Annotated in this window: 197 protein-coding genes and 1 riboswitch (2 of these 198 running past the window's edge); of the genes, 108 read left to right on the forward strand and 89 right to left on the reverse strand. The window is 65.4% G+C overall.

What is annotated here, in order from left to right:
- The 6 genes from ABIC17_RS09545 to ABIC17_RS09570 all read left to right on the forward strand — a co-directional run.
- A protein-coding gene (locus ABIC17_RS09545; RefSeq protein ID WP_354281274.1) for a glycosyltransferase family 4 protein crosses the window boundary here: on the forward strand, positions 1-535 show its final stretch. 674 nt of this gene lie to the left of the window's left edge; only the last 535 of its 1,209 coding nucleotides appear in the window; the start codon falls outside the window, past its left edge; the stop codon is at positions 533-535.
- On the forward strand, positions 532-1,218 hold the full coding sequence (locus ABIC17_RS09550; RefSeq protein ID WP_354281276.1) for a PIG-L deacetylase family protein: 687 nt from the start codon (positions 532-534) through the stop codon (positions 1,216-1,218). Before ABIC17_RS09545 ends, ABIC17_RS09550 begins: the two co-directional genes overlap by 4 nt.
- Positions 1,219-1,318: 100 nt before the next feature.
- Positions 1,319-2,248 (forward strand): glycosyltransferase family 2 protein, encoded by a 930-nt coding sequence (locus ABIC17_RS09555; protein WP_354281278.1) that lies wholly within the window; start codon positions 1,319-1,321, stop codon positions 2,246-2,248.
- Positions 2,245-3,318 carry a glycosyltransferase gene (locus ABIC17_RS09560; RefSeq protein ID WP_354281280.1) on the forward strand — a complete coding sequence of 358 codons (1,074 nt, stop codon included), beginning with the start codon at positions 2,245-2,247 and terminating at the stop codon, positions 3,316-3,318. Before ABIC17_RS09555 ends, ABIC17_RS09560 begins: the two co-directional genes overlap by 4 nt.
- Complete coding sequence (locus ABIC17_RS09565; RefSeq protein WP_354281282.1) at positions 3,315-4,229, forward strand: polysaccharide pyruvyl transferase family protein; 915 nt, start codon at positions 3,315-3,317, stop codon at positions 4,227-4,229. The genes ABIC17_RS09560 and ABIC17_RS09565 overlap by 4 nt, the downstream gene beginning before the upstream one ends.
- Entirely contained in the window at positions 4,229-5,137 is a 909-nt protein-coding gene (locus ABIC17_RS09570) for a glycosyltransferase family 2 protein (RefSeq protein WP_354281284.1), read from the forward strand. Before ABIC17_RS09565 ends, ABIC17_RS09570 begins: the two co-directional genes overlap by 1 nt.
- Before the next feature lie 10 nt (positions 5,138-5,147).
- Here the strand turns inward: ABIC17_RS09570 and ABIC17_RS09575 are convergent, their stop codons facing one another.
- Together ABIC17_RS09575 and ABIC17_RS09580 are read right to left on the reverse strand one after the other, a co-directional pair.
- Positions 5,148-6,371, reverse strand: coding sequence for an alginate export family protein (locus ABIC17_RS09575; RefSeq protein WP_354281286.1), 1,224 nt, complete (start codon positions 6,369-6,371; stop codon positions 5,148-5,150).
- A gap of 4 nt (positions 6,372-6,375) precedes the next feature.
- The gene (locus tag ABIC17_RS09580) at positions 6,376-7,743 is read right to left on the reverse strand and encodes a cation:proton antiporter (RefSeq protein ID WP_354281288.1); all 1,368 of its coding nucleotides are present in this window, start codon (positions 7,741-7,743) and stop codon (positions 6,376-6,378) included.
- 221 nt (positions 7,744-7,964) lie between these two features.
- On the opposite strand from ABIC17_RS09580, the gene ABIC17_RS09585 reads away from it, so the two are divergent.
- Genes ABIC17_RS09585 through ABIC17_RS09595 form a run of 3 tightly spaced genes read left to right on the forward strand, consistent with a single transcriptional unit; the run spans position 7,965 to position 10,252 of the window.
- Positions 7,965-8,198, forward strand: coding sequence for a type II toxin-antitoxin system Phd/YefM family antitoxin (locus ABIC17_RS09585; RefSeq protein WP_502958436.1), 234 nt, complete (start codon positions 7,965-7,967; stop codon positions 8,196-8,198).
- Entirely contained in the window at positions 8,180-8,680 is a 501-nt protein-coding gene (locus ABIC17_RS09590) for a PIN domain-containing protein (protein WP_354281292.1), read from the forward strand. The genes ABIC17_RS09585 and ABIC17_RS09590 overlap by 19 nt, the downstream gene beginning before the upstream one ends.
- 18 nt (positions 8,681-8,698) lie before the next feature.
- Complete coding sequence (locus ABIC17_RS09595) at positions 8,699-10,252, forward strand: tryptophan halogenase family protein (RefSeq protein ID WP_354281293.1); 1,554 nt, start codon at positions 8,699-8,701, stop codon at positions 10,250-10,252.
- 22 nt (positions 10,253-10,274) lie between these two features.
- Here the strand turns inward: ABIC17_RS09595 and ABIC17_RS09600 are convergent, their stop codons facing one another.
- The 4 genes from ABIC17_RS09600 to ABIC17_RS09615 form a co-directional block, all read right to left on the reverse strand.
- On the reverse strand, positions 10,275-11,771 hold the full coding sequence (locus ABIC17_RS09600) for a glucuronyl esterase domain-containing protein (RefSeq protein WP_354281295.1): 1,497 nt from the start codon (positions 11,769-11,771) through the stop codon (positions 10,275-10,277).
- Positions 11,772-11,905: 134 nt separating this feature from the next.
- Positions 11,906-13,639, reverse strand: coding sequence for a malate dehydrogenase (quinone) (gene mqo / locus ABIC17_RS09605; protein WP_354281297.1), 1,734 nt, complete (start codon positions 13,637-13,639; stop codon positions 11,906-11,908).
- A gap of 325 nt (positions 13,640-13,964) precedes the next feature.
- The gene (locus ABIC17_RS09610) at positions 13,965-14,711 is read right to left on the reverse strand and encodes a dienelactone hydrolase family protein (RefSeq protein WP_354281299.1); all 747 of its coding nucleotides are present in this window, start codon (positions 14,709-14,711) and stop codon (positions 13,965-13,967) included.
- Between the two features lie 116 nt (positions 14,712-14,827).
- Positions 14,828-15,244 (reverse strand): DUF3597 family protein, encoded by a 417-nt coding sequence (locus ABIC17_RS09615; protein ID WP_354281300.1) that lies wholly within the window; start codon positions 15,242-15,244, stop codon positions 14,828-14,830.
- A 197-nt stretch (positions 15,245-15,441) separates the two neighbouring features.
- Between ABIC17_RS09615 and ABIC17_RS09620 the strand changes: the two genes are divergently transcribed.
- Complete coding sequence (locus ABIC17_RS09620) at positions 15,442-16,005, forward strand: DUF4142 domain-containing protein (RefSeq protein ID WP_354281302.1); 564 nt, start codon at positions 15,442-15,444, stop codon at positions 16,003-16,005.
- Positions 16,006-16,093: 88 nt separating this feature from the next.
- Here the strand turns inward: ABIC17_RS09620 and ABIC17_RS09625 are convergent, their stop codons facing one another.
- Positions 16,094-19,102 (reverse strand): TonB-dependent receptor domain-containing protein, encoded by a 3,009-nt coding sequence (locus ABIC17_RS09625; protein ID WP_502958444.1) that lies wholly within the window; start codon positions 19,100-19,102, stop codon positions 16,094-16,096.
- Between the two features lie 408 nt (positions 19,103-19,510).
- Here ABIC17_RS09625 and ABIC17_RS09630 point away from each other — a divergent pair, with 408 nt between their 5' ends.
- Together ABIC17_RS09630 and ABIC17_RS09635 are read left to right on the forward strand one after the other, a co-directional pair.
- A complete protein-coding gene (locus tag ABIC17_RS09630) occupies positions 19,511-20,755 on the forward strand; it encodes an MFS transporter (protein ID WP_354281306.1) in 1,245 nt (414 codons plus the stop codon).
- A complete protein-coding gene (locus ABIC17_RS09635; protein WP_354281308.1) occupies positions 20,752-22,386 on the forward strand; it encodes a glycoside hydrolase family 43 protein in 1,635 nt (544 codons plus the stop codon). The genes ABIC17_RS09630 and ABIC17_RS09635 overlap by 4 nt, the downstream gene beginning before the upstream one ends.
- Before the next feature lie 25 nt (positions 22,387-22,411).
- Here ABIC17_RS09635 and ABIC17_RS09640 read toward each other — a convergent pair whose 3' ends face one another.
- Entirely contained in the window at positions 22,412-23,446 is a 1,035-nt protein-coding gene (locus ABIC17_RS09640) for a LacI family DNA-binding transcriptional regulator (protein ID WP_354281310.1), read from the reverse strand.
- Positions 23,447-23,635: 189 nt separating this feature from the next.
- Between ABIC17_RS09640 and ABIC17_RS09645 the strand changes: the two genes are divergently transcribed.
- The 3 genes from ABIC17_RS09645 to ABIC17_RS09655 all read left to right on the forward strand — a co-directional run bounded on the left by ABIC17_RS09645 (position 23,636) and on the right by ABIC17_RS09655 (position 28,189).
- Entirely contained in the window at positions 23,636-24,751 is a 1,116-nt protein-coding gene (locus ABIC17_RS09645) for a Gfo/Idh/MocA family protein (RefSeq protein ID WP_354281312.1), read from the forward strand.
- Positions 24,752-24,889: 138 nt separating this feature from the next.
- Positions 24,890-27,283, forward strand: coding sequence for a DUF3772 domain-containing protein (locus ABIC17_RS09650; RefSeq protein ID WP_354281314.1), 2,394 nt, complete (start codon positions 24,890-24,892; stop codon positions 27,281-27,283).
- A gap of 102 nt (positions 27,284-27,385) precedes the next feature.
- The gene (locus tag ABIC17_RS09655; protein ID WP_354281316.1) at positions 27,386-28,189 is read left to right on the forward strand and encodes an FkbM family methyltransferase; all 804 of its coding nucleotides are present in this window, start codon (positions 27,386-27,388) and stop codon (positions 28,187-28,189) included.
- On the opposite strand, the gene ABIC17_RS09660 is transcribed toward ABIC17_RS09655, so the two are convergent.
- The 5 genes from ABIC17_RS09660 to ABIC17_RS09680 form a co-directional block, all read right to left on the reverse strand.
- Complete coding sequence (locus tag ABIC17_RS09660; protein ID WP_354281318.1) at positions 28,173-29,402, reverse strand: glycosyltransferase family 9 protein; 1,230 nt, start codon at positions 29,400-29,402, stop codon at positions 28,173-28,175. The two genes, ABIC17_RS09655 and ABIC17_RS09660, sit on opposite strands and share 17 nt — an antisense overlap.
- Positions 29,399-31,555, reverse strand: coding sequence for a sulfotransferase (locus tag ABIC17_RS09665; RefSeq protein ID WP_354281320.1), 2,157 nt, complete (start codon positions 31,553-31,555; stop codon positions 29,399-29,401). The genes ABIC17_RS09660 and ABIC17_RS09665 overlap by 4 nt, the downstream gene beginning before the upstream one ends.
- A gap of 43 nt (positions 31,556-31,598) precedes the next feature.
- Positions 31,599-44,681, reverse strand: coding sequence for a hypothetical protein (locus ABIC17_RS09670; RefSeq protein ID WP_354281322.1), 13,083 nt, complete (start codon positions 44,679-44,681; stop codon positions 31,599-31,601).
- 234 nt (positions 44,682-44,915) lie between these two features.
- Positions 44,916-46,055, reverse strand: a complete 1,140-nt coding sequence (locus ABIC17_RS09675) for an AGE family epimerase/isomerase (RefSeq protein WP_354281323.1) — start codon at positions 46,053-46,055, stop codon at positions 44,916-44,918.
- Positions 46,052-46,573: a D-glycero-alpha-D-manno-heptose-1,7-bisphosphate 7-phosphatase gene (locus ABIC17_RS09680; RefSeq protein WP_354281324.1), complete on the reverse strand. Its 522-nt coding sequence runs from the start codon at positions 46,571-46,573 to the stop codon at positions 46,052-46,054. Before ABIC17_RS09680 ends, ABIC17_RS09675 begins: the two co-directional genes overlap by 4 nt.
- Positions 46,574-46,695: 122 nt before the next feature.
- Between ABIC17_RS09680 and ABIC17_RS09685 the strand changes: the two genes are divergently transcribed.
- The 8 genes from ABIC17_RS09685 to cobJ all read left to right on the forward strand — a co-directional run bounded on the left by ABIC17_RS09685 (position 46,696) and on the right by cobJ (position 56,917).
- Positions 46,696-47,499 (forward strand): alpha/beta hydrolase, encoded by an 804-nt coding sequence (locus ABIC17_RS09685; RefSeq protein WP_354281326.1) that lies wholly within the window; start codon positions 46,696-46,698, stop codon positions 47,497-47,499.
- Positions 47,500-47,517: 18 nt separating this feature from the next.
- Complete coding sequence (gene rfaE2, locus ABIC17_RS09690) at positions 47,518-48,993, forward strand: D-glycero-beta-D-manno-heptose 1-phosphate adenylyltransferase (RefSeq protein WP_354281328.1); 1,476 nt, start codon at positions 47,518-47,520, stop codon at positions 48,991-48,993.
- Between the two features lie 3 nt (positions 48,994-48,996).
- Positions 48,997-49,233, forward strand: a riboswitch (cobalamin riboswitch).
- Positions 49,234-49,403: 170 nt separating this feature from the next.
- Positions 49,404-50,441: a cobalamin biosynthesis protein CobW gene (gene cobW / locus ABIC17_RS09695; protein WP_354281330.1), complete on the forward strand. Its 1,038-nt coding sequence runs from the start codon at positions 49,404-49,406 to the stop codon at positions 50,439-50,441.
- Between the two features lie 6 nt (positions 50,442-50,447).
- Entirely contained in the window at positions 50,448-53,708 is a 3,261-nt protein-coding gene (gene cobN, locus ABIC17_RS09700) for a cobaltochelatase subunit CobN (RefSeq protein WP_354281332.1), read from the forward strand.
- Between the two features lie 38 nt (positions 53,709-53,746).
- The gene (locus ABIC17_RS09705; protein WP_354281669.1) at positions 53,747-54,808 is read left to right on the forward strand and encodes a ferredoxin-like domain-containing protein; all 1,062 of its coding nucleotides are present in this window, start codon (positions 53,747-53,749) and stop codon (positions 54,806-54,808) included.
- The gene (locus ABIC17_RS09710) at positions 54,808-55,437 is read left to right on the forward strand and encodes a precorrin-8X methylmutase (protein ID WP_354281334.1); all 630 of its coding nucleotides are present in this window, start codon (positions 54,808-54,810) and stop codon (positions 55,435-55,437) included. The genes ABIC17_RS09705 and ABIC17_RS09710 overlap by 1 nt, the downstream gene beginning before the upstream one ends.
- Positions 55,434-56,171 carry a precorrin-2 C(20)-methyltransferase gene (gene cobI / locus ABIC17_RS09715; protein WP_354281336.1) on the forward strand — a complete coding sequence of 246 codons (738 nt, stop codon included), beginning with the start codon at positions 55,434-55,436 and terminating at the stop codon, positions 56,169-56,171. The genes ABIC17_RS09710 and cobI overlap by 4 nt, the downstream gene beginning before the upstream one ends.
- Positions 56,168-56,917 carry a precorrin-3B C(17)-methyltransferase gene (gene cobJ / locus ABIC17_RS09720; protein WP_354281338.1) on the forward strand — a complete coding sequence of 250 codons (750 nt, stop codon included), beginning with the start codon at positions 56,168-56,170 and terminating at the stop codon, positions 56,915-56,917. The genes cobI and cobJ overlap by 4 nt, the downstream gene beginning before the upstream one ends.
- On the opposite strand, the gene ABIC17_RS09725 is transcribed toward cobJ, so the two are convergent.
- On the reverse strand, positions 56,893-57,642 hold the full coding sequence (locus ABIC17_RS09725; RefSeq protein WP_354281340.1) for a cobalt-precorrin-6A reductase: 750 nt from the start codon (positions 57,640-57,642) through the stop codon (positions 56,893-56,895). The two genes, cobJ and ABIC17_RS09725, sit on opposite strands and share 25 nt — an antisense overlap.
- Between ABIC17_RS09725 and cbiE the strand changes: the two genes are divergently transcribed.
- Genes cbiE through ABIC17_RS09765 form a run of 8 tightly spaced genes read left to right on the forward strand, consistent with a single transcriptional unit; the run spans position 57,641 to position 64,233 of the window.
- Complete coding sequence (cbiE, locus tag ABIC17_RS09730) at positions 57,641-58,861, forward strand: precorrin-6y C5,15-methyltransferase (decarboxylating) subunit CbiE (RefSeq protein WP_354281341.1); 1,221 nt, start codon at positions 57,641-57,643, stop codon at positions 58,859-58,861. The two genes, ABIC17_RS09725 and cbiE, sit on opposite strands and share 2 nt — an antisense overlap.
- A complete protein-coding gene (locus ABIC17_RS09735; RefSeq protein WP_354281343.1) occupies positions 58,843-59,223 on the forward strand; it encodes a cobalamin biosynthesis protein in 381 nt (126 codons plus the stop codon). Before cbiE ends, ABIC17_RS09735 begins: the two co-directional genes overlap by 19 nt.
- On the forward strand, positions 59,220-60,005 hold the full coding sequence (cobM, locus tag ABIC17_RS09740) for a precorrin-4 C(11)-methyltransferase (RefSeq protein WP_354281345.1): 786 nt from the start codon (positions 59,220-59,222) through the stop codon (positions 60,003-60,005). Before ABIC17_RS09735 ends, cobM begins: the two co-directional genes overlap by 4 nt.
- A complete protein-coding gene (locus ABIC17_RS09745; protein WP_354281347.1) occupies positions 60,002-61,315 on the forward strand; it encodes a cobyrinic acid a,c-diamide synthase CobB in 1,314 nt (437 codons plus the stop codon). The genes cobM and ABIC17_RS09745 overlap by 4 nt, the downstream gene beginning before the upstream one ends.
- Complete coding sequence (cobF, locus tag ABIC17_RS09750; protein ID WP_354281349.1) at positions 61,308-62,081, forward strand: precorrin-6A synthase (deacetylating); 774 nt, start codon at positions 61,308-61,310, stop codon at positions 62,079-62,081. The genes ABIC17_RS09745 and cobF overlap by 8 nt, the downstream gene beginning before the upstream one ends.
- Complete coding sequence (gene bluB / locus ABIC17_RS09755) at positions 62,078-62,719, forward strand: 5,6-dimethylbenzimidazole synthase (RefSeq protein ID WP_354281351.1); 642 nt, start codon at positions 62,078-62,080, stop codon at positions 62,717-62,719. The genes cobF and bluB overlap by 4 nt, the downstream gene beginning before the upstream one ends.
- 34 nt (positions 62,720-62,753) lie before the next feature.
- Entirely contained in the window at positions 62,754-63,164 is a 411-nt protein-coding gene (locus tag ABIC17_RS09760; RefSeq protein ID WP_354281352.1) for a DUF1636 domain-containing protein, read from the forward strand.
- 28 nt (positions 63,165-63,192) lie between these two features.
- A complete protein-coding gene (locus ABIC17_RS09765; RefSeq protein ID WP_502958446.1) occupies positions 63,193-64,233 on the forward strand; it encodes a HoxN/HupN/NixA family nickel/cobalt transporter in 1,041 nt (346 codons plus the stop codon).
- Between the two features lie 219 nt (positions 64,234-64,452).
- Here the strand turns inward: ABIC17_RS09765 and mtnA are convergent, their stop codons facing one another.
- From mtnA to ABIC17_RS09795, 6 genes are all read right to left on the reverse strand, one after another.
- Positions 64,453-65,523: an S-methyl-5-thioribose-1-phosphate isomerase gene (gene mtnA / locus ABIC17_RS09770; protein WP_354281354.1), complete on the reverse strand. Its 1,071-nt coding sequence runs from the start codon at positions 65,521-65,523 to the stop codon at positions 64,453-64,455.
- Positions 65,520-66,206: an acireductone synthase gene (mtnC, locus tag ABIC17_RS09775; RefSeq protein WP_354281356.1), complete on the reverse strand. Its 687-nt coding sequence runs from the start codon at positions 66,204-66,206 to the stop codon at positions 65,520-65,522. Before mtnC ends, mtnA begins: the two co-directional genes overlap by 4 nt.
- Complete coding sequence (locus tag ABIC17_RS09780) at positions 66,203-66,754, reverse strand: 1,2-dihydroxy-3-keto-5-methylthiopentene dioxygenase (RefSeq protein WP_354281357.1); 552 nt, start codon at positions 66,752-66,754, stop codon at positions 66,203-66,205. Before ABIC17_RS09780 ends, mtnC begins: the two co-directional genes overlap by 4 nt.
- Positions 66,751-67,374, reverse strand: a complete 624-nt coding sequence (gene mtnB / locus ABIC17_RS09785) for a methylthioribulose 1-phosphate dehydratase (protein ID WP_354281359.1) — start codon at positions 67,372-67,374, stop codon at positions 66,751-66,753. Before mtnB ends, ABIC17_RS09780 begins: the two co-directional genes overlap by 4 nt.
- A complete protein-coding gene (locus ABIC17_RS09790; protein ID WP_354281361.1) occupies positions 67,371-68,522 on the reverse strand; it encodes an aminotransferase in 1,152 nt (383 codons plus the stop codon). The genes mtnB and ABIC17_RS09790 overlap by 4 nt, the downstream gene beginning before the upstream one ends.
- A gap of 133 nt (positions 68,523-68,655) precedes the next feature.
- A complete protein-coding gene (locus tag ABIC17_RS09795; protein WP_354281362.1) occupies positions 68,656-70,149 on the reverse strand; it encodes an MFS transporter in 1,494 nt (497 codons plus the stop codon).
- A gap of 171 nt (positions 70,150-70,320) precedes the next feature.
- On the opposite strand from ABIC17_RS09795, the gene ABIC17_RS09800 reads away from it, so the two are divergent.
- Positions 70,321-70,992, forward strand: coding sequence for a DUF6445 family protein (locus tag ABIC17_RS09800; RefSeq protein WP_354281364.1), 672 nt, complete (start codon positions 70,321-70,323; stop codon positions 70,990-70,992).
- Positions 70,993-71,411: 419 nt separating this feature from the next.
- Here the strand turns inward: ABIC17_RS09800 and ABIC17_RS09805 are convergent, their stop codons facing one another.
- Complete coding sequence (locus ABIC17_RS09805; protein ID WP_354281365.1) at positions 71,412-72,434, reverse strand: LacI family DNA-binding transcriptional regulator; 1,023 nt, start codon at positions 72,432-72,434, stop codon at positions 71,412-71,414.
- A 214-nt stretch (positions 72,435-72,648) separates the two neighbouring features.
- Here ABIC17_RS09805 and ABIC17_RS09810 point away from each other — a divergent pair, with 214 nt between their 5' ends.
- The 6 genes from ABIC17_RS09810 (at position 72,649) to ABIC17_RS09835 (ending at position 84,697) form a co-directional block, all read left to right on the forward strand.
- Positions 72,649-75,609, forward strand: coding sequence for a TonB-dependent receptor (locus ABIC17_RS09810; RefSeq protein WP_354281367.1), 2,961 nt, complete (start codon positions 72,649-72,651; stop codon positions 75,607-75,609).
- 81 nt (positions 75,610-75,690) lie between these two features.
- A complete protein-coding gene (locus ABIC17_RS09815) occupies positions 75,691-77,217 on the forward strand; it encodes a tryptophan halogenase family protein (protein WP_354281369.1) in 1,527 nt (508 codons plus the stop codon).
- Complete coding sequence (locus ABIC17_RS09820) at positions 77,214-79,049, forward strand: alpha-amylase family glycosyl hydrolase (protein ID WP_354281371.1); 1,836 nt, start codon at positions 77,214-77,216, stop codon at positions 79,047-79,049. Before ABIC17_RS09815 ends, ABIC17_RS09820 begins: the two co-directional genes overlap by 4 nt.
- A 5-nt stretch (positions 79,050-79,054) precedes the next feature.
- Positions 79,055-80,671: an alpha-glucosidase gene (locus ABIC17_RS09825; RefSeq protein ID WP_354281373.1), complete on the forward strand. Its 1,617-nt coding sequence runs from the start codon at positions 79,055-79,057 to the stop codon at positions 80,669-80,671.
- Positions 80,668-82,197, forward strand: a complete 1,530-nt coding sequence (locus tag ABIC17_RS09830) for a tryptophan halogenase family protein (RefSeq protein WP_354281375.1) — start codon at positions 80,668-80,670, stop codon at positions 82,195-82,197. Before ABIC17_RS09825 ends, ABIC17_RS09830 begins: the two co-directional genes overlap by 4 nt.
- A gap of 10 nt (positions 82,198-82,207) precedes the next feature.
- Positions 82,208-84,697, forward strand: a complete 2,490-nt coding sequence (locus ABIC17_RS09835) for a TIM-barrel domain-containing protein (RefSeq protein ID WP_354281377.1) — start codon at positions 82,208-82,210, stop codon at positions 84,695-84,697.
- Positions 84,698-85,019: 322 nt separating this feature from the next.
- Here the strand turns inward: ABIC17_RS09835 and ABIC17_RS09840 are convergent, their stop codons facing one another.
- The 4 genes from ABIC17_RS09840 to ABIC17_RS09855 all read right to left on the reverse strand — a co-directional run bounded on the left by ABIC17_RS09840 (position 85,020) and on the right by ABIC17_RS09855 (position 88,542).
- Positions 85,020-85,646, reverse strand: a complete 627-nt coding sequence (locus ABIC17_RS09840) for a response regulator transcription factor (protein WP_354281379.1) — start codon at positions 85,644-85,646, stop codon at positions 85,020-85,022.
- Positions 85,639-87,117, reverse strand: a complete 1,479-nt coding sequence (locus ABIC17_RS09845) for a PAS domain-containing sensor histidine kinase (protein ID WP_354281381.1) — start codon at positions 87,115-87,117, stop codon at positions 85,639-85,641. The genes ABIC17_RS09840 and ABIC17_RS09845 overlap by 8 nt, the downstream gene beginning before the upstream one ends.
- Before the next feature lie 189 nt (positions 87,118-87,306).
- Positions 87,307-87,747, reverse strand: coding sequence for a BLUF domain-containing protein (locus ABIC17_RS09850; protein WP_354281383.1), 441 nt, complete (start codon positions 87,745-87,747; stop codon positions 87,307-87,309).
- A gap of 81 nt (positions 87,748-87,828) precedes the next feature.
- Positions 87,829-88,542: a Crp/Fnr family transcriptional regulator gene (locus ABIC17_RS09855; RefSeq protein ID WP_354281385.1), complete on the reverse strand. Its 714-nt coding sequence runs from the start codon at positions 88,540-88,542 to the stop codon at positions 87,829-87,831.
- Positions 88,543-88,686: 144 nt separating this feature from the next.
- Between ABIC17_RS09855 and ABIC17_RS09860 the strand changes: the two genes are divergently transcribed.
- Positions 88,687-89,343, forward strand: coding sequence for an OmpW/AlkL family protein (locus ABIC17_RS09860; protein WP_354281386.1), 657 nt, complete (start codon positions 88,687-88,689; stop codon positions 89,341-89,343).
- Between the two features lie 128 nt (positions 89,344-89,471).
- A complete protein-coding gene (locus ABIC17_RS09865; protein WP_354281388.1) occupies positions 89,472-89,594 on the forward strand; it encodes a hypothetical protein in 123 nt (40 codons plus the stop codon).
- Positions 89,595-89,680: 86 nt separating this feature from the next.
- Here the strand turns inward: ABIC17_RS09865 and cydX are convergent, their stop codons facing one another.
- Genes cydX through ABIC17_RS09880 form a run of 3 tightly spaced genes read right to left on the reverse strand, consistent with a single transcriptional unit; the run spans position 89,681 to position 92,528 of the window.
- Positions 89,681-89,779 (reverse strand): cytochrome bd-I oxidase subunit CydX, encoded by a 99-nt coding sequence (gene cydX, locus ABIC17_RS09870; protein WP_242140137.1) that lies wholly within the window; start codon positions 89,777-89,779, stop codon positions 89,681-89,683.
- A 23-nt stretch (positions 89,780-89,802) separates the two neighbouring features.
- A complete protein-coding gene (gene cydB / locus ABIC17_RS09875) occupies positions 89,803-90,945 on the reverse strand; it encodes a cytochrome d ubiquinol oxidase subunit II (RefSeq protein WP_354281390.1) in 1,143 nt (380 codons plus the stop codon).
- Positions 90,946-90,959: 14 nt separating this feature from the next.
- Positions 90,960-92,528, reverse strand: a complete 1,569-nt coding sequence (locus ABIC17_RS09880; protein ID WP_354281391.1) for a cytochrome ubiquinol oxidase subunit I — start codon at positions 92,526-92,528, stop codon at positions 90,960-90,962.
- A 127-nt stretch (positions 92,529-92,655) separates the two neighbouring features.
- Here ABIC17_RS09880 and cydD point away from each other — a divergent pair, with 127 nt between their 5' ends.
- Both cydD and ABIC17_RS09890 read left to right on the forward strand, forming a co-directional pair.
- Entirely contained in the window at positions 92,656-94,305 is a 1,650-nt protein-coding gene (gene cydD, locus ABIC17_RS09885; protein ID WP_354281393.1) for a thiol reductant ABC exporter subunit CydD, read from the forward strand.
- Complete coding sequence (locus tag ABIC17_RS09890; RefSeq protein ID WP_354281395.1) at positions 94,302-95,939, forward strand: amino acid ABC transporter ATP-binding/permease protein; 1,638 nt, start codon at positions 94,302-94,304, stop codon at positions 95,937-95,939. Before cydD ends, ABIC17_RS09890 begins: the two co-directional genes overlap by 4 nt.
- 13 nt (positions 95,940-95,952) lie before the next feature.
- On the opposite strand, the gene ABIC17_RS09895 is transcribed toward ABIC17_RS09890, so the two are convergent.
- Together ABIC17_RS09895 and ABIC17_RS09900 are read right to left on the reverse strand one after the other, a co-directional pair.
- On the reverse strand, positions 95,953-97,875 hold the full coding sequence (locus ABIC17_RS09895) for an NPCBM/NEW2 domain-containing protein (RefSeq protein ID WP_354281397.1): 1,923 nt from the start codon (positions 97,873-97,875) through the stop codon (positions 95,953-95,955).
- Between the two features lie 37 nt (positions 97,876-97,912).
- Complete coding sequence (locus ABIC17_RS09900) at positions 97,913-99,481, reverse strand: alpha-N-arabinofuranosidase (RefSeq protein ID WP_354281399.1); 1,569 nt, start codon at positions 99,479-99,481, stop codon at positions 97,913-97,915.
- Positions 99,482-99,625: 144 nt separating this feature from the next.
- Between ABIC17_RS09900 and ABIC17_RS09905 the strand changes: the two genes are divergently transcribed.
- The gene (locus ABIC17_RS09905) at positions 99,626-100,765 is read left to right on the forward strand and encodes an aldose epimerase family protein (protein ID WP_354281401.1); all 1,140 of its coding nucleotides are present in this window, start codon (positions 99,626-99,628) and stop codon (positions 100,763-100,765) included.
- Positions 100,765-102,702, forward strand: coding sequence for a sialate O-acetylesterase (locus ABIC17_RS09910; RefSeq protein WP_354281402.1), 1,938 nt, complete (start codon positions 100,765-100,767; stop codon positions 102,700-102,702). Before ABIC17_RS09905 ends, ABIC17_RS09910 begins: the two co-directional genes overlap by 1 nt.
- Before the next feature lie 87 nt (positions 102,703-102,789).
- Here the strand turns inward: ABIC17_RS09910 and ABIC17_RS09915 are convergent, their stop codons facing one another.
- Entirely contained in the window at positions 102,790-104,316 is a 1,527-nt protein-coding gene (locus ABIC17_RS09915; protein WP_354281404.1) for a family 8 glycosyl hydrolase, read from the reverse strand.
- 185 nt (positions 104,317-104,501) lie between these two features.
- Between ABIC17_RS09915 and ABIC17_RS09920 the strand changes: the two genes are divergently transcribed.
- The gene (locus tag ABIC17_RS09920; protein WP_354281406.1) at positions 104,502-105,428 is read left to right on the forward strand and encodes an alpha/beta hydrolase; all 927 of its coding nucleotides are present in this window, start codon (positions 104,502-104,504) and stop codon (positions 105,426-105,428) included.
- Between the two features lie 15 nt (positions 105,429-105,443).
- Here ABIC17_RS09920 and ABIC17_RS09925 read toward each other — a convergent pair whose 3' ends face one another.
- The gene (locus tag ABIC17_RS09925) at positions 105,444-108,857 is read right to left on the reverse strand and encodes an amidohydrolase family protein (protein ID WP_354281408.1); all 3,414 of its coding nucleotides are present in this window, start codon (positions 108,855-108,857) and stop codon (positions 105,444-105,446) included.
- A gap of 172 nt (positions 108,858-109,029) precedes the next feature.
- On the opposite strand from ABIC17_RS09925, the gene ABIC17_RS09930 reads away from it, so the two are divergent.
- Entirely contained in the window at positions 109,030-110,055 is a 1,026-nt protein-coding gene (locus ABIC17_RS09930; protein WP_354281409.1) for an SDR family oxidoreductase, read from the forward strand.
- Between the two features lie 2 nt (positions 110,056-110,057).
- Complete coding sequence (locus ABIC17_RS09935) at positions 110,058-110,888, forward strand: type 1 glutamine amidotransferase (protein WP_354281411.1); 831 nt, start codon at positions 110,058-110,060, stop codon at positions 110,886-110,888.
- Positions 110,889-110,900: 12 nt separating this feature from the next.
- On the opposite strand, the gene ABIC17_RS09940 is transcribed toward ABIC17_RS09935, so the two are convergent.
- The 7 genes from ABIC17_RS09940 to ABIC17_RS09970 form a co-directional block, all read right to left on the reverse strand.
- Positions 110,901-111,488 carry a DUF4337 family protein gene (locus ABIC17_RS09940; RefSeq protein WP_354281413.1) on the reverse strand — a complete coding sequence of 196 codons (588 nt, stop codon included), beginning with the start codon at positions 111,486-111,488 and terminating at the stop codon, positions 110,901-110,903.
- An 86-nt stretch (positions 111,489-111,574) separates the two neighbouring features.
- Positions 111,575-112,069 carry a nucleoside deaminase gene (locus tag ABIC17_RS09945; RefSeq protein ID WP_354281415.1) on the reverse strand — a complete coding sequence of 165 codons (495 nt, stop codon included), beginning with the start codon at positions 112,067-112,069 and terminating at the stop codon, positions 111,575-111,577.
- A gap of 68 nt (positions 112,070-112,137) precedes the next feature.
- Positions 112,138-113,469 carry an ABC1 kinase family protein gene (locus ABIC17_RS09950; RefSeq protein WP_354281417.1) on the reverse strand — a complete coding sequence of 444 codons (1,332 nt, stop codon included), beginning with the start codon at positions 113,467-113,469 and terminating at the stop codon, positions 112,138-112,140.
- Positions 113,470-113,500: 31 nt separating this feature from the next.
- The gene (locus ABIC17_RS09955; RefSeq protein WP_354281419.1) at positions 113,501-113,869 is read right to left on the reverse strand and encodes a thiol-disulfide oxidoreductase DCC family protein; all 369 of its coding nucleotides are present in this window, start codon (positions 113,867-113,869) and stop codon (positions 113,501-113,503) included.
- Positions 113,870-114,362: 493 nt separating this feature from the next.
- Positions 114,363-115,922, reverse strand: a complete 1,560-nt coding sequence (locus ABIC17_RS09960) for an efflux transporter outer membrane subunit (RefSeq protein WP_354281421.1) — start codon at positions 115,920-115,922, stop codon at positions 114,363-114,365.
- A complete protein-coding gene (locus ABIC17_RS09965; RefSeq protein ID WP_354281423.1) occupies positions 115,919-119,125 on the reverse strand; it encodes an efflux RND transporter permease subunit in 3,207 nt (1,068 codons plus the stop codon). The genes ABIC17_RS09960 and ABIC17_RS09965 overlap by 4 nt, the downstream gene beginning before the upstream one ends.
- Before the next feature lie 5 nt (positions 119,126-119,130).
- On the reverse strand, positions 119,131-120,315 hold the full coding sequence (locus tag ABIC17_RS09970; RefSeq protein ID WP_354281425.1) for an efflux RND transporter periplasmic adaptor subunit: 1,185 nt from the start codon (positions 120,313-120,315) through the stop codon (positions 119,131-119,133).
- Between the two features lie 103 nt (positions 120,316-120,418).
- Here ABIC17_RS09970 and ABIC17_RS09975 point away from each other — a divergent pair, with 103 nt between their 5' ends.
- The 5 genes from ABIC17_RS09975 to ABIC17_RS09995 all read left to right on the forward strand — a co-directional run bounded on the left by ABIC17_RS09975 (position 120,419) and on the right by ABIC17_RS09995 (position 126,389).
- Positions 120,419-121,060 carry a TetR/AcrR family transcriptional regulator gene (locus ABIC17_RS09975; RefSeq protein WP_354281427.1) on the forward strand — a complete coding sequence of 214 codons (642 nt, stop codon included), beginning with the start codon at positions 120,419-120,421 and terminating at the stop codon, positions 121,058-121,060.
- A gap of 269 nt (positions 121,061-121,329) precedes the next feature.
- Complete coding sequence (gene paoA, locus ABIC17_RS09980; protein WP_354281429.1) at positions 121,330-121,968, forward strand: aldehyde dehydrogenase iron-sulfur subunit PaoA; 639 nt, start codon at positions 121,330-121,332, stop codon at positions 121,966-121,968.
- Positions 121,965-122,915 carry an FAD binding domain-containing protein gene (locus ABIC17_RS09985; protein WP_354281431.1) on the forward strand — a complete coding sequence of 317 codons (951 nt, stop codon included), beginning with the start codon at positions 121,965-121,967 and terminating at the stop codon, positions 122,913-122,915. Before paoA ends, ABIC17_RS09985 begins: the two co-directional genes overlap by 4 nt.
- Positions 122,912-125,131 carry an aldehyde oxidoreductase molybdenum-binding subunit PaoC gene (gene paoC / locus ABIC17_RS09990; protein ID WP_354281433.1) on the forward strand — a complete coding sequence of 740 codons (2,220 nt, stop codon included), beginning with the start codon at positions 122,912-122,914 and terminating at the stop codon, positions 125,129-125,131. The genes ABIC17_RS09985 and paoC overlap by 4 nt, the downstream gene beginning before the upstream one ends.
- Positions 125,132-125,147: 16 nt before the next feature.
- Positions 125,148-126,389 carry a flavin monoamine oxidase family protein gene (locus ABIC17_RS09995; protein ID WP_354281435.1) on the forward strand — a complete coding sequence of 414 codons (1,242 nt, stop codon included), beginning with the start codon at positions 125,148-125,150 and terminating at the stop codon, positions 126,387-126,389.
- 155 nt (positions 126,390-126,544) lie between these two features.
- On the opposite strand, the gene ABIC17_RS10000 is transcribed toward ABIC17_RS09995, so the two are convergent.
- The gene (locus ABIC17_RS10000; RefSeq protein ID WP_354281437.1) at positions 126,545-128,068 is read right to left on the reverse strand and encodes a DNA recombination protein RmuC; all 1,524 of its coding nucleotides are present in this window, start codon (positions 128,066-128,068) and stop codon (positions 126,545-126,547) included.
- A 261-nt stretch (positions 128,069-128,329) separates the two neighbouring features.
- Here ABIC17_RS10000 and ABIC17_RS10005 point away from each other — a divergent pair, with 261 nt between their 5' ends.
- Positions 128,330-129,994, forward strand: a complete 1,665-nt coding sequence (locus ABIC17_RS10005) for a formate--tetrahydrofolate ligase (RefSeq protein WP_354281439.1) — start codon at positions 128,330-128,332, stop codon at positions 129,992-129,994.
- Positions 129,995-130,116: 122 nt separating this feature from the next.
- Here ABIC17_RS10005 and def read toward each other — a convergent pair whose 3' ends face one another.
- The gene (gene def / locus ABIC17_RS10010) at positions 130,117-130,647 is read right to left on the reverse strand and encodes a peptide deformylase (protein ID WP_354281441.1); all 531 of its coding nucleotides are present in this window, start codon (positions 130,645-130,647) and stop codon (positions 130,117-130,119) included.
- 144 nt (positions 130,648-130,791) lie between these two features.
- Entirely contained in the window at positions 130,792-131,388 is a 597-nt protein-coding gene (recR, locus tag ABIC17_RS10015; RefSeq protein WP_354281443.1) for a recombination mediator RecR, read from the reverse strand.
- Positions 131,389-131,443: 55 nt separating this feature from the next.
- Here recR and fmt point away from each other — a divergent pair, with 55 nt between their 5' ends.
- Both fmt and truA read left to right on the forward strand, forming a co-directional pair.
- On the forward strand, positions 131,444-132,349 hold the full coding sequence (gene fmt / locus ABIC17_RS10020) for a methionyl-tRNA formyltransferase (RefSeq protein ID WP_354281444.1): 906 nt from the start codon (positions 131,444-131,446) through the stop codon (positions 132,347-132,349).
- A complete protein-coding gene (gene truA / locus ABIC17_RS10025; protein ID WP_354281446.1) occupies positions 132,346-133,086 on the forward strand; it encodes a tRNA pseudouridine(38-40) synthase TruA in 741 nt (246 codons plus the stop codon). The genes fmt and truA overlap by 4 nt, the downstream gene beginning before the upstream one ends.
- Before the next feature lie 199 nt (positions 133,087-133,285).
- Here the strand turns inward: truA and thiS are convergent, their stop codons facing one another.
- Entirely contained in the window at positions 133,286-134,290 is a 1,005-nt protein-coding gene (gene thiS / locus ABIC17_RS10030; protein ID WP_354281448.1) for a sulfur carrier protein ThiS, read from the reverse strand.
- Between the two features lie 142 nt (positions 134,291-134,432).
- On the opposite strand from thiS, the gene aroQ reads away from it, so the two are divergent.
- The 4 genes from aroQ (at position 134,433) to ABIC17_RS10050 (ending at position 138,089) form a co-directional block, all read left to right on the forward strand.
- Positions 134,433-134,867, forward strand: coding sequence for a type II 3-dehydroquinate dehydratase (gene aroQ, locus ABIC17_RS10035; protein WP_354281450.1), 435 nt, complete (start codon positions 134,433-134,435; stop codon positions 134,865-134,867).
- Positions 134,868-134,906: 39 nt separating this feature from the next.
- Complete coding sequence (accB, locus tag ABIC17_RS10040) at positions 134,907-135,389, forward strand: acetyl-CoA carboxylase biotin carboxyl carrier protein (RefSeq protein ID WP_354281452.1); 483 nt, start codon at positions 134,907-134,909, stop codon at positions 135,387-135,389.
- Between the two features lie 2 nt (positions 135,390-135,391).
- The gene (gene accC / locus ABIC17_RS10045) at positions 135,392-136,741 is read left to right on the forward strand and encodes an acetyl-CoA carboxylase biotin carboxylase subunit (RefSeq protein ID WP_354281453.1); all 1,350 of its coding nucleotides are present in this window, start codon (positions 135,392-135,394) and stop codon (positions 136,739-136,741) included.
- Positions 136,742-137,090: 349 nt separating this feature from the next.
- The gene (locus tag ABIC17_RS10050; protein WP_354281455.1) at positions 137,091-138,089 is read left to right on the forward strand and encodes an alpha/beta fold hydrolase; all 999 of its coding nucleotides are present in this window, start codon (positions 137,091-137,093) and stop codon (positions 138,087-138,089) included.
- Here ABIC17_RS10050 and ABIC17_RS10055 read toward each other — a convergent pair.
- Positions 138,040-138,306, reverse strand: a complete 267-nt coding sequence (locus ABIC17_RS10055; RefSeq protein ID WP_354281457.1) for a DUF1294 domain-containing protein — start codon at positions 138,304-138,306, stop codon at positions 138,040-138,042. The genes ABIC17_RS10050 and ABIC17_RS10055 overlap by 50 nt on opposite strands.
- Before the next feature lie 147 nt (positions 138,307-138,453).
- On the opposite strand from ABIC17_RS10055, the gene purL reads away from it, so the two are divergent.
- The 3 genes from purL (at position 138,454) to bfr (ending at position 141,464) form a co-directional block, all read left to right on the forward strand.
- Positions 138,454-140,694, forward strand: a complete 2,241-nt coding sequence (purL, locus tag ABIC17_RS10060) for a phosphoribosylformylglycinamidine synthase subunit PurL (RefSeq protein ID WP_354281459.1) — start codon at positions 138,454-138,456, stop codon at positions 140,692-140,694.
- Between the two features lie 79 nt (positions 140,695-140,773).
- Positions 140,774-140,944: a (2Fe-2S)-binding protein gene (locus ABIC17_RS10065; protein WP_354281461.1), complete on the forward strand. Its 171-nt coding sequence runs from the start codon at positions 140,774-140,776 to the stop codon at positions 140,942-140,944.
- 34 nt (positions 140,945-140,978) lie between these two features.
- Positions 140,979-141,464, forward strand: a complete 486-nt coding sequence (gene bfr, locus ABIC17_RS10070; protein WP_354281463.1) for a bacterioferritin — start codon at positions 140,979-140,981, stop codon at positions 141,462-141,464.
- A 190-nt stretch (positions 141,465-141,654) separates the two neighbouring features.
- On the opposite strand, the gene ABIC17_RS10075 is transcribed toward bfr, so the two are convergent.
- From ABIC17_RS10075 to ABIC17_RS10180, 22 genes are all read right to left on the reverse strand, one after another.
- A complete protein-coding gene (locus tag ABIC17_RS10075) occupies positions 141,655-141,933 on the reverse strand; it encodes a DUF1467 family protein (RefSeq protein ID WP_131528475.1) in 279 nt (92 codons plus the stop codon).
- A gap of 31 nt (positions 141,934-141,964) precedes the next feature.
- On the reverse strand, positions 141,965-143,542 hold the full coding sequence (locus tag ABIC17_RS10080) for a ribonuclease J (protein ID WP_354281673.1): 1,578 nt from the start codon (positions 143,540-143,542) through the stop codon (positions 141,965-141,967).
- 193 nt (positions 143,543-143,735) lie between these two features.
- Positions 143,736-144,518 (reverse strand): type III pantothenate kinase, encoded by a 783-nt coding sequence (locus tag ABIC17_RS10085; RefSeq protein WP_354281466.1) that lies wholly within the window; start codon positions 144,516-144,518, stop codon positions 143,736-143,738.
- A gap of 17 nt (positions 144,519-144,535) precedes the next feature.
- On the reverse strand, positions 144,536-145,330 hold the full coding sequence (locus ABIC17_RS10090) for a biotin--[acetyl-CoA-carboxylase] ligase (protein WP_354281468.1): 795 nt from the start codon (positions 145,328-145,330) through the stop codon (positions 144,536-144,538).
- A gap of 47 nt (positions 145,331-145,377) precedes the next feature.
- Positions 145,378-146,832 carry an NADH-quinone oxidoreductase subunit NuoN gene (gene nuoN, locus ABIC17_RS10095; RefSeq protein ID WP_354281470.1) on the reverse strand — a complete coding sequence of 485 codons (1,455 nt, stop codon included), beginning with the start codon at positions 146,830-146,832 and terminating at the stop codon, positions 145,378-145,380.
- Entirely contained in the window at positions 146,829-148,358 is a 1,530-nt protein-coding gene (locus ABIC17_RS10100) for an NADH-quinone oxidoreductase subunit M (protein ID WP_354281472.1), read from the reverse strand. Before ABIC17_RS10100 ends, nuoN begins: the two co-directional genes overlap by 4 nt.
- Complete coding sequence (gene nuoL, locus ABIC17_RS10105) at positions 148,355-150,541, reverse strand: NADH-quinone oxidoreductase subunit L (RefSeq protein WP_354281474.1); 2,187 nt, start codon at positions 150,539-150,541, stop codon at positions 148,355-148,357. The genes ABIC17_RS10100 and nuoL overlap by 4 nt, the downstream gene beginning before the upstream one ends.
- 5 nt (positions 150,542-150,546) lie before the next feature.
- Positions 150,547-150,852, reverse strand: a complete 306-nt coding sequence (gene nuoK, locus ABIC17_RS10110) for an NADH-quinone oxidoreductase subunit NuoK (protein ID WP_010187224.1) — start codon at positions 150,850-150,852, stop codon at positions 150,547-150,549.
- Positions 150,849-151,460, reverse strand: a complete 612-nt coding sequence (locus ABIC17_RS10115) for an NADH-quinone oxidoreductase subunit J (protein WP_354281476.1) — start codon at positions 151,458-151,460, stop codon at positions 150,849-150,851. Before ABIC17_RS10115 ends, nuoK begins: the two co-directional genes overlap by 4 nt.
- Before the next feature lie 34 nt (positions 151,461-151,494).
- Positions 151,495-151,980 carry an NADH-quinone oxidoreductase subunit NuoI gene (gene nuoI / locus ABIC17_RS10120; protein ID WP_354281478.1) on the reverse strand — a complete coding sequence of 162 codons (486 nt, stop codon included), beginning with the start codon at positions 151,978-151,980 and terminating at the stop codon, positions 151,495-151,497.
- Complete coding sequence (gene nuoH, locus ABIC17_RS10125; RefSeq protein ID WP_354281480.1) at positions 151,977-153,146, reverse strand: NADH-quinone oxidoreductase subunit NuoH; 1,170 nt, start codon at positions 153,144-153,146, stop codon at positions 151,977-151,979. The genes nuoI and nuoH overlap by 4 nt, the downstream gene beginning before the upstream one ends.
- Before the next feature lie 139 nt (positions 153,147-153,285).
- The gene (nuoG, locus tag ABIC17_RS10130; RefSeq protein WP_354281482.1) at positions 153,286-155,286 is read right to left on the reverse strand and encodes an NADH-quinone oxidoreductase subunit NuoG; all 2,001 of its coding nucleotides are present in this window, start codon (positions 155,284-155,286) and stop codon (positions 153,286-153,288) included.
- Entirely contained in the window at positions 155,286-156,590 is a 1,305-nt protein-coding gene (nuoF, locus tag ABIC17_RS10135; protein WP_010216648.1) for an NADH-quinone oxidoreductase subunit NuoF, read from the reverse strand. The genes nuoG and nuoF overlap by 1 nt, the downstream gene beginning before the upstream one ends.
- Positions 156,590-157,258, reverse strand: coding sequence for a complex I 24 kDa subunit family protein (locus ABIC17_RS10140; RefSeq protein ID WP_354281484.1), 669 nt, complete (start codon positions 157,256-157,258; stop codon positions 156,590-156,592). The genes nuoF and ABIC17_RS10140 overlap by 1 nt, the downstream gene beginning before the upstream one ends.
- The gene (locus tag ABIC17_RS10145) at positions 157,258-158,493 is read right to left on the reverse strand and encodes an NADH-quinone oxidoreductase subunit D (RefSeq protein ID WP_354281486.1); all 1,236 of its coding nucleotides are present in this window, start codon (positions 158,491-158,493) and stop codon (positions 157,258-157,260) included. Before ABIC17_RS10145 ends, ABIC17_RS10140 begins: the two co-directional genes overlap by 1 nt.
- A complete protein-coding gene (locus ABIC17_RS10150; protein WP_354281488.1) occupies positions 158,490-159,335 on the reverse strand; it encodes an NADH-quinone oxidoreductase subunit C in 846 nt (281 codons plus the stop codon). The genes ABIC17_RS10145 and ABIC17_RS10150 overlap by 4 nt, the downstream gene beginning before the upstream one ends.
- Complete coding sequence (locus ABIC17_RS10155) at positions 159,332-159,886, reverse strand: NuoB/complex I 20 kDa subunit family protein (protein ID WP_354281490.1); 555 nt, start codon at positions 159,884-159,886, stop codon at positions 159,332-159,334. Before ABIC17_RS10155 ends, ABIC17_RS10150 begins: the two co-directional genes overlap by 4 nt.
- A complete protein-coding gene (ndhC, locus tag ABIC17_RS10160) occupies positions 159,877-160,251 on the reverse strand; it encodes an NADH-quinone oxidoreductase subunit A (RefSeq protein ID WP_354281492.1) in 375 nt (124 codons plus the stop codon). Before ndhC ends, ABIC17_RS10155 begins: the two co-directional genes overlap by 10 nt.
- A gap of 268 nt (positions 160,252-160,519) precedes the next feature.
- Complete coding sequence (locus tag ABIC17_RS10165) at positions 160,520-161,332, reverse strand: inositol monophosphatase family protein (protein WP_354281493.1); 813 nt, start codon at positions 161,330-161,332, stop codon at positions 160,520-160,522.
- Positions 161,333-161,480: 148 nt separating this feature from the next.
- Positions 161,481-162,044: an elongation factor P gene (gene efp / locus ABIC17_RS10170; RefSeq protein ID WP_010216636.1), complete on the reverse strand. Its 564-nt coding sequence runs from the start codon at positions 162,042-162,044 to the stop codon at positions 161,481-161,483.
- A gap of 66 nt (positions 162,045-162,110) precedes the next feature.
- Positions 162,111-162,746 (reverse strand): M23 family metallopeptidase, encoded by a 636-nt coding sequence (locus ABIC17_RS10175; RefSeq protein WP_354281496.1) that lies wholly within the window; start codon positions 162,744-162,746, stop codon positions 162,111-162,113.
- 12 nt (positions 162,747-162,758) lie between these two features.
- Positions 162,759-163,733 (reverse strand): L,D-transpeptidase family protein, encoded by a 975-nt coding sequence (locus ABIC17_RS10180; RefSeq protein WP_354281498.1) that lies wholly within the window; start codon positions 163,731-163,733, stop codon positions 162,759-162,761.
- A 188-nt stretch (positions 163,734-163,921) separates the two neighbouring features.
- On the opposite strand from ABIC17_RS10180, the gene ABIC17_RS10185 reads away from it, so the two are divergent.
- Positions 163,922-164,413 carry a peptidoglycan L,D-endopeptidase MepK gene (locus ABIC17_RS10185; RefSeq protein WP_354281499.1) on the forward strand — a complete coding sequence of 164 codons (492 nt, stop codon included), beginning with the start codon at positions 163,922-163,924 and terminating at the stop codon, positions 164,411-164,413.
- Positions 164,414-164,503: 90 nt separating this feature from the next.
- On the opposite strand, the gene thiE is transcribed toward ABIC17_RS10185, so the two are convergent.
- Genes thiE through ABIC17_RS10200 form a run of 3 tightly spaced genes read right to left on the reverse strand, consistent with a single transcriptional unit; the run spans position 164,504 to position 166,574 of the window.
- Positions 164,504-165,187: a thiamine phosphate synthase gene (gene thiE, locus ABIC17_RS10190; protein WP_354281501.1), complete on the reverse strand. Its 684-nt coding sequence runs from the start codon at positions 165,185-165,187 to the stop codon at positions 164,504-164,506.
- Complete coding sequence (locus ABIC17_RS10195) at positions 165,177-165,626, reverse strand: hypothetical protein (protein WP_354281502.1); 450 nt, start codon at positions 165,624-165,626, stop codon at positions 165,177-165,179. The genes thiE and ABIC17_RS10195 overlap by 11 nt, the downstream gene beginning before the upstream one ends.
- 39 nt (positions 165,627-165,665) lie before the next feature.
- Positions 165,666-166,574 carry a class I fructose-bisphosphate aldolase gene (locus tag ABIC17_RS10200; RefSeq protein WP_354281504.1) on the reverse strand — a complete coding sequence of 303 codons (909 nt, stop codon included), beginning with the start codon at positions 166,572-166,574 and terminating at the stop codon, positions 165,666-165,668.
- A 138-nt stretch (positions 166,575-166,712) separates the two neighbouring features.
- Between ABIC17_RS10200 and ABIC17_RS10205 the strand changes: the two genes are divergently transcribed.
- From ABIC17_RS10205 to ABIC17_RS10235, 7 genes are all read left to right on the forward strand, one after another.
- Complete coding sequence (locus tag ABIC17_RS10205; protein WP_354281506.1) at positions 166,713-167,903, forward strand: MFS transporter; 1,191 nt, start codon at positions 166,713-166,715, stop codon at positions 167,901-167,903.
- A gap of 85 nt (positions 167,904-167,988) precedes the next feature.
- Positions 167,989-169,248 carry a tryptophan synthase subunit beta gene (gene trpB / locus ABIC17_RS10210; RefSeq protein ID WP_354281507.1) on the forward strand — a complete coding sequence of 420 codons (1,260 nt, stop codon included), beginning with the start codon at positions 167,989-167,991 and terminating at the stop codon, positions 169,246-169,248.
- Complete coding sequence (locus tag ABIC17_RS10215; protein WP_354281509.1) at positions 169,245-169,454, forward strand: hypothetical protein; 210 nt, start codon at positions 169,245-169,247, stop codon at positions 169,452-169,454. Before trpB ends, ABIC17_RS10215 begins: the two co-directional genes overlap by 4 nt.
- On the forward strand, positions 169,451-170,269 hold the full coding sequence (gene trpA / locus ABIC17_RS10220; RefSeq protein WP_354281511.1) for a tryptophan synthase subunit alpha: 819 nt from the start codon (positions 169,451-169,453) through the stop codon (positions 170,267-170,269). The genes ABIC17_RS10215 and trpA overlap by 4 nt, the downstream gene beginning before the upstream one ends.
- The gene (gene accD / locus ABIC17_RS10225) at positions 170,266-171,126 is read left to right on the forward strand and encodes an acetyl-CoA carboxylase, carboxyltransferase subunit beta (RefSeq protein WP_354281513.1); all 861 of its coding nucleotides are present in this window, start codon (positions 170,266-170,268) and stop codon (positions 171,124-171,126) included. The genes trpA and accD overlap by 4 nt, the downstream gene beginning before the upstream one ends.
- 139 nt (positions 171,127-171,265) lie before the next feature.
- Positions 171,266-172,600 (forward strand): bifunctional folylpolyglutamate synthase/dihydrofolate synthase, encoded by a 1,335-nt coding sequence (locus ABIC17_RS10230; RefSeq protein WP_354281515.1) that lies wholly within the window; start codon positions 171,266-171,268, stop codon positions 172,598-172,600.
- 71 nt (positions 172,601-172,671) lie between these two features.
- Positions 172,672-173,115, forward strand: a complete 444-nt coding sequence (locus ABIC17_RS10235; RefSeq protein WP_354281517.1) for a DUF6628 family protein — start codon at positions 172,672-172,674, stop codon at positions 173,113-173,115.
- Here the strand turns inward: ABIC17_RS10235 and ABIC17_RS10240 are convergent.
- Positions 173,102-174,421 carry an AmpG family muropeptide MFS transporter gene (locus ABIC17_RS10240; RefSeq protein ID WP_354281519.1) on the reverse strand — a complete coding sequence of 440 codons (1,320 nt, stop codon included), beginning with the start codon at positions 174,419-174,421 and terminating at the stop codon, positions 173,102-173,104. The genes ABIC17_RS10235 and ABIC17_RS10240 overlap by 14 nt on opposite strands.
- A gap of 104 nt (positions 174,422-174,525) precedes the next feature.
- A complete protein-coding gene (locus ABIC17_RS10245) occupies positions 174,526-174,957 on the reverse strand; it encodes a response regulator (protein ID WP_354281521.1) in 432 nt (143 codons plus the stop codon).
- Between the two features lie 147 nt (positions 174,958-175,104).
- On the opposite strand from ABIC17_RS10245, the gene ABIC17_RS10250 reads away from it, so the two are divergent.
- Both ABIC17_RS10250 and rsmD read left to right on the forward strand, forming a co-directional pair.
- Entirely contained in the window at positions 175,105-176,430 is a 1,326-nt protein-coding gene (locus ABIC17_RS10250; protein ID WP_354281522.1) for a pseudouridine synthase, read from the forward strand.
- Positions 176,430-176,966 (forward strand): 16S rRNA (guanine(966)-N(2))-methyltransferase RsmD, encoded by a 537-nt coding sequence (rsmD, locus tag ABIC17_RS10255; protein WP_354281524.1) that lies wholly within the window; start codon positions 176,430-176,432, stop codon positions 176,964-176,966. Before ABIC17_RS10250 ends, rsmD begins: the two co-directional genes overlap by 1 nt.
- Before the next feature lie 254 nt (positions 176,967-177,220).
- Here the strand turns inward: rsmD and ABIC17_RS10260 are convergent, their stop codons facing one another.
- Positions 177,221-178,858 carry an inorganic phosphate transporter gene (locus ABIC17_RS10260; protein ID WP_354281526.1) on the reverse strand — a complete coding sequence of 546 codons (1,638 nt, stop codon included), beginning with the start codon at positions 178,856-178,858 and terminating at the stop codon, positions 177,221-177,223.
- 368 nt (positions 178,859-179,226) lie between these two features.
- Between ABIC17_RS10260 and ABIC17_RS10265 the strand changes: the two genes are divergently transcribed.
- The 5 genes from ABIC17_RS10265 (at position 179,227) to ABIC17_RS10285 (ending at position 184,757) form a co-directional block, all read left to right on the forward strand.
- A complete protein-coding gene (locus ABIC17_RS10265) occupies positions 179,227-180,390 on the forward strand; it encodes a glycosyltransferase (protein ID WP_354281527.1) in 1,164 nt (387 codons plus the stop codon).
- A gap of 60 nt (positions 180,391-180,450) precedes the next feature.
- Positions 180,451-182,778: an ATP-dependent helicase gene (locus tag ABIC17_RS10270; protein WP_354281529.1), complete on the forward strand. Its 2,328-nt coding sequence runs from the start codon at positions 180,451-180,453 to the stop codon at positions 182,776-182,778.
- Positions 182,779-182,823: 45 nt separating this feature from the next.
- Positions 182,824-183,174, forward strand: coding sequence for a DUF3147 family protein (locus tag ABIC17_RS10275; RefSeq protein WP_354281531.1), 351 nt, complete (start codon positions 182,824-182,826; stop codon positions 183,172-183,174).
- 147 nt (positions 183,175-183,321) lie between these two features.
- Positions 183,322-183,603 (forward strand): hypothetical protein, encoded by a 282-nt coding sequence (locus tag ABIC17_RS10280; protein ID WP_354281533.1) that lies wholly within the window; start codon positions 183,322-183,324, stop codon positions 183,601-183,603.
- Between the two features lie 164 nt (positions 183,604-183,767).
- Positions 183,768-184,757: a phosphatase PAP2 family protein gene (locus ABIC17_RS10285; RefSeq protein WP_354281535.1), complete on the forward strand. Its 990-nt coding sequence runs from the start codon at positions 183,768-183,770 to the stop codon at positions 184,755-184,757.
- Here ABIC17_RS10285 and ABIC17_RS10290 read toward each other — a convergent pair.
- The gene (locus ABIC17_RS10290; protein ID WP_354281537.1) at positions 184,754-185,098 is read right to left on the reverse strand and encodes a hypothetical protein; all 345 of its coding nucleotides are present in this window, start codon (positions 185,096-185,098) and stop codon (positions 184,754-184,756) included. The two genes, ABIC17_RS10285 and ABIC17_RS10290, sit on opposite strands and share 4 nt — an antisense overlap.
- Positions 185,099-185,275: 177 nt before the next feature.
- On the opposite strand from ABIC17_RS10290, the gene ABIC17_RS10295 reads away from it, so the two are divergent.
- The 3 genes from ABIC17_RS10295 (at position 185,276) to ABIC17_RS10305 (ending at position 188,008) form a co-directional block, all read left to right on the forward strand.
- Positions 185,276-185,767: a pyridoxamine 5'-phosphate oxidase family protein gene (locus tag ABIC17_RS10295; protein ID WP_354281539.1), complete on the forward strand. Its 492-nt coding sequence runs from the start codon at positions 185,276-185,278 to the stop codon at positions 185,765-185,767.
- A 41-nt stretch (positions 185,768-185,808) separates the two neighbouring features.
- Complete coding sequence (locus ABIC17_RS10300) at positions 185,809-187,203, forward strand: MFS transporter (RefSeq protein WP_354281541.1); 1,395 nt, start codon at positions 185,809-185,811, stop codon at positions 187,201-187,203.
- A 178-nt stretch (positions 187,204-187,381) separates the two neighbouring features.
- Positions 187,382-188,008, forward strand: a complete 627-nt coding sequence (locus tag ABIC17_RS10305) for a PEPxxWA-CTERM sorting domain-containing protein (protein ID WP_354281543.1) — start codon at positions 187,382-187,384, stop codon at positions 188,006-188,008.
- 64 nt (positions 188,009-188,072) lie between these two features.
- On the opposite strand, the gene ABIC17_RS10310 is transcribed toward ABIC17_RS10305, so the two are convergent.
- Positions 188,073-189,809, reverse strand: coding sequence for a DUF885 domain-containing protein (locus tag ABIC17_RS10310; protein WP_354281545.1), 1,737 nt, complete (start codon positions 189,807-189,809; stop codon positions 188,073-188,075).
- 142 nt (positions 189,810-189,951) lie between these two features.
- Between ABIC17_RS10310 and ABIC17_RS10315 the strand changes: the two genes are divergently transcribed.
- Positions 189,952-190,773, forward strand: coding sequence for an alpha/beta fold hydrolase (locus ABIC17_RS10315; RefSeq protein WP_354281547.1), 822 nt, complete (start codon positions 189,952-189,954; stop codon positions 190,771-190,773).
- Positions 190,774-191,088: 315 nt separating this feature from the next.
- On the opposite strand, the gene ABIC17_RS10320 is transcribed toward ABIC17_RS10315, so the two are convergent.
- Both ABIC17_RS10320 and eno read right to left on the reverse strand, forming a co-directional pair.
- Positions 191,089-191,376 carry an FtsB family cell division protein gene (locus ABIC17_RS10320; protein WP_354281549.1) on the reverse strand — a complete coding sequence of 96 codons (288 nt, stop codon included), beginning with the start codon at positions 191,374-191,376 and terminating at the stop codon, positions 191,089-191,091.
- 81 nt (positions 191,377-191,457) lie between these two features.
- Positions 191,458-192,735 carry a phosphopyruvate hydratase gene (gene eno, locus ABIC17_RS10325; protein ID WP_354281551.1) on the reverse strand — a complete coding sequence of 426 codons (1,278 nt, stop codon included), beginning with the start codon at positions 192,733-192,735 and terminating at the stop codon, positions 191,458-191,460.
- 147 nt (positions 192,736-192,882) lie between these two features.
- Between eno and ABIC17_RS10330 the strand changes: the two genes are divergently transcribed.
- From ABIC17_RS10330 to ABIC17_RS10350, 5 genes are all read left to right on the forward strand, one after another.
- The gene (locus ABIC17_RS10330) at positions 192,883-193,392 is read left to right on the forward strand and encodes a hypothetical protein (protein ID WP_354281553.1); all 510 of its coding nucleotides are present in this window, start codon (positions 192,883-192,885) and stop codon (positions 193,390-193,392) included.
- Between the two features lie 22 nt (positions 193,393-193,414).
- Positions 193,415-193,783, forward strand: a complete 369-nt coding sequence (locus ABIC17_RS10335; RefSeq protein WP_354281555.1) for a phage holin family protein — start codon at positions 193,415-193,417, stop codon at positions 193,781-193,783.
- Positions 193,780-194,076 (forward strand): hypothetical protein, encoded by a 297-nt coding sequence (locus ABIC17_RS10340; RefSeq protein WP_354281557.1) that lies wholly within the window; start codon positions 193,780-193,782, stop codon positions 194,074-194,076. The genes ABIC17_RS10335 and ABIC17_RS10340 overlap by 4 nt, the downstream gene beginning before the upstream one ends.
- 21 nt (positions 194,077-194,097) lie before the next feature.
- Positions 194,098-194,766, forward strand: a complete 669-nt coding sequence (locus ABIC17_RS10345; RefSeq protein WP_354281559.1) for a hypothetical protein — start codon at positions 194,098-194,100, stop codon at positions 194,764-194,766.
- Positions 194,767-194,844: 78 nt separating this feature from the next.
- On the forward strand, positions 194,845-195,078 hold the full coding sequence (locus ABIC17_RS10350; RefSeq protein WP_010163956.1) for a DUF4170 domain-containing protein: 234 nt from the start codon (positions 194,845-194,847) through the stop codon (positions 195,076-195,078).
- Between the two features lie 43 nt (positions 195,079-195,121).
- Here the strand turns inward: ABIC17_RS10350 and greA are convergent, their stop codons facing one another.
- The 4 genes from greA to carA all read right to left on the reverse strand — a co-directional run bounded on the left by greA (position 195,122) and on the right by carA (position 200,694).
- Entirely contained in the window at positions 195,122-195,598 is a 477-nt protein-coding gene (greA, locus tag ABIC17_RS10355; protein WP_242186948.1) for a transcription elongation factor GreA, read from the reverse strand.
- 85 nt (positions 195,599-195,683) lie between these two features.
- The gene (gene carB / locus ABIC17_RS10360; protein WP_354281562.1) at positions 195,684-199,016 is read right to left on the reverse strand and encodes a carbamoyl-phosphate synthase large subunit; all 3,333 of its coding nucleotides are present in this window, start codon (positions 199,014-199,016) and stop codon (positions 195,684-195,686) included.
- Positions 199,016-199,411, reverse strand: a complete 396-nt coding sequence (locus ABIC17_RS10365; protein ID WP_354281675.1) for a ribonuclease E inhibitor RraB — start codon at positions 199,409-199,411, stop codon at positions 199,016-199,018. The genes carB and ABIC17_RS10365 overlap by 1 nt, the downstream gene beginning before the upstream one ends.
- A complete protein-coding gene (gene carA, locus ABIC17_RS10370; protein WP_354281564.1) occupies positions 199,411-200,694 on the reverse strand; it encodes a glutamine-hydrolyzing carbamoyl-phosphate synthase small subunit in 1,284 nt (427 codons plus the stop codon). The genes ABIC17_RS10365 and carA overlap by 1 nt, the downstream gene beginning before the upstream one ends.
- Positions 200,695-200,812: 118 nt before the next feature.
- Here carA and ABIC17_RS10375 point away from each other — a divergent pair, with 118 nt between their 5' ends.
- The 9 genes from ABIC17_RS10375 (at position 200,813) to ABIC17_RS10415 (ending at position 210,336) form a co-directional block, all read left to right on the forward strand.
- On the forward strand, positions 200,813-201,280 hold the full coding sequence (locus tag ABIC17_RS10375; RefSeq protein WP_354281566.1) for a GatB/YqeY domain-containing protein: 468 nt from the start codon (positions 200,813-200,815) through the stop codon (positions 201,278-201,280).
- Between the two features lie 70 nt (positions 201,281-201,350).
- Positions 201,351-201,794, forward strand: a complete 444-nt coding sequence (locus ABIC17_RS10380; RefSeq protein ID WP_354281568.1) for an endonuclease domain-containing protein — start codon at positions 201,351-201,353, stop codon at positions 201,792-201,794.
- The gene (gene dnaG, locus ABIC17_RS10385; RefSeq protein ID WP_354281570.1) at positions 201,791-203,674 is read left to right on the forward strand and encodes a DNA primase; all 1,884 of its coding nucleotides are present in this window, start codon (positions 201,791-201,793) and stop codon (positions 203,672-203,674) included. Before ABIC17_RS10380 ends, dnaG begins: the two co-directional genes overlap by 4 nt.
- Entirely contained in the window at positions 203,674-205,701 is a 2,028-nt protein-coding gene (rpoD, locus tag ABIC17_RS10390) for an RNA polymerase sigma factor RpoD (RefSeq protein ID WP_354281572.1), read from the forward strand. Before dnaG ends, rpoD begins: the two co-directional genes overlap by 1 nt.
- Before the next feature lie 343 nt (positions 205,702-206,044).
- Positions 206,045-206,371 carry a hypothetical protein gene (locus ABIC17_RS10395; protein WP_354281574.1) on the forward strand — a complete coding sequence of 109 codons (327 nt, stop codon included), beginning with the start codon at positions 206,045-206,047 and terminating at the stop codon, positions 206,369-206,371.
- Between the two features lie 415 nt (positions 206,372-206,786).
- A complete protein-coding gene (locus ABIC17_RS10400; RefSeq protein ID WP_354281576.1) occupies positions 206,787-207,458 on the forward strand; it encodes a DUF6975 family protein in 672 nt (223 codons plus the stop codon).
- 69 nt (positions 207,459-207,527) lie between these two features.
- Positions 207,528-208,382, forward strand: coding sequence for an AAA family ATPase (locus tag ABIC17_RS10405; protein ID WP_354281578.1), 855 nt, complete (start codon positions 207,528-207,530; stop codon positions 208,380-208,382).
- Positions 208,383-208,503: 121 nt separating this feature from the next.
- The gene (locus ABIC17_RS10410; RefSeq protein ID WP_354281580.1) at positions 208,504-209,064 is read left to right on the forward strand and encodes a CHAP domain-containing protein; all 561 of its coding nucleotides are present in this window, start codon (positions 208,504-208,506) and stop codon (positions 209,062-209,064) included.
- A gap of 93 nt (positions 209,065-209,157) precedes the next feature.
- Positions 209,158-210,336: a vWA domain-containing protein gene (locus tag ABIC17_RS10415; RefSeq protein ID WP_354281582.1), complete on the forward strand. Its 1,179-nt coding sequence runs from the start codon at positions 209,158-209,160 to the stop codon at positions 210,334-210,336.
- A 1-nt stretch (position 210,337) separates the two neighbouring features.
- On the opposite strand, the gene ABIC17_RS10420 is transcribed toward ABIC17_RS10415, so the two are convergent.
- The 4 genes from ABIC17_RS10420 to ABIC17_RS10435 all read right to left on the reverse strand — a co-directional run bounded on the left by ABIC17_RS10420 (position 210,338) and on the right by ABIC17_RS10435 (position 212,840).
- Positions 210,338-210,496: a hypothetical protein gene (locus ABIC17_RS10420; protein ID WP_354281584.1), complete on the reverse strand. Its 159-nt coding sequence runs from the start codon at positions 210,494-210,496 to the stop codon at positions 210,338-210,340.
- 169 nt (positions 210,497-210,665) lie between these two features.
- Entirely contained in the window at positions 210,666-211,862 is a 1,197-nt protein-coding gene (locus tag ABIC17_RS10425; protein ID WP_354281586.1) for an exo-beta-N-acetylmuramidase NamZ family protein, read from the reverse strand.
- A 145-nt stretch (positions 211,863-212,007) separates the two neighbouring features.
- Positions 212,008-212,574: a DOMON-like domain-containing protein gene (locus ABIC17_RS10430; RefSeq protein ID WP_354281588.1), complete on the reverse strand. Its 567-nt coding sequence runs from the start codon at positions 212,572-212,574 to the stop codon at positions 212,008-212,010.
- A complete protein-coding gene (locus ABIC17_RS10435) occupies positions 212,571-212,840 on the reverse strand; it encodes a GIY-YIG nuclease family protein (RefSeq protein WP_354281677.1) in 270 nt (89 codons plus the stop codon). Before ABIC17_RS10435 ends, ABIC17_RS10430 begins: the two co-directional genes overlap by 4 nt.
- A 146-nt stretch (positions 212,841-212,986) precedes the next feature.
- Between ABIC17_RS10435 and rimO the strand changes: the two genes are divergently transcribed.
- From rimO to ABIC17_RS10455, 4 genes are all read left to right on the forward strand, one after another.
- Positions 212,987-214,318: a 30S ribosomal protein S12 methylthiotransferase RimO gene (rimO, locus tag ABIC17_RS10440; protein ID WP_354281590.1), complete on the forward strand. Its 1,332-nt coding sequence runs from the start codon at positions 212,987-212,989 to the stop codon at positions 214,316-214,318.
- Between the two features lie 73 nt (positions 214,319-214,391).
- On the forward strand, positions 214,392-215,792 hold the full coding sequence (locus ABIC17_RS10445; protein WP_354281592.1) for a serine hydrolase domain-containing protein: 1,401 nt from the start codon (positions 214,392-214,394) through the stop codon (positions 215,790-215,792).
- Entirely contained in the window at positions 215,789-217,177 is a 1,389-nt protein-coding gene (locus tag ABIC17_RS10450) for a leucyl aminopeptidase family protein (RefSeq protein WP_354281594.1), read from the forward strand. Before ABIC17_RS10445 ends, ABIC17_RS10450 begins: the two co-directional genes overlap by 4 nt.
- The gene (locus ABIC17_RS10455; protein WP_354281596.1) at positions 217,144-217,566 is read left to right on the forward strand and encodes a hypothetical protein; all 423 of its coding nucleotides are present in this window, start codon (positions 217,144-217,146) and stop codon (positions 217,564-217,566) included. The genes ABIC17_RS10450 and ABIC17_RS10455 overlap by 34 nt, the downstream gene beginning before the upstream one ends.
- Here ABIC17_RS10455 and ABIC17_RS10460 read toward each other — a convergent pair.
- Both ABIC17_RS10460 and tpiA read right to left on the reverse strand, forming a co-directional pair.
- On the reverse strand, positions 217,563-218,198 hold the full coding sequence (locus tag ABIC17_RS10460; RefSeq protein WP_354281597.1) for a GNAT family N-acetyltransferase: 636 nt from the start codon (positions 218,196-218,198) through the stop codon (positions 217,563-217,565). The two genes, ABIC17_RS10455 and ABIC17_RS10460, sit on opposite strands and share 4 nt — an antisense overlap.
- 16 nt (positions 218,199-218,214) lie before the next feature.
- Entirely contained in the window at positions 218,215-218,952 is a 738-nt protein-coding gene (gene tpiA, locus ABIC17_RS10465) for a triose-phosphate isomerase (protein WP_354281599.1), read from the reverse strand.
- Between the two features lie 135 nt (positions 218,953-219,087).
- Between tpiA and ABIC17_RS10470 the strand changes: the two genes are divergently transcribed.
- Both ABIC17_RS10470 and trpE read left to right on the forward strand, forming a co-directional pair.
- A complete protein-coding gene (locus ABIC17_RS10470; protein WP_354281600.1) occupies positions 219,088-221,037 on the forward strand; it encodes a peptidylprolyl isomerase in 1,950 nt (649 codons plus the stop codon).
- On the forward strand, positions 221,021-222,544 hold the full coding sequence (trpE, locus tag ABIC17_RS10475; protein WP_354281602.1) for an anthranilate synthase component I: 1,524 nt from the start codon (positions 221,021-221,023) through the stop codon (positions 222,542-222,544). Before ABIC17_RS10470 ends, trpE begins: the two co-directional genes overlap by 17 nt.
- 49 nt (positions 222,545-222,593) lie before the next feature.
- Here the strand turns inward: trpE and ABIC17_RS10480 are convergent, their stop codons facing one another.
- Positions 222,594-223,037, reverse strand: a complete 444-nt coding sequence (locus tag ABIC17_RS10480) for a hypothetical protein (RefSeq protein WP_354281604.1) — start codon at positions 223,035-223,037, stop codon at positions 222,594-222,596.
- A 124-nt stretch (positions 223,038-223,161) separates the two neighbouring features.
- Here ABIC17_RS10480 and ABIC17_RS10485 point away from each other — a divergent pair, with 124 nt between their 5' ends.
- The 4 genes from ABIC17_RS10485 to moaC are packed head-to-tail and all read left to right on the forward strand — an operon-like array spanning position 223,162 to position 225,984.
- The gene (locus ABIC17_RS10485) at positions 223,162-223,746 is read left to right on the forward strand and encodes an anthranilate synthase component II (RefSeq protein WP_354281605.1); all 585 of its coding nucleotides are present in this window, start codon (positions 223,162-223,164) and stop codon (positions 223,744-223,746) included.
- Positions 223,743-224,738, forward strand: coding sequence for an anthranilate phosphoribosyltransferase (trpD, locus tag ABIC17_RS10490; protein WP_354281607.1), 996 nt, complete (start codon positions 223,743-223,745; stop codon positions 224,736-224,738). Before ABIC17_RS10485 ends, trpD begins: the two co-directional genes overlap by 4 nt.
- Positions 224,735-225,520 carry an indole-3-glycerol phosphate synthase TrpC gene (gene trpC, locus ABIC17_RS10495; RefSeq protein WP_354281609.1) on the forward strand — a complete coding sequence of 262 codons (786 nt, stop codon included), beginning with the start codon at positions 224,735-224,737 and terminating at the stop codon, positions 225,518-225,520. The genes trpD and trpC overlap by 4 nt, the downstream gene beginning before the upstream one ends.
- Positions 225,517-225,984, forward strand: coding sequence for a cyclic pyranopterin monophosphate synthase MoaC (gene moaC, locus ABIC17_RS10500; protein ID WP_354281611.1), 468 nt, complete (start codon positions 225,517-225,519; stop codon positions 225,982-225,984). The genes trpC and moaC overlap by 4 nt, the downstream gene beginning before the upstream one ends.
- Positions 225,985-226,191: 207 nt before the next feature.
- Here moaC and wrbA read toward each other — a convergent pair whose 3' ends face one another.
- Both wrbA and ABIC17_RS10510 read right to left on the reverse strand, forming a co-directional pair.
- Positions 226,192-226,794, reverse strand: a complete 603-nt coding sequence (wrbA, locus tag ABIC17_RS10505) for an NAD(P)H:quinone oxidoreductase (RefSeq protein WP_354281613.1) — start codon at positions 226,792-226,794, stop codon at positions 226,192-226,194.
- 40 nt (positions 226,795-226,834) lie between these two features.
- A complete protein-coding gene (locus ABIC17_RS10510; RefSeq protein ID WP_354281614.1) occupies positions 226,835-227,533 on the reverse strand; it encodes a pirin family protein in 699 nt (232 codons plus the stop codon).
- Between the two features lie 134 nt (positions 227,534-227,667).
- Here ABIC17_RS10510 and ABIC17_RS10515 point away from each other — a divergent pair, with 134 nt between their 5' ends.
- The 3 genes from ABIC17_RS10515 to ABIC17_RS10525 all read left to right on the forward strand — a co-directional run.
- Complete coding sequence (locus ABIC17_RS10515) at positions 227,668-228,570, forward strand: LysR family transcriptional regulator (protein WP_354281616.1); 903 nt, start codon at positions 227,668-227,670, stop codon at positions 228,568-228,570.
- Between the two features lie 146 nt (positions 228,571-228,716).
- Positions 228,717-229,421, forward strand: a complete 705-nt coding sequence (ctrA, locus tag ABIC17_RS10520) for a response regulator transcription factor CtrA (protein ID WP_354281618.1) — start codon at positions 228,717-228,719, stop codon at positions 229,419-229,421.
- 241 nt (positions 229,422-229,662) lie between these two features.
- Positions 229,663-230,686, forward strand: partial view of an alkaline phosphatase family protein gene (locus ABIC17_RS10525; protein ID WP_354281619.1) — the beginning only. Its footprint extends 1,148 nt past the window's final position; 1,024 of the gene's 2,172 nt are visible here — the first part of the coding sequence; its start codon is at positions 229,663-229,665; its stop codon lies off the right edge, out of view.

The following is a 230,686-nucleotide window of genomic DNA, read 5'->3' on the forward strand; positions in this document are numbered from 1 at the left end:
TGTCGCGGGTGACTGGCGCTGCACGGTGTCGGGGATCGGCCCGGATTACGAACCCGCGCGCGCGCTCTCCGCAGAGCTTGGGCTCGGCGACCGTGTGACCTTCACCGGCTATGCCGAATATGACGCCGTTCCCGCGCTGTACCGCGCGCATGACGTGTTCGTGTCGCCGACCTATGCCGAAGGGTTTTCGAACACGATCCTGGAGGCGATGGCATGTAGGCACGCGGTGCTGTCGTGCCGCTCGGTCGGGGTGGTGGATTGCATCCGCGATGGCGAGAACGGGCTGCTGGTCGAAGCAGGCGATATCCCCGCGCAGACCGCCGCGCTGTCGCGGCTCGTCACCGATGCCACGCTGCGCCAGCAACTGTCGTACGCAGCGCTGGAAGAATGTCGCCGGGTCTATAGCTGGGACGCGGTGGGCAAGCAGATCCGGCAGATCTACCAGGATCTGCGCGGCACCCGGCCGGCGCAGGGGATCGATCCGCACATCGCGATCGCCCCGTGCCGCTTCCGTGCCGAACCGCACCTGCTGTGAAGCATATCGTCGCGATCTCGCCGCATCTCGACGATGCCGCCTTTTCGGTCGGGGGTTTGCTCGCGTCCCGCGCGCGCGCGGGGGACCGGGTGACGATCGTCACCTGTTTTACCGGCAACGTCGCCGAGCCGACCGGCTTCGCGCGTGCCTGCCAGCTCGACAAGGGGCTCGGACCGGAGGTCGATTACATGGCGCTGCGCCGTGCCGAGGATCATGCCGCGTGCGCGGTGATCGGTGCAACCGCGGTCCATCTGCCACTGCTCGAGGCACCCCATCGCGGCTATGCGAGCGCACCAGAACTGTTCGCCGCGCGGCGGGACGATGACGCCATGCTCGCGCCGTTGAGCGCGGCGCTTGCCGAGCAGATCGCCCTGCTATCCCCCGACCTTCTGCTCGGGCCGCTCGCGATCGGCAATCATGTAGACCATTGGCTGGTCCGCGACGCACTCGAAACGTGCGGTGCGCCGATATTGTTGTGGGAGGATTGGCCGTACCTGACCCGTGCCGCGGATCGCAGGACCGACCGGCCAGCCCTCGTCCATCCGCTCGATGACGCCGACCGTGCCGCGCGGATCGCGATGTGCGCGGCCTACGCTTCGCAGCTCGGATTCCAGTTCGGCTCGCTCCAAGCGATGGAGACGGCGGTTCGTGCGGTGGAGGCCGAACGGCTTTTCGACGGCTGATTGTCGCCGGATACGGCATCGCGATTGACTCCGCCCCCCGGATGCCAAAATGCAGCGTCGGATCCTTGTCGTTCGATCCTCCTCCAACCGAGCTTTCTTCATGACCGAAGTTTCTGTCGTCACGCTGGGAAAAGGGCGCCCGGATCATCTCGTCAACGTCGTGCGCGGATTGATGCGCCAGACCCTGCCGCCCGCCGAGCTGATCGTCGCGGTGATGCAGGACGATCTGTACGACCTCCCCGACACCCCCTTCCCGATCCGGCAGATCAAGGTCGTCGCCGACGCGCTGCCGCTGGCCGAAGCGCGCAACGTCGCGGCGCAGGCGGCGACCGGCGACGTGCTCGTCTTCCTCGACATGGACTGTATCCCGACGCCGACGCTGCTCGCCGACTATGCCGGGTTCATGGCGGATCTCGACGGCCTGTTGATGGGCGAAGTGCTGTACCTGCCGGGCGGGGCGACCGACGGCGACTGGTCGTATGACGCCTTTGCCGAAGTCGCGGTCAAACATTCCGACCGGCGCGGTCCCCCGCACGAAGGGATCGAGATCTGCAACGATTATCGCTGCTTCTGGTCGCTCAACTTCGCGATGCGGCGCGCGACGTTCCTGTCGCTCGGCGGGTTCGACGAACGCTATTCGGGCTATGGCGGCGAGGATACCGATTTCGGCAAGGTGGTCGACACCGCAGGCATCCCGATCGCGTGGATCAAGGGCGGGCTTGCGTATCACCAATATCATCCGCACCACATGCCGCCGGTCCACCATCTCGACAGCGTCGTGCGCAATGCCGAAGTGTTCGAAGCCAAATGGGGCTATCGCACGATGGGCCACTGGCTGCAGGCGTTCCGGCTGATGGGTCTGGTCGATCTCGCGCCGGGGCAGCCGATTCGCATCCTGCGCCGCCCCGACGACGCCGATCGCGCGCTGACCGGGCAGCAGAGCCACCAGCCCTATGCCAATACCACCACCGTCATCCGTTTGCTGGAGGACCGCCTCGCGGCGTCCGAACAAGCGCGGTCGACCGGATGAGGATCGCGGTCCTCGGGCATGTCCGGCAACGCATCGGACAGCCCTTCGCGGGCGGAATGGAATCGCATTGCTGGCATCTCGCAACCGGGTTGCAGGCGCGCGGGCATGACGTCGTGCTGTTCGCCTCCGGCGACAGCGACCTCGGACTGACGCTCGATCCGGTCCTGCCGGTCCATTACGAAAAGGCGTTCCCGGGGGCCGAACATCGCGGCTACGCCCCGCTGATCGCGCATATCGACGCAGGCTATGAATCCGCCTGCGACCGGATCGCAGGCGGCGGGTTCGACGTGGTCCATAACAACAGCCTCCACCGCTTCCCGATCGAACCGGGTCGCACCGCCAGGGTGCCGACCGTCACGTCGCTCCACGTCCCGCCCTATGACGCGCTGCGCTGGTTCGTCCACGCAAGCGCGGTGCCGGGCCATCGCCTGACCGTCACGTCACAGCGCCAGCTCGACGCCTGGTGGCCGGAGGGTGCGCCGCCGCAAGCCTCGGTGCTGTACAACGGCATCGATCCCACGCTGTGGCCGTTCGTTCCGCAGGGTGACGGACAGGCGGTGTGGTGTGGGCGGATGACCCCCGACAAGGGCCCGCATCTCGCCGCGCAGGCCGCACGTCTGGCGAGGATCCCGCTGATGCTGTTCGGCGCAATCGAGGACCCCGGTTATTGGGCGTCGGAGGTCGTGCCGCTGCTGGACGACACGATCCGCTATGGCGGGCATATCGACGGCACGATGCTGCCGGCCGCAATCGGACGCGCGTCGGTGTTCGTCTTCACGCCGTGCTGGGACGAACCCTTCGGGCTGGTCGCGGTCGAGGCGATGGCGTGCGGGGTTCCGGTCGCGGCGTTCGACATGGGCGCGGCGCGCGAAGTGATTGGCGCGGGCGGATGCTTCGCGCCGATGGGCGATGTCGCTGCGCTCGCCGATGCGATCACTGCCGCCGCCATGCTTCCGCGCAAGGCGCAACGCGCGCGCGTAGAGGCATTGTTTACGCATGACGTCTGGCTCGACGGGTGCGAGGCGCTGTACCGCGACGCCATCGCCGACCGGGTGGATGCAGACACATGATCGTCGACCGCATCGCCGCGCAACAGGCGGCGCTCCGTGCCTTGTACCGTAGGCACGTAGCCCCCGGTGACGCCTATGCGCTGGTCGATTTCCCCGACCATGCCAATGTCGGCGATAGTGCGATCTGGCTCGGCGAAGTGACGCTGCTGCGCGCGCTGACCGGGCGCGACCCGGATTACGTCTCTACCTGGCATGATTTCGACGAGGCGGCGTTTCGACAGGCCTGCCCCGGTGGAACGCTGTTCCTCCACGGTGGCGGCAACCTTGGCGACATCTGGCCGCACCACCAGCGGTTCCGCGAAACCGTTCTGGCGACGATCGACGACCGGCCGGTGGTGCAGTTACCGCAGTCGATCCATTTCCGGTCCTCCGCCGAAGCTGACCGGTTTGCGATGCTGGCGAGCGCGCACCCGGATTTCACGCTCTACGTTCGGGACGCCCGCAGTCTCCAGTTCGCGCAACAGCGCTTTGCCTGCGAGACGCAGCTTGCGCCGGACTCCGCCTATGCGCTCGGGCCGCAACCTCGCGGTACCGCGGATTGCGAGGTGCTGATGCTGCTGCGCACGGACGATGAAAGCGTGGGCTATGCCCTGCCCGCCCCGGAACAGGCGACGATCGTCGACTGGCTGGATGACGGCCCCGACGTTCCATCCGGCAGCGATCCTGCGGCCCGCCATGCGCAAGCCGCCAATCGCGTCGCGCGCGGTTTGCGGCTGCTGTCGCGCGGGCGCGTGCTCGTGACCGATCGGCTGCACGGCCATATCCTGGCCGACCTGCTCGGGGTGCCGCACGTCGCGCTCGACAATGATTACGGCAAGCTGGCGGCGTATCTCGACGCCTGGCCGCCTGCTACCGTGATCGCACGCGCGACGACCCCAGCCGAGGCATTGCTGGTGGCCGAACGCCCGTAATGCGCAAGGTCGCCCTCACCCTCCTGATCTGCACGCGTAATCGCTGTGCTTCGCTTGCCGCGACGCTCGACTCGGTCACCCTCGCCGCCGCGGCAGCCCGCGAAACCGGCGTAAGGATCGAGGTCATTTTGGTCGACAATGGCTCGACCGACGGCACCCCGGACCTGATCGCGCAGTGGTCGCAAGACCAGCCGTTTCGCGTATCTTTGGTCGAGGAACCGCGTCCCGGGCTCGCGCGCGCGCGCAATAGCGGGCTGGCGCATTGCACCGGCCCGATCATTGCGATGACGGATGACGACTGCATCCTCCACGCCGATTATTTCGTCCGTCTGCTCGCCGCCTTCGCCAAGGCCAAGGGCCCCGCAATCATCGGAGGGCGGATCCTGCTCGGCAATCCCGCCGACTTGCCCGTGACCGTCAAGCTCGAGGATCACCCGATGGTCGCCCCGCCCGGCGGGTTCCCCGGTGGCTTCGTGATGGGCGCGAACCTTGCCTTCGGGGCGGACGTGCTCGCCGCGGTGGGGCCGTTCGACGAACGCTTCGGCGCGGGCGCGCCGTTCGTCGCGGCGGAGGACACCGACTTCCTCTTCCGCGCGAGCGGGCTGGGAATCCAGTTGCTGTACGATCCGTTGATCGTCGTCGATCATCACCACGGAAGACGCGACGTCGCCGACGAGACCCGCCTGCTCGCGGGCTACAGCTTCGGCGACGGGGCGTTATACGCCAAGCATTGGCGCACCGACCGGCGCGCGCGGCGGATGCTGCTCGCGGACGTCGGAGATGTGCGGCTCGACCTTCTCCGTCCGGTGACGACCCATGCGGGGGTACGCCGGTTCTATTGCTTCCGCCTGTTCCACAAGGCGCGGGGTTTCCTGTCCTATTCCCTGATGGGTCGCAGAACCGGGTGACGCCAAATCCTCAGTGAATTGCCCATTCGACCGCCACCCAGAGCTTCGACGTGTCGGTGAACAGGCGATCCGCCTGATAGTGCGCGTAACGCAGCGACACGCCCGTCGTATGAATCCTGGCGGTGGCTAGCAGGTCGATCTCGTCGCCATAATGCCGCACGAGCCGATCGCTCTCGAGGCGATGGTAGACGGCGGATAGTGCCACGTTCGCAAGCGGTCCCGCCTGTTTCCAGCCATAACCCAGCGAACCGTACAGGTCGCGGATACCGTCGGGCGGCGTGGTGGTGAACTTGTCGGCCCAGCCCTGGAACTTGAACAATGAAGAGAATGGCGTCTGGACGCTGGTCAACGCGGCGCCTTGGTCGGCCCCGAGGACTTCGTAGCCGACGGTCGCCAGCAACAGCTTGCGCGCAACCGTCACCTCGCCGAGGGCATAGCTTGCCGCATAGTCGTTCGGGTTGCGGTGATAGTCGCTCTGGCGCGCGTAGCTTGCGGTGTACCCGACCTTCCACAGGCCTTCGATCGGACGCGTGCCGAAGAAGCGCGCACCGTAGGTCTGGCTCGCAAGCCGGAAGCCCTGCACGGCGACGTCATCCTGATCGACCAGATAGGCGAAGGGCGCGATCGTGCCGACCGGCGTGGTGTAGGCGATCGTACCGAACCAGTTGCTGCCGCTGATCGCTTGAGGACGCGCGCCGAAACCGTCGATACCGTTGATGGTACGGTCGCTCCAGGCATAGGCGGCGTCGATCGCCAGCTTGGGCGTCGGGCTCCACGTCATGTGCACGGCGTCGTAAGTTTGCTGGTTCTGGCGGAATGAGGACGACCCGACGAACCGCTGATCCGCAAACTCGAGCACCTGGCGTCCGACGGTGATGCTCGCCGTCGGTACGGCATAGCGCAGTTGCGCGCGGTTGAGCTCGATGTTCTGCGGATCGGCGATGGTGGGATACCCCGCGCGGGCATTCAGCCCGTCGTTGTAATTCTGCACGATACCGACCGTTGCCTCGCTCTCGATCAGCCCCGACCAGGGGCCGACGCTTGCCTCGACACCGCTGCGCACGCGCAGCGTGACGGCATCTGCGGTCTTTGGCAGTCCGTCCTGATCGACGTCCTCCCAGCGCAGCCGTGCATCGATCAGCGGCTTGACCGTGACATCCTGTGCCTTTGCCCCCGACGCCGCGCACAGCGCCACCGTGGCGAGCCCTACAGCTCGCATTTGCTTGATAGTCATTGAATTATTCCGCTGCGACGCGCGCGTCGATCGCGCGCAATTCGCCGCTTTCGCGCGCTTTCCGGCCATACACCAGCTCAAACAGCGGCCCCGCCATCATCGTCGTGACAATCGCCATCAGCACCAACATCGAGAACAGCGTCGGCCCGATGATGCCCTTCTGCAACCCGATGTTGATGATGATCAACTCCATCAACCCGCGCGAGTTCATCAGCGCGCCGATGCCAAGCGCGGTACGATTGTCTTCCCCGGCCAGTCGTGCGGCGAGGTAGCAGGCGCCGCCCTTGGCGAGGATCGACGCGACCAGCACGCCCAGCGCGATCAGCAGCAGCGACGGCGAGTTGACCATGTCGAGCCGGGTATTGAGCCCCGAATAAGTGAAGAACATCGGCAGCAGCAGCACCACCGCGAGCGGCTCGATCTTGCGCTTGATCTCGTCGGAGAAGAGCCCGCGCGGCATCACCACACCGAGCAGGAAACCGCCGAAGATCGCATGGATCCCGACCATGTCCATCAGGAACGCAGAGGTGCAGAACGCAGCGAGCGTGAGGGCCAGGACCGTATAAGTCATCTCGCCCTCGCGCTCTACCCGGCGCGCGAGCGGCGCGAAGATGCGTGGTCCGAAGATCAGCACGATGACCGCCCACAACAGCCCGCCGCCGATCGCAAGGATCGCGACGCCCGCCCCGCCCCCGAACGCGGCAAGCACGATCGCCAGCACGCACCACGAACACACGTCGTCGAACGCGCCTGCGGTCAGCGACAGGGTGCCGAGCGAACTGTCGGCAAGCCCGCGCTCGTTGATGATCCGCGCCAGCATCGGGAATGCGGTCAGCGCGATGCACGCGCCCATGAACAAGGTCGCGTTGATCGTCGATATACCCGGCGCGAACAGCCCGGGAACGGTCAGCAGGAACGGCGTGATCAGGATTGCCACCGCGAATGGCGCAGCGATCCCGGCGAACGAGACGCCTGCGGCACTCCGCGCCTTGGCCTTGAAATGGTCGATCCGCAGGGTCGTGCCGACAAGGAACATGTACAGCCCGACGCCAAGCTGCGCGCCGGCATAGAGCACGTTGCGCGTCTCCTTGGCGAAGATCGCCCCCTGCAGATCAGGCCACAGCATTCCGAGCAACGATGGCCCGAGCACGACGCCCGCGATCATCTCGCCGACCACCTGTGGCTGGCCGAGGAACTTCTGGCCCAGCCACCCGACGACGCGACACGCGATCAGGATGATCGCAAGCTGGAGGAAGAAATGGATCGAGAAGTCGCCCGGCGCATAGCTTTTCGCCGCGGCGACCGCGGCTGGCCCGTGCGGTGACAGTACACCGCCAAGCGTAGACCAAAAGCTGTCCAATATTCCTGTCATACATCCCCCCGGATCGGCGCGGCCTTGGTTCGGCGGCACGCTCGAAGACGCTGACCAACGGCAAATCCGGTACCCCGCGCAATCGCAAATTACGGGTAGCCGGTCGATTTCGAGGGTCTTCACCCGATCTGTTGCAGCCGTGCCACGTTGTAGTAACATGCCTACAGTCGAGCCTGCGAAACGTAGGTTTGTAGAGCAGTGGGAACGCTACCGTGAAGGTCATGACCAGCCGGGAATTCAACCAGGATGTCAGTCTGGCGAAGCGCGCCGCGCGACTCGCGCCGGTGTGGATCACCGATCGCGGCACACCCACTCACGTGCTGCTGAGCATCGAGGCGTTCCAGCGCCTGTCGGGTGCGCGCGAGACGATCGTCGACCTGCTGGCGATGCGCGACGATGATACCGCGCCGCTAGACCTGTCGGCGGACAGAGCTGCATGGACTGGTCCGCGCTGATGTTCCTCCTTGATACCGATGTGGTGGCCGAACTCCGACGGGGGACACAGGCCGACGCGGCGGTGGCGGCATGGGCCGGCACGCTCGCGCCCGAGCAGCTTTTCCTTTCGGCCGTGTCGTTGATCGATCTCGAGAATGCCGCAATACGCCGGGCGCCGCGAGACAAGGGGCACACCGCACGGTTGCAACGCTGGATCGACGAACAGGTGCTGACCGCCTTTGCAGGGCGCATCGTCCCGCTCGACGCCGCGATCATCGCCCGCAGGCGTGCGGTGGCGGTGTCCGACCCGCGCGACGCGCTCGTCGCCGCCACCGCGCTCGACCGCGGCATGACGCTTGCCACGCGTCGTACTGCGGCGTTCAAATCCCCAAAGCTCAAGCTGCTCGACCCGTGGCAGTGGACCGCGGAGGACGACCTCGACTGGCGTCGCGCCAGCCGAACCGAGCCGCACTGGCTCAAGACGCTGTTCGTGCGCGCCTGACGTGGCTAGGATCGCATCATGACGGCCACGCGGAGGATCCTGATCGTTGGTGGCGGGACCGCCGGCTGGCTCGCGGCGGCCTACCTTGCCAAGGCGCTTGCCTGTTCTCCCGCGGGCGCGGCGCAGATCACCTTGCTCGAATCGCCTGAGGTCGGGATCGTCGGCGTCGGGGAAGGCACCTTCCCCACGATCCGCGCGACGCTCAAATTCCTTGGCATCGACGAGGGCGAATTTCTGCGCGAGACGTCGGCGACGTTCAAGCAGGGCATCCGGTTCGTCGACTGGCTGCACGCGCCCGACGGCGACACGCGGCACGAATATCTCCATCCGTTCGAGGCCCCCACCCATAGCGATCTTGGCAGCCTCGCGCCCTATTGGCTCGCACAGGATCCCCGCACGCGCGATACGTTCGCCGAAGCCGTCACGATCCAGAGCCGCGTCGGTGCCGCCGGGCGCGGTCCCAAGGCCTCGCGGGACGATCCGTTCGATGGACCGCTGGCCTATGCCTATCATTTCGATGCGGTAAAATTCGCGGCGTTGCTGGCGCGCCACGCGACCGCGGGGGGTGTGACGCACGTCAGTGATCTGGTCACGCGTGTCGATGTCGGCCCCGACGGGCGCATTGCAGGCGTGGCCACGCGCAACCACGGTGTGTTCGACGCCGATCTGTTTATCGATTGCAGCGGGTTTCGCGCCGAGCTGATCGGGGGAGCGCTGGGCGAGCCGGTCAAGTCGGTGCGCTCACACCTTTTCACCGACCGCGCGATCACCGCCAAGCTGCCCTATGACCGGGCACAGTCCCCGCTCCCCAGTTTCACCGGTGCTACGGCCCATGAGGCCGGGTGGTTCTGGGACATCGGGCTCGCTCACGCGCACGGCGTCGGCTGCGTCTATTCCAGTGCGCATATCGACGATGCACGTGCCGCAGAGATCCTCCACGCTTACCTCGGCATGGAGCCGGGAAGTGTGCCGACGCGGATGCTGGAGTTCGAGCCCGGCTATCGCGAACGACAGTGGATCGGCAATTGCGTTGCGGTGGGTCTGGCGGGCGGTTTCCTCGAACCGCTCGAAGCGACCGGGATCGTGATGATCGAGGCGGCGGTGGCGATGATCGCCGAGATGCTGCCGCACGGCGGGCCGATCGACGCCCCTGCTGCGCGCTTCAACGCATTGATGCGCGCGCGCTACGACAATGTCGTGACCTTCCTGAAGCTGCACTATTGTCTCAGCCGCCGCCGGGAACCGTTCTGGCGCGACAATGCCGATCGCGCGAGTTGGCCCGTCCGGCTGGGGGAGTTGATCGACCAGTGGCGCTATCGCGCGCCGGGACGGTTCGACCTTACGCTCGACACCGAGACCTTCGCCTATTTCAACTATCAATACGTCCTTTACGGCATGAACGAGGATGCCGCCTTGCCGTCCGGCCTCAACCGGCTGGCGAACGCGGAGGTGGCGGACCGACAGTTCGCGCGGATCCGGTCGCTCGGCGATCGGGCGAAACGCGAGCTGCTGCCCAACCGCGAATTGCTCGAAACGATCGGCGGCCAGGAAGCGCGAGCGCGACGGGGCTGAACGGGGTCGCCGATGACCCGGCTCATCGCGCCGGGGCGTAGCCGATCTTGGCGTTAGCCCATGTGATGAAATGGCGCATGTTGGGCGCATCGGTGTGCCCGCCCTCATGCTGGCGCCAGGCCAGTTCTCCATCGAGCAGGTCGGTGCCCTGTGGCGGCATCTGCGCCGCACGGTAATCGTCGCCCCGCCCCAGATCACGCTTTCCGAGCAGCGTCCACGCACGTCCAGCGGCGACGGTTGCCATGTAGCTGCCCTGCTGGTCGAGCCAATTGGCGTCGCCCTGTTCGGGTACGCCGTAGCTGACGAAGGCAAGCCGCGGTGCCACCAGCGCGAGCAGTTCGTGCGAATCCACCGGCAGATCCCCCGCCGTCCGGCGCCCGAGCCTACCGTTCTCGGTCCCGTATTTCAGGAAGTTGCCCGCCATCCAGTGATACTCCCCGGCGCTCGTGAGGTTTTCGACCTGTTCCCCGAAGTTGCGTCGGTGCGGCTTGACCCCGCCCTCCCCCGATGAACCGATCAGCACCATCGCGAACCGCTCGTCGAACGCCGCGGTGACCAACGCTGCCTTGCCCCAGCGCGATACGCCTTCGATGCCGACGTGCCGCGCGTCGACTTCGGGACGCTTGACGAGATAATCGAGCAACCGGCTTGCCCCCCAGCCCCATGCCCGCAACGCACCCCATTGTTCGGGCATGCGCGGCGCACCGTCGTTGACGAGACCGATGATCCCCTCGCGCAGCCCCGCGCCGGTATCGGCCTGAATGGTGGCGGTATCGAGCAAGGCGACGCCCCAGCCGGCGGCAATCAATTGGGTGATGCGGTCGTCGCTAGGGGGTGGCGCAAAGAAGCCGCCGGGTTTGACAAGTTCAAACCCGGGATGCTTCGCGAAGATCGTCGAAAATGACGGATCGCGTGCAATCAGCGTCGCCTTCATCGCGGCGTCGAGCCGGGCGGCTTCGGCGGCGTCGGGCTGGCTGGGCGATGGATAGCGCGCGGGCCCGAACATCACGAGCAGAGGAACTGCACCCTTGGCATTGGCCGGCAGCACCAGTGTGGCGCGGATGTCGACCGCGTGCCCCGGCGCTGCACGGTTATCGACATGGCCGACGAGCTGTTGCGCCAATACCGGCCGGCCACCGAAATACTCGCGATCGACCGTGTCTATCCGCCACGTCACGCCGGGCACGTTCGCGGGAATACGCCCGTAGACTTCGCGCTCGAACAGCGCGATCAGCTCCGGGCGGCGCGCCTCCCGCCACATTGCGGCGGTCTTGACCGGCCGACCGTCCGCCATCGTCAGCAGATCCGGCCAGACCGGGTAAGGGTTGGCCTTCGCCTGATCGTAATTGGCGGCATCCGCCGCAGCCGGATCGCCGTTCGCCCCGGGACGCAGCTTGGCGATGCCAAGCTGGCGCATCATGTCGGCATGGTCCTGTTCGGCCGTCCAGGGACCAGCCGCGGTCGACGCGGATACAAGCAACGCCGCAGCCAATATCCCCGCTATTCTCTTGCCCGACATCGTCCCCCCTCCGTGATCGCGCCGCCGCCCGCCCGTTGGCGATACGACGCGATCAGCATCGGGCAGTTGGACGCGAGCGGCAAGCCCCGCCGCCGTTTGCTCGCGTCAGAGGCCGAGACGCGACCGAACGGCGACTATAGCGCGAGGTCCGGGTGCCGATCGACCTTGACCCGCGTAGCCGCCGGCCGCGGAACGGTCGGGACGGTGACCGCGGGCGGGGCGATCGCGAGTTGCAGGGTGTTGGCGGTCGATTCCCATTGCTGCGCCAACCGGTCGGTCTGGTCGTTGAGCGCGATACCGTAGCTCGGCACGATGTCGCGGATCTTCGCCTGCCATTCCGGCGTGGCGAGCTTGGCCGGAAAAACCTTCTTGAGCAGATCGAGCATGATCGACGGCGCGGTCGATGCGCCCGGCGATGCGCCGAGCAATGCCGCGATCGAGCCGTCCTTCGAGGAAACGATTTCAGTCCCGAGCTTCAGCACGCCGCCCTTCTTGGGATCGCGCTTGATGATCTGGACGCGTTGCCCCGCTTGCCACAGACGCCAATCGCCGTTCTTTGCGGTGGGCAGATATTCGCGCAGCGCGTTCATCCGGTCTTCCTGCGACATGATCAGCTGGCCAGCGAGATATTCGACCAGGTCGAAATCATCCCACCCGACCGCGACCATCGGCCGGAAATTGTCGAGGGTCACCGACGCGGGCAGATCGAAATACGAGCCTTGCTTGAGGAACTTGGTTGAGAACGTCGCGAACGGGCCGAACAGCAGCGCCTGCTTGCCATCGAGATAGCGCGTATCGAGATGCGGGACCGACATCGGGGGCGATCCGACCGCCGCCTTGCCGTACACCTTGGCAAGGTGGCGGTGCGCAACTGCGGGGGTCTCGGTGACCAGGAACGATCCGCCCACCGGGAAACCGGCATAGTCGTCGCCCTCGGGAATGCCCGACTTCTGCAGGATCGGCAGCGCGCCCCCCCCGGCACCCGCGAAGACGAAGCGCGCGTTTATAATGCGCTTGTCATCAGTCTTCCGGTTGCGTGCGGTGACCCGCCAACTCTTGTCGGCATTGCGTTCGAGCGACCGGACTTCGTGCCCGGTGGTCAGCGTAACCCCCGGCTGCTTGCGCAACGTGGCGATGTACTGCCGCGTCACTTCGCCCCAGTCACAATCCGTCCCCAGCGGCGAGCGCGTGGCGGCAAGCTTCATCGCCGGGCGCCCCTGCATCATCAGCGGCACCCATTTCGTGATCTGCGCGGAATCGGTGGAAAATTCCATGCCGGAGAACAGCGGGCTCGCCTGCAGTGCGGCGTGACGCTTGCGCAGGAAAGCGACGTTTGCGTCGCCCCACACCAGGTTCATATGCGGGGTCGAGTTAATGAATGACCGCGGGTTCTTGAGAACACCGGCCTCGACCTGATGGCTGAGGAACTGACGGGTGACCTGGAACTGCTCGTTGATCTCGATCGCCTTTGCGATCTCTACCCGGCCATCGGCGGCGTTCACCGGGGTATAATTGAGTTCGCACAGTGCGGAATGCCCCGTGCCGGCGTTGTTCCAGCCGTTCGAGCTCTCATCCGCGACCTGATCCAGCCGCTCGACGATCTCGATCGTCCAGCTCGGCTCCAACTGGCGCAGCAATACCCCGAGCGTCGCGCTCATGATCCCGCCGCCGATCAGCAGCACGTCGACGGTGCGTTCGGCGGGGGCACCAGCCACATCGACCGGGAGCATCGCCGCGCTGCCCGCAACCAGCGCCGAGCCGATCACGCCGCGCCGGGTGACGCCGGATCGCGCCTCGGCAGCAATCGGTGCCGTAGTTAAGGCTGCGTCGTGAGGAGTATCGTTGGTGGGGCCGTTCCGGAGCGCCATGCTGTCGCCATCCTTCAAATCTTTGCATGCCGCATCGATAAAAAGCGATGGGCGCGCGGTTACACGCCGGTTTCAGAGGACGGCGCCACACTGACGCGCTCGACGGTCCGGAACCGTCGACGGCCACCGGGCCACGCACGAACGCGTGTCGAAAGACCTCTCCCAAAGCTATGGTTTTTCGACCAACTTCATTCGTAACGCGTGGCCGGTTTCAGCCCTTAAATGGGGCGTTTGGACGTTCGGCGCAAGCAAACCCTGCCCGATGACCCGAAAAGGTCGGTCCGAATTGGCAATTTCGCGCCGCGTTCGGCGCGCTTCGCAAACGCTATCCCCGCAAGGTGCGACGGTAGAAGTCCAGCGTCAGTGCTATCCATTGCAGGAACAACGCGGGATCGTAGCGCGGCCCCTCGTCCCGCAGGAACGCGTGTTGCGCATTCAACTCATGCCATTCGTACGGCACGGCGACGGCTTCGAGACCCGCCCTGATTGTTTCCCGCCCCGCGAACGGCACATGCGGGTCCTGCCGTCCCCACACGAACATCATTTCGGCTTTGAGGTCGCCGACGCGTGCCAGACTGTCGTCCGACTTGCCCTCGCCGAGCGAGCCGGAATGAATGTCGGTCGGATAGAAGCAGGCGGCAGCCGAGACGCGCGGGTCGAATGCCGCCCGATAGGCCAGATGGCCACCAAGGCAAACGCCGAACGTCGCGAGCTTGCCGTCACAGGCCGGGTGCGCGACGAGTGCGGTCAGCGCTGCTTCGGCGTCCGCATCGAACGCCGACACGGGCTTGGTGATCTTGAGCGCATTACCGCGATCGGTGCCGACCGGATCATACGCCAGCACGGTGCCGGCCGGTTCGTACTCATGATACACGTCGGGAACCGCGACCACATAGCCATTGCCCGCGATCATCGTCGCCAGCCTGCGGATCGGCGCGGTAACCTGATAAATCTCTGAAAACAGCAGCACGCCCGGGAACCGACCCTCGACCGCGGGACGAAAGACATGGGCCCGCATGGCGCCCGATCCGGGCACGTCGACAGTCAGCGTTTCGTCCGTGTGCACGATCATCGGCGACCCTTTCGTGGGGCAAGTGATGCCGCCGCCCGGTCCGGGCGATGGCATCACCGCCAATGCAGCAAACGCTGCGATGGTGCGAGCCCGGATCGGGCTCGCACCAGTCCGTATCAGTTGCGCAGCGAGTCGGGGACGACGCCACCGTTTTCGGCCAGCTTCGCCATCACGGCCTTATGCAGCGCAATATTCTGTTCCGGGGTGCCATCGGCACCGGCATGGACGCCGAGCTCGCTACCCAGTTCCTTGCGGGCAGTGAGGCTGGGATCGAGGTCGAGCAGCTTGAGCAGGTCGACGATCGACGACTGATAGTTGCCGCCGCCATCCTTCATCGATGCCATCTCGGACAGAACCGCGCCGACATCGACCGCCTGTGCCGGCTCAGGCGTCGCGGGGGTCGGTGCGGCAGCGGGTGCCGGGGCTGCGGCCGGGGTCGGTGCGGCCTGCGCGGGCGCTGCGGCGGCGGGCGCTGCTGCCTTTGCCGAACCGTGGTGGAAGATCTTGCTCATGATATTGCCGAAAATGCTCATTCGGATCACTCCTCGAAATAGCCTGCGAAACGGCGATTGCCGTGCCCGGCGTTAACGGCGCAACGGGTGCAAAGGTCCAGACGACTGCATCTCCGATCGATCAAAACGTCGCGTCGGTTGATGCATCCGCGGGAACGTCCCTTGCCAGCGGTGGTTGAGGACGCGTGCCGATTAGGTTCGCGACAGGAGGAACGTCCATGAAGACGCCATATATTGCTTTGTTATCCGCCGGAACGCTCGCGTTGGCGGCGTGCGGACAGAAGACGACCACCACCGAAAACACGACCGCAACGACGACCAACACCGAAATGACGACCGCAACGACGGTCGCGCCGAGCGCAGGCCAGACCTTCGCGAACACGGCAGCGGCAAGCGATGCGTTCGAGATCGCGACGTCGCAGATGGCGCTCACCAAGTCGTCGTCGGCTTCGGTCAAGAAGTATGCGCAGAAGATGATCGACGCACACACGCAGTCGACCGCCAAGCTGACCACCGCCGTCAGCGGCCTGACGCCGCCGATCGCGCCGGATGGGACGTTGAGCGCCACGCAGCAGCAGACGGTAGACTCGCTCAAGAGCAAGTCGGGTGCCGATTTCGACACGGCGTATATCGCGGCGCAGACGGCAGGACATCAGCAGACGCTCGACGCGCTCAAGTCCTATGCGGCGACCGGCGATGTTCCGGCCCTGAAGACGTTCGCGTCGACCCTGGTGCCGACCGTGACCGCGCATCTGAACATGGCGAAGGGCCTGAAGGCCTGACGCAAAGACGACGCGGGGCCGCGGTCCCGCGTCGCTCCGCCTCGTGCTCTACCGATGCCGACGTAGGCACTGGTAGAGCCAGGTTGACCTAGAAGTTGAAGCGCACACCGACGCGATAGGTGCGACCGATGATGTCGTACAGCGCGGGATTGGCATTGAACGGCGAGCGGGCCGGATCCTTGTCGAACAGATTGTCGACCTTGAAGTAACCGCTGACCTTCTTGGTGAAATTATAGGTTCCCCCGATATCGATGTAGAACGACCCGGGCATGAAGCGCGTGTCGACGGTCGGCGCGTTGGGGGTCGAGAGCGGGCAACTGCCGGGCGCACATTCGACATATTGATCGCCAATCGTGCCGTCGCTGAACCAGCGTTCCTGCACCAGCAGGCTGAACTGGTCGTTCTCGTAGGTTTGCACCGCCAGCCATTTCCAGTCCGGCGTCGAGCCAAGGTTCACGCCTGCACCGTCGGTCGGGATCGTGCCCGGCAAGCCGGTGTCGGTGATGAATTCCCGGATATGCGTGGCAAGACCGCGCACCGTGAAATTGCCCGGCAAGCCAAGCGGGCGCTGCCAACGATAGCTCGCCTCGATGTCGAACCCGCTCGTCTTGATCGACGCGAGGTTGAACGACTGGACGTTGACGAAGTTGGGGCCATCCTGGTTGTTCAGACTATACGCGCTGCACGTCTCGGGCAGGATGTTGCGGAAGCACAGATCGACGATCTGCGCCGCGCCGAGGCTGGAGACGACGTCCTTGATGTTGATCTTGTAATAATCGAGCGAGATACTGAACCCCGGCAGCCACGCCGGGTTGGAGAGAACCGCACCGAACGATGTGTTCCGCGCGATTTCAGGCGTCAGATTGGGGTTGCCGACCTGGTTCTGGATCGCGACGACGTTCACGTTGCGCACCGGATCGAGGAAGTTGGGCAGCGTGGTCGTGACCGGCGCAGCGAACAGCTCCGACAGGTTAGGCGCACGCACGTCGCGCGACGTCACCGCGCGCAGGCGAAGGCCGTTGATCGGCGTGTCCCAAGTGCCGCCGATCTTCCACGTCCACGCGGTGCCGGACGTGCTGTATTCGGTCACACGCGCCGCACCGTTGAGGTTGGCACGCCCGAGCGTTTCGGAATTTATGATCGGAAGATCAAGCTCGGCATAGGCTTCCTTGACGTCGAACGCGCCGTTGCCGTTCTTGTAATTGCCTGCATACCAGTTGTTGCCGCCCGCCAGCAGGGTCGGATCCGCCGGATATTCTGCCGTGTTCGGGCTGATGCTGCTCACCCCCGCACCATAGGCGTCGGCGCGTACCGTGTAATATTCCTTGCGATACTCACCGCCGAACGCGACCGCGAGTGGCCCGGCCCACAGATCGATCGGCGATCCGGAGAAGTTCACGCTGACGACGTCCTGCGTCAGCCGCATCCGCTGCAACGGGCCGTTCGCTGGGCTGACATATTCCTTGGCTGCAGCCGAAGGCTCCGCGCCACCGAAGATGTTGATCGGCTGACACCCATTCGCCCGCGCAACCGCGCTGGCGCACACGATCGCGCCGTTGAGTTCGACCGCTTGGATCGCCTGGTTGAAGTGCGGGGTGAGCAGGACGTTGTTGACGTCGACCGCGATGTTGTTGATGCCGCGCTCGTAATAAGCGTCGTAGGTCCACTTCGATCCGCCGATCGACACTTTGCCCTTCGCGCCGACGACGTAGCGATACTGGCGACGATCCGTGAACACCCGCGTATTGGGCAGGATCGCGTTGCTGGTGCCATATTGGAAGCTGGTGATCCCGGCGGTTGCGCACGCCGCCTTGACCGAAGCGGGCACATACGGATTGGCGCATTGCATCGTCAGCCCCGGGCGGTTGGCCCCGTTGGTCGGCTGGTTGTTGGTCGTCACCTGCGCAACGTTGACGGTGGCATAAATTTCGTTGTCGTCGGCAAAGTCATAGCCGATCCGACCATAGCCCACGACGCGCTGGATCGCGGATTGCAGCGACCGGCCGGTGTCGATGTTGCCCGACGTGTCGCCACCGACGCAGAAGCCCGGATAGCAACCATTGACCGTACCCGCCGCGTTGCGGGCCGGCGTTCCGTTCGATCCGTACTGGAAGGCGAACGGTGCGCCATTCTTGTCGAACGCTGTTCCCTGCAATGGCCCCGCGGTGATCAGGCCGTATTTGGTGAAGCCGGTGCTCTGGACGTTGTCGAGCAACAGATATTGCGGTGATCCGTCATTGACGACGTTACGGTTGACCAGCGAGGTTTGCGTGAACCACGTGCGTCCCCCGGCGAGACCCAGTCCGAAGTCCCCTGCCCCGACGCCTTCCTCCTTGGCGAATTCGCCGCTAGCGACGACATGGAGGCGATCGTTAAAGAAGCTGCGTCCGGCGGCGAGCTGGATCAGGCCCTGCGCATTGTCGCCGTACGTGGTGATGCCGCCCTGGACATTGCCCTTGATGCCCTTGAACCGCGTATCGGTGATGAAGTTGACGACGCCGCCGACCGCATCCGACCCGTAGGATGCCGACGCACCACCGTTGACGACGTCGACGCGCTGGATCAGCAATTGCGGGAACTGGCTGACGTCGGTCACGCCGGTGTAATAGGCACCGACCACCCGCTGTCCGTCTAGCAGCGTCAGGGTGCGGATCGGTCCGAGACCACGCAACGACAGCGAACTCAGCCCCTGCTGGCCGCTGGAGGTGCTGAAGGTGTTGGTCGCCGAACCGCTCGACCCTTGCAGCGACGGAAGCTGCGCGATCGTCGTGAAGACGTTGGGTTGCGCATTGCCCTGGATCTGCGCGGCCCCGATCACGGTTGTCGGCGTCGGCGCGGCGAACCCGTTGGAAACGATGCGCGAGCCGGTGACGACGATGTCGCCACTATCACCGCTGGCGGCGTCGGGCGCGGTTGCAGCCGTCGGGTCGACCGTGCCGGGCGGGACTTGTGCGGCAGGCGGTGCAACCGGCGCCGGCGTGGGATCGGGCGCGGTGGTTCCTTCGGCGACCTGGCCGAATGCCGCGGTCGCGCTCATCGCGCAGGACAGTGCAAGGATGCCTGCGGACAGACGGACGCGCTGGCGCAGCGCATCCATTCCGCCTGGTCGGGCCATGATCGGCGAACATTCCCCCGTTACCGCGTTGAAGGTCTGTTGTGAAATGTGCGTCCGTCGGGCCGTTTTCATGGCACCTCTCCCCGTTGTGATTGACGATCAGCGCTTTTACGCCTGGTATTCCACGTCATTGACGACGTTTGCCGTCAGATACGTTAACGTTACCGCGCTGTCGTATTGAGTCGTGTTACTCTAGTCAATAGTCGGAGTTGATCGACAACTGAGGGATGGATTATCGCAAAACTTACGGTAAGAAGAATGCTTGTCGGCGGTGGATATTGACGGTTAGCGCTGGCTTCAAGCGTGCAGCACGACATTCGCCGTAGTGTCCGGTAACGTTAACGTATAAGGGGTGACATGGAGGAGGAATCCGCAGCCGGTCAGGGCCGAATGAGGCGTCCTTTCCCTTATGTCCGCTGGACGATCATCGCTGTGTTCGTAGGTGCGATGATCCTGAATTATCTGGCGCGATCGGTGCTGGGTGTCGCGGCACCCGTCATCCTGAGTGAACAGGGCATATCGAACGAGCAATATAGCTGGGTGACCAGTGCGTTCCAGCTGGGCGTGATGTTCCAGCCGCTGATCGGCTATTTCCTCGATGGCTTCGGTCTGCGTCTTGGCTTTACGCTTTGCGTCGCGATCTGGTCGCTGATCACGATCGCGCATGTGCTGGCACAAGGCTGGTTCTCTTTTGCCGGCCTTCGGCTTGCGCTGGGTCTCGCGGAGGGATCGGCGCAACCGGCGGGCCAGAAGCTGATCGCCGAATGGTTTCCCGCGCACGAACGCGGGGTGGCCGGCGGGATCTACAATATCGGCGCGTCGTTCGGCGCGGTGCTTGCGCCGCCGCTGATTGCCTGGGCGGTGATGACGCAAAGCTGGCGGCTGGCCTTCGTCGTCACTGGCGGACTCGGGCTCGTCTGGTGCGTCGCGTGGTTGCTGTGGTACCGTGTCCCGGCACGGCACCCACGGCTCGGCAGTGACGAGCGCCGTCATATCGAGGCGGGACAAGTCGCCCGTCCCACCGGCACCAGAAAGCGCCAGCCGATCGGCGCGTTGCTGCGTCGGCGCAATCTATGGGGCATCGCGCTGCCACGCTTGCTGGCTGATCCTGTATGGGGGATGCTGTCCTTCTGGATGCCGCTGTACCTTGCGCGGGAACGTGGGTTCGATCTTGCGCAGATCGCGATCTTCGCGTGGCTTCCCTTCCTTGCCGCTGACCTGGGATGCCTTTTCGGTCCTGCGGTCGTTGCGGTCCTGCAACGACGTGGCGTATCCCTCATCGATGCCCGGCGATGGGCCTTCACGCTTGGCGCGGTGTTGATGATGGGAATGGCGTTCGTCGGACTGGCAACCAATCCGTATGTCGCGATTGCCTTGCTGTGCCTCGGCGGGTTTGCCCACCAGACGCTGTCGGTCACCGTAATCACCATGGCATCCGACCTGTTCCACCGCGACGAAGTGGCGACCGTGACGGGCATCGCTGGCCTTGCCGCCAATCTGGGCGTGCTGGTCTTCACGCTGTCGCTCGGTCGACTGGTCGATCAGGTCGGCTATGTTCCGTTCTTCATCGTATTGGGCGTGCTCGATCTGATCGGTGCCGCCATCCTCTGGACCTTGGTGCGCAAACCCGCATGACGCAGCTTCGTAATCCCGTACTTCGTGGCTTCAATCCCGACCCGTCGATCGTCCGGGTCGGCGACGACATCTATATCGCGACGTCCACCTTCGAATGGTATCCGGGCATCCAGATCCACCATAGCCGCGACCTGGTGCACTGGCGGCTGGCTACGCGACCGCTGACGCGTGCGACCCAGCTCGACATGCGCGGAGACCCCGATTCGTGTGGTGTTTGGGCTCCTGACCTGAGCCATGCCGACGGCCGGTTCTGGCTCGCCTACACCGACGTCAAGCGCTACGGACAGACGACCGTCAACGGTGCCTCGGGCGCATCGCTGCGCGATTTCCACAATTATCTCGTGACGTGCGACACGATCAACGGCGAATGGTCCGATCCCGTCTTCCTCAACAGCAGCGGCTTCGACCCGGCGCTGTTCCACGACGACGACGGCCGGACGTGGTTGCTCAACATGCTGTGGGATCACCGCCCGGGGCACCCGCGGTTCGGGGGTATCGTCGTTCAGGAACTGGATCGCGCGACGTTGCGATTGATCGGCGAACGCCACACGATCTTCCACGGCACCGACATCGGGTTCACCGAAGGGCCGCATCTGTACAAGCGCGATGGCTGGTATCACCTGCTCGTTGCGGAGGGCGGCACCGGATGGGACCATGCGGTCACGATGGCGCGGTCGCGCTCGCTGTTCGGGCCGTATGAGGTCCATCCGGACGTGGCGGTGCTGACCGCTGCCGGACGACGGGACGGACCGCTGACACGCGCTGGGCATGCCGACCTGGTGGACCTCGCGGACGGGACGACCTGGATCGCGTATCTGTGCGGGCGACCGCTGCCGACCCGCGAACGCTGCGTTCTGGGACGCGAAACCGCGTTGCAGCCGATGGTCTGGGGTGACGACGGCTGGCTCCGGACGGTCGCTGGCGATGCGATGCCCGATGCCGAGCCGGGGGCACCGTCACTGCCCCCCGCCCCGTGGCCGGTTGCCCCTGCCGATGACCGGTTCGACACCGATACGTTGCCGCCCGAATTCCAGTGGCTACGGACACCCGAGCCCGATGCGCTGTTCAGCCTGACCGCACGGCCGGGCTTCCTGCGGCTGTACGGCCGCGAGACGGTCGGGAGCCATTTCACGCAAGCGCTCGTCGCGCGGCGGCAGGAGCACTTGTCCTATTCCGCCACGACACGGATCGACTATGCACCCACCCATTTCCAGCAGGCAGCGGGGCTCATCTGTTATTACAACGGCACCAAGTTTCATTACCTTAACGTCACGCACGATGGCTCGACGCGGCAATTGCAGGTGATGACCGCATCGCCGGATACCGGAAGCTGCAGCGTCACCACCGTGGTCGACCATCTGCCCGATGGGGTGATCGATCTGCGCGTCGATGTGGATCTCGACCGGCTCCGTTTCGCCTGGCGGCTGGGCAACCCGGGCGAGCCGATCGATGCAGCGGACTGGACGTGGTGCGACCGTGTTCACGACGCGAGCATCCTGTCGGACGAGGCATCGTTGCCCGGCCTGCCGAACTTCACGGGCACCTTCGTCGGCATGGCGTGCCAGGATATGGCAGGCACCGCCCTCCCCGCCGACTTCGCCTTCTTCCGCTACGAAGGGCGCGACGACTAGGATCGAGGGTTCCGTCGTCGCGCGATCAATCCTGCCGCGGCACCGCCGTCGATTGGCGGCGGACGATGCGGTGCGGTAGCACCCGGTCGATCCGATCCGACGGACGCGCTGGAGCGGCAATTTCGGTGACGAGCAGACCCAGCGCCTCCGCCGCCAGTTGGCGGACAGGCTGATGCACCGTGGTCAGCGGCGGCCACAGGGTCACCGCTACGGTGGTATCGTCGAACCCCACGACGGTCAGTTCGCCGGGAACGTCCAGTTGCCGCCGATGCGCGACCGAGACGATCGCCGCCGCCATGTCATCGTTGCTCGCGAAGATGGCAGTCGGCGGCTGCGCGGCATCGAGCAGTTGCTCGCCCGCTACCAGCCCGGAGGCGTAGCTGAAATCACCCTGCGCAACGGTGGTATGGATCCCGTCGCTCTCGCGCACTGCCGCATGAAACCCCGCCAGGCGTTCCGCGCTTGCCGCCTGATCGGGGTTGCCGACGACGAAGCCCAGGTTCCGGTGCCCCAGGGCGATCAGGTCGCGGGTCATCTCATACGCACCCTGACGATCGTCGATCCGCACGCAGATCGCCCCCGCAACCTGATGCGCGCCGACCGACGCGATCGGGACCCCTGCGTCCCGCAAGACCCGCAAGACCGTCGGGGATTCGCTCAACGGGGGCGTGAGGATCACGCCCGATACGCCAGACGTCCCCAACGCCTCGATCGCCTCGAGCGGGGGCGCCCGCCCGCCTTCACCCTTGACGAGAATCAGGCGCGCGCCGCGCGCCGATGCCTCCTCGAACACGCCGGTCAGGAAATCGCTCATGAACGCGGCGCTGGGATTGGAATAGACGACGCCGATCCGCAATTCGGTCGACGTGACAAGGTTCCGGGCGGTCTGGTTGGGGCGATAGCCCAGTTCGCGAATGGCGTCGTTGACGGTCGCGCGCGTGTCCGGCCCCACACCCGGCTGACCATTGATGACGCGCGACACCGTCATCGCGGAGACGCCAGCCTTTGCCGCCACGTCCACGATCGTCGTATTGCGTCCGGGTGCCGCCTTCCGTGCCAAGTTCGCTCGCCCTCACCCTAACCCCGATGCCTCGTGCCTAGCCAATTTCCACAGCGGAGCAACAGGGATCGGGCACCGTGACGCGCGATCGCGATCATGCGCGCGAACGACGCGTGCCTGCCGCGCCATGCAACGATCCCGGGCGACCATCGTTTTCGGGACTTCCCCCCGGTAAATCGAAGGACCGATATGTTCGGACACACGAAAAAGGTACGTTACGCCGTCGTCGGCGGCGGCCAGATCTCTCAGCAGGCATTCATGCCCGGCGTTGCGCGGACCGACAATTCCGAGATGACCGCGCTGGTCACGGGCGATCCGGTCAAGGCCGACAAGCTCGCCAAGCTCTACGGCATTAAGGCTTGGTCCTATGACGACTATGACGCGCTGCTGAAATCCGGCGAGATCGATGCCGTCTACATCGCGACCCCGAACTTCCTGCACCTGCAATATGCGGTACCGGCACTGGAGGCCGGGATCCATGTCCTGCTCGAAAAGCCGATGGCATCGAGCGTGGCGGAAGCCGAACAGATCATCGCGGCACAGCAAAAGGGCGGCGCCAAGCTGATGATCGCGTATCGCCTCCATAACGAGCCCGGCACGGTCGACATGATCACGCGTGCCCGCAACGGCGACTTCGGGGACTTGCGCAGCTTCGTGTCGGTTTTCGCGCAGAATGTCGCTGAGGCGAACTCACGCGGCCATAACGGCTATTGGGGCGGCCCGGTGCCAGACATGGGCACCTATCCGCTGAACGCGGTGCGCAACCTGTTCGGCCAGGAACCCATTTCGGTTCACGCAGTCGGCATCAAGTCACCGGGGCGCGGGTTCAACTTCCATGACACGGTCGCCGTCACCTTGGGGTTCGCGGACGCGCGCGTCGCGCAGTTCACCGTCAGCTACGCCACGGCGTCGTCGGAATTCTTCGAGCTGGTCGGGACCGAGGCGAGCATCCACGCCAATCCCGCGTTCATGTTCGGGCCGAAGGTCGGCATCGCCTATGTCGAGCGCACCGCGGACGGCAGCAAGGAGCACAGCTTCGATCCGGTCGAGCAGTTCGGCAACGAGACGCAGTATTTCTCCGACTGCATCCTGAAGGATTTGCATCCGGAAGCCGATGGCGAGGAAGGTCTGATGGACATGCGGGTCCTCGCAGCGATCGAGCAATCGCTCGAGAAGGGCGAGACAATCACGCTCGAACCCGCAACGCGCAGCCGGCGGGTCGAGGCGGACCAAGCGCTCAAGCTGAAGCCTGCGAAGCAGCCCAGTGAAGACGAAATGATCAGCATCATTCCCCAGTCCGCCTGACAAGAGCGGATATGCGCGTCCGTCCGTAGCTCAATGGAGGTACGGACGGACGCGCACGCCGCAGAACAAACACAGTATCCCGCAAGAACCATGCTGGTCGCGTTGCCGCGGCATCAACGCATGTTTATGGCGATGGTGATGCCATCCCCAATGTTCCTGCTCCGAGCGATCCTCGCGGTGCTGCTCGTCATGACCGGAGCGGCTGCACTTGCGCAGACCCCGTCGGTCGCCACCCTCTCGCAACAGCTTGGACGCGCGGAGACCGAGTTGCGCGCAGTGGACGGGCAGCTCGACGAGCGTGTCGATGCCGACGACCAGAAGACGCTCCGCAATCGTACGCTGGCCGCGCAACAGGTCGCCGCTGACGTGACCGAGCAATTGCGGCAGCAGCAGACGTTGATCGATGCACGGATCGCTGGGCTTGGGCCCGTTACCGCGGGCGTTTCCGAACCGGTCGAGATCAGCACACAACGGACGGTCCTCGCGCGCCAACGCTCGTCGATCGATTCCGCAATCAAGCGGGGCGGGCTTGCCAACGTCGAAGCGGAACAGTTGATCGAGGAACTCGACCGTAGTCGAGCGCAACAGTTCAACGAGAAGATCACCGCCAAGGTCGCCTCCCCCCTCACACCCGCCTATTGGCGCGCAATCGTCCAGGCGCTGCCGCGAGACCTTCGCCGTACCGAGCTGTTCCTGGCGCAAGGCACCCGCCAGATCCGCGCGCAATGGCATGGCAGCTTGCCCTGGCCGATGGTCCTGGGGATTTTGCTGGGGCTGGTCCTGTTGTTCCCGGTACGGGTTCGCGCACGACAGTTCGGACAACGCCTCCTGGTCGAAGGTGCGCCCGGACACCGGGTTCGTCGATCGGCCAACGCGATGTGGCGCGTGTTTGTGGGAACGCTTGCGCCGCTGCTCGCCGCGGTCGCACTGGTGCAGGGATTGCGCTGGTCGGGGCTGCTCCCGACGCGGTGGAGCAGTGTCCTCGACGCGTTCGTCATGGCGATCGGGTTCAGTGCCTATACCGCAGCCGTTTGCGGCGCGCTGCTGATGCGCAACGGGGCTTCGTGGCGCGTCGCCCCGCTCGACGATGATACCGCCTCGGCGTTGCGACCGCTCTCCTGGGTATTGGCGGGGCTCTCGTTCGCAAGCATCCTGCTCAGCGCGATCACGACCGCGATCGGAACGAGCCAGCCGGCACTTGTGGCGACGCAGACGCTCAATGCGTCGCTACGTCTGGTGCTGATCGCCGTCTTCCTGATCGTACTGGGTCGGCTGCGGGCCAAGCGGGCGGGCACCGAGCCGATCGAATACGTCAAGACGAGCGCAGGGATCGGTCTTGGAACCTTGCTCGCCTGGGCGCTGGTCGCGTTTGCGTTCGTCGCGCTGCTGCTCGGCTATATCGCCCTCAGCCTGTTCATCGCCTGGGTGGTGTGCTGGGCGACGATCCTGGGGACCACCCTGTATCTGCTGATGGCTGCGGTGGACGACGTGTCGACGAGCATGTTCGTGCGGGACAGCCCGCTCGGCGTGACCGTCACCCGCACGCTGGGCGTGCGACCGAGCATGGTCGACCAGTTCGGCGTGCTGCTTTCAGCGGTGCTGCGGATTGCGCTTGTCCTGCTGGCGCTCGGTTTGCTGGCGACTCCGTTCAGCGGCGGCAACGGGATCGGCACGATGTTCGGCCGGCTCGGCGTCCTCGCGCAAGGCGTCGAGTTCGGCGGCGTATCAATTTCCCCGGCCAATATCCTGCGGGGGATGATCGTGCTGTTCGTCGGCTTGGCGCTCGTCCGCGGCTTCATGGGCTGGCTGGAGACGCGCTATCTGCCGATCACCGACCTCGACGGCAGCGGGCGAAATTCGGTCAGCCTCGTCGCGCGCTATGTCGGGATCGCTTTGGCGTTCATCTGGGCGCTGGCGTCGCTCGGCATCGGCGTCGAACGCGTGGCCTTGCTGTTGTCGGCCTTGTCGGTCGGGATCGGCTTCGGTCTGCAGGCGATCACGCAGAACTTCGTGTCGGGGCTGATCCTGCTGGCGGAACGCCCGATCAAGATCGGCGACCTCGTTCGGGTCGGAACCGATGAAGGCGACGTCAAGCGGATCAGCGTACGCTCGACCGAGATCGAACTGGCGGACCATTCGACGCTGATCGTCCCCAATTCCGAACTGATCACAAAATCCGTGCTCAACAAGACGATGGCCAACCCGCTGGGGCGCATCCAGATCCAGTTCTCGGTCCCGCTCGACAGCGACGCCCAGGCGGTCAGGACGATGGTGCAGGAAGCCTTTGCGGGCGAGAGTGCGGTTCTGTCGGACCCTGCCCCCGCGGTGTTCATCGACGGTCTCGTCAATGGGCGGATCACGTTCAATTGCTTCGGCCATGTCGCACACCCGCGTGCCGCGTACAGCGCCCGTAGCGCAGTGCTGATGACCCTGCTGCAACGCTTCCGCGTAGAAGGCATCGACATCGGCACGATCCCGCAGCGGATCGAACTGGTAGCAGCGAACCGACCGCTGGTTGAACCCGAAGCCTGAAACCGTCGCTTTTCGTTTGGGTTTTCGCGGTGAAGCGATACTCTCCGATCGGCTCCTGTATCGAACCGCGTCATCGTCCCCTCGCGATCAGGAGCAGGGTCCATGCGCGAACCCGTGATCAGGACGTACGCCACCCGTTCGGGGCCGATGCTCGCGCTAGCAGGCGACCAATATGTCACGCGGGCGCTGGATCTCTACGGCGAATATGCGCCGGATGAATGGCGAATGCTGCGACAGCTGATCCGTCCGGGTATGACCGTGGTCGAGATCGGCGCGAACATGGGATCGCACAGCGTCGACATGGCACGTGCCTGCGCCCCCGGCCCGTTCTACGCGTTCGAGCCGCAGCAACTGCTGTTCCAGATCCTGTGCGGCAATCTCGCGATGAATAACGTCACCAATGCCGTCGCCTTCCCTGACGCTTGCGGCGCAGAGGAGGGCGAGGCGATTATTCCCGCGATCGATTATGCCGCTGGCGGCAACTTCGGCGGGGTTTCACTGCAAGGTCAGGGCAATGGCCGCAAAGTCCGGGTTCGGACGCTGGACGGGCTGGGCCTGGACGCGTGCGGGCTGCTCAAGATCGATGTTGAGGGGTTCGAACCCGCTGTGTTGCAGGGCGCCGTCGAGACCATCCGCCGATGCCGTCCCACGATCTACATCGAGAACGATCGCGCGGCGAACCAGCAGGCCGTGATCACGGCGATCGCAAATCTCGACTATTGCCTGTACTGGCATCTTCCGAGCTTGTTCTCGCCCGATAACTTCCGCGGCAATCCGCAGAACGTCTGGCCCGGCACGGTATCGATCAACATGCTGTGTCTGCCGCGCGAGGTGAATGTCACCGTTGAGGGTGCGCTGCCGATCGACCCGGCGAACTGGTCGTGCCCGATCAGCCTGAACGCCTGACCCGCTGCGGTTCAAGCCGCTCGACCGGTGACGCTGCCGTATCGCGATGACGGGCGGCTTCCAGCGTCAGCGCGGTCGCGACGTCATCGATCACCTGATCCCAGCGCCCCCATTCCCGCTGGCGAAACAGACGGACGGAGGGATACCACGGGCTGTCGGTGCGATGCTGCAACCAGCGCCAGTCCGGCAGCAACGGCAGCATCACCCATGCCGGACAACCGAGCGCACCCGCCAGATGAACCGGGGAACTGTCGATCGAGATCAGCAGGTCGACTTCGCACAGGATTGCGGCAGTATCCTCGAAGTCGTTGATTTGATGGCTGAGACTGACGACATCCATTCCGACCGGCGGCGTCAGCGCATGCCCCTCGGTCGGCCCCTTCTGGATCGAAAAGAACGTTACCCCGTCCTGTGCGAGCGGCTGCAACTGCGCCAGCGTCATCGAGCGGTTGGCATCGTTGAAGTGCGTCGGGCGCCCTGCCCACAGGAACGCGACTTTCAGTCCCGGATATGGCGCAAGCCGACTGCGCCAGACCGCACGCCGCTCGGGCAGTGCCGACAGATAGGGCATGGACGACCCCGGCAGATCGTCCAGCGTCAGCCCCATCGCGTGCGGCAAGCTCATCATCTCGCAATGCACGTCGAACCTCGGCGGAATTTCTCCGCGCAAGGTGATCGCGTCGAACCCCGCCATGCGCCTCGCGAGCGAAGCGGTCTCGTGATTGATTTCGAGCACGACCGTCGCCTGACTACGCGCCTTGGCCCACCCTACCATCCGCATGAACTGGAAGGTATCGCCATAGCCTTGCTCATCATGGATCAGCAGCGTCTGCCCGGGGATGGCGCGGCCGTCCCAACGCGGTCGCTGCACCTTACGTTCGATCCGGGTGGTGTGCGCAAGGCTGTACCGATGGCTGTACTCGCGCCACCCACGGTCAAATTCGCCGAGCAACAGCAGCGTTTCGGACAGGTCGAAGCGCGTCGACACATGCCCGGGCAGCGCGTCCACCAGCATTTCCTGGATTGGTCGAGCCTCCTGCACCCGGCCCTGGACCCGCAACGCTTGCGCCAGCAGTGCCCACAGCGCCACCGGCCCCGCGCCGTTGGTCAGCAAGGGGCGAACTCGCATCTCCACCTCGCGTCCACGCCCCGCCTGAAGCAGCGGCCGTAGCTCGACTTCGAGGGCTTGAAGGTCGAGGACCGGCCCGGTCATCCCGCCACCAGTCGCGGGCCACGCTTTGCGCGAACCTTGGGCACGTCGCTGACGATCGTCTCCACCGCGGGGGCCGCACTGATCCCCAGCGCATCGAGCAGCGGCGCGAGATACTGCGCATAGGGTCGCCACCGCCCGATACTGTCGGCGTGAAGCGGTTGCCGGACCTGATTGAGGCTGGCGGTGCGAATGATCCGCGCGGTGTGATGGAAGTCGAGGCAGGCCGGATCCCAATCGAGCCCGCAGAACGCGAGCATCCGTCGACTTTGCCTCTCGATATCGCCGACGATGTCCTCGTACCGCACTTCGATGAAACGATCGGCCGGTAAAACCGTGCGCCAATGGTCTAAAAGCCGGTCGTAACTGCGGTAAAACCGTCCGAGTTCGGTCTGATCATAGGCGAATTGCTGCTCGCGCGTGAACAATTTGGTATAGCAGGACAGGCAGGTATCGACCGGATCGCGGCGAACATGGATGATCCGCGCATCGGGCAGGATCCGGTGAATCAGCCCCGCAAACAGGAAGTTGGAGGGCATCTTGTCGACGACCCGGCGATGCTGCAGCGCAAGCGGGCGAATAGCCTCGAGATACTGCGCACCAAGCGCCGCTTCCTCCTCCACCGAGAACTTCGCCGCCGATGCCGGATACAGTCCGGCAGTGTTAACCGCCACTTGCAGCGCGGACATCTCACCCGCACCGAAGATGTCAGGATGCGACGCGAGGATCTGTTCGACGAGCGTAGTGCCCGATCGGGGCATGCCAACGACGAACACCGCTAGGTCGCTTCCGGAAATTCCTGCCCTAGGGTGTTGAAAACGCTCGGCCGGAAACGCCGCGATGATCTCGTCTATCCACCGATCGGTTGCCGTCGCATCATAGGAAAAACTCGCGCGTTTGCGGCGATTACCATCGTCGAGATGCGCAAAAGCGCGCTCGGGGTTTCCGACGTCGAGCCAGGCCTTGCCCAAGGCAAAATGCAATGCGGTACGATCCGCCCTGCCCTCGATCCCGCCCGGCGCAAGCAAGGCCTCCATCGCCGTAATCCGTGGATCACCGGGGCGAAAACGGTGGAGATCGGCGAAGTTGAACCATGCGGGTACCGAGCGTGGGTTGTGCGCCAGAATGTTTTCGAACACCACCTCGGCGTCGCCTTTATGGCCCTGTTCCATCAACGCAATTCCGCGATTAACGAGCGCTTTCTCGGGTGCGAATCCGGTGGACAGGGCGGCGCGGTCGAATGCTGCGAGCGCTTCGGGCAATTTGTTCTGCGCCTGAAGGACTTCGCCCGAGATGTTCTGGATTTCGCCATCGTTCGGCGCGGCTGCTGCGGCGCGCCGCGCTTCGGCCAGCGCCTCTTCGAGCCGCCCGAGCTGCCGCAACGCCGTCGCTCGCACACCAAGCGCTCCCACGTGTAGCGGTGCGAAACTGAGCAGTGCATCGATCCAGCGAAGCGCTTCCGTATAGCGGTCCCGCGCTACTTCGACTGCGGCCGCGTTGATGTAAGCGTCGGACAGGCGCGGATTGGCGTCGATCGCGCGGCGCGCGAAGGTCATCGCCTGATCGAGATCGCCAAGATCGTTGAGTAGATGCGACATGTTGCTCAGCGCCTCGGCATAGCCGGGCGCCAGTTCCAACGCGCGCGCGTAGTGCCAACGCGCCTGGTCCAGCCGTCCCAACCGTTTCAGCGTGTTGCCAAGATTGTTGTGCGCCTCGGCATAGTTGGGCTGCAACGACACGACGCGTTCGAGACAAGACAGGCTGTCGTCGAGCTTGCCCTCTTCCTGTAGGATGATCCCGAGGTTGTTCCACCCGGCAACCATCGTGGCGTCCATCGTCACGGCGCGGCGGGCGGCCTCCTCGGCCTCGACCAGCAGCCCCTTCTGGCGACACATCTCGCCTAAATTACTGAGATAGATCGCTTGCACCCGCGGTGCCTGGGAGGCGCGACGGAGATGATCGATCGCGTTGTCGAGGTTTCCATAGGCATGTGCCATCAACCCCAGGAGATGATGCGCGTCGGATTGCCCGGGCCAGATCGCCAGCACATGCTGGCACAAGCGTTCGGCCTGGTCCGCCTGCCCCGCGTTCCAATGCGCACTGGCCTGCCCCAGCGCCTGCTCGATCGTTATGCCGGTCGGTGCGGGATCGCTCATGCAACACTCCCTCTTCTGGGTTGCTTGGTCAGGGATCGCTCGGTCACAGGCTGAACGTCATCCTGACAGTTCCCGAGTGGCTCTTGAAATCACGGCGCAAATCGCCGTCATATTGCACGCCGATCCGGAACCGCTCGGTCTGCATAAAGGATAGCCCTGCCCCAACCGTCAGCCCGTCGCGCGCACCGCGGGCGGACGTGCTGGTAAACGCAACGCCCCCAAGCACGGCGGTCAGCGGGATCGGACCATTGGTGTAGGTATGGACCCAGCCGAGCTTCAGCAGCGGGGCGAAACGACCCGAGGTCGCCTCGAACACACCCGCAGCCTGGAAGCCGATCTCGTGACTGAGCGAGTCGACGTCGAGGCTCGAGACCTTCAGATTGGCGGACGCGGCGTCGCGCTCCTGGTATCCGGCATTGTGCAGATGCACTTCGCGAAGGCTGGCGAAGGGCATGACCGAAGCGCTGGTGGACAAGGGGATCGTGTAGCTCGCGCGGAGGTTCCCCAGATATTGCTGGCCGTCGTACGATGCGCGCGCGCTGACGCCGAGGAAGTCGATCCGCCGCCGCTGGTCGTACTTGTTGTACCCGAAGCCGAGTTGGCCATCGATTGCGAAACCAGCGGTTTCGGGATCGCCCGGTTGCCACGAGAAGTATCCCGTCGCCTGGAAGCTGTTGAGCGTCGTCGAGCTGCCGCTGATATTGCCGCGTCCGTGCGCTGTGCTGTTGATCCAGCTGATCGCCCCCCCCGCCATCAGGTTCGGCGTGCCGATCAGGTCTGCGCCGACCATCACACCATAGCTGCTGGCTTGATACGGTGATGCGGCCGCCACCGCCGCACGGGTCGCCGAATTGATCAGGAACTGCCCCCAGATCGCGCCGCGCTGCCCTTGCGATCCCGCAGCAAGGCCACGCTCCTCACGGCCAGTCACGGCTGCGGCAAGCACTTCCTGATGCTGTACGATCGCGTTGACCGCGGGGGATACGGCAACCGCGATGACTTGCGGCGTTAGCTGCGTCGGCGCGAGTTGAACGATCGCCGTTTGCTGCTGCTCCACGGGCAATTGTGACAGCGGCAGCAGGACATTGGTGATCACCGGGGTCGCCGCCGGTCCGCCGAGGTCGGCAATCGCATCCAAGGCCGCGCCCGTGCCGACGCCTGGACCACCCGCCACGATGCCAGTGCCGGTGAAGCTCGTTGGCGGCGGCGGCGTGATCGTGCCCGTGGGGATGCTCAGCGTAAGGACGAGGCCCGTCACACCACCGCTGGCAACGCTGGAAAAAGCGCCGTCCAGCCCCGTTACAGACGAGGTCAGGTTGCTGAACGTCAGCGCACCGCCGGCCTTCACCACCGTATAGGCCTGCCCTGCCGCCAGTGTCGCGGACCCCAATTTGACCAACGTGACGTTCGTGCCCGTCAGGCTTGCCGCGCCAGTGACCGAGAGCTGACCATAGGCCGCGCTCGACGTGACCCCGATCAGCAACTTGCCGCCGGTCTGGCTGTAACTGCCGGTAATCCCGACCGGTGCGTTGACGGCAAGCGTCGCGCCATCGGCGATCAACGCCCGGCTGCCCACGTCAATCGCATCGTTGAGCAGGATGTTGCCGGCGAGCAGCAGATTGCCACCGGGGTTGACGATCGTTCCCTGGCTACCCGCGGCATAGCCGGTCAACGTCCCGAACACCGTCCCACTGCCGCCGGCGATCGCCAATGCCGCAGCGGCGTCGCTGACGATGTTGCCGGCAATCACGCCGGTGTTGCCGATCGGTCCGATCGCACCAAGATTGCGGATCGCAGCATCCGATCCGCTTAGCGTGCCGCTGTTGGTCAGGCTGCCAAGCGTGCCGGTCGCTGCGATGAAGACGGGATAACGCGTCGAGAGGTTGCCACTGTTGGTCAGGCTGGCAAGGTTCGCGCCGACGAAATTGTTCTGCGCGGTCACGATTAGATTGGATCCAACCGTCGCGGACGAAAGCTCGAGCGGGGGCGTCGATCCAACGGAGACGGTTACGCCGGTATAGCTTGAACCCGTACCAGCCTGGACCAGCGTGCCTGCCGTAGCGCCTGCCAGATAGTTGGCGGTCGGCGTGAAGCTCGTCGTTATTGTTCCGCCGCTTAGCGTCGCGGTGCCGCTGACGACGAGTTTCGCGTCCTTCGCAAGAGTGAGGGATCCTGCCGTCTGGCCATACCCGCCAGTCACGGTCGCAGTGGACGCGAGCAGCAGATCCGCGCCCTTGTTTGATACGACATGCCCGGTGACGATGATATCGTCGTTGAGGGCGAGCGTCCCCCCGGCGAACTCCACATCGCCGCCGGGGCTGAGGATCGCGCCGCGCCCCCCGCCGAAGCCCGTCAATGTACCGATATCGGTTCCTGTGCCGCCCGAGATCGTCAGCGTCTGCGCAGCCCAGTTCTCGATATCCCCTGCGATCAGGCCGCTGTTGGTGATCGGCCCGAGCGTACCCGCATTGTAGATCGCCGCGATCGCGCCGCTGAGCGTGCCGCTGTTGGTGAGGCTTCCCAATGTGCCGGTCGCAGCGATGTAGACGGGATAATCGGCTGTAAAGGCACCGCTGTTCGACAGGCTCGCCAGAGTGCTGCCAATATAGTTGTTGTTCGCAGTCACCACGAGATTGCTTCCGCTCGCGCCCGCGGTCAGCGCCAGTCCCGGCGTGTTGCCCGTAATCACCTCGACCCCGGCATAGCGCGATCCCGCGCCGCCCTGGACCAAAGTCCCGACGGCTGCTCCTGCCAGATAGGTCGCCGCGGTGACGATGTCGGTTAAGACGGTACCGCCCGTCAGGAGCGCCGACCCGCTGACCACCAGCCCGGATGTGCCTCCAAGCGCCAGCAGACCGCTGTCCTGACGGAAATTGCCCTGGATGCTGACCCCGCTGAGAAGCGACAGCGATGCGCCGGCATTGACCACAGTATTCGTGCCGACATCGAACGCATCGTTGAGCGCAATGGCGTTCGTCAGGACGACGTTGCCGTTGGCGCTGAAGATCGTTCCCTGGCTGCCCAGCGCATATCCTGTCAGCGTTCCGCCGGAGATGCTCAACGCCTGCGCCGCACGATTGTCGATATTGCCCGCGATCACGCCGCTGTTAGTAATCTGTCCGAGCGTTCCGGCATTGTAGATCGCCGCGATCGCGCCGCTGAGGGTGCCGCTGTTGTTAAGCGCCCCCAGCGCGCCGGTCTGAGCAATGTAGACGGGATAGTCCGCGGTCAACGCGCCGGTGTTGGCGACGCTGCCCAGACTCCCCCCGATATAGGTGTTCCGCGCGGTCACAACGAGGTCGGTTCCGGCGGTGTTCGAGGTCAGCGCAAGCCCGTCGATATTGCCCGTATCGACGTTCACACCGTCGTAGCGCGATCCCGCGCCGCCGCGGACCAACGTGCCGGCGTTCTCGTTCGCGAGGTAATTGGCGGTCGGGTCGAACCGCGTCACCACCGCACCACCCGTCAGGTTCGCAGCCCCGCTCACTGCGAGCTGCGCGCCGTTCTGGACGTAAAGCGCGCCTGCGGTCTGATTGTAGCCGCCGGTAATGTTCGCAGAGTTGAGAAGTCCGAGGGTTGCACCCGCATTCGATACGATATGTCCCGTCGCAACGATGTCGTCGTTGAGCAACTGCACGCCCGCGCCGAACACCACATCGGCTGACGTACTCGATATCGTTCCGCGAGCACCCCCGAAGCCCGTCAGCGTGCCGGCGGTCTCGAACGTGCCGCCGGTGATGGTCAGCGCCTGCGTCGATCGGTTATCGATATTGCCAGCGATGATGCCGCTGTTGGTGATCGGCCCGAGCGTACCCGCGTTGTAGATCGCGGCGATCGCGCCGCTGAGCGTGCCGCTATTGGTGAGGCTTCCGAGCGCGCCGGTCGCTGCGATGTAGACGGGATAGTCGGCTGCCAACGAACCCACGTTCGCGACGCTGCCGAGACTGCCCCCGATGTATGTGTTCCGCGCGGTCACGACGAGGTTGGTACCGGCCATGTTCGAGGTCAGCGCCAGCCCGTCGATATTGCCGGTGTCGACGTTCACGCCGTCGTAACTCGATCCCACGCCGCCGCGGACCAACGTGCCAGCGTTTTCGTTTGCGAGGTAGTTCGCGGTCGGGTCGAACTGCGTGACCACCGCCCCCCCGGTGAGGTTGGCGGCCCCGCTGACCACAAGCTGTGCACCGTTCAGGACGTATAGTGCACCTGCGGTCTGACTGTAGCCGCCGGTAATGTTCGCAGAAGTAAGAAGTCCGAGGGTTGCGCCAGCATTCGAGACAACATGTCCCGTTGCGACGATGTCGTCGTCGAGCAATTGAACGCCCGAACTGAACACCACATCGGCCAATAGGCTCGATATCGTTCCGCGTCCGCCTCCGAAGCCGGTCAGCGTGCCTGCGGTCTCGAACGTGCCGCCGGTGATGGTCAGCGCCTGCGCAGTTTGGTTATCGATATTGCCGGCGATCATCCCGCCATTGTCGATCGGTCCGAGCGTGCCCGTTGCGGCGGCGTAGATCGCGGTGGCCCCGGTGATCAGCCCGAGGTTGGTCACCCGACCGAGTGATCCGGTGTTGACGAGACCGTAGGTCTCGCCGGAGATTGTGCCGCTATTACGCAACACGTCGAGCTGGCCGCCATTGTTCAAGCCTGCGCTGGCCGGACCTTGCGAGTCGGTGATCAGACCACTGTTGTCGATCGTTCCGATGCTACCCCCATTGTAGAGCGCAAGCAGACCCGCGATCGTGCCACTGTTGACAATCCGACCGATCGTCGCGGTGTTGTACAAGCCGCGGGACGTTCCGCTGATCAAGCCTGCATTGAGGACCGCATCGATGACGCCGTCATTGGCGAGGCCCGCCGCCAGGACGACGGGTGTGTCGATAATGCTTCCGCTATTGAGGATCGTCCCGATCGTGCCGCCGTTGTACAGCCCGACCGTACCGCCGATGACGCCGTCATTCTCGATCCGGTCGATTACCCCGAGATTGCGCACGCCGAACCGGCTGCCCTCCAGTGTGCCGCTGTTCCCAAGCGTGCCAAGGCGGCCGCTCGCCGCGACATAAGCGGCGGTCGAGACCCCCGTGATCGTTCCGCTGTTGACCAGAGTCCCGAGCGTACCGCCGACATAGTCATTATTGATCGTTAACAACAAATCCACGTTGCCGCCGATCGTCCCGGTGGACGCGGCAATCGCCAGTCCGGTGACGCCCGACGCGACCGAAACACCATCGTAACTCGACCCGGCGCTCGCGCGAACAAGCGTTCCGCCCCCGCTGCCGGCGCTATAGTTCGCCGTGCTGTCAAGCTGATCACTGGTGATCAACCCGCCGGTGATGCTCGCGACACCGCTGACCAGCAGCGACGCCATACCCAAGGCGAGCGTGCCCGATCCCTGCGCGTAATTGCCGACTACGTTGACTGATTCCTGGAGTTGGACCGACGCACCATCGTTGACCAGCGTTCGCGTACCCAAAACGACCGTATCGTTCAGGACGATACCACCCGACGCGAGGATGACGTTGCCCAGCGTGTTGGTAATCGTTCCCTGACTGCCCGGGACGTAACTGGTAAGCGTTCCGAACCCGCTACCACTCCCGGCAAACACCAGATCCTGCATCGAACGATTGATGATGTTGCCAGCAAGCGTGCCGCTGTTCCAAATGGTGCCGAGCGCGCCCGCATTGTCGACCACTACCGGCCCGGACAGCAGTCCACCGTTCGAAACCAGGCCAATCGTACCGGTATTGGAGATACCGGTCGTGCCGACATCGAACGTTCCGACATTGATGATCGCACCGACCATGCCGTGATTGACGACACCGATCTGCCCCGTCAGGTTCCCATTGTTGGTCAGCGTGCCGAGCGTGCCGGTGGCGCTAACGTATACGGACGTCGGAACGGCAAAGTTTTGGACATTGACGATCGACCCCAGCGAACCGCCGACATAATAATTGGCAAAGTCGACCCGCAACGCATTGCCTTGCGTGGTTCCGACCAGTTGCAACCCGGTGACACCGGATGCGTAGGACAGGTTGGTATAGGCCGACCCGGCACCGCCCTGCACCACCGTCCCGCTGCTGTCTCCCGCCTGATAATTCCCGGTCGCGGAGATGCCGTTCAGTTCGATCGTCCCCCCCGTCAGTGACGCCGCCCCGCTGGCGATCACCTGGCCGGTGCCATTCGCGAACGACAGCGTGCCGTCCGTCTGGGTAAATGCGCCGGTCACGCTTACCGCGCCCGTCACGGCTACCGCCGCGCCGATATTGGCAAGCGTACCCGACCCAACGTCGACCGCATCGTCGAGTAGCATGCTGCCCGAGGCCAAGACGACATTCCCGATCGTGCTTACGATCCTGCCCTGGCCGGACTGACCGGTGAACGTCCCGACTGTACCGTTCGTACCGCCCACGATCGTCACCGCATTGGCGGACAGGTTGACGATGTCGCCCCGGACCATCCCGCTGTTCGATAGCGTCCCCAGATTGCCGGTGCCCGCGATGTAGATTGCGGTCGGTGCATTCAGTTGACCGCTGTTCGTCAGTGTCGACAGTGTGCCGCCTATGTACGTATTGTCGAACGTCTCGATCAGCGACGAGCCGACCGTCCCTTGTGTGGCAAGCAAGCCCGTAGGTGCACCGTTGACCGTCACGCCGGTATAATTCGAACCCGTTCCTGCGGAAATCAGGACGACATTATCACCAGCCAGATAATTGCCTGTATTCGACAATGAAGCCGACACCGTTCCGCCGGACAATGCCGCGGCACCGCTCACGGTCAAGCCGCTGGTCCCTGGCACGAAGGAGAGGATCCCGCCCGTCTGGCTATAATTCCCCATGATCGTCGTCATGCCGCCGAGCGTCAGATTGGCACCCAGATTGGTCACCGTGTGACTGTTTCCGACGATAATGTCGTCGTTCAGCAGCAGCGCGCCGCTGATGAACGTCAGGTTGCTCGCATTATTGTCGATCAACCCGCGCCCAATATTGCCGGTGAGCGTGCCCACCAGCGTGTCAAATCCGCCGGTAAAGGTCAGGTCGTTCGCGCTGGCGTTGACGATGTCGCCACGGATCAGCCCGCTGTTGCCGATCCCGCCAATGTGTCCGGCGGTGGTGATCGTGATTGCCGGGCCTGCACTTGCGGTCAGGACGCCTGCGTTGAGCAAGGTGCCGATCGTGCCTGATGCATACAGCCCCTTCGAAGTTCCGGTGATCGTTCCACTGTTGCTCAGCATACCGACATTGCCGGTATCAAAGATCCCGACCGCACCGCCGATCGTCCCGCTAGGCGCGTTGATGAGGAAGCCGATCGATCCGCCCGCGTTGTAAATCCCGATGTTGTTGCCGATCACGCCGCTGTTCGTGAGCGTGCCGATCGTGCCGCCGTTGTACAGCCCCGTCATGCGCTGGTCGTCGTTGGTTTGGATCGTACCGCTGTTCGCGAAGCGGTCGATCGTTCCAGCGTTGCTTACCCCGGCGCCGCTGCCCGTCATCAGTCCGGCATTCGACAGGTTACCGATCGTTCCGCCGTTCGAGAGGCCCGCGCCATTTCCGGCACTATTGCTGATGATCCCGTCGGCACTGTTTACCAGCGTGCCGATCCGCCCGACGTTGTCGATGCCGTAACTCGCATTGGTCGCCGTCCCGCCACCAATCAGTCCGACGTTCAACAGTATGCCGATAGACCCTGCGTTGAGCACGCCCGTAGCCGTCGCACCGCCTGCGCCGAATACCGTTCCCGCGTTGCCCAGAGCCTCGATCGTCGTAAGATTGTGAATCCCGATGGGACCGCCGGTCCATCCGTAGTTTATCAGCGTCCCGATACGTCCTACATTGTAGAGACCGCTGGCAGCCCCATCGAGAACGCCGTTGTTGGTCAGACTACCGATGGTCCCTGACCCTGCGACATACAGTGCGTAGGTCGCACCGGTGATCGTCGCGTCGTTCGTCAGGGTGGCTTGGGTATCGCCAATATAGTCGTTACCCGCCGCAACGATCAGGTTCGTGCCGCTGGTGATCGCCGACAGTTTGAGCCCGGCAATGCTGCCGGGAACGTTCAAGTCAACGCCGGTATAACTGGACCCGGAGCCCCCCGAGACCAGTGTTCCGCCAGCGGCGGACCCGACGCGATAGGTGGCCGCCGGGGACAAACCGTCAAAATTGGCGGAGATCGTGCCACCCGACAGGACGGCAGCCTGCGTGACAATGAGCCTGCCGTTGCTCCCCAGGTTCAGCACGCCTGCGGTCTGCAGATAATTGGCGCCAATCGTGACGATCGTGGCCAAGGCAATATCCGCCCCCACGTTGCTGATCGTCACGCTGCTCGGCGGGGGGCCGACGGCGAGGATCTTGTCGTTGAGCAGCAGGGCACCGGATGCGAAGGTCAGATTGGCGCTGACGCCAAGCGTGCCCTGGACCGTTCCGGAGGTCCCGGTCAGCGTCCCGATCGTTCCGCCGCTACCGCCGATGATCGTCCCGATCGTCCCGCCGGCCGGATTGATGTTGCCGCGGATGATACCGCTGTTGGCGATCGTCGCATACGTACCCGAAAGCGCGTTCGTGCCCCCGGATAACGTGCCGCGATTGTCCAGCACGGTGATGACGGCGTTGTTCTGCACCCCGACACCCGCGCCCGCGATGACGCCGCTGTTGGTCAGCGTTCCGATCGTGCCGCTGTTGAGGATCGCCCAGCTGCCGTTCGTGATCGTGCCGCTGTTGGTGAGTTGGCCGATGCTGCCCTGATTCCACAAAGCGGTGAAATTGGCGTTGGTGATGAGCCCCGCGTTGGACAAGGTACCGATCGTACCGCGATTGTTGATGCCGAATTGCGCGCCGCCGAACGTCCCGGTGTTGGTGACCGTTCCGATGCGGCCCGTGGTGGCGACGTACAGCGCGGTCGAGGCGGCGGTGAGCGAGGCGCTATTAGCAAGTGTGGCCAGCGTCCCACCGACATAATCGTTGTTGAGCGACAGCAGGATCTTGTTGCCGACAGTACTCGTGGATCTGGATAGCCCGGTCACCGTGCTGACCGATATAGTCGCACCGGTGAGGTTCAGGGCGGACGCGCTGACGAGCGTATAGGTGCCAGGCAAGTAGTTGCCAGTACTGGACAGATCGGACTGAACCGTGCCGCCACTGATCGCCGCGGTGCCGCTGACGACTAGCCCTGCCAAGAGCGGGTCGACCGTCAGCGTGCCGCCGGTCTGGCTGTAATTGCCCGTAAGGTTGATGATCGTGCTGAGCTTAAGATTGGCACCAAGGTTGCCGACGGTCCGACCGGTTGCCACAATATGATCATTGAGCAGCAAGTTGCCCGACGCGAACACCAGATGGCTGAGTGTGTTGGTGATCGTTCCCCTGCCCGATTGCCCCGTCAGCGTGCCGATCGTACCCGCCGCACCGCCGGTTATCGTCAGCACGTTGGCCGTATCGTTGCGGATCGCGCCACGGATGATGCCGCTATTGGCAAGCCCCCCGAGCGTCCCCTGCAGATACAGGGCGTTATTACCGCTGATGGTCGCCCCGGCCTGGTTGATCAGCGTACCCAGCGTGTCAGATAGGTTGATCGCGTTGGTCGCGTTACCGATGAAACCGCTGTTGGTGAGTACGGTCACTACGCCGCCCAGGCCTAGCGCGCTTTGTCCCGAGATGATCGACCCACTGTTCGCGATCGTCGCGATGCTACCGGCGTTGTAAATGCCTTGCGGGCCGCCATTGATCGTCCCGCTATTCGCCAGCACCCCCAACGTGCCGTAATTGGCGAAGCCTGCGGACCCCGAAGAAATATACCCGGCGTTCGTGAGCGTCCCGAGCGAGGTGTCGTTTTGCAGACCCGCCGCGGTGCCGCCCAGGATCGTCCCGCCCGCGGCGTTGATCAGGGTGGCGATCGTCGACTGGTTGCCCAATCCCTTCTGCGCACCGGAAATAAGACCGCTGTTGTTGAGCGTACCGATGCTGCCGTTGGTATTGAGCCCATCGGCGGTGCCGCTGAGCGCGCCGCTGTTGGTCAGCGTCCCGACCGTGCCGGTGTTGGCGACATACAGCGGATAGGTAACGCCGGCGATCGTCCCTGCATTGGTGACCGTCGCTTGCGTATCACCGATATAGATGTTGGCGGCCAGCAGCGCGAGATTGGTCCCTCTGGTGCCGGCGGTAGCAGCCAGACCGGTAACGCCGCCGGTCGCTACGACGCTCACACCGCTGTAGCTCGACCCCATGCCGCCGCTGACGAGATTGCCGCCAATCGAGTCCCCAACTCGATAGGTCGCATTTGCCGAGACACCACTGACATCGGCGCTGATCGTGCCGTCCGTGAAAGTCGCGGCTTGCGTTACCACCAGCCTCCCCGCAGCGCCTAGGTTGAGCAAACCCGCGGTCTGGCGGAAGTTGGCGTCGATCGTGACGATCGTCGACAGGGCAATGTCTGCCCCCGTATTGCTGATGGTCGTGGCGGCAGACGTCGTTCCGACCGCGATGATATTATCGTTGAGCAGCAAGGCCCCGGATGCGAACGTGAGCTGGTCGCCCGCGCCGAGCGTGCCCAGGGTCGACCCGGAGAAGCCGGTCAGCGTCCCGATCGTTCCGTCGGTGCCGCCGTTGATCCTCTCGATCGACCCGTTGGACTGGTTGAGGTTGCCGCGAATGACACCGCTGTTGACGATGGTCTGGAAAATGCCGGCGAGTGCGTTGCTGCCACCGGACATCGTCCCGCGGTTGTCGATCAGCGTGATGACGCCATTGTTTTGAACCGCATTCCCTGTGCCAGCGATGACACCGGTGTTGGTCAGCGTGCCGATCGTGCTGTCGTTGAGAATCGCCCAACTGCTGTTGGTGATCGTCCCGCTATTGGTCAGCTGGCCGATACTGCCCTGGTTCCAAAAGGCGGTGAAACTTGAGTTGGTGACTATCCCAAGGTTGGCGAAGGTGCCGATCGTGCCGCGATTGTTGACCCCGAATTGTGCGCCGCCGAACGTCCCGCTATTGGTCACCGTGCCGATGCTGCCGGTAGTTGCGACGTACAGTCCGGTGTAGCTGCCGGTGATCGCGGCGCTATTGGACAGCGTGGCCAGCGTCCCGCCGACATAATCGTTGTCGATCGATAGCAGCAGCCTGTTGCTGACCGTGCTCGTCGATTTGGCGAGGCCAGTGATATCGTTGACCGTCACAGTCGCGCCGGCCAGATTGAGGGTCGATCCGCTGACGAGCGTGTAGCCGCCTTGCAGATAGTTCGCGGTGCTCAGCAGAGTCGAACTGACCGTGCCGCCGCTGATCGCCGCGGTGCCGCTGACGATCAGGCCGCCCTTCGTCGGGTCGATCGTCAACGTCCCGCCGGACTGGCTGTAATTGCCCGTCAGGTTGATGAGGGTGCCGAGCATCAGGCCAGCGCCGCTGTTGCTGACGGTCCGACCGGTCGCAACGATATTGTCGTTGAGCAGCAGGTCGCCCGACGCGAACACCAGATTGCCCGCCGTATTGGTGATCGTCCCCTTGCCCGACTGGCCGGTCAGCGTCCCCACCGTTCCCGCCGTGCCGCCGGTGATGGTCAGCGTGTTGGCGCTGCCGTTGAGGATGTTGCCCGAGATCAGACCCCGGTTACCGATCCCGCTGATCGTGCTGCCGGAGGCGATCGACAATGCGAGTGGACCCGAGATCGTCCCGCTGTTGTCGATCGTCCCGATCGTGCCGCCGTTGAAGTTGATGCCGGCCTGCGCCCCGATGATCCGACCGGTATTGATGACCGCGTCGATCGTCCCCTCGGTATAGATACCACCGGTGGCGCCGCTCAACAGGCCGTTGTTAATCAGACGGCCGATCGACGCGTTGCCGAAGTTGTTGCCGATCCCGCTGCTCTTGCTGCTCAGAATCGTGCCGTTGTTGATGATCGTGTCGATCACCGCGCTGTTGGCGATTCCGCCCGCTGCCGCGCCGCCCAAGGTCCCCGCGGCGATCACGCCGCTGTTGCTGATCGTGCCGATATGGGCACCGAAGACAAGGTAGACCCCGCGGGTCGCCCCGAACACGGTCCCCGAGTTGACTAGCGTATCGATCGTCCCGGTCGCGGCGACGTAGACGCCGGCCCCCGCGCTGTTGATGGTTCCGCTATTGTTGAGCGTCGCCAGCGTGCCGCCGACATAATCATTGGTCGCCAGCAGCAGCAACTGGTTGCCCGATACGCTGCCCGAGGTCTTCAAACCGGTTGCCAGAGACGTCCCGACCGTGACACCGGTATAGTCCGCGGTTCCAGTGGACTGCACCAAAGTGGCGAGCGTTCCGGCGAAATAGTTTCCCGTGTTCGACAGGAGCGCCTGCACCGTCCCCCCAGTCAGGCTTGCAACCCCGGACACCGACAACGCCCCCGCGGTTCCGAGCATGAGCCTGCCAGCCGACTGCGCATAGGTACCGGTGACGCCGATCAGCGTCGTCAGGGTCAGCGACGCGCCACTGTTCGTGACGGTCTTGCCGGACGCGGCGATGCGGTCGTTGAGCAGCAGATTGCCCGAAGCGAAGACGATATCGCCACCGGTGGAAATCGTCCCGATCGATCCGGGAATCGACCCGGTGAGTGTGCCAATCGTCGCGCCGCTGCCGCCCCTGATCGTTATAATACCGGTATCGTTGACGATGTTCCCCGCGATCAGCCCGGTATTGACGATCGTTCCGATCGAACCGGAAGATGTCCCGTCCGACGTGTTGTAGATCGCCATGGGTCCGGTGATCGTACCGTTGTTGGTCAGCGTCCCGACCGTTCCGCCAATATTGAGGAACGCACCCGTCGTGGCACCCAGGATCAGACCGGTATTGGTGATCGCGCCAATGACCGGAACCGTCGGCGAATTGGCGGTACTGCGGGTGATCACGATCCCCCCGCCAAGCCCGCGGATCGTCCCGCTGTTGACGACCGACCCGATAGAATTAGCGTTGATCAACCCGTAAAACAACTGGCCGGTATTGCTGATCTGGCCCTGGTTGGTCAGCGTGCCGATCGTGCCGTCGTTGTAGACCGCTGCGGTCAGCGTGGTCGTGACCGTGCCCGTTCCGGTGATCGAGAACTGTCCGATCGAGCTGTTGATGACCTGCGCGCCGACCGTCGTTCCCGAAATGGTCGTGTCTGCCAGCGATGGTTGCGGCAAGATCAGCCCGGCACTGATTGCAAGCAGCGAAATACCGGTTTGGAGGTTTCGGGTTCGTCTGGTCCGCTCGGACGTATCGCCGTTCAGCACCACCGGTTCCCCTGTCTTGCCGCCACGCGTACGGGACGCTTCGGCGACGTTTACTCCATAATGAAGCCTGTATAGGGTAGGAGTTGGTCCTATAGCAGTACTGTCACTGCCCTTTAAGTATTACTACAGTTCACTATGCCTTCGTCATCGTGAGTATTGCTGCTGAACTGCCACACATCTGTTTTCGGCAACGAACTCCAGGGCGGTACATATATGGTATAGCGAACTGGCGGGAATATAAGCGTCGAGCATGACCCCGGTCGTCGCGACCCGGTCCCACCAACCGCCAGGGAACGACGGGCGACAGAATGCGTGCCAACCAGCAGCCAGCGCATCCGACATCCCTGTCGGTCGAACCGCACGCCCCTGCGGTGTCGCGAAAGCCTTCGCGGCTTCCATTGCTGCCCACAACCGGCAGGTCGGCGCAGCGGTGCCGTCCACCCCGACATGTTCTACCACGCGCCCGCGGGCATCGACACCGCGCAACGCCGTCCGCATCAGTCTGTCGATCCGATCCTCCACGGCGATACCGCTCGAGCCCGCGTATCGCGTGAGCAACCAGACCCATTCGAAATGGTGCCCCGGCTCGAACCGCGGTTCTCCGACGGCCGTCCAATCGTCATCGTAATATTCCCGCAGGTCGGAACGGTCGGCTGGGCAGAAATGTCGGTCCGTCAGATCAACCATCGTTGCGATCCGGGCGCGAAAATCCCCGCAGCCGGCGGTTTCCTGCAGCGACAGGAACGCTTCGAGCAAATGCATGTGGGGGTTTTGGCGCCGCGGCAGAACCGCCACAGGCCATTGCTCGACATAGCCGCCCGCGGGATGCGCCATCTCGCGGTCAAGGAACGCCATCGTGCGGTGGATGAGTTCGCAATATCGTGGCTTGGCGTCGATCCGAACGAGCGCAGACAATGCCAGCAGGACGAACGCGTGCGCATACAGATCACGGCGTTCGTCAACGACCGCGCCCGACCGATCGACGGAGAAAGCCCACCCCTCCGTGCCGCCCCGCGCATGATATCGTGCGATCATCGTCTCCCCCGCGCGCAGGGCAAGTTCTTCTCCGCCTGCAAGCCAGCCGTTGCGGGCGGCGGTCGCAAAGGCATGCACCTGCCGGGCCTGCACCATCAACCGCCGCGGTACGTCCAGTTGCGGGCTGCCGTCCAGCGCCAGGCGTTCGACGAAACTGGCGGTCTCGGCGTCGAACCCAGCGGTGCTCCACAAGGGGAGCGCGCGGGTGGATAGCCAATCGATCCACCAGGCGGGATCACCCGGCGTCATATCCGATCCAGGATCCGTGCCACGAATGCATCAAGATCGCCGCCTTCGAACAGATACCCGACGATCCCGGCGCGTTCGGCAGCTTGAAGATCGCTTGCCTTGTCGCCGATGAGGAAGCTGTGCGCGCGATCGATCCCGTGGTCCGCGATCAACCGGTCGACCATTCCGGGCGCGGGCTTACGGCAATCGCAAGGTCGTGCGTAGGTGGCGATCGCCCCATCGGGATGATGCGGACAATAAGCGAACGCATCGATCCGCGACTCTTCGGGCAGTGCCTCCTGCAGTGCGGCATGCACCCGCAAGATCGCCGCCTCGTCGAAATACCCGCGCGCTACCCCCGACTGATTGGTTACGACGAAGCGGCGAAAGCCCGCCCGCGCCAATCGCGACAGGGCAAGCTTTGCCCCGTCAATCCATTGAATCTGCCCAGGATCAGACAGATACCGACAGTCGGAGATCAATACACCGTCGCGGTCGAGAAATGCAGCGCCAGTCATCGCAAGGTCATCATCCCTCATGGATGATACGCATCCTTGAATGCGACAGGGCTCAATGGGTATACAGGTATGTTACTGCCCTCATGGAGAGGCTGTGCATGCATCGTGTCCTTCGAACTGCGCGGTACCTTGCCGCATTGTTCTTGCTCTTCTTTGGATCCGCGACAGACGCGCGTCTGTCGGCGCAACGCCTCGCGCGGCAGGCAGAATGGCAGTGGCAAGTGATCCCGGCCGCCGATTTCGACCTCGCTGCGGCATGGCGCCAAGGCAGCGATCGATCGGGTGTCATGGTCGTCTATATCGAGGGCGACGGCCTGGCTTATACGCGCGAGGGGCGACGTTCGCTCGATCCCACGCCGACCGACCCACTGGCGCTGCGGCTGGCGCTGCAGCACCCCGGCAGGGGGGCGGTGGCGTGGCTTGCGCGCCCCTGCCAATATCATCCGCGCGGTCGCACCTGTCACAGCGATTACTGGAGCATTGCGCGCCTGTCGGTCGACGTCATCGACAGCGCGAACGTGGCGCTGGACCGGCTCAAGCGCGAGACGAACAGGCCGCGGATCATCCTGGTCGGCTACTCGGGCGGTGGCGCGCTGGCGGCCCTGCTGGCTGAACGACGTCAAGATGTCGCGGGGTTGATCACGGTCGCTGCCAATCTCGACCTCGCGCAATGGGTTCACGCAAGGCATTTGACGCCGCTATCCCGCTCGATTGACCCTGCGACGGATGCGGCTGTCGTGTCGGACCTGCCACAGGTCCACTTCGTCGGGTCGGAGGACAGAATCGTCGACCCATCGGTCGCGCGGAGCTTCGTCGCCCGGATGTCGCCCACCACGCGTGCGTCCATCGTCATCGTCCCCGGCCAGGATCACGGCAGCGGCTGGGCAGATCGCTGGCCGACGCTCATCGCGCGAAGCGAGCTTTCGCAGATTGCAGGATGGCGCTGACATGAGAGGGCTAATCGGATGACCGACGCACTTGCGCCCTCAATTCTCGTCGTCGGCGATGCGATGGTCGATCGCTACATCATCGGCGAAACCACGCGTATCTCGCCCGAAGCCCCTGTGCCCGTCATCAGGGCGGCGCGCGAAGATATCCGTCCCGGCGGTGCGGCGAACGTGGCGGCGAACGTGGCCGCGCTGGGCCAACGCTGCGCCCTGCTGACGATCTGCGGGGACGATGCTGCCGGGCAAGACCTTGGTCGGATGATGGAACACTACAGGGTGGTGCTCGACTGCGTCCTCGATCCGGGACGACACACCACGCAGAAGACCCGCGTGATATCGGGCGTGCAGCAGATCGCGCGGATCGACCATGACGGCAGCGTCGGCGACGCCGCGCGACGGGAACTGGCGCGACGCTTCGAGGCACGACTGGACGGCGTACGCGCAGTGATTTTATCGGACTATGATAAAGGCGCACTCACCGATCTGCCGACGTTGTTGGCAATCGCGCGGGAGCACGGCGTACCGACGTTCGTCGACCCGAAGTGCGCCGACCGCGCGCGGTACACGGGCGCATTCCTGCTCAAACCCAACGCGCGCGAATTTCACGCGCTATTCGGCGACTGCGCCGACGACCGCATCGCTGATCGCGCCGCAACCGTGCTCGACGCGATGGCGCTGGAATATCTCGTCGTGACGCGCGGGGCGAAGGGCATTTTGATGGTGTCGCGCGATGGCGACGTCGTCGACCATCCGACCGAGGCTTTGCAGGTCTTCGACGTGACGGGCGCAGGCGACACCATCATGGCGGCGCTCGTCGTCGGGATCGTTGAGGGACTGCCGATCGCCGCAGCGATCGATCAGGCGAACGTCGCCGCGGGCATCGCGGTCTCCCGCCCGGGAACCTGCGTCGTCACGCGCGGTGACCTGGAAGAACGGTTGTACCGCCGCGACCATGCCGTGACCAAGCTCGTGCTCTTGCCGCTGCTTGCCGCAAAGCTTGCGCATGCGCGCGAGGCGGGCGCGCGGATCGTGTTCACCAACGGGTGTTTCGACGTGCTTCACGCCGGACATGTCCGACTGCTTGACCTGGCGCGACGACAGGGCGACGTGCTGGTCGTCGGGCTTAACGACGACGCATCGGTCACGCGCCTGAAAGGCCCGACGCGACCGGTCAACGACCTGGCCGATCGTGCCGAAGTCTTGAGTGGGCTCGCTTCGGTCGATCACGTCGTTGCGTTCATGGAGGACACGCCGCTCGAGCTGATCCGCGCCATCAGGCCGGACGTTCTCGTCAAGGGCGGCGACTATGCGCTGCATGATATCGTCGGAGCGGATCTGGTTCGGTCCGGCGGGGGCACGGTGTTCATCGCACCGATGCTGGCCGGGCGGTCGACCACCGCGATCCTGCGCGCGGGGACACGCGTTACCGATCCAACGACAAGCGAATTGGCAAGTCCGGCGCTCTGCGCTACAGTCATGGTCGAGAACCGTTAAACGGTTCTCGTTGATCGCGCCGGTGCCCCGCGAGGGGCTTGAATGGGAATGCGGTGCGGGGGCTTCCCCCAAATCCGCGGCTGTCCCTGCAACTGTAAGCGGTGAGCGAAAGCGTCATGCCCCCTCCGTTCGGAGCGGGCGGCCACTGGACTGCACCGGTCTTCGGACCGGTTGTCTGGGAAGGCGATGCTCGAGCGATGACCCGCGAGCCAGGAGACCTGCCGGCGATAAGGTCGCTCTTGCCTTGGCCCAGGGGATGGCCGCGGCACGGTTCTCCGTCTGAGCGACGAGCCTATGCGGCTGGGGCTGCATCGGTGCGTGGCTCGGGCGGCATTCGGCGCTCGTCCGCCGTCGCGCGCCGTCCGTAATCGGCCCCTTCCGTTCGTTGCTGTCGCGCCGCGGGGAAGAGCATGTCCGATCTATCCAAAGTTCCCGTCACCATCGTCACCGGCTTCCTTGGAGCAGGCAAGACGACGTTGATCAGCCATCTGATCCGTTCCGCTGGTGGCAGACGCCTCGCGGTCGTGGTCAACGAATTCGGCACCCTCGGGGTCGATGGCGACATCCTGAAGGGCTGCGCGATCCCCGACTGCCCGGCGGAGAACATCGTCGAGCTTGCCAATGGCTGTATCTGCTGCACAGTCGCAGACGATTTCATCCCGACGATCGAAACGTTGCTCGCGCTCGATCCCCGGCCCGACCATATCCTGATCGAGACATCGGGGCTGGCATTGCCAAAGCCTTTGCTCAAGGCATTCGACTGGCCTGCGATCCGGTCGCGGATTACCGTCGACGGCGTCATCACGCTGGCCGACGCGGAGGCCGTTGCGGCGGGGCGGTTCGCGCCCGACCTGGATGCGATCGATGCGCAGCGCGCGGCTGACCCCAGTATCGATCACGAGACGCCCTTGTCCGAAGTGTTCGAGGATCAGCTTGCGTGCGCGGACCTGGTGCTGCTGACCAAATGCGACCTCGCCGGGGTGGACGCGGTCGTGGTTGCGCGCAAGTTGATCGCTGCCGAGATGCGGCGCACGCTCCCGGTGATCGAGCTGGTCGACGGCGTGATCGATCCGCGGATCGTGCTCGGGCTGGGTGCGGCGGCGGAGGATGATATCGCCGCGCGCCCGTCGCATCATGACGGCGAGGACGAGCATGAGCATGACGACTTCGACAGCATCGTCGTGGCATGGTCCGAGATTACCGAGCCCGCCGAACTGGCATCGCGGATCGAGGCGCTTGCTGCACAGGGCGACGTCCTGCGGGTCAAGGGGTATGCGGCAGTGGCAGGGAAACCAATGCGACTGCTCGTTCAGGCGGTCGGGGCGCGGGTGCGGACGCATTATGATCGGCTGTGGCGCAGCGACGAAGCGCGGACGTCGCAACTCGTGGTGATCGCCGAGCGCGATCGGCTGGATCCTGTGGCGATCAGGGCGGCGCTGATCGGCTGAGCGACGATGCACGTCGTCTTTCGCGAAACGCATGGAATCGACGACGCGGCGAGCCCGCGCGATCTGGGGCAGGATGCCGCGGATCTCGTCGTGCTGTCCTTCTCGGATAGCGATCTCGGCGCGTTCGCGGCGGGATGGCGGGCGGCGGGGCCTGCGCTGCCGACGCTGCGGCTCGCCAATCTTGCCGAGCTGACGCATCCGCTTTCGGTCGATACCTATGTCGAACGGACGCTCGGTGCGGCCAGGGGAATCCTGATCCGGTTGATCGGGGGTACCGCTTATTGGTCTTACGGCGTCCAGCAGGTCGCCGCGCTCGCCCGGGAGCGCGGGATCGCGCTGGCGGTGCTGCCCGCGGATGGGCGCGTGGATGCGCGGCTGGATGCGGCTTCGACGCTGCCCGTCACGACGCTGCGAATGCTGGCGGGGCTGTGCGATCTTGGCGGAGCGCACGCTGCACGGGCCGCGCTCGAGGGACTTGCGGCAGCGGCGGGGCTGGCCGACGACCTTGCCGCGACCCCGCCAGTGATTGCAGCGGTGGGCGGGTGGCACCCCGACACGGGGGCCTCCTGCCCCGCCGCGTTCGCGATCACGGCGCGCAAGCCGCGGGTGCTGCTGGTCTTCTATCGATCGTACCTGCTGGCCGCCGATGTCGCGCCGATTGCGGCACTGCACGCGGCGTTCGCCGCGAAGGGGTATGATGCCATCGGGCTGTTCGTCCCCTCGCTCAAGGAGGCAGGCGCGCGCGGCTGGATCGCTCGGTGGGTGGCGGCGCTGGGGCCGGTTGCGATCGTCAACGCGACCGCTTTCTCGGCAAGCGATGCGGCGGGCGTCACGCCGCTCGACGGGGCCGGGGTGCCGGTGTTCCAGGTTGCGCTGGCGACGTCTGATCGAGCGGCGTGGGCCGCCGCGCCGCGCGGGCTTTCCCCGGCAGATCTGGCGATGCACGTCGTTCTGCCCGAGGTGGATGGGCGTGTTTTTGCGGGGGTGGCGAGCTTTAAGGAAGCCGCGCCGCGCGACGCCGATCTGCAATATGCGCGGCGCGAGCACCGGCCTGATCCGGCGCGGATCATAGCGATCGTTGCACAGGTGGACGGGTGGGCGCGGCTTGCCGCCATGCCGGTTGCGGAACGACGGATCGCGATCGTTCTGTCGACCTATCCCGGCAAGGCGCACCAGATGGCGCATGCGGTGGGGCTCGATGCGATCGCTTCAGTTGATGCGATGCTGGGGGATCTGGCAGCGGCGGGCTATGCGGTAGAGCCGGCTAAAGTGACGAGCGTTGCGGGTGATGTTCTCGATAATACAATGACTTGGGCGGTTTCGGCCTACCGCAAGGCATTGGCCGACCTTCCGGCACGATTGCAGACCGACCTGTCCGAAGCCTGGGGCATGCCGGAGACCGACAGTGCCGTCCGTGGCGATACATTCCATTTCTCAGCGATCGACACCGGCGCGGGCCTGATCGCGCTTCAGCCCGAGCGCGGCGATCCGCGGGTGCGAGCCGAGCAATATCATGATCTTACGCGCTGCCCGCGGCATGGCTATGTCGCTTTCTACCTGTGGCTGCGGACGCTCGGGATCGATGCGCTGGTGCATGTCGGTGCGCATGGGACGCTCGAATGGCTGCCCGGCAAGGCGGTTGCGCTGTCCGACGAATGCTGGCCCGCCGCGCTTACGGGCGCGATGCCGGTGATTTATCCGTTCATTGTCAACGATCCTGGCGAAGCCGCGCAGGCCAAGCGCCGGATCGGTGCGGTGACGATCGGTCATATCCCGCCCCCGCTCGTCGCCACGCGCAGCGGTGCGGGGCTGGGGCGGCTGGAGGCGTTGCTCGACGAGTTCTCGAACGCGGACGGGCTCGATCCGGCGAGGCGCGATCGATTGCAGGGCGATATTGCGGACGAGGCGCGGTCGCTCGGGCTGGATACGGTGCTGGGGCTCGACGCTGCGGCAACGCAAGCCGATGCAATCACACGGATAGATACCTTCGTATGTGACGTAAAAGACAGCCAATTTGGCGACGGGCTCCACGTCTTCGGGCGGGGCGAACAGGGTCCGGCGGAACGCGACGGGCTGTTGCGGGCGCTGGCCGGGCAGCGCGTTCCGCCCGGCCCGTCGGGGTCGCCGTGGCGTGGCCGCAGCGACGTGCTGCCGACCGGGCGTAACCTGTACACGACCGACCCACGCGCAGTGCCGTCGCGCTCGGCGCGGGCACAAGGTGTTCTGCTCGCCAACGAATTGATCCGGCGGCATTTGCAGGATCATGGCGACTATCCGCGCGGGCTGGTGATCGACCTGTGGGGATCGGCGACGATGCGCACCGCGGGCGAGGAATTTGCGATGGCGCTTCACCTGCTCGGGGTCGAACCCGTGTGGGATCATGCCTCTGATCGGGTGACGGGGATCGAAATCCTACCGCTAATGACGCTGGATCGCCCCCGAATTGACGTCACTTTACGCGTTTCCGGGCTGTTTCGAGACGCTTTTCCCACGCTTTGTGCGCTGTTTGGACAGGCCATTCGCGCGCTTGCGCAGCGCGATGAGCCTGCTGACCACAATCCGTTCGTCGGAACCATGCCAGGGCCGCGCGTCTATGGGCCGCGTCCGGGCAGCTATGGGATCGGTCTGGGCACCGCTGCCGACACCTATACGCCCGAGGCGCGGATCGGGGCGGGCACGGCGTGGCTCGCCGCGTCGGCCTTTGCGCTCGATGCGGGGGATGCGCACGCCGACGCCGCAGGCATTGCCGCGCGAGTCGCTGGTGCCGATGGCTTCGTCCACGTCCAGGACCTGCCCGAGACCGACCTGCTGCTCGCGGCGGACTATGCGGCGCACGAAGCAGGGTTTGCGGCGGCGCAGGGCGTGGTCGGGGGCAAGGCGGCGCTGTACCATCTCGACGCGACCGATCCGGCACGGCCGCGTGCCCGTCCGCTGGCGGAGGAGATCGCGCGGGTCGTGCGGGCGCGGGCGGCGCATCCCGGGTGGATCGCGGGGATGCTGCGGCACGGGTTCCGGGGTGCCGCCGAGATTGCCGCGACGCTCGATCATATCGGGAGTTTCGCGTCGCTCGCCGATGTCGTGACGCCGGAAACGATCGATCTCTATTACGATGCGACGCTCGCGCAGGATGAGGTTCGCGCCTTCATGGCCGAGGCCAATCCGCTGGCGCTTGCGGCGATGGAAGCGCGGTTTGCGGCGCTTCATGCGGCGGGGCTGTGGGCTACGAGGCGTAATTCGACGCTCGCGTGGCTGGAGGACCGGACGTGAGCGTCGTCCGAGGCTGGTGCCCGACCGCGCATCGCCCGATGGCGGCGGGGGACGGGCTGATCGTGCGGGTCCGCCCGCGGCTGGCGCGGTTGACGCGTGCGCAGGTGCTGGGCCTGTGTGAGGCGGCGAGCACGCATGGCAACGGGCAGATCGACCTGACCAACCGCGGCAATCTGCAGATCCGCGGCGTCTGCGAAGACAGTTGGCCCGCGCTGATCGACGAATTGTGCGGCCTCGGTCTGGTCGACCCCGATCCGACGATGGAAGCCCGCCATGCGGTGCTAGTCGCGCCTGACTGGCGTTCGGGCGACGAGACGCATCGCATCGCCAGCGACGTGATCGCGCGTCTAGCCAACTTTCCCGATCTGCCGGGCAAGTTCGGGTTTGCGATCGATGCAGGGGCCGCGCCGGTGCTGCGCGACGACCCTGCCGACATTCGGGTCGAGCGTGGCGCAGACGGCGGGCTGATCCTGCGCGCGGACGGTCGTGCGACTGGGGTGCGCATCACGCCGGATGACGCGGTTTCCGCGATGATCGCGCTGGCGGAATGGTTCGTCGCGAGCGGCGGCGTTATCGCAGGGCGAATGGCGCGTCATGCCGCCCCCCTCCCCGACTGGGCGCGTGGCGACGATCTCCCGGCCGCGTCCGCTCCGATGCTCGCAGGCGGTGCGCATGGTGTTGGCAAGGTTCACGGGGTCGCGTTCGGGCGGATCGATGCGAGCGCACTGGCTGCGCTGATGACGCCGGACGCAACCGCGTTGCGGATTACGCCGTGGCGTCGCGTAATCATTGAGGGGGGCACGGCTCCCACCACCCCAGACCCGGTCGGCATCGCGGTCGACGCCTGCGTCGGCGCGCCCGACTGTCCCCAGGCGAGCGTCGAGACGCGCGCGCTGGCGCTGCGGCTCGCGCCGCATGTCGCGGGGCGGCTGCACGTCTCGGGCTGCGCCAAGGGGTGCGCGCGGTCGCGGCCTGCGGACGTCGTTCTTACCGGGCGCGACGGGCGCTTCGACGTCGCGTTCGGCGCGCGCGCTGGCGACCCGCCTGCCCTCATCGGGTTCGACCAAAACCGGCTTCTTACCCATTTTGGAGTTTCCTGATGCCGCATGTCTACCAGACCGATGGTGCGGCGATCTATCGCCAGTCCTTCGCCACGATCCGCGCTGAGGCCGAGCTCGATCGCTTCACGCCCGAGGAGGAACCCGTCGCGGTGCGGATGATCCATGCGGCGGGTCTGGTCGAACTGGCGGCGCAGATCCGCTTCTCGCCCGACTTCGCGCGTGCTGCCCGCGCGGCGCTGGCGGGGGGCGCGCCGATCCTGTGCGATGCGCGGATGGTGACCGAAGGGATCACGCGCGGACGCCTGCCTGCGGACAATCCGGTGATCTGTACGCTGCATGATCCCGCGACGATCGACCTCGCCCGCTCGATGGGAAACACCCGCTCGGCCGCCGCGCTGGAGCTGTGGCGACCGCATCTGGCGGGCGCGGTGGTCGCGATCGGCAATGCGCCGACCGCGCTGTTCCACTTGCTCAACATGCTCGAGGACCCTGCCTGCCCGCGCCCCGCGGCGATCATCGGCTGCCCGGTCGGCTTCGTCGGGGCGGTCGAATCCAAGGCGGCGTTGTGGGCGGAACAGCCGGTGCCGTGCGTCGTGGTCGAGGGTCGGTTGGGCGGGAGTGCGATCACCGTGGCCGCGATCAACGCGCTGGCGAGCCGCGCGGAATGACCACGCCGCTTCCCCCGGGCATCATCCACGGCGTCGGGCTCGGCCCCGGTGCGCAGGATCTGATGAGCGTGCGCGCGGACCGGCTGGTGCGCGGGGCGCGACACGTCGCCTTCTTCCGCAAGGCGGGCAAACCCGGCCACGCGCGGCGGATCGTCGACGGGATGCTCCACCCGGACGCGATCGAATTCGCGATGGAATATCCCGTCACGACCGAGATACCCACGTCGGACCCGCGCTATGCCGATCGTCTGTGCGGCTTCTATACCGACTGTACCGCGCATCTCGCGGCGCTTTCGGCGGCGGGCGAGGATGTCGTCGTGCTGTGCGAGGGCGACCCGTTCTTCTACGGATCGTTCATGCACCTCCACAGCCGTCTGGCGGGGGTCGCGCCGGTGCGGGTCGTCCCAGGGATCACCGGCATGTCGGGCGCGTGGACCGCGAGCGACATTCCGATCACCTGGGGCGAGGACGTGCTGACCGTCCTGACCGCGACGATGGGCGAGGACGCGCTGACGCAGCGGATCCGCGATACCGATGCGCTGGTGGTGATGAAGATCGGGCGGCATCTGGGCAAGCTGCGCCGCGCGGTCGCGGCGGCGGGGCGGACGGAGGCGGCGTGGCTGGTGGAATATGCCGCGATGCCCGAGCAGCGCGTCACGCGGCTGGCCGATGTCGAGGGGATCGCGCCGTATTTCGCGATCCTGCTGATCCACGGCCAGGGGCGACGGCCTTGAGCGGGTGGATCGCGATCGCGGGGCTCGGGCCGGGCGACGCGGCGCTGGTGACGCCCGAGGTGACCGCCGCGCTCGCCGCGGCGACTGACGTGATCGGCTACATCCCTTACGTCGCGCGGGTTGCGCCACGGGAAGGCCTGACGCTGCATCCTTCCGACAATCGGGTAGAACTGGACCGCGCTGGCCATGCGCTGTCGCTGGCGCTGGCGGGGCGGCGGGTGGTGGTCGTGTCGTCGGGCGATCCGGGGGTGTTCGCGATGGCGGCGGCGGTGTTCGAGGCGATCGATCATGGTCCGGCGGCGTGGCGCGAGGTCGACGTTCGGGTGTTGCCCGGGATCACCGCGATGCTCGCCGCGGCGGCGCGGGCGGGCGCGCCGCTGGGGCATGATTTCTGCGCGATCAACCTGTCTGACAATCTCAAGCCACAGGCGCTGATCGAGCGGCGCGTGCGGCTTGCGGCGCAGGCGGATTTCGCGATCGCCTTTTACAATCCTCGCTCGCGCGCCCGGCCTGAAGGGTTTGGACGCGCGCTTGCGATCCTGCGCGAGGAATGTGGCGACGACCGGCCGGTGCTGTTCGCGCGTGCGGTGACGACGGCGGAGGAGAGCTTGCGGATCGTGCCGCTGCCCGATGCGGTCCCCGACATGGCGGACATGCGGACGGTGGTGATCGTCGGGTCGAGCACGACGCGGACGATCCTCCGGGACGGCGCGCCGATCCTTTACACGCCGCGGTCGGTGTCGTGAGCGATCCAGTGCAGCACCGCCGCGATATCCGCGACCTGATGCCGGTCGGGCAGCGCCGGGCGGTCGATCATCAGGACCGGCAAAGCGAGCGCGCGGGCGGCGACCAGCTTGGCCTGCGCGCCGCTGCCGCCCGCGTTCTTGCACACGACCAGATCGATCGCGTGGGCGCGGAGCAGCACTTCGTCGCCCGCGGCGGTGAACGGGCCGCGATCGACGACGATGTGGTGATCGGGGAGCGGCGGCGGTGCTTCGGGCTGATCGACGTAGCGCAGGAGGTAGCGGTGCTGCGGTTGCGCGGCGAAGGCGGCGACGTGCATCCGTCCGAGCGCGAGCATGACGTTTCGCCGCGCGCCTGCAAGCGACGCTACCGCCGCAGCGACATCGGGCACGGTGTGCCACCTATCGCCGGGTTCGGGGGTCCAGGCGGCGCGGGTCAGCGCGATCAGCGGCACGGTGGCGGCTGTGGCGGCGAGGACCGCGTTGCGGCTCATCTGCGCGGCGAAGGGATGGGTCGCGTCGACCAGATGCGTGATCGCCTCGTCCCGCAGATACTTGGTCAGGCCTGCGACGCCGCCGAACCCGCCGATGCGGACGGCGATGGGTTGCGGCTTGGGACTGGCGACGCGCCCGGCGTAGCTCAGCGTGGCGCGCAGCCCGCGTGCGGCGACCACCTGCGCGAGCGCGCTCGCCTCGGTCGTGCCGCCGAGGATCAGGATGTTCGGCATGGCGGATGAACTCGGGGAAGCGTGGCTGACGATCGTCGGGATCGGCGAGGATGGACCAGCCGGGCTGTCCGCGGCAAGCCGCGATGCACTTGCCCGCGCGGAATGGGTGACGGGGGCGGCGCGGCATCTTGCGCTGTTGGCCGATGTGCTGGCCGATCTGGCGGCGGACGTTGTCCCGTGGCCAGTGCCGTTCGCGGACGGGATCGCACCGCTGCTGGCGCGGCGGGGGCGGCGGGTGGTGGTGCTGGTGTCGGGCGATCCGTTCTGGTTCGGGGCGGGATCGGTGGTGACGCGGACGCTTGCGGCTGGCGAATGGGTTGCGCATCCGGTGCCCTCTACCTTCGCGCTGGCGGCGGCACGACTGGGGTGGGCGATCGAGACGACCGCGTGCCTCGGGCTTCATGCCGCGCCGCTTGCGCGGTTGCGCACCGTGGTGGCGCCGGGGGTTCGCGCGATCGTGCTGTTGCGCGACGGCGCGGCGGTGGCGGCGCTGGCGCGGTATCTGGCGGAACTGGGGTTTGGCGAGAGCGACCTGTGGGTGCTGGAAGCGCTTGGGGGACCGCGGGAGCGGGTTCGGCGCGTGACGGCGGCGGGGTTCGCGCTGGGCGATATCGCGCATCCGGTGGCGGTGGGAGTGCTGGTGAGGGGCGCGGGCGCGGTGGTTCCGACCGCTGCTGGGCGGCCCGATGCCTGGTTCGCGCATGACGGGCAGATCACCAAGCGCCCGGTGCGCGCACTGACCTTGTCCGCGCTTGCACCGCGTCCGTTCGAGACCTTGTGGGATATTGGAGCCGGGTCCGGGTCGATCGCGATCGAGTGGCTGCTCGCACATCCGACGACGCAGGCGGTGGCGTTCGAGACGAATCCGGTGCGCGCGGACCGGATGCGGGGCAATGCCGATGCGCTGGGCGTGGATCGGCTGGGCGTCGTCGTGGCGCGCGCGCCGGAGGGGCTGGCGGGGCATTCCTTCCCCGATGCGGTGTTCATTGGTGGGGGGGTGTCGGCAGCGATGCTTGGTTGGCTGTGGGCAAACCTTCCGGCCAGCACGCGGTTGGTCGCCAATGCGGTGACGCTCGAGTCCGAGGCGCTACTGGCGCTGTGGCAGGGCCTGAAGGGCGGCGACCTGCTTCGCATCGCATTGTCCGAGGTCGCGCCGATCGGCACGCGGCGTGGGTGGCGGGCGCATTATCCGATCGTGCAGTGGAGCGTGACGCTGTGATCGTCGCGGGCTTCGGGTTCCGGCGTGCGGCGACGCTGGCGGCGTGTGAGGCGGCGCTGGTGCAGGTGGAGCTTGGGCAGCGGCGTGTCACCGCGCTGGCGACGGTTGCCGACAAGGCCCCCCTGCTCGCCCCGCTCGCCGCCGCACGCGGGATCGCGCTGATCGCGCTTCCACCCGAACGCCTACTCCACGTCGTCACGCCGACGCAGTCGCGCGCCAGTCTCGCCGCGCGCGGTACCGGGAGCGTTGCCGAAGCCGCAGCCCTCGCCGCGGCCGGGACCGGCGCACGACTGATCGTGCGGCGCTGCATTTCCCCCGATCGGATGGCGACCTGTGCCATCGCAGAAGGACCCAGCACATGACCGTTCACTTCATCGGCGCGGGGCCCGGCGCGCCCGACCTGCTCACGCTGCGCGGGCGCGACCGGATCGCCGGGTCGCCGGTGTGCCTGTATGCGGGGTCGCTGGTGCCCGCGGCGCTGCTCGACCATTGTCCGGCGGGGGCGCGGATCGTCAACACAGCACCTTTGTCGCTCGACCAGATCATCGCCGAGATCGCGGCGGCGCACGCGGCGGGGCACGACGTTGCGCGGCTGCATTCGGGGGACCTGTCGATCTGGTCGGCGATGGGCGAGCAACTGCGCCGCCTGCGCGCGCTGGGGATCCCGGTGAGCATCACGCCCGGCGTGCCGGCTTTCGCGGCGGCGGCGGCGGCGCTGGAGGCGGAACTGACGCTGCCCGGGCTGACCCAGTCGGTCGTCCTGACCCGCACCTCGGGCCGCGCGAGCGCGATGCCCGATGCCGAGGCGCTGCCCGCCTTCGCGGCGACGGGCGCGACGCTGGCGATCCATCTGTCGATCCACTTGCTCGACAAGGTCGTCGCGGAGTTAATCCCGGCCTACGGCGCGGATTGCCCGGTGGCGATCGTGTGGCGGGCGAGCTGGCCGGACGAGCGGATCGTCCGCGCGACGCTGGCGACGATCGTCGCGGCGGCGGCGGACGGGCCGGAGCGGACCGCGCTGATCCTGGTCGGGCGCGTGCTGGCCCCTGGCGATTTCGGCGAAAGCAGCCTGTATGCAGCGGAGTACGACCGCAGATTTCGCCCCACCACGCCGCAGTCTCGGTTTGCGGGGAGCGAGGCATGACGCCCGGCCTGATGATCGCCGCCCCCGCCTCGGGTACCGGCAAGACCACGGTGATGCTCGGGCTGCTGCGGGCGTTTCGCGATGCTGGGCTGCGGGTACAGCCGTTCAAAAGCGGCCCCGACTACATCGACCCCGCCTTTCACCGCGCAGCGAGCGGGCGACCGTCGTTCAACCTCGATAGCTGGGCGATGGCGGCGGGGATGCTGCATGGGCTCGGCGCGAAGGCGAGCGATGCCGATCTGGTGCTGGCGGAAGGATCGATGGGGCTGTTCGACGGCGTGGCGACCCCGGGCGCGACCGGGAACGGGGCGAGCGCGGATGTCGCGCGCCGGATGGGCTGGCCGGTGGTACTGGTGATCGACGTGTCGGGCCAGGCGCAATCCGCCGCCGCCACGGCACTGGGCTTCGCACGCTACGATCCGGACGTCGAGATTGCGGGCGTGATCCTCAATCGGGTCGCTAGCCCGCGCCACGAGCGGCTGGCGCGCAGCGGGATGGCGGCGGTGGGGCTTCGCGTGTTCGGGGCGCTGCCGCGGCGGGGCGACCTCAAGCTGCCCGAGCGGCACCTCGGGCTGGTCCAGGCGTCCGAACACCCCGATCTCGACGCGCGGATCGCGGACTATGCGACGTTCCTGCGTGATCATGTCGATCTGGACGCGTTGCGCGGAGCGGCACGCGCGGTCGGCGACCCGATCGAGGCGGTGGAAGCGCCCCGTCTCGCGCCACCCGCCCAACGGATCGCGCTGGCGCAGGATGCGGCGTTTTCGTTCGTTTATCCGCACATGCTCGCCGGGTGGCGCGACGCAGGGGCGGAGATCCTGCCTTTCTCGCCGCTGGACGACGAGGCGCCGGCGGCAGATGCGGATCTGGTGTGGCTGCCCGGCGGCTATCCCGAACTCCATGCCGGACGGCTTGCCGCCGCCGAGCATTTCCGGGCGGGACTAATCGCGCACGCGCAGACGCGACCGGTCCACGGCGAGTGCGGCGGCTATATGGCGCTCGGCCAGGGGCTGATCGACGCGGACGGTGTGCGGCACGCGATGGCGGGGCTGCTCGGGCTGGTGACGAGCTATGAGCGGCGCAAGATGCATCTCGGCTATCGCCATGCGACGCTGGTCGCGCCGATGGCGGGTGCGCCCGTCGGCACCGCGCTGCGGGGGCATGAGTTCCATTACTCGACGATCCTCGACCAGCCCGACCCGGCGCTGGCGCATGTCGTCGATGCGGAGGGGACCGCAGTGGCCGAGACGGGATCGTATCGCGCCCGGGTGACGGGCACCTTCTTCCACCTGATCGCGCCCGATGCCTGAGCGCCCCGTCATCGACCTCCACCTGATCGGGATCGGCACGGGCAATCCGGACCATCTGACGCGGGCCGCGGAAGCCGCGATGAACGCCGCCGACGTGATCCTCCTCCCGCGCAAGCGTGAAGCGGCGGCGGACTTGATCGTGTTGCGGCGGGAGATCTGCGCGCGCGTGTTGACGGGGGCGACGCGGGTGGTCGAGTTCGACTTGCCGGAGCGTGACGGCGCGGGGCCCTACTTCGCCGCGGTGGACGACTGGCATGACGCGATCGCTGCGTGCTGGGCAATGCAGATCGCCGCGCAGCTTCCGGATGGTGGCAGGCTGGCACTGCTCGTCTGGGGCGATCCGTCGCTCTACGACAGCAGCTTGCGGATCGCGGAGCGGCTGCGGGCGGAAGGGATCGCGCTTCGCGTAAAGGTCATCCCCGGCATTACCAGCTTGCAGGCGCTGACCGCGGCGCACGCGATCCCGCTCAATAGGCTCGGTGCGCCGGTCCTGATCACGACCGGGCGGCGGTTGCGGGCGGAAGGTTGGCCCGATGGCGTCGATACGCTGGCGGTAATGCTCGACGGGGAGTGTACGTTCACCACGCTCGATCCGGGCGGGATCACGATCTGGTGGGGTGCGTATCTGGGGATGCCGCACGAGACGCTGATCGCCGGGCCTCTGGCCGAGGTCGCGAGCACAATCGTCGCGCGCCGAGCGATGCTGCGCGCTGATCATGGCTGGATCATGGACACGTATCTCTTGCGCCGCGGGGTGGCGGCATGACCGCGCCCGAGTTCGATCCGGAGTTCGCCGATCGCTTCGAAACGCTGCTGCGCTGGCGCCGGGACGTCCGGCATTTCGACCCGCGCCCGTTGTCGGAGGCAGTCATACAGGGCTTGCTCGAAACCGCGGCGCTCGCGCCGTCGGTGGGCAATGCGCAACCCTGGCGGTTCGTGCGGATCCGTTCGCTGCCGCTCCGCGAGACGATCGCCGCACATGTCGATGACGTGTCCGCGAAGGCCGCCTCCGCAATCCCCGACGCGGTGCGCCGGGACCGTTATCGCGCCCTCAAGCTGCACGGCATTCTCGAAGCGCCCGAGCTGATCGCGGTGTTCTGCGACGAGGACCCCGATGCGGGCCATAAGCTCGGCCGCATCACGATGCCCGAGATGCTGCGCTATTCGACCGTGATGGCGATCCACACGCTGTGGCTGGCGGCAAGGGCGCGGGGGATCGGGCTCGGTTGGGTATCGATCCTCGAGCCATCCGTCGTCACCGAACTGCTCGACGTGCCGCCGCAGTGGAGCCTGATCGCGCTCCTGTGTCTCGGCTATCCGCTGAACCCTTCCGACATTCCCGAACTCGAGCGGCGCGGCTGGCAAGCGCGCGAGCCGGTCGCAGTCCGGACGCTGGAACGATGACCTCCCTTCCCTTCATCCCATTGGAACGAACCCCATGCTGATCCCGGTCGAGAAGGCCCTTTCCGTCGTCGCGTGCAACACCTGCCGCGTTTCCGCAGACGCCCGCGAGGACGCCGACGGCGTGCGTGGTGGCGCTGTGCTGGTGGCGGCGCTGGAGGCCGCGAAGGCCGCCGATCCCCGCTATGCCGATGTCGCGATCCAGCAAATGCCGTGCCTGTTCTCGTGCAGCGAGCATTGCTCGGTGCACCTGCGCGCGCCCGGCAAGGTCGGCTATCTGCTCGGGCGCTTCACCCCCGATGCGGACGCGGCGCGCGCGATCCTCGATTACGCGGTCCATTACGCCGACAGCGCGGAGGGGCGCGTACCGTTCAAGGACTGGCCGCAGGGCATCAAGGGCCACTTCATCGCGCGCACGCCACCGGAGGGCTATCTTGTCGAAGCATGATCGCCCGCACACGCCCGCCGCGTCCCCGGTGCCGTCTCCGATCGACCGCCCGACGCTCAGGCGGCGGATCGGGCTGTTGTACGTCCTGCTGATCGGCGCGAACGTCGGCGCGTGGATCTGGGCGCTCGCGCTGTTCCACGCGCAGCCGCTGATGCTGGGCACCGCGCTGCTCGCCTGGGGGCTGGGGTTGCGCCACGCGGTCGATGCGGATCACATCGCCGCGATCGACAACGTCACGCGCAAACTGATGCAGGACGGGCAGCGACCGATGGCGGTCGGCTTCTGGTTCGCGATCGGGCACAGCATGATCATCCTGCTGGCCTCGGTCGCGGTTGCGTTCACGGCCTCGGCGCTGTCGGGGTTCGAGGCGCTGAAGGCGAGCGGCGGGGTGATCGCGACGATCGTGTCGGCGGCGTTCCTGTTCACCATCGCCGCGATGAACCTGGTCATCCTGCGCTCGGTCTGGCGGACGTTCCAGCATGTGCGCAGCGGGGGCGCCTATGTCGACGAGGATCTCGACATGCTGCTGGGCGGGCGCGGATTGCTGTCGCGCATCTTCCGTCCGCTGTTCCGGCTGGTGTCGCGGAGCTGGCATATGGCGCCGCTTGGGTTCCTGTTCGGGCTGGGGTTCGACACGGCGACCGAGGTTGCGATCCTGGGGTTGTCGGCGGCGCAGGCGGCGCACGATTTTGCTTTGGGGCCGGTGCTGGTGCTGCCCGCGCTGTTCGCGGCGGGGATGGCGCTGGTCGATACGACCGACGGCATTCTGATGCTCGGCGCGTATGAGTGGGCGTTCGTCAAGCCGATCCGCAAGCTCTACTACAACATTACGATCACTGCGGTTTCCGCGTTCGTGGCGATCGTGATCGGCGGGATCGAGACGCTCGCGCTGATCGCGGACAAGCTGGGGTTGCACGGCGGCGTCTGGTCTGCGGCGAGCGATCTGGGGGGGCGGTTCAACCTGCTCGGTTTCGGGATCATCGGGGTGTTCGCCTTGTGCTGGATCGTCAGTTGGGCGGTGTTTCGGTGGAAGCGGTTCGATGAGATCGAGGTGCGCTACGGGGGGTGATGGGGGTTCCGTGCGATAGACGATCGGCGTTGCCGCGCAGGCGGGACTCTGCGAAGATTGGGTTACGGAACCGTCATTGACTGTTTTCCCGCGAAAGCGGGAATCCAGGGACGAGCGGAACAACGGCTTCCGGCTCACGCGACTCCTGGACTCCCGCCTTCGCGGGAGAACAGCGATGGTTTTGGAGAGGCCATGCCTGCGCGGGGATGACGGCCCAGCCTATCCGCCGAACGCCTCCGCGAGTGCGGCCGCGCCGACGATCCGGCCCTTGTCGGTGATGTACTCGCTGACCAGGCGCGCCGGGGTGATGTCGAACGCGGGGTTCGCGGCGGGGGACGCGGTCACCGCGATGCGCCGCAACACGCCGTCCTGATCCGGGCCTTCGACCGACAGGACTTCGCTGGCGACGCGTTCCTCGACATGGACCGACGCCCCGTCGGCGGTGTTCGCATCGTAGGTGGAGGACGGGAGCGCGACCACGAACGGGATGCCGTTGTCGTGCGCCGCCAGCGCTTTCAGATACGTCCCGATCTTGTTGCAGACGTCGCCGTTGCGGGTGACGCGGTCGGTGCCGACGATGACGAGATCGACTTGCCCGCGCTGCATCAGCAGCCCGCCGGCATTGTCGACGATATAGCTGTGCGGCACGCCGTGCCCCGCCAGTTCGAGCGCGGTGAGTGCGCCCTGGTTGCGGGGGCGGGTTTCGTCGACCCAGACGTGGAGCGGAATGCCGAGATCGTGCGCCATGTAGAGCGGCGCGGTCGCGGTGCCCCAGTCGACCGTCGCGAGCCAGCCCGCGTTGCAATGCGTCAGGATGTTGAGCGGCCTGTCGGGGTTCCGCGCGGCCAGATCCTTGAGGATCTCGAGCCCGGCGCGACCGATCGCCTCGTTGATTGCGACATCCTCGTCGCATAGGGCTGCTGCATCGGCGTAGGCGGCAGCGGCTCGATCCTGTTCAGGCATGCGGGTCACGACCGCGCGGACCCGGTCGAGCGCCCATTTCAGATTGACCGCGGTCGGGCGCGTTGCAAGCAACTGGCGATAGGCACGGTCGAGTGCTTCGTCGCCCGCATCCACGCGCAGCGCCAGTGCGAGCCCGTACGCTGCGACCGCCCCGATCAACGGCGCACCACGCGTCGCCATGTCGGCGATCGCGTGCGCGCACTCGTCGGCGGTCGTCAGGCGCATCGGCTCGACCGACCAGGGGAGCTTGCGCTGGTCGAAGATTCCGACGCTCCAGCCATCGGGATTGACCCAGATCGAGCGCGTCCGGGTTCCGGCGAGGATCATGCGGTCACCTGTTCGGGGAGGATCGTGTCGAAGCTGGTCGCGACGGGATAGGCACTGGTTTCGTCGGGCGTATCGCGCGCGAGCAGCGTGACCTGCATCCCCGCGGCAGACGCCGCCGCGAGTTCCTCCGCGATGTCGGAGAGGAACAGGACTTCCGCGGCGGAAAGGCCGATGCGGTCGGCGATCGTGCGATAGGATGCCGCGTCGCGTTTGGCACCGACGGCGGTGTCGAAATAGCCCGAGAACATCGGCGTCAGGTCGCCCGCCGCGGTGTGCGCGAACAGCAGTTTCTGCGCCGCGACCGACCCGGAGGAATAGACGTACAGCGGCAGGCCCTGCGCGTGCCAGCGCTGCAGGCCCGTGATCGCATCGGGATAGACATGGCCGATCAGGCTGCCGTCGGCATAGCCTTGCGCCCAGATCATCCCCTGGATCGTCTTGAGCGGGGCGATCTTGCGGTCTTCGTCCTGCCATTCCAGCAACTGCTCGATCGCGCCCCGCACGTCGAGCGCCGGTTCCCGCGCCGCATCGCGCACGGCCTGCAGTTCGGCAGCGAGCCGGTCGGCATTATCGGTAACGAACGCCGCCAGACGCGCGCGGGCATATGGGAACAGCACGTCGTGGACGAACGCGATGCTCGACGTCGTGCCCTCGATATCGGTGACGATCGCGCGGATGGTCACGCGGCCCCCGCGTACAGCGGCACACCGCGCGCGATCGTGTCGCCAGTGAAGCTGGCGACCCAGCCGTCGGGTTCGGCGAACAGGCGGATCGCGGTAAAGCGCGGGGCCGGCCCCATGTCGAACCAGTGGCGCGTGCCCTCGGGCACTGCGATCAGATCGTCGCGGGTGCATTCCAGCGCATAGACCGCGTCGTCGCCGCGGATGTAGAAGACGCCCGATCCCTCGACGAAGAAGCGGACTTCATCCTCGCCGTGGGTATGCTCGTCGAGGAACTTGGTGCGCAACGTCTCGCGCGCAGGATTGTCGGGAAGCAGGCGGATGACGTCGCACGAGCGATAGCCACCCTGCTCCATCAGCCGGTCGATGTCGTCGCGATACGCCGCGATCACGTCGGCGTCGCTTGCGTCCTCGGGCAAGGTGACGCTCGCCGCCCAGCGTTCGAAGGTGATGCCGAGCGGGGCCAGCCGGGTCGCGATCTCGCCGGCATCGGTTGTTTCCGATCGCACCGCATGAGGGGCCGCCAGATCGTAGAGGGTCAGCGTCGTCATGCTCCGCACCTTTCGAGTTTGAGCGTTTCCCACTCGCAGGCGAGCAGATACTCGACCGCTTCGGTCACGTGTTCGGCTTCGGCGATCGTGCAGCCCCAGGCGTACAGCCCGTGGCCGCGAATGTAGAAGGCGGGGGCGATCGGCGTCTGCGCGACCAGCAGCGGCCGCAGGATCTCGGCCATCGCTGCCATGTCCTGGCTGTTCTCGACCAGCGGGATCGCGACGCGCGCCTCGTGCGTGTCGACGCCGGGGAAGATCTTGAGCAGTTCATAGCCGTCGAACACGATCTCGCGCGCGCCGCCAAGCGCGCGGCTGAGCACGACACCCGGCACCGAATGGGTGTGGAGGATCCCCCCCGCCCCCGGATCGACCGCGTAGATCAGGCAATGGAGCAACGTCTCGGCGGACGGGCGCTTGCCGTCGAGCGAGACGCCCTCGGCGGTGGCGCGCATGATCTGTTCGGGCGCGAGCCGCCCCTTGTGGCCGCCGGAAACGGTCAGCGCGAGCGTTCCATCCGGCAGACGCACCGAATAGTTTCCCGCGGTCGCGGGCGCGAGACCGGCGCGGTCGAGCCGGTTGCCCGCTGCGATGATCGCATCGGTGGCTTCGTCGAACGTCATGCGAGGAGCTTCTTGCGGAAATCGGCGACCCGCTCGGCGGCAAGCGCCAGCGTTGTCTCGTCCTTGGCGAAACAGAAGCGGACATAGCCCGTCTGTGCGCGCTCGGCATAGAAGGCGGAGACGGGGATCGTCGCGACCCCTGCCTCGACCAGCAGCCGGTGCGCGAAGTCCTCGTCACCCAGCGCTATTCCCGAGCCAGCGAGATCGACGATCAGGAACCACGTCGCTTCGCCCGGCATCACCGCATAGCCAGCCGCAGCCAGTCGCTCGGCGAGGAAAGTGCGCGCCTGTCGGTAGATGTCGCGGTGCTCCGCATGCCATTCGGACGGAAGCGCCAGCCCTTCCGCGACCGCCCATTGCAGCGGGGTCGCGGTGGTGAAGGTGAGGAACTGATGCGTCGCGGCAATTGCGTCGGCAAGCGGCGGCGCGGCGATCGCCCAGCCGACCTTCCACCCCGTGAGCGAGAAGATCTTGCCCGCCGATCCGATCTTGACCGTCCGGTCGCGCAGTGCGGGGATCGTCATCGGCGAGACGTGCTCGCCCTCGAACATCATCGCCTCCCACACTTCGTCGCAGATCAGCGTGACGTCGTGCCGCACGCACAGCTCGGCGATCTCGGCCCAGTCCGCCGCGCCGATCGCGCTGCCGGTCGGGTTGTTGGGGGTGTTGAGCAGCAATACCGCGGTCTTGTCGGTGATCGCCTCGGCGAGCGCCGCGATCGGCAGGTGCCAGTCGGGGGGTGTAAGGTCGACCAGCCGCGCGACCCCACCTGCGCGTCGCACGAGCGGGAGATATGCGTCGTATAACGGCTGGACGAGAACGACTTCGTCACCGGGCCGAACCAGCGCGAGCAACACCGCGGCAAGCGCCTCGGTCGCGCCGGAGGTTACGACGACTTCGTCGGTTGTGACTGCAAGCCTCTGTTCGCGCTCGTAATAGTCCACGATCGCGGACCGCAGCGCAGGAAGGCCGCGCATCGGCGGATATTGGCTCGATCGCTCGGTCAGCGCGCGGGCGGCGGCATCGAGGAGCTCGGCAGGGCCGTGGCCGATGCGCGCCATGTCCGGGAAGCCCTGCCCCAGATTGATCGCGCCGAGGTCCTGCGCGAGCCGCGACTGGCGTTCGAAGATGGTCGTTGGCGGGGGCAAAAGGCGGGGATCCCAGATTGATGCGGCGGTGCTGGCGCCCCCTATAAAGCGTCGGCCCGGCATGCGCAGCGAAAATGCGCTAGCGTCCCCCGCGCCAATTCTTGCGCGCGGGAAAGCGGTGGTTTCGCCCGCCTCAAGCCTCGTCGGTATCGGGAACGCGCAGCATCGCAAGTGCGGCCAGCGCCATCACTGCCGCCCCCACGGCCATCGTCCAGATCGGCTCGGTCGGGAAGAAAGCGCGCAGCACCGACCCCATCACGGTTGCCACGAGCAACTGCGGAATGACGATAAACACGTTGAAAAGCCCCATGTAAATTCCGAGCTTCGCTTGCGGCAGGCTGGACGCGAGGATCGCATAGGGCATGGCGAGGATCGACGCCCAGGCGATTCCGACGCCGACTTCGCTGAGGATCAGCCAGTGCGGGTCGCGGATGACGAAGAAGCTGGCGAAGGCGGCGGCCCCGCACAGCAGGCCCGCGATATGCGTCCGCACCTTGCCAATTTTAGCGGCGACGCGCGGGAGCACGAGCAACGCGATCAGCGCGGCGACGCCGTTATAGACCGCGAACAGGACGCCGACCCAGTCCCCCGCAGCGTTATACGCCGCGCTGGTGGGATCGCTCGATCCGAACGCATATTGCGCGACGACCGGGGTCGAATAGATCCACATGATGAACAGCGCGGACCAGCTGAAGAATTGCACCAGCGCCAAGCGTTTCATCACCACGGGCATCGCCGAAAAGTCGCCCACGATCATGCTCAGCGCATTGTCGGTATCGCCGCTCCGTGCGCGCCGGATCGCGATCGCGCTCGCGAGGCCGTAAGCAATCAGCAGCCCGCCGAGCAGATAGACTTCCTTCTGCAACGCGAGCGCCGGCACCGCGATGAGGATCGCAACGCCCGCCGCGATCCACGCCGCGCTTCGTCCGAGCCCGCGCGCGGCGAGCGCGCGCATCGGCTGAGCGAGATCCTCGGCGGCATCGCGCTCGCCGAACGACGCCATCTGTTCGGGACTGTATTCGCGCGTACTGCCGACGGTCCACAACACCGCGAGCAACAGCGCGACCCCCCCCGCCCAGAAGCTGAACCGCACCGTATCGGGCACGCCGTCGAGTGCGGTTTCCGACACGCCGAGATGCGCGAGCACGAACGGGAAGATCGAGCCGACGACGGCCCCCGCCCCGATGAACACGGTCTGCAGCGCGTAACCGGCGCTATGCTGATCCTTGCGCAACATATCGCCGACGAACGCGCGGAACGGCTCCATCGACACGTTGATCGAGGCGTCGAGCACCCACAAGGTCAGCGCCGCCAGCCATAATGCTCTGGCCTCGGGCATGACGAACAACGCCAGCGCCGCAAGCACCGCGCCTGCGAAGAAATACGGCCGACGACGGCCGAAGCGGTTCCACGTCCGGTCGCTGTAATGGCCGATGATCGGCTGGACGAGCAGCCCGGTGAGCGGGGCGGCGATCCACAGATAGGACAGGTCGTCGAGCGATCCGCCGAGCGTCTGGAAGATGCGGCTCATGTTCGCGTTCTGGAGCGCGAAGCCGATCTGGATCCCGAAGAAGCCGAAGCTGATGTTCCACAGGCCGCCGAAGCCCTGCACCGGTTTTTCGTTCACGTCGTCCCTCTCATGCCCGGTTCGTCACGACGGCCGAGCTTGTCGCGGGCCTGAGTGCCGACAAGCCGCGGCGCGCACAAGGGCACCGCGCGATGCATACGAATGCAGCGTGGGACAGTGGGTCAGGGCAAGGCTTGCATGACGGCCCCGTGCGGTTCCAAGACGCGGCTGATGCAGACTCCACGCCTCCACCGGCAGGGCCGGGAACAGAATCCGCTGCTGGTGATCGACGATTTCTGGCCCGATCCCGAAATGCTGCGCGAAGACGCGGCGTCCCTGCGGATGGGCGAGATCGGGCCGCATTACCCGGGTGTCCGCGCCGAAGTGCCGCCGCGGCTGGCGGAGACGATCCGGCGCAAGGTGGCCCCCTTGCTGGCCGAGCATTTCGGGCTCGACCCGGCACCGCGCGTGTCGGAGGCCTATTATTCGCTCGTCACGACCGATCCTGCGCGGCTCGCGCCAATCCAGCGGTTGCCGCATTTCGACGGGGTGGAAGCGCGCCGGATCGCGGTGCTGTTGTTTCTCGGGCATGGCGTGCAGGGTGGAACGGCCTTCTACCGCCAGCGCGAGACGGGGTTCGAGAGCGTGGACGCGGCGCGGCTGGACCGGTTCAAGGGCGCGCTCGCGGACGGGGTGCGGGCGAACGGAATGCCCGAGGCCGCGTATATCGCGGGCGATACGCCGCTGTACGAGCGGATCGAGGTGCAGCCGGGGGCGTATAATCGCGCTTTGGTCTATGCGGGAAACACGTTGCACTGCGCGGATCTGCCGCCCGAGGTGGTGTTGAGCGGGGATCCGCTGGTGGGGCGGTTGACGTTGAATGTGTTCTTGTTTGACGAATGAGGGTGGTGGGTGGGTTGTGCTTGCTTACCACTACACCCTTTTGCACTTCCCCGGCGGAGGCCGGGGCCCAGGAGGACAGGCTTTTCAAACTGGGCGCAGCGCAGCGAACTTCTGCGCTACTCCTGGGCCCCGGCCTTCGCCGGGGAAGCAGTAGAAGTTGCGGGACTTGAACGCCGAAACTCGCGCGTCGGTACGACTGACCCCGTCGGCACCCCCCGCCCTACCCACCGCGACTTGCCCGCACCACCAGCCCCCCTGACTAACGCTTCCCCGGCGGAGGCCGGGGCCCAGAAGGACAGGTTTTTCAAACTGGGCGCAGCGCAGCGAACTTCTGCGCACCTCCTGGGCCCCGGCCTTCGCCGGGGAAGCAGTAGAAAGGGGGTACCGCGTCTGGCGCTGCTCCCCCCGATAGCGCCGTCCTACCCCCCGCTACTCGCCCGCACGACCAACCGCGTCGCAAGCGGCGCGGGGGTGACCGCGTCGCCGTGCAGCCGCGCCAGCAGTGTCGCGACGAGCACCTCCCCCGCTTGCCGCGCATCCTGCGCGACCGTGGAGAGCGGCGGGCTGGTCAGCGACGCGGACGGAATATCGTCGAAGCCGACGATCGCGACGTCGTCCGGCACCCGCCGCCCCGCCGCCGCCAGCGCGCGCATCGCACCGATCGCGATGCTGTCGCTTGCGGCGAAGATCGCGTCGTAGGAAGCACCGCGCCGCGACAATTCCGCGATCGCTTCCAGCCCCGAGTCCTCGAGCGTCAGCGCATCGACTCGCAACGTCGCGTCGACCTCCAGCCCCGCTTCGGCGAGGGCCTGGCAATACCCGCGATACCGCTCCTCGACTTCGGGATAGCGGCTGTCCGCCGTACCCAGAAATGCAATCCGTCGCCGACCGCGGGCGATCAGGTGCGCGGTCGCCTGTGCGCCACCGTCGCGATTGTCCGACCCAACCGTGATCGCACCGGGCCCCGTCCCCACTGCGCCCCAGCGGACGACATGCGATCCTTGCTCGGCGAGATGATCGAGCCGCACGCGATACGTATCGTAATCGCCATAGCCGAGCAGGATGATCCCGTCGGCCTTGTGGCTGTCCTGATAATCGACGTGCCAGTCGCCCGACAACTGCTGGAACGAGATCAGCAGGTCGTAACCAGCCTTGGCCGACGCCCGCGTGATCGACCCCAGCATCGATAAAAAGAATGGGTTTATAGCACCATCCTCTTCCGCCGCTTCCTCGAAGAAGAGCAATGCAAGCGTATGCGTGGCCTGACTCCGCAGGCTCGACGCGTTCTTGTCGACCGCATAATTGAGCTTCCGCGCGATCGCCTCGATCCGCGCCCGGGTCTGCGGGTTAACCGTCTTAACCCCCCGTAAAGCGCGCGAAACCGTCGGCTGCGACACGCCGGCGAGCTGTGCGATATCAAGGGAAGTCGGCCGTCTCGCCATCGTTGCAACCGTCCAGATAAGCGCCCGCCCTGATGCCGACGTGCGCGGACACGCTACACCGGAAAGCCTTTCGAGAATACGTATGCCCGATCCTTCTGCAAACTCCCCGTTCGAAATATAGCAGCGCCAGGGCAATCGACGCTGAATCACGACGTCGACGAAACTGTACGTGAGGATCTGCGGGCTGGGCCCGCTCGAAAGGGAACGCCACCAAATGACCGAACAAGCGATGAGCCGCGCCATGAGCGCGACCGCACCCGCACGCCTGCTGTCCGAGACGTTGATCGGCCGCCGTGTGAGCGTGATCGCGCTTGCCGCTGCGCTTGTTACGCCAGGCGTCGCGTTTGCGCAGGACGCAGCAACGACCGCCAACGCCAACCCGACCGCCAAGGCGCAGGTCGAGGCGACGACGACCCAGGCCGAGCCGACGCCGGCACCCGCCGCGCCCGCCGAGACCCCGGCCGAAGCTGCTGCCGCGACCGTCGACGAGAACATCGTCGTCACCGGCATCCGCGCAGGTCTTGCCAGCTCGGCGAAGATCAAGCGCCAGTCGGTACTGATCGTCGACTCCGTTTCCGCCGAGGACGTCGGCAAGCTGCCCGACGTGTCGATCGCGGACTCGCTCGCGCGTCTTCCCGGCGTCACCGCGCAGCGGCTCGAGGGCCGCGACCAGCGCCTGTCGATCCGCGGCCTCGGCCCCGACTTCTCGACCACGCTGCTCAACGGGCGCGAGCAGGTCACGACGGGGGACAATCGCGGCGTCGAGTTCGACCAATATCCGTCGGAATTCTTCAAGAACGTCAACGTCTACAAGTCGGCGGACGCCTCGCTGATCGCGGCCGGTATCGCCGGCACGGTCGACCTGCGGATGCTGCGCCCGCTCGACCAGGGCAAGCGCATCCTCGCGGTCAGCGCGCGCGGCCAGATGAACGGGATCGACAAGCTCAACCCCGACGGCACGCGCTACGGCTATCGCGCGTCGGCGACCTATGTCGACAAGTTCGCGGGCGACACGCTGGGGATCGCGCTCGGCCTGTCCGCGACGCAGACGCCGTCGCAGAACGAGCGCTACAACGCGTGGGGCTATAGCGGCACCGGCACGGATGCCGATCCGTTCCTCGTCAACGGCGCGAAGCCCTATGTCCAGTCGAACAAGCTGAAGCGCTTCGGCGGCGTCGCAACGATCGAGTGGCGGCCGTCCGACACGTTCCATTCGACCTTCGACGCGCTGTATTCGCATTTCGAGGAAACGCAGATCCTGCGCGGGATCGAGTTCCCGCTCGGTGGCCAGCTCGCTAGCGCAGGCACTGCGAACGGCACGACCGTGTCGAACGTGACGAGCGCGAACGGTTTCGCCACCCAGGCAACGTTCGGCAACGTCTTCGGCGTGCAGCGCAACGACTATAACCAGCGCAAGGCGGACAATTACTCGCTCGGTTGGAACAACGACCTCAAGCTGACCGACACGATCCACCTCAACGTCGACGCCAGCTGGAGCCATGCGGACCGCACCGACTTCCTGCTCGAAACCAACACCGGCACCGGCTTCTCGAAGACCGGCGTTGCCGACACCGTCACGGTCAAGCAGAACGGCAACGGCACCTACACCTTCGCGCCGACGCTCGACTATACCGACACCAACGTGTTCAAGCTGACCGATCCGCAAGGATGGGGCAACAACGGCAACCAGCAGGTCGTCCAGACGGGCTTCCTCAACCGGCCGAGCTTCAAGGACGATCTAAAGTCGCTCCGCGCGAACCTCAACGGCGAGTTCTCGGACAGCGTCGTCAAGGGTTGGGAAGCCGGCGTCAACTACAGCCAGCGCAAGAAGACCAGCGCGTACACGTCCTACTTCCTGTGCCCGCCGGGTGGTGGCACGAACTGCACCGTGGCGAGCGGTTCGCCGCTCAGCAGCACCGTCCCCGCGGACGCGCTGCTCGGGACCAACGTCGCGCTCGGCTATCTCGGCATTCCGCAGATGCTGACGCTCGATCCGTTGTCGCTGTACAACAACACGCTGCAGTCGGCGTTCGACGGTCGCCCGTCCGCGCTGGTGCGGGACAACGTCGTGCTCGAGAAGATCTGGACCGGCTACGCCAAGGTCACGATCGACGGGATGGTCGGCGACAAGCCGCTCAAGGGGTCGATCGGCACGCAGGTCATTCATTCGGACCAGAGCTCGACCGGGCAGATCGCCAGTGTCGTCAACGGCGTGGTGACAATCGCCCCGGTGTCGCAAGGGGTGAAGTACACCAACGTCCTGCCCTCGGCGACGATGTCGCTCGAACTGATCCCGCTGGGCTTCGTCAAGATGGGCGCATCGCAGACGATGATCCGTCCGCGGCTCGACCAGGAGCGTGTCACGCAGGACGTGGCGATCAACCTGACCAACATCGGCCAGACGCCCGCCGGCCTGTTCCCGGTGTTCACCTCGACCGGCGGCAACGTCAATTTGAAGCCGTACAAGTCGACCAACATCGACATGTCGTTCGAGAAGTATTTCAACGCAGGCGGCTATGTCGCGCTGTCGGGCTACTTCAAGCACCTGACCGACTTCGTCGATCCGAACAACTCGCTGCCGTATGACTTCTCGGGGCTGCTTCCCGCATTGACGCCCGCGCAGCAGGCGCAGGTGATCGCGGCTGGCCAGACCACCGGCAACGTCTCGACGCCTGCCAATACCGGACGCGGCGAAGTGCTCGGTGTCGAAGCGACGCTGTCGCTGCCGTTCAAGGCGATCACGTCCTTCCTCGACGGGTTCGGCGTCTTCGCAAGCGGCAACTATACCGAGTCGACGATCAAGTACGCGAGCAATCCGACCCAGGCGATCACCCTGCCCGGACTGTCGGCGTGGACCGGCAGCGGGACGATCTACTTCGAGAAGCACGGGTTCCAGGCGCGCGCGAACTATCGCTACCGCTCGAGCTTCCTTGCCGAAGTGGCCGGCCTGTCGGCGAACCCGACGTACCGGACGGCGCGGGCCGAGGCGATCCTCGATGCGCAGATCGGGTATGAGTTCCAGAGCGGACCGCTCAAGAACTTCGCGATCCTGGCACAGGCGAAGAACCTGACCGATCGTCCGTTCGTGACCTACCAGAACGACGATCCGCGCCAGGTGATCGATTACCAGCGTTACGGTCGCGACTATTATGTGGGCGTCACCTACAAGTTCTGAACGTAGCCGACGGCTGGCGACGAACCTGTTTCGTCGCCAGCCGATCTGCTGTCTGTTCGTGTAATAGCGGGGACGTCGACCATGACTCAGCAGCCTGAACCGATCAGGATCGTCATCGTCGGTGGCGGGACTGCCGGATGGATGACCGCGGCGACCTTCGCCCGCTTCCTCGAGGTCGGGTTCGAAATCGACCTTATCGAGTCCGACGAAATCGGCACGGTCGGCGTCGGCGAAGCGACGATCCCGCAGATCCGGCTGTTCAACGATGCGCTCGGGCTCGACGAAGACGCGTTCCTCCGCGCGACGCAGGGGACGTACAAGCTCGGGATCGAATTTGTCGACTGGCTGCGGCCGGGGCATCGCTACATGCATGCGTTCGGCGATGTCGGGCGCGATGTCGGGCTGCTGCCGTTCCACCAATATTGGCTGCGGGCGAAGGCGCTTGGCACTGCCAAGGACCTGACCGCCTATTCGCTCAACAATCAGGCCGCTCTGGCGGACCGGATGCAGCGTGGCCCGGCGCGGACCGCGCGAGTGCTCCCCGACATGCCGTCCGCGTTTCACTTCGACGCCGGGCTCTATGCGCGGCATTTGCGGCGCTACAGCGAGACGCGCGGGATTAACCGGATCGAGGGCAAGGTCGCGCGCGTCGAACAGGATTCGGGCGGCGACGTCTCCGCTGTCGTGCTCGAAAACGGCACGACGCTATCGGCGGATCTCTACATCGACTGCACCGGCTTTCGCGGACTGCTGATCGAGCAGACGCTCAAGACCGGCTATGACGACTGGACGCACTGGCTCCCCGCGAACCGTGCGATCGCGGTGCCATCCGAGCGCAGTGCCGCGTTCACGCCTTACACTCGCTCAACCGCCAAGGCGGCGGGCTGGCAGTGGCGCATTCCGTTGCAGCATCGCACCGGCAACGGGCTGGTCTATTCCTCGCAGCATCTGAGCGACGACGAGGCGACGGCGACCTTGCTTGCCGGGCTCGACGGGGAAGCGCTCGCAGATCCGCGTCCGATCCAGTTCACGACCGGCAAGCGGCGCAAGATGTGGAACCGCAACGTCGTTGCGATCGGGCTGTCGGGCGGGTTCCTCGAACCGCTCGAATCCACCAGCATCCATATGATCCAGTCGGCGATCGCACGGCTGATGAAGCTGCTCCCTGGGCGCACGATCGCCGAGGCGGACCGCGTCGAGTTCAATCGCCAAAGCGATTTCGAATACGAACGGATCCGCGACTTCATCATCCTGCACTATCACGCGAACGACCGGAGCGAGCCGTTCTGGAAGATGTGCCGCGAACAGGCGCTGCCCGAAACGCTCTCCGCCAAGCTCGCGCTGTGGCGCGGCAACGGCCACATCACGCGCGAGCATGAGGAACTCTTCACCGAAGTCGGCTGGTTCCAGGTGCTCGCCGGGCAAGGCGTGATGCCCGCCGGATACCATCCGCTCGCCGATGCGATCCCGGCGACGGATCTCGCGGAATTTCTCGATACGATCGACCAGCTCAACGCCCGTGAGGTTGCCCAGATGCCAAGCCATGCCGATTTCATCGCGCGCCACTGCGCCGCGCCCGCTCCCGTTACTGGGCCGGTGACGGCATGAGCATCACGATGGCATTGCTGCTCGCGCTCGGAGGCCAGGCCGCCGCGCCCGCGGCTGTTCCTGCCGCGGTCCCGATCGAACAGGTCCGAGCCCGCAAGGCCGAGGACGAGGTGATCTACTTCGTCCTGCCCGACCGGTTCGAGAATGGCGATCCGTCCAACGACAAGGGCGGGTTGAACGGCGACCGACTGACCACCGGCTATGATCCGACGTCCAAGGGTTTCTACCACGGCGGCGACCTCAAGGGGTTGATGCAGCGGCTCGATTACATCCAGTCGCTTGGCGTCACCGCGATCTGGGTCGCGCCGATCATCAAGAACAAGGCGGTCCAGGGCGGCAAAGGCCATGAGAGCGCGGGCTATCACGGCTATTGGATCACCGACTTCACCAAGGTCGATCCGCATTTCGGCAGCGACGCCGAGTTCGCCGCGTTCGTCGACGCGGCACATGCGCGCGGTATGAAGGTCTATATGGACATCATCGCCAACCACACGGCGGACGTGATCCAGTACCGCGAATGCACGAACAAGCCGTGCACGTATCGCAGCAAGGGCGACTATCCCTATCAGCGGCGTGGCGGCGTGAACGGCAAGCCCATCAACCCCGGGTTCACGGGCGATGCGGTCCAGACACCCGCGAATTTCGCGAAGCTGACCGACCCGGCCTATGCCTACACGCCGTTCGTGCCCGCAGCGGAAGCGAGCGTGAAGGTGCCCGCGTGGCTCAACGACCCGAAATATTACCATAACCGCGGGGATACGACCTTCTCGGGTGAGTCCGCGCGCTACGGCGATTTCGCCGGGCTCGACGATCTAATGACCGAGGATCCGCGCGTGATCGCCGGGTTCATCAGCATCTACGGCAGCTGGATCGACCGGTTCGGCGTCGACGGCTTCCGCATCGACACCGCGCGCCACGTGAACCCCGAATTCTGGCAAGCGTTCGTTCCCGCGATGCAATCGCGTGCCGCCGCGCGCGGCATCCCCAACTTCCCGATCTTCGGCGAAGTCTATTCGGAAGCGGTCGACCCGGGTTACACCGCGCAGTTCACGCGGCGTGACAAATATCCCGAAGTGCTCGACTTCTCGTTCCAGGCGGCGGCGCGCGGGATGCTCAGCGGCAAGACCGGGACCGACGTGTTCGCCAAGCTGATCGACGGCGACGTGCTGTACGAAGGCGGCGATGCGACCGCACTGCGGTTGCCGACGTTCCTCGGCAATCACGACATGGGGCGGATGGGGCATATGCTCGATGAGGCGTGGCCCAAGGCGACCGAGGCCGAGCGGCTTCAGCGGATGACGCTCGCGCATGTCCTGCTGCTGTCGGCGCGGGGCGTGCCGACGATCTATTCGGGCGACGAGCAGGGCTTTACCGGCCATGGCGGCGACCAGGACTCGCGCGAGGACATGTTCGCCAGCAAGGTCGAGACCTATAACGACAACCGGCTGATCGGCACGACCACCACCACCGCGACCGAGCATTTCGGGACGGACAATCCGATCTTCCAGACGATCGCGAAGCTTTCGCAGATCCGCCGCGATCATCCGCAACTTCGTCACGGTCGCACCGTCGTCCGTGCGGCATCGGACAAGCCCGGTCTGCTCGCCTTCACGCGCGGAGACGATGACGGGAAAGAGATCCTCGTCGCGCTCAATACGTCCAGCCAGCCCGTCACCGCGAACGTCGAAGTCGGCGCGCAATCCGCCGGCTTCGCGACGCTCGCCGGAAGCTGCCCCGCCCGCGTGACCGCGCCCGGTTCGCTGATGATAACGCTCCCACCGCTCGGCTACGCGATCTGCGCCGCCGCCCCTGCCCGCCTCCCCAGCAAATGAGCCTCATGACCGCCGCTATCGTCCAGCCCGACCCGTCCGCCACCGATCCGTGGTGGAAGGGCGCCGCCATCTATCAAATCTATCCGCGCAGCTTTGCCGATTCCAACGGCGACGGGATCGGCGACCTCGCCGGTATCACCGCGCACCTCGACCATGTCGCATCGCTCGGGATGGATGCGGTGTGGCTGTCGCCGTTCTTTACCTCGCCGATGAAGGACTTCGGGTATGACGTGGCGGATTACCGCGACGTCGACCCGATCTTCGGCACGCTCGACGATTTCGACGCGCTGATCGCGCGGGCGCACGAGCTCGGGCTGCGGATCATCATCGATCAGGTCTATTCGCACACGTCGGACGATCACCCCTGGTTTCAGGAAAGCCGCGCGAGCCGGTCGGGCGACAAGGCGGACTGGTATGTCTGGGCCGACGCCAAGCCCGACGGCAGCCCGCCGTCCAACTGGCAATCGGTGTTCGGCGGCCCGGCGTGGACATGGGACGCGCGCCGCCAGCAATATTATCTGCATAACTTCCTGAAGGAGCAGCCGCAGCTCAACGGGCACAATCCGGCGGTGCAGCAGGAACTGCTCGATACCGCGCGCTTCTGGCTCGATCGCGGGGTGGACGGCTTCCGGCTGGATGCGATCAACTTCGCGATGCACAACCCGGCGTTGACGGACAACCCGCCTGCCCCGGCGACCAACCGCGCGCGAACACGCTCGTTTGATTTCCAGCTCAAGCTGCACAATCAGAGCCATGCCGATATTCCGGCGTTCCTCGAACGGATCCGGGCGCTGACCGACTCCTATGGCGCTGGCTTCACCGTCGCAGAGATCGGTGGCGAGGATAGCGACCGCGAGATGAAGCTGTTCACGGCGGGCGGCAAGCGGCTCGACAGCGCGTACAGCTTCGACTTCCTTTATGCCGATGCGTTGACGCCCGATCTCGTCGCGGATTCGCTCGCGCGCTGGCCCAATGATCCGACGATCGGCTGGCCGAGCTGGGCGTTCGAGAATCACGATGCGCCACGCGCGGTGTCGCGCTGGACGACGCCCGAGCATGCGAACGCGTTTGCGCGGATGAAGCTGCTGCTGCTGGCGTGCCTGCGCGGCAACATCTTCCTGTATCAGGGCGAGGAACTCGGGCTGACCCAGGTCGACATCGCGTTCGAGGATCTGCTCGATCCGGAGGCAATCGCCAACTGGCCGATGACCTTGTCGCGCGATGGCGCGCGGACGCCGATGCCGTGGGTCGGCAACGCGCCCGACCTGGGGTTCGGGAGCGAGACGCCGTGGCTTCCGTTCGGCGGCGATCACGCAGCCCTCGCGATCGACGTGCAGGATGCGGACGCGGGGTCGTTGCTCAACTGGACGCGCCGCGTGGTCGCGACCCGCAACGCGTACCGCGCTTTGCGCAACGGCGATCTGCGCATGCTGTACAATGACGACGCGCTCCTCGCGTTCGAACGCGAGGGCGACGGCGAACGCTTGCTGTGCGTGTTCAACTTCGGCGATACCGCGCACGCCTGGCCCGAAGGGGTCAGCCACGACGGGTCCGTCCTGATCGGCACGCAGGACGCGATCGACAGCCTTGCTCCGTTCGCTGCGATGGTGCTGCGCCGGTGACGTCGCCAGCCGGGGACCGACGCGACGCGAAGGCGATCGTGATCCTCGGCGGGGGCACGGCTGGCTGGATCGCGGCATGCCTGATCGCGCATCGCTGGCCCAATGCGCACGTGACTTTGGCCGAAAGCCCCGAGATCGGGATCGTCGGGGTGGGCGAAGGCTCGACCCCGCAATTGAGGGCGTTCTTCGAAACGATCGGGGTGGATGAGGCGGAATGGATGCCCGCCTGCGATGCAACCTACAAGCTCGGGATCGACTTCGCGGGCTGGTCGGATCGGGCGGGGTTCGAGCGGTATTTCCACCCCTTCCCGACCGCGCTCGACAGCCATACGGCGGGCTCGTTCTTCTACAATACGCGCGCGCGTCGCACGGGGCGTGACGTCGTCGCGCATCCCGACCGCTTCCTCCTCCCCGCGCGACTTGCGGCAGACGCGTGTGCGCCGCAGGGTGACGAGCGCTTTCCGTTCGAGGTCAGTTACGGCTATCATTTCGATGCGTATAAGGTCGGCGCGTTTCTCGCGCAGCACGCGGTTGGCAAACTCGGCGTGACGCATCTTCAGCGGCGCGTGACGCGGGTGGACCGGCGCACGGATGGCGGGATTGCCGCGCTGCTATGTGACGACGGGGCAAGCATCACGGGCGACCTCTTCATCGACAGCAGCGGGTTTCGCAGCGTGCTGTTCGAGCAGACACTCGGCGTGCGCTTCGTCAGTTATGCCGACAGCCTGTTCAACGATCGCGCGGTGGTCCTCCCCACGCCACGCGATCCGTCCAAACCGCTGCCGAGCCAGACCCGCGCCACGGCGTTGTCGGCGGGATGGGCGTGGGACATCCCGCTCACCAGCCGCACCGGCAACGGCTATGTCTATTCCAGCCGCCATCTGACGCCGCAACAGGCCGAGGCCGAACTGCGCGCGCATCTTGGGGTTGGCGCGGCGGGCACCGCGCGGCATTTGAATATGCGCGTCGGGCGGGTCGCGGAAAGCTGGTCGTACAACGCGCTGGCGGTCGGGCTTGCGCAAGGGTTCCTCGAACCGCTCGAGGCGACCGCGCTGCATTTGGTGATTGCGACGGTGGAAGCCTTCCTCGACGCGGTCGATGCGGATGGCTTCACCCAAGCCGCCCGCGTGCCCTTCAACGCGCGGATCGCGGCGCGGTATGACGGCGTGCGCGATTACATCGTTGCGCATTACCGGCTCAACCAGCGCCATGCCGATCCCCACGGCTATTGGGCGGCAGCCCGCAAGGTCGAGCCGTCGGATACGCTTAAACGTTTGATGTCCGCCTGGTTCACCGGCGCGGACCTCGTCGCCGAGATCGATCGGCTCGACATCGCGCGCTACTATAACGCGATCAGCTGGCATTGCCTGTTCGCGGGCTACGGCACCTTTCCCGACGATGCGCGGCTGGTCCCGCCCGGCCCCGATATCGACCGGATCGACATGGACCGAATCGACGATTTCCTGCGCCGATGCGCGCTCAATTTTCCGCCCCACCAGACCTGCCTCCCCCGGCCAATTACCTGAAAGACCTTTGATGAAACGCCTCCCCCTCGCGCTGCTGCTCGCGTCCGTCGCGCTGCCGCTGACCGCTACCGTCGCGCACGCGCAGACCGCCGCTCCCGCCCCCACGCTGGCCGCACAGAATGACGGCGTCGAGGTCACCGCGGGCGCGCTGAAGATGAAGCTGATCGCGCTCTCGGACGACCTCGTCCGCGTCCGGATCGCGCGCGATGGCGTCTATCCCGAGGATGCGAGCTGGGCGGCCTTGCCCGCGCAGCGCAAAAGCCGCGCAAAGGTCACTGCGACCCCCGACGGCTTCACGACCGCACACCTCCGCATCCGCATCGGTGCGGGCGGCGCGGTGACGTTCGAGACGCTCGACGGCAAGATCATCTCCGCCGAGGCAGCGCCCGTCGCGATCGACGGCAAGGCGTTCAAGATCGCCAAGACGCTCCCCGTCACCGAGCATTTCTACGGCCTCGGCGACAAGACCGGCGGGCTGGACCGGCGCGGGAAGGAATTCGTCGACTGGAATACCGATGCGTTCGGCTTCACCAGCGGGGACGACCCGATCTACAAGTCGATCCCGTTCTTCGCCTCCACGGGCGGCGCGGGGGGTAGCTATGGGGTGTTGCTCGACAATACGTATCGCACCTGGTTTGACTTCGGCCACCGCGATGCCGAGACGCTGACCTTCGGTGGCCCCGACGGCCCGATCGATTATTACTTCGTCAACGGCCCCAGTCTTGCCGAGGTCACGCGCCGCTACGCCGGGCTGACCGGTCGTTCGCCGCTCGCGCCGAAATGGGCGCTGGGGTATCAGCAGTCGCGCTACAGCTATATGTCCGCCGACGAGGTGCGCGACATTGCGCAGCACCTGCGTGCGGACCGGGTGCCGACCGACGTGATCTGGCTCGACATCGATTATCAGGATCGCAACCGACCGTTCACGACCAACCCGAAGACGTTCCCGGACCTGCCGGGTCTGGTGAAGGACATGAAGGCGGAAGGGATCAAGCTGATCGCGATCACCGACCTGCACATCGCCAAGGCCGACACCGGCTATGCGCCCTACACTACCGGCAAGCGGATCGACGCGTTCGTCAAGAACCCTGACGGCAGCGACTATGTCGCGCCGGTGTGGCCGGGGGATTCGGTCTTCCCCGACTTTACCACGACCAAGGCGCGGACCTGGTGGGGAACGCTGTACAAGGGGTTCCTCGACGCGGGCGTTGCGGGCTTCTGGAACGACATGAACGAGCCGGCGATCTTCAATACGCCGACCAAGACGATGCCGCTCGATACGGTCCATCGCATCGACAGCGACGACTTCGCGCCCCGCACCGGCGATCACCGCGAGATCCACAATGTCTACGGGATGCAGAACACGCGGGCGACCTATGACGGGCTGCTCGCGCTCCGCCCCAACGAGCGCCCGTTCGTGATGACGCGCGCGAGCTATGCGGGCGGGCAGCGCTATTCGGTGACCTGGACCGGCGACAATCTCGCGACCTGGGATCACCTCAAGCTGTCGGTCCACCAGATCATCAATCTCGGCCTGTCGGGCTTCGCCTATAGCGCCGCCGACGTCAGCGGGTTCGCGGGCGGGCCGAGCCCCGATCTGCTGACGCGCTGGTTCGAGATCGGTGCGTTCACGCCCGTCTTCCGCGATCACTCGGCGACCGGCACGCCGCGGGTCGAGCCGTGGGTCGACGGCCCCGACCATCTCGCGATCCGCCGCCGCTTCGTCGAGGAACGCTATCGGCTGATGCCGTATTTCTACGCGCTGGCGGACCAGAACAGCCGGTTGGGCGACCCGATCATGCGCCCGGTGTTCTACGATTACCCAAGTGCCGCGTCGGCCAGCTGCAACCAGTCGATGGCGTTCACGCTCGGCAAGGCGCTGCTGATCGCGCCGCCGCCCAGCCCGGAATCGCCGCAGACCTATGACGTCTGCCTGCCCGCCGGGGGCTGGTATGATTACTGGACCGGCTTGCGCACCGGCACGCCCGAGCCGACCACGCAAGGCCCGATCCAGTCGGCGACACAGGCCGTCCCGACCGCACGCAGCAACGGCGACCGCGTCAGCGAGACGCCGCGGCTCGATCGCTTGCCGGTGTTCGTCCGAGCAGGCACCATCCTTCCGCGCCAGCCGCTCGTTCAGAGCACTGCGCAGACGCCTTCGGGGCCGCTGATGCTCGACGTCTATCCGGGCGCGGAGTGCGTCGGCACGCTGTACGAGGATGACGGCACGACGCTGGCCTATCAGCGCCGCGGGTTCCTGCGGCAGAAGGTGACATGCGCGATGACGCCGAACGGGCTGTCGATCGCGTTCGACACGCGCGAGGGGAGCTTCAAGCCGTGGTGGTCGCAAGTCACCGTGACGGTTCATGGGTGGTCGACGGCTGCGACCGCGACGGTGAACGGCAAGCGGGTAGCGAGCATGGTCGATAGCGCGGGGCAGACCGTGACGTTCACGATGGCGGCACCGGTCAAGGCGTCAACGATCGTGGTGGCAAGGTAGGTCGGGGCGTGGGAGGTTAAGCGGAAACGCGTTGCGAAACCGCGCCTGTCCGTTCGGGATAGGGGTGGTTTTGTCCTGGCGAAGCGCGGGTCCAACCATAGCGGAACGGCGGTTTGCAGGATAGTTGATGAACACCTTCGGTGTTCCTGATAAAGCGTGAGTTCTACAAAACCGTCCGTCATCCTGAACTTGTTTCAGGATCCAGCCCTCCGCGAATCCGGACTATGCCTGTTGCGCGGTGGATGCTGAAACAAGTTCAGCATGACGGCAGCTTTTGGGGCGCGGAGTGCCTGCTCCTCCCTCCGCAGCCGCACGGAAGCCCCTACTCCCCCGATTGCGGCCCCAGCCCTGCCGCGAAGGCGATCCGCAGCGCGTCGGGGAAGCTCGGCACGTCGAGCTTCGCCATCAGATTGGCGCGGTGGACCTCGACGGTGCGCGGGCTGATGCCGAAATCGAACGCGATCGTCTTGTTGGGCAGGCCGTGCGCGAGTTGCTGCAGCACGTCGCGTTCGCGTGGCGTCAACGCGGCGATCCGTACGCGCGCCGCATCCGCTTCGGCGGCGTGGCGGTCGGCGTCCTCGATCCGCCCGATCGCCGCCTCGACCATCCCGAGCAGGACCGCGCGTTCGAACGGCTTCTCGAGGAAATCGACCGCCCCGCCCTTCATCGCGCGGACCGCGGTGCCGACGTCGCCGTGCCCGGTCAGGATGATGACGGGCATCGCGATCCCGCGCTCTGCCAGCGCCGCCTGGACCTCCAGCCCGTCCATCTCGGGCATGCGCACGTCCAGCAGGATGCACCCCATCGGGGCATGACGCGCTTCCTTGAGGAACGCGACCCCGCTCGGCCAGGTATGCACCGCATAGCCCGCGGTGCGCAGCATGAAGCCCGCGGACTTGCGGATCGCTTCCTCGTCGTCGACGATGTGGACCACGGGTCGTTCAGTCATCGCGGGCCTCCGGCTGTGCGAGCGGGATGGTGAAGTGGAAGGCGGTGCCGACCGGACGGGATTCCGCCCAGATCCGCCCGCCATGCGCCTCGATGATCGTCCGGCAGATCGACAGGCCAAGCCCCATCCCGTCGCGCTTGGTGCTGGCGAAGGCCCCGAACATGTTGCCGACGATCGCCGGATCGAGCCCGGTACCGCTGTCGGTAACGGTGACCTGCGCGAAGTCGCCCTGCCGCCGCGCCGAGACGCGGACGATCCCGCCGGGGTCGGCCGGGATTGCCTCGACCGCATTGCGCAACAGGTTGATCAGCACTTGCTGGATCTGGACCCGATCGACCAGCACTGGTCCGGTCGCCGGATCGATCGCGCGATCGATCCGGATCGTGGGGGTCGCCGCGCCGACGCGCCCCAGCGCGCACGCATCGTCGACGATATCGCCGACCGTCTCGACCGACTTGTCGAGTTCGCCGCGGGCGACGAAATCGCGCAGCCGACGCACGATCTTCCCGGCGCGAAGCGCTTCCGCAGCGGCTTCGGCAAGCGCTTCCTCGACAATCGCAGCGCTGCCCGGTGCGCCCTCCTGCAGCAGCGCGAGCGACGTCTCGACGTAATTGGCGACCGCGGTGACCGGCTGGTTGAGTTCATGCGCCAGCGTCGACGCCATCGTCCCCATCGCGGTGACGCGCGAAATGTGGAGCAGTTCGGACTGGAGTTCGACGAGTTGGGCGGCGGCGCTCTCGCGTTCGGTGAGATCGCGGATGAACCCGGTAAACACCCGCCGCCCGCGCCCGCGCGCTTCGCCGATCGCGAGTTCGTGTGCGAAGGTCGTTCCGTCCTTGCGCAACCCGATGACGCGGCGCGCCTTGCCGATGATACGGCGCTCCCCCGTATCGAGATAGCGAGACAGATACCGGTCATGGGCTTCGCGGTCCGGCGTCGTCATCAGCATCGAGACGTTCCGGCCGATCACCTCGTGCTCGCCATAACCGAACAGCCGCTCCGCGGCGGCGCTGAACGACTGGATCACGCCGTGGTCGTCGATCACGATCATCGCATCGGGGACAGTCTCTAGGATCGAATTGAGCAGGATCGCGCTCGCCTCGATCGAACTGGCGGACGCACGCTCCGCGGTCACGTCGCGGACCACCAGCCAGAAGCCGTCGACCGAGCCGTCCGTGCCGGCGATCGCGGTCAGTGCGGTCGTCGCGCGGAACAGGCTGCCGGTCTTGTGGCGGCAGAGGTCGTCCGCGGTCTTGCGCTCGGTCGCGGGCATGGCGGTGAGGTGATTGCGCATGGCAGCGCCCGCGCTGGGGGCGAGCAACCGCTCGACGGTTTCGCCGTCGATTTGCTCGAACGTCCAGCCGAACAGGCGATCTGCGGCAGCACTCCACCCATTGACGTGCCCCGCGTGATCCAGTCGCACGATGGCATGATCGGGCAGTGCGGCGATCAGGCTGGGCAAAGCAGACATGGTGTTGGCGCTGGTGCTGGTGACGGACGCCGCGCTCTCCCCATGCGAGCCCACCCCCAGCCCCTCCCTTTCAGGGAGGGGAGGAATGACGCGCGCGTTCGCGGCTTTTGACGGATCTTCGGATGGCATTGTCGTTCCCACTGCATCCCGGCTCTACCGCGACGCCTGTTCCCGGATATCTACGTAGTATCACGCAGAGCCCAGGTTGCGCGAAGGTTGTCGTGGATGTGGTGCCGCAAGCCGGACCATCAGGTCGACGAGCCGGGCGACGTCGCGTGGCTGGGGTTCGCTGGCCGAGGCGAGTACCCGGATGAAGCTCTCGAAATAGGCCGAGCGCCCCTGATAGGCGAGCGACCAGCCGGTGAAGCGCCGCGGGGCAATGGTTTCGTGCCGCAGGATCGTCACGTCGCTATGGCGCGGATCGCGCAAGATGTTCGCCATCAGCGGGTCGATCGCCTCGCGCCGCCCCTCGATCACCTGCGCGAAATGATGTTCGGTTGCGATCAGCGTGCCGGTGATGCCGAACGTCGCGTTACGCTCTCGCGCCTCGCCGACGATCGCGCGAACGGTACTGGCGGCCTGTTCGGGGGTGAATGTCGGCGTACTGAGATAAACGATGGAATGATGCATGGGTCGGCCGTCGATCGAGGTTTCCCGCATCGTCGATCGTCCCGCGCCCGTGCGCCATACGAACTTTCCCGAGGGTCGGCGCTACGCCGCCGCAAGCGCGGCAAGACCGGGTCCGTCGCGCACGACCAACGAGCGATAGTCGGGAAGCGCGATATGCCCCGAGCGTTCGAAGTCGCGCAATTTGCGGCTGACCGTCTCGATCGACAGTCCGAGCAGATCGCCCAACTGCTGCCGGCTGAGCGGGATCGCGATCCGTCCGGCGGCGTCGGGTCGGCTTCGCTCGGCGAGTTCGAGCAGGAAGGTGGCGACGCGTTGCGGCGCGGACAGCCGCGCCAGCATCAGCATCTGCCGTTGCGCGCGCGACAGGTCCGCCAGTGCCTGGACGAGCAGGGCGTGCTCGAGTTCCGGGGTCGTGGCCGCAAGCCGTTCGAACGCGGCGCGCGGGAAGACGCACAGCACCGCATCGGTGATCGCGGTGAGGCTATGGTCGCAGACGGGGCCGAACAGCCGACCGGCCATGTCGCCCGGAAACGCCAGCCCGACCAACTGTTCGCGTCCGTCGGACAGCATCAGGCTGCGTTTGAACACCCCAGCCCGGATGGTTGCGACGACCACCGAGTCCGCCCCTTCCCAGGCGAAGGTTTCGCCGGCGCGCAGCGTCTCGGTCCGGCGCAATGCGGCGAGTGCGATCCGCTGCGACGGCGGCAGGTGCGCGCAGATCGCGGGGTCCGCAACCGGGCACGTGTTGCACGACATGGCCGCGTCCATGTCATCGCGTGGGGATTGAAGTTGCATGAGCGTCCCTTCCGCCCACACGATAAGACCATCGGCCCCGCAACGATCGCCGTAATCTTACGTAGGACTGCGCTTGTCGGTGCGCAAATCGACGACGGCATCCTCCCGCTAGGCGGTTCCCGGTACGAACATCGGAGGAACATCATGCGGCTTACTTTGATCATCGGCGCGGCACTCAGCACCGCGCTTGCCTTCCCCGCGCAGGCACAGATCGCCAAGGGCGACGTGCTCGTCCGCGCGCGTGCCATTCTGGTCGCGCCCAACGAGAGCAGTGGTCCCGTGACGCCGGGCTTTCCGGGCAGCAAACTGGGGGTCGACAACAGTTACGCCCCCGAGGTCGACTTCACCTACATGCTGACCAATCATATCGGGACCGAGCTGATCCTCGCGACGACCAAGCACGACGTTGCCGGACGCGGGACGATCGCTGCGCTCGACAAGGTCGCGAGCACGTGGGTGCTGCCGCCGACGCTGACGCTGCAATATCATTTCGCACCCAAGGGGCATGTCCGCCCCTATCTCGGTGCCGGGATCAACTACACGATCTTCTACAACGCCAAGGCGAGCGACTCGCTGGTGAAGGCGATCGGGCCGACCAAGGTGCATTTGAAGGACAGCGTCGGTTACGCGTTGCAGGCGGGGATCGACGTCGACGTGTCGAAGCGCGTGTTCGTCAATCTCGACGTGAAGTATATCGACATCGACAGCACGGCACGGCTCACCACCGGGGCCGCGCTCAACCAGTCGCGGGTCCATATCGACCCGATCGTTGCGGGGATCGGGCTGGGGATCCGCCTCTGATCCGACCGCTTGCCAAGCACGCGTGACACTCAAGGAAACCGCACGACCTCGGTCGTGCGGTTTGACGTGCGTCAAACCTCGGCGGCGCGATCCATGCGACATTTGGCTGTACCCCAAGGAGCAGGACGATGCCGCACGACAACGACTGGTTTCTCTATCTCGTGATCGCCGCGATGGCAGGGTTCACGCTGGTGCTGATGTGGGCCGCCCTCACCGACCGCGACCCGCGGCAGCCACCCGAGGCGCACTGAGCCCCCCAACCGATCCTCGCCACACACCAAAACGGCCGCTCCGGTTTCCCGGAGCGGCCGTTTTGGTATCGGCAGATTGCGCTTGCTCAATCGTCGGCAGGCAACTCCAGTTCGTGCCACAGGCCGTTGAGAATCCCGAAGGCGACCGCGAGGCCGAGGCCCAGAACCCAGCTGAAATACCACATGTCATTCTCCTCGTGCGGGGGTGTCAGTACAGGTCGACGTTGGCGACGACCTGCGCGGTGGTCACGCGGCCGAACATCACGCGGTACGCCCAGGCGGTGTAGAGCAGCACGATCGGCAGGAAGACGACCGTCACCCCCAGCATCAGCGCGAGCGTGGAGGCGCTGGAAGAGGCATTCCAGACGGTCAGGCTCGAATGCGCGTCGATGCTCGACGGCAGGATGAACGGGAACATCGATACGCCGACGGTCGCGATGATCCCCGCCGCGGCGAGCGACGACCCTACCAGTGCCGCCGCCTCGCGCCGGAACAGGATCCCCGCCAGCGCGAGTGCGGTGCCGCCGAAGCCCAGGACCGGCGCGATGATCATCCACGGATGTCGGCCGTAATTGGCGAGCCACGCCCCGGTTTCGACCACCGTCGTCATCCGCGTCGGGTTGGACGGACCGAACGCATCCGCGCTGCCCTCGACCGCATAGCCGGTACCGTGCGCGACGAAGCCCCAGCCGATCGCGAACAGCACGAGCGACACGACCGCTGCCCCCACACCCACGGCGCGCGCGCGGTAATGCACCGCGCCATGCTCGACCTTGACCGCGAGCCAGGCACTGCCGTGCAGCACGAGCATCGCCACCGACAACAGCCCGCAGACGAGCGTGAACGGCGTGAACAGGCCGAGCAGACCACCGACATAGGTCGCGCGCAGATCGTCATCGATCTTGAAGGGCGCGCCCTGCAGGACATTGCCGACCGCAACGCCGAAGACCAGCGCTGGCACGAGGCCGCTGACGAACAACGCCCAGTCCCACCGCGCCCGCCACTTTGGATCAGGCGATTTGGAGCGATATTTGAACGCGACGGGTCGCAGGATCAGTGCCGCGAGCACGAGGAACATTGCGAGGTAGAAGCCCGAGAAGCTGATCGCATAGACCAGCGGCCAGGCGGCGAAGATCGCGCCGCCGCCGAGGATGAACCACACCTGGTTCCCCTCCCACGTCGGCGCGACCGCGTTGATGACGAGACGCCGTTCCACATCACCGCGCGCGATGAACGGCAGCAGCGCCGCGACGCCGAGATCGAACCCGTCGGTGATCGCGAAACCGATCAGCAGTACGCCGAGCAGCGCCCACCAGATCAGGCGGAGAACTTCATAATCGAGAAAAGCCATGATCGGAGAGTCCTTCAGGCAGCAAGCTGGGGAATGGGCAGCGTCACGACGGGCGCGGGTTCGGGCATGTCCTCGATCGGGCCATGCGCGATCGCTGCGAGGATCAGCCGCACCTCGATCACCGCCAGCGTGCCGTACAAGGCCGTGAAGCCGACGATCGTCGTGATCAGCAGCGCGGGTGTGAGCGACGAGGTCGCCAGGAAGGTCGGCAGCACACCGTCGATCGCCCACGGTTGCCGCCCGAGTTCGGCGACGACCCAGCCGAGTTCCGCCGCAAGCCACGGCAACGGGATCGCCGCCACCGCGATGCGGAGGAACCAGCGATATTGCTCATGCCGCCGCGCGGTCGAGATCAGGAAAGCCGCGGTGAACAGCGCGATCATCAGGAACCCGATCCCCGCCATCGCGCGGAACGACCAGAACATCAGCGGGACGCTCGGCACCGTATCCCAGGCGGCGGTGTCGATCATCGCGGGCGTCGCGGTCGCCGGATCGGCGACGTAGCGCTTGAGCAGCAAGGCATAGCCGAGATCGCGCTTGTGCATCTCGAACGCGGCGCGGGCCGCAGGATCGGTTGGGGTGCGCTTGAGCACTTGCACCGCCTGATAGGCGATCTGGCCCGACGTGATCCGCTCGTGCGCCTTGAGCACCAGCTCCGACATGCCGGTGACTTCACCCGATACGCTGCGCGTCGCGATCAGGCCAAGCACCCATGGCACCTCGACCTGATAGCGCGTCGTCCGGGTCTCGAAATCGGGCAAGCCGATCAGCGTCATACCGGCAGGCGCGGGTGCGGTATGCCAGGCCGCCTCGATCGCGGCGAGTTTCATCTTCTGGTTGTCGGTCAGCGCGTAACCGCTCTCATCGCCGAGCACGACGACCGACAGCGACGAGGCGAGCCCGAATGCCGCAGCGACCGTCATCGAACGCTTGGCGAACTGGGTCCAGCGGCCCTTGAGGAGATAGAAAGCGGATACGCCCAGCACGAGCACCGAGGCGATGACATAGCCCGCGCTCACGGTGTGGACGAACTTCGCCTGCGCGACCGGGTTGAACAGCACCGCGCCGAAATCGGTGACTTCCATCCGCATCGTATCGGTATTGAAGCGTGCGCCGACCGGGTTCTGCATCCAGCCGTTCGCGATCAGGATCCACAGCGCGGACAGGTTGGTGCCGACCGCGACCATGAAGGTCACGAACAGATGCTGGCGCTTGCTCAGCTTCTCCCAGCCGAAGAACATCAGCCCGACGAAGGTCGCCTCGAGGAAGAACGCCATCAACCCCTCGATCGCGAGCGGTGCGCCGAAGACATCGCCGACATATTGCGAGAAGTACGACCAGTTGGTGCCGAACTGGAATTCCATCGTCAGCCCGGTGGCAACACCGAGGACGAAGTTGATCCCGAAGATCTTCGCCCAGAAGCGGGTGACGACCCGCCAGATCGGACGGTTGGTCATCACGTACAGCGATTCCATGATGACCAGCATGAAGCTGAGCCCGAGCGTCAGCGGCACGAACAGAAAGTGATAGAGCGCGGTCAGCGCAAATTGTAGTCGCGATAGATCGACGACACTGAAGTCCATGATGATACCTCCTGGCCCTGCGTGAAGCGAGCCACCCCTGCCAGTTCGGCTAACCGCCCGGGGGTGTTTCCAGAAATACGCGGTTTCCCGTATTCGATCGCGGCAGCCGCTGTCCTAGGCAGCGACCATGACCAGTGCCGCCCTTACCCTGCCCCCGCACCGCGCGCTTCTGGCGACACTTGCGGATCGCGTCTCCCGCCTGCCGTCGTTACTGTTGTTGATCGACACAGTCGGTGCGATCGGCTTTGCGGCGGGACTGGCGGGCGCGGTTGCGACGGTGGCGGCAGGGTCGTCGGATGTCGCCGGATGGGTCGCGCTGATGCTGGTTGCCGGGGCCGTTCGTGGCGGCGCGTCGATGGCATCGCTCCGTACCGGTGCGCGGGATGCGGCCACGACCAAGAAGGCGCTGCGTCTGAACGTCGTGACGGCGCTGTTTCGCCCGCTGGCGGGCGGCGGGCTGACCGGCGCGACACTGACCAGCGCGGTCGACGAGGTGGAAGCGGTCGACGGCTATGTCGCGCGGTTCCTGCCCGCGCGCCGCGCCGCCGCGATCGCCCCGATCCTGGTGTGTGTCGCCATCGCTTTCGCCAGCCCGATCTCGGCGATCATCCTGCTCCTCACGCTGCTGCCGTTCATCGCGGCGATGGCGCTTGCGGGCGGTGCCGCCGCCGCGGAATCGAAGCGGCAGTTCGAAGCGCTTGCCCGGCTGTCGATCCGCTTCGCCGACCGGCTTCGCGCGCTGCCGGTCATTCTGGCGTTCGGGGCGGTCGAGCGTGAGACCGCTGGGATTGCGGCTGCGTCCGACGCAGTGGCCGCGCGGACGATGCGGGTGCTGCGCGTGGCGTTCCTGTCGTCGGCGTCGCTCGAATTCTTTGCTGCGCTGTCTGTCGCGCTGGTCGCGGTGTACGCGGGGTTCAATCTGCTGGGTCTGCTTCCGGCGGCGGTGCCCGAACATCTGACGCTCGGGCGGGCATTCTTTGCGCTCGCGCTGGCACCCGAATTCTATGCGCCGATGCGGCGGCTGGCGGCGGCCTATCATGACCGGCAGGCGGCGGAGACCGCAAGCGCGCGGCTGGACGCGGTTATCGCGGCGCAGGCTCCCGCGGCACCGCATTGGGCGCGCGCCTGCGACGGTCCGCCCCGCGTGACGTTCGACCGGGTGACGATCCGCTATCCGGAGACGGACGTGGCGGTGGTTTCAGACTTCTCGCTGGACGTCGCGGCGGGGGAGATCGTCGCCCTCGAAGGCCGTTCGGGATGTGGCAAGTCGAGCTTGCTGCATCTCCTGCTCGGGCTCGTCCCGGCGACTGCGGGACGGATCGGGATCGACGGGGCGTGGCTGCCGGAACACGCGAGCATGGCGCGGATCGCCGCCTGGTCGGGGCAGAACCCGTTGCTGCTTGCGGGTACGATCGCGGAGAATATCGCCTTGTCTGACTCCTCGGCTACGCGACACGAGATCGAGCGGGCTGCGACCCGCGCCGGGCTCGCACCCGCGCTCGCGCTGCGTGCTCGGGGAATCGATACCGAACTCGATGCGCTGGGCAGCGGACTCTCGGGCGGGGAGCGTCGTCGGATCGGGCTGGCGCGCGCGATCCTCAAACCGGCACCGTTGCTGTTGCTCGACGAACCGACCGCGCATCTGGATGCGGCCGCCGAAACCGCGATGATCGAGACGATCCGGCGCGCCTGCATCGGGCGCACCGTGCTGATCGCCACGCATAGCCCTGCGCTTGCCGCCATCGCGGACCGCATCATCCGGATGGATACGTTATGACTCCTGGTTCGCCACAGAGCGTCGCATCGATCTTGCGCCACGCCGCTTCCGAGCATCGACGGTCGCTTCGGCGTGCGGCGGCGGCTGGTTTCGCGGTGGCGGCTGCGACGGTGCTGCTGCTGGGCCTGTCGGGCTGGTTCCTGACCGCCGCCGCTCTCGCGGTGGTGATGGGGTCCGCGCATATCTTCAACTACATGCTGCCCGCCGTCGCGATCCGGCTGCTCGCGATCGTGCGCACCGGCGCACGCTATGGCGAGCGGCTGACCGGGCATGATGCCGCGCTCGGCATGATGGCGCGCGTTCGGCCGGTGCTGTTCCGCGCGATTGCGATTGCGCGACCGACGCGGACGTTCGGTTTCTCGACCGGCGAGGCCAGCGCGCGACTGGTGCAGGACGTCTCCGTCATCGAGGCTGCGGTCGTTCGGCGATCCGCGCCTTGGTCGCTGCTGGGCGCGATGGGGTCCGCGGGGGCGCTGACATTGCTCGGTGGCTGGGGCCCGGTGGTAGCGGTCGGCGTGACCGTCCTCGCGACGGTTGCGCTGGCCGCGGTGGTTGCGCGCGCGATGGCGCGTCCGGCCCGTGCCGTCCTGCTGGCGAACGGCGCGCTGAAAGATGTGGTGGGGCTCTATGGTTCCGCCGCAGCGGAGTTGCGCTGCTATGACCTAGAGGATCGCGCCGGTGCCGACGTGGCCGAAGCCGGTGCCGTTCTGGCGAAGGCGCAGATCAGCGGCGTGAACGCTGCAAGTTGGCTCGATCTTGTGCAATCCGTCGCGCTCGCGCTTGCCGCGGCGGCGGCGTTCGTGCTCGCGATGCCGTCCGGCGCACCAATCGCGGCGCTTGCGGGGCTCGCAGCGGCGATGGCGGTGGATGGGACCGCGCCGTTCCTGCGCGACCTGGCACAACGCGCGAGCGTCGCGGTGGCGACCGACCGGCTTGACGAGATTCTGACGCAGCCTGTCGACCGATATTGCCCGTCACAGGACGACACTCCGCTAGCGTTCGATCTGTCGTTTGCAGCGTTCGGGTGGCAGACTTTCCGTCAGGGCGACCGCGTGGCGATCGTCGGCAAGTCCGGCTGTGGCAAGACGAGCCTGGTCGAGACGCTGCTGGGCCTGCGTGAGGGCGCGCGTGGTACGGTCAGGATCGGCGGCGACGACGGCGTCGATATCGCGCCCGACCGGCTCCGCACGATCTTCGCGCTATCGCCGCAGGACGCGCATCTGATTGTGGGAACGGTGCGCGACAATCTGCTGCTCGCCGATCCGGCTGCCGACGATGCGCGCCTGTGGGCCGCGCTTCACGATGCGGCGCTCGATCATCGTGTCGCCGCATTGGCGCTCGGGCTGGACACCTGGATCGGGGAGAATGGTGCCTGCCTGTCCGGTGGGGAACGACGGCGGCTTTCGCTCGCACGCGCGCTACTGTCGCGCGCACCGTGGCTGTCGCTGGACGAGCCGACCGAGGGGCTCGATCCTGCGACAGAGGAGGCCGTACTGGCGCGGGTGTCGGCACGGCTGGGCCTGACTGGCCAGGGCGCGCTGATCGTGACGCACAGCGCGCGTGTCCGTCATGCCTGCAATCTGGTTGCGGACATGACGCCGGTGGACGCCGCGCGATCACTCGAGGCGGCCTGAGCAGCCGCCTTGATTAGCGTGTCAGCGCCGCGTCCGCCCAGGTGGCGGGGTCCGGGAAGCGCATCGGCTGCGCGGTGCGTACGACGAGTTCGATGATCTTCACGCCCTGTACCGACACGGACATTGGTACCGCGGCATCACCGAACCGCAGGGGCTTGGACTGTTGCAGCAATTTGCCGTCGCCATAGACCGCGAAACGGACCGGCTGGCTGCGGTCACGCGCGGAATCGTCCAGCCCGACCATCGTGGTGAAGCGCGCGAAGCCCCGATTGCGCACCTCCAGCCGCGAATTTGCGAGGACGCCGAGCCCGGTCGTGAAGCGCTTGCCGCCGATCTGCAGCGTTTCGCCGTAAGGGGTCGTGTCGGCCTGCGCCCCGCCCCAGCCGCCGTAGCGCGGACGATCGCCCCCGCCGCGCGTGCTGTTCCAACCCGAGACCGCGCGGTGCACCAGCGGCTCGTGCTCGGGCACGGTCACGCCGTCGACCGCTGGGTTCACGCTGCCCGGCTGTTCGGACAGATACAGCCCAGTGGGAAGAAGCCGCGATCCGCGCGCGGTAAAGATCAGCGTCTGGTGCGGCGCGAGCGTCATCTTGGCCTCGCCGCGGAAGTCCTGCTTCCTCCCGGTCCACAGGTCCTCGAGCGCGATCGTGCCGTCGGGGGTAAATTTCAGATGCTCCGCGGTCAGCACGGCGTCGGTCACAACCGCGTTGCGGTTGAACAGCGCAACCGCCTTGTCGCCATTGGCGAGCGTCTTGACGAGAATCTGGACGTCGTCGGTGTCATACGCCAGCACCGCCTGATTGCCCGCCGGATCCTGATTGACCGCGATGATCCGCGCATTGCCGAGCAGGTCGATCATCGGCTTGGACGCCTTGCGCAGATCATAGCCGATGAACAACGGCGCATTCTCCATAGCCCACAGCGCGAAATGCGAGCGCGCTTCCTCGAGATGCGTCATTTCGAAATCGCCGGTGCCGACGAACAGCATGTCGGGGTCGTTCCACCCGCCCGGATGCGCATAAAGCGCGCGGCGCGAGACGGTGTCGTAATTGTGCAGCATCCGCGTCCAGCTCGCGGAGATATCCTCGCTGGTGCGCGATATGTTGCCGAGGTTCTTGCCCCAGGCACGGACGTCGGACGATCCCCACAGGCAGATCGAGTAGAGATAGTCCATGTCGGGGTTGTGGCGTTTCAGGGCGTCGCCAACTTCCTGATACAGTGCGCGCACGGCCGGGATGTTGGTCCGGCCGAGCGAGTCCGCATCAACGATCGGCGGAAACGCGCGAAACTTACCGGCGATCACCGCAGGGTTGGTCGCAGGGAGACCTCGCACGCCGCAGCCGTCGACCTTGATCAGGTCGAAGCCCCATTCGGCGAAATACAGCCGGATATCCTGATCGACATGCCCGTACAGCCCGATCTCGCGCTCGGCGACCGTGCCTTCGGGCTGGTTGGGCATGGTCGAAGTGAACACTTGCCCGCACGAATTGCGCCCGATGTCGGAATAGATCCCGGCCTTGAACCCGAGCGCATGGAGCCTGTCTGTGAACGGCTTGAAGCTCGTCTCACCGCCCGGTCCCGCGCCCGCCGCCGAGGGGAAGGTCGCGGTGCGGATGATCATCCGGCCGTCGGTCTGGCGGCGCTTGAGCCACCAGCCGTCGTCGATGTCGATGTAGCGATAGCCCTTCGCCTGCAACCCGCTGTCCGCGATAATCTTGGCGCTGGCGAGCACCTTCTCTTCGCTGACGTCGGTGTAGAAGGCGTTCCAGCTGTTCCACCCCATCGGCGGCAATTGCGCGGCCCCTGCGGTGTTGGCGCTCCACCGCCCGGTCGGGGCGAGGTCGTCCGCCAGCGCGAGCGTTGGCGCCAGCGCTGCGCCTACGCTCGCCGCGCCGAGCAGGAACCGACGCAGGCGTCGTTGGGTCACATTACGCATGGTCGTTTCCTGTCGGAAGGTCTGGTGGTGACGGTGGTCAGCGCAGGTCGAGCACGACCACCGACATCGGCGGCAGCGTCGCGGTCAGCGTGCCGCCCGAAACCTGCGCGCCGGTGAAGGGTTCGGGCTTGACGACGTCGGGCTGCTCGAAGCTGTTGTGCGCATCCATCGTCGCACCCGTGACGATCCGGCCCGAGACACTCCCCGCGGTCGCCCCGCTCATCGCGACCGACAGCGGGATCGCGCGATGCGGATCGAGGTTGACCAGAGCCACATGCACCTGCCCCGCCGTATCGCGCACCGCCGACGCGCTGATCGCAGGCAAGGCGAACTCGTCCTTGTGATAATAAGGCGTCTTGAGCTCGATCGGCAGCGTGGTCGCGTCCTGCCACGGCTTGTAAAGGTCGAACACCCAATAGGTCGGTGTCTTGACCATCTTCGCGCCGTCGGTGAGCAGCATCGCCTGCAACACGTTCACCATCTGCGCGATCGCCGCCATCTTCACGCGGTCGGCATGATGCGCGAAGATGTTGAGGTTGATGCCTGCGACGACCGCATCGCGGACGCTGTTCTGCTGGATCAGGAAGCCCGGATTGCTGCCGGGCGCGGGATCGAACCAGGTGCCCCATTCGTCGACGACCAGCCACGTCTTCTTGGCCGGATCATATTTGTCCATCACCTCGGAATGCTTGGTGACGAACTCCTCCATCCGCAGCGTGTGTGCCATGGTCGAGGCCCATTCGCTCTCGGGGAAGCCGAGCGCAGCCCCCTTGTCGCCCCAGTTCTTGTCGCGCGGGCGCGTGTAATAATGGAGCGCGAGACCGTCGATGTTCTTGCCCGCGATCCGCATCATCGTGTCGGTCCAGGCATAGTCGACGTCGGTCGGGCCGCTGGCGATCTTGAGCATCTTGGTCGTACCGCTCGCCTTGGCGAATTGCGCGTAGCGGTTGGTCAGGTCGGCGGCATATTCCGCGCGCATGTTGCCACCGCAGCCCCACAACTCGTTACCGATGCCGATGTATTGCAGCTTGAACGGCGCGGGATGGCCGTTGGCGGCACGCTCCTTCGCCAGCGTCGAACCGTTCGGCGAGGTCATATACTCGATCCATTGCGCGGTCTCGCTCGGCGGCGCGCTGCCGAGGTTGGCGGAGACATAGGCCTCCGCGCCGAGACGTTCGACGAACCCCATATATTCGTTGGTGCCGAACGCGTTGTCCTCGTTCACACCACCCCAGTTGGTGTTGATCTTGACCGGGCGCTTGGCGCGCGGGCCGATACCGTCGCGCCAGTGATATTCGTCCGCGAAACATCCGCCGGGCCACCGCACCATCGGCACCTTGATCGCCTTCAGCGCCTCCAGCACGTCGCGGCGATAGCCGTGGTCGTTGGGGATCTTCGACTTCTCGCCGACCCAGATGCCATCGTAGATGCCGTGCCCGAGATGTTCGGCGAACTGCCCGAAAACCTGCCGGTTCATGCGTGGTCCCGGCTTGTCGGCCTGGATCGTCGCGGTCGCGGACTCGGTCGGAGCCTGCTGCGCGGTTGCGACAGATGCGGCAAGAACACTTGCGGTCAGGCACAAGGTTAGACGGGCACGTTTCAACATGGCGAGGGTCCTTCTCCGATATCAGGCTTCACCCTTGCTCGAGGGGTTGCTCTTTGACCGATATTGTCTGAGTATAAGTGCCAAGCCGTGACGTCAACGGCGCATGTTTCGGCGCGGACACCCCGCCCGCGGAGAAGGATTCCTATGCTCAAGACCCTCGCAACGACGACGCTTTCTCTTTGCTTGCTCGCGCCCGCAGCCGCTTATGCCGGCACCGCCGATCGTGCTCCGTTCGGGAAGCTCGCCAATGGCCAGCCGGTCGAGGTGATTACGCTGACCAATGCCAAGGGGATGAAAGCCCGGATCCTCAGCTACGGCGCGATCCTGCAGGGCGTCGACGTGCCCGACCGCGACGGCAAGATGGCGGATGTGACGCTCGGCTACACCGACATGCGCGGCTATCTGGCGGCCCCCAATTACTTCGGCGCGACCGTCGGGCGTTATGCGAACCGCATCAAGGCGGGCAAGTTTACGCTGGACGGCAAGAGCTATTCGCTCGCGCTCAACAACAAGACCAACGCGCTTCATGGCGGCGTGCAGGGTTTCGACAAGCGGTTGTGGAAAGTGGTCGAGGTTACCAGTGGCGCCACTAGCCACGTGACGCTCGCCTACACGGCCGCGGACGGCGAAGAGGGCTATCCCGGCGAACTCAAGGTCACCGCGACCTATTCGCTCAACGATGCCAACGAACTGACGGTCGATTACCGTGCGACGACCAACAAGCCGACGATCGTCAACATCACCAACCACAGCTTCTTCAATCTGGGCGGCGAAGCGTCGCAGCGCTCGATCTATGACGCGGTGCTGACGATCCCGGCGGAAACCACCACGCCGGTCGACGCGACGCTGATCCCCGACGGGACGTTCCGCCCGGTCCAAGGCACCCCGCTCGACTTCCGCAAACCGACCGTCATCGGTAGCCGGATCCGCGACGCGAGCGATTCCCAGATCCTCTTCGGACAGGGGTATGACGAGAATTACGTGATCGCGCGCGACCTGAGCAAGACGCCCCGCCTCGCTGCACGGGTCGAGGACCCCGCGACCGGGCGCACGATGGAAGTGCTGTCGAACCAGCCCGGCGTGCAGCTCTACACCGGCAACTTCCTCGACGGCACCGCAGTCGGCAAATCGGGCCGCGCCTATCGGCAGGGCGATGCAATCGCGCTCGAACCGCAGGTCTTCCCCGATACGCCGAACCAGCCCGCGCTGGGGTCGGCGCGGCTTGATCCGGGTCAGGCGTATCGCAACGTGATCGTGTATCGCTTCTCGGTAAGCGCACGCTGATGCGCACGCTGGCGATTGGCGTGGGGGCGCTGGTCGCCGGCACGCTCTCTTATCCCGCAACGGCCGCCCCCAAAGTCGGCGGGTTGATGGGCGACCATGCGGTCGTTCAGCGCAACCAGCCGATCGTCGTGACCGGCGAGGCGATCCCGGGCGAAGCCGTCTCGGTCGTGCTCGGCGGTCGGTCGGCGCAAGCAAAGGCTGCGCGCGACGGGAGCTTCCGGGTCACTCTGCCCGCACTTCCGGCAGGCGGGCCGTACGATCTGCTCGTCATGGCCCCGAGCGGGACGACCGAACTCCACGACGTGCTGGTCGGCGACGTGTTCCTGTGCTCGGGCCAGAGCAACATGGAAATGACGGTCGACCGCGCGCAGGACGGGTTCGGCCAGACGATGGGGTCAGCAGACGATCAGCTCCGGCTGGTCACGATCGCCAAGCAAACGTCGGTCAAGCCGCTCGATCGGTTCGGCACGCAACCGGCCTGGGCCGCGGCTGGCCCTAAAACGACGGGCGGCTTCTCGGCGTCGTGCTTCTACATGGTGCAGGAACTGCGCAAGACCGCCAAGGTCCCGATCGGCGCGATCCATTCGAGCTGGGGAGGATCGCAGATCGCCGCTTGGATGGGCGAGACCGCGCAGCGTGCGTCTGGGCGCGGGGCGCAAGCCGACCTGCTTGACCTCTACGCCCGCGACCCCGCCGCCGCGAACCGTAGCGCGGGGCTAGCGTGGGAAAGCTGGTGGCGCGAGAAGACCGGCGACAAGCCCGGGCAGGAACCGTGGCAGCCACAGGCTGTGCTTGACTGGAAGCCCGTGCCGCGGATCACCTTCTACGAGAATTGGGGCGTGCCCGCGCTCGAAACCTATCTCGGCATGCTGTGGTACCAGAAGACCGTGACGCTGACCGCCGAGCAGGCACGGCAGTTGGCGACGATCTCGATCGGCGCGATCGACGACGCGGACCGCACCTGGATCAACGGCAAGCCCGTCGGTGGGCGCGGCGGATGGGACGCACGTTCCTATCCGGTCGCGCCTGGGACACTGCAAGCGGGCAGCAACGTGATCACGATCAACGTCGAGAACGCCTACTCGACCGGCGGCATGCCCGGCCCTGCCGAGGCGATGAAGCTGACCTTCGCCGATGGCAGCAGCGTGCCGATCTCAGATGGGTGGCGCTATGCCTTGGCGAAGCGCGTCTCGGGAACGACGCCCCGCGTACCGTGGGACGAGATCACCGGCGCGGGCACGATCTACAACGCGATGATCAAACCGCTCGGGCAGACGGGAATGGCGGGGGTGGCCTGGTATCAGGGCGAGTCCGACACCGCTTATCCGGGCTATGCGGGACGGTTGAAGGCGATGATGGCGGAATGGCGCGCGCAGGTCGGCGTGGCGCAGCTGCCCTTTGCGATCGTGTCGCTCCCGGGCTTCGGGAAGCCTGCGGTGACGCCGGGCGAAAGCGGGACGGCGCAGGTTCGCGAGGACATGCGGCAAGTTGCCGAAACCGACGGCCATACCGCGCTCGCCGTGGCGATCGACCTAGGGGATCCACTCGATATCCATCCGGGCGAGAAGCACGAAGTCGGGCGGCGTCTGGCGCGCGCGATGGGGGCGATGGCTTATGGTGCGCCTGCCTCCGCATCGGGGCCGCGGGTGACCCAGGCGGCGCGGGACACGAGCGGCGGTGCGACGGTTACGTTCGATGGCGTGACCGGTGCGCTTCATGCGCGGAGCGCGGCACAGGCGATTGGGTTCGAACTGTGCGGGGCCGAGGCGGGGTCGTGCCGCTATGTCACGGCGAGGGTGTCGGGCAATCGCGTGATGTTGGCGGGGGATGGAAAACCCGCGACGCGGTTGCGCTATGCCTGGGCGGATTTTCCGGTGGTCAATCTGGTGGACGATGCCGGGCTTCCTGCGGGTCCGTTCGAGATGCCGTTACGCTGATCCACGTTCTCCCGCGAAAGCGCGAGTCCAGGGTTACGAGCGTGGCGCTTGCAACCCTGGACTCCCGCTTTCGCGGGAGAACGACGCTTATGAAGCCGGCCCATCCACCACGCGGAACTGGCCGCTGCAATGCATCAGGCTCATCATCTGCAGCATGCCGTCGAAATAGCGTTGCTCGCCGGTCGGGACCGGCATGTCCCATAGCGCCTTCAGGAACGCCTTAGAATTCGCCCCCGGCGTCGCCGCGAACGCACCGACCGCCGTTGCCGCGACCATTCCGGGGGAATGCCGCGTCGACAAGGGCTTGCCGTCGAGCGTGTAGCGATCCGCCATTCGGTCGATCCCCTCCCCCGCCAGGAACGTCTGGATCCGGTCGCTGAGCACGCGCTGGCGCGGGTCCTTGCCCCACCAGCTGTAATCGACCGACCAGTTGCTAACGGTCCGCCAGCTGTCATAGCCGAACGGATCGGGCGTGCCGTCGCGGGTCAGCATCGTGGTGCCGTCGAAGTGACTGCGATCGGGTGCAAGTGCGGTCTTTGGCCCGGTGACTCGCACGAACAGGTCGCGGCTGACGTCTGCTGCTTTTGCCCAGAACGCGCGATCCTCGACCGGGCCCCAACGCGACCAAAGCTCGTAAAAGGCGGGCAAATGATAGGACGCATCGGTGCCGCCGACACTGGTTTCGGCGACGAAGCGGATCATCGCGTGCGCTTCGTCGACCATCGGGCCGACCGTCGCCTGGCGGGGGCGGTTATTCGGACGATAGGGCGGCCACGGTTTGCCGTCCTTGGCGGCTTGCGCTGCCATCGCGCGGTTGTTGATGCTCGGCCAGGGGGCAGCGGGCATTTCGAATGGTTTGTCGTCGGGGTGGATGCGGAACGGGGTGGTCCCTGTCATCACCGGATGATGCCGCATTGCGCGCAGAATCGTGTCGGCTTCGGCCTGATAATTGTAGATTCCGCTGCTGTTTCCCCACCGTTTTGACGCGAAATAGAGCGCCATTGCGTAATATTCCTCCCCATCCGGCGCGGCACCGACCGAGCGGGGCGATCCGTCCGTCCCCATCGACCAGGCGAAATAACCAACCGAGGGGTTCTTCGGGTCGGTGATCTGCATGTGCGTCTTTGACCAGTTCCACAGCGCATCGAACTCGCGCTTCTTGCCGAGCTGGACGGCGATCATCATGCCGTAGCTCATGCCCTCGGTGCGCGCATCGTTGTTCGCCCAATCGGTGATGTAGGCAAGCGGGCCGTTGGCGTTGGCACCGCTCTCGAAATAGATGCGCTCCTCCTGCCCGTCGCCGTAGAACAGCTGGTTGAACACCGCGTCGATCTTGGCTTTCGTCTGCGCCTCCGACACGCCAAGCTGTTCCGCGAAGAGGTTGCGATACTGGCCGGTCTTGACCGCGCCCGAACCGTCGCCGGGGAACCGCTTGATCGGGCCGAGCGGCTTGTCGGTGTGCCCCGTGTCGATCGTTCCGGGCGGCGGGGTGGAGGCAGCCGGAGGTGCCGCCTGCATAGCGCTTGCGACGGCGGGCATGCCGCTTGCCAGTACCGTCAGCGCGACCATCGGAAGGATCCCAACGCGCGGGTGCCGTCGTGCCGTGTGTGCCATGTCCATCCTCTCACCCCGCGTCCTGATGGCGCGGTTATGCTAACGCAATCATCTGGAAGCTAACGAACTTTCGCGACGGTGCAAGCAGCTCGAGCGGGATCGTTTTACCGCTTCCGCCGCCACTGCGCGCGTGGCAATGATAACGATACCGCTTCGACGAACGAATGGCGGACAGGAGAGCGATGATGAGAGCGACTGCGTGGACCGCATGCTTGTACCTTGCGCTATTGTCGGGCGCGGCCACCGCGCAGGATCCGGCACCCGAGACCCCGCCCGTCCTGACGACGATCAAGCTCTGGCCGAACGGCGCGCCGGGCACCGACAAGCGTCCGCCGAGCGCCGAGGTGGGGCGTGATTACTGGGTCCGCAACATCCGCGAACCGTCGCTGATCGCCTACCCTGCCAAGGCCGCACACAATAATGGATCTGCGGTCGTGATCTTCCCCGGCGGCGGGCACAAATTGCTCGTCTGGACCAATGAGGGGACCAAGGTTGCTACCGCGCTCAACCGGATGGGAGTGTCGGCGTTCGTCCTTAAATACCGGCTCGCGAACGAACCGGGATCGCCGTATTCGGTCGAGGGCGATGCGGCGGACGATGCGCGGCGGGCGCTGCGCTGGGTTAGGGCGCATGCCGCGGATTACGGGATCGACCCGCACCGCGTCGGCGTGATGGGCTTTTCAGCGGGCGGCGAACTGGTGTCGCTGATCGCGGACAATCCCGAGCCTGCCGGACGTCCGGCGAGCGACTCGATCGACCGTCAGTCCGCACGGCCCGATTTTCAGGTGCTCGTTTTCCCCGGGCCACGCGGCATTCCGGCCAAGGCGATCGCCAGCGCGCCACCCGCCTTCATCGTCGCGGGGAGCCGCGATCCGTGTTGCGCGGCGCCTTCGGTGGCGCTGTACGAGCAGCTTCGCACCGCGGGCGTTTCCGCCGAGTTGCACATGTTCGCGGACAGCGGCCATGCCTTCAACCTGGACGAGAGCGACCGGATCTCGATCCTGCACTGGCCCGATCGGCTCGCCGACTGGCTGGCGGACGGCGGGTGGTTCGATGCGAACCGCAAACCCGCCGCCCAGCCCGCCGCCCCGCTCGCCGCCCCGCCGAAATGACGCGACCGGCGGTGCTCAGTCGCCGCCAGTCACGCTGTCGCCGATCGTATAGGCCGACCCCATCGCGCTGCCGTTCGACCCCGTCCACCAGTAGGGCGCGCGCTTGCGCGTGCCCGTGACGACCTCGTCCATCGTCAGCGGGTCGTACAGCCGCCCGCCAAGCATCACGCGGTTGATCTTGTCGCTGTTGCGGATGTCGCGCGTCGGGTCGGCGTCAAGCACGAGCAGATCGGCGAGCTTGCCGACTTCGAGCGAGCCGACGTCCTTGGCATAGCCGAGCGAGGTCGCCGACATGATCGTGCCAGCGCGCAACGCCTCGATCGGCGACCAGCCGCCGCGGACGAAGCTCCACATCTCCCAATGGGGGCCGAGCCCGGCTTGCTGGCCATGCGCGCCGATCGACACCTGAATCCCGCGATCGGCGAGCTTCTTGGCCTCGCGCGCACTCTCGCCGTCGACGTAGTCCTCCTCGGGAGCCATCGTGCGGCGGGCGTTCTGCGCCTCGAGCAAGGCGGGCGGCGCGTGGCGCGAGAGCAATGGATGTTTCCACACATCCATATGCTGCCGCCAGTACGGATCGCCCGCGGGACCGCCATAAGTAACCACCAGCGTGGGGGTGTAGTTGGTCTTGGTCTGCGTCCACAGGCTGACGAGATCGGCGTAGAAATGCTCGAGCGGGATATTGTGCTCGACCGTGGAATTGCCGTCCTGGATCAGCGAGACGTCCATCGCGTAGAGCGACCCACCTTCGGGCACCACTTCCATCTGTTCGGCCTGTGCCGCCGCGACGACCATCTGGCGCTGTTCGCGGCGCGGCTGGTTGTAGTTCTTGACGCTGTGCGCGCCCTCCGCCTTCAACCGCCGGACGTCTGCCAGCGCATCCTCATAGCTGTTGATCTCGGCATAAACCTCTGGCGATTTCGCGCCGTAGATCACCTCGCCGGTCGAGAAGATGCGCGGGGCGATGATCTTGCCAGTGCGCTGCATTTCGGACGCGACGAAGATTTCCGCCGCGCGCGAGGACGGATCGTGGATCGTCGTCGCGCCCATCGCGAGATTGACGATCGACGACCAGTTCTGTTGCGGGATCAGATCGTCCTCGCCCTGGGGGCCATGCGCGTGGGCATCGACCAGCCCCGGGATGATCGTCTTGCCCGCGACGTCGACGACCTTCGCGCCCGCCGGGATCTGGACCGAGGCGCGCGGGCCGACCGCGACGATACGGTCGCCGCGGATGACGATCGCGCCGTCGTCGATGATCCCGCCGTCGTTGGCCGCCATCGACACGATCCGCGCGCCGACCAGCGCGACGGTGCCGCTGGGCTTGTCCGCGGCGACGTCCATCGACAGCGAAACGCCGGTCTTGGGGGCCGGATATTTGGGCGCATCCTCATCCGCGGGCGCGACGCGGAACAGGTCCGCGGTCTTGGCGGTGTAGAGCGTCGGCCCCATGCTCCAGTGGAGCTGAGTCCCGTCGTTCGACCAGTTGAGGAAATCCGCGCCGTCCGAGCTTACCTGCGTCGCGGGGAGCGGACCGCCCTTCTTGTCGACCTCGACGCCTTGCGTGCCCGGGAGCAGCGGCATGACGAAGCCCTGATAGTTCTGCCGGAACGCGACATACTCGCCGTTCGGCGAGACGACATAGTCGTTGACCAACTCGCCCGTCGCATGGACGTGCTTGGCCTCGCCGGTCAGGTCGGTGCTGACGAGCTGGCTCTTGCCCTTGTCCTTGGCGAGCATGAACAACCGGTCGTTGGATGCGCCATATTGCGGCGCGCTGCCGTCCTTCGACACACGGCTGATCGCGCCGCCTGCGGTCGCGACGCGGTAGACGCCGGTATCGCCGCCGCCGCGCGCAGCGGTCAGATAGCCGCCGCCGCCGCGTTCGAACGCGATCGTCTTGCCATCGGGCGAGAAGCGCGGGCGGGCGTAATGCCCCGCCACCGTGGTCACGGCGCGCGCCGTGCCGCCGCTTGCCGGAACGATGTGGATCGACCCAAGCGCGGCGTCGGTCCAGTCGACGAACACGATCGTCTTGCCGTCGCGCGACCAGCTCGGCCACAGCTCCATGCTCGCTTCGTCGCCCTTGACCAGCCGCCGCGCGGTGCCGCCGGCAACCGGCTTGGTCCACAATTTGCCGAGCGTCTCGAACACGACGGTGCGGCCATCGGGCGAGACGCTCGCCCAGCGTGGCATCTTGGTGGCGAAGCGATCGGGCGCGACCGCGACTTGCGGGTGGGTCGCGTCGATCACCACGCGGGTATCGTCGATCCGGAACGGGATCACCGCCCCGGCGCTGCCGTCCGCGCCGACCCGATTGAGCTTGCCGCCCGCCCAGAACACCATCGTCTTGCTGTCGGGGGTCCACGCCATGTTCGGGTAGACCCCGGTCACCGCCCACGTCTCCTGCACGTCGCGATCGAGCGCATCATAGATCCGGCGTTCGTCACCGCTCTCCAGCGTCTTGACCCACAAGGTCGTCTTGCCGTGATCGCGGCGGACGAAGGCGATCCTTTTGCCATCGGGCGACGGGGTCGGTCGCACCGATCCGCCGACGCCCGAGACCGCGGTGGTCACCTCGCCCGTGTCGATATCGTAGCGTTCGATGTTGAACAGATCGGTCCGCGAATTCTGTGCATATTCGAAGATCGGGCCGGGCGAGACGTTGCGGGTATAATAGATCCCCTTCCCGTCAGGCGCGTAGATCGGTTCGCCGAGTTCCTTCTGCAGCTCTTCACTCGCGCGTTTGACGAGTTGGACCCCTGCCCCGCCCGAGACATGGTAGAGCCACACCTCGCCCGTGCCGAGCGAGCGCCCGGTGGTGAAATGCTTCTTCGCGACGATGAAGCGGCCATCGGGGGACCAGGTCGGCTGGTTGAGCAGGCGGAAGTCTTCCTTGGTCAGCTGGCGCTTGTCGCTGCCGTCGACGTTCATGATCCAGATGTTGTCGCCGCCGCCGCGATCCGAGGTGAAGGCGATCCGCTTGCCATCGGGCGAGAAACGCGGCTGGTGTTCGTAGGACAGGCCCTGCGCGATCCGCGTCGGCGTGCCGCCCGCGATCGGCATGGTGTAGATGTCGCCCAACAGGTCGAACGCGATCAGCCTGCCGTCGCGGGAAACGTCGACGTTCATCCAGCTGCCGTTGTCGACCTTGATCGGGACTTCGCGCGTCCGCATGCCCGGCGGGGCTTCGACGTTCCATTTGGGCTTCTTGGGCGCAGCCGTGGCGGATGCCGTCGTCGGCGCGGGATTGGTTTGCTGCGCGGGCGCGGTGGCCGCTTCGGCTGGCTTGAGCGGATCGCTTGCCTGGTTCTCGGGTGCCTGCGTCTGGTCTGGCGTAGGCTTGGGCGCGGGTTGGGGGTTGGCCTGCGCGAACACTTCGCTTGCCAGCAACGCTGCGGCAAGCGCCGCCGTAACCCGATATTTCATTGTGCCCCCAATATCATTCCGCGCGGTCGCGCCGTGTCGCACGAACGCTGCCACGAAGTCGTCGCGATCCGCAACCCCGCAACCGAAGTCGTTTGACTGTGCTGCGGGACCGATCGACCGCATCGACCGTTTACCGTGTCAGAACCGCGAATTGCCGGAGCACGACATCACCATGAAGATCACGCTGAAGCCGCTTGCCGAGCAGGTCATCGTTATTACCGGCGCAAGTTCGGGGATCGGCCTTGTCACCGCCAAACGTGCGGCTGCCGAGGGTGCCAAGGTCGTCCTGGTCGCGCGCAACGAAGCATCACTGCGCGAAGCGGTCGAGGCGATCACTGCGGCGGGTGGCGACGCGATTTTTGCCGTCGCTGACGTCGGTGACATCAAGGCGGTGCGCGCCGCCGCCGCCGCCGCGCGGACGCGCTATGGACGGATCGACACATGGGTCAACAACGCCGGCACCGCGATCTACGGCAAGCTGATCGACACCCCGCTGGACGAGCATGAGCAGCTGTTCCGCACCAACTATTTCGGGGCGGTGCACGGCGCGCTGACCGCGGTCGAGCATTTGCGGGAGAAAGGCGGCGCGATCATCACCGTCGGGTCGATCGCCTCCGAACTCCCCTCCCCCATTCTCAGCGCCTATTCGGCGTCGAAACATGCGGCCAAGGGGTTCGTCGACGCCTTGCGGATGGAGTTGACCGCGGACGCGCTGCCGATCGCGATCACGCTGATCAAGCCATCCGGGATCGACACGCCGATTGCTCAGCACGCTGCGAACCATGTCGATGGCGAAGGCCTGATCCCGCCGCCGGTCTATGACCCCGAGCTGGTTGCGACCGCGATCCTCGATGCCGCGCAGAATGTCCGGCGCGAGATCACCGTTGGCGGCGCCGGGCGGTTGCAGGTGCTGCTGGGGACGCACTTCCCCGCGCTGCTGGACCGGATGGCGGGGCTGATGATTCCCGTGATGTCGGACAAGACCCGTCCGAAGACGCAGTCGACGACGATCTTCGCACCGACGCAACGCGGACAGGAACGCTCGGGCGTCCAGCCGGGTCGCAAGACCAGCATTTACACCGCCGCGCAGCGCCATCCACGCGCGATCCAGGCAATCACCCTGGCGGGGATCGGCGGAGTCGCCGCGGTCCTGCTGGCGCGACGCCGTGCCGCCGATCCCGCATCGACCAAGGACTGATCTTGCCCCATTATCTCGTCGCCGAGAGCGAAACCACCGAAGAACGCGAAGCCCGCCGTGAGCATGCGGGCAAGAGTTCGGGCGAAACCTACGCCGCCACTCTGAAGCAGCTTCGCCCCGACGCCGAAATCACGATCGTCGCGCCCGCGGATGAGGATGCGCAGGTCTATTCGGCGGAGACGATCGCTGCGTTCGACGCGGTGTTCGTGACCGGGTCGCCGCTGCACGTCTATGACGACACGCCCGAAGTTGCGCGGCAGCTTGCCTTCATGCGCACCGTGTTCGCGTCGCGCACGCGTTCGTTCGGGTCGTGCGCGGGCCTGCAACTGGCGGTCGCCGCGGCGGGCGGGGCCGTGCGCAAGATGCCCGACCGGATGGAGGCGGGGATCGCGCGTCGCATCACTCCGACCGAAGCGGGGCGCAGCCATCCGTTGCTGGCCGGGCGCGCGGCCAGCTGGGATGCGCCTGCGATCCACGGTGACGAGGTGGAGCGGCTGCCCGACGATGCGACCTTACTCGCTAGCAACGCGGTGACGACCGTACAGGCGGCCGAGATCCGCCACGACGGTGGGATCTTCTGGGGGGTGCAATACCACCCGGAACTCGCGCTCGGCGAAATCGCGATCGCGCTCCGGCGTCAGGCGGATGCGCTGGTCGAGGCAGGCCTTGCGGACGACACGAACGCCGTCGAGGCCCGCGCCGCGCTGCTCGATGCGTTGCACGACAGGCCCGACCATCGTGCACTGTACTGGAGTTTGGGGATCGATCGCGAATTTGCCGACGAGGCGCGGCGTCGACTGGAGCTTACGAACTTCCTGGAGATGCTCGACTGAGCGGACGGGCCTCTACCCCGACAACCCCAGCCCGGTGGCCACGGCAAGCGCGATGCCACAACCCGCCACGACACTCGCACCAAGCGTGATCCATTGGGACCGCGCAACCATTGCGATCGACAGCAGCACGATCGCGAGCTGCAAGGCGGTCTCGCCGAGTTCGAACCCCTCCCCGCGGTGCGCGGCGCGTTCACCGGCGGCGCGTTGCTCGGCGCCTGCCTGCTCCAGCTGACCGATGGCGTGGCCGGCGCGGTCGGGGGTGCGGAGGCGGGCGGCTTCGCGGGCCCAGTTGGTTCGGTCGGCGGGCGTCGCTCCAGGTTGCGCGGCGGCGGTCTTGAGAACGGTATCGCGGACGATCTTGGCCTGCATATAGGCGAAGCTGTCGGAGGCGGCGATGTGCTGGAGGACGCTCTCGCGCTGTGCTCCGGCGGCGTTCATGTGGACGATCGCGAGCGCCACAGCGAACCCGCCGACCAGCAGCGAGACGCGGTCGCGGAAGCGGCGTTCGCTCTCCCGCTCCTTGCGATCGGCAGCGTTGGAGCTTTCCTCCGCCCGCTCGATCGCCTCGTCGATCAGGTCCTTGGCGTCTGCGGGTTCCATCAGGTCTCCAAGATGATCAAGGTTGCACACGTGTGCGCTGCGTGGCGCACAGCTCCGCCGTCGGGTAACCGCATTATAACAATGGCTTATAGGTTAGCCTGCTCATCCCGTGGGAGGTCGTCGTCGGGGCCATAATAGAGTTCGGCACATTCGGCCCGCAGGCATCCGCCCTCGAACACGATGTCGTCGCGGTACGCATTGCGGACGAAATCGAGCGTGTCGGTATGGCGCGCCTCGAAGTACATCGGATGGACGTCGGCGGCTTCGGCACCATAGACTACCCGCCCCACTTTCGACCAGATCGACGCCATCGTGCACATCCCGCACGGCTGCAGCGTCGAGTACAGCGTCGCGCCGCGCAGCTCCAGTTCGCCCGTCGCTTCGCACGCACGGCGGATCGCCATCATCTCGGCGTGCGCGGTCGCATCGGGAAGTTCGTGGGTCTGGTTGCGTTCTTCCGAGATGACCTTGCCGTCGAGCACGATCACCGACCCCAGCGGCGAAGTGGACGGGTCCGAGCCCTTGGACCGCGCAATCTCGATCGCGCGCCGCATCCATTTTTCGTCTTCCTGGGTCATCATGCGCCTCGCCACCATTGTCGATCAGCCGGTGAAGCGGCTGAACACGCGTTCCGTTCCCGCGCGGGGCGCTAGCCGGTCGTCCGGGCGAGATAGGTCTCGGCCAGGCTGCGCACGTCGACTCGCGCCTTAAGCCGCGCCGCGAGCAATGCGGTCCCGCTGATCTTGCGCTGGACGAACAGCGTGTCGACCGGAGGGACGTGCCAGGTCGACCGGTCGCGCGCCATGTCGATCCCCTGGTCGCGCAGCACGCCGACGAACGCGCGGTCGCCGAAGTCGAACGGCCCGGTCTTGCCGAGTTCGCCAATCACCACGTCGATCATCCGGTCGACCAGATCGCGGTGTGCGGTGACGGCGGCTGGCCCAAGGAACCCCGCCGCGACCGCCGCCTCGCGGACCGCATCGCGGTCGCCCGCCAGCCCGGCCTGCAACAAGGTGCGATAGCCGGTCGCGGTTTCGTCCGGCACGGCACGCGCCGCACCGAAATCAAGCAGAATCATCCGTTCCGTGTCGGGTTGCCAGCGGTAATTCCCGAAATTGGGGTCGGTTTGCATCAGCCCCCAGTCGAGCATCTCGCGCAGGACCAGATCGATCAGATTGGCCATCACGCGGTCGCGCAACGCCTGCGGGGCCGTCTCGAGCGTTTCGATCGGGACGCCCGCGACATAATCCATCGCCAGCACGTGTGGCGTCGTCAGATCGGGATGGAGCGCGGGGACGAGGAACTGTGGTTCATCGCGCAACAGGTCGCCGAAGCGCGCGAGCATTTCGCCCTCGCGCAGATAGTCCGCCTCCTCATGCAACTGGCGCTTCGCCTCGGCGAGAAGCGGGGCGATGTCGAGCGTCTTGGGGAGCACGCCCGATACCCGGAGCAGCGTCGCGACATTGTCGACGTCCGAATCGATGCTGTCCTTGACGCCGGGATATTGCACCTTGATCGCGAGCTCGCGGCCACCCGGCAGGCGGGCGCGGTGAACCTGGCCAATCGAGGCGGCGGCGATCGGATGCGCCTGAAAATGCGCGAAGCGGCGACGCCAGTCCTTGCCCCATTCCTTCGCCAGCACCGTATCGAGCTGCTGCGGCGGCATGTGGTGCGCATTGTCGCGCAGCCGCCCCATGATCGTCGCGAGTTCGGGCGGAAGCATGTCTCCGGCGTCCATCGAGATCATTTGCCCGAGCTTCATCGCAGCACCACGCAGATGCGACAGTTGGTCCGCGACGCGCATTGCATTGGCGGGGGTGAGCAACAGGTCGCCCATCTTGGGGACCTCGCCGCTGGCGAGCCGTCGTGCGCCTTCGGCCATCACGTTACCCGCGACCCCGCCCGCCATCCGCCCGAACACGCCGAGGCGCGCCAGGCGGCCACTCGGTACGGATCGTCCCTTGCTGCGATCGTCGCTCACATTGTGTCTTTCGTTGGCAGTTGGGGTGCCGTCACGCGGCGTTCTGTTCGGCCTTGCGGGCAAGGCGTTGCAGCCGCGGGCGGACGCGGAGGAAGGCGCGATAGGCGTGTTCCAGCAGCGGCAGCATCCCCGGCGCTTTCGCGGCGAGCCCGAGCCAGCGCAGCCGCGGGATCGCGCGCCACATTGCGGCGAAGGCGGCGGCTCCCGAGAGCAGGACACCGTCCTCGCGGGCGTGGAAGCGCGCGAGCAGGTCGGCGCGATCGATCGGGCAACTGCCGCCGTCGGCCTTGTCGACATCGACGAAGGTGATCGCCTGCGCGCGATCGAGCCGCTGCATCAGCGCGATCTCGCGCCGGCACAGGGGGCATCCGCCGTCATACCATACCGTGAGGTCCGTCATGGGGGGTATATGGGGATGCGTGCGGCTGGGTCGAGGTGGGGGGTGGAGATTATGCGTGGGGTCGGGTGCCTTCCCTTTGGGGGAGGGTTGGGGTGGAACTGGTCTGCGCAATTGCGGGGTTCGTTTACTGCACTGCCCCACCCCCGGCCCCTCCCCTGAAGGGGAGGGGTGAAAGAGGCGAGCCCATGGGTTTGGGGCGTGGCAGGAACAACGGGCGCTAGCCCCTCCCCTTCAGGGGAGGGGTTGGGGTGGGGCTGGCCTGCGTGATTGCGGGGGCCGGTTTGCTGCACTGCCCCACCCCCGGCCCCTCCCTTGAAGGGGAGGGGTGAAAGGGGCGCGCGCTTGGGTTTGGGGCGTGGCGGGAACAACAAGCGCTAGCCCCTCCCCTTCAGGGGAGGGGTTGGGGTGGGGACGGCCTGCGTAATTGTGGGGGCCGCTTTGCTGCACGGCCCCACCCCCGGCCCCTCCCGTGAAGGGGAGGGGTGAAAGTCCGTCAGTTCAGGCCACCGCCGAGCACGCGGTACAGCGTGACGAGGTTGTTCGCGCGCGCGAGACGCGTCGTCACCAGATCCTGGCGTGCACCGTACGCCGTGCGTTGCGAATCGAGCGAGGTCAGGAACGAGTCCACCCCTGCCCGATACCGCGCATCGGACAGGCGCGCGCCGACCAGCGCCGCCTCCGCGCGTCGCGTTCGCGCGCCGAGCTGCGCGTCGATCGTCCCACGCGTGGCAAGCGCGTCGGCGACTTCGCGGAAGGCGGTCTGCAACGTCTTCTCATAGGTCGCGACCGCGCCTTGCTGCTGTGCACGCGCGAGTTGGAGGTTGCCCTTGCGACGGCCGAAGTCGAAGATCGGGAAGGTCGCCCCCGGCGTCGCCGACCAGCTTTCGCTGTTCGCGCCGAACAAGCCGGTCAGCGCACTGCTCACCGTGCCGAAGCTGGTGGTCAGTGAAATCGTCGGGAACATCGCAGCACGCGCGGCCCCGATATTGGCGTTCTGCGCGATCAATTGATGCTCGGCCTCAAGCACGTCCGGGCGGCGCAACAGCACCGCGGATTCCAGATTGCCGGGCAGCGCACTCAGCGTCCGGTCCTGCGTCCCCAGCATTTGCGGCAGCAGCGCCGCCGGGGTCGTCGTCCCGACCAGCAGGTCGAGCGCGTTGCGATCCTGCGCGATCTGCGCACGCCGCGCGGCGATGTCGTTCGCAGCGGCCTCGTAATTGGTCTCGGCCTGGCGCACGACCAGTTCGGACTGAACCCCGATGCGGAATTGCGCACGGGTCAGCTGGAGCGACTGCTCGAAGCTCGCCAGCGTTTCCTGCGACACGCCGAGCAATTCCTGGTCGGACGCGAGCGTAAGATAGGCCGAGGCGATCTCCGAGATCAGGCTGATCCGGGTCGAGCGTTGCGCTTCCTCGGTCGCGAAATACTGTTGGAGCGCGCTTTCGCTGAGGTTGCGCAGGCGGCCCCACAGGTCGAGCTCGAACTGCGAGATACCGACATTCGCCGAGTAGAATTCGATGTTGGAGCTCGTGGTCGTGCCGACGCCGGTGCCGACACCAGTGCCTGTCCCGGTCCCCGTCCCGGTACCTGTGCCGGTTCCAGTCCCAGTGCCAGTCCCTGTTCCCGTCCCGATACCACCGCCGCCAATACCGCCGCCGCCGATACCACCACCGCCGCCAGCCGTCGCGGCGCCCAGCGCATTCGAATAGAATGCCGTTCCGTTAGCAGAGATGGCGGGCAGCTGACCCGAGCGCTGGACGCGATACTGCGCGCGCGCTTGCTGCACGTTCGCCGCCGCGAGGCGCAGGTCGCGGTTGTTCTCCAGCCCCAGCGCGATGACGTCGCGCAGCTTGGGATCGGTGAAGAACGTCCGCCAGCCGATCTTGGTCACGTCCGGCGCGTCGCTCGGCGCGACCGGATAGGGTCCGCCCTGCGGCAGCGCGACGGGTACGGCGCCCTGAGGACGGACGTAGTTCGGCGCCATGTTGCACCCTGCGAGAGCAGCCGTCGCCAGCAGCACCGCGACGGTGCGGATCGTCGTCTTCATCTTCATGCTCCCTGGGGCGCGCTATTGGGGGCGGGCGGACCCATCGGGGCGGCGTCACGATCGTCGCCAGCCGTGGGGGTCCCGTCGCTGCTCTTCTTCTTGCGACCTGCGAACACCGCGCGGACGACGACGAAGAACATCGGGATGAAGAAGATCCCGAGGATCGTCGCGGTCAGCATCCCGCCGACCACCGCGCGACCAATCGCATTCTGCCCGCCGGCGCCCGCGCCGGTCGAAAGCGCGAGCGGCAACACGCCGAAGATGAACGCGAGGCTGGTCATCAGGATCGGTCGCAACCGCGTCTTTGCGGCTTCGATCGCGGCATCGAAGGCGCTCATGCCCTCGCGCATCCGTTCCTCGGCGAATTCCACGATCAGGATCGCGTTCTTTGCCGAGACGCCGATCGTGGTGATCAGGCCGACCTGCAGATAGATGTCGTTGTTGAGCCCGGTGAGCAACGCCGCAAGCAACGCGCCGACGACGCCGAGCGGCACCACCAGCAGCACCGAAATCGGCACCGACCAGCTTTCGTACAGCGCGGCAAGACACAGGAACACGATCAGCAGCGACAGCCCGTAGAGCGACGGAGCCTGACCACCCGACAGCTTTTCCTCATACGACAGGCCGGTCCATTCGAGATCGGTGCCGGGCGGAAGCTTGGCGTGGATTTCCTGCATCGCCTCGAGCGCGGCACCCGTGCTGAGCCCCGGCGCCGATCCACCCTGCAATTCCATCGCGGGCTGGCCGTTGTAGCGGGTCAGCTGGACGGGGGCCTGGGTCCAGCGCAGCGTCGTGAAGGCGCTGTAGGGGACCATCGCGCCGTTCGCGCCGCGGACGTAATATTTGTCGAGATCCTCGGGCTTGAGGCGGAACGGTGCATCGGCCTGGACGAACACGCGCTTGACGCGGCCGCGGTCGATGAAGTCGTTGACATACTGGCTGCCCCAGGCGGTCGAGATCGTCTGGTTGACCTCGCCCAGGTCGAGCCCGAGCGCCCGCGCCTTGTCCTGATCGACGTCGATCTTGAGCTGCGGCGCGTCCTCCAGCGACATCGGGCGGACCTGCGCGAGGCGCTTGTCCTGCATCGCCATGCCCAGCATCATGTTGCGCATCTGAACGAGCTTTTCATGCCCCATGCCGACCGTGTCGACCAGCTGAAGGTCGAAGCCGGTCGCGTTGCCGAGTTCCTGGACCGCGGGCGGCACGATCGCGAAGATCATCGCGTCGTGGAATTGCGAGAACGCGCCCATCGCGCGCCCCGCGATCGCCTGCGCCTTGTTGGCGGCTCCCGAACGGTCCTCCCAGCCCTTGAGCGGGACGAATGCAAGACCGGCGTTCTGCCCCGCACCGGCAAAGCTGAACCCGCTGATCGTGAAGACGCCTTCGACGTTCGCTTTTTCCTTGTTCATGAAATAATCGCGGACTTGCGCAAGCCCTGCGTCGGTGCGCGCGGTGGTGGCGCCCGATGGGCCCTGCACCAGCGCGATCACGGTGCCCTGATCCTCGTCGGGCAGGAAGCCGGTCGGCAAGCGGATGAACAGGAAGGCCATCAGCCCGGCGATCGCAAGGAACGCGATCATCGACCGGCCCCAGCGGTGCGCGGTGCTGCGTACGCCCTTCTCATACTTCCTGGTGCCGCGGTCGAACGTCCGGTTGAACCAGCGGAAGAAGCGCGACAGCGGGCCGTTGCCTTCCGCCTTGTCGGGATCGTGCGGCTTGAGGATCGTCGCGCACAAAGCCGGTGTCAGGATCAACGCGACCAGCACCGACAAGGCCATCGCCGAGACGATCGTGATTGAGAACTGGCGATAGATCACGCCCGTCGACCCGCCGAAGAAGGCCATCGGCAGGAACACCGCGGACAACACAAGGCCGATGCCGACCAGCGCGCTGCTGATCTCGTCCATCGACTTGCGGGCCGCTTCGCGTGGGGAGAGATGTTCGGTGGTGATCAGGCGTTCGACGTTCTCGACCACGACGATCGCGTCATCGACGAGCAGACCGATCGCCAGCACCATGCCGAACAAGGTCAGCGTGTTGATCGAATAGCCAGCGACCGCGAGCACGGCGAACGTGCCGAGCAACACCACCGGAACCGCGATCGTCGGGATCAGCGTCGCGCGCCAGTTCTGGAGGAACAGGTACATGACGAGGAACACGAGGACAACCGCTTCGATCAGCGTGTGGACGACCTGTTCGATCGACAGACGGACGAACGGGGTCGAATCGTACGGGTAGATGACCTTGACGTCCGACGGGAAGGTCTTGGACATCTCGCCGATCCGCGCCTTGACCGCGTCGACCGTGGCGAGCGCATTCGCACCCGGCGCGAGCTTGATCCCGATCCCGGCGGCAGGCTTGCCGTTGTAGAGCGTGCTGAAGCCATAATCGGCCGCGCCGAGTTCGACCCGCGCGACGTCGTTGAGGCGTACTACGGCTCCGGTGGCGTCTGTCTTCAGACGGATATTGCCGAACTGTTCGGGCGTGTTGAGGCGCGACTGGATCGAGACGGTCGCGTTGAGCATCTGGCTGGCGGGCGCGGGCTGTGCGCCGAGCTGGCCTGCGGAGACTTGCGCGTTCTGCGCCTGCAGCGCCGCGGTGACATCCGCGATGGTCAGCTGGTAGCCGTTGAGCTTGAGCGGATCGATCCACACGCGCATCGCATATTGCGCACCGAACAGCTGCGTATCGCCGACGCCGTTGATGCGGCTGAGCGGATCCTGAACCTTCGACGCGAGCAGATCGGCGAGATCGGACGCGCTATGCCGCTCGTCCTGCGAATAGACGCCGATGATCAGCAGGAAGTTCGACGTCGCCTTGGCGACCTGAATGCCCTGTTGCTGGACTTCCTGCGGCAACAGCGGGGTCGCGGCTTGGAGCTTGTTCTGGACCTGGACCTGCGCGATGTCGGGGTCGGTGCCCTGTTCGAACGTCAGCGTGATCGTCACGGTGCCCGCCGAGCTCGACGACGACGAGAAGTAGCGAAGGTTGTCGATACCCTTCATCTGCTGCTCGATGATCTGGGTCGTCGTATTCTCGAGCGTCTGCGCGTCGGCACCCGGATAGGTCGCGGTGATGCTGACCGAGGGCGGCGCGATCGAGGGGAACTGCGCGATCGGCAGGCTGCGGATCGCGATGAACCCGCCGACCATCAGGATGATCGCGATGACCCATGCGAAGATGGGTCGTTCGATGAAAAAACGCGACATGGGCGTTACTGTCCCTTGCCGGCGGCCGAAGCGTTGGCGGGTTGCTGGGCACCGGGCTTGGCGGCCTTGTCGGTCCACTGGACCGGCTTGACCGGGGTGCCGGGCTGGAGGTTCTGCGCGCCCTCGACGATCACGCGGTCACCCGCGGCGAGCCCTGCCGTCACCAGCCAGTTGTCGCCGATCGTGCGCGGCGCGGTCAGCGTCTTGGGCACGATCTTGTTGCCTGGGCCGACGACCATGACGACCGCATTGCCCTTTTCATCACGGCTCACCGCGCGCTGCGGCACGAGCAAGGCGTTTGCCTGTGTGCCCTCGACGAACTGCGCGGTGACGTACATGCCGGGCAGCAGCAACCGGTTGGGGTTGGAGAATTGCGCGCGGATCGTCTGGCTGCCCGTCGCCGGATCGACCGTGACGTCGGCGAACTTGACGATGCCCTCGACCGGATAGAGCGTGCCATCCTCGAGCTTCAGGCGGATCCGCGCGGCGTTGGCACCACGCGAAAGATTGCCTTCAAGCAATTGCTTACGAAGCCGCAACTGATCGACACTCGATTGCGTGATATCGACGTAAATCGGATCGAGACGCTGGATGGTGCTAAGCGCGGTGGTCTGCGACGCTGTGACCAGACCGCCCGTCGTCACGGCCGAACGCCCGATCCGCCCGGAGATCGGTGCCTTGACCGTAGTGCGGCCGAGATCGATCGTCGCGGTGCGGAGTGCCGCCTCCTGCGCGGCGACGTCGGCGCGGGCCTGTTGCGCGGTGGTGATCGCGTTTTCGTAATCCTGCCGCGCGATCGCGTTGATCTTGACGAGTTCGCCATACCGGCGAGCCAGCGCGTCGTTCGAGGCAATCGCGGCCTTGGCGCGCGCGAGGGCTGCGCGCGCGCTGGCGACCTGTGCCTGATATGGCTGCGGGTCGATCCGGTAGAGCGGCTGGCCCGCGCGGACCTCGTCGCCTTCCTGGAACAGGCGTGCGGTGATCAGCCCGTTGACCTGCGGCCGGATCTCCGAGGTCTCATAAGCGGCAGTGCGCGCCGCGAGTTCGGTGCTGAGCGTGGCCGACTGTGGCGAGACCGTCACGAAACCCACCTGGGGTGTCGGCGGTGCCGGGGGTTGCTGCTGCTTTCCGCTGCCGCACCCGGCCAGAACAACCGCTGTGAACACGATCAGAGGGGAGGATTTGCGCACGCTGCTTCCAATGTCTAATGTGTGAGCGATCGATCACTCACGTTTCGCTCGCGCCGCCTAGCTATCAAAAACGCGAAAAACAAGTTCTAAGGACAGGATGACAATGACAGCAGATCTTTTGGAATACGTTAAACCGCTGGAAAATCGTGCTTCCAAGGCAGACGAGCGTCGCGAACGAATTTTGGCCGCAGCACGAAACCTGTTCATGCGGCACGGTTTTCACGGCACCGGCGTCGCGCAGATCGCGCACGACTCGGGGGTGAAGGTCGGCCAGTTGTACCGCGACTTCGCGTGCAAGGAGGATATCGTCGCTGCACTCGTCGAGGCCGACGTCATCAGTTTCCTCGAACACCGAGCGTTGAGCGACGCGGTCGCGGCGCGCGACTTCGCGATGGTCCGCCGCTGGATCGAACGGTTCATGGAAGACGATCCCGAACTGGAGGACGATTGTGCCTTGATTGCAGAGACCATCTCCGAGGCAACGCGCAACCCGCGTGTCGCGGAGATCGTCCGTGGGATCGACAAGCGCGTGCGCGACAGCATCCTGACCGCGCTCGACTTCCTCGCCCCCGGCGAGTCGAAGGCGCAGCGGCGGCGTCAGCTGGCTGATTTCATCATGGCGGTCGGGCACGGCGTTTGGCTGCGCAAGATCTCCGACCCGCAGCTGGATTACGAACGGCTTGCAACCTATGTCGGTGACCTGATCGATGCCGAACTGTCGAAGATCATCGCCGCCGACGCCTGATCTGGCGCATCCGGGCCGGGCGATCCATCGCCCCGGCCCCTGCCCCGTTCGCTCGTCCGATGATGGGTTTATCGATCGTTCTGATCGAGACGATTTGTTACAGAAACGGGAACGCGGATCGCTATCGTGGCGTTCTGGCATTTGGAACACTGCGCGTACGCGGGCTCCGGGAGCATTTCACTTATTTCCGCCGTTCCTTCAGGACTGGCAGACATCACCTATTATCAGCAGCCGGGACACAGGTTCCGGCGCACGGACGGAGCTTTGCAATGAAGGATAGCGGATCACCCGAGATCTCGCGCCGGGGTATTCTTGCCGGCGGAGCGGCCGCCGTAGCGGTAACGCAGGTTCCCCTCGCCGAGGCACAGACTGCAGCGCGCGCTGCGCAGGCACCGACGATGGCCAAGGTCGCAATGACCGTTAACGGCAAGCGCCAGACGATGGAGCTCGACACCCGCACGACGCTGCTCGACGCATTGCGTGAGCATCTGCATCTGATCGGCACCAAGAAGGGTTGCGATCACGGCCAGTGCGGTGCCTGCACCGTGATGGTCGATGGCAAGCGCATCAATTCGTGCCTCAGCCTCGCGGTCATGCATCAGGGCGACAAGATCACGACGATCGAGGGTCTTGGCACCCCCGACAAGCTGCACCCGATGCAGGCGGCCTTCATCAAGCACGACGGCTATCAGTGCGGTTACTGCACCCCAGGGCAGATCTGCTCGGCGGTTGCGGTGATCGAGGAAATCCGCGCGGGCGTTCCCAGCCATGTGACGGGCGACCTCAACGCCAAGACGCCGATCTCGAACGCAGAGATGCGCGAGCGGATGAGCGGCAACATTTGCCGTTGCGGTGCCTATTCGAACATCCTCGAAGCGATGACCGAAGTTGCGGAGACGCGCGCATGAAGCCCTTTACCTATGAACGCGCCACCTCCCCCGCCGCTGCTGCGGCTGCGGTCGCGCGCACCCCCGGCGCGAAGTTCATCGCGGGCGGGACCAATTTGCTCGACCTGATGAAGCTCGAGATCGAGACGCCGACGCATCTGATCGACGTCCAGGAGTTGAAGCTCGACAAAATCGAGCCGACGCAGGACGGTGGTCTGCGCGTGGGCGCGTTCGTGTCGAACACCGCGCTTGCCTCCGATGCGCGCGTGCGTCGCGATTATGGCGTGCTCAGCCGTGCGATCGTCGCCGGGGCCTCGGGCCAGTTGCGCAACAAGGCGACGACCGCGGGCAATTTGCTCCAGCGGACGCGCTGCCCGTATTTCTACGACACCAACCAGGCGTGCAACAAGCGCAAGCCCGGCTCGGGTTGCGCCGCGCTCGGTGGCTATAGCCGCCAGCTCGGCATTATCGGGACGAGCGATGCGTGCATCGCGACTTACCCGGGGGACATGGCGGTTGCGATGCGGCTGCTCGATGCGCAGATCGAGACGATCAACCCGACCGGCCAGGCGCGGACGATCCCGATCGCCGACTTCCACAAGCTGCCCGGCACCACCCCGCACGTCGAGAACGCGTTGCAGCGTGGCGAGCTGATCACTGCGGTGACCCTGCCCAAGCCGCTCGGCGGGACGCATACCTATCGCAAGGTGCGCGACCGCGCCTCCTATGCCTATGCGCTCGTATCGGTCGCGGCAATTGTCCAGCCGGACGGCAGCGGTCGCGTCGCGATCGGCGGGATCGCCCCGCGTCCGTGGCGAGTCGATGCCGCCGATGCGCAGTTGCGCAATGGCTCCAAGGCAGTGGTCGCCCCGCTGCTGGCGGGCGCACGGCCGACCGAAGACAATGCATTCAAGGTTCCGCTGGTCGAGCGTACGCTCGCCGCGGTGCTGGCGGAGACACGCGCATGAAGTTCACGACCCCCGCAGGCCAGAATCCGATCGACCAGGGCAAGGTCGTCGGCAAGCCGCACGACCGCATCGACGGCAAGTTCAAGACCACCGGCACCGCGCCTTATGCCTATGAACGGCATGATGTCGTCGCCAACCCGGCCTATGGCTACATCGTCCACGCGGCGATCGCCAAGGGGCGGATCGGCGCGATGCATTTGGCGGAGGCGAAGGCCGCGCCCGGTGTCATCACGATCGTCACCGCTGCCGAAGCGGGCAAGCTGACCAAGGGCGATTTCAACACCGCGATGCTGCTCGGCGGTCCCGAGATCCAGCATTACCACCAGGCGATCGCGATCGTCGTCGCCGAGACGTTCGAGCAGGCGCGCACCGCGGCCAACCTCGTCCGGGTGGACTATGAGCGCGGCAAGGGTCGGTTCGATCTCGAGGAGGCGCTCAAGACCGCGCCGCTCAAGGGCAATGACAGCGGCGAAGGCAGCAAAGCGCCGCCAGTCGACCGGGTCGGCGATTTCGAGGGTGCGTTCGCCAAGGCGGCGGTCAAGCTCGACGCGCGCTACACCACGCCCGATCATAGCCATGCGATGATGGAGCCGCATGCTTCGCTCGCGCGCTGGGACGGCGACAAGCTGACGGTGTGGACGTCAAACCAGATGATCGCCTGGGGCAAGGGCGACGTCGCCAAGACGCTCGGCATCCCCAAGGAGAACGTCCGGCTGATCTCGCCCTATGTCGGCGGTGGTTTCGGCGGCAAGCTGTTCGTCCGCACCGATGCGATCATGGCGGCACTTGGCGCACGCGCGGCGGGCCGTCCGGTCAAGGTCGCGTTGGCACGGCCGATGATGTTCAACAACACGACGCACCGTCCGGCTACGACGCAGCGGATCCGCATCGGTACCGATCGCAGCGGTAAGATCACCGCGATCGCACATGAGAGCGGTTCGGGCGATCTCCCCGGTGGCGGGCCGGAGACTGCGGTCTCGCAGACCAAGCTGCTCTATGCGGGTGCGAACCGCATGACCTCGATGCGTCTCGCGGTGCTCGATTTGCCCGAAGGCAATGCGATGCGCGCGCCGGGCGAGGCTCCGGGGCTGATGGCGCTCGAGATCGCGATGGACGAAATGGCCGAGAAGCTCGGGATGGACCCGATCGCATTTCGCATCGCCAACGATACGCAGGTCGACCCCGAGAAGCCCGAGCGGCGCTTCTCGCAACGGCAATTGATCAAGGCGTTGCAGGATGGCGCGAAGGCGTTCGGCTGGGACAAGCGCAACGCCAAGCCCGCGCAGGTGCGCGACGGGAAATGGCTGGTCGGCATGGGCGTGGCTGCGGGGTTCCGCAACAACATGAACATGAAGTCCGGCGCCAAAGTCTCGATCGATCGCAAGGGGATCGTCACGGTTTACACCGACATGACTGACATCGGCACCGGCTCCTATACGATCATCGCGCAGACCGCTGCGGAGATGATGGGAGTCGATATGGACCGCGTCGTGGTGCGGCTCGGCGATTCGGACTCGCCCGTGTCGTCGGGTTCGGGTGGACAGTGGGGCGCGAACAGCTCGACCGCGGGTGTCTATGCCGCCTGCGTCAAGCTGCGCGAGGCGGTTGCGCAGAAGCTCGGGTTCAACTCGGGTGACGTGGAATTCGCCGACGGAAAGGTACGTTCGGGCAACCGCAGCGTTGCGCTCGCCGAGGCGGCGGGTGATGCCGGACTGACCGCCGAGGACACGATCGACTATGGCGATCTGGCGAAGACGTATCAGCAGTCGACTTTCGCCGGGCATTTCGTCGAGGTGGGCGTCGACATGTATACGGGAGAAGTCCGTATCCGCCGGATGCTTGCGGTGTGTGCGGCAGGCCGTATCCTCAACCCCAAGTCGGCGCGCAGCCAGGTGATCGGCGCGATGACCATGGGTGTGGGCTCGGCGCTTATGGAGGAACTCGCGGTCGACAAGCGCTTCGGCTTCTTCGTCAACCACGACCTCGCGCAATATGAAGTGCCGGTGCATGCCGACATTCCGCATCAGGAAGTGATCTTCCTTGAGGAGACCGACCCGACCACTTCGCCGATGAAGGCCAAGGGCGTGGGCGAGCTCGGGCTATGCGGCGTCGGCGCGGCGATTGCGAATGCGGCGTATAACGCGACCGGCATCCGCATCCGCGACTATCCTGTCACGCTCGACAAGATGCTCGACAAGATGCCGCCGGTCGCCTGACAGCGGCAATCGGTTCGTGGCGAGCGGATATGACGTGGTCATCGTCGGCGGCGGCGCGGCGGGGATTGCCGCCGCCCGTGCGCTCGCCGGTTCCGGGCTGAGCGCGGTCCTGCTCGAGGCGGGACCGCGTCTTGGCGGGCGCGCGCATAGCGAGACGCATCGTGGGCACGCGCTCGATCTTGGGTGTGGCTGGCTGCATTCGGGCGAGCGCAATGCCTGGACCGCGATTGCGGAGGAAGCGGGGGTTGCCATCGACCGCCGCACGCCCGCCTGGGGGCAACAGTTCCACGACCTCGGCTTCGCACCGTCGGATCAACGCGCTGCGCGGGCCGCGTTCGAGGCGTGGATCGAGCGGATGGAGGCATCGCCCCTACCGAGTGACCGTGCTTCCGACGCTTTGCTGCCAGATTGCGCGTGGAACGGTCACATTGCGGCGATGACCGGCTTTATCAGCGGGGTCGGGCCCGAGCGGATCTCGGTCGCGGATTACCTGGCGTATGACGCCGCCGCGAGCGAGTGCAACTGGCGGTTACCTGGCGGGTACGGCACGCTGGTGACGGACAGTTTACCGCAAGGGTTTGCCGTTTCTCTCTCGACGCCGGTGGAGCGATTGGCACTGACGGCGGACGGGGTCACGTTGACGACGGCTTCGGGTGACATCTCGGCGCGGGCCGTGATCCTGACCGTTTCCACCGCGGTGCTGGGGGGTGAGACGATCGCCCTCCCCGCCGCACTCGATCCATGGCGCGAGGCGGCGGCGTGTTTGCCACTCGGGCGTAACGAAAAATTGTTCCTTGCCGTCTCCGGCCAAGGGCCGTTCGAGGACGAGACGCAGGTCCTGGGACGGCCGGGCGATCCTACCAGTGGGTCGCATTATATCCGGCCATTGGGTTGGCCGATCATCGAATCCTTCCTTGGCGGGGACGGTGCGCGGATTGCCGAAGCGGAGGGGGCGGACGCGGCCTTTGCGCATGTGGTCGACGATCTAGTTGCACTGTTCGGGTCGGATGTGCGGCGGATGTTGCGCCCGCTGGCTGCTTCGGCGTGGAGTGCGGACGTTCGGATCGGGGGCGCGTATAGCTGCGCTTTGCCGGGGCATGCCGCGGCGCGGGGGTTGCTGGCGCGATCTTATGACGACCGCGTCTTCTTCGCAGGCGAGGCGACCAATCCGACCGACTTCAGCACCGCGCACGGTGCGCACGACAGCGGCGTTCGCGCGGCGCGGGAGGCGGTCGGGGTACTGGGACGCGGGGGTTAGAAGGTCGCCAACGTTCCCTTGACTGCGCTTCCCCGGCGAAGGCCGGGGCCCAGAAGGAGGGCCATGGTTGGTTGCGCAGCGCGCAGTTTTAAAAACCTGTCCTCCTGGGCCCCGGCCTTCGCCGGGGAAGAGGCCAGAAGGACGGTTCGCCCAACTTAAGCCGCGTCGGTAGGCTCCGGTAGCGCCGGCGGCTCGCCATAGCGCGCGAGCGCCTCGACCGGGGGAACGTCGTCGATCTCCCGCGCGGTCGTCTCGATGTTGAGATCGCGGAACTTGCGTCCGCTGACCAGCACGCGGCTTTCAAAGCTCGACACGAACGTGTTGTAATTGTTGACCGCGCTCGTTAGCCCGCTGCCGACCTTGCGCAAATCGCCCGCCGCCTTGGCGATCCGTTCGTACAATTCCTTGCCAAGCTCACCGATCTGCCGCGCTTCCTTGGCGAGCCGCTCCTGCCGCCACACCGCGGCCACCGTCCGAGCGATCGCGATGAGATTGGTCGGCGTCGCGAGCAGCACGCGCTTATCGAACGCGAAGTCCCACAGCGTCGGATCCTGTTCGAGCGCCGCGGTCAGGAAGTGCTCGCCGGGCACGAACATTATGACATAGTCGGGCGCATCGGCGAACTGGCTCCAATAGGCCTTGTTGCCCAACCCGTTGACGTGCGCGCGCATCGCGGCGGCGTGCATCGCCAGTCCCTTGTTGCGCTCCGCCTCGTCGACGGCCCCAAACGCGTCCTGATACGCGTTGAGCGAAACCTTCGCATCGATCACCAGGCTGCGCCCGCCCGGTACGGTAACGATCGCATCCGGCCGCAGCCGCGCGCCTTCGTCGCCGACCGCCACGGATACTTCGGTCTGGAAGTCGGTATGTTCGGATAACCCACAGGTTTCCAACACATTCTTCAACTGCTGCTCGCCCCAACGGCCGCGTGACTTGGGTGCGTTGCGGAGCGAGTTCACGAGCTTGGCGGCTTCGGTCGAGACCTTCTCCTGCCCGACCCGCAAGCCCTCGAGCTGCCCCTTCAACTGGTCGAACGCACTCAGCCGCTCGCCCTCGACCCGCGTCACCGCTTCCTCATATTTGAGCAGGCGGTCGCTGACCGGCTGGAGCATCGACTTGAGGTTGTGCCCTGCTGTCTCCTCCGACTGGCGGAAGCGTTCGTCGGCACGCTTGAGGAACACTTCCTGCGCATCGTTGAGCAGCTTGTTGGAGACTTCGGCGAATTGCGTCGCGAGCAGATCCTTGGCGTGGAGCAGTTCCGCCACGCGCGTGGCGTGCGCGTCGCCGACCATCTTCTCGCGCGCCGCAGTGGTCTGGTGGAATTCGACGATCCGCGCTTCATAGGCATCACGATCTGCCTTCTGCCGCGCATCGGCATTGGCCTGCAACTCGGCGAGACGGTTTTCAAACGCGACGCTCTGCGTCCTGAGCGCACTGTTTTCCAGCCGCGCGCCGTCGCGCTCGTCGCGGATGACGATGAGTTCGGCGCGCAGCTGGTCGGCATCGCGCGCGCGCTGTTCGGCCCCGGCGAGATCGGTAATCGCACGGCGGAAGTCCGCCTCACGCGCAGTCGCATCCGCCCGCGCGGCGGCGACCGGGCGATTGCCGAGCACCCAGCCGATCGCAAGTCCGACCAGCATCGCGCCGATCGCAAGCAGAGAAATCATCAGGCCATTCATAACGGGTCTCGCTGGAACATTTCACGAACCTTACCCGCCGTGGCGCGTGCGGACAAGCGCACCCCGTCGCAAAGCGGGGGGATGTCACACGAAGCGACCGACTTCCTGCTCTCCTGCGAAGGCAGGAGTCCAGAGCTACGCGCGCCGACCAGCGTTGTCTCGCTCGGCCCTGGGTTCCTGCCTGCGCAGGAACACGGAATAGCTGTCGATCGGCGCTTAATCCCCTCCCCCTTCGAAGCAAGTCCCGCTACAGGCGCGAACATGCTCTCCGATATCGCGATCTCGCGCGCCGCCACCCTGCAACCCATCGGCGCCATCGCCACCGCCGCGGGCATTCCCGCGGAAGCGGTCGAGCCCTATGGCCATTACAAGGCGAAGATCGATCTCGCCCATCTCCCGCCAGCCACGAAGACCGGCAAGCTGATCCTCGTCACCGCGATCAACCCGACCCCAGCAGGCGAAGGCAAGTCGACCACCTCGGTTGGCCTTGCCGATGCGCTCAACCGAACCGGGCGGCAGACAATGCTGGCGTTGCGCGAACCCTCGCTCGGGCCCTGTTTCGGCACCAAGGGCGGCGCGACCGGGGGCGGCTATGCGCAGGTCGTGCCGATGGAGGACATCAACCTCCACTTCACCGGCGATTTCCACGCGATTACCTCGGCGCACAATCTGCTCGCGGCGATGATCGACAACCATGTCCATTGGGGCAACACGCTCGATATCGACGTGCGGCGGATCGTGTGGCGGCGCGTGCTCGACATGAACGACCGCGCCTTGCGCGACATCGCGCAGTCGCTCGGCGGGCCCGCGAACGGATATCCGCGCGAAAGCGGGTTCGACATCACCGTCGCCTCCGAAGTCATGGCGATCCTGTGCCTCGCGTCCGATCTCCACGATCTCGAAGCGCGGCTGGGGCGGATCGTCGTGGCTTATACGCGCGATCGTCGCCCGGTGACCGCCAAGGACCTGAAGGCCGACGGCGCGATGGCGGTGCTGCTCGCGCAGGCGATCAAGCCGAACCTCGTCCAGACGCTCGAGGGGACGCCTGCGCTGATCCACGGCGGGCCGTTCGCCAATATCGCGCATGGCTGCAACTCGGTGATCGCGACGCGCACCGCGCTCGGTCTCGCGGATTATGTCGTCACCGAAGCGGGCTTCGGCGCGGACCTGGGGGCGGAGAAGTTCTTCGACATCAAATGTCGCCAGGCGGGGCTGAAGCCGGACGCGACCGTCATCGTCGCGACGGTGCGCGCGCTCAAGATGAACGGCGGCGTGGCAAAGGGCGATCTGTCCGCGCCCGACGTCGATGCGGTGCGGCGCGGCGGGGTGAACCTTGCGCGTCATATCGAGAATGTCCGCGCGTTCGGGGTTCCCGTGGTGGTCGCGGTCAACCGCTTCGACAGCGACACTCCCGAGGAATTCGAGGCGATCCGCGAGATTGCGACCGCGCAAGGCTGCGAAGCGGTGCTGTGCACGCATTGGGCGGACGGTGGCGCGGGGGCCGAGGCGCTGGCGGACGCGATCGTGGCATTGTGCGATCATGCGGCCGGGCAATTCGCGCCGCTCTATGCCGACGATTTGTCGCTGTTCGACAAGATCAACACCGTCGCGACCCGGATCTATCGCGCCGAGGAAGCGATCGCCGATCCGACGGTGCTCGCGCAACTCGCGCGGTGGGAAGCCGCAGGGTTCGGCCATCTGCCGGTGTGCATGGCGAAGACGCAGTACAGCTTCACCACCGACCCGTCGAAGCTCGGCGCGCCGACCGGGCATGTCGTGCCGGTGCGCGAGGTTCGGTTGAGCGCGGGTGCGGGGTTCGTCGTCGCGATCTGCGGGGAGATCATGACGATGCCGGGTCTCCCGCGCGTTCCTGCCGCGGAGGCGATTCGCTTCGGGGCCGGGGGCGAGATCGAGGGGCTGTTCTGAGGGCCTCGTAGGGCACCCCTTCCCTCCGCTGTTCTCCTGCGAAAGCAGAAGTCCAGGGTTACGAGTGCTGGTCTTTGCGACTCTGGGCTCCTGCCTTCGCAGGAGCACTCAGAAGGCGGGTTTCAGCCCGCCTTGCGCATCTTGGTGAGCTTTTTCATCAGCATGTCGCGCTTGAGCTTCGAGATGTGATCGATGAACAGCACGCCGTTCAGATGATCAATCTCATGCTGGAACGCGGTCGCGAGCAGGCCGTCCATGTCGGCTTCCTGCACTTCGCCCTGCTCGTCGAGCCACGTCGCACGGCAGCGCGCGGGGCGCTCGACGTCGGCATATTGCTCGGGGATCGAGAGGCACCCTTCGGCATAGACCGACATTTCGTCGCTCACCGACAGCAGTTCCGGGTTGATGAAGACGAGCGGCTTGCGCACCGGCTTGGCGTCTTCGCCCTCGCCTTCGGGCTCCTGCAAATCGATCACGACGATCCGCTGTTCGATCGCGACCTGAGTCGCGGCGAGGCCGATGCCACGCGCATCGTACATCGTGTCGAACATGTCGCGGACGATCGCGCGGACGGAATCATCCACCTGCTCGACCGGTTCGGCGACGGCGCGGAGACCGGGATGCGGTACTTCAAGAATTTCTAGGACAGCCATTCTCGCGAGCTAGGAAAGCCCATGCATCGCGTCAAGGTGGCGGCCTTTCTTCTTCGTGGCTTTGTGGCTTCGTGCGAGAAAGTCTTTTTCGCACAAAGGCACAAAGCCACAAAGATAAGAGGGGGTTAGCCCTGACGGCATAGTTCAGGCGACAGGCCGCCTTGCTCGCAACGCCTGTGCCAGCGTGCCCTCGTCGAGATAATCCAGTTCGCCGCCGACGGGCAGTCCGTGGGCGAGCTGGGTGATCCGCACCGGGAACCGCTCGATCCGCTCGGCGATGTAATGCGCAGTGGTCTGCCCCTCGAGCGTCGCGTTCATCGCGAGCACGACTTCGTCGATCCCACCATCCGCAATCCGTCGCACGAGCGAATCGATCGCGAGATCCTCCGGGCGCACCCCCTCCAGCGCCGACAGCCGCCCGCCGAGCACGTGGAACCGCCCCGGGAACAGCCGCGAGCGATCGAGCGCCCACAGATCGGCAACCTCCTCCACGACGCATAGAGCGCGCGGATCGCGGCGCGAGTCGGCGCACACGCCGCACGGGTCGGTCGTGTCGACATTGCCGCAAATCGAACAGGTTGCGAGATTCTCCTCGACCGCCATCAAAGCGTTGAGCAACGGCCCGAGCGCCGCCTCGCGCTTTTTGAGCAAATGCAGCACCGCGCGCCGCGCCGAGCGCGGACCAAGCCCGGGGAGCTTGGCAAGCGCCTGGGTCAGCGCGTCGATTTCGGGAGAGGCCATCGAGAACAGATAGGGGGTTGCCTTGCGCCTGCGCAAGCGGCCAGAGCATCGGGCTATGCGTATCATCTTCATGGGCACGCCCGACTTCTCGGTCCCGATCCTTCAGGCACTGGTCGATGCGGGCCACGACGTCGTCGCATCGTACAGCCAGCCGCCGCGTCGGTCCGGGCGCGGCAAGGCGTTGACGCCTACTCCTGTGCATGCCCGCGCGGATTCGCTCGGCATTCCGGTGCGCACGCCGGTCACCTTGCGCGACCCCGAGGCACAGGCGGAAATCGCGGGCTTCGGCGCGGAGATTGCGGTGGTCGCGGCGTATGGGTTGATCCTCCCGCGCGCGGTGCTCGATGCGCCGGTGAACGGCTGCCTCAACGTGCATGCCTCACTCCTGCCCCGCTGGCGCGGCGCTGCGCCGATCCAGCGCTCGATCCTCGCCGGGGATGCCGCCACCGGCGTGTGCATCATGCAGATGGAGGCCGGGCTCGACACTGGGCCGGTCCTGTTGCGCGATGAAACACCGATCGATCGCAAGACCGCAGGCGTGCTGACCGACGAACTGAGCGCGATGGGGGCGCGGCTGATGATCGCCACGCTCGCCGATCTCGCCGCGTTTGCACCCGAACCGCAGCCGGACGACGGCGTCACCTATGCCGCGAAGATCGACAAGGCCGAGGCGCGGATCGACCTGACGCAGGGCGCCGCGGCGGTCGAGCGGCAGGTCCGCGCGTTCAATCCGGTTCCCGGCGCGTTCGTGGAAATCACGGGCGAGCGAATCAAGCTGTTGTCGGTGGAGGTATTGCCGGAGGTGTCGGGCGTGCCCGGGACGGTGCTCGACGACCAGCTGACGATCGCGTGCGCGGACGGTGCGATCCGGCCGATCGTGCTCCAGCGCGCCGGGCGCGGCGCGATGGCTGCGTCCGAATTGCTTCGTGGCTTCTCCGTCCCGGTTGGAACGGTGCTTTGAAACGCTTTGCGATTACGGTGGAATTCGACGGACGCCCGTTCATGGGGTGGCAGCGTCAGCACCACGGCCCGACCGTCCAGGCGTCGATCGAACGCGCGGCGAAGGCGATCACCGGGGAGACGGTCGCGGTCCATGCGGCGGGGCGGACCGACGCGGGCGTCCATGGCATCGCCATGCGCGCGCATCTCGACCTGGAACGCGACCTGACGCCGTTCCGGCTGATGGAAGCACTCAACGCCAAGCTGCGTCCCGACCCGGTCGCGATCACCGCGTGCGAGATCGTGGGCGACGATTGGCATGCGCGCTTCTCGTGCGTCGGGCGGCATTACGAATATCGCATCGTCCTGCGCCGCGCGCCGTTGACGTTCGAACGCGGGCTTGCGTGGCGGATCCCCAACGCCGTGGATGCGGGCGCGATGGCCGAGGGAGCCGCGCGGCTGGTCGGGCGGCACGACTTCACCACCTTCCGCTCAGCGCATTGCCAGGCGGACAGCCCACTGCGCACGCTCGACCGGCTCGACGTAGTTGCGGAGGGCGACCGGATCAGCGTCTTCGCCTCGGCGCGGTCGTTCCTGCATCATCAGGTGCGCTCGATGGTCGGGTGTCTGGCGCTGGTCGGCGAAGGGAAATGGTCGCCGGACGATCTTTCGGCTGCGCTGGAGGCGCGCGACCGGACCGCGCTGGGGTTCAATGCGCCGCCCGACGGGCTGTTCTTCCTGCGGGCGGATTATCCGTAACGGCGGCATGGTTCGCACAGCGCGCCACAAACGCCGTGTAAGTTGTTGACGATACTCATTTTCTGAGGCCGTCGCCCTGAACTCATGTCAGGGTCCACCGCGCCACAATGACGGACCTAGCCAATCGCACGGCGGATGCCGAAACACGCTCAGCATGACGGCGTGTGGTGGTGGGGCGGCGACCGCCCCACCCCTCAGATCAGATCAGCCCCGCTAGCGGGCTCGAAGGATCGGCGTAGCGCCGCATCCCCATCCGTCCCGCGCGATACGACAGCCGCCCCGCCTCGACCGCGGACTTCATCGCCGCCGCCATCATGATCGGGTCCTTGGCCTCCGCAATCGCGGTGTTCATCAGCACCCCGTCGCAGCCAAGCTCCATCGCGACCGCGGCATCCGACGCCGAGCCGACGCCCGCATCGACCAGCACCGGAACGCTCGCGCCCTCGACGATCAGCCGGATCGTCACGCGGTTCTGGATCCCCAGCCCCGAGCCGATCGGCGCGCCGAGCGGCATGATCGCGACCGCGCCCGCATTCTCCAGCCGCTTCGCCGCGATCGGATCGTCGACGCAATAGACCATCGGCAGGAAGCCCTCGTTCGCGAGCACTTCGGTCGCGCGCAGCGTCTCGACCATGTCGGGATACAGCGTCCGCGCTTCGCCCAGCACCTCGAGCTTCACCAGATCCCAGCCGCCAGCCTCGCGCGCCAGCCGCAGCGTGCGAATCGCCGAATCGGCATCGAAACAGCCCGCGGTGTTCGGGAGATAGGTGACCTTCTTGGGATCGATGAAATCGGTCAGCATCGGCGCGTTCGGATCGCTGACGTTGACCCGCCGCACCGCGACCGTGACGATCTCCGCGCCCGATGCTTCAAGCGCAGCGGCATTCTGCGCGAAATCCTTATATTTGCCCGTCCCGACGATCAGCCGCGACCGGAACGTCCGCCCCGCGACGGTCCATGTATCCGCCTTGATCGCAGGCGCATGATCGCCACCCCCGACGAAATGCACGATCTCCAGCTCGTCGCCATCCTCGACCATGACCTCCGCCAGCGTCGAGCGCGGCACTACCGCCAGATTGCGCTCGACCGCGACCTTCTCCGGCATCAGCCCGAGATCCGCCGCGAGATCGGCGAGGCTCAGCCCCGCACGGACGCGGCGATGCTCGCCATTGACCTGAATGCTGACAGTTCCATCGGTGTGCACGTGACAAAAACCTTCCGTTGCGCCGCCCTCGCCGCTCGCTTCGGCACCGATGTCTCGACTTCGCTCGGCACGAACGGGTAAGAACGGGTCACAGCGCGATATAAGCCCGGCCACGCGACCCGCAACCGAAAGCCTGCTTCCGATGCCCGAAACGATTTTCGTCCTGAACGGTCCCAACCTCAATCTGCTCGGCACACGCGAGCCGGAAATCTATGGCGACACCACGCTCGACGACATCGCGGGCCAGATGGAGGATCGCGCTCGCGAACTCGGCCTGGCGATCGATCTGCGGCAATCGAATCACGAAGGCCATTTGGTCGATTGGATCCACGAAGCGCAGGCGCTGCCCGCCAAGGCAGTGATCCTCAACGCCGCCGCCTTCACGCATACGTCGGTGGCGCTGCTGGATGCGATCAAGGCGGTGCGCACGCCGGTGATCGAGGTCCACCTGTCCAACCCGCACGCGCGCGAGGCTTTTCGCCACGTCAGCCGTATCTCGCCTGCGGTAAAAGGGACGATCAGCGGGTTCGGCGCGTTATCCTATCTGCTGGCGCTTGAAGCCGCGGCGCGTCTCTGACAGGACGCACGCACGAAAAACTGGGAGCATAGGGGACTTATGCCCGACGATATTACTGCCGACGCAATGCGGATCGACGTCGATCTGGTTCGTCAGCTCGCACAATTGCTCGACGACACGTCGCTGACCGAAATCGAGGTCGAGGACGGCGGGCGCAAGATTCGCATCGCGCGCAAGGCGGCTGCTGCTGCTGCCGCGCCCGCGCCGATGCACTATGCGCCGGCGCCGTCTCCCGCCGTGCCCAACAGCGCGCCGTCGGCGGAAATCGTCGCGGCCGCGCCGTCGATGGTCAATGCGGTCAAATCGCCGATGGTCGGCACCGCCTATCTGTCGCCCAACCCCGAGGCGAAGGCGTTCGTCAACGTCGGCGATACGGTTGCGGCGGGGGATACGCTGCTGATCGTCGAGGCGATGAAGGTGATGAACCCGATCCTCGCGCCCAGCGCTGGCCGTGTGTCGGCGGTGCTGGTGACGAGCGGGCAGCCGGTCGAGTTCGACCAGCCGCTGGTGGTCGTCGAATAATCATGGCCGACATCAAGAAGCTGTTGATCGCCAACCGCGGCGAGATTGCGCTCCGCATCCACCGCGCGTGCCACGAAATGGGCATCCAGACGGTTGCGGTCCATTCGACCGCGGATGCGGACGCGATGCATGTGCGGCTTGCCGATCAGGCGATCTGCATCGGCCCGCCGTCGGCGACCGAAAGCTATCTCAACATCCCGAACATCATCTCGGCGGCCGAAATCTCGGGCGCCGACGCGATCCATCCGGGTTACGGTTTCCTGAGCGAAAACGCCAAGTTCGCCGAGATTGTTGAAGCGCACGACATCATCTTCGTGGGCCCCAAACCCGAGCACATCCGCACGATGGGCGACAAGATTGAGGCCAAGCGCACCGCTGGCGCGCTCGGCCTGCCGCTGGTGCCGGGCTCGGCCGGGCCGATCAGCGATCTGGCGGAAGCCAAGGAGATCGCTGCGGCTGCGGGTTATCCCGTCATCATCAAGGCGGCATCGGGCGGCGGTGGTCGCGGCATGAAGGTCTGCACCTCCGAGGACCAGCTCGAGACGCTGATGCAGCAGGCCGGGAGCGAGGCGAAAGCCGCGTTCGGCGATGCGACGGTCTATCTCGAAAAGTACCTCGGTAATCCGCGCCATATCGAATTCCAGGTATTCGGCGACGGCGAAGGCAATGCGATCCATCTGGGCGAGCGCGACTGCTCGCTCCAGCGCCGCCACCAGAAAGTGCTCGAGGAGGCCCCTTCGCCCGTGCTCGGTGCGGAAGACCGTGCGCGGATGGGTGGGATCTGCGCCAAGGCGATGGCCGACATGGGCTATCGCGGCGCTGGAACGATCGAATTCCTGTGGGAAAACGGTGAGTTCTATTTCATCGAGATGAACACGCGGCTGCAGGTCGAGCATCCCGTGACCGAGGCGATCACCGGGCTTGATCTGGTGCGCGAACAGATCCGCATCGCCGAGGGCCACGGCCTCACGCTGCGGCAGGAAGACGTACAGTTCCGCGGTCATGCGATCGAATGCCGCATCAACGCCGAGGACCCACGCACCTTCGCGCCGTCGCCGGGGCTGGTGAAGGCCTATCATGCTCCGGGCGGGATGAACGTTCGCGTCGATAGCGGGCTGTATGCGGGGTACCGCGTCCCGCCGTATTACGATTCGATGATCGCCAAGCTGATCGTCTACGGCACCACCCGCGCCGGCGCGATCCGACGGTTGCGCCGTGCGCTCGAGGAAATGGTGATCGAGGGACCGACGACGACGATCCCGCTGCATCAGGCGTTGATCGAAGATCCCGAGTTCCAGGCGGGCGACTATACGATCAAATGGCTCGAGGAATGGCTCGCGCGCGAGGCGTGACGGCAGAAACAGGAGTTCAGGATTGCGCGGGCTGCCTCGCGTAACCCTGAACTCCTCCCTTCTCGAGCCCTGTGCGAAAAACGGTCTGGGACCCTTCGTCTGCTGTTTTCCCGCGAAGGCGGGAATCCAGGGCCAAGCAAGACAACGGCGTATAGTTCTCGCGACTCCTGGACTCCCGCTTGCGCGGGAGAACAGCTTGGTTTCGTGGTGGCAAAGCCCGGAATGATGGAGGGTGCGACGGCACGCTTCAGATGCCCGCACCGCACCGCTTGCCAGCGGCTGTGAAACCGGCAATCTTTCCCCCGATACCGCTCGGACACAGGGCGGACACCCAAGGGGGGGCAAAGCAATGGTCTGGCGCATCATCGGCTATGGCGTGCTCGCCGTCGGCGCGCTGCTCACCACCCTGTTCTTCCATTATCGCACCCCCGATACCGACCCAGCCACAATGCGCGCCAAATACGGTGCGCCGCCCTCGCAGTTCGTCGACCTCGGCGAGGGCCTGAGCGTCCATCTGCGCGACACCGGCCCCCGCGACGCGCCGGTGCTGATGCTGATCCACGGCTCGAATGCGTCGCTCCAGACGTGGGAGCCATGGGCGGAGCGGCTGGCCGCGCGGTATCGCATCATCCGCATGGATCTCCCCGGCCACGGCCTGACCGGGCCCAGCCCGCAGCGCGCCTATGACAACGCCGCCTATGCCGCGGTGATCGAGCGACTTCGCATGAAGATCGGAGTAGATAACATTGTATTAGCAGGCAATTCTATGGGCGGCGGGGTCGCATGGCATTATGCGCTGGCGCATCCCGATCACGTCCGTGCGCTCGTCCTGATCGATTCGGTCGGCCAGTCCGAGCCCGGCAACAGCAAGCCGCCGCTCGCCTTCCGCATCGCACGCCTGCCCGTGCTACGCGACATCGCCGCCGCGATTACCCCGCGCAGCCTGATCGCGGACAGCCTGCCGGGCGTGTTCGGCAACCCAAAGCTTGCGGATGCCGCGATGGTCGATCGCTATTGGGAGTTGCTCCGCTATCCGGGTAACCGCACCGCGACGCTCGACCGGTTCGCACTGCCGCCTGACAGCGCGACGGCGGCGCAACTGGCCGCGCTCAAGCTCCCCGTGCTGATCCTGTGGGGTGCCAAGGACCAGTTGATCCCGCGCAATTCAGGCGACTGGCTCCACGCGCGCATTCCGGGTAGCAAGCTGATCGTCTATCCCGGCACCGGGCATCTGCCGATGGAGGAACGCCCCGACGACAGCACGCGCGACCTGGACGCCTTCTTACAGGGTCTTCCGTTCAGAACAGGAGAAGCCCACAACCCGCGCCCAACTGGATCGCTGCGATGAGCATCAGCTCGGTCGAAAAAGGCTCCTTGCGCGTCTTGTGGCGAAAGAGTTTGCGCGCAGCGAACGCTCCCGGGGAGCCACCCATCAGGGCGAGGCCGAGCAGATTGGCTTCGGGTATGCGACGGGAACCGGCAATGGCGCGCTGCTTATCCTGCCAGAACCGTAGAACGGTCCAGCCATTTATCGCGACAATCCAGCAGAGCACGAGAGCGATCATTACCCCGTTGTGCGCAGCAGAGGTTAACGAGTGATGGCCACGAGCGGAACGGCCCCATGCGTTCTACCGGAAAAATGCGGTAACCCTATACGCGAGCGCCACGCGATGAGGTGACGGACCCGCACCACCGCGTTAAAGGCTCAGGCCATGACCGACATCACCCCCGAGATCGTCGCCCAGCACGGGCTTTCCACCGAAGAATATGACCGCGTCCTCCACGCGCTCGGTCGTGAGCCCAATTTGACCGAGCTCGGCATCTTCTCGGTGATGTGGTCCGAGCATTGCTCGTACAAATCCTCGCGTATCCATCTGAAAAAGCTCCCCACCACCGGCCCGCAAGTGATCTGCGGCCCCGGCGAGAATGCCGGCGTCGTCGACATCGGCGACGGCCAGGCGGCGATCTTCAAGATGGAAAGCCATAACCATCCGTCGTACATCGAACCCTATCAGGGGGCCGCGACCGGCGTCGGCGGGATCCTGCGCGACGTCTTCACGATGGGCGCGCGCCCGGTCGCCAACCTAAACGCGCTACGCTTCGGGCGGCCCGATCATCCCAAGATGCGTCACCTGATCTCGGGCGTGGTCCACGGGATCGGCGGCTACGGCAATTGCGTCGGCGTGCCGACGGTCGGCGGCGAGGTGAACTTCCACCCCGCCTATGACGGCAACATCCTCGTCAACGCGATGACGGTCGGCGTCGCCGAGACCGACAAGATCTTCTATTCCGCCGCCTCCGGGATCGGCAATTCGATCGTCTATGTCGGCTCCAAGACCGGTCGCGACGGGATCCACGGCGCGACGATGGCGTCTGCAGACTTCGGCGAGGATTCGGAGTCGAAGCGCCCGACCGTCCAGGTCGGCGATCCCTTCACCGAGAAGCTGCTGATCGAGGCGTGCCTCGAGCTGATGGCGTCGGACGCGATCGTCGCGATCCAGGACATGGGCGCGGCTGGCCTCACCTCCTCCGCGGTCGAGATGGCGTCCAAGGGGGGGGTTGGGATCGAGCTCAACATGAATGCGGTGCCGCAGCGCGAAACCGGCATGACGCCTTATGAGATGATGCTGAGCGAAAGCCAGGAGCGGATGCTCATGGTGCTCAAGCCCGGCCGCGAGGATTTCGCCGAAGCGATCTTCCACAAATGGGAGCTGGACTTCGCAGTGATCGGCCAGGTGACCGACACCGGCCACATGGTGCTCAAGTTCCACGGCGAAACCGTGTGCGACATCCCGCTCGCCCCGCTTGCCGACGAAGCGCCGCTCTACGACCGCCCGGCTGCGACGAAGGAAGAATATCAGGCTTGGGCCAAGGTCGCGCCGCTCGGCGAGATCCCGCAGACGCCGAACGTCGCCGCCGACTTGCTGACGCTGATGGCATCCCCCGACGTCGCCTCGCGCCGCTGGATCTGGGAGCAATATGACACGCAGGTCGGCGCGGACACGATCCAGCGTCCCGGTGGCGACGCCGCGGTCGTCCGCGTCCACGGCACGCAGAAGGGGCTCGCGATGAGCACCGATTGCACCCCGCGCTATTGCTATGCCGGCCCCTATGAAGGCGGCAAGCAGGCGATCGCAGAGTGTTATCGCAACCTCTCGGCAGTCGGTGCGACCCCGCTTGCCGTCACCAACTGCCTCAACTTCGCCAACCCGCAGCGCCCCGAGATCATGGCGCAGTTCGTCGGCTGTCTCGACGGCATGGGCGACGCCTGCCGCGCGCTCGACTTCCCGATCGTTTCGGGCAACGTGTCGCTGTATAACGAGAGCAAGGCGACCGGCGGCGGTTCGGCGATCCTGCCGACGCCGGCGATCGGCGCGATCGGCTTGCTTGCCGACTGGTCCAAGTCCGCGACGATCGCGTTCAAGGGCACTGGCGACGTGATCGTGCTGATCGGTGAGCGCTCGGGGCATCTCGGGCAATCGCTGTGGCTGCGCGAAGTCCATGGCCGCGAGGAAGGCGCCCCGCCCCCGGTCGATCTCGAAGCCGAGCGCCGCAACAGCGAGTTCGTCCGCGCGCATATCGCGACCGGCGCGCTGACCGCGGTGCATGACGTGTCCGATGGCGGCATCGCGGTGACGATCGCCGAGATGGCACTCGCCGGGAATGTCGGCGCGATGCTGCATGCGCCGCTGCCATGCGGCATCGCCTGCGCCTTGTTCGGCGAGGATCAGGGCCTGTACGTCGCGACCGTTGCGGATCACTTGTTGCTGGAGACGCTGACCGCAGCGGATGCCGCCGGGGTCGAGATCGAGCGGATCGGGCGGACGATCGCCAACCGGCTGATCTTCGAGCTGCCCGACGACGATCATGTCGTGACGCTGACCGACCTGCGTGCCGCGCACGAGGGCTTCTTCCCCAAGCTGATGGGCGACGTGGCGCCGGTCGAGAACTGATATTTTGAGAATGGGTCGCATTAATGCTTGCGACCCATTCTCATTAGCGATAGATCATCGGCATCCGAAGGGAGTGCTTATGGTCGTCTGCATCTGCAATGCTATCCGCGAACGCGACGTCCGCACCGCCGCCCGCAACGGGTCGCGCACGGCCTGCCAGGCCTATCGTAGGATGGGCTGCGAGGCGAAATGTGGCCAATGCGTGCCCGTCGCCCGCGCCATCATCGACGAAGAGCGCGCAGTCGCCTAAGGTCGCCCGACGATTTCAATGTGAGGGGCGTTCCATGCAGGGCGATATCAAGGTCATCGAATACCTCAATCTGGCGCTCAAGAACGAGCTGACCGCGGTCAACCAATATTGGCTGCATTACCGGCTGTACGACCATTGGGGCGTGCGCAAGCTGGCGGCGTTCGAGCGCGAGGAATCAATCGACGAGATGAAGCATGCCGACTGGCTGTCGGAGCGCATCCTGTTCCTCGACGGTCTGCCCAACTTCCAGTTGCTCGGGCGGTTGCGGATCGGCGAAACGGTCGAGGAAGTGCTGAAGGCCGATCTGGCGCTCGAGATGGAGGCACTTCCGCCGCTGCGCGACGCTATCGAACATTGCGAGAAGGTCCGCGACTATGTCAGCCGCGACCTGTTCCGCCGCATCCTCGACAGCGAGGAAGAGCATGTCGATACGCTGGAGCGCCAGTTCGAGATGATCGCGCGGATGGGGATCGAGAATTACGTCCAGTTGCAGAGTAGGCCTGCGGACGCGGAGGGGTAAAGGGTTTCCTTCCCCCTGCTGGCGCTTCCCCCTACTGGCCCTTCCCCGGCGAAGGCCGGGGCCCAGTAGCGAGGCAGAAGGTTGCTGGCGGCTGCGCCTAGTTACCTCGGCCATCGCTACTGGGCCCCGGCCTTCGCCGGGGTAGGCAAATATAAGGGGAAGCGCAGTAGGAAGGAGCGTGAGCAGCCCCCTACTCCACGTCCTTCCACGCCCCCCAGAAGTCCAACATCTTCGGCGTCAGCCATCCGTACGTGAAGTTGAGCATATAAAGCCCCCACAGCACGGTCGCCACGATCGTCACCCGCAACGCGATCCGCCCGGCGCGAAACTCGTGCGGCGCGCTGTCGGCCTGGCCGGGCACGCGCTCCACGCCTGCCTCGTCGGCGGTCTTCACCCCGAACGGCAGGACGAAGAACACCGAAAACGCCCAGAACAGGAAGTAGATCGCCAGCGCCGAAGTCCACCGCATGCCGTTCTCCTTCCCGTCCCAGAGCCTGCGGTCAGGCTTCGATCAACAACACATCAACGATCGGCTTCTTGCCGGTCCAGCGCGTCGCGACCTTGCGGGTCGCGAGACGGATCTGCTCGCGCATCTTGTCGCGGTCACGCCCGCCCTGCTTGACCGCCGCGATCACCGCGCCGATCGTCTCGTCGAGGAACGGCTCGCGGTCTTCCTCGACCGGAATGCCCTGGATGCGAACCTGCGGCTGGCCGATCATCCCGCGCTGGCCGACCGCGACCGCGACCGAGATCTGCCCGAACAGGCCGAGCTTGCGGCGCTCGTTGATCGTCGAGCCATCGCCCGGCAGGATCACGTCGCCATCGAGCACGAGACGACCCACAGCGGCATTGCCGATCTTGGTCGGGTTGCCCGGCGCGAGGCGGATGATGTCGCCGTTGGTCTGCACCACTGCGCGCGGCACGCCCTCGGACAAGGCAAAGCGCGCCTGCTCCATCAGATGGCGCATTTCGCCATGCACCGGCATCAGGATTTCGGGCTTCATCCAGCGATACATCTGGAGCAGCTCGGGACGACCCGGATGGCCCGACACATGCACATGCGCCTGGCGGTCGGTGATCATGATCACGCCCTTGGCGGCAAGCTGGTTCTGGATCCGCCCGATCGCGACTTCATTGCCCGGGATCTGCTTCGAGGAGAAGACGACCGTATCACCCTGGTCGAGCGAAATCGGATGCTGGCCGTTCGCGACACGCGCGAGCGCTGCGCGGTCCTCGCCCTGCCCGCCGGTCGCGATGACCAGCACCTTGTCGCGCGGCAGCCGCATTGCGGCCTCTGCGTCGATCGTATCGGGGAAGTCCTTGAGATAGCCGGTCGCGCGCGCAACCTTGAGGATGCGGTCGAGCGACCGACCCTGGACCGACAATTTCCGCCCGGTCTCGATCGCGACCTTGCCGAGCGTGTGGAGACGCGCGGCGTTGGACGCGAACGACGTCACCAGCACGCGGCCCTTGGCCTTGCCAATCACGTCCATCAGGCCCGACAGCACGTCGCTCTCGGAACCCGACGCGTCGTTGTTGAACACGTTGGTCGAATCGCACACCAGCGCGAGAATGCCGTCCTTGCCGATCGCCGCGAGCTGGTCGGGCGTGGCGGGGCTGCCGATGACGGGTGCCGCATCGAGCTTCCAATCGCCGGTGTGGAAGATACGGCCATAAGGCGTATCGATCAGCAGCGCACTCGCCTCTGGGATCGAATGCGACATCGGCACGAAGGTGATGCCGAACGGCCCGAGGTCGAACGGCGCATCCGGCTGGATCACGCGGAGCTTGACGCGGCTGGCGTTGCCTTCTTCCTCGAGCTTGCCGCGGATCAGGCCCGCGGTGAACGGCGTCGCATACAGCGGCACGCCGAGGTCCTCGGCAAGATACGGCAGCGCGCCGATATGATCCTCGTGACCATGAGTCAGCACGATCCCGATCAGATCGTCGAGGCGTTCCTCGATGAATTGCAGGTCGGGCAGGATGACGTCGATGCCCGGATATTGCGGATCGGCGAAGGTGATGCCGCAATCGACCATCAGCCACTTGCCGTTGCAGCCGTACAGATTGACGTTCATGCCAATCTCGCCCGACCCACCGAGAGCCAGGAACAGCAGTTCTTTCTTAGGAGTAGTCACTAACGCTTTGTTCTTTCAATTGGACGCCGCCAGCTTCACAAGCGGCGCAGGGAGGGTGCGCTGGTGAGGCGCGATGAATATCGTAGAGGTCTGGGAAGCGGGGCACCGAGGTCGGCGCACGCACGCATGGACTCTAGGCCTGTATATGGGCGCGTTCCCACAAAATCGCCAGCCCCTGAATGGTGAGATCGGGTTCGATCGCGTCGAACGCGTCGGTACGCTGTTCGAACAGCACCGCGAGCCCGCCGGTCGCAACCACGGTGCACGGGCGACCGACCTCCGCCTTCATCCGCGCGACCAGCCCCTCGATCATCGCGACATAGCCCCAGTAGATGCCGATGTGCATTTGCGTGACCGTATCGCGCCCGATGACGCTGGTGTCGCTGGGGGCCTCGATCGCAATCCGCGGCAGCTTGGCGGCGGCGGTGACGAGCGCGTCGAGCGAGAGGTTGATCCCCGGCGCGATGATCCCGCCCTTATACGCACCGGTATAATCGACGACGTCGAAGGTCGCTGCCGTGCCGAAGTCGATCACGATCAGGTCGCCCGAATGCCGCGCATGCGCTGCGATCATCGTGACGGCACGGTCCGCGCCGACGCTCTTGGGCTCGAGCACATCGAGCTGCATGCCCCATTCGACTGGTGCCTGCCCGGCGATCAGCGGCTCGCTGTCGAAATATTTGCGCGCGAGCGTCTGGAGGTTGTGGAGCGCGCGCGGGACGACGGTCGCGATGATGACGCCCGTCACCTGCTTGCGGTCATAGCCTTCGAGGTTGAGCAACTGGCTGAGCCACACCGCATATTCGTCCGCGGTACGGCGCGGGTCGGTGGCGATGCGCCAGCGTGCCTTGATCGTGGAGCCTTCGAGCAAAGCGAAGACGATGTTGGTGTTCCCGGCGTCGATGGCGAGCAGCATGGCTGGAGAGAAGCCCTTCAGAGGAGGAACACGTCGCCCGCGTGAATGACACGCGCGGTGCCATCCGCCAAGCGCAGGATGAGCGCACCGTCACTGTCGAGCCCGTTGAACAGCCCATCGGTCGCACTGCCATCGGGCAGCCGCGCGGTGAGCGCGGTGCCGATCGGGTGCGCGCGTTCGAGCCAGCGGGTGCGGACGGGCGCGAGGCCCTGCCCGCGCCAGATGCCCAGCCAGCGGCCGAAGGTGTCGGCAAGCGTTTCGGCGAAGTCGGCGGGATCGGGGGTTGCGCCGTGTGCGGTGAGGCTGGTGGCACGGCGGTCGGTGTCGGTCGGGTGGTGCGCGAGGTTGACGCCGATCCCGACGACGATCGCATCACCGGTGCGTTCGAGGAGGATGCCGGAGATTTTTGCGCCATCGATGAGGAGGTCGTTGGGCCATTTGAGCGCCAAGCTACTGGCAGGTCCTTCCCCGCTACTACTACCCCGGCGAAAGCCGGGGCCCAGTAGCGAGGCCGGAGTTTGCTGGCTGCTGCGCCCAGTTACCTCGACCACCTCGACTGGGCCCCGGCCTTTGCCGGGGAAGCGTGCAGGTAAAGGAAGGTACGCCCGGACCACTTCCTCCAGCGCAACCGCAGCCACCAGCGCGAGCGTAGCCGCCGCAGGATCCCCGCCCCGCACGCGCACCACTGTCGACCCGTAGAAATTGCCGACCGGCGAAACCCAGAGCCGCCCTTGCCGCCCGCGCCCGCCAGTTTGCCGCTCGGCGCGCAGCCAGATCCCCTCGGAGATCCCGCTGCGCGCCAGATCGAGCACGTCGGCATTGGTAGACCCCGTCTCGGCGACGGTACGAACCCGCTCGCTCAGAACAGCGCCTTCGCCGCAACCATCGTCGCGCCACCGAGGCTGGCAAGGCCAAGCCAGCCGAGCGGCGAGATCGCCGCGGCCATCACCGCGATCAGCCCGCCCTCGACCGGGTCGGTGCGAACCGCAAGCGGTGCGCCCTCAACCGTCTCAGCAGGTGCATCAATGTACATCACCTTGACGACGCGCAGGTAATAGAAGGCGCCGATCACCGAAGCGACGAAGCCGACCACCGCCAGCGGGTACAGCCCGGCAACGATCGCCGCCTGGAATACCGCGACCTTGGCGTTGAAGCCGAGCATCGGCGGGATGCCCGCGAGCGAGAACATGAAGATCGCCATCGCCAGCGCGAGACCGGGTCGCGTTCGCGACAGGCCCGCGAGCGCGGTGATGCTCTCGACCGGTTGCCCCGCCGCGTCCTTCATCTGAAGGACGATCAGGAAGCTGCCCAGCGTCATGACGACGTAAACGGTGAGGTAGAACAGCACCGCCGCGACACCCGCCTGCGTGCCGGCCGCGAGACCGATCAGCACGAAGCCGACATTGTTGATCGACGAATAAGCGAGCAGTCGCTTGATGTTGGTCTGCCCGATCGCCGCGACCGCACCGAAGATGATCGACGCGAGCGCCGCAAAGATCACGATTTGCCGCCACTGGTCGGTCGCCGGACCCATTGCCTCTACCGCGACACGAACCGACAGCGCGACCGCTGCCACCTTGGGGGCGGAGGCGAAGAAGGTTGTCACCGGGGTCGGCGCGCCTTCGTAAACGTCCGGGGTCCACATGTGGAACGGAACGACGCTCATCTTGAAGGCGAGGCCAGCGAAGACGAACACGAGGCCGAAGGTCAGCCCGAGCGAACGGCCTGCACCATAAGCGGTCGCGATCGACGAGAACATCGTCGTGCCGCTGAAACCATAGACCAGCGAGATGCCGTACAGCAGGATCCCGCTCGCCAGCGCGCCGAGCACGAAATACTTGAGGCCAGCTTCTGCCGAGCGCGTGTCGCGCCGCATGAAGCTCGCGAGCACGTAGGCCGCGAGGCTCTGAAGCTCGAGACCGACATACAGCGTCAGCAGGTCGCCCGCCGACACCATCATGCTCATGCCTGCTGCGGAGAGCAGGATCAGCACCGGATATTCGGGACGGAGATCGTCGCCCCGGCCAGCCGCGAAGAAGCGCGGCGCGATCAGGATCGCAATGGCCGAAGCGCCGAAGATCAGGACCTTGGCAAACGCGCCGAAAGCATCGGCGTTCACCAGCCCGCCGAATGCCGCGCCACCATAAGAGGCAGGCCCGGTCAGCGCGATCATCGCGCCCACAAGGACTGCAACCGCCGCGATCGACACCATCCGCGTCGATGCCTGGCCACCCCAGGCCGACACCAGCATCAGAGCAATCGCACCCAAGGCGAGAATCGCCTCGGGAAGAACCATCAGCATCGACGAGTTCATGGCCGTGCCTCCGCATGATGAACGGGCAGCGCAATCGCCTTGCCCGGCGTCGGCAGCGAGTCACCCGCCGGGGTGGCACGCGAGATGCGCGCTTCCAGCGTGGCGACATCCTTGCGCATCGGCGCGAGGAAGCTCTCGGGATACACGCCCATCCACAGCGCTACCGCCGCAATCGGGGCCAACAGCGCAATTTCACGCAGCGAAAGATCGGGCATTGCGCGCACATCGTCCTTGGTCAGATCGCCGAATACGACACGGCGGTAGAGGTAAAGCATATAAGCAGCCCCGAGGATGATCCCGGTGGTGCACAGTAGCGTGATAGCGGTCGAAACCTGATACGTCCCCGCCAGGCTGAGGAACTCGCCAACGAACCCGCTCGTGCCCGGAAGCCCGATCGATGCCATCGTGAAGAACAGGAACAGCAGAGCGTAACGTGGCATGTTGATCGCGAGACCACCATAACGCGAGATCTCGCGGGTATGGAGCCGGTCGTAGATCACGCCGACGCACAGAAACAACGCGGCCGAAACGAGGCCATGCGACAGCATGACGATCATCGCGCCCTCGATCCCCTGGCGGTTGAACGCGAACAGTCCGATCGTCACGATCGCCATATGCGCGACCGAGGAATAAGCGATCAGCTTTTTCATGTCCGACTGCACGAGGGCCACCAGCGAGGTGTAGATCACCGCGATCGCCGATAGACCGAGCACCAGCCACGTCAGCTGCGCCGACGCTTCGGGAAACATCGGCAGCGAGAAGCGGAGGAAGCCGTATCCGCCGAGCTTGAGCAGCACGCCCGCAAGAATGACCGAACCTGCAGTCGGCGCCTGGACGTGCGCGTCGGGAAGCCAGGTGTGGAACGGCCACATCGGCATCTTGACTGCGAACGACGCGAAGAACGCGAGCCACAGGAAGGTCTGCGCACGGACCGGGAAGTCGGTCCGCAGCAGCGTCGGAATGTCGCTGGTCCCTGCGAAGTTCGCCATCCACAGCATCGCCACCAGCATCAGAACCGAGCCGAGCAGCGTGTAAAGGAAGAATTTGTACGAGGCGTAGATGCGGTTCACGCCGCCCCAGATGCCGATGATCAGATACATCGGGATCAGGCCGGCTTCGAAGAAAATGTAGAACAGGAACAGGTCCTGCGCCGCAAACGTGCCGATCATCAGCACTTCGGTGAACAGGAACGCCGCCATATATTCCTGGACGCGGTTGGTTACCGCGACCCAGCTCGCCCCGATGCACACCGGCATCAGGAACACACTGAGCATCACCAGCAGAAGCGCGAAGCCATCGAGGCCGAGCTTCCAGCTGAAGATGCCGAGGTTGCCGGCGTCTTCGACGAACTGCCACTGCGCACCGCCGATATCGTAGCTGGTCCACAGCCCGATCCCGAGGACGAGATCGATCAGCGTCGCGATCAGCGCGATCCAGCGCGCGCCCTGCGCGCTGGTGAAGAGACAGGCCACGGCCGCGATCGCAGGGATCGCGAGCATGATGGAAAGGATAGGAAAGCCGCTCACTTGCTCGTCGCCCAGATGTTGATCGCCCAGGTCACGGCTCCGGTCAGACCGAGCAGCATGACGAACGCATAAGTGTAGACATATCCCGACTGGATCCGACCAGCGACACGCGAACTCCGCTCGACGATCCATGCCGAGCCGTTCGGCCCGAAGCGATCGATCGTCTTCTCGTCACCACGGTGCCAGAACAGTCGACCGATGGCGAACGCCGGCTTCACAAACAGCAGATCGTACAATTCGTCGAAATACCATTTGTGGAGCAGGAAGTCGTAGATCGGCGCGTAGGTCTCGGCGAGCTTCTGCGACACACCCGGCGAGCGGATGTAGAAGATGTACGCCCCGATCAGACCGGTCAGCATCGCGATCGTCGCCGACAGCTTCACCAGCAGCGGAACCTCATGCATTTCGTGCATCAGATGCTCGCGGAAGGCGATCGCACCACGCCAATATTCCTCGCCCGCGGTTGGCTCGATGAACGCGCCGTGGAAGACGAACCCTGCCGCGATCGCACCGATCGACAGGACGATCAGCGGGATCAGGATCGGGAACGGGCTCTCGTGCGGATGATAGCCACCCGTGCCGTCGCCCTTGGTCGTGAACACCGGATGCAGCGGGACAGCATGGCCGTGCGCGCCGTGTGCATGGTCGTCATGACCGTGCGGCTCGCTGCCCTGCCCTTCCTCTGCGGCTTCCCCGTGATGCGCGTGCGCAGCAGTGGTGCCGTGATCGTCATGGCCAGCATGGACCGCGTCATGGCCGTGGCCATGGGCGTCATGAATGGCATGCTGGATATGCTCGGATTGCTCCCAGCGCGGCTTGCCCCAGAAGGTGAGGAACATCAGCCGCCACGAGTAGAAGCTCGTCAGTAGCGCAACAATGATCCCGACGATCGACGCGCCGTGATTGCCCGAAGCCCAGGCCGCCTCGATGATCGCGTCCTTCGAGTGGAAGCCTGCGAAACCGATCGCAAGCGTGTTGCCGAACACTGCGGGGATGCCGACGCCGGTGATCGCCAGCGTGCCCATCATCATACCCCAGAAGGTGATTGGGATGCTTTTCCGCAGGCCGCCATAATAGCGCATGTCCTGCTCGTGATGCATCGAATGGATCACCGAACCGGCACCAAGGAACAACAGCGCCTTGAAGAAGGCGTGCGTGAACAGGTGGAACATCGCCGCGCCATAGGCACCGCAACCAGCAGCAAAGAACATGTAGCCGAGCTGCGAGCAGGTCGAATAGGCGATGACGCGCTTGATGTCGGTCTGCACCAGCCCGACGGTTGCCGCGAACAGGCAGGTCGCAGCCCCGACCGTCATCACGACCGTCAGCGCGAACGGCGACGTCTCGAACATCGGCGAGAGGCGGCACACCATGAACACGCCCGCGGTGACCATCGTCGCCGCGTGGATCAGCGCCGACACCGGGGTCGGGCCTTCCATCGCGTCCGGCAACCACGTGTGGAGGCCGAGCTGTGCGGACTTGCCCATCGCGCCGACGAACAGCAGCAGGCACAGCACTGTCATCGTGTCGAAACGACCACCGAAGAAGCCGATCGTCGAACCGGCCATCCCGGGCGCGAGCCGCAGGATTTCGGGGATCGAGACGGTGTTGAACACCAAGTAGGTGCCGAAGATGCCGAGCATGAACCCGAGATCGCCGACGCGGTTGACGACGAACGCCTTGATGGCTGCCGCATTGGCGCTGGGCTTGCGGAACCAGAACCCGATCAGGAGGTAGGATGCGAGACCCACGCCTTCCCAGCCGAAGAACATCTGAACAAGGTTGTCCGCGGTCACCAGCATCAGCATCGCGAAGGTGAACAGCGACAGATACGCGAAGAAGCGCGGCTGGTCCGGGTCTTCCTCCATATAGCCCCAGCTATACAGATGGACGAGTGCCGACACCGACGTGATGACGACGAGCATCACCGCAGTCAGTGCGTCAACGCGCAGCGACCAGTCGATCACCATGTCGCCGGAATGGATCCAGTCGAGCACCGGAACGACCGTCGCTTCGCCACCACCGAGGTAGTGGATGAAGATCGGCCAGCTCAGTGCGCACGACGCGAACAGCGCGCCGGTCGTCACGATCTTGGGGAGCGCGGCGCCGAAGCCCTTGTTCGCGAACCCTGCGATCAGCGACGCGAGCAGCGGCAGGAAGACGATGAGAAGAATCGAATGCACGTAACTTACCCCTGCATCCGGTTGGCGTCGTCGACCGAGATCGTCCCGCGGCTACGGAAATAGATGACGAGGATGGCAAGCCCGATGGCCGCCTCACCCGCCGCGACCGTGAGCACGAACATCGCGAACACCTGTCCGACGAGATCGTGAAGATAGCCCGAGAAGGCGACGAAGTTGAGGTTCACCGCGAGCAGGATCAGCTCGACCGCCATCAGCATGACGATGAGGTTCTTGCGGTTGGCGATGATGCCAAGCACGCCGAGCGCGAACAGGATCGCCCCGACCACGAGATAATGGCCCAGGCCAATCACAGGTCGATCCCCTTACCGACGGTTGGTTGCATGTTGCGCGTGGCATCCTGCGGACGCCGCGCGTTCTGGCGCGAGACGTTCTGGGCGCGGGCACCCTTGCGTTCACGGTGCGTCAATACGATCGCGCCGATCATGGCGACCAGCAGGACGAGGCCAGCCCCTTCGAACACGAACAGATAGCGCGTGTAGAGTACCATGCCGAGCGCCTGGATGTTCGAGATCGTCGTCGGCGTGGGCGCGGCCCGGCGCGCGAGTTCGATCGTGCCGGCACTCCACGCACCGAAAGCGAGCATGATCTCGGCGGCAAGGCCAACCGCGAACACTGCGCCGATTGCCGCATAGCGGGCGAACCCGGCGCGCAGCTCGGCGAAATCGATGTTGAGCATCATCACGACGAACAGGAACAGCACAGCGACTGCACCGACGTACACGATGACGAGCAGCATCGCGATGAACTCGGCGCCGACGATCACCATCAGCCCGGCTGCGTTGAAGAAGGCCAGAATCAGCCACAACACGGCATGAACCGGGTTGCGCGAGGTGATGGTCAGCGCGGCTGACACGATCACAATCGCTGCGAAGAGATAAAAGGCGAGTGCCTGGATCACGGTTTTCTACGGCCCCTCAGAGTCGGTGCGGCGCTTAACGGTACGGTGCGTCGGCGGCAAGGTTTGCCGCAATGGCACTTTCCCACCGATCGCCGTTCGCGAGCAGCTTCGCCTTGTCATAAATCAGTTCTTCGCGCGTCTCGGTCGAATATTCGAAGTTCGGACCCTCGACCACCGCGTCGACCGGGCAGGCTTCCTGGCAAAGGCCGCAGAAGATGCACTTGGTCATGTCGATGTCGTAGCGCGTCGTGCGGCGCGAGCCGTCGTCCCGCGGTTCGGCCTCGATCGTGATCGCCTGCGCGGGGCATACGGCCTCGCACAGCTTGCACGCGATGCAGCGTTCCTCGCCGTTGGGGTAGCGACGAAGCACGTGCTCGCCGCGGAACCGCGGGCTGATCGGGTTCTTCTCGAACGGGTAGTTGATCGTCGCTTTCGCCTTGAAAAAGTATTTCAGGGTCAAGGCGTGCGCCTTGACGAATTCCCAAAGCGTATAGGACTTGATGATCTGGGCGACGCTCACGAGCGTTTCTCCATCTGGTTCACGGACGCGGCCTGGCACACGCCATCGGTTGGATAGCGCGGACGGCCATCATCGTAGAGATATTGCTTGGTATAGACCCGGTTCTCGGGAGCGCAGTCGGTACCGACGCGCGTGAGCATCAGCACGCCCGACACCATGAACACCCAGAACAGCGACAACGGCAGGAAAATCTTCCAACCCAGCCGCATCAGCTGGTCATAGCGATACCGCGGCACGGTCGCCTTCACCCAGCTGAACAGGAAGAAGAAGAACAGCATCTTGGCGAACAGCCAGAGGATCCCCGGAACGACGTACAGCGGTGCCCAATCGAACGGCGGCAGATACCCGCCCCAGAACAACGTCGCGTTGAGCGCGCACATCAGGATGACGTTGGCATATTCGCCAAGCCAGTAGAGTGCGAACGACATCGACGAATATTCAGTCTGGTACCCGGCGACCAGCTCGCTCTCCGCCTCGGTCAGATCGAACGGTGCACGCTGCGTTTCCGCCAGCGACGAGATGAAGAACACCACCGCCATCGGGAACAACAACGGGTTGAGGAAGAAGCCATTGACCGGCGTCCCCAGGACACTTTTCTGCGCCTCAACGATGTTGGTCAGGTTAAAGCTGCCGCTCCACAGCACGATCGAGATCAGCACGAAGCCGATCGCGACTTCGTACGACACCATCTGCGCCGCCGCGCGAATCGCAGAATAGAACGGGTATTTCGAGTTGGACGACCAGCCAGCGAGGATGATGCCATAAACGCCCAGCGACGACGCCGCGAGCACGTAGAGCAGCCCGACGTTGATGTCAGCAAGCGCCGCGCGCGCATCGAACGGCACGACCGCCCAGACGATCAGCGCGACCGTAAAGGTGATGATCGGCGCGATGAGGAACAGCGTCTTGTTGGCTGCCGACGGGATGATCGTTTCCTGAAGGAAGACCTTGAGCCCGTCCGCGAACGACTGCAGCAGCCCGAGCGGACCCACGACGTTCGGGCCACGGCGCAGCGCCATCGCCGCCCAGATCTTGCGATCGGCGTAGATGATCATCGCGACCGCGAGCATGAGCGGCAACGCGATCAGCAGAATGTCCATGAGCGTGGCGAGCGTCCACGCCCAGCCGTAGGGCAGGCCGAAGCGATAGGTGAAGAAAGAGGTCATGCTGCCAATTCCCCTTCCCCGACGCGGGCCAGGGCCCGGTCGGGAAGGTTGTCGTTACCGCGCGCTGTGTCCAGCCGATCGGCTGCCCACAATTGGGCCCCGGCCTTCGCCGGAGAAGAAGAAAGCGAAGAGGCAAAAGTCATTCCGCTGCCTCCGCAAATTCATGCCCGTGGACCAGTTCCGCCGAACACCGCTGCATCGTCGGGCTCGCCCGGCAGATCGCGTTGGTGAGGTAGAAGTCCTTGATCGGATAGCCGGTAAGCGTGCCCGAGGCCGCTGCGTTGAGCGCAGGCGGCGCCCAGTCGAACGTGGCCAGGCCGAGCGTCGCAAGGGCGGGCGTATCGGTCGCCATGTTCGCGCGAAGCTGCTCGATCGTGTCGAAGGGCAGCGTTTTGCCCATCATGCCCGACAAGGCGCGCAGGATCGTCCAGTCCTCGCGCGCGTCGCCCGGCGGGAACACCGCACGTTCGCCACGCTGAACGCGACCCTCGAGGTTGACGTACGTCCCCGACTTCTCGGCATAGCTAGCACCCGGCAAAACGACGTCGGCGGACGCCGCGCCCTTGTCGCCATGATGGCCGATGTACACCTTGAACGTGCCTTCGAACGCGCCAAAATCGACCTCGTCCGCGCCCAGGAAGAAGGCGAGCTTGGGCTTGGCAGCGATAACATCCGCGATGCCGCCCTTCTGCGCATAACCGAGCATCAACCCGCCCATGCGGCTCGCCGCCATGTGGAGCACGTTGAAGCCGTTCCACCCGTCCTTGACCAGACCCAGCGGCGAAACCAGCGCGAGCGCCGCGCCCAGCGACTTGAGTGCCGCCCCGCCGACGATCATCATCGGACGCTCGGCCTTGGCGAACGCCTCGGTCACGGCCTCCGGCAGATTACCGAGCATGCCGAGATCCTCGCCGAGCCATTCGACCTTATAGGTCAGCTCGGTTTCCGGCCCGATCGCGAAGACCTTGGCCCCGCGCTTGATGGCTTTGCGAATCCGCGTGTTTACCAGCGGCGCTTCCCAGCGCACGTTGCTGCCCACGATCAGGATCACGTCGGCCTGTTCGGTGCCTGCGATCGTCGTGTTGAAATTGACCGCGGCCAGATTGGTCGTGTCGTAATCCATGCCGGTCTGGCGGCCTTCGAGCAGGGTCGACCCCAAGCTGCCCAGCAGCGCCTTGGCGGCATACATCGTCTCGCAATCGACCAGATCACCCGCGATCGCCGCAATGCTCGAACCCGCATCGACCTGCGAAATCGCGAGGAACGCGGCATCCCACGAGGCTTCGGTCAGGCGGCCGCCTTTACGGATATATGGCTTGTCGAGACGACGACGGACCAGGCCGTCAACCGCATGGCGCGTCTTGTCGCTCGCCCATTCTTCGTTCACGTCCTCGTTGATCCGCGGCACGGCGCGAAGCACCTGGCGACCCCGGCTGTCGAGCCGGATGTTGGTGCCGACCGCGTCCATCACGTCGATCGTCAGCGTCTTGCGCAGTTCCCACGGACGCGCCTCGAACGCGTACGGCTTGGAGGTCAGCGCACCGACCGGGCAGAGATCGACGACGTTGCCCGACAGTTCGCTCGTCACGGCATGTTCGAGATAGGACACGATCTGCATGTCCTCGCCACGCCCGATCGCGCCGATTTCCTCGACGCCCGCGACTTCCTCGGCAAAACGGATGCAGCGCGTGCACTGGATGCACCGCGTCATCACCGTCTTGACGATCGGCCCCATATACTTCTCGGTGACCGCGCGCTTGTTCTCGTCATAGCGCGACTGGCCGCGCCCATACGCGAGGCTCTGGTCCTGCAGGTCGCATTCGCCACCCTGGTCGCAGATCGGGCAATCGAGCGGATGGTTGATCAGGAGGAACTCCATCACCCCTTCGCGCGCGTTCTTGACCATCGGCGAGTTGGTGAAAATCTCCTGCTTGTCCGCCGCCGGCAGCGCGCACGATGCCTGCGGCTTCGGCGGTCCGGGCTTCACCTCGACCAGGCACATGCGGCAATTGCCCGCGATGCTGAGGCGCTCGTGATAGCAGAAGCGCGGGATTTCCTTGCCCGCGATCTCGCACGCCTGGAGCACGGTGGCACCAGCCGGCACTTCGACTTCGACGCCGTCGACTTTGACAATAGGCATTATTCAGCCGCTTCCATCATCGGGCTCAGCCCGCCGCCACGCTTCTCGGTGATCCGCCGCTCCATCTCGGGGCGGAAGTGCTTGATCAGGCCCTGGATCGGCCAGGCCGCCGCATCGCCGAGCGCACAGATCGTGTGGCCCTCGACCTGCTTGGTCACCTGATACAGCGTATCGATCTCGGAAATGTCCGCGTCGCCGGTGCGCATCCGCTCCATCACGCGCCACATCCAGCCGGTGCCTTCGCGGCACGGCGTGCACTGGCCGCAGCTCTCATGCTTGTAGAAGTAGGAGAGACGGCTGATCGCGCGGACGATGTCGGTCGACTTGTCCATGACGATGATCGCCGCGGTGCCCAGACCCGAACCGACCTTCTTCAAGCCGTCGAAGTCCATCGGGCAGTCCATGATCTCCGCAGCCGGAACGAGCGGCACCGACGACCCGCCCGGGATGACCGCGAGCAGATTGTCCCACCCGCCGCGAATCCCGCCGCAATGCGTCTCGATCAGTTCGCGGAAGGTGATGCTCATCGCCTCCTCGACGACGCACGGCTTGTTCACATGCCCGCTAATCTGGAACAGCTTGGTACCGCGATTGCCCTCGGCGCCGAAGCTCGCGAACCACTCGGGCGAGCGGCGCAGGATCGTCGGCACGACTGCGATCGACTCGACGTTATTGACCGTCGTCGGGCAGCCATAGAGCCCCGCCCCTGCCGGGAACGGCGGCTTGAGCCGCGGCTGGCCCTTCTTGCCCTCGAGGCTCTCGAGCATCGCGGTCTCTTCGCCGCAGATATAGGCACCCGCGCCGCGGTGGACGAAGACGTCAAAGTCATAGCCCGAGCCGCTGGCGTTCTTGCCAATCAGGCCCTTATCATACGCCTCGGCGACCGCGGCGAACAGCACTTCAGCCTCGCGGATATATTCGCCGCGGATGTAGATGTAGGCAGCACGCGCGCGCATCGCATAGCCAGCGATCAACGCGCCTTCGATCAGCTTGTGCGGATCGTGACGGATGATCTCGCGATCCTTGCACGACCCCGGCTCGGATTCGTCGGCGTTGATGACGAGGAAATTCGGCCGGTCCGGCTTGGGCTCCTTCGGCATGAACGACCATTTCGTGCCGGTCGGAAAACCAGCACCACCACGGCCACGCAATCCCGACGCCTTGACCGCGTCGATCAATGCATCCTGCCCGCGTGCCATCAGGCCCTTTGTATCGTCCCAATCGCCACGCTTGATCGCGGCCTCGAGGTTCCACGGCTGGAAGCCGTAGACGTTGGTGAAAATGCGGTCCTTATCGGCGAGCATCAGGCCCACTCCCCCCGATAGTCATGGTTCTCGTCGACCATCGCGACGAGATTGGTCGGGCCGCCTGCCGCGCAGCTGTCGCGCCGCCCGGTCTGCGATCCCGGCGTGACCGGCGTGCCGTTGGCAAGCGCCTCAAGCAAGGCGCTCGTCCGGTCGTAATCGAGATCTTCGAAGTTATCGTCGTTGATCTGGACCATCGGCGCATTGGCGCAGGCGCCCAGGCACTCGACTTCGGTCAGCGTGAACATGCCGTCCGGGGTCGTGCGCCCCTTGATCAGCCCCTTGTTCTTGCACGCGGCGAGAACGTCGTCGCTGCCGCCAAGCAGGCACGGCGTCGTGCCGCAGACCTGGACGTGGAAACGGCCGACCGGCGCCATATTGAACATCGTGTAGAAGGTCGCGACCTCATAGACGCGCATGTACGGCACGCCGATCTGGCGCGCGACGAACTCGATCACCGGAACCGGCAGCCAACCTTGCGTCTGCGTTTCCTCACCGACCTGGCGCTGTGCCAGGTCTAGGAAAGGGATCGACGCGGATTGCTCTCGGCCCTTGGGATAGCGACCGAGGATCTCGTTCGCTTTCTTCTGGCTTTCGTCGTTCCACGCGAATGCACCCCAGCGGGCGCGGGTCTCGGCTTCGTCGGGGATCTTGGGAGCTTCAGCCATTATCGGTCACATTCACCAAAAACGATATCCATCGCGCCCAGGATCGCCGTCGTATCCGCAAGCATGTGGCCCTTCGACATGAAGTCCATCGCCTGCAGATGCGAGAACGCCGTCGGGCGGATCTTGCAGCGGTACGGCTTGTTGCTGCCATCGGCGACCAGATACACGCCGAACTCGCCCTTGGGACTTTCAGTCGCGACATAGACGTCACCCGCCGGCACGTGGAAGCCTTCGGTGTACAGCTTGAAGTGATGGATCAGCGCTTCCATCGACCGCTTCATTTCGGCACGCTTTGGCGGCACGACCTTGCGATCGAGCGACGCGATCGGCCCCTCGGGCATGTCGCGGAGGCACTGCTTCATGATCTTCGCGGACTGACGGACTTCCTCGACGCGCACCATGAACCGGTCATAGCAATCGCCACGCGTACCGACCGGTACGTCGAACTCCATGCGGTCGTACACATCATAAGGCTGCGACTTGCGCAGATCCCAGGCGATGCCCGAACCGCGGATCATCGGGCCGGAAAAGCCCCATTTGATCGCATCGTCACGGCTGACCACCGCGATATCGACGTTGCGCTGCTTGAAGATGCGGTTGTCCGCGACGAGTGAAATCGCATCCTCGAACAGTCGCGGCAGGCGCGTGTCGAGCCAGTCAGCGATGTCCGCGAGCAGCTTGACCGGTGCGTCCTGATGGACGCCGCCGGGCCGGAACCACGCCGCATGCATCCGTGCGCCCGAAATCCGCTCGTAGAAGTTCATGCAATCCTCGCGGATCTCGAACAGCCACAGGTTCGGCGTCATCGCGCCGACGTCCATGACGTGCGAGCCCAAGTTGAGCATGTGGTTCGAAATGCGCGTCAGTTCAGCAAACAGCACGCGAAGATACTGTGCGCGGATCGGAACTTCGAGATCGAGCAGCTTCTCGACCGCGAGCACATAGCTGTGCTCCATGCAGAGCGGCGAGCAATAGTCGAGCCGGTCGAAATACGGCAGCGCCTGCATGTAGGTCTTGTATTCGATCAGCTTCTCGGTTCCGCGATGGAGCAGCCCGACGTGCGGATCGACGCGTTCGACGATTTCGCCGTCAAGCTCCATCACCAGCCGCAGGACGCCGTGCGCGGCGGGATGCTGCGGTCCGAAGTTGATCGTGTAATTCTGGATCTCGACGTCGCCGACCTCGGGCTTTTCGCCGTCGGTGTGACGTTCGAGCTGATCGAGATACTCGCTCACTGGTTCTGTCCTCCACCAGATCCACCGCCGCTGCCGGGGCTCGGCATAACGGCTGGATCGGCCGGCTTTTCACCTGCTCCGGGGCCGGACTTGCCCGCGCCGGATTGGCTGGTGTTTTCGGTAACCTTCGGGTCGCTCGGCGCCTGAGTCGGCGAGGATGCCGCATCGGCCTTGACGATGTCGTCAGCCTTTAGCGGCGTCGGCGCGCCCTTGGCCTCCGGAACCTTCGCCTTCTCGTCGCCCGGGAGCACGTATTCAGCACCCTCCCACGGGCTCATGAAATCGAAGCTGCGGAAATCCTGCGCCAGTGCAACGGGTTCATAGACCACGCGCTTGGCTTCCTCCGAATAGCGCAGTTCGACATAGCCCGTCAGCGGGAAGTCCTTGCGCTGCGGATGCCCACGGAATCCGTAATCGGTCAGGATTCGACGCAAGTCCGAATTGCCCGAGAACAGCACGCCGTACATGTCGTACACTTCACGCTCGAGCCAGCCCGCAACCGGCCAGATGCCCGTGACGGACGGCACAGGCTTCTCATCGTCGGTCTGGACGTGCACGCGGATGCGGTGGTTGCGCGTCAGCGACAACAGGCAATAGACGACCTCGAACCGCTCGACACCGCGGTCGGGATAATCGACGCCCGCGATTTCCATCAGCTGCTGATATTCGAGCCCCGGCGTGTCGCGCAACGCGATCATCGTATCGACCAGCGAGACGCGATCGACGTGCAGCGCGACCTCGCCAACCGCATCGAGCGAATGCAGCAAACGGCCGCCGAGCGCCGCAGCCGCCGCATCGATCACGCCGTCATTGGCGACATAGGCAGGTGCCGGCGCCTTCATCGTTCGATCGTCCCGACGCGACGGATCTTCCGTTGCAACTGCATGATCCCGTACAGCAATGCTTCCGCGGTCGGCGGGCAGCCGGGGACATAGATGTCGACCGGAACGATCCGGTCACAGCCACGAACGACAGAATAGCTATAGTGGTAATAGCCACCGCCATTGGCGCACGACCCCATCGAGATGACGTACTTCGGCTCGGACATCTGGTCGTAGACCTTGCGAAGCGCCGGGGCCATCTTGTTGCACAGCGTGCCCGCGACGATCATCACGTCCGACTGGCGCGGTGACGCGCGCGGCGCGGCGCCGAAGCGTTCGAGATCGTAGCGTGGCATGTTGACGTGGATCATCTCGACCGCGCAGCACGCGAGCCCGAAGGTCATCCACCACAGCGAGCCCGTCCGCGCCCACTGGAACAAGTCCTCGGTCGACGTGACGAGGAAACCCTTGTCGCCAAGCTCGCCGTTCAGATCGCTGAAGAACGCGGCGTCGGGCTTGACCAGATCCTGGCCCGGCAGGCCAGTCGTCGGATGAGTGAGTTCTACTCCCATTCGAGAGCTCCCTTCTTCCACGCGTAAACAAGGCCGAGCGCGAGTTCGGCAATAAACAGCATCATCGAGCCCCACGCGACCCAGCCGAGCTGGAACACGCTAACCGCCCACGGGTACAGAAACGCCGCTTCGAGATCGAAGATGATGAACAGGATCGCGACCAGATAGAACCGAACGTCGAACTGGCTGCGCGGATCTTCGAATGCGGGAAAGCCGCATTCATATTCGGACAGTTTCTCCGCGGTCGGTTTGTGCGCCCCGGTCAGGCGCGCAACGAGCATCGGCAGGAACACGAACGCGCTGGACAGCACGAGCGCGACGCCGAGGAACAACAGGATCGGCAGATATTGGGATAGGTCAACCAAGGGTGTTCTCGCATGTGCGAAGGGATGCCGAGGGCTTTAGGACCATGGGCTTTTAGGGGCAAGGGTTGCGGGCGTGAGAATGAATCGCAACAGGCGTTTGGAAGGGGTTTCTCACAGCGCCGCAACGCCCGGACTAACTTCCGTCAAGCCCGAGCAGGCGGGAATCCGTTGTTGCAGCGGCGGCAGGGGCGACCGAGGCCAGCCAATATGGATCCCCTCCCCGGCGAGGATGACGGAGTCGCGGGGAGCGCAACCGCGCCCCCGCCCCTCAGCGCAGCGCGCCAGCCAGCAGTTTGTGTAGTCGCGTCTGCAACCCGTCGTTCGCGGCAAGGAACTCGCTGCGTTCCATCATCTTCTCACCGCCGCGGAAGTCGGTGACGAACCCGCCCGCTTCCTTGACCAGCAACAAGCCGGCCGCGGCGTCCCACGCCTTGAGACCCGATTCCCAGTAGCCGTCGTACCGTCCGGCCGCGACCCAGGCGAGATCGAGCGCGGCCGATCCCATGCGTCGGATCCCAGCAACCTCGGGCGCAATCGCACCGAAGATGCGCGACCATTCGGCGAAATTGCCGTGACCGAGGAACGGAATCCCCGTCGCGATCAGCGAGTCGGCAAGGTCACGCCGTGCCGACACGCGCAACCGCTGTTCCTGCACCCACGCGCCCCGGCCCTTCTCGGCCCAGAACGCTTCGTCGGTGATCGGCTGATAGACCATCGCCGAGGTGATCTCGCGCTTGCCGTTGGGCATCGGCTCCTCGACAGCGATCGAGATCGCGAAGTGGGGGATGCCGTGGAGGAAGTTGGTCGTGCCATCGAGCGGATCGACGATGAAGCGCGGCTTGTTGGGGTCGCCTGCGACTTCGCCACGCTCTTCCATCAGGAAGCCCCAGTCAGGGCGTGCGCGCGACAGTTCCTCGTACAGCGTCTGCTCGGCGCGCTGATCGGCAATCGTTACGAAGTCGGCCGGGCCCTTGCGGCTGACCTGCAGCTGCTGGACCTCGTTGAAATCGCGGCGCAGACGCGGACCGGCCTTGCGGGCGGCGCGATCGATGACGGTCATCAGACCGGAATGGGAGGGCATAATCTTACTTTCTTTCTCCCTCTCCCCTTCAGGGGAGAGGGCAAGCGAGCGAAGCGAAGCGCGGGAGAGGGGCAGTGCAGAAACGAACGTCCGCGTTACTCCCCCTCTCCCCGGCCCTCTCCCCGCATGCGGGGAGAGGGAGAAGAAGCTATTCGGCGCGCTTCACGTAGGTCTGTTCGTACACGTCGACGACGATCCGCGTCCCCGCGCCGATATGCGGCGGGACCATCACGCGGACGCCATTCTCTAGGATCGCGGGCTTGTAGCTCGACGAGGCGGTCTGCCCCTTCACCACCGCATCCGCCTCGACGATCAGCGCTTCGATCGTATCGGGCAGCTGCACCGAGATCGGGCGCTCCTCCCACAGTTCCATCACGACATCCATGCCGTCCTGCAGGAACGCCGCCGCGTCACCTAGAATGTCCGCGTCGAGCGTGATCTGCTCGTAATTGATTTTGTCCATGAAGGTCAGCGTGTCGCCCTCGCGGAACAGGAACTGGAAGTCGACCGTGTCGAGCCGGACCTTCTCGAGGCTCTCGGCCGAGCGGAAGCGGACGTTGTTCTTCCGGCCGTCGATCAGGTTCTTCAGCTCGACCTGCATGTAAGCGCCGCCCTTGCCGGGCTGGGTGTGCTGGATCTTCACCGCACGCCAGATGCCGCCTTCATATTCGAGAATGTTGCCGGGACGAATTTCGACCGCGTTGATCTTCATGGGGTGAGCCTGCGTTGCAAAGAGCCATAGAGGAGACGCATTCATGCGTCTCCGTGGCGCGAGGCCTTAGCCGGGCAGCGGCTTCCCGGCAAGATAGGGGAACGGATCGACATCGGTCCCCTCGTACCAATGTTGCGCGGGATCGGTTCGGGTCAGGCCGAAGTGGAGATGGTAATTCCCCGCCCCCGCGTTGCCGGTATCCCCGACATATCCCAGCAGCTGACCATTGGTGATCGACTGCCCCTCGTGCAATCCAGGCGCATATCCTGCGAGATGCGCATAATAATGCGTCCAGGTCCGCGATGGAGAGCGAACATAGACGGTGATGCCGCCTGCACCGCTGTTCCACAATTTTTCGACCACCCCCGGCGCAGCTGCAACCACTGGCGTATTCGCAGCAGCCATCACGTCGGTGCCATGATGCTCGCGTGCGCCGTCCTCGCGCGCGTCGCCCCAGGAATCGTGAATGTCGCTCCGCGCAACACCCGACACCGGCATACCGAGCAGGATTGCCCTGCCCCGCCCCGCGCCAATATCAACCGGTTGCGGCTGCCATCGTACTGCCAGCCGCAACCGCGCGAGTGGCCCTTGCGCCGTTTCGGGCATTCCCGCCGGCGCGTCCGGCAACAGGACAAGCGCGCCAATCCAGAGCCCGACGACCGCAACCAGCAGCCCGAGCGCGACCAAGCCGATCCGCCGCATACCGAAGCCCGATCAGCTCTGGAACACGGCCGGCGTACCGGGCTTGACCATCATGGCGAGTCGCGCGGCATCCCAGTTGGTCAACCGGATGCAACCGTGGCTTTCCGCCCGCCCGATCGTCTCCGGAGAAGGCGTGCCGTGGATGCCGTAATGCGGCTTGGACAAATCAAGCCAGACAACGCCGACCGGACCGTTCGGCCCCGGGGGAAGGAGCGCTTGCTTTGCGCTCTTCTTCGCGTCCCAGAACAGGTCCGGGTTGAAGTGGAACTCGGGGTTATACGACGCGCCTTTCACCTTCCACGTCCCGATCGGAAGCGGATCATGCGTGCTCCCCATGGTCGCCATGAACTGCGCGACCAGCTTCCCGTCCTTGTCGAGCACGCGCAGAACTTCCTTCGACTTCGAAACGACGATTTTCGCCCCGACCGGCTGGGTCGAGTCGACGTTGAGGTCCGTGAGTGTCTTGCGCCATGCCTCGGGCAGCTTCGCGTCGTAGGCGCGCCCCGTCGTGATGGCGTTGGGAACGACGATCTGCGTTCCGGCGGTCAGCTTCGTGTTCGGGCTGTTGAGCTCGAGCAGCACCGCAGGGGTCGTGTGGAACATCTCGCCCAGCTTCTCCATCACGGTCTTGTATCCGAGCGCGGGGAGCTTCGACTGGAGTGCCGGGTCCTTCGGCAACGGGTTGGTGTAGGGGCCGGCAAGGATGTCGTCGTTCAGCGTAATCCGTTGCGTCGGGCGAAACGCCCGGTGCGGGTACAGCGCCTGCAGCGTTTTCTGATCAAGCTTGCCGGTCTTGGGCAACCCCTGCACTTCCTGGAAACCGTTGAGTGCTGCCGCGAACGACTTGCCTTCGCGTCCGTCGAGCACACCCGGTGAAAAGCCGAGATGATCCAGAATCACCTGCGCGTGAAGGATCGACAGATCGAGCCGAGTCGGGATCGACGAATTGGCCTGTGGCGCATTCGTTCCTGCCGCGGTGGCACTCATGAGACCAACCGGGGCCAAGGCCAGACAAGCCAAGCCGGTGAAGGTTTTTAGCACGGTTTCAGTCCCCTACATGCAACGCCATGGACATAACGACAGATCGACCACTTGGCTCCGTTACGAATACGAAATGTCTGGAGCCGCTTTCCCGCCGCGCTTTTCTGGGCGGTGCGATCACGGGCGCGGCGTCCATGGCGCTGCCCCTCCCCGCGATGGCAAAGGGGATCGAATGGCGGCTTGCGATCCGCAACGTCCACACCAACGAGACGGTGGATGCGGTGTTTGCACGATCGGGTCAGTTCGTGGCCGCGGGACTTGCCGAACTGAACCACGGCCTGCGCGATTGGCGCACCGGCGAGACGATCGGAATGGACCGCCGCTTGCTCGCTCTGCTGGTCTCGCTTCGACAGAAGCTGGAACTCAGTGGCAATCGCAAGATCGACCTGATCTCCGGCTATCGGTCACCCAAGACCAATGCCCGGCTCCGGTCTGCGGGTGGCAAGCACACCGGCGTCGCCCATATGAGCCAGCACATGCTCGGCAAGGCGACCGACATCGTCGTGCCGGGCGTTTCGCTCGACCGCCTGCGGGGCGCAGCGCTTGCCCTGGGTGGCGGGGGTGTCGGCTATTATCCGCGCGATGGTTTCGTCCACGTCGACACCGGACGGGTACGACACTGGTAGGCTGTCCATCCCGTTTGCCCTGAACGCCGTCGAAAGGTCGACCCTGCTCAGCGCAAACGGAGGGATCCGTAGCCAGCTGGCACCGGTTCGTTACCGGGCCAGTGCCGCCTCGAATGCTTGCACTGCGGCGGCTTCATCCCCGCCCCAGACGGCGTGTGACACGGCGAGGAAGTCCGCTCCCGCCGTGACGAGGGCCGGCGCAGTAACCGGCGTGATCCCGCCGATCGCGACGCACGGGATTTCGAACACGGTCGACCACCAGCTGAGCAAAACGGGATCAGCGACATGTTCGGTCGTTTTCGTCACCGTCGGATGGAACGCGCCGAACGCAACATAGTCCGCCCCCGCCTCGCCGGCTTCCATCGCAAGATGTCGGCTGGCGTGGCACGTCACGCCGATCTGCGCCGCCGCACCCAGCTCGCTGCGGGCTTCCTGCGGATCACCGTCGTCCTGCCCGAGGTGCACGCCGTCCGCACCAAGGCGCTTGGCCAGCGCGATGCTGTCGTTGACGATGAACGCGACGTCGGCATCCGCGCAGATCCGCTGCAACGGCTCGGCGAGCGCGGCCGCGCTGTGCTGATCGATGTCCTTCACGCGGAATTGAAACGCGGCGACAGGCCCCGCCTCGAGCGCGCGTTTCAGCCGATCGGGAAACGCGCCGCCGACGTCCAGCGGCGAGACGAGATACAGCTGACACGGTGGGCGCCGGTAGTCGCGCTGGAATTGCGCACCGAAATTGGGGTCGAGCGGGCCGAGCGGGTCTTCAATGTCCATGCGCTGCCGATAGCGCCGCGATCGCGGCATGGAAAGCCACGGGATCATCGAGCTTGTGCGCAATCGCCGATACAGGCGTGCCGCGACGATGCTGGACCGGCGGGTCGAGGTCGAGCCAGACATTCGGCCAACCGATCAGTGCGAAGTTGACGACGCCCCGCTGCTTGAGTGTGGCGGCATCCCAAGTCCGGCCGGTCCCGGCGATCTGCGCAACCGGGACCGTCAGCGATTTCAGGAACCCCGTCCGCATCATCAGCACGTCAGCCGTCAAAACGACCGGCAACCGTTTGAACGACCGCAACAGCAACGTGAGATAAAGAACCGCGGCAACGTCGACGACGCCGACGAGGATCGCGACGGTCCACCCGAACGCCGCGACCAGCACGAGATGCACGACGAGCATCTCGACCACCGCGATCCCGAGCAGCACGCCTATCATCGGGCCGAGGCTCCGATGATAGGCGAACGCCGCTGTGTTTTACGCCTCGCCCTTGTAGATCGCGATGATCTTGGCGAGCATTTCCAGTGCCTCCGCGCGCGGGCGCTGGAAGGTGTTGCGGCCGATGATCGACCCGTTGCCGCCGCCGGCGAGAATGTCGCGCGCATCCTGATAGACCGCATCCGACCCCTTGGACGCACCACCCGAGAAGACGACGATCCGGCGTCCGGCGAAGCTCGACTGCACGACGTGACGGACACGGTCCGCCTGATTGGACCAGTCGGTGCCCTCGTACATCGGCTTGGCGTCTTTCTGCTCGATATGATCGCTCGGCAGCTTCACCTTGATGATGTGCGCGCCCAGCAATGCCGCCATGTGCGCGGCATAGGCGCCGACATCGAGCGCGAGCTCGCCCGACTTGGGCAGCATCCCGCCGCGCGGATAGGACCAGATGACGGTTGCGATGCCAACCGACTTGGCCTCGGCGGACATTTCGCGGATTTGGCCGATCATGTCGAACAGATCATCCGACCCCGGATAAATGGTAAAGCCGATCGCGGCACAACCCAGGCGAACAGCGTCCTCGACCGAGGCGGTTACGGCCTGATTGGCACCCTGCGCCCAGCTGTTCGAGCTGTTGACCTTGAGGATCGTCGGGATCTGCCCAGCGAACGTCCCTGCTCCTGCTTCGAGCATCCCGAGCGGCGCGGCATAGGCCGAAAGCCCTGCGTCGATCGCGAGCTGATAGTGGTAATGGGGGTCGTATGCAGCGGGGTTGACCGCGAAACTGCGCGCCGGGCCATGTTCGAAGCCCTGGTCGACGGGCAGGATGACGAGCTTTCCGGTGCCGCCCAGCTTGCCCTGCATCAGGATGCGGCCAAGGTTGGTCTTGGTTGCGGGACTGTCCGATTCGTACTTGTCGAGAATGGCTTGGACGGCTGGCGTCATGGTTTGGGTCCTCCACGAGAATGTTTGGCGGCGTGATACCCAGCCGCCCGCGCTACTGCAACGCGCCATTCCCTCAGCGAGGCCAATTCAGCGGCTTAGCTCTTGCTATTTCACGCGGGGCAGCGTTTTCGCGCTTCGATGAGCCAAGCCGACACCCACGATCTCTCGCCCGCAGTGACGCTGCTCATGGCGGTCGCCTGCGGGGCGATGGTTGCCAACCTGTATTACGCACAGACGCTGATCGAGCAGATCGGGGCCGACATCGGCCTGTCCGCGGGATTGGCGGGGACGATCGTGACGCTGACGCAGTTGGGCTACGGACTGGGGCTCGCCTTCATCGTGCCATTGTCGGATCTGGTCGAGAACAAGCGTCTCATTCTCATCTCGACTGCGGGCGCAGTCCTAGGCTCGCTCGGCATCGCGCTCGCGAAGGGCCCGGGGACGTTCCTTGCCGCAGCATTGGTAACAGGGGTGTGCTCGGTCGGCGTACAGGTGCTCGTGCCGCTCGCTGCGAAGCTCAGCAGCCAGGCGCGGCAAGGGCGCACGATTGGGCTGGTGATGAGCGGCCTGCTGACCGGCATCATGCTCGCGCGGCCGATCGCCAGCTTCGTCGCCGGATTGGCGGGGTGGCGTGCGATGTTCTTCCTGTCCGCAGGAATCACCGCGTTGGTGGGCGTCGCGCTATTGACGATGCTGCCTGCGCGCCGCCCCGACAGCACATTGCGTTATGGTGCGCTGCTGAAATCGTCGGTCGACCTGCTGCGACGCTATCCCGTGCTGCGGTTGCGCGCCGCCTATCAGGCGTTGCTGTTCATCGCGTTCAACATGTTCTGGACCGCAGCGCCGATCGTGCTGACCCAGCGGTTCGGGCTTGGCGCGAACGGTGTTGCGCTGTTCGCATTGGCCGGTGCCGGCGGCGCGCTGATCGCCCCCGTCGCCGGATGGCTGGCGGACCGCGGGCTGTCGCGCAGCACGACGTTCGGGGGGCTCATGCTGTTGACGTTGTCGTTCCTCGGATCCGACATGGTCGTCGCCGCGGGTAGCCTGATCGCATTCGGGGTCAGCGCCGTGCTGATCGATGCGGCGGTGCAACTCAACCAGATCTCGGGGCAGCGGATCATCTTCGGGCTGGACCCCAATGCCGGCGGACGGATCAACGCTGCTTATATGACGATCGTATTCGTCTTCGGTGCGACCGGATCGGTGATTGGCAGCGCCAGCGTGGCGTCGGGCGGATGGGGCCTGACCAGTGTGATCGGCGCTGCGATCGGCGGAGTCGGATTGACCTTGTTCCTGCTGTTCGATCGGCGACGGCCCGAAAACCGATAAGCAGTCGCGCTGCCCGGCATCGTGATGACCGCGGTCTCGGCAAACCCCCTTGGAACGCGCTCGCTTCCTGCTAAACGCTGGCGCGATGACCCTGCTTTCCGACACCACCCCGCCGCTCGCGCAAGCCAACAGCCTGCGCCAGCAACCCGATGACAACGGGCATTTTGGCCAGTTCGGTGGCCGCTACGTTGCCGAAACGCTGATGCCGCTCGTGCTAGAGCTCGACCAGGCGTATCGCGCGGCCAAGGCCGACCCGGCGTTTCAGGCGCAGTTCGACGATCTGCTGGAACATTATGTCGGCCGCCCGAGCCCGCTGTACTATGCCGAACGCCTGACCGAGACGCTGCGCGAGTCCGCACCCGAGGGGAAAGGCGCGCAGATCTGGTTCAAGCGCGACGAACTCAACCACACCGGCGCGCACAAAATCAACAATTGCATCGGGCAGATCCTGCTTGCGATGCGGATGGGCAAGACCCGGATCATCGCCGAGACCGGCGCGGGTCAGCACGGTGTCGCCACCGCGACGGTCTGCGCGCGCTTCGGCTTGCCGTGCGTGATCTACATGGGTGCAAAGGACATTACGCGGCAGGCCCCCAACGTGTTCCGCATGAAGCTCCTCGGCGCGGAAGTGCGCCCGGTGACGAGCGGGTCGCATTCGTTAAAGGACGCGATGAACGAGGGGATGCGCGACTGGGTCGCGAACGTCCACGACACCTTCTACATCATCGGCACCGCCGCAGGGCCCCATCCCTATCCGGAACTCGTTCGCGACTTCCAGAGCGTGATCGGCAAGGAAGCGCGCGCGCAGATGCTGTCGCGGATCGACCGCCTGCCCGACCTGCTGGTCGCGGCGATCGGTGGCGGGTCGAACGCGATCGGGCTGTTCCACCCGTTCCTCGACGATGCCGACGTCAAAATGCTGGGCGTCGAAGCGGCGGGTCGCGGGCTAGACAAGGAACATGCGGCATCGCTTGCCGGCGGCGCGCCGGGGATCCTTCACGGCAACAAGACCTATTTGCTGCAGGACGAGGACGGCCAGATCACCGAGGCGCATTCGATCTCGGCGGGTCTCGACTATCCGGGCATCGGCCCCGAGCATAGCTGGCTACACGAGATCGGGCGGGTCGAATATACCGCGATCGGCGACACCGAGGCGCTGGATGCGTTCCAGCTGCTGTGCCGGACCGAAGGTATCATCCCCGCGCTCGAACCGGCGCATGCGATCGCTGCGGTTGCAAAGCGCGCGCGCGAAATGGACCGTGACCAGATCATTCTCGCCAATCTGTGCGGGCGTGGCGACAAGGACATCTTTACCGTCGCGGAAGCGCTCGGGGTGGCGATTTGAGCGCGCGTGGGGGCGGCCTTTCGGACGTCGTCACCGCTGCGGTGGTCGGTGCGGTCGTTGCGCTGATCGTACGTGAGGTCAGTGCGTTCGGCATCGACGTCCAGCGCTGGACGCTGCACGTCCCACGTGCGCTGGACTCGGCGAAGATTGGTGCGATTGCGGGAGTCGCGAGCAACCTCTTCGGCAACTGGAGGTCGGGACGATGACTCCAGTTGCTGGGACCCGCCTTTCCGCCGCCTTCGCCAAGGGCCACCCCGCGCTTGTCGCGTTCGTCACTGCGGGCGACCCCACCCCCGCCGCCACCGGTGCGATCCTCGACGCGCTTGTCGAGGGTGGTGCCGACGTGATCGAGCTCGGCATGCCGTTCACCGATCCGATGGCCGATGGTCCCGCGATCCAGGCCGCGAACATCCGCAGCCTGCTTGCGGGCACGCGCACCGCAGATATCCTCGGCATCGCCAAGGCTTTCCGTACACGGCACCCGGATACGCCGCTGGTGCTGATGGGCTATGCCAACCCGATGACGATCCGCGGTGGCGACTGGTTCGCTGCCGCCGCGCGTGATGCGGGCGTGGACGGCGTGATTTGCGTCGATATTCCCCCCGAGGAAGACGCCGAACTCGGGCCATCGCTTCGCGCCGCCGGGATCGATCCGATCCGGCTCGCCACCCCGACGACCGACGCAGCGCGCCTGCCCGCGGTCCTCGATGGCGCGAGCGGCTTCGTCTATTACGTCTCGGTCGCCGGGATCACCGGTCTGCAACAGGCAGTCCAAGGGTCGATCGAAGCCGCCGTTGCGCGTCTGAAAGCATCGACCGACTTGCCGATCGCGGTCGGCTTCGGCGTCCGCACGCCGGATCAGGCGGCGGCCATCGCGAAGGTCGCGGACGGCGTCGTCGTTGGCTCGGCGATCGTCGAACTGGTCGCGCAGCATGGCGCGGCTGCGCCCGACGCGGTGCGCACCTATATCCAATCCCTGTCGACGGCCGTCCACGCCGCCCGCAAAGGAGTTCTCGCATGACCTGGATCACCAGCGTCCGCAACGCGCTCTCGCTCGTCGTCCCGATCAAGAAGGAGACGCCCGACACGCTCTGGCACAAGTGCAAGGGCTGCGGGCAGATGCTGTTCGTCAAGGAGCTGGAGGACAATCTCCACGTCTGTCCGCATTGCGACCATCACGAACGGATCGGGCCGATCCTGCGCTTCCAATATGTCTTCGACGCGGGCTCGTACACGATCGTCCCGCTCCCCAAGGTCCCCGACGACCCGCTCAAGTTCCGGGATACCAAACGGTACGTCGACCGGATCAAGGCGGCGCGGGCCGCAACGTCCGAAGGTGACGCGCTGATCACTGCGCGCGGGACGATCGACGGCCGCCGTGCGGTCATCGGTGTCCAGGACTTTGCGTTCATGGGCGGATCGATGGGTCTGGCGGTCGGCGAGGCGTTCGTGCGCGGGGTCGAGACCGCGATCCAGGATAATTGCCCGTACATCATCTTCACCGCTGCCGGCGGTGCGCGGATGCAGGAGGGCATTCTCTCACTGATGCAAATGCCGCGCGCGACGGTGGCGATCCAGATGCTGCACGATGCTGGCCTGCCCTATATCGTCGTGCTGACCGATCCGACCACGGGTGGCGTGACCGCCAGCTATGCGATGCTGGGCGACGTTCAGATCGCCGAACCGGGCGCATTGATTGGCTTTGCCGGGCAACGCGTGATCGAGCAAACGATCCGCGAGAAACTGCCCGACGGGTTCCAGCGCGCGGAATATCTGCTCGAACACGGCATGATCGACATGGTGAAGCACCGCCGCGACCTGCGCACGACGCTCGCGAGCCTGATCGACTATCTCGGCAGCAAGCGCGCAGCGGCGTAAATCTCCCTCTCCCCGTTCGCAGGGAGAGGGCAAGCGAGGCGAAGCCGAAGCGAGGGAGAGGGGCAGTACGGTTGAGGTGGCGTGCTGAACAGCCCCTCTCCCCGGCCCTCTCCCCGCAAGCGGGGAGAGGGAGAAGAAGATGGACCACGCCGTCTCCACGGACACCGCCGTTCAGGCACAACTCGACCGGTTGTGGGCGCTATCCCCCGGTGCCGACATTCTCGGTCTCGAACGGATCACGCTCCTGCTCGACCGACTTGGCAACCCGCAGGACCGCTTGCCGCCGGTGTTCCATGTCGCCGGCACCAACGGCAAGGGATCGACCTGCGCGTTCCTGCGCAGTGCCCTCGAAGCCGCGGGATACACGGTCCACGCCTACACCAGCCCACACCTCGTCCGCTTCAACGAACGCATCCGCGTCGCGGGGCAACTGATCGACGATGCGATGCTCGCCGCACTCCTCGCCGAAGTCCTCGATGCGGGCGGCGACATCGGCGCAAGCTTCTTCGAAGTCACCACCGCCGTCGCGTTTCTCGCCTTCGCACGCACCCCGGCGGATGCGTGCGTGATCGAGGTCGGCCTCGGCGGACGGCTCGACGCGACCAATGTCATTGCGCACCCGCTCGTGACCGGTATCGCCCAACTCGGGATCGATCACCAAAGCTTCCTCGGTGATAGCGCGGTCGGAATCGCAGGTGAGAAAGCGGGAATCGCCAAATCCGGCGTGGCGCTCGTCACGATGGATTACGAACCCGACCTTGCGGCGCGTGTTGCGCAGGTTGCGATGGACGCGCACGCGCCCGTGCTCGCCCTCGGTACGTCCTGGCACCTGTCGACCGACGCGACGACCCTGCGGTACGAAGATGCCGACGGCAGCGTCCATATTCCGCTCCCCGCGATGGCCGGGCCGCATCAACCGGGTAATTTGGCGTTGGCGATCGCGATGATACGCCACCAGAAGCTGTTGCCGGTGCCGGAGGAAGCCTTTGCCCACGCCGCGCGCAAGACGCATTGGCCCGCCCGCATGCAACGGCTCCACCCCGGGCCCCTCGTCAATCTGCTGCCGCCCGGTAGCCAGCTGTGGCTGGACGGCGGGCACAACCCCGCGGCAGCGGGAGCGATCGCTGAAACGATGCGGGAGATCGCGACACCCGGCATCGGACGAAGCGACGTCCATCTTGTTCTCGGGATGCTGTCGAACAAGGACCCGGCTGGGCTACTGACCCCGTTCGCGGAGATTGCCACGACGCTTCACGCCGTCCCGATCGCGAACCACGAACACCATGCGCCGCACGCACTCGCGACGGTCGCACATACGCTCGGGATCGCGGCGCACACCGCCGACGGCATCGCCGATGCCTTACGCGATATCGTCGAGATCGCCGATGTGGCCGAGCCGCCGATCGTGCTGATCCTGGGTTCGCTCTACCTCGCGGGTGAAGTGCTCCGCGCGAACGGCGAACTGCCGGACTGACCGATATTATTGCGATTGACTTGCAATAGCGACTGGCAGAGGATGCTCCCACCCCCACGGAGCATCCCCTTATGACTGCGAATCATTCCGCTGCGCTGGCCCTGCCTGCTGCCCTCCCGCACCTGCTGCCCGAGGATCCAAACGCGCGACTGTTGTTGTTCGCCTTCCGACGGATGGGCGCGCACGGCCTCAAGGACGCGCATGCCGCGCAGGCGTTGATGCAGGCGTTCGGCACCGAGTTCCGCCGTCCGCTGACGCTGCTGCGCGCGATGATGGCGGACATTGCCGGCGGTGCATCCTGCGCGATCTCGATCGCACCGTGCTGCTGCCGCCGGATGACGCATGCCGAACACGCGATGCTGACGATCGTTGCGCGCGCGGAAACTACGCCCGACAGCGCGCGACTGTTGCTAGGCGACCTGATCGGCGCGCGCCAGCCCGATGGCGTGCTGGCGAGCATCACGGTCGTCGCACAAGCCTTCGCCGATGCAGGTCGACCGATTAGCGCGGAGTGACGTCGCCCTCCGTCGCGCCGATCGACGCATCGATCAGCCCGGCCCGGCTCATCCACCAGAACAGCAGCACCCCCGGCAGCGCAGCGAGCGTCGTGAGCAGGTAGAAGTTCACATAGCCCATAGAGTCGATCAGCCCGCCCGCGGTGGTCCCCGTCACGAAGCGCCCGACGATGCTCGCAGCCGCCGAAATCAGCGCATATTGCGCGGCGGTAAAGCGCGAATTGGTCAGCGCGGAGAAATAAGCGACCACGGTCACGCCGCCGATCCCGCTCGAGAAATTCTCGAACCCGATCGCGCTCGCCATGCCGAGGTTCGAATGCCCTGCCGCAGCAAGCCCGGCGAAGCTCAGGTTGGAGAGCATCATCAGCACCAGCGATGCCAGCACCGAACGCTTGAGCCCGAGCCGCGTGTACAACATGCCGCCGACGAAGATGCCCACCATGAAGGCGAGAAACCCGACCCACACGTCGTAGAAAGCGATCTCGTCATTGGTGAATTGGAGCGAATCGAACAACAGCCGGAAAGTCAGGTTCGCCAGCGTGTCGCCAATCTTGTGAATCAGGATGAACAACAGCACCAGCACCGCGCCACGCCGCTGGAAGAACTGCAGGAACGGCCCGAGGATAGACGTGCCAAGGCTGGCGAGGCCGGGACGACGCTTCTCCGGCGCACGCCGGTTCGTCGGTTCGCCGCAGATCAGCCCCGCGAGCATGGCAGGCAATGCGAAGGCCGCGCACACGAGATAGGCGTTGGCCCAGCCGAACCGCGCTGCCACGACCAGCGCGACCGCCCCCGCCCCTGCCGACCCGAGCCGCCAGCCATATTGCGACATGCCCGATCCAATGCCCAACTGGCGTGGCTCGAGCAGTTCGATTCGATAGGCGTCGATCACGATGTCGAAGGTCGCGCCCGCCGCGCCGACCAGGATCGCGGCAACCGCGGTTGCAAAGATGTCCGCCTTGGGATCGATCAGCGCGAGATGCGCGACTGCCGCAATCACCAAAGCGCCTGCGACGAGCAGCCACGAAACGCGCTGGCCGAGCGCGCCGATCAGCGGCAACCGTACGCCGTCGACGATCCACGCCCACAGCCATTTGAGATTATAGACAAGAAACGCGAGGCTGAACGCCGTGACGGTCGACTTGGTGATCCCGCTCTGCGCCAACCGCGTCGTCAGCGTCGCGCCGATCATCGCGAACGGAAAGCCCGACGAAATCCCGAGTGCCAGTGCCGCCAACGGCGCCTTTTCGAAATACGGGCGGATGCCATCCGACCAGCTCGGGTCGCGCCCGCTCGTGCCATCCATGCGTATCGTGCCCCTGCCGCGTAAGTCGGTTGCCGTCGCGGGCGACCCTAACGTCTAAAACGCGTAGCGGAAGAGCGGACCGGATCGCGCCGTCCGCCGATGCGTCAGGCGGCCTTCGCGAACAGACTGAAGCCCGACGGCATGCGCTTGGGTGCCTTGCCGTCCAGCACCGCCTCGATCGCAGAGATCGACGCGAGCAGATCGCGTTGCGCATAGGGCTTGGCGAGACAGCCGTTGGCGACCTCGCGCGCACCTTGCGGGCACTGACCCGTGACGAACAGGACTGCGATGCCCTTAGCATGCGCGGCATGGGCGACATCCACGCCGCTACCGTCCGCAAGACTGATGTCGAGAAGTACCAAGTCGAGTTCGACGCCGGAATCGATCACCGCCATTGCATCCGTGACGCGGTCGACCGTCGCGACGATCTCATATTCTGCATCCCGCAAACAATGTTCGGTATCGAACGCGACCAGCGGCTCGTCCTCGACGAGCAGCAGCTTGCAGATCCGCCGCTTTTTCCGTCCGAACAGCATGTTCGGTGCCCCACCTTCTGTACCGCGCCGAAAATGGCATCGTGCGTACCGCCCTCGTTACGCACCCGTGCCTTAACGCTCGACTACAAGATCGGGCGCAAATCTTTTTGTTCAACACACGAGGACGAATTTGGGTATCAGGGCGACGTGTCAAAATACCGTCCCCCAAAAACTGCCGCGCCGGGCGCCGCAACCACCCCTCGCGAGCGCGCCGAAGACGAGCAACGGATCGCCAAGCTGCTGGCCCGCGCGGGCATAGCTTCGCGCCGTGAAGTCGAACGCATGATCGCCGAGGGACGCGTAGCGCGCCACGGCGTCGTCATCGATACGCCCGCGACGATCCTCGCCTCGCTCGACGGTGTGACGGTTGACGGCAACCCCGTCGCCGCGCCGGCCGATGCGCGCCTTTTCCTCTACCACAAACCGTCCGGGCTTCTCGTGACCGAGCGTGATCCCGCGGGGCGCCCGACGATCTACGATCGCTTGCCGCAGGATCTGCCACGGCTGGTCCCGGTCGGTCGGCTAGATCTTAACACGGAGGGGCTGTTGCTTCTCACCACCGATGGCGAATTGAAGCGCCAGCTCGAACTGCCTGCGACCGGCGTGGAGCGTGCGTATCGTGCGCGCGCCTATGGCCAGGTGACGCAGGAGCAGCTCGAGGAACTGATCCACGGGATCGAGATCGAAGGTGTTCGCTACGGGTCGATCAACGCCAATCTCGAACGCCGCACCGGCGCGAACGTGTGGATCGAGATGATCCTGACCGAGGGCAAGAACCGCGAAGTTCGCCGTGTCCTTGAATTCCTCGGGCTCAAGGTCTCGCGCCTGATCCGCACGCGCTACGGGCCGTTCCTGCTCGGCGACCTGTCGCCCGGCGCGATCGGCGAGGTGCGCGCGCATGACGTCGCGGCGTTCCGCAAGGACCCCAAACGGATGCTCCAGCCCGAGCGGATCAAGGGTCCGTCGGGGGATCGTCCCAAACCTCAGGCGACGCCTGTGCCTGAGCGTCCGCAGCGTAGCGCCCGTGCGGCGCCCCGCCCGAGCGCGACACGGATCACGCGCGCCGTTGCGAACGACAGCGATCGCGCAGCGTTTGCCGAGCCCCGTCGGGCCTCGGCCGAGCCGCGGCGCGAGGGAATCGTCGTGACCAAGGCGCCCAAGGTAAAGCGCTTCTACGACGCCAAACCCAAGGCCGGTGCCCCCGCCGCGACAACCCCGGCGCGCACGCCCGACGGGCGCACCGCGCGCGTGTTCAATCCCGAACTTGGCCGCAACGTCCGCGCCAAGACCCCACGCGGTGCCAGCAGCGACGCTTCGGCCCGACCATCTGCGCGTCCTGTCGGTGTACGGCCTAATGCTGCGCGGCCCGGTGCTGCCGGACCAGGGGCTGCGCGGCCCGGAACCACCCGGCCGACCGGCGATCGCTCGACCCCTCGCCCGACCAACCCACGCCCGACACGGACCCGTAAGTAATGCGCATCATCGCCGGAGCATGGCGCGGCCGCCCGCTCGTTGCCCCCAAGGGAGACGCGACGCGTCCGACCGCGGACCGCGTTCGCGAGGCCCTGTTCTCGATGCTGGCAAGCCGTCTGGGTAGCTTCGAGGACCTGAGCGTTGCAGATCTCTTTGCGGGATCAGGCGCGCTGGGTCTCGAGGCACTGTCGCGCGGTGCCGCGTCGTGCGTTTTTGTTGAACAGGACAAGCCAGCGCTCGACGCGCTCCGCACCAACATCGCCAAATTGTCCGCCAAGGCGGACGTCCGTGCGCAGTCGGTACTAGCGCTCGGCCATGCGGTCGCGCCGCTTGACCTGATTTTGATGGACCCGCCCTATGACAGCAATGCGGGCGCGGTCGCGCTCGACAAGCTCGCGCGGCTTGGCTGGGTCGGCGATGCGACCTGGATCAGCATCGAGACCGCCAAGCCCGATCGGATCGAAGTCGCAGGGTTCGTCGAGGACGTGACACGAGTCCACGGCAAGGCACGGCTGACGCTCCTGCGGCGGGGGTGAAGCCTTTAGGCAGGGTATTCAATACCTCTGCTGTTTCCCGCCAAAGCATGGCCGCTGCGAAACATAACTGTTCTCTCGCGAAGGCGGAAGTCTAGAAGTCGCGCGCACTGTAAGCCGCTGTTCTGCTCGGCTCTGGATTGCCGCCTTCGCAGGAAAACGTCCGATGGCGAGGCTACCCGATCCGTCTCGCCAGACGACCCGCCCGAACGGGCGAAGACCACCTGCGAAGAGACCGCAGACAGCCCCCATCGCAATCACATTTTCGTGATCGCCACGAACAGGACATACAGCCCACCGGACAGCGCCATCGCCACCGGCAGCGTCAGCACCCAAGCCAGCGCCATGTTGATAACGGTCCGTCCCTGCAGCCCCGCCCCGTTGGCGACCGAGGCACCGGCCACGCCTGACGACAGGATATGCGTGGTCGAAACCGGCAGGCCATAGACTTCCGCCGCCATGATCGTCCCTGCCGCGACGAGCTCAGCGGACGCGCCCATGCCGTACGTCAGGTGGGTCTTGCCGATCTTCTCGCCGACTGTAATGACGATCCGCCGCCAGCCGACCATCGTCCCCAATCCAAGCGCAAGCGCGACGGTGATCTTCACCCAGGTCGGGATGTAGCGCGTGCCCTTCTCGAGATTGGTCTGATAACCGGTAATCGCCTTGAGTTCGGGCTCGCTGAAGATTGCGGCAGCTGCCTTCTTGTCCTTGGTGGCGAGACGCGTGGTATCGAGCACCAGATACATATCGTTGCGCAGATTGGGGGTCGCCGCCGCCGAGACCTTGTTGAGCGACCCGAACGCGCCGATCCGCTGGCCGAGGTCGCGCGACAGTGACGACGCCGCCGCATATACGCGCGGGGTCGATGCCTTGCGTTCCTTGAGCGCGCCGGTCAGCACGTCGCGGGCTTCGTCGACCGTCGTCATCGTCGCGCCCGCGGCATGGACCGAGAAAGCGTTGGACGCAGCATTCGCGCTCGCGACGAAGGCAGGCGTCTGGCTTTCGGGCATGGTGCGGTTGAGCGCGTAGGCGGTGGGTGCGCAGCCGATCAGGATCAGCATGATCAGCCCCATGCCCTTCTGCCCGTCATTGCCGCCATGCGCGAAGCTGACGGCGGTGCAGGTGAAGATCAACAGCGCCCGAACACCCTTGGGCGGCGGAGCATTGCCCTCCGGCTCCTTGTACAGTTTCGGGTTCTTGAGCACGAACTTCATCACGACCAGCAGCAATGCCGCCGCGCCGAAGCCGATCAGCGGTGCCATCCACAGCCCGGTCAGCACCTTGGTCGCCTGGCTCCAGTCGACGCCCGACGTGCCGCCGGTACCCGACGACATCAGCTGATTCGCGAAGCCCACGCCGAGGATCGACCCGATCAACGCGTGGCTCGACGAGTTCGGCAATCCAACGAACCACGTCGCGAGGTTCCACAGCACAGCCGCGAGCAGCAGCGCGAAGATCATCGCGAACCCGGCGCTGCTTCCTACGTGCAGGATGAGGTCGACCGGCAGCAGCGTGATGATCGAATACGCAACCGCCCCGCTCGACGCCATGACGCCGAGGAAGTTGAAGAAGCCCGACCATACCACTGCGAGCGGCGCCGGCATCGCGTGCGTGTATATGACGGTGGCGACGGCGTTGGCGGTGTCATGGAACCCGTTAACGAATTCGAAACCAAGTGCGATCAACAAGGCAAGTGCAAGGAACGCGAACGTACCGATCGCAAGTCCCTCGCCGACCTGCTTGGTATCGGTGAAGATGCTGAAGCCTGCGAAGGCCAGCCCCGCCACCATGATTCCCAGGAACAGCCAACGCCCCGCAGGGAACAGTTGATGATCCAACCGGGGGCCGCTCGCGACCTCGGATTCGAGAGGCGCCGACAAGGTAGTAGCCATGGCTGTGAAAGGCCTTCACTCGGTTGGTTACGGGTGGTTCAGATGTACAGGTGTTGCGCGCCGATAGCGGTGTCCGACGCCAAAGACCAGCCCGAACCATTCGGAAGGTAGGGACGCGGCGGCATTCGTTCCATAGTAGGGACACGCGAACGCGTTGCGATTGATGACCGCCAGAGCATGAACCTCGGCGCAGAACACAGGCTGGTTGCTCGCCCCGCAGCCGCGGCGTAGGACGGTCGTGACGCCGAGGGGGGCGTCGGGGGGAGCTTTATACGATGCCGGTCGCGTCTGGGACGCGTGGCGCTGTTGCGGAGCCGTCGGCAGCGACGGCGATCGCAAACGGCTGTCCGCCAGTTAAGATCGTTACGATGCTGTACGGATTCGCGCCGGGGGGAGTCGAACGCATCGCCGCGCGCCTGCATGCCGCATGGGTCGATCTGGGCGTGCGATCCGAAATCGTCGTCGCCGATTCGCGCACGCCGCCGCCGCTTGCGCTCTCATATGTCACCCGCGCCGGTAATCGGTCGCATTCGCGCGGACTGATCGCCTTTGCGCTGCTGGTGCTCGCTTTGCGTCGCCGGGTGCGGGACGACCGCCCCGATGCGGTGTTTTGCGCCGGCAACACCTACACATCGGTTGCAGTCATATTGCGGTTGCTGGTCGGCCCCACCTGCCCGCCGATCATCACCAAGATCAGCAACTGCCTGGTCCGGAACGACATGCCGCCGTTGTTGCGGTGGTTCTATCGCGCGTGGTTGCGGCTGCAGGGGCGCTGGATCGATCACTTCGTCGGCCTTGCCCCTGCGATGCGTGACGAGATCGCAGGGTTGATCGGCGTACAGCATGACCGGATCAGCGTGATCGAGGACCCGGCGCTGGGGGCGGACGACCTCGAGCGCCTCGCAAACCTGCGCGATACCAGCCCGAGGGACCGTCGCGGGCGACACTATCTGGCGGTCGGGCGGCTCGCGCCGCAGAAGAACTTTTCACTGCTAATCGATGCTTTTGCACGATTTTCCACCCCCGATGACCAACTCACCATTCTGGGCGAAGGTGCCGAACGCGCGATGCTCGAAGCGAAGGCGTGGTCGCTCGGCATCGCCGGTCGTGTCCGTTTGCCGGGGCATGTTGCGACGACCGAGGCATGGCTGGCGGACGCCGATGCGCTGGTGCTCTCGTCGGATTATGAGGGTGTTCCGGCGGTCCTGATCGAGGCGTTGGCCGCCGGCATTCCGATCGTCTCGACCCGTTGCTGCGTTTCGATGGACGATCTGCTCGGGCACGGCGCCTACGGGCGAATCGTCCCGGTTGGCGATCCCGCCGCGCTGGCGGAGGCGATGGCGGTGGCGGTCTTGCCCGAGCCGGCATCCGTGATCGCGGCCCGCCGCACCGCCGCCGCACAGTATACGGTCGATCGCGCCAGTGTGCTCTACATAGCTTTGGTGCGCCAGCTTGCCGAGGCACGGTCCGTCGATATGTCCCGGGAAACGCTTGCAATCTACCCCGCACCGGTTGCCACCGCCGCGCGTTGACCGCACTGGCGCGAAACCCCGTGCTTGCCCCGATCGCTCGCGTTCCCTACCTGTTCACCGATGAGTCTTCCCGTTTCCCAGCACGCGCCAGCGCCCGCCGATCCGCCTTATCTGCGCGGACTGAATGATCCGCAGCGCGATGCGGTGTTGACCACCGAGGGTCCGGTTCTGGTGCTGGCGGGGGCAGGCACCGGCAAGACCGCCGCGCTGACCGCGCGACTAGCGCATCTGCTCAATACTAGAAAGGCTTGGCCAAGCGAGATCCTCAGCGTCACCTTCACCAACAAGGCCGCGCGCGAGATGCGCGAGCGAGTCGGGCGGCTGGTCGGCGATGTGGTCGAGGGGATGCCGTGGCTCGGCACGTTCCACGCGATCGGCGCGAAGATGCTCAGGCGGCATGCCGAACTCGTTGGTTTGCAAAGCAATTTTACGATCCTCGACACCGATGACCAGTTGCGGTTGCTCAAGCAGCTGATCCAGGCGGCTGATCTCGACGAGAAACGCTGGCCTGCGCGGCAACTCGCGGGGCTGATCGACGGGTGGAAAAACAAGGGTTTAACGCCCGCGCAGATCGATGCAGGCGAAAGCGAACTCTACGCCAATGGCCGCGGCCAGGAGCTTTACGCCGCCTATCAGACTCGCCTCGCGGCGCTCAATGCGTGCGATTTTGGCGACCTTTTGCTCCATATGTTAGTCATTTTGCAGCGCGATCGAGACGTTTTGGCGGAGTATCAGCGCCGGTTTAAGTACATTATGGTCGACGAATATCAGGATACCAACAGCGTCCAGTATCTCTGGCTCCGGCTGCTCGCGCAGGAGCGCAAGAACATCGCGTGCGTGGGCGACGACGACCAGTCGATCTATTCGTGGCGCGGCGCGCAGGTCGAAAACATCCTGAAATTCGAAAAGGACTTTCCGGGCGCGAAGATCATCCGGCTCGAACAGAATTACCGCTCAACCCCGCACATCCTGGGCGCGGCCTCGGGCGTGATCGCCAACAACAGCGGGCGGCTCGGCAAGCAATTGTGGACCGAGCTCGACGTCGGCGAGAAGGTCAAGGTGCTTGGCGTCTGGGATGGCCCGGAGGAAGCACGCCGAGTCGGCGAGGAGATCGAATCGGCGCAACGCGCGGGCACGTCGCTCGACGAGGTCGCGATCTTGGTGCGCGCCCAGCACCAGACTCGCGAGTTCGAGGACCGCTTCATTGCGACCGGGATCAACTACCGGATCGTCGGGGGCTTCCGCTTCTATGAACGCGCCGAGATCCGCGATGCGCTCGCCTATCTTCGAGTCGTCGCGCAGCCTGCGGACGACCTGGCGTTCGACCGGATCGTCAACGTCCCCAAGCGCGGACTCGGCGACAAGGCGGTGTCCAAGGTCCACCAGCTTGCGCGCGCGCAGGGCATCCCGCTCGTCACCGCCGCCGCGCGGCTGCTCGACACCGACGAACTGACCGGTGCCGCGCGCAAGTCGCTCGGCAATCTCGTGATCGACATGGCGCGGTGGCGCGCGCAGGTCACCGAGCTGTCGCATGGCGATCTCGCGCGGATCATCCTCGACGAGAGCGGCTATACGGGCATGCTTCAGGCCGAGAAATCGGTCGAGGCGGCGGGCCGCCTCGAGAACCTGACCGAGCTCGTCCGCGCGATGGAGGAATATGAGACGCTCGGCGCGTTCCTCGAGCACGTCAGCCTCGTCATGGACAATGAGGCAGCCGCCGAAGACCCCAAGGTCACGATCATGACGATCCACGCCGCCAAGGGGCTGGAATATGACACCGTCTTCCTGGTCGGCTGGGAGGAAGGACTGTTCCCCTCGCAACGCTCGCTCGACGAGGGCGGGACAGCGAGCCTGGAGGAAGAACGCCGCCTCGCCTATGTCGCGATCACCCGCGCACGCCGCCGCGCGACGATCCTCCACGCCGCCAACCGCCGGATCTACGGCCAGTGGACGAGCAGCATCCCGAGCCGGTTCGTGAACGAGCTGCCGCCCGAACATGTCGAGGCGGAATCGAGCATGGCAGGCGGAGAAAGCCTGTGGCGCGCCAACTGGTCCGAACGCGCCGACCCCTTCGCCGACGTCGCGCGCGGCACCGGGCGCGGCCCCGGCTGGCAGCGTGCGGCTGGAGTCGGGGGTGCGTCTGGGAAGCCCGGCGGGGAGTTCACCAGCCGGACCTTCTCGCGCGAGCCCAGCCGCGTGCAGGAGTCGCGGTCTTCCGCGATCAGCCTTGGCAACAAGGGGCGAAGCGACGTCGCGATCGGGATGCGCGTGTTCCACCAGAAATTCGGCTATGGCCTGATCGCCGAGATCGAGGGCAACAAGCTCGAGATCGATTTCGAGAGCGCGGGGCGCAAGCGCGTGATGGACAGTTTCGTGACCATTGGCTGATCCACGCCGCATAGCGACGCTCCCCGCATATCGGATGACCGAACGATGCTTTTCCTCGCGCTCAAAGCCCTGATTTCCGGGATCCTGATCGCGGCAGCCTCGACGCTCGCCAAACGCTACCCGGGGTTTGGCGCACTGGTCGCTTCGCTGCCGCTGGTATCGGTGCTGGGGATGATCTGGTGGTGGGGCGAGAAACCGGACGCGGCCAACATGGCGAACCACGTCGGCGCGACCTTCTGGTACATCCTGCCGTCCTTGCCGATGTTTATCGTGATGCCGGCGCTGTTGCGGAACGGGGTCGGATTCTGGCCGACGCTGGGGATTGGCTGTGCGCTGACGATCGCGCTCTACGCCGGGATGGTCGCAATCGCGCCGCGCTTCGGCATCGGGTTGTAGATCGGGTTGTAAATCGGGCGGTCCTTCGGCGACGCCTTGGGGTCACGGCAAATATGTACGCGCGCTGTCGGTCGTGTTCAGCATCGATACCGGCGCTGCGTCCCATAGCGGTGATCAAGCCCGATCGACGGGCCGAAAGGACAGACTATGAAGATCGCGCACATTCTCGCTGCCGCAAGCCTGATCGCCGGCATCGGCGTCTCGACCACCGCATCGGCACAGGATTATCGCGGCGATCGTGGTCGGTACGATCACCGCTATGACGATCGCCGTGGCGATCATCGCGGCGATCACCGGAACTGGCGTGGCGACCGTCGGGGCGGCGACCGCTATTATGGCCGCAATCGCCGGCACGATGGATACAACAACCGCGGACGCAACTGCCGGACCGACTGGCGTAACCATCGCCGCGTGCAGATCTGCCGCTAATCCGGCAAGGAAGGGGCGCCCGAGCGCCCCTTCCACTCTACTCGGCGCGCCGGGAGCGATGTAACCTTTACGTCATAAAGTCTTCACGGCATGGATGAGCACGATCGGGTATTGGACCCGATCCTGCGGCGATCGGGTCCATCGTCCTTTCCAGGCGCAGCCGTTTGTTCAATTCCACCGTCTTCCCCTTTGCGCCGCCGGCGCCGGTCTATCCCGTCGGACGGTCGCACGCCGGCTTGATCCCGGGTAGCTGGCTGGTCGTCGGCGCTGCGATGAGTGCCGCCTGCCTTGCCGCATTGCTATTCGACACCGGCATCACGATCGATCCCACCGCGCCGCGCACGCTGATCTATCTCGGGGTATTTGCGCTTGCGCTCAGCCTGCGGATCATCTTCCGCGCCCCGAACAACCCGGCACAACGCGTCATCCGCGACGTCGGTGAAACTTTTGGCCTGTTCACCGCCGTGTCGCTGATGGGTGCGGTCGCAACCTATCCGATCGCGGCGGAAACCAACGGGACGATCGACGGGGTTCTTCAGCAGATCGACGTCGCGCTTCATTTCGACTGGCTCGCCTGGTATCAGGTGGTTGCGGACCACCGTGCGCTGCAGATCCTCGGTGCGGCGGCGTATCAGAGCATCTACGTCAGCCCGGCGATCATTCTCGGATATTGTGCCTGGGCGGACAAGCGGGCGGCGGCCCGCGGGCTGATCGCGAGCTTCTGGGTAGCGGCGGTCATCGCGCTGGCGCTGTTCCGCTGCTGGCCGGCTTATGGCCCGTTTGCGATGCTATGGCATGGCCCTGCCCCGTACATGACCGAAAGCGGCCTGTATGAATCACAACTGGTCCCGCTGCTGCGCGCGCATGTGATGCGCGAGGTCGATCTGGGTGCGCTGCGCGGACTGGTCGAGGCACCGAGCTTCCATACGGCCAGCGCTGTCCTGTACATCGTCGCGGCGTGGCCGTTCGCGCGGATCCGCAAGCCGATCGTGATCGTCAATGTGGCGATGCTGCTGGCGACCCCAGTGGAGGGAACGCATTATCTGGCAGACATGCTCGCCGGTGCGTCGGTTGCGCTGATCGCGCTGGCGATCGTCACCGTGGTGCGAAGGCGACTGCCCGGTTCGATGACCGGGCAGCCCGCCCGGCGTTAGGCGTGCTCGACCGCCATCAGAGCGTTGTCGGCATATTTGGGATCGCTAGGCGAGAACAGCTCGCTGACCTGAAAATTGCGGTCCACGAGCGCTAGATCAACGAGGCCGATCAGCTTGAAGGTCCCGACCTTGAACTCGCGCGGCGGCTTGCCCTCGCGCTCCAGCACCACGCCGTCGACGTACATCTCGCCGTGGCGGGTGAAGATGATGTGCGGTGCCAGCACGATCGGCAACTTGTTGTAGGTCGCGGTAAGGCACTTCTTGCGAACGATCGCCTCGAAGACCGTTGGGACAGGCCCGGTCGGCATTGCGGTTTCGCCCTGTTCGTCGGGATATTTCATGACAACGTTGTACCAAAAATGGTGCGTTGCAGCAAGTAACGTTCGGATCTCGAAATGGGATCCGCGTCGAACGGAATTTGGCATGCGCCCGGTTGCCTATGTCCGCCATCTGCGCTGCGACGCACCGGACCGGAACCGCCACGCATACCACCCGTTGCGCGTGGGAAGGAGATTGGCATGACGGATCAGGTCGAAATCGAACGCAAGTTCTGGAAAGCGCTGCGGTCGGACATGACGATGATGCTCGGCCTCGTCGGAGTCGACGAGGGGCACACCCGCCCGATGACCGCACAGCTGGACGGCGATGAGGATCGCGGCCCGATCTACTTCTTCGCGTCCAAGGAAACCGAACTGGTTGCGGACCTGACAAGCGGTGCACGTGCGGTCGCGACGTTTGCATCGAAGGGCAATGATATCTTCGCGGCGGTCCACGGTACGCTCACGCTGGATGACGATCGTGCGACGATCGACCGGTTGTGGAATCGCTTCGTCGCGGCGTGGTTCGAAGGCGGCAAGGATGACCCCAAGCTGCAACTGATCCGGCTGGACGCCGAACGCGCGCAGATCTGGGTCGACGCCTCCAGCATGGTCGCGGGGGTCAAGCTCCTGCTCGGGATCGATCCCAAGGAGGATTACAAGGACAAGGTCGCCGAGGTGTCGCTCGGTTGACACGACAGACAACGCGCGTCGCATCGCCAGACACGGCGCCAATGACGGACGGCCTGCCCCTCCCCCGCCGCTATGCCGCGATCGCGACGCTCTGTCTCGGCACGGCGCTGATCATCATCGACGGCGGAGTGGCCAACATCGCGCTGCCGACGATCGCGCGCGATCTGGGGATCGACCGGTCTGCGGTCGTGTCGGTCGTGACGATCTACCAGTTGATGCTGGTGATGCTGTTGCTGCCGTTTGCTGGCTTGGGTGAGCGCATCGGGCTCAAGCGGATGTACCAGATCGGGCAGCTCGTCTTTGCGGTCGCGACGCTGTTGTGCTTCTTTGCGAAGAGCCTTCCGTTCCTGCTGATCGTCCGTGCCGTGCAGGCGATCGGGGCGGCGGCGGCATTGAGCGTGTCCTCCGCGCTGATCCGCTCGACCTATCCGTCCAACCAGTTGGGCAGCGGGCTCGGCATCAACAGTGCGATCGTGTCCGCAGGCGCGGCGCTCGCGCCGTCGCTGGGCGGGTTCATCCTCGGGGTTGCGCCGTGGCCGTGGGTGTTTGCCAGTGCCGTGCCTTTCGCGATCGGATCGCTGCTGCTCGGGCGTGCGCTCCCCGATACGCCGCTACGTGACACGCCGTTCGACGTGATCGGCGCGGTGATGTGCGCGGCGATGTTCGGGCTCGTCATCGGCGGGCTCGAAAGCGCGGTGCATGGCGATAGTCCGGTCGTCTCCGCCGCGATCGTGCTGACGGGCGTGGCGGTCGGCATATTGTTCGTCCGTCGCGAAAAAGGCGAACGCGATCCGATCCTGCCGATCGACCTGCTTGCGCGCCCCGTGCTGCGGTTGTCGGTGGTGGGGGCCTATACCGCGTTCATCGCATCGATGACGCTGATCATCTCGATGCCTTTCCGGCTGCAGAGCGAGTTCGGCTTCACGCCGACCGAGATGGGGCTGCTGATGGCGCCCTGGCCGCTGACCAACATCGTCGTCGCGCCGCTGTCGGGCTGGCTGTCGAGCCGTATCCTGGCGGGTGTGCTCGGCGGGATCGGCATGGCGATCTCGATCGTCGCGCTGGTGCTGATCGCTTATATGCCGCCGCACCCCAGCCATTTCGACGTCGTGTGGCGGATGGCGCTGTGCGGCGCGGGGTTCGGGACGTTCCTGCCGCCCAACGCACGGCTCATCATCGGCAGTGCGCCGCGCGAACGCGCTGCGGCTGCGGGTGGCCTCGTCTCGACCACGCGATTGCTCGGCCAGACGACGGGCGCAACGCTGGTCGCGGCATTGCTCGCGCTCGGGATCGGCGGCGGGGCGACCCCGCCTTTGGTCGCCGCCGGGCTCGCCTTCGTCGCGGGGCTGTGCAGTCTTGCGCGGTTGCGTCCGTCGATCAGGACGCCCGCGACCGTTGAAGCAGCCGACGTTCAGCCAGCGAGTTCGGTTCGCTGAGACCGATTGGCGGCGCATTGTCGCCGGGGATTACATCTCCGACTGCGTTAACCAACTAAATCACTGTGATCACGATTTGGCACGCCTCATGCTAGGAGAAAGATGCTCGGAGTAATGAGTTAGTATCTTGATACTAAAGAATGATTTCCATTCCGAGTAAACAGGGAAAGGAAATGCCATGCGTATTACCAACACACTTAAGGCCGTTGCCGTCGCTGCAGTACTGACCGCCGCAACCCCGGCCCTTGCGGCCACGACGTTCAGCACGAACTTCGACAGCACCAATTTCGGCCCCGGGGCCGGGTTCACCACCCTGTCCTCGTACGAAGGCTGGACGGGCGGCGCCAACGGGATCGAAGTTCAGTATAACAATGTTGCCGGCGCACCATTCTCCGGCGCGAACTTCGTCGAGCTCGATACCAATGCCAACAGCTCGATGAGCCGGATGATCGACGCCGGCAGCTACATCCTGCGCTACTGGTATTCGGATCGTCCCAATGTCCCGGCGAATTCGAACGGCATCAGCGTCCTGCTCAACGGGTCGTCGGTGTTCACGTCGGCGGGTGGCGCTGGCGGTGCCAACACCAACTGGTCGCTGCAGACCTTCGCCTTCACCGCCGCTGCACCGACCACGCTGACCTTCGCGGCGCTGGGCCGGAGCGACTCGCTCGGCGGGTATATCGACAGCGTGTCGCTCTCCGCAGTGCCGGAACCGATGACCTGGGCGATGATGATCACCGGCTTCGGCATGATGGGCGTCGCGCTCCGCAATCGCCGGGCCGCGGCGAAGGTCACCTACGCCTGATCGATCGACGCATGTGAAAGCAGAGCCGTCAGCCACCAGGCTGGCGGCCCTGCCGATTCTGGCGTCAGAACACCGCCTTGCCGTCGCCGCCGAGCATCGCCTTGCGGACGAGCGGGATCGGCGGGCCACCGAAGCTGAGCAACTGGTCGTGGAACGCCTTCCACCCTGCCCGCCCGCCATGCGTCGCGGTCCAGTCGGTGCGGAGCTTGCGGATCATCAGCTTGCCCATCGTGTAGTTGAGATAGGCCGGGTCATAGGTGCCGCGCGCGGACTGCTGCTTTGCGTTGCCCTCGTCCTGATAGCATTGCTCGACGAACATCTTGCGCGACTGTTCCTGCGTCATGCCCTGCGCGTGGAGCCCGATCGCGGAGAGATACCGGCAATCGCGGAGCAGCGCGTTGGACAATTGCCCGACATGCGTCTCGGGGTCGCCGTCGTGAAGCCCCGCTTCCCACATCATTTCCTCGGCATAATGCGCCCAGCCCTCAGCGAAGGCGTAGCCGACGAACAGCCGACCGAACAACGACGGCGAGGCGTTGGCATGGCGGAACTGGAGGAAATGCCCGGGCATCACTTCATGCACCGAGGTGAACAGCAGGTCGTTCTTGCCGGGGATGAACCCGTCCTGCTCGGCCTTGCTCCACGAGGGGTCCGGCGGCGAGATGTAATAGACCGAGGGGATGCCCTTCTCGAACGGCCCGGGCGGGTCGATATAGGCGGAGTTCTGTCGGTTGTACGGCGGGCTTTCCTCGACGAGCGCCTGTTCTTGGTCGGGGATGGTGACCACGTCGCTCTTGAGCACGAACGCGCGCAGTTCGGGGATCTGCTTGCGCGCCTCCGCAACCGGATCGTCGTTGATCGGCTTGTTGGCGTTCATCTTGGCCATGCACGCGGGCACGCTCGCGCCCGGCGCGAACTTGGCGCACGCCGCGACCAGCGCCTGCTGGTTGCGCAGCATGTCCGCGCGTCCGGCAGCTTCGAGCGTCGCGAGCGGCACGTCGACGCCCTCGGTCTGCTTGATCATCCGCGAGAACTTGTCCGCACCGAGCGCAAAGTCCTGCGTCGCCGATCCGCGCTGGCTTTCCAGCCATGTGCCGAGATCGTGCATCGATTTGGACGCCGCGGTCGCCGCCTTGTCGAACTCTTCCTGCAAGGCGGGGCTCTTCACGTCCGCGAACGCCTTCTTGGCATCGCCCGTATAATAGTCCCCGAACCCGTTGAACGCCGCGACCCCGAAGTTGATGTAACTGAGCGGCAGCGGCGCCTTGAGGTTCTCGCGGATCTGCGCGGTGGCGGTGGGGATCTTGCGCAGGAACGACACCATCGCGCGCATCCGTGTCGGCGCATCCGCATAATTGCGCGCGATATAGACGTTGGGGTCGAGGCCGGCGTTGACGTACCAGGACGGATTGCGATGCGGGAAATCGGCATCCTCGAGCCAGAACAGCTTCCCCGAGGCGACCGTCACCAGATAATCGCGCTCGAACGCGGCCTGCTTGTCGAGCTTGGCGGGATCGAACGCCTTGGCCTTGGCGATCGCGTCGCGCAGGAAGTCGCCCTGGCGCTTCAGGCCAGCGGGAGACCAGTCACCGAGGCCGCCATCGTAATCGTGGCGGCCCTGATAGACGGCATCGGCGGGCGAGACCTTGAACCAGTCCTCGATGAAGGTATCGCGAAAGCTCTTCCAGTCGGTCGTCGGCAACGCGGTCAGTGCGATCGCCGTCGATTTCGGGGCCGGAGCCTCCGCGGTACAGGATGCGACAGCGAGCGCCGCTATGCCTGTCAGCCAAATATTCCGCATTCCAGCTCCTTGATCGGTCTTCGGGGCGGATTCGTCCGCGGCGGCAAGCTGACAGTTTGGAACGTCCGGCGCCACCCCTGCGACGGAACGCGGCGCGCCACGCGTCGTTCTGATACCCGTCATCAAAGCTGAGGATGTTCCCATGCCCTATATCAAGACCCGCGACGGCACCGACCTTTACGTCAAGGATTGGGGTAGCGGACGTCCGGTCGTCCTCGTGCACGGCTGGCCGCTCAATGCCGATAGCTGGGACGCGCAGGCGATGGCACTGGCGGACGCGGGTTTCCGCGCGATCGCCTACGATCGCCGCGGGTTCGGCCGGTCGGGCCAGCCGTGGAGCGGTTATGACTATGACACGCTGACCGACGATCTGGCGGACGTGCTGGAGCAGACGGGTGCTGCGGATGCGACGATCGTCGGCTTCTCGATGGGCGGCGGCGAAGTCGCGCGCTACATGAGCCGGCATGAGGGCAAGGGCGTCGTGGCCGCGGGTCTGATCGCATCGGTGGTGCCCTACATGCTCCAGACCGAGGACAATCCGCACGGCGTTCCCGAGGAAAAGCTTGCAGCGATTGCCGAGGGGATCGGGAAGGATCGCTACGGTTTCTTCCAGACGTTCATGAAGCAGTTCCTGGGCGTCGGGTTCATTTCGTCCCCAGTGAGCAGCGAGACGGTGGACTGGGCGTGGTCGCAGACCAATCTTGCGGGGTTGAAGCCGATCCTGGCGTGTGCGCAGTCGTTCGGCCACACTGATTTCCGGCCTGATCTTCCTGCGTTCCGTGTGCCGACGCTGATTATTCACGGGACTAGCGACCAGACCGTCCCGATCGATGCGACCGCGCGCCGGGCGGCTGAGGGCATCGCGAGTGCGCAGCTGGTGGAATATGAGGGCGCGCCGCATGGTCTGACGATTACCGACAGCGACCGGTTCACGAATGATTTGCTGACGTTCCTGGGGCGGTAAGCTCCCTTTATCGCCCCTTCCTTCAGGGGAGGGGTTGGGGGTGGGGGGAGCCTCGCAGAGACCCTTGCCGGATGGCGGGCGCGCTGTACGGCCCCACCCCAACCCCTCCCCTGAAGGGGAGGGGCTCTGAGGTGACGAGTACGCCATCTCCGCCGAGAAGCTCCCGCCGCTTCTGTTCTTCGCCCCTCCCCTTCAGGGGAGGGGTTGGGGGTGGGGGGAGCCTCGCAGAGACCCTTGCCGGATGGTGGACGCGCTGCACGGCCCCACCCCAACCCCTCCCCTGAAGGGGCGGGGCTTCACACGATACAGATGACGTCAGTTGAGCGGGACGATCACTTCGTCCTGATGCACCACGCCCAGATCCTTGCGCGCAAGCTCGTCGGCGAGGTCCGGATCGGCATGGCGCGGGTCGAGCAAGGCAACCCGGTTCTTCAATTCGCTGCGATTGCGGTCAAGCGACGCGAGTTGCCGCTGCTTGACCGCAAGCTGCCGCTCGACGTCGCCGTAAGCCAGCGCGCCGTTCGGGCCGAAGATGGCATAGCCGCCAAAAAACAGCCCGACGATCATCAAGGCCGCCGGCGCGACGGCACGACGGAGCATCATTCGGACATTGGAGCGGCGCTTGATCACGGTCGCGATTCTCGCGCATCGCGACTCGTGGATCAAGGTGTATTTTCAGGAAATTTACACCCGCAGGATCGAACGCCCGGCATAGAGCGCAGCACCCTCCAGCTCCTCCTCGATGCGGATCAGCTGGTTGTACTTCGCGAGCCGGTCCGACCGTGCAAGGCTGCCTGTCTTGATCTGACCGCAGTTGGTAGCGACCGCGAGATCCGCGATCGTCGAATCCTCGGTTTCACCCGAACGATGCGACATCACCGCGGTGTAGCCAGCACGGTTCGCCATCGACACCGCCTCAAGCGTCTCGGTCAGCGTGCCGATCTGGTTGACCTTGACCAGCAGCGAGTTGGCGAGACCGTCCTTGATCCCCTGCCCGAGCCGCTTTGGGTTGGTCACGAACAGATCGTCGCCGACCAGCTGGACCTTGTCACCGCACAGGTCGGTGAGCGCCTTCCAGCCCTCGAAATCGTCCTCGCCCATGCCATCCTCGATCGAGAAGATCGGGTAGCGCCGTGCGAGATCCGCGAGATATTCGGCCATTTCGTGGCTGCTCAGGCTCTTGCCCTCACCCGAAATCTCATACTTGCCGTTCTTGTAGAATTCGGTCGCCGCGCAATCGAGCGCGAGCATCACGTCTTCACCGGGCTTGTAGCCTGCGGTCTCGATCGAGCGCAGGATGAATTCGATCGCCTCGTCGTTCGACGCGATGTTGGGCGCGAAGCCGCCCTCGTCGCCGACCGAGGTCGACAGCCCCTTGTCGTGCAGGCCCTTCTTGAGCGTGTGGAAGATTTCCGACCCGCAGCGCACCGCCTCGAAAATCGTCGATGCGCCCACGGGCACGATCATGAATTCCTGAAAATCGATAGGATTGTCAGCGTGTTCGCCGCCGTTGATGATGTTCATCATCGGCACCGGCAGGACATGCGCGGCAACCCCGCCGACATAGCGGTACAGCGGCAGGCTGCGTGCATCCGCCGATGCCTTGGCCACCGCGAGCGACACGCCGAGGATCGCGTTCGCGCCCAGCCGGCTCTTGTTGTCGGTGCCGTCGAGCTCGATCATCGTGTGGTCGACGTCGCGCTGGTCCTCGGCTTCGAGTCCGAGCACCGCGTCGGCGATCTCGCGATTGACCGCCTCGACCGCCTGGTCGACGCCCTTGCCGCCCCAGCGGCTCTTGTCGCCGTCGCGCTTCTCAACCGCCTCATGCGCGCCGGTGGATGCGCCCGAGGGAACCGCGGCGCGGCCGAAGCTGCCGTCCTCGAGCATGACATCGACTTCGACGGTGGGATTGCCGCGGCTGTCGATGATCGTGCGGGCATGAATGTCGATGATTGCGGTCACGGAACGATCCTTCTACCGATTTGGGAATGGGGTCGCGGCTGCCTCTATCGCCTAAGCCGGGTATCGGCAAATCGTGCGTGCGCGATGGAACTAGGCGCGGCCCGGACCGCTTTATTGTCGAAGTACAACTATTGGAGGGCATATACGATGGCCACGACCCCGAATTCGCCGAACGGCAACCCTGGCGCGACCAGCAGCGAGAAGATCGACGCAGCGACCGGTGCCGCCAAGGACGCCGCAGCGTCGGTGCGCGATGAGGCCGGCAAGATCGGCAGCGGCGCCGCGCAGATGTTCAAGGACAGCACCGACAAGCTCGGCAAGGAAGTCGTCGATCGCGCGAAGACCTATGCCGCCGACGGCAAGGAACGCGCCGGGACCGCACTCGACGAGATCGTCCAGATGATCAACGACGCAGCCGGCACCGTCGATGAAAAGCTCGGCTCGCAATATGGCCAATATGCCCGCACCGCTGCCGACAAGGTCCAGGGGTTCTCGGAAGGCTTGAAGGCCAAGGAACTCGACGATCTGATCGAGGACGCGCGCGGCTTCGTGCAGAAGAGCCCCGCGATCGCGATCGGCACTGCTGCCGCGCTCGGGTTCGTGCTCGTTCGCCTGATCCAGTCGGGTCTGGCGGTCGACAGCGACACCAAGGCCTGATCGCAGCGTGACGGAGCCCGCGATGAGGGATTTCGTGAACGAAGCCAGCCCTGCCCCGGCGGATGATGGCATCATGAGCTTGCTGTCGCGGGTCGTATCCGACGCCGAGCAGGTTGCGCGCGCCGAGATCGACCTGCGCAAGGCGAAGCTGTTCGCCAAGGTTGGTGCCGCGAAGGCGGGGGTCGTGATGATCCTCGTCGCCGCGGTGCTGGGGTTGCTCGCGCTCATTGCCTTGGTGGTGGGCGTGCTGATGATCCTGACGCCGCTGGTTGGGCCGATCTGGGCGACGGTGATCGTCGTCGGCGTATTACTCGTGCTGGCCGGGGTGTTCGCGATGATCGGCATCGGGCGGTTCAAGACGATGTCGGCCCCTGCCGGAGACGCAGCATGACCACCGACGAAAGCCCGGCGGTTATCGCCGCACAAGCCCGCGCCACGGCGGCGCGCGCGCAGCTTTCGAGCACGTTCAGCGCGCTGCAACGGCGCACGAACCCGCAGACCTTGGCATCGGATCTCGCTGCCAATCTGAAGGTTCGTGGCACGGATGCGGTCCAGGGCGCCGTCGGTACCGCACGCGAGAACCCGGTCGCTGCCGGGATCGGGGTCGTGCTGACCGGGCTGTTCCTTGCGCGCGGGCCGATCTTCCGGCTGTTCCGCCGCAAACCCGACCGAATGAAACGCTAATTGTATTCAGGAGAAGATGAAGTGACTGTAGCAGAAACCCTCCACTCCGGTGCCACCGCTGCCTCGGACAAGGCGCGTCATGCGCTCGAAACCGCCCGCGACGGTGCGGGCAAGGCACTCGAAACCGCACGCGATGGTACCGAGCGTGCGGTCGAGACCGTGCGTGACAGCACCGGCAAGGCGGTCGAGGCCGTGCGCGAAGGCGCTGGCAAGGCGATCGACACCACGTCGCACGCAGCGCACGATCTTGGCGAGCGTGCCGCCGCCGCAATCGAGAAAAGCCCGCTGGGCGTGCTCGTCGGTGGCCTCGCGCTCGGGATGCTGACCGGCTCGTTGCTGCCGCGCACGTCGGGCGAAGCGCGCCTGCTTGCCCCGGTCGGACGTCGCCTGACCGACACGGCCAAGGGTGCCGTGGATGCCGCCAAGGACACCGCCCGGTCGGAATTCGACGGTCTCGGCCTTTCGCGCCATGCGGCGAAGGACCAGGTCGGCAAGTTGCTCGGCGGCGTAATCAACGCACTGGCCGCAGCGGGCACCGCCGCGATGACCGCGAATGCTGCCCAGGCAGAAACGGCCAAGTCTGATGCGACCAAGTCCGGACAGGGTTCGACACCATCGAGCAACACGTCCGCAACGTCGACGCAACCGAAGCCGCAGGGCGACGCGAAATCGGGTACGTCCACCAATTAATCCGCGATCGACGGTTCCCGAAGCGGCAGCGCGTGCCTATGAGAAGCGCGACCCTGCTGTCTTCGGGAACCTGATATCATGAGCAAGCTTCACCTAGTCTTCGGCGGCCGCGTCCGTGATCCACGCGGGGTCGACTTCGTCGATACCGCGTCGATCGAAATCGTCGGTGTCTATCCGGATTATGCGAGTGCCGAGAAGGCGTGGCGCGCCGCGGCGCAGCGCACGGTCGACGATGCAGAGATGAAATTCGTGGTGGTGCACCTGCACCGTCTGCTCGAGCCGGATCTGCTCAAGCCAGGCACCGCCGCCTGAATATAGAAAAGCCCGCCATGCATCTGCACGGCGGGCTTTTTTATTAGATGAATTCGATCTTTGAAACGACGTAGTAGCGATCGCCCGACGGAACGGTCACTTCGACCTCGTCATCGAGCTTCCGCCCGATCAGCGCGCGGCCCAGCGGCGAGTTATACGAGATGCGACCGCCCTTGGCGTTCGCCTCGGTCTGGCCGACGATCTGGTAGGTGACGGGCTTGTCGTCCTCGTCCATCAGCGTGACGGTCGCGCCGAACACGACCTTGTCGCCCGACAGGTCGCGCGGGTCGATGACCTGCGCACGGGCGAGCTTGTCCTCGATGTCGCTGATCGACGCTTCGATCTGGCCCTGACGCTCCTTGGCGGCGTGATATTCGGCGTTTTCCGAAAGGTCGCCATGCGCGCGCGCCTCTTCGATCGCATCCACGATCGTCGGGCGTTCCGCCTTCAGCCGTTTCAGGTCTGCATTCAGCGTTTCATAGCCTTCCTGCAGCATCGGCATCTTTTCGACGGTAGCCATCCCTTAAACCCTTTGTCTTCGAACAATCCCTTATCAAGCGAACCCTCCGAGGAGGGCCCGCCCGCACTGTTTCAATATGTCGGGATCAATGGTGCGAAGAGGAATAATAGGATTGTAACGGTCGCACTTCAAGACTGCGCGTCGAAAGGGCGACGATTGCCTGTGCCGCCTCGACGCTCGCGGGCGCCGTGGTGAAGTAGGGAATCTTCAACTGGAGCGCGGACGCACGGATCGGTTGCGAGTCCTTGAGGCTTTGCCACCCTTCGGTCGTGTTGAAGATCAGCGCGATCCCGCCGTCCTTGATCCGGTCGACGATGTGCGGCCGGCCCTGTGCGACCTTGTTGACGCGCTCGACCGGCACGCCCTGCCCCGCGAGATAATCCGCGGTGCCGCCGGTCGCGACGATCGTAAAGCCATGCTCGGCCAGCGCGCGCACGCCCGGCAGGATCACGGGCTTGTCGGTGTCCTTGACGCTGACGAACACCGCGCCCGCCTTGGGCAGGATCGTCCCTGCGCCAAGCTGCGATTTCGCGAAGGCGAGCGTGAAGTCGGGGTCGATCCCCATCACTTCGCCCGTGCTCTTCATCTCGGGCGAGAGGACCGGGTCGACGCCGGGGAAGCGGTTGAACGGGAACACCGCTTCCTTGACCGCATAATAATCGATGTGGCGATCGATCGGCGGCAGATTGGCGAGCTTCTCCCCCGCCATCACCCGCGCGGCGATCTTGGCGATCGGTGCGCCGATCGCCTTGGCGACGAACGGCACGGTACGGCTGGCGCGCGGGTTGACCTCGATGAGATAGACCTGCCCGCCCTTGACCGCGAACTGGATGTTCATGAGGCCGACGACCGACAACGCCTTGGCGAGCGCGGCGGTCTGCTTCTCGATCTCGGCGATGATCGCAGGCGTCAGACTGTACGGCGGGATCGAGCAGGCGCTGTCGCCTGAATGGACCCCGGCTTCCTCGATATGCTGGAGCACGCCAGCTACGACGACGTCGGTGCCGTCCGAGATGGCGTCGACATCGACCTCGATCGCATCGCGGAGATACTGGTCGATCAGCACCGGCGAGTCGCCCGACACCTGGACCGCGGTCTGGATATAGTCGTCGAGCTGCGCCGGCCCGTCGACGATCTCCATCGCGCGTCCGCCGAGCACGTAGCTCGGGCGCATCAGCACGGGGTAGCCGATCCGCTCGGCGACCGCGATCGCCTCGTCGCGGCTGCGTGCGATGCCGTTGGCGGGCTGGAGCAAGCCGAGCTTGTTGATGAGGGCCGCGAACCGCTCGCGGTCCTCCGCCAGATCGATCGCGTCGGGCGAGGTGCCGAGGATCGGGATCCCGGCGTCCTGGAGCGCCTGCGCGAGGTTGAGCGGGGTCTGCCCGCCGAACTGGACGATCACGCCGACGAGCGTACCGTTCTGCTGCTCGACGTGGAGGATTTCGAGCACGTCCTCGGCGGTCAGCGGCTCGAAGTACAGGCGGTCGGACGTGTCATAGTCGGTCGACACCGTCTCCGGGTTGCAGTTGACCATGATCGTCTCATAGCCGGCATCCGCGAGCGCGAAGCACGCATGGCAGCAGCAATAATCGAACTCGATCCCCTGCCCGATCCGGTTCGGCCCGCCACCGAGGATGACGATCTTGCGCCGGTCGGTCGGCTGGCTCTCGCACTCGGGCTCGCCGAAGCTCGGGGCTTCGTAGGTCGAGTACATGTACGGCGTCTTGGCGTTGAATTCCGCCGCGCAGGTGTCGATCCGCTTGAATACCGGACGCACGCCAAGGCGGTGCCGCAGCGCGCGCACTTCGGCCTCGGTCACGCCGCCGGTCATCGCGACGATCGCATCGTGGACCAGCCCCGACCCACGCGCGATGCCGCGTGCATTGCCGCGCAAGTTCGCTGATTTCAGAGCGAGATAGGCCAAACGCTTGTCACTGAATCCCATCGCCTTGAGACGCCGCATGCCGGGCGCGTCGATCGGCAGGCCGTTGCTGCAAATCTGCTCCTCGGCTGCGACGATCTCGGCGATGCGTTCGATGAACCACGGGTCGAACTTCGCCAGCGCATGGACTTCGGCGACGGTGAAGCCCTCGCGGAGCGCCTGTGCCGCGACGAGCAACCGGTCCGGCGTCGCGATCGCAAGCGCGGCCTCGATCTCGGCGCGTGGCGCGCCTTCGAGGTGGTCGATCATGTTGAAGCCGGACAGCCCGGTTTCGAGCCCGCGGAGCGCCTTCTGGAGGCTCTCGTGGATGTTGCGGCCGATCGCCATCACTTCGCCGACCGACTTCATCGCGGTCGACAGCACGGCTTCCGCGCCCTTGAACTTCTCGAACGCGAAACGCGGGATCTTGGTGACGACGTAATCGATCGTCGGCTCGAACGACGCAGGGGTAGCCCCAGTGATGTCGTTCATGATCTCGTCGAGCGTATAGCCGACCGCGAGCTTGGCAGCGACCTTGGCGATCGGGAAGCCGGTCGCCTTGGACGCAAGTGCGGACGAGCGCGACACGCGCGGGTTCATCTCGATCACGATCAGGCGGCCGTCCTTGGGATTGACCGCGAACTGGACGTTCGACCCGCCTGTTTCGACACCGATTTCGCGCAGGCAAGCAATGCTTGCGTTGCGCATGATCTGATATTCCTTGTCGGTCAGCGTCAGCGCGGGCGCGACGGTGATCGAGTCGCCCGTATGGACGCCCATCGGATCGATATTCTCGATCGAGCAGATGATGATGGCATTGTCGGCGCGGTCGCGCACGACTTCCATCTCATATTCCTTCCAGCCGATCAGCGATTCCTCGATCAGCACTTCGGTCGTCGGCGAGGCGTCGAGCCCCGAGCGCACGATCGTCTCGAATTCCTCGCGATTGTACGCGATCCCGCCGCCGGTGCCGCCCATCGTGAAGCTCGGCCGGATGATCGAAGGAAGTCCTGTCCGTTCAAGGACTTCGAACGCTTCGGTGAGGCTGTGTGCGATGCCGGAGCGCGCGCTTTCGAGACCGATCTCGGTCATCGCGTCGCGGAACTTCATCCGGTCCTCGGCCTTGTCGATCGCCTCGGCATCCGCACCGATCATCTCGACGCCGTACTTCTCGAGCGTGCCGTCGTTGAACAAGGCGAGCGCGGTGTTGAGCGCGGTCTGCCCGCCCATCGTCGGCAGGATCGCGTCGGGGCGCTCCTTATCGATGATCTTGGCGACGATCTCGGGGGTGATCGGCTCGACATAGGTCGCGTCAGCCAGCTCGGGATCGGTCATGATCGTGGCGGGGTTCGAGTTCACCAGGATGATGCGATAGCCATCTTCCTTGAGTGCCTTGATCGCCTGCGTGCCCGAATAATCGAACTCACACGCCTGCCCGATGACGATCGGCCCCGCGCCGACGACGAGGATCGAGGAGATGTCGGTACGTTTTGGCATTAGTGTGCTTGTCCGGTTTCTTCGGTGTCTTCTTCGTCGTCGGTGCCGTCTTCCGACGTGCAGCCCCAGCCGTCATATTCGACGCCATAGGCCATTTCGATTTGGACGCACTTGCGCGTCAGCGCGCGGATCGAGGTTTCGTCCGCCGCCTGTTCGCGGCCGAGGAACAGGCACATCTCGCCGTCCTCATCCTTTTCGCGCTCGATCACTTCGAAGCCGAGTTCCTCGGCATCCGCCTCGAGCTTGTCGAGCGCGGCATCATCGCCGCGGAAGCTGACGTCGACCGGGCGGACGAGATGCGCGATGTCGCCGCTTTCCTTGAGGCTCGCGAGCACGTCCTTGTCGGCGGCCCATTCTTCTTCGAGCCGGGCGGGCGGGACTTCTGGGAGGTTCATCATGCCGGTGCTTTCAGAGATGAGACGAATTTCTCGAACAGATACAGGCTGTCCTGCGGGCCGGGGCTCGCTTCGGGGTGGTATTGCACGCTGAACGCGGGGCGGTCGGTGAGTTCCATGCCGGCGTTGGAGCCGTCGAACAGCGACACGTGCGTCTCGCGCGCGGTTGGCGGCAGGGTGGCGCGTTCGACCGCGAAGCCGTGGTTCATCGAGGTGATCTCGACTGCGCCGTCGCTGAGCCGCTGGACCGGGTGGTTGGCGCCGCGGTGGCCCTGGAACATCTTGGTCGTGCTTGCGCCGACCGCAAGTGCGAGCAGCTGGTGGCCGAGGCAGATGCCGAACAGCGGCTTGCCGGTGTCGAGCAGCTGCCGGATCACGGGCACGGCGTATTCGCCGGTCGCGGCGGGGTCGCCCGGGCCGTTCGACAGGAAGATGCCGTCGGGCGCGAGTGCCATGATGTCTTCGAAGCTTGCGCTCGCGGGGACGACCGAAACGTTTGCTCCGGCGTGGGCGAGGTTGCGGAAGATGTTGCGCTTAGAGCCATAATCGATCGCGACGACGTGCGGCCTCTTGAGCCCCTCCCCTTCAGGGGAGGGGTTTGGGGTGGGGCTGTCCTGTGCAATCGCAGGGTCGGTTGGCTGCACGGCCCCACCCCCGGCCCCTCCCCTGAAGGGGAGGGGGGAAGAGGTGTCATACCCCTTGCCGAGCCGCCACACGCCGCCGGCGGTCTCGGCACCCCAGCCATAATGCATCTTGGTGCTCACCCCGAGCGCGAGGTCCATGCCCTCGAGCCCAGGCCAGGCGCGCGCCATTTCCAGCAGCGCGGGCACATCGAACACGCCGTCGGGCGCATGCGCGATCACGCCGTTGGGTGCGCCGCCGTTACGGATTCGGCGAGTCAGCGCGCGCGTGTCGACGCCCGACAGGCCGATTCGCCCATGCTTCGCCATCCACGCATCGAGTCGCTCGGTGCTGCGGAAATTGCTCGGTTCGGTCACGTCCTCGCGGACGATCATGCCGAGCGCGTGCGGATCGTTCGCCTCGACGTCGTCGGCGTTCGCGCCGACGTTGCCGATATGCGGGAAGGTGAAGGTAATCATCTGGCCCGCAAAGCTCGGGTCGGTCATGATTTCCTGGTAACCGGTCATCGCGGTGTGGAAGCAGACTTCGCCGACAGCGACGCCTTCCGCGCCGAAGCCCCTGCCCCACACGCATTCGCCGGTGGACAGCACCAATACGCCGGTAGCTCCGTCGGGCACAGTCATGGGATTGGCGTCGGCCATTGCGGCGGGCACTCCGTTTTTCGTTTCGATGTCGCTAAGCGCCGGGAGCTAGAGGGGGATGGGCAGTGCGTCAATCGGATAAACCCGCTACCCTCCTGCCCCAGCAAAAGGACGACACATGATTCGAGACGACATCAAGGCTGCATTGATCACCGCGATGAAGGGCGGCGACAAGGCGGGCACCGCAACCCTCCGGCTGGTGCAGTCGTCGATCAAGAACCGCGACATCGAGGCACGCGCCCCGCAATCGCGCGAAGGCAAGGCACCCGACGATGACAATGTGCTCGTGGTCGAGGTGTTGCAGAAGATGATCAAGCAGCGCCGCGAGTCGATCGAGATGTACGTCAAGGGCGGACGCCAGGAACTGGCGGATGCCGAGAGCGCGGAAATCGCGGTGATCGAGCAGTTCCTGCCCGCACAACTGGACGAAGCGCAGACCGCGGCGGCGATCGAGGCGATCAAGTCCGAGCTTGGGGCTACGGGCATGAAGGACATGGGCCGCGTGATGGCGGAGCTAAAGGCGCGCCATGCGAGCGAGATCGACATGAGCAAAGCGAGCGCTGCGGTGAAGGCTGCGTTGGCGTAATGGACGAACGCATTTGAACCACGCAACATAACCCCCCTCCCGCTTGCGGGAGGGGTTGGGGGAGGGCTTGTTGGACAACGGATACGCCAGACCGACCAAACTCGCCCGAGAGTTGCGCGCCAACGCAACGGATGCCGAGCGAAAGCTTTGGTCGTATCTGGGCGCCCGCCGCGTCGCCGGCATCCGGTTCAACCGACAGGTGCCAATCGGTCCCTTCATTTGCGACTTTGTATCCCGCGGCGCGAAGCTTATCATCGAGGTCGATGGCGGACAGCATGACGCCAATGCCGTCGCAGATGACACGCGGACGCAGCTCCTGGAACGGCACGGCTACCGTGTCCTGCGTTTCTGGAACAACGAAGTCATGCAGAATATCGAAGGCGTTGTGAACACAATCGAACGAACGTTGGCGGACATGCCCTCCCCCAACCCCTCCCGCGAGCGGGAGGGGGGTAAGGTTGCGCCCACCCCCTACCCCCTCCCTCAGGCGGGAGGGGTGGACGCAGACTTATGACCCTATCCCCCCAATTCCTCGACGAACTCCGCAGCCGCACGCTCCTGTCCGGTCTGATCGGCAAGACCACCAAGCTCCAGAAGGCGGGGCGCGAGTGGCGTGCGTGCTGCCCGTTCCATAACGAGAAGACCCCGAGCTTCTACGTCAACGACGACAAGGGCTTCTACCATTGCTTCGGCTGTTCGGCGCACGGCGACGCGATCCGCTGGATGACCGAGCAGCGCGGGTTGCCGTTCATGGACGCGGTCAAGGAACTCGCCCAGACTGCCGGGATGGAGCTTCCAGCGATGGACCCGCGCGCGGCGGAGAAAGCGGAAGCCGCCAAGGGCCTGCACGAAGCGTGTAGCGACGCCGCAACCTGGTTCACCGAGCAGCTCGACGGCCTCGCCGGCGCGACCGCACGCGGGGTGCTCGCCAAGCGCGGGATCAAGCCCGAGACCGCGCGCACCTTCGGGCTCGGCTTCTCCCCCGATTCGCGCGGCGGCCTCAAGACCGCGCTCAAGGACTATGGCGACCCGCTGCTGATCGAGGCCGGGTTGCTGATCAAGGTCGACGACAAGGTCCCGTACGATCGCTTCCGCGGGCGCTTGATGATCCCGATCCGCGATCCGCGCGGGCGCACGATTGCGTTCGGCGGGCGGATCATCGGGGACGGCGAGCCCAAATATCTCAATTCCCCCGAAACCCCTTTGTTCGACAAGGGCCGTACGCTTTACAATCTCGATCGTGCCGCGCCCGCCTCGCGCAAGACGGGGCGCGTGCTGGTGGTCGAGGGCTATATGGACGTGATCGCGCTGGCGCAGGCGGGGTTCGGCGAGGCGGTCGCCCCGCTCGGCACCGCGCTGACCGAGCCGCAGCTCGAGCGGCTGTGGCGGTTGTGCGAAGTCCCGATCCTGTGCTTCGACGGCGACAGCGCGGGGCAGAAGGCGGCTTTGCGTGCCGCGCACCGCGCGCTGCCGTTGCTTCAGCCGGGTCGGAGTCTTGCCTTCGTCACCCTGCCCGCTGGCCAGGATCCCGACGATCTCGTCCGCGCGCACGGCCCGGGCGCGTTCGAGGCGTTGCTCCAGCAGACCGAACCGCTGGTCGACCGGCTGTGGAAAAGCGAACTCGCCGCCGAACCGCTCGACACGCCCGAGCAGAAGGCCGGCCTCAAGGCGCGGCTCGCCGATCTCGCCAAGACGATCGCCGACAGCAACGTCGCGCACGAATATCAGGCTGAGTTCCGCACCCGCTTCGACGAGGCGTTCCGCCCGCAGCGAAAGGCGTTCGAACCCCGCGCGCCGTTCCAGCCGTTCCAGCGTGGCAAGCCCGGCAAACCGTATAAGGCACCGCATCTACCCGTCGGCGATGGTGTCAAAGCGGTACAGACCCGCGGGATCGACCCGATCCTCGCCAAGGCGGTGCTAGCCGGGCTGATCCGCCATCCGGCGGAAATCGCACGGCATATGGAAGTGCTTGGCAGCCTCAAACTCGCCGACGACGCGCTCGGGCGGTTGTTCGAAGCCGTCGTCGATCTCGCGGTCGAAGACCATGTGCTTGATAGTGACCGGTTGCTCACCATATTGGCTTCATCCGGATTTGACAGTATCGCGCATGATCTGCTGCGACCCGACCGATTGTCGTGTTCGTTCACGCAGAAGGATGCCGAGCCGGTTCGGGCGCGCGAGGACCTCGATGAGGCGATCGCGATCCTGGTGGCGCGACCCGAAGTCGACGCCGCGCTGGCTGAGGCGACCGCTGCCATGCAGTCGGACTATTCGGATGAGGCCTTTGCCCGCCAGGTGGCGTTGGTGAAGGAAAAACAGACGCTCGACGCGCGACTTGCAAATCTGGTGCAGTCGAACGAAGACGCAAGAAGCTTTATGACCGAGGGCAGTTGATGGCGAAGACGGATATGGCGGACGTTGCGGATACGACCGAGTCGAGCGACGCACCGCTGATCGATTTGAACGATGCTTCGATCAAGAAGGTCATCGCTCGCGCCAAGAAGCGCGGGTACATCACCTATGAGCAGCTCAACGAAGCGCTGCCGCAGGGCGAGATGTCGTCTGACCAGATCGAGGACATCAGTGCTGCGCTCAGCGAGATGGGCATCAACATCGTCGAGAATGACGAGCAGGGCGAGGACGGCGACGAGCCGGCCAAGGCCGAGGACGACGATGATGCGGAGCCGGTAGACGCGTCCGAAGACGCGGGCCCCGCGCTCGACGTCAAGAAGAAGGAAGTCGTCGACCGTACCGACGACCCCGTCCGCATGTATCTGCGTGAGATGGGTGCGGTCGAGTTGCTCAGCCGTGAGGGCGAAATCGCCATCGCCAAGCGGATCGAAGCCGGTCGCGATACGATGATCCTGGGTCTGTGCGAATCGCCGATCACCTTCAACGCGATCATCGACTGGTCGACCGCGCTCAACGAAGGCACGATGCAGCTACGCGAGATCATGGATCTCGATGCGATGCTGTCGAAGGACCCCGCGCCGGAAGCGATGGCCGAAGCCGAGGAGGGCGACGGCGAAATCTCCGAGAAGAACGCAGGCCCCTCGTTCAAGGAAGAAGCCGAGCCGGAAGAGCCGTCGGTCGACGACGACGAGGACGGCGAGCGCCGTGCGCCGCGCGCTTCGGACGACGAGGAAGAGGACAACACCCTCAGCCTCGCGCAGATGGAAGAGCAGCTCAAGCCGATCGCGCTCGAACGCTTCGCCAACATCACCGCGCTCTACAAGAAGTTCTCCAAGGTCCAGCAGGCGCGTCTCGACGCGATGGCGGGCGGCGGCGAGCTGTCGAATGCGGACGAGAAGAAGTATCACAAGCTTCGCGAGGAACTCACGGCGGAAGTCGAGAGCGTCCAGTTCCACAACGCCAAGATCGAATATCTGGTCGACCAGCTTTATGCCTTCAACCGTCGCCTGACCGCGCTGGGGGGCCAGATGCTGCGCCTCGCCGAGCGCCACAAGGTGCCGCGCAAGGATTTCCTCGATCGCTACATCGGCCATGAACTCGATGAGCAGTTCCTGCCGAGCGTCGCCAAGCTCGACAAGAAGTGGACCGCGTTCGTCACCAACGAGGGTGAGGCGGTCGACCGCATCCGCGTCGAGATCAGCGAAATCAGCCAGGCGACCGGCATGGCGCTCGGCGAGTTCCGCCGGATCGTCAACATGGTCCAGAAGGGCGAGCGCGAGGCGCGTATCGCCAAGAAGGAAATGGTCGAGGCGAACCTGCGGCTCGTCATCTCGATCGCCAAGAAGTACACCAACCGTGGTTTGCAGTTCCTGGATCTCATCCAGGAGGGCAACATCGGCCTGATGAAGGCGGTCGACAAGTTCGAGTATCGCCGCGGTTACAAGTTCTCGACCTATGCGACCTGGTGGATCCGTCAGGCAATCACCCGCTCGATCGCGGATCAGGCGCGGACGATCCGTATCCCGGTCCACATGATCGAGACGATCAACAAGCTGGTCCGCACCAGCCGCCAGTTCCTCCACGAGCAGGGCCGCGAGCCCACGCCCGAGGAAATGGCCGAGCGTTTGTCGATGCCGCTCGAGAAGGTCCGCAAGGTGATGAAGATCGCCAAGGAGCCGATCTCGCTCGAAACGCCGATCGGCGACGAGGAGGATTCGCATCTCGGCGATTTCATCGAGGACAAGAACGCGATCATCCCGGTGGATGCCGCGATCCAGGCGAACCTCAAGGAAACCGTCACGCGCGTGCTGGCGTCGCTCACCCCGCGCGAGGAACGCGTGTTGCGGATGCGCTTCGGGATCGGGATGAACACCGATCACACGCTCGAGGAAGTCGGCCAGCAATTCTCGGTGACGCGCGAGCGTATTCGCCAGATCGAGGCGAAGGCGTTGCGCAAGCTCAAGCATCCGAGCCGCAGCCGCAAGATGCGGTCGTTCCTCGACCAGTAAGCACTGTTCGACGACGACAAGAGCGGCGACGATGGAGGAAACGCCATCGTCGCCGTTTCTGTAATTGCATCCATTCTGGCGGCAATCGATGGCGCCGGCGGCGTGAACCAGCGATCACCGCGCAATGCGTGCACCGCCGTCCTTCTTCGCTGATCCTGCCGAGCCCTGGGCCGGTCAGGACATCGTAACATCCTCCATATTGGTCCGGCATTTTGGCGTGTGGGGACAACGCGCCTTGCAGGCGCCTGTCACGATCGTGCAGCATAACCGACCGCGGCATGTTCTTGTGTCGATCGATCACTGGAATGCGCTGCTTGCACGGGTTGCATCGGGGACGGCTTCGATGGCCGGCGCGGACGATATGATCGACGCGGTTTCTGATCTCGTGATAGCGGCGGACGCGGCAGGCATCATCGCCGCCACGAGCCGGACCGCGCGCGCGCAATTCGGCACCCTCTTTCAAAGCGGCCAGCGGTTGGAGGGTATTCTGGCCGCGAACGACTATGCGCTGGTGCGGGACGTTCTACGCGAGGGACCGGCTGCGGGACCGAAAGCCGTGGTCCGCCTGTCTTCCCTCACACCTCCTGGCAGAACGATCGGTTGGACGATCGTTCGGTATGATGACGGGGTAGCGCTGATCGGGCGGGACGATGGTGCGGCCATCCCCTGATTTGCAGCTCGTCGGAGATCCGCTGTCCCCGGGGTCCCGAAGTGCAAATTGGCCGAACCCATGCCTGGTCCTGTGAAGATCATGACCTTTCGGGTTCTGGCCAAGCGGATCCACCAAAGTATTTCGTCGACGATCGCGTGCTTGGCAGCCGCAGTTCCTGTTCGGTGCAACTCAACGCCGGAACCACCTTAAGTCTCTGTTGCGCATGACAATTTCATATACTCTCGGGTCCTCTGGCATTTATGCTTTTCGGTACCGTTCATGGCCGTGCGTTGGCTCGTCGGGTCTACGCCAAGTCCTGCAAGTCGCTTTAAACAAAGTGTTTACGATCTTTGGTTTAGTTGTTCCTCCACAGATGTGCCGCAGCACGCGTGAACTGCCCACGCGGAATCGGCACGAGGACTTGTCAGGACCCATGCCAACCCGATCGCCAGACACGCCGACACAGGATGAAGGTGCGCTTGGTATCGCTCAGCTCGCCGCAAACGACGGATGTGCAGGCCACCCGTTCCTGGTTCGCCTGAGCGACGCGACCGCCTGGGCGTCCGCGCGCGACCTTGCCGATGCCATCCACTGCATCTGTGCAGCGCACGGCGGCGCTACCGCGCTCTTCCTGTCTGCCACCCGCTGTCCCATCCCCGGTGCCGACCAGTCCTGGCTGGTCGCTGCGGCAACCGCGTTCGCGGACGAGCGTGCGTATCTCGCCGCGCTGACCGCCGCGGTCGGTCCCCTGCCCTCCACGCCGGGTCAGGCGCAGAGCGACGGCGCGTTTGCGGCCATCCGCCACGCGTTCGACATGCTCGCGACATCACAGCGCACCGGATGTGCCACCGGCGCGGCGATTGCCTTGCTGATCGACTGGAAAGCCTTTCGACGGATTTTCGACACCGCAGCCGAACGGCTCGGCATCGCCGCTGCGGTCAGCGCGCTGCCCGACGAAACCGTGGTCATCGCGGCCTATGCCTCGCCCGACACCCCCGCGGCGGCGCTCCGCGCGATCCGCTTCGGTGCGCAACAGGCCTTCGCGCAACATCGCGGGCTGCTCGATCTGATCGAGGCCCGCGCCGCGGCACGCGATCGCCAGTAGCGGCTTGCACTTCAGCGGACTTTGCCTCTATCGCCGTACCCGGAATTCAAACGGACGGGATCGACCGCAATGAAGCGCTTCGAAGGCACGCAAGGCTATGTCGCCACCGCTGACCTCAAGGTCGCGGTCAACGCTGCGGTTACGCTCCGCCGCCCTTTGCTGGTCAAGGGCGAACCGGGCACCGGCAAGACCGTGCTCGCCTATGAGATCGCCAAGGCGCTCGATGCCGAGCTGATCGAGTGGAACATCAAGTCGACCACCAAGGCGCAGCAAGGGCTGTACGAATATGATGCGGTCGCCCGCCTGCGCGACGGGCAATTGGGCGACGAGCGCGTCCACGACATCGGCAATTACATCCGTCGCGGCAAATTGTGGGAGGCGTTCACGCGCCCCAAGCCCCCCGTCCTGCTGATCGACGAGATCGACAAGGCCGACATCGAATTCCCCAACGATCTGTTGCAGGAACTCGATCGGATGGAGTTCCATGTCTACGAAACGCGCGAGACGGTGCGCGCGGTCGAACGGCCGATCGTCATCATCACGTCGAACAACGAGAAGGAACTCCCCGACGCTTTCCTGCGGCGGTGCTTCTTCCACTATATCAAGTTTCCCGACCGCGACACGATGCAGGCGATCGTCGACGTCCACTTCCCCGGCATCCAGAAGATCCTGGTCAACCGCGCAATGGACATCTTCTACGACGTTCGCGACGTACCGGGGCTCAAGAAGAAGCCGAGCACGAGCGAATTGCTCGACTGGCTGAAGCTGCTGCTCCACGAGGACATGCCGCTCGACGTGCTGCAGAACCGCGATCCGACCAAGGCGATCCCGCCGCTCCACGGCGCGCTGCTCAAGAACGAACAGGACGTGATGCTGTTCGAACGCCTCGCCTTCATGGCAAAGCGGCAGCAGAACAAGGGCTGACCCGCGACCCGGCGCGGCATGCCATGCACGGGTCGAATTGCCAAACGCCCCACGGTCGGAGTAACCCTTCGTTATCGACTGGCCGTTACGGAACCCGTGGGGGCATCCGTTGGGATACGAGATGCGCAGAACGACACTCATCATTGCAGGATTGAGCGCGGTTGCGTTGGCGGTGCCGGCGTCTGCATCGTCGTTGCTCGACTATATCGGTCAGTGCGTCCCGTTCGCGCGTGCGGCTTCCGGCATCCAGCTGTTCGGTGATGCCTGGACCTGGTGGAGCCAGGCCGAAGGCCGCTACCGCCGCGGCGAACGCCCGCAGCCGGGCGCAGTGCTCGTCTTCGCGCGGACGGGTCGCCTGCCGCTGGGGCATGTCGCCGTGATCAGCCGCGTCGTCGATTCACGCGTCGCGATGGTCACGCACGCCAATTGGTCACGCATGAACGGCGAACGCGGCCATGCCGAACAGGACGTCACCTTGACCGACGTCTCCGCGTCGAACGACTGGAGCCAGGTGAAGGTGTGGTTCCGCGATAATTCGGGACTCGGCGGATCGGTCTTTCCGACATACGGCTTCATTTACGGAACGCGGACGACCCCCGGGGCGCGCGTCCAGACCGCCGCCGAACTGACCGGGCGCAGTCCCGACTATGTCGGCGCGCTGATCGATTCCTACGCACACTGATACGAGCACCCGAACGGGCTCCGCCGCATCATCGCAGGCGGTGTCGCCGGAACCCACTGGACACCGTGCAAGCGCCGGTCCTAGCATGCCGTCATGTTTCTCACCTTTCTCGATGAGCTCCGCACGGCGGGGATCCCCGCAAGCCTGAAGGAGCATCTGCTGCTGCTCGAGGCGCTCGACGCCGAGGTGATCGAGCGGACGCCCGAGGACTTCTATTACCTCTCCCGCGCGGTGTACGTGAAGGATGAGGGCCTGCTCGACCGGTTCGACCAGGTGTTCGCCAAGGTGTTCAAGGGCATCGCCACCACCTTCGGCCAACCCGCCGCCGACATCCCCGAGGACTGGCTGCGCGCGGTTGCCGAGAAGTATCTCAGCCCGGAGGAGATGGCCGCGATCAAGGCGCTCGGATCGTGGGACGAGATCATGGAGACGCTCAAGAAACGGCTCGACGAGCAGAAGGAGCGCCACCAGGGCGGCAACAAATGGGTCGGGACCGGCGGCACCTCCCCCTATGGCAACAGCGGCTACAACCCCGAAGGCGTCCGCATCGGCGGCGAGAGCACGCACCAGCGCGCCGTGAAGGTGTGGGACCAGCGCGAGTTCCGTAACCTCGACAGCACCCGCGAACTCGGCACGCGCAACATCAAGGTGGCGCTCCGCCGTCTGCGCAAGTTCGCCCGTGAAGGGGCCGCCGACGAACTCGACATCGACGCGACGATCGCGGGCACCGCGCGGCAGGGCTGGCTCGACGTCGTGATGCGCGCAGAACGGCGCAATGCGGTCAAGCTGCTGCTGTTTCTCGACGTCGGCGGGTCAATGGATCCGTGGGCGAAGCTGTGCGAGGAACTGTTCTCGGCCGCGACGACCGAATTCAAGAACCTCGAGTTCTTCTACTTCCATAATTGCCCATATGAGGGCGTGTGGAAGGATAACACCCGCCTCTTCGCCGAGCGCACGCCGATGTGGGATGTGCTCCACAAGTTCGGACACGATTACAAGCTCGTGTTCGTCGGCGACGCGTCGATGAGCCCGTATGAGATCAGCCACCCCGGCGGATCGGTCGAGCATTTCAACGAGGAATCCGGCGCGGTGTGGATGCAGCGGCTGACCACGACCTATCCGGCCGCAGTCTGGCTCAACCCGATCCCCGAACAACAATGGGGCTATTCGCAGAGCGTGCGAATCCTCCGCGAGTTGATGACCGACCGCATGTATCCGCTCACGCTCGCCGGACTCGACGCGGCGATGCGGGAACTGACCCGTAAACGCTAGATCAGGCGACCGTCAGGTCGGTCGACAATGCCTGCAACTTGTCGAGATAAGATCGCACCAGAACCAGGCGACGATCGCGCGCTTCGACGGTAATGGCGCGGGCGGCGGCGAGACGTTCTGCCGTCACCCGGCGCTGATAAAAAAGACGGTCCGATTCCACGTGATCTACCCTCCGTAGCGACGCAACAGCCCCCCAGCCATTGCGAATCGCCTCGTTACTGCATGACCCATGGTACTGCATCGCACCATCGCCAATCACAGCCGTAGCCGTGAATGGTTACTCAATTACGACCAATGGAGTAATACTACGGGCGTCCGGATTGCACCGATCAATATAGCAGCGATTTTTGGCGCTGTTCGGCCCAATGCGCTTCGTCCGTCGCCGTTATCGCTTCGAGATCACGCGGGGTCGCAGCGCTGTTATCGACCCAGGTGCGCAAGCCAGGACCGCCGTTGATCACGTCGATCGGCAACTTGCCGAACGCATATTCGTAGGGGAAATCGCGCCACAACGGATAATCTGGATACAGCCGGCGGATTGCCTTGAACGCCAGCGCCTGCAGCCGCCACGGCTTGAAGGCTGCGTGACGATAGGACGGACCCTCGGCGTGGATCTGCACGCCGTTGCACAAATGATGGACATGCTTGTGGAAGGTCGGTTCGAACCAGATCTCGCGCAGGCGGCAGCCTTCGATCCAGTCGGGTGCCAGCTGGTGCATGTCGGCGATCACGGCGCGTACGGCGATATCGGGGGCGCCGAACAGTTCGAGCGGCCGCGTTGTCCCGCGCCCCTCCGACAGGGACGTGCCTTCCAGCATTACCGTCCCCGGATAAGCCCGCGCCATCATCACGTTGGGGGCGTTGGGGCTGGGATTGATCCAGGTCCGCTCGGTCGGCCAGCCGAAGCCGGGCGCGGCATCGGGCTGCCAGCCTTCCATCGCGACGACCTGATAATCGACGTCGAGCTTGAGCAGATCGACGAACCAGTGGCCGAGTTCGCCCATCGTCAGCCCATGCCGCATCGGCATCGGCCCCGCGCCGACGAAACTTTCCCAGCCGGGGAGCAGGGTCATCCCCTCGACCGGTCGGCCAACGGGGTTGGGGCGATCGAGCACCCACACCGCCTTGCGATGCTCGGCGGCGGCTTCGAGCACGTAGCGCAGCGTCGTGATGAAGGTATAAATTCGCGTGCCGAGGTCCTGCAGGTCGACCAGCATCACGTCGAACAAGTCCATCGATTCCGCGGTCGGGCGACGCACTTCCCCGTACAGGCTGAAGACCGGCATCCCGTAGGTAGGATCGGTGAAGTCGGGCGACTCCATCATATTGTCCTGCAGGTCGCCGCGCACGCCGTGCTGCGGCCCGAACATCGCGGTGACGTTCAGCCCGACCGCGATCAGCGCATCGACCGAATGCGTCAGGTCGGCGGTGACCGAAGCGGGGTGCGCGAGCAGCGCGATGCGCTTGCCTTCGAGCGGCTTGCGCAAGGCGGGGTCGGCGAGGAGGCGATCGATACCGAAGTTCATGGGTTCTAGTCCCCGCACCATCTTGGTTTTGCTTCCCCGGCGAAGGCCGGGGCCCAGTAGCGAAGGTGGTCGTTGCCGCGCGCTGCGCTATGCGTCCGACCGGTTCACTCCTGGGCCCCGGCCTTCGCCGGGGAAGCAGAACAGGTCAAGGGTGCGCTGGCACGGGCAGGGTTGCGATGAACGATGCGCGGTTGTGGAAATCGGGCGGCCCGGGCGCATGCGCGAGCGCCCAATAGGATTTGGTGCCGTCGGTTTCCTCGATCACCGCGGTGAGGCTCATCTTGAACGGGCCCGGCGGGAGGTCGGACAGGTTTTGGCGAACCTGGACCAGAAAGGCAGCCTCGCGACCAACATGTGGCGCGACCGACAACGCAAGGTCGCAACCGCCCGCCCGGTAGGAGTCGAACCGATAGGCCGCCCATTGCGTCGAGGGGGAATAGTTGAACTCGAAATAAGCGTCCGACCCGACCGCCGCGAGGAACAGCTCGCAGCAGGTGGTCTTCCACAGGCCGTCGTTGCGCGAGGGAGCGGCCCGCTCGGGAAGCGCGACGTGTTCCAGACCTTCTACGGTGAAGGTCAAAAGCAGTTCGTCGCCGTCCCGACGCACTTTTACGATGACCGATCGCACCGCGCTGGGCGGCCGGTCCGGATGCGCGACCAACCCGTATTCCTTCCCCGGCGCAGGCCGGGGCCCAGTAGCGGTGTCCGTCATGGCTGCGCGATCCGGTCGTACAAATCTTCCCACTCCGGGTTGAGCCCTTCGATTTCCCGGACTTTCCATGCCCGTTTCCAAGATTTCATCTGAAACTCCCGCACGCGCGCTGATTCCAGCGAACTGTGTTGCTCGTACCAGACCAACAGCTTGCAGCCATATTCCTTCGTGAACCCCGCAACGACACCTTCGCGATGCTCCCACGCACGCCGTGCGAGCGCGTTCGTCGATCCGATATAAATCGTTCCGTTCCGCGCATTGGCCATGATGTAAACGCCGGGTTGCGCGTCGCTCACGACTGTTCCTCGACTGGACCCCGGCCTTCGCCGGGGAAGCATAAGGTTGCGGGAAATCCATCGGGACGCAACTGGCTGGAAAATTCAGCGGAACACGCCTATGTGCTCGCGTTCTCATGGCAACAACACTCCCCTCCCCGCCGAAGATCGGCATGGTCTCGCTCGGCTGTCCCAAGAATCTGGTCGATAGCGAGCGGATCCTGACCAAGCTGCGCTCCGATGGCTATGCCATGTCGCCCGATTATGCGGGGGCGGACGTGGTGCTGGTCAACACGTGCGGCTTCCTCGATTCCGCCAAGGAAGAATCGCTCGAAGCGATCGGCGAGGCGATTGCGGAGAACGGTCGCGTCATCGTCACCGGCTGCATGGGCAAGGAAGCGGAGATGATCCGCGCCAAATTCCCCGGAATCCTCGCGGTCACCGGCGCGCATCAATATGAGGAAGTCGTCGGCGCGGTCCACACCGCCGCCCCGATGCCGCCGAGCGCGTTCCTCAATCTCGTCCCCGAAAGCGGGCTCAAGCTCACACCGCGGCATTACAGCTATCTCAAGATCTCCGAAGGCTGCAATCACCGCTGCGCCTTCTGCATCATCCCGAGCCTGCGCGGCGACCTCGTCAGCCGTCGCCCCGACGCGATCCTGCGCGAAGCCGAAAAGCTGATCGAAGCGGGCACGCGCGAACTGCTCGTGATCAGCCAGGACACGTCGGCTTACGGCGTCGACATCCGCCACCAGCCGCGGATGTGGCACGGCGCGGAAGTCCGCGCGCACATGACCGACCTGTCGCGTGAACTCGGCAAATTGGGCGCATGGGTGCGGCTGCACTATGTCTATCCTTACCCGCACGTCGACCAGGTCATCCCGCTGATGGCCGAGGGGCTGATCCTCCCCTATCTCGACATTCCGTTCCAGCATGCCAGCCGCAACGTGCTCAAGCTGATGAAGCGCCCGGCAAACGAAACCAAGGTGCTCGAGCGGATCAAGACCTGGCGCACGATCGCGCCCGACATCGCGATCCGCTCGACCTTCGTCGTTGGCTTCCCCGGCGAGACCGAGGACGATTTCGCCTATCTGATGGACTGGCTGGAAGAAGCGCAGCTCGACCGCGTCGGCGCGTTCCGGTTCGAGCCGGTCGAGGGCGCGGCCGCCAACGATTTGCCCAACCATGTGCCCGAAGAGATCAAGGAAGAGCGCTACGCCCGCCTGATGGAACTCACCGCGCGGATTTCGGCAGACAAGCTTCAGGCCAAGGTCGGTCGCACGCTCGACGTCATCATCGACGCGGTCGATGACGAGGGTGGCGCGACCGGACGATCGAAGGCCGACGCGCCCGAGATCGACGGCGAGGTATTCCTGCGCGACGCCGGCCATCTGTCGGTGGGCGATATCGTCGCGGTCGCGATCGAAGATGCTGACGAGCATGATCTTTACGGCGTCCCGACCGTTTGAGGGCGGCGCCCCCTTCCCTTTAGCGGCAGGACGGTGACATATCGTCGTTCCATCGCTCGAGGACCGTGCCTTCGTGAAGCTCTCCCGATACTGTCTGGCGGCAGGTTTGCTGTCCGTCTCTACCCCGGCGTTGGCGCAATCGCTGACGTCGGCGGAAACCGCGCAGGTCGACAAGACCGTCACCGACGCGCTCGCCAAGTCGGGCGTGCCCTCGGCCTCGGTCGCGATCGTTCGGGGGGGGAAGATCGTTTACGCAAAGGCCTACGGCAAACAGGCCGAAACCGGCCGCACGCGCGACGACGCCCCCTATCAGATCGCGTCCGTCTCCAAGCAGTTCACCGCCGCCGCGATCCTGCTGCTGCAACGCGAGGGCAAGCTGAGCCTCGACGATCACGTCTCCAAATACGTCCCCGGCATCACCGACGGCGACACCATCACGATCGGCCAGTTGCTCAGCCACACCGCGGGTCTGCGCGATTACTGGCCACAGGATTACAGCTTCAAGGCGATGGCGACTCCGGTCACGCCGCAGCAGATCGTCGATCGCTGGGCCAAGAAGCCGCTCGATTTCAAGCCCGGCACGCAGTGGCAATATTCCAACACCGGCTATGTCGTCGCCGGGATGATCGTCGAGAAGGTGTCGGGGCAGAAGCTGCTCGATTTCCTGAAAGCCCGGATCTTCAAGCCGCTCGGCGTCACCGTCTACGATCAGGATCTCGCAGTCGGCCCGGGCTTTCCGCAAGGCTATGGTCGCGCAGCGCTCGGTCCGGTCCGGCCGGTCCAGCCGCCGGCGCGCGGGTGGCTCTATGCGGCGGGCGAACTGGCGATGAGCGCGCGGGCGCTCGCGACGTGGGACGTGGCGCGGCTTGATCGCGCGGTACTGACGCCGGAGGATTGGGCGACGCAGGAAACCCCGGTCAAGCTCGCCGACGGGAGCAGCAACGGCTACGGGCTGGGCGTCAGCACAGGGACCGCGAACGGTCGTCGCACGATTGAACATAGCGGCGAAGCGGTCGGTTTCCTGTCCGAGAACATCGTCTATCCGGACCAGAAGGCCGCGATCGTGGTGCTCATCAACAGCTGGTCGAGCGACGCCTATCAGACGATCGCGCAGAAGCTCGCCGGGATCGTGCTGAGCCCTGCCACGATCGATCCGGCGGATGCCGCCGCACTGGCGCGGGTCCGCGCTGCGTTCGATCAGCTGCGCGACGGCACGCTCGACCGCAGCCAACTCACCGAAGACGCCAGTTACTACTTCACCCCGACGACGTTGGGGGATTACCGCACCAGCCTCGCGCCGCTCGGCACCCCAACCGCGTTCGTCCAGACCGGCAAGTCGCGGTTGCGCGGGGGCTTCGTCAACCGCTCCTACCGCGTCACTTACGCCGGCACGACGCTGTCAGTCAGCACCTACGCCGAACCCGGCCCCAACGGAAAGCTCGAGCAATTGCTCGTGACCCCCACCCAGCCATGATCGATTTCACCACCTGCCTCCAACCCGATCGCGGCCAGAGCGCCCGCACGATCCATGTTGTCCATCCTGATCAATGGGATAACTGGCTATCCGCACAGCCGCCGCGAACCCGCACCGCGGTCGCCGCCCACGGTCTGACCGGCAAGCCCGGCAATCGCGCAGTGCTCCCGGGCGACGGTGCCGAGGACTGGGCGATGCTGCTGGTGTGCAACGAGAGCCATGTTTCGCCGTGGCGGATCGCCTCGCTCGGCGGGCAGTTGCCCGAAGGTACCTACCGCCTTGCCGATGGCGAACCAGGTGCCGCGATGCTCGGCTGGTGCCTCGCGCAGCACAGCTTCGACCGCTACCGCAAGGACCCCGCGCCCGTAGGCGCGCGCGTCCTGCTGACCGGCGAACCGGCGCGGATCGACGAAACGATCCGCATCGCGCGCGCGGTCGCCAAGGTGCGCGACCTCGTCAACACCCCCGCCGCCGATCTCGGCCCGGCGGAACTGGAGGCCGAGGCCGCCGCACTTGCCAAGACACATGCCGCGACGCTGACCGTCACCAAGGGCGAGCAGCTCGTGACGGGCTATCCGATGATCCACGCGGTCGGTCAGGCCGCCGCCAAGGGCCGCGAGCCACGGCTGATCGAGCTCGAATGGGGCAACCCCGCACATCCGCGGATCGCGGTGATCGGCAAGGGCGTGTGCTTCGATTCGGGCGGGCTCGATATCAAGCCGTCGTCGGGCATGCGCCTGATGAAGAAGGACATGGGCGGCGCGGCGCATGCGCTGTCGCTCGCGGGACTGATCATGGGCGCGCGGCTGCCGGTGCGGCTCCACCTGCTGATCCCGGCGGTCGAGAACAGCATCGCGGGTAACGCCTTCCGTCCCGGCGACGTGCTCGCGACGCGTAAGGGGGTGACGGTCGAGAACACCAACACCGATGCCGAGGGTCGTCTCGTCCTCGCGGATGCGATCACGCGCGCTAGCGAGGAAGCGCCGACGCTGATCCTCGATTTCGCGACGCTCACCGGTGCCGCCCGCGTTGCGCTGGGGCCGGACCTTCCTGCAACCTTCGCCAATGACGAGGCGCTGGCGGCGGCGCTGCTGGAGGCCGGAACCGCAACCGGCGACCCGCTGTGGCGGCTGCCGCTGTGGGACGGCTATGACGACATGCTCACCTCCGACATCGCCGACATGGTGAATGCGCCCGACGGCGGGTTCGCCGGATCGGTGACCGCCGCCCTCTTCCTGCGCCGGTTCATCCCCGCCGATACGCCCTGGGCGCATTTCGATACGTTCGCGTGGCGGCCGACGTCCAAGCCGGGTCGTCCCAAGGGCGGCGAGGCGCTCGGCTTGCGTGCCGCATGGGCGATGCTCAAGGCACGGTATCCGGCATGATCTACATCCTGATCAACGTCGCCCCGATCCTCGTGGCGACCGCGATCGGGCTGCTGCTCGGCGCGGGCTATCGCGCGACCTTCGACCGGGGCGCACCTCGGTTGAACGTACTGACGCTGGTGATCGCCACGCTCGGGCTGTTCTGGTTCGCTTCAATCCTTGCAGGCGCGCTGATCCTCGCACCGCCCAAGGCGGCACCGTGGATCATGGCGGTGGGCAGTGCGGTGGTCATCTGGGCGGGGTTCGTCCTGCCGGTCGTCGCGATCACGCAAAGCTATCGCGGAGCGCGCGGCGGGCAGATCGCGCGCGATGCGGCGTTCTGGCTGGTGACGATGGTCGCGCAGGCGGTCGTGATGAAGCTGATCGGCCTAGCCCCGCCGCCCGCCTAGGCGCGGAGGAGCTCGATCGTCGTGTAAGGCGCAACCACGCGCCACCCCATCGTCTCGTACAGCGCCCGCCCGGCGTCGGTGGCCGCCAACATCCGGAGCGTCTCCGGCGCCTGACGTTGCCCCAGCGCGCCCATGATCGCACGCCCGAGACCACGGCGACGATGATCGGGCTGGGTGACGATCCGATCGTAACAGAACACCCCGCCAGCCATCGCCCCATAGCCGCTCGCCGCCAGGGTCCCGGCGGCATCCGTAATGACCGCAGACGAAACGTTGCGCTGCGTCGTCAGGTCCAGCGCATAGCCTTCCGGGAGTGACACCGGATCATCGCAATGCGGGTCCTGCACCATCATCCAGGCGACCGATTGCACCGTCCAGCGGGACGGAACGATCGCGAGAACGTCCGCCGCCGGGGCGCACGCCTTGAGGAAGACGCGGGGCGAATCGATTGCGTCGGCAGCAGCCCGGAAGGCCGCACCGCCCTCCAGAAAGACATAGCGGCACAGTTCCGCCGCGCTCCCGGTATCGACGCGCCACCCGCCGCGGTCCCGAACCGGCGCGGGGACGCCACGCGCGATCGAGCGCGCAGACAGCCACGCTTCCAGCTGCTGCGGCGTGAGATCCGCCGTCATCCCCGCCCCTGCCCGGTCATGCCGCTTCGATGATCGGCACGAACTTCGCCGCGGTCAAACTGGCACCGCCGACCAGTGCGCCATCGACGTCCTCGGTCTCGAGAATCGCGGCGGCATTCGCACCCGTGACCGACCCGCCGTAAATGATGCGGATCCCGTCCGCCGCATCCCCGACCAGCGTCCGCAGCTTGGCGCGCGCAATCGAATGGACTTCGGCGATCTCGTCGAGCGTCGGCGTGCGCCCGGTGCCGATCGCCCAGCGCGGCTCATAGGCGATCGTCAGCCAGTCGCCGTTCGCGAGATCGGGCACCGATTTCTCGATCTGCGCCTGCACGACCCGCGCCGCGCGACCGGCGTCGCGCTCGGCATCGGTTTCGCCGACGCACAGGATGACGCTCAGCCCGTGCCGATGCGCGGCGCTCGCCTTGGCCCAGGCGTCCTGGCTGGTTTCGCCCTGATCGGTGCGGCGTTCGCTGTGGCCGACGATCGTGAACCGCGCGCCCGCCTCGACCAGCATCGACGCCGACAGGCACCCGGTATGCGCGCCGCTCTCCGCCGCATGCACATCCTGCCCACCGATCGCGAACCCGGGCACCAGTGCCACCGCCGGCGCAATCAGCGTCGCGGGCAAGGCGATCGACACGTCGACCGCACTCGCGGCATCCGCGGCAGCCGCGATCGTCGTCAGCTCGGCAAGCGCCGATCGACTGCCGTTCATCTTCCAATTGCCCGCCACCAGCTTGCGTCGCATCATCCCGCGTCTCTCCGTTTCTGTCTTGCGGACAGCGATAGCGTCACGGGCGTGCTGCACAAGCTTGATGCAGCCCCGACCTGCCCGTAAAGCAACCCTTCTTCGTCCCTTACCACGACAGATCGGCCGCCCCCGACCATGATGAGTTTTTTCCGCCGAATGATCCGCCACCCGCTTGGTGGCGCGGTTGCGCTCGGCTTCGTTGGCCTGCTCGGACTAGCGTTCGTGCTTTCTGATCATTCGGGAACGGCGACCGGTGCTTCGGTCAATGCCGCCGATGTCGCGGTCAAGGTCGGCAACAAGACGATCACGATCAGCGAACTGCGCGCTGCGGTCGCGCGGGACGTCGACACTTATCGCCAGCAGCAGCCGACGCTCGACACGCAGCAATTCGTGGCAGGCGGGGGATATGAGGCGACGCTGGAGCGGCTGATCGATTCGACCGCGTTCCGCCAGTTCGCGCAGAAGCAGGGCATGGTCGTCAGCAAGCGCGCGGTCGACGGGCTGATCGCGAGCCAGCCGGGCCTCGCCGGGCTCGACGGCAAGTTCAGCCAGGAAAAGTACGAGCAGGTGCTCCGCCAGATCGGGATGACCGACGCGGAAGTCCGCCTCCAGACGACCGACCAGGTGCTGACGCGGCAATTGCTGCTGTCGCCGATCCAGGCGAAACAGGTCCCGGCTGGCCTCGCCACGCCCTATGCCAATCTGTTGCTCGAAAAGCGCGGCGGTCAGATCGGCTTCATCCCCGCCGCCGCGATGCCGACGGGCGCAGCGCCGACCGATGCCGAACTCGCGACCTATTATGCGCGTAACCTTGGCAAGTACCGCCTGCCCGAGCGCCGCGTAGTGCGCTACGCTACGTTGAGCCCAGCATCGCTTGCGGCACAGGCCGCTCCGAGCGACACGGAAATTGCTGCTGCCTACAAGGCGCAGGCACAGAAGTTCGCCGCCGCCGAGCTGCGGACGATCGTCCAGGTCGTCGTCGGTGACCAGGCGTCGGCCAATGCGCTGGCCGCCAAGGTGCGTGGCGGTGCGTCGATCGAGCAGGTTGCCCGCGCTGCCGGGCTCGAGCCCGCAACGGTCAAGGACACGCAGAAAGCGGCGTTCGCCGGACAGTCCTCGCCAGAGATTGCCAACGCGGTATTTGCCGCCAAGACCGGCGACGTCGTCGGACCGCTCCGCGCACCGCTCGGTTTCGTTGTTGCCAAGGTGGCATCGGTCCGCACGCAGGCCGCCAAGTCGCTTGCCGAAGCAACGCCTGAACTGAAGGCCTCGCTCGCGCCACAGAAGACCACCGCGTTGCTGACCGAGAAGCGCAATGCGTTCGACGATGCGTTGGGCAAGACCAGCTTCGAGGGTCTCGTCACCAAGAACAAGCTGACCGCGCAGACCACGCCGGCGCTGACCGCAGCTGGCCAGAACCTCGACACGCCGACCGCCAAGCCCGACCCTGCACTCACCCCGATCCTGGCCGCTGCGTTTGCCGCATCGCCGGGCGATCAGCCGCAGACCGTACCGCTGGGTCAGGACGGGAGCTTCGCGCTCGTCACGCTCGACAAGGTCCTGCCCGCGGCACCGCGTCCGCTCGCGCAGATCCGGGATACCGTCGTCCGCGACTTCCAGCTCGACCGCGCGCAACGTGCGGCCCATGACGTCGCCGCCAAGGTTGTTGCTGCTGCCAACGGCGGCACCGCGCTGCCGCAGGCGCTGTCGGCAACCGGTCTCAAGCTGCCGCCGTTGCAGCCTGTCACCGGCCCGCGTGCGGCGCTGATCGGCAACCCACAGCGCGTTCCGCCGCCGCTCGCGTTGATGTTCGCGATGCCTGCCAAGACGACTAAGCTGCTGGAGGCACCCGACAAGTCGGGCTGGGTCATCGTCCACCTCGACACCATCACGCCGGGCAACGCGCAAGGGAACGCCAAGGTCATCGCCGGAACGCAAAGCGACATCGGCAACGTTGTCGGGCGCGAATATGTCGCGCAGTTCGGCAAGGCGGTGCAGAATGCGATCGGCACGACGCGCAATGCGAAGGCGATTGCGTCGTTGAAGGCAGAACTTCTGGGTCTCGCCAGTGCCGATCAGCCCTGATCGCGCAGGCGCCGCCGCGGCGCGGATCGCGCTCGCGGCGGGGCGTCCGGCGCTGCTGTGGCAACGCCAGATCGCCGACACTGAAACCCCCGTCGCCGCCGCGCTCAAGCTGATCGAGCCCGGCCGCGGGGATTTCCTGCTGGAGTCGGTCGAGGGCGGCGAGACGCGCGGGCGGCACAGCCTGATCGGGCTCGCGCCGGATCTGGTGTTCCGCGCCCACGGGGCGGACGCCGAGATCAACGCTTCGTGGTTGCACGATCGCGACACGTTCGCCCCCTGCGAAGAACCGACGCTGGACGCGTTGCGCACGCTGGTCGCGTCGTGCCGGATGGATGTACCGGCAGAGCTCCCGCGCGCGCTCGCCTGCCTCGTCGGCTATTTCGGCTATGAGACGATCGGCCTCGTGGAGCGCCTGCCGCGCCCGACGAACGACGCGCTCGGCCTGCCCGACATGATCTTCGTCCGTCCGACCGTGATCCTGATCTTCGACCGGCTGGCGGATGCGTTGTTCCTCGTGTCCCCGGTCTGGCCGGATGCGGCGCGGGAGCCGGACGCGATCGTCGCCGACGGACTCGACCGGATCGATTCCGTTGCGGCCCGGTTGGCGACGGCATCCCTCCCCGCCCCGGTGCGCGCCGATGCCGCCAACGAGATCGCGCTGACCTCGACGCTCGCACCGGGCCGCTATGCCGAGATGGTCGCCCGCGCGAAGGACTATATCGTCGCGGGCGATATCTTTCAGGTCGTGCTGGCGCAGCGGTTCACCGCGCCCTTCACCCTGCCGCCGTTCGAACTGTATCGCGCGTTGCGCCGGATCAATCCGTCGCCGTTCCTGTACCACCTCGACCTGCCGGGCTTCACGCTCACCGGGTCTTCGCCCGAAATCTTGGTGCGCGTCCGCGACGGCGAAGTGACGATCCGCCCGATTGCGGGCACCCGCCCCCGCGGCAAGACCGCCGCCGAGGACGAAGCCAACCGCACGAGCCTGCTCGCCGACCCCAAGGAACGCGCCGAGCATCTGATGTTGCTGGATCTGGGCCGCAACGACGTGGGCCGCGTGGCGGAGGCGGGGAGCGTCACCGTTACGGCAAGCTACACGACCGAATTCTACAGCCACGTCATGCACATCGTGTCCAACGTGATCGGGCGACTCGCACCGGACAAGGACGCGCTCGATGCGTTGTTCGCGGGTTTCCCCGCAGGCACGGTTTCGGGTGCTCCCAAGGTTCGCGCGTGCGAGATCATTGCCGAACTCGAGAATGCCGTGCGCGGGGCCTATGCCGGTGGCGTCGGCTATTTCTCACCCGATGGTTCGATGGATTCGTGCATCGTGCTGCGGACCGCGGTGGTGAAGGACGGGGTGATGCACGTTCAGGCGGGCGCGGGCATCGTCGCGGATAGCGAGGCGGCGTATGAACAGCGCGAATGTGAGGCCAAGGCGGGCGCTCTGCTTGCGGCTGCACGCGAGGCGATCGCACGTGCCGTGGACAGCAATTACGGTCAATGAATGCAGGGTTTGCCCTCCCCGGGCCAATGCCGAGGGAGGGCTAATCCGATCACGGAATGATGTCAGCCTGACGACGCGCTTCGGCACGTTCCGCTGCAAACTGCTCGGCCCGAAGCTTCCCGCAGCCGGTTTGACCGCCCGATCCGACCGGCGAACACGTATCCGGCAAACCGCCGGCGCGGCGCCCGGCATCATCGGCGACCGCCGTGCGATTAACCCAGCTCTGGTTCTGCGCCGCGATCGGCTTGTCGTCGCGCAACTCCTTCGGAATGCGATACGGCTCGCCCTGGCGCGCGCATACGACGATCTCGGCATCGGGATCGCTCGACTTGGGGCACGCCTGATTGCCGGTAATGGTGACGGAGCGGATTCGCTGCGGCGGCTTCCCCGACTCGGCCTGCTGTTGCGCCGCCGCTGGCGAGGACTGGGCGACTGCAGGACCTGCGACTGGCGCGGCGGCCAGCAGTCCGATCAAGGCAAAAGTGCGCAACATGTTCATTTCTCCCAAGGTTCATCAACGTGTGGCGCGCGAGGTTGATCCACCCTGAACCATACGTTCGACGTCCCTAGCCGCGTAAACGTTGTGGTATATGTCCAAACACGGTAGCGGCGCGAGGATGATCCTCGTCATCGACAATTACGACAGCTTCACCTGGAACCTGGTCCATTATCTGATGGAGTTGGGGACCGAAGTGAAGGTCGTCCGCAACGACGCGCTGACCGCTGCCGAGGCGATGGCCAGCAACGCGCAGGGGTTCCTCATCTCGCCCGGTCCCAAGACCCCGACCGAAGCCGGCGTGTCGCTCGACCTCGTCGCGGCATGCGCGGACTCGGGGCGTCCGTTGCTCGGTGTGTGTCTCGGGCATCAGGCGATCGGCCAGCATTTCGGCGGATCTGTCGTGCGCGGCGGCCTGATGCACGGCAAGACCTCCCCCGTCACGCATGACGGCAGCGGTGTGTTTGCTGGCCTCCCCTCGCCGTTCACCGCGACGCGCTATCATTCGCTGATCGTCGAAGACATGCCCGACACGCTCGTCGCCAACGCGCACGCCGATGACGGATCGGTGATGGGCGTCCGCCACCGCACGCTGCCGATCCACGGCGTCCAGTTCCATCCCGAAAGCATCGCGACCGAGCACGGCCACGCGATGCTCGCCAACTTCCTCGCAGACGCCGGGATCACCGCCAAGGCAACCGCGTGAGCACGCTCGCCTTGCTTCCCGATCCGACCAGCCCGCTCAGCCGTGAAACCGCGGCACAGGCGTTCGCCGACCTGCTCGACGGGCATGTGCCGGACGAGGCGATCGCGACGTTCCTGATCGGCCTGACCGAACGCGGCGAGACCAGCATCGAGATTGCTGAGGCCGCGCGCGCGCTCCGCAATCGCCTGATCCCGATCGCCGCCCCTGCTGGTGCGATCGACGTGTGCGGCACGGGCGGCGACGGGCATCATACGCTCAACGTGTCGACCGCGGTGTCGCTCGTCGTCGCGAGCACTGGTGTTCCCGTCGCCAAACACGGCAATCGCGCTGCGTCATCCAAGGCGGGAGCCGCCGATACCCTCGAGGTGCTCGGGCTCGACATGGACCGGGCGGGCGCGAACGCCGAGGCGAGCCTGCACGAGATCGGCATCGCCTTCCTGTTCGCGGCCAATCACCACCCAGCGATGCGGCGCATCACCCCGATCCGGCAGAAGATCGGACGCCGTACGATCTTCAACCTGATGGGGCCGCTCGCCAATCCGGCGGGGGTCACGCGGCAGCTGATCGGGATCGCACGCCCCGATTACGCCACGACCTACGCCGCCGCGCTCGAACAACTGGGCACCGAGGCCGCGCTCGTCGTTTCGGGCGACGAAGAGCTCGACGAGATTTCCTGCGCCGGTCCGACGCTCGCCGTCAGCATCGGCAGCGCCAGCGTCCCGGACCGCATCAGCCCTGAGGATGCGGGACTGCCGCGCCATCCGATCAGCGCGATCGTCGGCGGAGACCCCGCGTACAACGCCGCTGCGCTGCGCCGCCTGCTGGGCGGCGAGACCGGCGCATATCGCGACGCAGTGCTGCTCAACGCCGCTGCCGCACTCATCGTCGCCGGAACCGTGCAAACCTTGCCGGAAGGCGCACAAATCGCTGCCGAAGCGCTGGATTCCGGCGCTGCAAACGCCCTGCTTGATCGCTGGATCGCTTACCCATGACCGATATCCTCAACCGCATCCTCGAAACCAAGCGTGCCGACGTCGCCGCGCGCAAGGCGACGATCCCGATGGCCGAACTCGACGCGCGCATCGCCGCGCAGACCAAACCGCGCGGTTTCCGTGCGGCGCTCGACGCGCGCGCAAAGACGGGCTTTGCGTTGATTGCCGAAATCAAGAAGGCCAGCCCCTCCAAGGGCCTGATCCGCGAGGATTTCGATCCGCCGGCGCATGCCGCCGCTTACGCCGCAGGGGGTGCCACCTGCCTGTCGGTGCTGACCGACGAAGCGTGGTTCGAGGGCTCGGACGCGTATCTCCTCGCGGCGCGCGGCGCGTGCGACCTGCCGGTGTTGCGCAAGGACTTCATGGTCGACCCGTGGCAAGTGCCCGAGTCGCGTGGGATCGGCGCGGATGCGATCCTGCTGATCATGGCGGCGCTCGACGACACACTCCTTGCCGAAATCGAGGCGAGCGCGATCGAGTGCGGGATGGACGTGCTGGTCGAAGTGCACACGCAGGACGAGATGGAGCGCGCGATGAAGCTCAAGTCGCGCCTGATCGGGGTCAACAACCGCGACCTTCGCACCTTTACGGTGGATTTCGCCCGGACCTACGAGCTGGTCTCGAAGGCTCCCAAGGATTGCACCTTCGTCGCGGAAAGCGGGCTGACGACGCGCGCCGACCTCGACGCGATGGCCGAACACGACATCCGCTGCTTCCTGATCGGCGAGGCGCTGATGCGCCAGCCCGACGTCGAAGCCGCGACGCGGAGCCTCGTCGGATGAGTGGCCTGACGCATCTCGACGAGGCCGGCGCGGCGCACATGGTCGACGTCGGCGGCAAGACGCCGACTCGCCGCGAAGCGGTAGCACGCGGGCGGATTGACATGGTGCCCGAGGCAGTTCGCGCGATCCGCGACGGTAGCGCGATCAAGGGCGACGTGCTTGCGGTCGCGCGCGTTGCGGGGATCATGGGGGCGAAGAAGACCAGCGACCTGATCCCGCTGTGCCACCCGTTGCCGCTGACGCGCGTCGCGATCGATCTGGTGGTCGATGATGAAGGCGTGGTGGCGACCGCGACGGCCGCGACCGAGGGCAAGACCGGTGTCGAGATGGAGGCGCTGACCGCAGCGACGGTCGCGCTGCTGACGATCTACGACATGGCCAAGGCGATCGACAAGGGCATGACGATCCGGGATATCCAGTTGCTTACGAAGCTGGGTGGCAAGTCGGGCGACTGGAAGCGCTAGGCGGCGTACCGGACGCTTCCCTTACACTGGCTGCTTCCCCGGCGAAGGCCGGGGCCCAGTAGCACAGGCGGAAGTAACGGAGCGATGCAGCCGGCATTCTACCGCCTCGCTACTGGGCCCCGGCCTTCGCCGGGGAAACGCGAAGTGTAGGGTAGCTTGGCAATCGAAGAACGGGAGAGGCAGCTCAAGCCGCCTCCCCCCAATCCCTTACCCAAACAGCTTCGCCGCGGTCTCCGCGATGCGCTTGCCCTGGTAGCGTGCGCCGTCCAGTTCTTCCTGCGCAGGCTGGCGGCTGCCGTCGCCGTCGGCGATCGTCGTCGCGCCATACGGTGTGCCACCGAGCACCTTCTCGACGCCCATCTGCCCCTTGAACCCATAGTCCAGGCCGACGATCGTCATGCCGTGGTGCAGCAGGTTGGTGATGATCGAGAACAACGTCGTCTCCTGACCACCATGCTGGCTTGCGGTCGAGGTGAACGCACCGCCGACCTTGCCGATCAGCTTGCCGCCGAACCACAGCCCGCCGGTCGTATCCCAGAACTGCGCCATCTGCGCGGGCATCCGGCCATAGCGCGTCGGCGCACCGACGATGATCGCGTCGTAATTGGCGAGCGCGTCGGGGCCTTCGATCAGCGGGTGCGCAGTGTCGGTCTTGAAGTGCGCGGCTTCGACGACGTCCTGCGGCGCGGTTTCGGCGACGCGGCGAATGTCGACTTCGGCACCAGCCGAGCGCGCGCCCTCGGCGACCGCATCGGCCATCTGCTCGACATGACCGTAGGACGAATAATAGAGCACGAGAACCTTTGCCATGATGACTTCCTTCTTCTTGAATTGAGAGACTTGAGAACGCTTACTGAGAGTCGACGAGAACCAGTTCGGCGTCCTCGATCGCGGTGATCGTTACGGTCTGGCCGCCGTCCATCGCAGCGCCATCGCGCGCCTTGAACGTCTCGCCAGCGATTTCGATCACCCCGGTCGCCGGCACGAGATAGGCATGCCGCCCCGGCAGGACTTCATGCGTGATCGTCTCGCCAGCGCGGACCATCGCCGCAAGCACGCGTGCTTCGGCGCGGATCGGCAGCGCGTCCTTGTCTTCCGAGAACCCGCTCGCCAGCGTCACGAACTGTCCCGAACGATCGTCCTTGGGGAAGGGTTTCGCACCCCAGGAGGGCGACCCGCCGGTACGGCTCGGCTCGATCCAGATCTGGAAGATCGTGGTCTGTTCGCTTTCGAGATTATATTCCGCATGCCGCACGCCCGTGCCCGCGCTCATCACCTGAACGTCGCCGGCCCCCGTGCGGCCTTCGTTGCCGAGCGAGTCCTTGTGCGTGATCGCGCCTTTGCGGACATAGGTAATGATTTCCATGTCGCGGTGCGGATGCGGAGGAAAGCCGCTGTTGGCGGCGATCTCGTCGTCGTTCCACACGCGGATCGCACCCCAGCCCATCCGGGCGGGCTCGTAATAGTTCGCGAAGGAAAAGTGATGGCGCGCATTGAGCCAACCGTGGTTGGCGTGCCCCAGGCTTTCAAAAGACCGTTTCTCGATCATGCTACATCTCCGGGAGGAACCCAGTGTTCCGTTGCGACCAAGATAGGCGTTTCGATCACGCCGTAAATGGAAACACTGGAAACCGATCGTTTCCACAGCTACAGATTTCGGGGTCATTGCGGGAGTAGGTCACGATGCGTCTGCCCGATCTTGAAGCATGGGCGATCTTCGCGAGCGTGGTGGAACACCGTTCCTTCAGCGGTGCCGCGGATGCGATCGGCGTCTCCAAGGCGACCGTGTCGAAGGCGGTGACCCGGCTGGAGGCGCATCTCGGCCAGTCGCTGTTCCATCGCACCTCCCGACGGCTGACGCTGACCGAGAACGGCAAGGGCCTGGCGGAACATGCCGCGCGGATCCTGGCCGAAGCCAATGCCGCGGAGGAAGCCGCGCTGGACGCGGCGAACGCTCCGACCGGCCTTGTCCGGGTCGCCGCGCCGATGTCGCTCGGCCTGCTCGCGATCGCGCCGGTCATCGCGGACTTTCTCGTGCTCAATCCCGGGATCCAGATCGACCTGCATCTCTCCGATGCGCGCGTCGATATCGTCGCGGAAGGGTTCGACATCGCGCTGCGAATCGCGACCTTGCCGGACAGTTCGCTGCGCTCGCGCAAGCTCGCGGACATGCGGATGCACGTGGTCGCCGCCCCGGCCTATCTCGCCCTGCATGGACGCCCGACCCATCCCGGGCAACTCGGCGAGCACCGCTGCTTCGCCTATACCAATGTCACCGCGCCGTGGCGGTTCGTCGGGGCCGACGGCACCGAAGTCTCGGTCCGGCTCAACGGGCCGCTCGCGACCAACAGTGGGGAAGCGATGCTTCCGGCGCTGCGTCGCGGGCTCGGGATCGCGATGCTGCCCGAATTCATCGTCGCGGAGGATCTCAAGGCGGGCCGAATCGAGATCATCCTGGCGGATTGGGCACCGCATACCGGCGCGTTGCATCTGATGACGCCCCCGGGCACGCTGCGACCTGCCCGGGTGGAGGGATTGATCGCTTTCCTTACCGACCGGCTCAAACAGATCTGTGTCCAGCCGTGACTCGATACGACTCGAAACGCATCGGGTAATACCCCGGATTAATTGCAAATTAACCTTTTGCCTTCATTGATGTTGAGGTTAATAGTTACTGCGAAGGTTGGTCGGGCCATCAGAGGTACCGGAGCCTTGGAACGGGGAACAGCAAGATGCGTGTGCTGCTGATCGAAGACGAGCCGACGACCGCCAAGGCGATCGAGCTCATGCTGACGACCGAAGGCTTCAATATCTACACTACCGATCTTGGCGAAGAAGGCCTCGATCTTGGAAAATTGTACGATTACGATATCATTTTGCTCGATCTCAACTTGCCCGACATGCACGGCTACGACGTGCTCAAGCGGCTGCGAGTCGCACGCGTGCAGACCCCGGTGCTGATTCTCTCAGGCATCAACGAGATGGACTCGAAGGTCCGCTCGTTCGGGTTCGGCGCGGACGATTATGTGACCAAGCCGTTCCACCGCGAGGAACTGACGGCGCGGATCCATGCCGTCGTGCGGCGGTCGAAGGGTCACAGCCAGTCGGTGATCCGGACTGGCAAGCTTGCGGTCAATCTTGATGCCAAGACGGTCGAGGTGGACGGTTCGCGCGTGCATCTGACGGGCAAGGAATATGCGATGCTCGAGCTGCTGTCGCTGCGCAAGGGCACCACGCTGACCAAGGAAATGTTCCTCAACCACCTGTATGGTGGAATGGACGAGCCCGAACTCAAGATCATCGACGTGTTCATCTGCAAGCTCCGCAAGAAGCTCAGCATGGCATGCGAAGGCGAAAACTACATCGAGACCGTCTGGGGCCGTGGCTACGTGCTGCGCGAGCCCGATGAGATGATCAGCTCGGCCGAAGTCGCCTAACGTACCTTTTCAGTTTCAACGGGACGGCCAGGCTGGAAGATGATCGCATCATCTTCCGGCAGCGACTTCCCGCGCGCCCCTGAGACGTCTGCTCATCCGCCAGATTTATGACGCGGAAACAGCTATTTGCGTGACATTCCGTTTACCATACGTCACGCTTTGGTCATGTCCGCAACCTAGCATGTAAAAATCGGCGGCCGCGCATCGACTGCGGCCGACCAGGAATTTTTGGGGCTATCCTATGAAGATGCAATCCGCTTGGGCCGCATTGTGTGCGACCAGTCTCGTCCTGTCGGGCTGCGGTGGCGGCGGTGAGAGCGACGCTACACCCGCCCCAGCCCCCGCGCCTGCCCCTACGCCGACACCGACCCCAGCCGCGGGTGCGGTCCGCACGATCGTGATGGTATGGGACGGCCTGCGTCCCGACGACGTGAATGCAACCGATACGCCCAACCTGCTCGCGTTGCAGCAGGGGGGCGTCAACTTCCAGGACAACCACTCGACCTATCCGACGTTCACGATGATGAACGGATCGTCGTTCGCGACCGGGTCCTTCCCGAAGACGTCGGGCTTCTACGGCAACACCGTCTGGACGCCGCCGCAGGGCACGGGCAACACTATCCCGGCCGGCAAGACCGCCACCGGCGCGACGCAAAGCTACAGCGACCCCGTCTTCACCGAGGATTATCAGGTCCTTTCGACACTGAACGACTATTACGGGGGTCAGCTGCTGCTGGTGAAAAGCCTGTTCGCGACCGCACAGGCCGCCGGGCTCACCACGGCGGCGATCGGCAAGTCGGGGGCCGCCTTCATCCAGGATCTCGGCAAGGGCGGGCTGTTCCTCGACGAGAATACGGTCATGCCGCGCAGCCTCGCGACCGAACTGCAGGCGGCGAACATTCCGCTGCCCGCGAACGTCGTCAACACCTACGCAGGCGGCGAAGCCGTCACGCTCGCCGGGACCAACGGCAACCCGACCGGCCGCGCAGGCTACGTCACGTTCGACACCACCGCCTATGATCCCGGCGGCACGATCGCCATCGCTGCGCGCGACTCGAGCGACGAGACGCAGGGCGCGCCCGAGGATGCCGCTAACAAGTACATGCTCAACGTCTTTACGTCGTACATCCTGCCGCAGAAGAAACCGATGCTGTCGGTCATCTGGTTCCGTACCCCCGACAATGTCGAGCACGGCTATGGCCCCGGCAGCGCGAATGGGAACGCAGGGCTACGGTCGCAGGATGCGCGGCTCGGTGAGCTGATGG

This window comes from Sphingomonas sp. PvP056 (assembly GCF_040549155.1).
GTDB lineage: Bacteria > Pseudomonadota > Alphaproteobacteria > Sphingomonadales > Sphingomonadaceae > Sphingomonas.

Bases quoted from the DNA above. Each gene is read 5' to 3' on its own strand.
- ABIC17_RS09555 (WP_354281278.1), top strand. From the start codon at position 1,319: ATGACCGAAGTTTCTGTCGTCACGCTGGGAAAAGGGCGCCCGGATCAT.
- ABIC17_RS09560 (WP_354281280.1), top strand. From the start codon at position 2,245: ATGAGGATCGCGGTCCTCGGGCATGTCCGGCAACGCATCGGACAGCCC.
- ABIC17_RS09565 (WP_354281282.1), top strand. From the start codon at position 3,315: ATGATCGTCGACCGCATCGCCGCGCAACAGGCGGCGCTCCGTGCCTTG.
- ABIC17_RS09570 (WP_354281284.1), top strand. From the start codon at position 4,229: ATGCGCAAGGTCGCCCTCACCCTCCTGATCTGCACGCGTAATCGCTGT.
- ABIC17_RS09575 (WP_354281286.1), bottom strand. From the start codon at position 6,371: ATGACTATCAAGCAAATGCGAGCTGTAGGGCTCGCCACGGTGGCGCTG.
- ABIC17_RS09580 (WP_354281288.1), bottom strand. From the start codon at position 7,743: ATGACAGGAATATTGGACAGCTTTTGGTCTACGCTTGGCGGTGTACTG.
- ABIC17_RS09585 (WP_502958436.1), top strand. From the start codon at position 7,965: ATGACCAGCCGGGAATTCAACCAGGATGTCAGTCTGGCGAAGCGCGCC.
- ABIC17_RS09590 (WP_354281292.1), top strand. From the start codon at position 8,180: ATGGACTGGTCCGCGCTGATGTTCCTCCTTGATACCGATGTGGTGGCC.
- ABIC17_RS09595 (WP_354281293.1), top strand. From the start codon at position 8,699: ATGACGGCCACGCGGAGGATCCTGATCGTTGGTGGCGGGACCGCCGGC.
- ABIC17_RS09600 (WP_354281295.1), bottom strand. From the start codon at position 11,771: ATGTCGGGCAAGAGAATAGCGGGGATATTGGCTGCGGCGTTGCTTGTA.
- mqo (WP_354281297.1), bottom strand. From the start codon at position 13,639: ATGGCGCTCCGGAACGGCCCCACCAACGATACTCCTCACGACGCAGCC.
- ABIC17_RS09610 (WP_354281299.1), bottom strand. From the start codon at position 14,711: ATGATCGTGCACACGGACGAAACGCTGACTGTCGACGTGCCCGGATCG.
- ABIC17_RS09615 (WP_354281300.1), bottom strand. From the start codon at position 15,244: ATGAGCATTTTCGGCAATATCATGAGCAAGATCTTCCACCACGGTTCG.
- ABIC17_RS09620 (WP_354281302.1), top strand. From the start codon at position 15,442: ATGAAGACGCCATATATTGCTTTGTTATCCGCCGGAACGCTCGCGTTG.
- ABIC17_RS09625 (WP_502958444.1), bottom strand. From the start codon at position 19,102: ATGGATGCGCTGCGCCAGCGCGTCCGTCTGTCCGCAGGCATCCTTGCA.
- ABIC17_RS09630 (WP_354281306.1), top strand. From the start codon at position 19,511: ATGAGGCGTCCTTTCCCTTATGTCCGCTGGACGATCATCGCTGTGTTC.
- ABIC17_RS09635 (WP_354281308.1), top strand. From the start codon at position 20,752: ATGACGCAGCTTCGTAATCCCGTACTTCGTGGCTTCAATCCCGACCCG.
- ABIC17_RS09645 (WP_354281312.1), top strand. From the start codon at position 23,636: ATGTTCGGACACACGAAAAAGGTACGTTACGCCGTCGTCGGCGGCGGC.
- ABIC17_RS09650 (WP_354281314.1), top strand. From the start codon at position 24,890: ATGCCATCCCCAATGTTCCTGCTCCGAGCGATCCTCGCGGTGCTGCTC.
- ABIC17_RS09655 (WP_354281316.1), top strand. From the start codon at position 27,386: ATGCGCGAACCCGTGATCAGGACGTACGCCACCCGTTCGGGGCCGATG.
- ABIC17_RS09660 (WP_354281318.1), bottom strand. From the start codon at position 29,402: ATGACCGGGCCGGTCCTCGACCTTCAAGCCCTCGAAGTCGAGCTACGG.
- ABIC17_RS09665 (WP_354281320.1), bottom strand. From the start codon at position 31,555: ATGAGCGATCCCGCACCGACCGGCATAACGATCGAGCAGGCGCTGGGG.
- ABIC17_RS09675 (WP_354281323.1), bottom strand. From the start codon at position 46,055: ATGACGCCGGGTGATCCCGCCTGGTGGATCGATTGGCTATCCACCCGC.
- ABIC17_RS09680 (WP_354281324.1), bottom strand. From the start codon at position 46,573: ATGAGGGATGATGACCTTGCGATGACTGGCGCTGCATTTCTCGACCGC.
- rfaE2 (WP_354281328.1), top strand. From the start codon at position 47,518: ATGACCGACGCACTTGCGCCCTCAATTCTCGTCGTCGGCGATGCGATG.
- cobW (WP_354281330.1), top strand. From the start codon at position 49,404: ATGTCCGATCTATCCAAAGTTCCCGTCACCATCGTCACCGGCTTCCTT.
- cobN (WP_354281332.1), top strand. From the start codon at position 50,448: ATGCACGTCGTCTTTCGCGAAACGCATGGAATCGACGACGCGGCGAGC.
- ABIC17_RS09705 (WP_354281669.1), top strand. From the start codon at position 53,747: ATGGCGGCGGGGGACGGGCTGATCGTGCGGGTCCGCCCGCGGCTGGCG.
- ABIC17_RS09710 (WP_354281334.1), top strand. From the start codon at position 54,808: ATGCCGCATGTCTACCAGACCGATGGTGCGGCGATCTATCGCCAGTCC.
- cobI (WP_354281336.1), top strand. From the start codon at position 55,434: ATGACCACGCCGCTTCCCCCGGGCATCATCCACGGCGTCGGGCTCGGC.
- cbiE (WP_354281341.1), top strand. From the start codon at position 57,641: ATGGCGGATGAACTCGGGGAAGCGTGGCTGACGATCGTCGGGATCGGC.
- ABIC17_RS09725 (WP_354281340.1), bottom strand. From the start codon at position 57,642: ATGCCGAACATCCTGATCCTCGGCGGCACGACCGAGGCGAGCGCGCTC.
- cobM (WP_354281345.1), top strand. From the start codon at position 59,220: ATGACCGTTCACTTCATCGGCGCGGGGCCCGGCGCGCCCGACCTGCTC.
- ABIC17_RS09745 (WP_354281347.1), top strand. From the start codon at position 60,002: ATGACGCCCGGCCTGATGATCGCCGCCCCCGCCTCGGGTACCGGCAAG.
- cobF (WP_354281349.1), top strand. From the start codon at position 61,308: ATGCCTGAGCGCCCCGTCATCGACCTCCACCTGATCGGGATCGGCACG.
- bluB (WP_354281351.1), top strand. From the start codon at position 62,078: ATGACCGCGCCCGAGTTCGATCCGGAGTTCGCCGATCGCTTCGAAACG.
- ABIC17_RS09760 (WP_354281352.1), top strand. From the start codon at position 62,754: ATGCTGATCCCGGTCGAGAAGGCCCTTTCCGTCGTCGCGTGCAACACC.
- mtnA (WP_354281354.1), bottom strand. From the start codon at position 65,523: ATGATCCTCGCCGGAACCCGGACGCGCTCGATCTGGGTCAATCCCGAT.
- ABIC17_RS09780 (WP_354281357.1), bottom strand. From the start codon at position 66,754: ATGACGACGCTGACCCTCTACGATCTGGCGGCCCCTCATGCGGTGCGA.
- mtnB (WP_354281359.1), bottom strand. From the start codon at position 67,374: ATGACGTTCGACGAAGCCACCGATGCGATCATCGCAGCGGGCAACCGG.
- ABIC17_RS09800 (WP_354281364.1), top strand. From the start codon at position 70,321: ATGCAGACTCCACGCCTCCACCGGCAGGGCCGGGAACAGAATCCGCTG.
- ABIC17_RS09805 (WP_354281365.1), bottom strand. From the start codon at position 72,434: ATGGCGAGACGGCCGACTTCCCTTGATATCGCACAGCTCGCCGGCGTG.
- ABIC17_RS09810 (WP_354281367.1), top strand. From the start codon at position 72,649: ATGACCGAACAAGCGATGAGCCGCGCCATGAGCGCGACCGCACCCGCA.
- ABIC17_RS09815 (WP_354281369.1), top strand. From the start codon at position 75,691: ATGACTCAGCAGCCTGAACCGATCAGGATCGTCATCGTCGGTGGCGGG.
- ABIC17_RS09820 (WP_354281371.1), top strand. From the start codon at position 77,214: ATGAGCATCACGATGGCATTGCTGCTCGCGCTCGGAGGCCAGGCCGCC.
- ABIC17_RS09825 (WP_354281373.1), top strand. From the start codon at position 79,055: ATGACCGCCGCTATCGTCCAGCCCGACCCGTCCGCCACCGATCCGTGG.
- ABIC17_RS09835 (WP_354281377.1), top strand. From the start codon at position 82,208: ATGAAACGCCTCCCCCTCGCGCTGCTGCTCGCGTCCGTCGCGCTGCCG.
- ABIC17_RS09840 (WP_354281379.1), bottom strand. From the start codon at position 85,646: ATGACTGAACGACCCGTGGTCCACATCGTCGACGACGAGGAAGCGATC.
- ABIC17_RS09845 (WP_354281381.1), bottom strand. From the start codon at position 87,117: ATGTCTGCTTTGCCCAGCCTGATCGCCGCACTGCCCGATCATGCCATC.
- ABIC17_RS09850 (WP_354281383.1), bottom strand. From the start codon at position 87,747: ATGCATCATTCCATCGTTTATCTCAGTACGCCGACATTCACCCCCGAA.
- ABIC17_RS09855 (WP_354281385.1), bottom strand. From the start codon at position 88,542: ATGCAACTTCAATCCCCACGCGATGACATGGACGCGGCCATGTCGTGC.
- ABIC17_RS09860 (WP_354281386.1), top strand. From the start codon at position 88,687: ATGCGGCTTACTTTGATCATCGGCGCGGCACTCAGCACCGCGCTTGCC.
- ABIC17_RS09865 (WP_354281388.1), top strand. From the start codon at position 89,472: ATGCCGCACGACAACGACTGGTTTCTCTATCTCGTGATCGCCGCGATG.
- cydX (WP_242140137.1), bottom strand. From the start codon at position 89,779: ATGTGGTATTTCAGCTGGGTTCTGGGCCTCGGCCTCGCGGTCGCCTTC.
- cydB (WP_354281390.1), bottom strand. From the start codon at position 90,945: ATGGCTTTTCTCGATTATGAAGTTCTCCGCCTGATCTGGTGGGCGCTG.
- ABIC17_RS09880 (WP_354281391.1), bottom strand. From the start codon at position 92,528: ATGGACTTCAGTGTCGTCGATCTATCGCGACTACAATTTGCGCTGACC.
- cydD (WP_354281393.1), top strand. From the start codon at position 92,656: ATGACCAGTGCCGCCCTTACCCTGCCCCCGCACCGCGCGCTTCTGGCG.
- ABIC17_RS09890 (WP_354281395.1), top strand. From the start codon at position 94,302: ATGACTCCTGGTTCGCCACAGAGCGTCGCATCGATCTTGCGCCACGCC.
- ABIC17_RS09895 (WP_354281397.1), bottom strand. From the start codon at position 97,875: ATGCGTAATGTGACCCAACGACGCCTGCGTCGGTTCCTGCTCGGCGCG.
- ABIC17_RS09900 (WP_354281399.1), bottom strand. From the start codon at position 99,481: ATGTTGAAACGTGCCCGTCTAACCTTGTGCCTGACCGCAAGTGTTCTT.
- ABIC17_RS09905 (WP_354281401.1), top strand. From the start codon at position 99,626: ATGCTCAAGACCCTCGCAACGACGACGCTTTCTCTTTGCTTGCTCGCG.
- ABIC17_RS09910 (WP_354281402.1), top strand. From the start codon at position 100,765: ATGCGCACGCTGGCGATTGGCGTGGGGGCGCTGGTCGCCGGCACGCTC.
- ABIC17_RS09915 (WP_354281404.1), bottom strand. From the start codon at position 104,316: ATGGCACACACGGCACGACGGCACCCGCGCGTTGGGATCCTTCCGATG.
- ABIC17_RS09920 (WP_354281406.1), top strand. From the start codon at position 104,502: ATGAGAGCGACTGCGTGGACCGCATGCTTGTACCTTGCGCTATTGTCG.
- ABIC17_RS09925 (WP_354281408.1), bottom strand. From the start codon at position 108,857: ATGAAATATCGGGTTACGGCGGCGCTTGCCGCAGCGTTGCTGGCAAGC.
- ABIC17_RS09930 (WP_354281409.1), top strand. From the start codon at position 109,030: ATGAAGATCACGCTGAAGCCGCTTGCCGAGCAGGTCATCGTTATTACC.
- ABIC17_RS09940 (WP_354281413.1), bottom strand. From the start codon at position 111,488: ATGGAACCCGCAGACGCCAAGGACCTGATCGACGAGGCGATCGAGCGG.
- ABIC17_RS09945 (WP_354281415.1), bottom strand. From the start codon at position 112,069: ATGATGACCCAGGAAGACGAAAAATGGATGCGGCGCGCGATCGAGATT.
- ABIC17_RS09955 (WP_354281419.1), bottom strand. From the start codon at position 113,869: ATGACGGACCTCACGGTATGGTATGACGGCGGATGCCCCCTGTGCCGG.
- ABIC17_RS09960 (WP_354281421.1), bottom strand. From the start codon at position 115,922: ATGAAGATGAAGACGACGATCCGCACCGTCGCGGTGCTGCTGGCGACG.
- ABIC17_RS09965 (WP_354281423.1), bottom strand. From the start codon at position 119,125: ATGTCGCGTTTTTTCATCGAACGACCCATCTTCGCATGGGTCATCGCG.
- ABIC17_RS09975 (WP_354281427.1), top strand. From the start codon at position 120,419: ATGACAGCAGATCTTTTGGAATACGTTAAACCGCTGGAAAATCGTGCT.
- paoA (WP_354281429.1), top strand. From the start codon at position 121,330: ATGAAGGATAGCGGATCACCCGAGATCTCGCGCCGGGGTATTCTTGCC.
- ABIC17_RS09985 (WP_354281431.1), top strand. From the start codon at position 121,965: ATGAAGCCCTTTACCTATGAACGCGCCACCTCCCCCGCCGCTGCTGCG.
- paoC (WP_354281433.1), top strand. From the start codon at position 122,912: ATGAAGTTCACGACCCCCGCAGGCCAGAATCCGATCGACCAGGGCAAG.
- ABIC17_RS10000 (WP_354281437.1), bottom strand. From the start codon at position 128,068: ATGAATGGCCTGATGATTTCTCTGCTTGCGATCGGCGCGATGCTGGTC.
- ABIC17_RS10005 (WP_354281439.1), top strand. From the start codon at position 128,330: ATGCTCTCCGATATCGCGATCTCGCGCGCCGCCACCCTGCAACCCATC.
- def (WP_354281441.1), bottom strand. From the start codon at position 130,647: ATGGCTGTCCTAGAAATTCTTGAAGTACCGCATCCCGGTCTCCGCGCC.
- recR (WP_354281443.1), bottom strand. From the start codon at position 131,388: ATGGCCTCTCCCGAAATCGACGCGCTGACCCAGGCGCTTGCCAAGCTC.
- fmt (WP_354281444.1), top strand. From the start codon at position 131,444: ATGCGTATCATCTTCATGGGCACGCCCGACTTCTCGGTCCCGATCCTT.
- aroQ (WP_354281450.1), top strand. From the start codon at position 134,433: ATGCCCGAAACGATTTTCGTCCTGAACGGTCCCAACCTCAATCTGCTC.
- accB (WP_354281452.1), top strand. From the start codon at position 134,907: ATGCCCGACGATATTACTGCCGACGCAATGCGGATCGACGTCGATCTG.
- accC (WP_354281453.1), top strand. From the start codon at position 135,392: ATGGCCGACATCAAGAAGCTGTTGATCGCCAACCGCGGCGAGATTGCG.
- ABIC17_RS10050 (WP_354281455.1), top strand. From the start codon at position 137,091: ATGGTCTGGCGCATCATCGGCTATGGCGTGCTCGCCGTCGGCGCGCTG.
- ABIC17_RS10055 (WP_354281457.1), bottom strand. From the start codon at position 138,306: ATGATCGCTCTCGTGCTCTGCTGGATTGTCGCGATAAATGGCTGGACC.
- purL (WP_354281459.1), top strand. From the start codon at position 138,454: ATGACCGACATCACCCCCGAGATCGTCGCCCAGCACGGGCTTTCCACC.
- ABIC17_RS10065 (WP_354281461.1), top strand. From the start codon at position 140,774: ATGGTCGTCTGCATCTGCAATGCTATCCGCGAACGCGACGTCCGCACC.
- bfr (WP_354281463.1), top strand. From the start codon at position 140,979: ATGCAGGGCGATATCAAGGTCATCGAATACCTCAATCTGGCGCTCAAG.
- ABIC17_RS10075 (WP_131528475.1), bottom strand. From the start codon at position 141,933: ATGCGGTGGACTTCGGCGCTGGCGATCTACTTCCTGTTCTGGGCGTTT.
- ABIC17_RS10080 (WP_354281673.1), bottom strand. From the start codon at position 143,542: ATGAACGTCAATCTGTACGGCTGCAACGGCAAGTGGCTGATGGTCGAT.
- ABIC17_RS10085 (WP_354281466.1), bottom strand. From the start codon at position 144,518: ATGCTGCTCGCCATCGACGCCGGGAACACCAACATCGTCTTCGCTTTG.
- nuoN (WP_354281470.1), bottom strand. From the start codon at position 146,832: ATGAACTCGTCGATGCTGATGGTTCTTCCCGAGGCGATTCTCGCCTTG.
- nuoH (WP_354281480.1), bottom strand. From the start codon at position 153,146: ATGACCTCTTTCTTCACCTATCGCTTCGGCCTGCCCTACGGCTGGGCG.
- nuoG (WP_354281482.1), bottom strand. From the start codon at position 155,286: ATGCCTATTGTCAAAGTCGACGGCGTCGAAGTCGAAGTGCCGGCTGGT.
- nuoF (WP_010216648.1), bottom strand. From the start codon at position 156,590: ATGCTCGCCGATAAGGACCGCATTTTCACCAACGTCTACGGCTTCCAG.
- ABIC17_RS10140 (WP_354281484.1), bottom strand. From the start codon at position 157,258: ATGGCTGAAGCTCCCAAGATCCCCGACGAAGCCGAGACCCGCGCCCGC.
- ABIC17_RS10150 (WP_354281488.1), bottom strand. From the start codon at position 159,335: ATGAAGGCGCCGGCACCTGCCTATGTCGCCAATGACGGCGTGATCGAT.
- ABIC17_RS10155 (WP_354281490.1), bottom strand. From the start codon at position 159,886: ATGGGAGTAGAACTCACTCATCCGACGACTGGCCTGCCGGGCCAGGAT.
- ABIC17_RS10165 (WP_354281493.1), bottom strand. From the start codon at position 161,332: ATGCCCTCCCATTCCGGTCTGATGACCGTCATCGATCGCGCCGCCCGC.
- efp (WP_010216636.1), bottom strand. From the start codon at position 162,044: ATGAAGATCAACGCGGTCGAAATTCGTCCCGGCAACATTCTCGAATAT.
- ABIC17_RS10175 (WP_354281496.1), bottom strand. From the start codon at position 162,746: ATGCGGCGGATCGGCTTGGTCGCGCTCGGGCTGCTGGTTGCGGTCGTC.
- ABIC17_RS10180 (WP_354281498.1), bottom strand. From the start codon at position 163,733: ATGAGTGCCACCGCGGCAGGAACGAATGCGCCACAGGCCAATTCGTCG.
- ABIC17_RS10185 (WP_354281499.1), top strand. From the start codon at position 163,922: ATGGCGCTGCCCCTCCCCGCGATGGCAAAGGGGATCGAATGGCGGCTT.
- thiE (WP_354281501.1), bottom strand. From the start codon at position 165,187: ATGGACATTGAAGACCCGCTCGGCCCGCTCGACCCCAATTTCGGTGCG.
- ABIC17_RS10195 (WP_354281502.1), bottom strand. From the start codon at position 165,626: ATGATAGGCGTGCTGCTCGGGATCGCGGTGGTCGAGATGCTCGTCGTG.
- ABIC17_RS10200 (WP_354281504.1), bottom strand. From the start codon at position 166,574: ATGACGCCAGCCGTCCAAGCCATTCTCGACAAGTACGAATCGGACAGT.
- ABIC17_RS10205 (WP_354281506.1), top strand. From the start codon at position 166,713: ATGAGCCAAGCCGACACCCACGATCTCTCGCCCGCAGTGACGCTGCTC.
- trpB (WP_354281507.1), top strand. From the start codon at position 167,989: ATGACCCTGCTTTCCGACACCACCCCGCCGCTCGCGCAAGCCAACAGC.
- trpA (WP_354281511.1), top strand. From the start codon at position 169,451: ATGACTCCAGTTGCTGGGACCCGCCTTTCCGCCGCCTTCGCCAAGGGC.
- accD (WP_354281513.1), top strand. From the start codon at position 170,266: ATGACCTGGATCACCAGCGTCCGCAACGCGCTCTCGCTCGTCGTCCCG.
- ABIC17_RS10230 (WP_354281515.1), top strand. From the start codon at position 171,266: ATGGACCACGCCGTCTCCACGGACACCGCCGTTCAGGCACAACTCGAC.
- ABIC17_RS10235 (WP_354281517.1), top strand. From the start codon at position 172,672: ATGACTGCGAATCATTCCGCTGCGCTGGCCCTGCCTGCTGCCCTCCCG.
- ABIC17_RS10240 (WP_354281519.1), bottom strand. From the start codon at position 174,421: ATGGATGGCACGAGCGGGCGCGACCCGAGCTGGTCGGATGGCATCCGC.
- ABIC17_RS10245 (WP_354281521.1), bottom strand. From the start codon at position 174,957: ATGCTGTTCGGACGGAAAAAGCGGCGGATCTGCAAGCTGCTGCTCGTC.
- rsmD (WP_354281524.1), top strand. From the start codon at position 176,430: ATGCGCATCATCGCCGGAGCATGGCGCGGCCGCCCGCTCGTTGCCCCC.
- ABIC17_RS10260 (WP_354281526.1), bottom strand. From the start codon at position 178,858: ATGGCTACTACCTTGTCGGCGCCTCTCGAATCCGAGGTCGCGAGCGGC.
- ABIC17_RS10265 (WP_354281527.1), top strand. From the start codon at position 179,227: ATGCTGTACGGATTCGCGCCGGGGGGAGTCGAACGCATCGCCGCGCGC.
- ABIC17_RS10270 (WP_354281529.1), top strand. From the start codon at position 180,451: ATGAGTCTTCCCGTTTCCCAGCACGCGCCAGCGCCCGCCGATCCGCCT.
- ABIC17_RS10275 (WP_354281531.1), top strand. From the start codon at position 182,824: ATGCTTTTCCTCGCGCTCAAAGCCCTGATTTCCGGGATCCTGATCGCG.
- ABIC17_RS10280 (WP_354281533.1), top strand. From the start codon at position 183,322: ATGAAGATCGCGCACATTCTCGCTGCCGCAAGCCTGATCGCCGGCATC.
- ABIC17_RS10290 (WP_354281537.1), bottom strand. From the start codon at position 185,098: ATGAAATATCCCGACGAACAGGGCGAAACCGCAATGCCGACCGGGCCT.
- ABIC17_RS10295 (WP_354281539.1), top strand. From the start codon at position 185,276: ATGACGGATCAGGTCGAAATCGAACGCAAGTTCTGGAAAGCGCTGCGG.
- ABIC17_RS10300 (WP_354281541.1), top strand. From the start codon at position 185,809: ATGACGGACGGCCTGCCCCTCCCCCGCCGCTATGCCGCGATCGCGACG.
- ABIC17_RS10305 (WP_354281543.1), top strand. From the start codon at position 187,382: ATGCGTATTACCAACACACTTAAGGCCGTTGCCGTCGCTGCAGTACTG.
- ABIC17_RS10310 (WP_354281545.1), bottom strand. From the start codon at position 189,809: ATGCGGAATATTTGGCTGACAGGCATAGCGGCGCTCGCTGTCGCATCC.
- ABIC17_RS10315 (WP_354281547.1), top strand. From the start codon at position 189,952: ATGCCCTATATCAAGACCCGCGACGGCACCGACCTTTACGTCAAGGAT.
- ABIC17_RS10320 (WP_354281549.1), bottom strand. From the start codon at position 191,376: ATGATGCTCCGTCGTGCCGTCGCGCCGGCGGCCTTGATGATCGTCGGG.
- ABIC17_RS10330 (WP_354281553.1), top strand. From the start codon at position 192,883: ATGGCCACGACCCCGAATTCGCCGAACGGCAACCCTGGCGCGACCAGC.
- ABIC17_RS10335 (WP_354281555.1), top strand. From the start codon at position 193,415: ATGAGGGATTTCGTGAACGAAGCCAGCCCTGCCCCGGCGGATGATGGC.
- ABIC17_RS10340 (WP_354281557.1), top strand. From the start codon at position 193,780: ATGACCACCGACGAAAGCCCGGCGGTTATCGCCGCACAAGCCCGCGCC.
- ABIC17_RS10350 (WP_010163956.1), top strand. From the start codon at position 194,845: ATGAGCAAGCTTCACCTAGTCTTCGGCGGCCGCGTCCGTGATCCACGC.
- greA (WP_242186948.1), bottom strand. From the start codon at position 195,598: ATGGCTACCGTCGAAAAGATGCCGATGCTGCAGGAAGGCTATGAAACG.
- carB (WP_354281562.1), bottom strand. From the start codon at position 199,016: ATGCCAAAACGTACCGACATCTCCTCGATCCTCGTCGTCGGCGCGGGG.
- ABIC17_RS10365 (WP_354281675.1), bottom strand. From the start codon at position 199,411: ATGAACCTCCCAGAAGTCCCGCCCGCCCGGCTCGAAGAAGAATGGGCC.
- carA (WP_354281564.1), bottom strand. From the start codon at position 200,694: ATGGCCGACGCCAATCCCATGACTGTGCCCGACGGAGCTACCGGCGTA.
- ABIC17_RS10375 (WP_354281566.1), top strand. From the start codon at position 200,813: ATGATTCGAGACGACATCAAGGCTGCATTGATCACCGCGATGAAGGGC.
- dnaG (WP_354281570.1), top strand. From the start codon at position 201,791: ATGACCCTATCCCCCCAATTCCTCGACGAACTCCGCAGCCGCACGCTC.
- rpoD (WP_354281572.1), top strand. From the start codon at position 203,674: ATGGCGAAGACGGATATGGCGGACGTTGCGGATACGACCGAGTCGAGC.
- ABIC17_RS10395 (WP_354281574.1), top strand. From the start codon at position 206,045: ATGGCCGGCGCGGACGATATGATCGACGCGGTTTCTGATCTCGTGATA.
- ABIC17_RS10400 (WP_354281576.1), top strand. From the start codon at position 206,787: ATGCCAACCCGATCGCCAGACACGCCGACACAGGATGAAGGTGCGCTT.
- ABIC17_RS10405 (WP_354281578.1), top strand. From the start codon at position 207,528: ATGAAGCGCTTCGAAGGCACGCAAGGCTATGTCGCCACCGCTGACCTC.
- ABIC17_RS10410 (WP_354281580.1), top strand. From the start codon at position 208,504: ATGCGCAGAACGACACTCATCATTGCAGGATTGAGCGCGGTTGCGTTG.
- ABIC17_RS10415 (WP_354281582.1), top strand. From the start codon at position 209,158: ATGTTTCTCACCTTTCTCGATGAGCTCCGCACGGCGGGGATCCCCGCA.
- ABIC17_RS10425 (WP_354281586.1), bottom strand. From the start codon at position 211,862: ATGAACTTCGGTATCGATCGCCTCCTCGCCGACCCCGCCTTGCGCAAG.
- ABIC17_RS10430 (WP_354281588.1), bottom strand. From the start codon at position 212,574: ATGACGGACACCGCTACTGGGCCCCGGCCTGCGCCGGGGAAGGAATAC.
- ABIC17_RS10435 (WP_354281677.1), bottom strand. From the start codon at position 212,840: ATGGCCAATGCGCGGAACGGAACGATTTATATCGGATCGACGAACGCG.
- rimO (WP_354281590.1), top strand. From the start codon at position 212,987: ATGGCAACAACACTCCCCTCCCCGCCGAAGATCGGCATGGTCTCGCTC.
- ABIC17_RS10450 (WP_354281594.1), top strand. From the start codon at position 215,789: ATGATCGATTTCACCACCTGCCTCCAACCCGATCGCGGCCAGAGCGCC.
- ABIC17_RS10455 (WP_354281596.1), top strand. From the start codon at position 217,144: ATGGGCGATGCTCAAGGCACGGTATCCGGCATGATCTACATCCTGATC.
- ABIC17_RS10460 (WP_354281597.1), bottom strand. From the start codon at position 218,198: ATGACGGCGGATCTCACGCCGCAGCAGCTGGAAGCGTGGCTGTCTGCG.
- tpiA (WP_354281599.1), bottom strand. From the start codon at position 218,952: ATGATGCGACGCAAGCTGGTGGCGGGCAATTGGAAGATGAACGGCAGT.
- ABIC17_RS10470 (WP_354281600.1), top strand. From the start codon at position 219,088: ATGATGAGTTTTTTCCGCCGAATGATCCGCCACCCGCTTGGTGGCGCG.
- ABIC17_RS10480 (WP_354281604.1), bottom strand. From the start codon at position 223,037: ATGTTGCGCACTTTTGCCTTGATCGGACTGCTGGCCGCCGCGCCAGTC.
- ABIC17_RS10485 (WP_354281605.1), top strand. From the start codon at position 223,162: ATGATCCTCGTCATCGACAATTACGACAGCTTCACCTGGAACCTGGTC.
- trpC (WP_354281609.1), top strand. From the start codon at position 224,735: ATGACCGATATCCTCAACCGCATCCTCGAAACCAAGCGTGCCGACGTC.
- moaC (WP_354281611.1), top strand. From the start codon at position 225,517: ATGAGTGGCCTGACGCATCTCGACGAGGCCGGCGCGGCGCACATGGTC.
- wrbA (WP_354281613.1), bottom strand. From the start codon at position 226,794: ATGGCAAAGGTTCTCGTGCTCTATTATTCGTCCTACGGTCATGTCGAG.
- ABIC17_RS10510 (WP_354281614.1), bottom strand. From the start codon at position 227,533: ATGATCGAGAAACGGTCTTTTGAAAGCCTGGGGCACGCCAACCACGGT.
- ABIC17_RS10515 (WP_354281616.1), top strand. From the start codon at position 227,668: ATGCGTCTGCCCGATCTTGAAGCATGGGCGATCTTCGCGAGCGTGGTG.
- ctrA (WP_354281618.1), top strand. From the start codon at position 228,717: ATGCGTGTGCTGCTGATCGAAGACGAGCCGACGACCGCCAAGGCGATC.